This window comes from Gelria sp. Kuro-4 (assembly GCF_019668485.1).
Classification (GTDB): domain Bacteria; phylum Bacillota; class DTU030; order DUMP01; family DUMP01; genus DUMP01.
Genome location: NZ_AP024619.1, coordinates 666,737 through 895,925, shown reverse-complemented (window position 1 = coordinate 895,925; position 229,189 = coordinate 666,737). Strand labels below are relative to the sequence as shown.

General features: G+C 64.0%; 215 protein-coding genes, 2 pseudogenes, 3 riboswitches and 2 other annotated features (2 of these 222 cut by a window edge). Of the genes and pseudogenes, 41 read left to right on the top strand and 176 right to left on the bottom strand.

All coding sequences use genetic code 11. The features are described from left to right. The 33 genes from K5554_RS04560 to K5554_RS04400 form a co-directional block, all read right to left on the bottom strand. A protein-coding gene (locus K5554_RS04560; protein WP_221039958.1) for a hydroxyacid dehydrogenase crosses the window boundary here: on the bottom strand, positions 1 to 618 show its 5' portion. The gene continues 363 nt to the left of window position 1, outside the view; only the first 618 of its 981 coding nucleotides appear in the window; it begins with the start codon at positions 616 to 618; the stop codon falls past the left edge of the window. After that, on the bottom strand, positions 611 to 1,768 hold the full coding sequence (locus K5554_RS04555; RefSeq protein WP_221039957.1) for an alanine--glyoxylate aminotransferase family protein: 1,158 nt from the start codon (positions 1,766 to 1,768) through the stop codon (positions 611 to 613). The genes K5554_RS04560 and K5554_RS04555 overlap by 8 nt, the downstream gene beginning before the upstream one ends. Positions 1,769 to 1,828: 60 nt before the next feature. Next, positions 1,829 to 2,043: a binding site (T-box leader), on the bottom strand. 61 nt (positions 2,044 to 2,104) lie between these two features. Beyond that, entirely contained in the window at positions 2,105 to 2,395 is a 291-nt protein-coding gene (locus K5554_RS04550; RefSeq protein ID WP_221039956.1) for a rod-binding protein, read from the bottom strand. Between the two features lie 41 nt (positions 2,396 to 2,436). Beyond that, on the bottom strand, positions 2,437 to 3,216 hold the full coding sequence (gene flgG / locus K5554_RS04545) for a flagellar basal-body rod protein FlgG (RefSeq protein ID WP_221039955.1): 780 nt from the start codon (positions 3,214 to 3,216) through the stop codon (positions 2,437 to 2,439). A 98-nt stretch (positions 3,217 to 3,314) separates the two neighbouring features. Continuing rightward, positions 3,315 to 4,040 carry a flagellar hook-basal body protein gene (locus K5554_RS04540; RefSeq protein ID WP_221039954.1) on the bottom strand — a complete coding sequence of 242 codons (726 nt, stop codon included), beginning with the start codon at positions 4,038 to 4,040 and terminating at the stop codon, positions 3,315 to 3,317. Between the two features lie 12 nt (positions 4,041 to 4,052). Then, positions 4,053 to 5,081 carry a rod shape-determining protein gene (locus tag K5554_RS04535; RefSeq protein WP_221039953.1) on the bottom strand — a complete coding sequence of 343 codons (1,029 nt, stop codon included), beginning with the start codon at positions 5,079 to 5,081 and terminating at the stop codon, positions 4,053 to 4,055. A gap of 75 nt (positions 5,082 to 5,156) precedes the next feature. Further along, positions 5,157 to 5,405, bottom strand: a complete 249-nt coding sequence (gene spoIIID / locus K5554_RS04530) for a sporulation transcriptional regulator SpoIIID (RefSeq protein ID WP_221039952.1) — start codon at positions 5,403 to 5,405, stop codon at positions 5,157 to 5,159. Positions 5,406 to 5,570: 165 nt separating this feature from the next. Further along, positions 5,571 to 6,413 (bottom strand): M23 family metallopeptidase, encoded by an 843-nt coding sequence (locus K5554_RS04525; RefSeq protein WP_221039951.1) that lies wholly within the window; start codon positions 6,411 to 6,413, stop codon positions 5,571 to 5,573. A 72-nt stretch (positions 6,414 to 6,485) separates the two neighbouring features. Beyond that, positions 6,486 to 8,465 (bottom strand): TRAP transporter permease, encoded by a 1,980-nt coding sequence (locus tag K5554_RS04520; RefSeq protein ID WP_221039950.1) that lies wholly within the window; start codon positions 8,463 to 8,465, stop codon positions 6,486 to 6,488. A gap of 20 nt (positions 8,466 to 8,485) precedes the next feature. Further along, a complete protein-coding gene (locus K5554_RS04515; protein ID WP_221039949.1) occupies positions 8,486 to 8,977 on the bottom strand; it encodes a DUF1850 domain-containing protein in 492 nt (163 codons plus the stop codon). A gap of 71 nt (positions 8,978 to 9,048) precedes the next feature. Continuing rightward, positions 9,049 to 10,047 (bottom strand): TAXI family TRAP transporter solute-binding subunit, encoded by a 999-nt coding sequence (locus K5554_RS04510; protein WP_221039948.1) that lies wholly within the window; start codon positions 10,045 to 10,047, stop codon positions 9,049 to 9,051. A 174-nt stretch (positions 10,048 to 10,221) separates the two neighbouring features. Beyond that, positions 10,222 to 11,469 carry a glutamate 2,3-aminomutase gene (gene eam / locus K5554_RS04505; RefSeq protein ID WP_221039947.1) on the bottom strand — a complete coding sequence of 416 codons (1,248 nt, stop codon included), beginning with the start codon at positions 11,467 to 11,469 and terminating at the stop codon, positions 10,222 to 10,224. 231 nt (positions 11,470 to 11,700) lie between these two features. After that, a complete protein-coding gene (locus K5554_RS04500; protein WP_221039946.1) occupies positions 11,701 to 12,255 on the bottom strand; it encodes a hypothetical protein in 555 nt (184 codons plus the stop codon). A gap of 3 nt (positions 12,256 to 12,258) precedes the next feature. After that, positions 12,259 to 13,080, bottom strand: a complete 822-nt coding sequence (locus K5554_RS04495) for a nitrilase-related carbon-nitrogen hydrolase (protein WP_221039945.1) — start codon at positions 13,078 to 13,080, stop codon at positions 12,259 to 12,261. Positions 13,081 to 13,124: 44 nt separating this feature from the next. Further along, entirely contained in the window at positions 13,125 to 14,633 is a 1,509-nt protein-coding gene (locus tag K5554_RS04490) for a sodium/proline symporter (RefSeq protein ID WP_221039944.1), read from the bottom strand. Positions 14,634 to 14,819: 186 nt separating this feature from the next. Then, on the bottom strand, positions 14,820 to 16,055 hold the full coding sequence (eam, locus tag K5554_RS04485) for a glutamate 2,3-aminomutase (protein WP_221039943.1): 1,236 nt from the start codon (positions 16,053 to 16,055) through the stop codon (positions 14,820 to 14,822). Between the two features lie 169 nt (positions 16,056 to 16,224). Beyond that, on the bottom strand, positions 16,225 to 17,115 hold the full coding sequence (locus K5554_RS04480) for a MurR/RpiR family transcriptional regulator (RefSeq protein WP_221039942.1): 891 nt from the start codon (positions 17,113 to 17,115) through the stop codon (positions 16,225 to 16,227). A 163-nt stretch (positions 17,116 to 17,278) separates the two neighbouring features. After that, positions 17,279 to 18,295, bottom strand: coding sequence for a stage II sporulation protein D (spoIID, locus tag K5554_RS04475; protein ID WP_221039941.1), 1,017 nt, complete (start codon positions 18,293 to 18,295; stop codon positions 17,279 to 17,281). 116 nt (positions 18,296 to 18,411) lie between these two features. Further along, positions 18,412 to 19,689, bottom strand: coding sequence for a UDP-N-acetylglucosamine 1-carboxyvinyltransferase (murA, locus tag K5554_RS04470; RefSeq protein ID WP_221039940.1), 1,278 nt, complete (start codon positions 19,687 to 19,689; stop codon positions 18,412 to 18,414). Between the two features lie 102 nt (positions 19,690 to 19,791). Further along, a complete protein-coding gene (locus K5554_RS04465; RefSeq protein WP_221039939.1) occupies positions 19,792 to 19,998 on the bottom strand; it encodes an AtpZ/AtpI family protein in 207 nt (68 codons plus the stop codon). Between the two features lie 32 nt (positions 19,999 to 20,030). Next, positions 20,031 to 21,185, bottom strand: a complete 1,155-nt coding sequence (gene wecB, locus K5554_RS04460; RefSeq protein ID WP_255565505.1) for a non-hydrolyzing UDP-N-acetylglucosamine 2-epimerase — start codon at positions 21,183 to 21,185, stop codon at positions 20,031 to 20,033. 73 nt (positions 21,186 to 21,258) lie between these two features. Then, a complete protein-coding gene (locus K5554_RS04455; RefSeq protein WP_221039938.1) occupies positions 21,259 to 22,335 on the bottom strand; it encodes an MraY family glycosyltransferase in 1,077 nt (358 codons plus the stop codon). A gap of 62 nt (positions 22,336 to 22,397) precedes the next feature. Beyond that, on the bottom strand, positions 22,398 to 22,724 hold the full coding sequence (locus tag K5554_RS04450; RefSeq protein ID WP_221039937.1) for a MazG-like family protein: 327 nt from the start codon (positions 22,722 to 22,724) through the stop codon (positions 22,398 to 22,400). After that, positions 22,633 to 23,187, bottom strand: a complete 555-nt coding sequence (locus K5554_RS04445) for a cytidine/deoxycytidylate deaminase family protein (protein ID WP_221039936.1) — start codon at positions 23,185 to 23,187, stop codon at positions 22,633 to 22,635. The genes K5554_RS04450 and K5554_RS04445 overlap by 92 nt, the downstream gene beginning before the upstream one ends. Continuing rightward, positions 23,174 to 23,773: a uracil phosphoribosyltransferase gene (gene upp, locus K5554_RS04440; protein WP_255565580.1), complete on the bottom strand. Its 600-nt coding sequence runs from the start codon at positions 23,771 to 23,773 to the stop codon at positions 23,174 to 23,176. Before upp ends, K5554_RS04445 begins: the two co-directional genes overlap by 14 nt. Positions 23,774 to 23,929: 156 nt before the next feature. Next, the gene (gene glyA, locus K5554_RS04435; protein WP_221039934.1) at positions 23,930 to 25,177 is read right to left on the bottom strand and encodes a serine hydroxymethyltransferase; all 1,248 of its coding nucleotides are present in this window, start codon (positions 25,175 to 25,177) and stop codon (positions 23,930 to 23,932) included. 77 nt (positions 25,178 to 25,254) lie between these two features. After that, positions 25,255 to 25,824, bottom strand: a complete 570-nt coding sequence (locus K5554_RS04430; protein ID WP_370636962.1) for a TIGR01440 family protein — start codon at positions 25,822 to 25,824, stop codon at positions 25,255 to 25,257. A gap of 5 nt (positions 25,825 to 25,829) precedes the next feature. After that, positions 25,830 to 26,282 carry a ribose 5-phosphate isomerase B gene (gene rpiB, locus K5554_RS04425; protein ID WP_221039932.1) on the bottom strand — a complete coding sequence of 151 codons (453 nt, stop codon included), beginning with the start codon at positions 26,280 to 26,282 and terminating at the stop codon, positions 25,830 to 25,832. 101 nt (positions 26,283 to 26,383) lie between these two features. After that, complete coding sequence (locus K5554_RS04420; RefSeq protein ID WP_221039931.1) at positions 26,384 to 28,021, bottom strand: methyl-accepting chemotaxis protein; 1,638 nt, start codon at positions 28,019 to 28,021, stop codon at positions 26,384 to 26,386. Positions 28,022 to 28,106: 85 nt separating this feature from the next. After that, a complete protein-coding gene (locus K5554_RS04415) occupies positions 28,107 to 28,610 on the bottom strand; it encodes a low molecular weight protein arginine phosphatase (protein WP_221039930.1) in 504 nt (167 codons plus the stop codon). A 6-nt stretch (positions 28,611 to 28,616) separates the two neighbouring features. Further along, entirely contained in the window at positions 28,617 to 28,886 is a 270-nt protein-coding gene (locus K5554_RS04410) for a TMEM165/GDT1 family protein (protein ID WP_255565579.1), read from the bottom strand. Between the two features lie 94 nt (positions 28,887 to 28,980). Next, on the bottom strand, positions 28,981 to 30,051 hold the full coding sequence (locus K5554_RS04405; protein WP_221039928.1) for an L-threonylcarbamoyladenylate synthase: 1,071 nt from the start codon (positions 30,049 to 30,051) through the stop codon (positions 28,981 to 28,983). A 12-nt stretch (positions 30,052 to 30,063) separates the two neighbouring features. After that, positions 30,064 to 30,567 carry an NYN domain-containing protein gene (locus K5554_RS04400; RefSeq protein ID WP_221039927.1) on the bottom strand — a complete coding sequence of 168 codons (504 nt, stop codon included), beginning with the start codon at positions 30,565 to 30,567 and terminating at the stop codon, positions 30,064 to 30,066. A 535-nt stretch (positions 30,568 to 31,102) separates the two neighbouring features. Further along, positions 31,103 to 31,382, top strand: a binding site (T-box leader). A 139-nt stretch (positions 31,383 to 31,521) separates the two neighbouring features. Here K5554_RS04400 and K5554_RS04395 point away from each other — a divergent pair. From K5554_RS04395 to K5554_RS04385, 3 genes are read left to right on the top strand one after another with little or no spacing between them, the layout of a single operon-like run. Further along, positions 31,522 to 32,538 (top strand): ABC transporter substrate-binding protein, encoded by a 1,017-nt coding sequence (locus K5554_RS04395; protein WP_221039926.1) that lies wholly within the window; start codon positions 31,522 to 31,524, stop codon positions 32,536 to 32,538. A 13-nt stretch (positions 32,539 to 32,551) separates the two neighbouring features. Next, entirely contained in the window at positions 32,552 to 33,316 is a 765-nt protein-coding gene (locus K5554_RS04390) for an ABC transporter permease (RefSeq protein WP_221039925.1), read from the top strand. Next, positions 33,310 to 34,122, top strand: a complete 813-nt coding sequence (locus K5554_RS04385; protein WP_255565504.1) for an ABC transporter ATP-binding protein — start codon at positions 33,310 to 33,312, stop codon at positions 34,120 to 34,122. The genes K5554_RS04390 and K5554_RS04385 overlap by 7 nt, the downstream gene beginning before the upstream one ends. Before the next feature lie 137 nt (positions 34,123 to 34,259). On the opposite strand, the gene K5554_RS04380 is transcribed toward K5554_RS04385, so the two are convergent. From K5554_RS04380 to K5554_RS04360, 5 genes are all read right to left on the bottom strand, one after another. Continuing rightward, positions 34,260 to 35,048 (bottom strand): putative hydro-lyase, encoded by a 789-nt coding sequence (locus K5554_RS04380; RefSeq protein ID WP_221039924.1) that lies wholly within the window; start codon positions 35,046 to 35,048, stop codon positions 34,260 to 34,262. 18 nt (positions 35,049 to 35,066) lie between these two features. Continuing rightward, positions 35,067 to 35,837, bottom strand: coding sequence for a LamB/YcsF family protein (locus K5554_RS04375; RefSeq protein WP_221039923.1), 771 nt, complete (start codon positions 35,835 to 35,837; stop codon positions 35,067 to 35,069). A 75-nt stretch (positions 35,838 to 35,912) separates the two neighbouring features. After that, positions 35,913 to 36,941 (bottom strand): biotin-dependent carboxyltransferase family protein, encoded by a 1,029-nt coding sequence (locus K5554_RS04370; RefSeq protein ID WP_221039922.1) that lies wholly within the window; start codon positions 36,939 to 36,941, stop codon positions 35,913 to 35,915. Further along, positions 36,941 to 37,684 (bottom strand): 5-oxoprolinase subunit PxpB, encoded by a 744-nt coding sequence (pxpB, locus tag K5554_RS04365; RefSeq protein ID WP_221039921.1) that lies wholly within the window; start codon positions 37,682 to 37,684, stop codon positions 36,941 to 36,943. Before pxpB ends, K5554_RS04370 begins: the two co-directional genes overlap by 1 nt. 27 nt (positions 37,685 to 37,711) lie before the next feature. After that, entirely contained in the window at positions 37,712 to 38,932 is a 1,221-nt protein-coding gene (locus K5554_RS04360) for an NRAMP family divalent metal transporter (protein ID WP_221039920.1), read from the bottom strand. Between the two features lie 236 nt (positions 38,933 to 39,168). Here K5554_RS04360 and K5554_RS04355 point away from each other — a divergent pair, with 236 nt between their 5' ends. The 4 genes from K5554_RS04355 (at position 39,169) to K5554_RS04340 (ending at position 41,925) form a co-directional block, all read left to right on the top strand. Then, entirely contained in the window at positions 39,169 to 39,435 is a 267-nt protein-coding gene (locus K5554_RS04355) for a YqhV family protein (RefSeq protein WP_255565503.1), read from the top strand. 101 nt (positions 39,436 to 39,536) lie between these two features. After that, positions 39,537 to 40,307, top strand: coding sequence for an ABC transporter permease (locus tag K5554_RS04350; protein WP_221039919.1), 771 nt, complete (start codon positions 39,537 to 39,539; stop codon positions 40,305 to 40,307). Positions 40,308 to 40,318: 11 nt separating this feature from the next. Next, positions 40,319 to 41,161 carry an ABC transporter ATP-binding protein gene (locus K5554_RS04345; protein WP_221039918.1) on the top strand — a complete coding sequence of 281 codons (843 nt, stop codon included), beginning with the start codon at positions 40,319 to 40,321 and terminating at the stop codon, positions 41,159 to 41,161. 203 nt (positions 41,162 to 41,364) lie between these two features. Beyond that, positions 41,365 to 41,925 carry a biotin transporter BioY gene (locus K5554_RS04340; protein ID WP_255565502.1) on the top strand — a complete coding sequence of 187 codons (561 nt, stop codon included), beginning with the start codon at positions 41,365 to 41,367 and terminating at the stop codon, positions 41,923 to 41,925. A 59-nt stretch (positions 41,926 to 41,984) separates the two neighbouring features. Here the strand turns inward: K5554_RS04340 and K5554_RS04335 are convergent, their stop codons facing one another. The 17 genes from K5554_RS04335 to K5554_RS04255 all read right to left on the bottom strand — a co-directional run bounded on the left by K5554_RS04335 (position 41,985) and on the right by K5554_RS04255 (position 57,937). Beyond that, complete coding sequence (locus tag K5554_RS04335) at positions 41,985 to 42,323, bottom strand: P-II family nitrogen regulator (RefSeq protein WP_221039917.1); 339 nt, start codon at positions 42,321 to 42,323, stop codon at positions 41,985 to 41,987. 98 nt (positions 42,324 to 42,421) lie between these two features. Then, entirely contained in the window at positions 42,422 to 43,579 is a 1,158-nt protein-coding gene (locus tag K5554_RS04330; protein WP_221039916.1) for a cation:proton antiporter, read from the bottom strand. Next, complete coding sequence (prmC, locus tag K5554_RS04325; protein ID WP_221039915.1) at positions 43,573 to 44,475, bottom strand: peptide chain release factor N(5)-glutamine methyltransferase; 903 nt, start codon at positions 44,473 to 44,475, stop codon at positions 43,573 to 43,575. Before prmC ends, K5554_RS04330 begins: the two co-directional genes overlap by 7 nt. A 1-nt stretch (position 44,476) precedes the next feature. Next, positions 44,477 to 45,544 (bottom strand): peptide chain release factor 1, encoded by a 1,068-nt coding sequence (prfA, locus tag K5554_RS04320; RefSeq protein ID WP_221040514.1) that lies wholly within the window; start codon positions 45,542 to 45,544, stop codon positions 44,477 to 44,479. A gap of 19 nt (positions 45,545 to 45,563) precedes the next feature. Beyond that, positions 45,564 to 46,418 carry a DUF1385 domain-containing protein gene (locus K5554_RS04315; RefSeq protein ID WP_221039914.1) on the bottom strand — a complete coding sequence of 285 codons (855 nt, stop codon included), beginning with the start codon at positions 46,416 to 46,418 and terminating at the stop codon, positions 45,564 to 45,566. 124 nt (positions 46,419 to 46,542) lie between these two features. After that, positions 46,543 to 46,743, bottom strand: coding sequence for a 50S ribosomal protein L31 (gene rpmE / locus K5554_RS04310; protein ID WP_221039913.1), 201 nt, complete (start codon positions 46,741 to 46,743; stop codon positions 46,543 to 46,545). Between the two features lie 64 nt (positions 46,744 to 46,807). Beyond that, complete coding sequence (gene pstA / locus K5554_RS04305) at positions 46,808 to 47,692, bottom strand: phosphate ABC transporter permease PstA (protein ID WP_221039912.1); 885 nt, start codon at positions 47,690 to 47,692, stop codon at positions 46,808 to 46,810. Next, complete coding sequence (pstC, locus tag K5554_RS04300) at positions 47,689 to 48,588, bottom strand: phosphate ABC transporter permease subunit PstC (RefSeq protein ID WP_221039911.1); 900 nt, start codon at positions 48,586 to 48,588, stop codon at positions 47,689 to 47,691. Before pstC ends, pstA begins: the two co-directional genes overlap by 4 nt. A 117-nt stretch (positions 48,589 to 48,705) precedes the next feature. Then, entirely contained in the window at positions 48,706 to 49,614 is a 909-nt protein-coding gene (locus tag K5554_RS04295) for a phosphate ABC transporter substrate-binding protein (protein ID WP_221039910.1), read from the bottom strand. 138 nt (positions 49,615 to 49,752) lie between these two features. Continuing rightward, on the bottom strand, positions 49,753 to 50,304 hold the full coding sequence (locus tag K5554_RS04290) for a cysteine hydrolase family protein (RefSeq protein WP_221039909.1): 552 nt from the start codon (positions 50,302 to 50,304) through the stop codon (positions 49,753 to 49,755). Between the two features lie 145 nt (positions 50,305 to 50,449). Beyond that, a complete protein-coding gene (locus K5554_RS04285; protein WP_221039908.1) occupies positions 50,450 to 51,733 on the bottom strand; it encodes a radical SAM protein in 1,284 nt (427 codons plus the stop codon). Beyond that, positions 51,726 to 52,343: a cyclodeaminase/cyclohydrolase family protein gene (locus K5554_RS04280; RefSeq protein ID WP_255565578.1), complete on the bottom strand. Its 618-nt coding sequence runs from the start codon at positions 52,341 to 52,343 to the stop codon at positions 51,726 to 51,728. Before K5554_RS04280 ends, K5554_RS04285 begins: the two co-directional genes overlap by 8 nt. A gap of 30 nt (positions 52,344 to 52,373) precedes the next feature. Then, positions 52,374 to 52,559: a formate--tetrahydrofolate ligase gene (locus K5554_RS04275; protein WP_221039906.1), complete on the bottom strand. Its 186-nt coding sequence runs from the start codon at positions 52,557 to 52,559 to the stop codon at positions 52,374 to 52,376. An 85-nt stretch (positions 52,560 to 52,644) separates the two neighbouring features. Beyond that, positions 52,645 to 53,550 (bottom strand): glutamate formimidoyltransferase, encoded by a 906-nt coding sequence (ftcD, locus tag K5554_RS04270; RefSeq protein WP_221039905.1) that lies wholly within the window; start codon positions 53,548 to 53,550, stop codon positions 52,645 to 52,647. A gap of 18 nt (positions 53,551 to 53,568) precedes the next feature. Beyond that, a complete protein-coding gene (gltS, locus tag K5554_RS04265) occupies positions 53,569 to 54,798 on the bottom strand; it encodes a sodium/glutamate symporter (RefSeq protein WP_221039904.1) in 1,230 nt (409 codons plus the stop codon). A 180-nt stretch (positions 54,799 to 54,978) separates the two neighbouring features. Continuing rightward, positions 54,979 to 56,343 (bottom strand): sigma-54 dependent transcriptional regulator, encoded by a 1,365-nt coding sequence (locus tag K5554_RS04260; RefSeq protein ID WP_221039903.1) that lies wholly within the window; start codon positions 56,341 to 56,343, stop codon positions 54,979 to 54,981. After that, a complete protein-coding gene (locus K5554_RS04255) occupies positions 56,318 to 57,937 on the bottom strand; it encodes a transporter substrate-binding domain-containing protein (protein WP_221039902.1) in 1,620 nt (539 codons plus the stop codon). The genes K5554_RS04260 and K5554_RS04255 overlap by 26 nt, the downstream gene beginning before the upstream one ends. A 301-nt stretch (positions 57,938 to 58,238) precedes the next feature. Between K5554_RS04255 and K5554_RS14385 the strand changes: the two are divergent. The 4 genes and pseudogenes from K5554_RS14385 to K5554_RS04230 all read left to right on the top strand — a co-directional run bounded on the left by K5554_RS14385 (position 58,239) and on the right by K5554_RS04230 (position 62,146). Next, positions 58,239 to 58,937, top strand: a pseudogene (locus K5554_RS14385) (DUF5058 family protein). A 15-nt stretch (positions 58,938 to 58,952) separates the two neighbouring features. After that, a complete protein-coding gene (locus K5554_RS04240; protein ID WP_221039899.1) occupies positions 58,953 to 59,639 on the top strand; it encodes a hypothetical protein in 687 nt (228 codons plus the stop codon). Positions 59,640 to 59,661: 22 nt separating this feature from the next. After that, complete coding sequence (locus K5554_RS04235) at positions 59,662 to 60,885, top strand: M20 family metallopeptidase (protein ID WP_221039898.1); 1,224 nt, start codon at positions 59,662 to 59,664, stop codon at positions 60,883 to 60,885. 4 nt (positions 60,886 to 60,889) lie between these two features. Continuing rightward, positions 60,890 to 62,146, top strand: coding sequence for a M20 family metallopeptidase (locus K5554_RS04230; RefSeq protein ID WP_221039897.1), 1,257 nt, complete (start codon positions 60,890 to 60,892; stop codon positions 62,144 to 62,146). Positions 62,147 to 62,286: 140 nt separating this feature from the next. Here K5554_RS04230 and K5554_RS04225 read toward each other — a convergent pair whose 3' ends face one another. The 13 genes from K5554_RS04225 to K5554_RS04165 all read right to left on the bottom strand — a co-directional run bounded on the left by K5554_RS04225 (position 62,287) and on the right by K5554_RS04165 (position 81,091). Then, entirely contained in the window at positions 62,287 to 63,081 is a 795-nt protein-coding gene (locus K5554_RS04225; RefSeq protein WP_221039896.1) for a peptidoglycan DD-metalloendopeptidase family protein, read from the bottom strand. A 396-nt stretch (positions 63,082 to 63,477) separates the two neighbouring features. Next, complete coding sequence (gene glpX, locus K5554_RS04220) at positions 63,478 to 64,449, bottom strand: class II fructose-bisphosphatase (RefSeq protein WP_221040513.1); 972 nt, start codon at positions 64,447 to 64,449, stop codon at positions 63,478 to 63,480. Between the two features lie 35 nt (positions 64,450 to 64,484). Next, positions 64,485 to 65,153: a fructose-6-phosphate aldolase gene (gene fsa / locus K5554_RS04215; RefSeq protein ID WP_221039895.1), complete on the bottom strand. Its 669-nt coding sequence runs from the start codon at positions 65,151 to 65,153 to the stop codon at positions 64,485 to 64,487. 20 nt (positions 65,154 to 65,173) lie between these two features. Next, positions 65,174 to 66,034: a class II fructose-1,6-bisphosphate aldolase gene (locus K5554_RS04210; protein WP_221039894.1), complete on the bottom strand. Its 861-nt coding sequence runs from the start codon at positions 66,032 to 66,034 to the stop codon at positions 65,174 to 65,176. A gap of 146 nt (positions 66,035 to 66,180) precedes the next feature. Next, a complete protein-coding gene (locus tag K5554_RS04205) occupies positions 66,181 to 67,140 on the bottom strand; it encodes a lysine exporter LysO family protein (RefSeq protein ID WP_221039893.1) in 960 nt (319 codons plus the stop codon). Positions 67,141 to 67,325: 185 nt separating this feature from the next. Continuing rightward, a complete protein-coding gene (locus K5554_RS04200; RefSeq protein WP_221039892.1) occupies positions 67,326 to 67,706 on the bottom strand; it encodes a response regulator in 381 nt (126 codons plus the stop codon). A gap of 112 nt (positions 67,707 to 67,818) precedes the next feature. Further along, on the bottom strand, positions 67,819 to 71,160 hold the full coding sequence (locus tag K5554_RS04195; RefSeq protein ID WP_221039891.1) for an Ig-like domain-containing protein: 3,342 nt from the start codon (positions 71,158 to 71,160) through the stop codon (positions 67,819 to 67,821). A gap of 124 nt (positions 71,161 to 71,284) precedes the next feature. Further along, positions 71,285 to 73,168 carry an S-layer homology domain-containing protein gene (locus K5554_RS04190; RefSeq protein WP_221039890.1) on the bottom strand — a complete coding sequence of 628 codons (1,884 nt, stop codon included), beginning with the start codon at positions 73,166 to 73,168 and terminating at the stop codon, positions 71,285 to 71,287. 262 nt (positions 73,169 to 73,430) lie between these two features. Next, entirely contained in the window at positions 73,431 to 74,822 is a 1,392-nt protein-coding gene (locus K5554_RS04185; RefSeq protein WP_221039889.1) for a S41 family peptidase, read from the bottom strand. A gap of 123 nt (positions 74,823 to 74,945) precedes the next feature. Continuing rightward, positions 74,946 to 75,539, bottom strand: a complete 594-nt coding sequence (locus tag K5554_RS04180) for a TetR/AcrR family transcriptional regulator (RefSeq protein ID WP_221039888.1) — start codon at positions 75,537 to 75,539, stop codon at positions 74,946 to 74,948. Next, on the bottom strand, positions 75,539 to 76,774 hold the full coding sequence (locus K5554_RS04175) for a TolC family protein (RefSeq protein WP_221039887.1): 1,236 nt from the start codon (positions 76,772 to 76,774) through the stop codon (positions 75,539 to 75,541). The genes K5554_RS04180 and K5554_RS04175 overlap by 1 nt, the downstream gene beginning before the upstream one ends. After that, entirely contained in the window at positions 76,767 to 79,916 is a 3,150-nt protein-coding gene (locus K5554_RS04170) for an efflux RND transporter permease subunit (RefSeq protein WP_221039886.1), read from the bottom strand. Before K5554_RS04170 ends, K5554_RS04175 begins: the two co-directional genes overlap by 8 nt. Then, the gene (locus K5554_RS04165; RefSeq protein ID WP_221039885.1) at positions 79,913 to 81,091 is read right to left on the bottom strand and encodes an efflux RND transporter periplasmic adaptor subunit; all 1,179 of its coding nucleotides are present in this window, start codon (positions 81,089 to 81,091) and stop codon (positions 79,913 to 79,915) included. Before K5554_RS04165 ends, K5554_RS04170 begins: the two co-directional genes overlap by 4 nt. Positions 81,092 to 81,462: 371 nt before the next feature. On the opposite strand from K5554_RS04165, the gene K5554_RS04160 reads away from it, so the two are divergent. Then, on the top strand, positions 81,463 to 82,557 hold the full coding sequence (locus K5554_RS04160; RefSeq protein WP_221039884.1) for a glycerol dehydrogenase: 1,095 nt from the start codon (positions 81,463 to 81,465) through the stop codon (positions 82,555 to 82,557). 75 nt (positions 82,558 to 82,632) lie between these two features. Here the strand turns inward: K5554_RS04160 and K5554_RS04155 are convergent, their stop codons facing one another. The 13 genes from K5554_RS04155 to K5554_RS04095 form a co-directional block, all read right to left on the bottom strand. Further along, positions 82,633 to 82,857, bottom strand: a complete 225-nt coding sequence (locus tag K5554_RS04155) for a hypothetical protein (protein ID WP_221039883.1) — start codon at positions 82,855 to 82,857, stop codon at positions 82,633 to 82,635. A gap of 116 nt (positions 82,858 to 82,973) precedes the next feature. Further along, a complete protein-coding gene (locus K5554_RS04150) occupies positions 82,974 to 84,167 on the bottom strand; it encodes a glycosyltransferase family 39 protein (protein ID WP_221039882.1) in 1,194 nt (397 codons plus the stop codon). 215 nt (positions 84,168 to 84,382) lie between these two features. Next, positions 84,383 to 85,303, bottom strand: a complete 921-nt coding sequence (locus K5554_RS04145; protein WP_255565499.1) for a decaprenyl-phosphate phosphoribosyltransferase — start codon at positions 85,301 to 85,303, stop codon at positions 84,383 to 84,385. A 157-nt stretch (positions 85,304 to 85,460) separates the two neighbouring features. Next, entirely contained in the window at positions 85,461 to 85,739 is a 279-nt protein-coding gene (locus K5554_RS04140) for a spore coat protein (RefSeq protein WP_221039881.1), read from the bottom strand. Positions 85,740 to 85,752: 13 nt separating this feature from the next. Further along, positions 85,753 to 85,947, bottom strand: coding sequence for a PA2169 family four-helix-bundle protein (locus K5554_RS04135; protein ID WP_221039880.1), 195 nt, complete (start codon positions 85,945 to 85,947; stop codon positions 85,753 to 85,755). A 188-nt stretch (positions 85,948 to 86,135) separates the two neighbouring features. Continuing rightward, complete coding sequence (locus K5554_RS04130; protein ID WP_221039879.1) at positions 86,136 to 87,383, bottom strand: D-alanyl-D-alanine carboxypeptidase family protein; 1,248 nt, start codon at positions 87,381 to 87,383, stop codon at positions 86,136 to 86,138. 131 nt (positions 87,384 to 87,514) lie between these two features. After that, complete coding sequence (locus tag K5554_RS04125) at positions 87,515 to 87,814, bottom strand: hypothetical protein (RefSeq protein ID WP_221039878.1); 300 nt, start codon at positions 87,812 to 87,814, stop codon at positions 87,515 to 87,517. A gap of 67 nt (positions 87,815 to 87,881) precedes the next feature. Then, positions 87,882 to 89,216: a hypothetical protein gene (locus tag K5554_RS04120; protein WP_221039877.1), complete on the bottom strand. Its 1,335-nt coding sequence runs from the start codon at positions 89,214 to 89,216 to the stop codon at positions 87,882 to 87,884. Next, complete coding sequence (locus K5554_RS04115) at positions 89,213 to 89,944, bottom strand: sigma-70 family RNA polymerase sigma factor (protein WP_221039876.1); 732 nt, start codon at positions 89,942 to 89,944, stop codon at positions 89,213 to 89,215. Before K5554_RS04115 ends, K5554_RS04120 begins: the two co-directional genes overlap by 4 nt. 264 nt (positions 89,945 to 90,208) lie before the next feature. Continuing rightward, entirely contained in the window at positions 90,209 to 91,576 is a 1,368-nt protein-coding gene (locus K5554_RS04110; protein WP_221039875.1) for a sodium/glutamate symporter, read from the bottom strand. Positions 91,577 to 91,579: 3 nt separating this feature from the next. Continuing rightward, a complete protein-coding gene (locus tag K5554_RS04105) occupies positions 91,580 to 92,680 on the bottom strand; it encodes an NAD/NADP-dependent octopine/nopaline dehydrogenase family protein (RefSeq protein ID WP_221039874.1) in 1,101 nt (366 codons plus the stop codon). A gap of 29 nt (positions 92,681 to 92,709) precedes the next feature. Further along, positions 92,710 to 93,570 (bottom strand): MurR/RpiR family transcriptional regulator, encoded by an 861-nt coding sequence (locus K5554_RS04100; RefSeq protein ID WP_221039873.1) that lies wholly within the window; start codon positions 93,568 to 93,570, stop codon positions 92,710 to 92,712. Between the two features lie 229 nt (positions 93,571 to 93,799). Continuing rightward, a complete protein-coding gene (locus K5554_RS04095; RefSeq protein WP_221039872.1) occupies positions 93,800 to 95,128 on the bottom strand; it encodes a M20 family metallopeptidase in 1,329 nt (442 codons plus the stop codon). 318 nt (positions 95,129 to 95,446) lie between these two features. On the opposite strand from K5554_RS04095, the gene K5554_RS04090 reads away from it, so the two are divergent. Beyond that, a complete protein-coding gene (locus K5554_RS04090; protein WP_221039871.1) occupies positions 95,447 to 96,175 on the top strand; it encodes an NYN domain-containing protein in 729 nt (242 codons plus the stop codon). A gap of 233 nt (positions 96,176 to 96,408) precedes the next feature. On the opposite strand, the gene murJ is transcribed toward K5554_RS04090, so the two are convergent. The 8 genes from murJ to K5554_RS04050 form a co-directional block, all read right to left on the bottom strand. Next, entirely contained in the window at positions 96,409 to 98,010 is a 1,602-nt protein-coding gene (gene murJ, locus K5554_RS04085) for a murein biosynthesis integral membrane protein MurJ (RefSeq protein ID WP_221039870.1), read from the bottom strand. Positions 98,011 to 98,282: 272 nt separating this feature from the next. After that, on the bottom strand, positions 98,283 to 99,443 hold the full coding sequence (locus K5554_RS04080) for an ABC transporter permease (protein WP_221039869.1): 1,161 nt from the start codon (positions 99,441 to 99,443) through the stop codon (positions 98,283 to 98,285). After that, positions 99,440 to 100,189, bottom strand: a complete 750-nt coding sequence (locus K5554_RS04075; RefSeq protein WP_221040511.1) for an ABC transporter ATP-binding protein — start codon at positions 100,187 to 100,189, stop codon at positions 99,440 to 99,442. The genes K5554_RS04080 and K5554_RS04075 overlap by 4 nt, the downstream gene beginning before the upstream one ends. A 27-nt stretch (positions 100,190 to 100,216) precedes the next feature. Then, positions 100,217 to 101,812: an efflux RND transporter periplasmic adaptor subunit gene (locus K5554_RS04070; protein WP_221039868.1), complete on the bottom strand. Its 1,596-nt coding sequence runs from the start codon at positions 101,810 to 101,812 to the stop codon at positions 100,217 to 100,219. Positions 101,813 to 102,235: 423 nt separating this feature from the next. Beyond that, the gene (locus tag K5554_RS04065) at positions 102,236 to 102,829 is read right to left on the bottom strand and encodes a cob(I)yrinic acid a,c-diamide adenosyltransferase (protein ID WP_221039867.1); all 594 of its coding nucleotides are present in this window, start codon (positions 102,827 to 102,829) and stop codon (positions 102,236 to 102,238) included. Positions 102,830 to 102,921: 92 nt separating this feature from the next. Continuing rightward, positions 102,922 to 103,671, bottom strand: a complete 750-nt coding sequence (locus K5554_RS04060; protein WP_221039866.1) for a stalk domain-containing protein — start codon at positions 103,669 to 103,671, stop codon at positions 102,922 to 102,924. Positions 103,672 to 103,770: 99 nt separating this feature from the next. Further along, positions 103,771 to 106,170, bottom strand: coding sequence for an O-antigen ligase family protein (locus K5554_RS04055; RefSeq protein ID WP_221039865.1), 2,400 nt, complete (start codon positions 106,168 to 106,170; stop codon positions 103,771 to 103,773). Between the two features lie 176 nt (positions 106,171 to 106,346). Further along, positions 106,347 to 107,636 (bottom strand): Wzz/FepE/Etk N-terminal domain-containing protein, encoded by a 1,290-nt coding sequence (locus K5554_RS04050; RefSeq protein WP_221039864.1) that lies wholly within the window; start codon positions 107,634 to 107,636, stop codon positions 106,347 to 106,349. Between the two features lie 343 nt (positions 107,637 to 107,979). Here K5554_RS04050 and K5554_RS04045 point away from each other — a divergent pair, with 343 nt between their 5' ends. Further along, positions 107,980 to 108,486: a helix-turn-helix domain-containing protein gene (locus K5554_RS04045; protein ID WP_255565497.1), complete on the top strand. Its 507-nt coding sequence runs from the start codon at positions 107,980 to 107,982 to the stop codon at positions 108,484 to 108,486. A 249-nt stretch (positions 108,487 to 108,735) separates the two neighbouring features. Continuing rightward, positions 108,736 to 108,981 (top strand): hypothetical protein, encoded by a 246-nt coding sequence (locus K5554_RS04040; RefSeq protein ID WP_221039862.1) that lies wholly within the window; start codon positions 108,736 to 108,738, stop codon positions 108,979 to 108,981. A gap of 494 nt (positions 108,982 to 109,475) precedes the next feature. On the opposite strand, the gene K5554_RS04035 is transcribed toward K5554_RS04040, so the two are convergent. The 4 genes from K5554_RS04035 to K5554_RS04020 form a co-directional block, all read right to left on the bottom strand. Next, complete coding sequence (locus K5554_RS04035) at positions 109,476 to 110,006, bottom strand: hypothetical protein (RefSeq protein ID WP_221039861.1); 531 nt, start codon at positions 110,004 to 110,006, stop codon at positions 109,476 to 109,478. A gap of 684 nt (positions 110,007 to 110,690) precedes the next feature. Continuing rightward, the gene (locus K5554_RS04030) at positions 110,691 to 111,095 is read right to left on the bottom strand and encodes a type II toxin-antitoxin system VapC family toxin (protein ID WP_221039860.1); all 405 of its coding nucleotides are present in this window, start codon (positions 111,093 to 111,095) and stop codon (positions 110,691 to 110,693) included. Positions 111,096 to 111,538: 443 nt separating this feature from the next. After that, a complete protein-coding gene (locus tag K5554_RS04025; protein WP_221039859.1) occupies positions 111,539 to 111,928 on the bottom strand; it encodes a hypothetical protein in 390 nt (129 codons plus the stop codon). 28 nt (positions 111,929 to 111,956) lie between these two features. Further along, a complete protein-coding gene (locus K5554_RS04020; RefSeq protein WP_221039858.1) occupies positions 111,957 to 112,202 on the bottom strand; it encodes a hypothetical protein in 246 nt (81 codons plus the stop codon). Positions 112,203 to 112,308: 106 nt separating this feature from the next. Between K5554_RS04020 and K5554_RS04015 the strand changes: the two genes are divergently transcribed. The 5 genes from K5554_RS04015 to K5554_RS03995 all read left to right on the top strand — a co-directional run bounded on the left by K5554_RS04015 (position 112,309) and on the right by K5554_RS03995 (position 114,224). Beyond that, positions 112,309 to 112,554, top strand: a complete 246-nt coding sequence (locus tag K5554_RS04015) for a CopG family transcriptional regulator (RefSeq protein ID WP_221039857.1) — start codon at positions 112,309 to 112,311, stop codon at positions 112,552 to 112,554. Further along, positions 112,554 to 112,961, top strand: a complete 408-nt coding sequence (locus tag K5554_RS04010) for a type II toxin-antitoxin system VapC family toxin (RefSeq protein WP_221039856.1) — start codon at positions 112,554 to 112,556, stop codon at positions 112,959 to 112,961. The genes K5554_RS04015 and K5554_RS04010 overlap by 1 nt, the downstream gene beginning before the upstream one ends. A gap of 190 nt (positions 112,962 to 113,151) precedes the next feature. Beyond that, on the top strand, positions 113,152 to 113,442 hold the full coding sequence (locus K5554_RS04005) for a type II toxin-antitoxin system Phd/YefM family antitoxin (RefSeq protein ID WP_221039855.1): 291 nt from the start codon (positions 113,152 to 113,154) through the stop codon (positions 113,440 to 113,442). Further along, entirely contained in the window at positions 113,436 to 113,852 is a 417-nt protein-coding gene (locus K5554_RS04000; protein WP_221039854.1) for a putative toxin-antitoxin system toxin component, PIN family, read from the top strand. The genes K5554_RS04005 and K5554_RS04000 overlap by 7 nt, the downstream gene beginning before the upstream one ends. Positions 113,853 to 114,008: 156 nt before the next feature. Continuing rightward, on the top strand, positions 114,009 to 114,224 hold the full coding sequence (locus K5554_RS03995) for a type II toxin-antitoxin system HicB family antitoxin (protein ID WP_255565495.1): 216 nt from the start codon (positions 114,009 to 114,011) through the stop codon (positions 114,222 to 114,224). A gap of 53 nt (positions 114,225 to 114,277) precedes the next feature. On the opposite strand, the gene K5554_RS03990 is transcribed toward K5554_RS03995, so the two are convergent. From K5554_RS03990 to K5554_RS03925, 14 genes and pseudogenes are all read right to left on the bottom strand, one after another. Continuing rightward, positions 114,278 to 114,550: a DUF2442 domain-containing protein gene (locus K5554_RS03990; RefSeq protein WP_221039853.1), complete on the bottom strand. Its 273-nt coding sequence runs from the start codon at positions 114,548 to 114,550 to the stop codon at positions 114,278 to 114,280. Continuing rightward, on the bottom strand, positions 114,525 to 114,767 hold the full coding sequence (locus K5554_RS14665) for a DUF4160 domain-containing protein (protein ID WP_221039852.1): 243 nt from the start codon (positions 114,765 to 114,767) through the stop codon (positions 114,525 to 114,527). Before K5554_RS14665 ends, K5554_RS03990 begins: the two co-directional genes overlap by 26 nt. Positions 114,768 to 115,278: 511 nt before the next feature. Further along, positions 115,279 to 115,461, bottom strand: coding sequence for a type II toxin-antitoxin system HicA family toxin (locus K5554_RS14660; protein WP_221039851.1), 183 nt, complete (start codon positions 115,459 to 115,461; stop codon positions 115,279 to 115,281). Further along, complete coding sequence (locus tag K5554_RS03975) at positions 115,454 to 115,711, bottom strand: type II toxin-antitoxin system HicB family antitoxin (protein ID WP_221039850.1); 258 nt, start codon at positions 115,709 to 115,711, stop codon at positions 115,454 to 115,456. Before K5554_RS03975 ends, K5554_RS14660 begins: the two co-directional genes overlap by 8 nt. A gap of 140 nt (positions 115,712 to 115,851) precedes the next feature. After that, positions 115,852 to 116,121: a type II toxin-antitoxin system HicB family antitoxin gene (locus K5554_RS03970; RefSeq protein WP_221039849.1), complete on the bottom strand. Its 270-nt coding sequence runs from the start codon at positions 116,119 to 116,121 to the stop codon at positions 115,852 to 115,854. Positions 116,122 to 116,429: 308 nt separating this feature from the next. Next, the gene (locus K5554_RS03965) at positions 116,430 to 117,197 is read right to left on the bottom strand and encodes a transposase (RefSeq protein WP_221039848.1); all 768 of its coding nucleotides are present in this window, start codon (positions 117,195 to 117,197) and stop codon (positions 116,430 to 116,432) included. Positions 117,198 to 117,403: 206 nt separating this feature from the next. Continuing rightward, the gene (locus tag K5554_RS03960; protein ID WP_221039847.1) at positions 117,404 to 117,610 is read right to left on the bottom strand and encodes a hypothetical protein; all 207 of its coding nucleotides are present in this window, start codon (positions 117,608 to 117,610) and stop codon (positions 117,404 to 117,406) included. A gap of 403 nt (positions 117,611 to 118,013) precedes the next feature. Beyond that, positions 118,014 to 120,581 (bottom strand): S-layer homology domain-containing protein, encoded by a 2,568-nt coding sequence (locus tag K5554_RS03955; RefSeq protein ID WP_221039846.1) that lies wholly within the window; start codon positions 120,579 to 120,581, stop codon positions 118,014 to 118,016. Positions 120,582 to 121,102: 521 nt separating this feature from the next. Continuing rightward, on the bottom strand, positions 121,103 to 122,011 hold the full coding sequence (gene galU, locus K5554_RS03950) for a UTP--glucose-1-phosphate uridylyltransferase GalU (protein ID WP_221039845.1): 909 nt from the start codon (positions 122,009 to 122,011) through the stop codon (positions 121,103 to 121,105). 526 nt (positions 122,012 to 122,537) lie between these two features. Then, a pseudogene (locus tag K5554_RS03945) lies at positions 122,538 to 122,717 on the bottom strand (type II toxin-antitoxin system HicA family toxin); the annotation flags it as partial. A gap of 37 nt (positions 122,718 to 122,754) precedes the next feature. Continuing rightward, on the bottom strand, positions 122,755 to 122,961 hold the full coding sequence (locus K5554_RS03940) for a type II toxin-antitoxin system HicB family antitoxin (RefSeq protein WP_221039844.1): 207 nt from the start codon (positions 122,959 to 122,961) through the stop codon (positions 122,755 to 122,757). A gap of 61 nt (positions 122,962 to 123,022) precedes the next feature. Further along, positions 123,023 to 124,498, bottom strand: coding sequence for a phosphomannomutase/phosphoglucomutase (locus tag K5554_RS03935; protein ID WP_221039843.1), 1,476 nt, complete (start codon positions 124,496 to 124,498; stop codon positions 123,023 to 123,025). Between the two features lie 273 nt (positions 124,499 to 124,771). Next, on the bottom strand, positions 124,772 to 125,884 hold the full coding sequence (locus K5554_RS03930) for a mannose-1-phosphate guanylyltransferase (RefSeq protein ID WP_221039842.1): 1,113 nt from the start codon (positions 125,882 to 125,884) through the stop codon (positions 124,772 to 124,774). Between the two features lie 327 nt (positions 125,885 to 126,211). After that, positions 126,212 to 126,559 carry a cupin domain-containing protein gene (locus tag K5554_RS03925; RefSeq protein ID WP_221039841.1) on the bottom strand — a complete coding sequence of 116 codons (348 nt, stop codon included), beginning with the start codon at positions 126,557 to 126,559 and terminating at the stop codon, positions 126,212 to 126,214. A 336-nt stretch (positions 126,560 to 126,895) separates the two neighbouring features. Between K5554_RS03925 and K5554_RS03920 the strand changes: the two genes are divergently transcribed. From K5554_RS03920 to K5554_RS03910, 3 genes are all read left to right on the top strand, one after another. Further along, positions 126,896 to 127,924: an aldo/keto reductase gene (locus tag K5554_RS03920; RefSeq protein ID WP_255565494.1), complete on the top strand. Its 1,029-nt coding sequence runs from the start codon at positions 126,896 to 126,898 to the stop codon at positions 127,922 to 127,924. 72 nt (positions 127,925 to 127,996) lie between these two features. Then, on the top strand, positions 127,997 to 129,181 hold the full coding sequence (locus tag K5554_RS03915; RefSeq protein WP_221039840.1) for a glycosyltransferase family 4 protein: 1,185 nt from the start codon (positions 127,997 to 127,999) through the stop codon (positions 129,179 to 129,181). 2 nt (positions 129,182 to 129,183) lie between these two features. Beyond that, complete coding sequence (locus K5554_RS03910; protein ID WP_221039839.1) at positions 129,184 to 130,236, top strand: glycosyltransferase; 1,053 nt, start codon at positions 129,184 to 129,186, stop codon at positions 130,234 to 130,236. A 91-nt stretch (positions 130,237 to 130,327) separates the two neighbouring features. On the opposite strand, the gene K5554_RS03905 is transcribed toward K5554_RS03910, so the two are convergent. From K5554_RS03905 to K5554_RS03835, 15 genes are all read right to left on the bottom strand, one after another. Further along, positions 130,328 to 131,761 carry an S-layer homology domain-containing protein gene (locus K5554_RS03905; RefSeq protein ID WP_221039838.1) on the bottom strand — a complete coding sequence of 478 codons (1,434 nt, stop codon included), beginning with the start codon at positions 131,759 to 131,761 and terminating at the stop codon, positions 130,328 to 130,330. 36 nt (positions 131,762 to 131,797) lie between these two features. Then, positions 131,798 to 132,382 carry a YIP1 family protein gene (locus tag K5554_RS03900; protein WP_221039837.1) on the bottom strand — a complete coding sequence of 195 codons (585 nt, stop codon included), beginning with the start codon at positions 132,380 to 132,382 and terminating at the stop codon, positions 131,798 to 131,800. 15 nt (positions 132,383 to 132,397) lie between these two features. Continuing rightward, the gene (gene sppA, locus K5554_RS03895) at positions 132,398 to 133,318 is read right to left on the bottom strand and encodes a signal peptide peptidase SppA (protein WP_221039836.1); all 921 of its coding nucleotides are present in this window, start codon (positions 133,316 to 133,318) and stop codon (positions 132,398 to 132,400) included. Between the two features lie 127 nt (positions 133,319 to 133,445). After that, on the bottom strand, positions 133,446 to 134,411 hold the full coding sequence (locus K5554_RS03890) for a transposase (RefSeq protein WP_221039835.1): 966 nt from the start codon (positions 134,409 to 134,411) through the stop codon (positions 133,446 to 133,448). A gap of 169 nt (positions 134,412 to 134,580) precedes the next feature. Further along, on the bottom strand, positions 134,581 to 135,900 hold the full coding sequence (locus K5554_RS03885; RefSeq protein ID WP_221039834.1) for a serine dehydratase subunit alpha family protein: 1,320 nt from the start codon (positions 135,898 to 135,900) through the stop codon (positions 134,581 to 134,583). 227 nt (positions 135,901 to 136,127) lie between these two features. After that, on the bottom strand, positions 136,128 to 137,642 hold the full coding sequence (locus K5554_RS03880) for a sigma-54-dependent Fis family transcriptional regulator (RefSeq protein WP_221039833.1): 1,515 nt from the start codon (positions 137,640 to 137,642) through the stop codon (positions 136,128 to 136,130). A 54-nt stretch (positions 137,643 to 137,696) separates the two neighbouring features. Beyond that, the gene (locus K5554_RS03875) at positions 137,697 to 139,298 is read right to left on the bottom strand and encodes a CTP synthase (protein WP_221039832.1); all 1,602 of its coding nucleotides are present in this window, start codon (positions 139,296 to 139,298) and stop codon (positions 137,697 to 137,699) included. Between the two features lie 145 nt (positions 139,299 to 139,443). Next, the gene (locus K5554_RS03870; RefSeq protein ID WP_221039831.1) at positions 139,444 to 140,082 is read right to left on the bottom strand and encodes an MBL fold metallo-hydrolase; all 639 of its coding nucleotides are present in this window, start codon (positions 140,080 to 140,082) and stop codon (positions 139,444 to 139,446) included. Positions 140,083 to 140,094: 12 nt separating this feature from the next. Continuing rightward, positions 140,095 to 140,532, bottom strand: coding sequence for a DNA-directed RNA polymerase subunit delta (gene rpoE / locus K5554_RS03865; protein WP_221039830.1), 438 nt, complete (start codon positions 140,530 to 140,532; stop codon positions 140,095 to 140,097). A gap of 143 nt (positions 140,533 to 140,675) precedes the next feature. Further along, positions 140,676 to 142,247 carry a Na+/H+ antiporter NhaC family protein gene (locus tag K5554_RS03860; protein WP_221039829.1) on the bottom strand — a complete coding sequence of 524 codons (1,572 nt, stop codon included), beginning with the start codon at positions 142,245 to 142,247 and terminating at the stop codon, positions 140,676 to 140,678. A gap of 113 nt (positions 142,248 to 142,360) precedes the next feature. After that, a riboswitch (Lysine riboswitch) is annotated at positions 142,361 to 142,552 on the bottom strand. A gap of 95 nt (positions 142,553 to 142,647) precedes the next feature. Further along, positions 142,648 to 143,832 carry a M20 family metallopeptidase gene (locus K5554_RS03855; protein WP_255565493.1) on the bottom strand — a complete coding sequence of 395 codons (1,185 nt, stop codon included), beginning with the start codon at positions 143,830 to 143,832 and terminating at the stop codon, positions 142,648 to 142,650. A gap of 68 nt (positions 143,833 to 143,900) precedes the next feature. Beyond that, the gene (locus tag K5554_RS03850; protein WP_221039828.1) at positions 143,901 to 145,319 is read right to left on the bottom strand and encodes a YfcC family protein; all 1,419 of its coding nucleotides are present in this window, start codon (positions 145,317 to 145,319) and stop codon (positions 143,901 to 143,903) included. A gap of 78 nt (positions 145,320 to 145,397) precedes the next feature. Then, positions 145,398 to 145,583, bottom strand: a riboswitch (Lysine riboswitch). A gap of 169 nt (positions 145,584 to 145,752) precedes the next feature. Further along, a complete protein-coding gene (locus tag K5554_RS03845) occupies positions 145,753 to 147,126 on the bottom strand; it encodes an amidohydrolase family protein (RefSeq protein ID WP_221039827.1) in 1,374 nt (457 codons plus the stop codon). Positions 147,127 to 147,142: 16 nt separating this feature from the next. Further along, a complete protein-coding gene (locus K5554_RS03840; protein ID WP_221039826.1) occupies positions 147,143 to 148,069 on the bottom strand; it encodes a DMT family transporter in 927 nt (308 codons plus the stop codon). Between the two features lie 38 nt (positions 148,070 to 148,107). Beyond that, the gene (locus tag K5554_RS03835; protein ID WP_221039825.1) at positions 148,108 to 149,493 is read right to left on the bottom strand and encodes an MFS transporter; all 1,386 of its coding nucleotides are present in this window, start codon (positions 149,491 to 149,493) and stop codon (positions 148,108 to 148,110) included. A gap of 145 nt (positions 149,494 to 149,638) precedes the next feature. On the opposite strand from K5554_RS03835, the gene K5554_RS03830 reads away from it, so the two are divergent. Then, positions 149,639 to 151,693: a transglycosylase domain-containing protein gene (locus K5554_RS03830; RefSeq protein ID WP_221039824.1), complete on the top strand. Its 2,055-nt coding sequence runs from the start codon at positions 149,639 to 149,641 to the stop codon at positions 151,691 to 151,693. A 219-nt stretch (positions 151,694 to 151,912) separates the two neighbouring features. Further along, entirely contained in the window at positions 151,913 to 153,385 is a 1,473-nt protein-coding gene (locus K5554_RS03825) for a glycosyl hydrolase family 18 protein (RefSeq protein WP_221039823.1), read from the top strand. Here K5554_RS03825 and K5554_RS03820 read toward each other — a convergent pair. The 9 genes from K5554_RS03820 to K5554_RS03780 form a co-directional block, all read right to left on the bottom strand. Beyond that, positions 153,372 to 154,364 carry an S-layer homology domain-containing protein gene (locus K5554_RS03820; protein ID WP_221039822.1) on the bottom strand — a complete coding sequence of 331 codons (993 nt, stop codon included), beginning with the start codon at positions 154,362 to 154,364 and terminating at the stop codon, positions 153,372 to 153,374. The genes K5554_RS03825 and K5554_RS03820 overlap by 14 nt on opposite strands. Positions 154,365 to 154,401: 37 nt before the next feature. Then, positions 154,402 to 155,763, bottom strand: coding sequence for a hypothetical protein (locus tag K5554_RS03815; RefSeq protein WP_221039821.1), 1,362 nt, complete (start codon positions 155,761 to 155,763; stop codon positions 154,402 to 154,404). Between the two features lie 218 nt (positions 155,764 to 155,981). After that, positions 155,982 to 156,635, bottom strand: a complete 654-nt coding sequence (locus tag K5554_RS03810; protein ID WP_221039820.1) for a histidine phosphatase family protein — start codon at positions 156,633 to 156,635, stop codon at positions 155,982 to 155,984. A gap of 78 nt (positions 156,636 to 156,713) precedes the next feature. Continuing rightward, positions 156,714 to 158,183, bottom strand: coding sequence for a prenyltransferase/squalene oxidase repeat-containing protein (locus K5554_RS03805; protein WP_221039819.1), 1,470 nt, complete (start codon positions 158,181 to 158,183; stop codon positions 156,714 to 156,716). 43 nt (positions 158,184 to 158,226) lie between these two features. Beyond that, on the bottom strand, positions 158,227 to 158,901 hold the full coding sequence (locus tag K5554_RS03800) for an ECF transporter S component (RefSeq protein ID WP_221039818.1): 675 nt from the start codon (positions 158,899 to 158,901) through the stop codon (positions 158,227 to 158,229). Next, positions 158,894 to 160,600, bottom strand: coding sequence for an ABC transporter ATP-binding protein (locus K5554_RS03795; RefSeq protein WP_221039817.1), 1,707 nt, complete (start codon positions 160,598 to 160,600; stop codon positions 158,894 to 158,896). The genes K5554_RS03800 and K5554_RS03795 overlap by 8 nt, the downstream gene beginning before the upstream one ends. Next, complete coding sequence (locus K5554_RS03790) at positions 160,573 to 161,481, bottom strand: energy-coupling factor transporter transmembrane component T (RefSeq protein WP_221039816.1); 909 nt, start codon at positions 161,479 to 161,481, stop codon at positions 160,573 to 160,575. Before K5554_RS03790 ends, K5554_RS03795 begins: the two co-directional genes overlap by 28 nt. Further along, positions 161,478 to 162,662 (bottom strand): DUF4430 domain-containing protein, encoded by a 1,185-nt coding sequence (locus K5554_RS03785; RefSeq protein WP_221039815.1) that lies wholly within the window; start codon positions 162,660 to 162,662, stop codon positions 161,478 to 161,480. The genes K5554_RS03790 and K5554_RS03785 overlap by 4 nt, the downstream gene beginning before the upstream one ends. 114 nt (positions 162,663 to 162,776) lie before the next feature. Then, positions 162,777 to 165,422 (bottom strand): S-layer homology domain-containing protein, encoded by a 2,646-nt coding sequence (locus tag K5554_RS03780; RefSeq protein ID WP_221039814.1) that lies wholly within the window; start codon positions 165,420 to 165,422, stop codon positions 162,777 to 162,779. Positions 165,423 to 165,559: 137 nt separating this feature from the next. Next, a riboswitch (cobalamin riboswitch) is annotated at positions 165,560 to 165,729 on the bottom strand. A gap of 467 nt (positions 165,730 to 166,196) precedes the next feature. Between K5554_RS03780 and K5554_RS03775 the strand changes: the two genes are divergently transcribed. Further along, positions 166,197 to 167,375 (top strand): geranylgeranyl reductase family protein, encoded by a 1,179-nt coding sequence (locus tag K5554_RS03775; RefSeq protein ID WP_221039813.1) that lies wholly within the window; start codon positions 166,197 to 166,199, stop codon positions 167,373 to 167,375. 100 nt (positions 167,376 to 167,475) lie between these two features. After that, positions 167,476 to 168,369: a prenyltransferase gene (locus K5554_RS03770; RefSeq protein ID WP_255565577.1), complete on the top strand. Its 894-nt coding sequence runs from the start codon at positions 167,476 to 167,478 to the stop codon at positions 168,367 to 168,369. A gap of 103 nt (positions 168,370 to 168,472) precedes the next feature. On the opposite strand, the gene K5554_RS03765 is transcribed toward K5554_RS03770, so the two are convergent. Further along, positions 168,473 to 169,699, bottom strand: a complete 1,227-nt coding sequence (locus tag K5554_RS03765) for an MFS transporter (RefSeq protein WP_221039811.1) — start codon at positions 169,697 to 169,699, stop codon at positions 168,473 to 168,475. Between the two features lie 191 nt (positions 169,700 to 169,890). Between K5554_RS03765 and K5554_RS03760 the strand changes: the two genes are divergently transcribed. Genes K5554_RS03760 through K5554_RS03750 form a run of 3 tightly spaced genes read left to right on the top strand, consistent with a single transcriptional unit; the run spans position 169,891 to position 173,735 of the window. Next, positions 169,891 to 171,504 (top strand): spore germination protein, encoded by a 1,614-nt coding sequence (locus K5554_RS03760; protein WP_221039810.1) that lies wholly within the window; start codon positions 169,891 to 169,893, stop codon positions 171,502 to 171,504. After that, entirely contained in the window at positions 171,488 to 172,603 is a 1,116-nt protein-coding gene (locus tag K5554_RS03755; RefSeq protein ID WP_221039809.1) for a GerAB/ArcD/ProY family transporter, read from the top strand. The genes K5554_RS03760 and K5554_RS03755 overlap by 17 nt, the downstream gene beginning before the upstream one ends. Further along, positions 172,578 to 173,735 (top strand): Ger(x)C family spore germination protein, encoded by a 1,158-nt coding sequence (locus tag K5554_RS03750; protein ID WP_221039808.1) that lies wholly within the window; start codon positions 172,578 to 172,580, stop codon positions 173,733 to 173,735. The genes K5554_RS03755 and K5554_RS03750 overlap by 26 nt, the downstream gene beginning before the upstream one ends. Positions 173,736 to 173,813: 78 nt before the next feature. Here K5554_RS03750 and K5554_RS03745 read toward each other — a convergent pair whose 3' ends face one another. The 3 genes from K5554_RS03745 to K5554_RS03735 form a co-directional block, all read right to left on the bottom strand. Continuing rightward, a complete protein-coding gene (locus K5554_RS03745; protein WP_221039807.1) occupies positions 173,814 to 174,917 on the bottom strand; it encodes a DUF362 domain-containing protein in 1,104 nt (367 codons plus the stop codon). Positions 174,918 to 175,291: 374 nt separating this feature from the next. Continuing rightward, entirely contained in the window at positions 175,292 to 175,828 is a 537-nt protein-coding gene (locus K5554_RS03740) for a hypothetical protein (RefSeq protein WP_221039806.1), read from the bottom strand. A 128-nt stretch (positions 175,829 to 175,956) separates the two neighbouring features. Next, the gene (locus K5554_RS03735) at positions 175,957 to 176,658 is read right to left on the bottom strand and encodes a hypothetical protein (RefSeq protein WP_221039805.1); all 702 of its coding nucleotides are present in this window, start codon (positions 176,656 to 176,658) and stop codon (positions 175,957 to 175,959) included. 468 nt (positions 176,659 to 177,126) lie between these two features. On the opposite strand from K5554_RS03735, the gene K5554_RS03730 reads away from it, so the two are divergent. Both K5554_RS03730 and K5554_RS03725 read left to right on the top strand, forming a co-directional pair. Continuing rightward, a complete protein-coding gene (locus tag K5554_RS03730; protein ID WP_221039804.1) occupies positions 177,127 to 177,576 on the top strand; it encodes an Hsp20/alpha crystallin family protein in 450 nt (149 codons plus the stop codon). Between the two features lie 69 nt (positions 177,577 to 177,645). Beyond that, a complete protein-coding gene (locus tag K5554_RS03725; protein ID WP_221039803.1) occupies positions 177,646 to 177,999 on the top strand; it encodes a YmaF family protein in 354 nt (117 codons plus the stop codon). Between the two features lie 53 nt (positions 178,000 to 178,052). Here the strand turns inward: K5554_RS03725 and K5554_RS03720 are convergent, their stop codons facing one another. The 25 genes from K5554_RS03720 to K5554_RS03600 form a co-directional block, all read right to left on the bottom strand. Continuing rightward, positions 178,053 to 178,814: an FMN-binding protein gene (locus K5554_RS03720; RefSeq protein WP_221039802.1), complete on the bottom strand. Its 762-nt coding sequence runs from the start codon at positions 178,812 to 178,814 to the stop codon at positions 178,053 to 178,055. 48 nt (positions 178,815 to 178,862) lie between these two features. Next, positions 178,863 to 179,477 (bottom strand): lactate utilization protein, encoded by a 615-nt coding sequence (locus K5554_RS03715; protein ID WP_221039801.1) that lies wholly within the window; start codon positions 179,475 to 179,477, stop codon positions 178,863 to 178,865. A 157-nt stretch (positions 179,478 to 179,634) separates the two neighbouring features. Beyond that, on the bottom strand, positions 179,635 to 180,720 hold the full coding sequence (locus K5554_RS03710; protein WP_221039800.1) for an FAD:protein FMN transferase: 1,086 nt from the start codon (positions 180,718 to 180,720) through the stop codon (positions 179,635 to 179,637). Positions 180,721 to 180,853: 133 nt separating this feature from the next. Continuing rightward, complete coding sequence (locus K5554_RS03705) at positions 180,854 to 181,948, bottom strand: hypothetical protein (RefSeq protein ID WP_221039799.1); 1,095 nt, start codon at positions 181,946 to 181,948, stop codon at positions 180,854 to 180,856. A 285-nt stretch (positions 181,949 to 182,233) separates the two neighbouring features. Further along, on the bottom strand, positions 182,234 to 183,646 hold the full coding sequence (locus tag K5554_RS03700; protein ID WP_221039798.1) for an oxaloacetate decarboxylase subunit alpha: 1,413 nt from the start codon (positions 183,644 to 183,646) through the stop codon (positions 182,234 to 182,236). 168 nt (positions 183,647 to 183,814) lie between these two features. Beyond that, a complete protein-coding gene (locus tag K5554_RS03695) occupies positions 183,815 to 184,942 on the bottom strand; it encodes a S1C family serine protease (RefSeq protein WP_221039797.1) in 1,128 nt (375 codons plus the stop codon). 204 nt (positions 184,943 to 185,146) lie between these two features. Further along, a complete protein-coding gene (locus K5554_RS03690) occupies positions 185,147 to 185,785 on the bottom strand; it encodes a V-type ATP synthase subunit D (protein ID WP_221039796.1) in 639 nt (212 codons plus the stop codon). A gap of 3 nt (positions 185,786 to 185,788) precedes the next feature. Further along, entirely contained in the window at positions 185,789 to 187,171 is a 1,383-nt protein-coding gene (locus tag K5554_RS03685) for a V-type ATP synthase subunit B (protein WP_221039795.1), read from the bottom strand. After that, the gene (locus tag K5554_RS03680; protein WP_221039794.1) at positions 187,164 to 188,936 is read right to left on the bottom strand and encodes a V-type ATP synthase subunit A; all 1,773 of its coding nucleotides are present in this window, start codon (positions 188,934 to 188,936) and stop codon (positions 187,164 to 187,166) included. The genes K5554_RS03685 and K5554_RS03680 overlap by 8 nt, the downstream gene beginning before the upstream one ends. Positions 188,937 to 188,938: 2 nt before the next feature. Then, positions 188,939 to 189,265 carry a V-type ATP synthase subunit F gene (locus K5554_RS03675; protein ID WP_221039793.1) on the bottom strand — a complete coding sequence of 109 codons (327 nt, stop codon included), beginning with the start codon at positions 189,263 to 189,265 and terminating at the stop codon, positions 188,939 to 188,941. After that, positions 189,258 to 190,280, bottom strand: a complete 1,023-nt coding sequence (locus tag K5554_RS03670) for a V-type ATP synthase subunit C (protein ID WP_221039792.1) — start codon at positions 190,278 to 190,280, stop codon at positions 189,258 to 189,260. Before K5554_RS03670 ends, K5554_RS03675 begins: the two co-directional genes overlap by 8 nt. A 27-nt stretch (positions 190,281 to 190,307) precedes the next feature. Continuing rightward, a complete protein-coding gene (locus K5554_RS03665; RefSeq protein ID WP_221039791.1) occupies positions 190,308 to 190,913 on the bottom strand; it encodes a V-type ATP synthase subunit E in 606 nt (201 codons plus the stop codon). After that, positions 190,914 to 191,390 carry a V-type ATP synthase subunit K gene (locus K5554_RS03660; protein ID WP_221039790.1) on the bottom strand — a complete coding sequence of 159 codons (477 nt, stop codon included), beginning with the start codon at positions 191,388 to 191,390 and terminating at the stop codon, positions 190,914 to 190,916. Then, positions 191,387 to 193,363: a V-type ATP synthase subunit I gene (locus K5554_RS03655; protein WP_221039789.1), complete on the bottom strand. Its 1,977-nt coding sequence runs from the start codon at positions 193,361 to 193,363 to the stop codon at positions 191,387 to 191,389. The genes K5554_RS03660 and K5554_RS03655 overlap by 4 nt, the downstream gene beginning before the upstream one ends. Further along, positions 193,350 to 193,676 (bottom strand): hypothetical protein, encoded by a 327-nt coding sequence (locus K5554_RS03650; protein WP_221039788.1) that lies wholly within the window; start codon positions 193,674 to 193,676, stop codon positions 193,350 to 193,352. Before K5554_RS03650 ends, K5554_RS03655 begins: the two co-directional genes overlap by 14 nt. A gap of 130 nt (positions 193,677 to 193,806) precedes the next feature. After that, on the bottom strand, positions 193,807 to 194,673 hold the full coding sequence (locus K5554_RS03645; protein ID WP_221039787.1) for a hypothetical protein: 867 nt from the start codon (positions 194,671 to 194,673) through the stop codon (positions 193,807 to 193,809). Next, positions 194,670 to 195,986, bottom strand: a complete 1,317-nt coding sequence (locus K5554_RS03640) for a hypothetical protein (RefSeq protein WP_221039786.1) — start codon at positions 195,984 to 195,986, stop codon at positions 194,670 to 194,672. The genes K5554_RS03645 and K5554_RS03640 overlap by 4 nt, the downstream gene beginning before the upstream one ends. Further along, positions 195,976 to 197,772, bottom strand: a complete 1,797-nt coding sequence (locus K5554_RS03635; RefSeq protein ID WP_221039785.1) for an ATP-binding protein — start codon at positions 197,770 to 197,772, stop codon at positions 195,976 to 195,978. Before K5554_RS03635 ends, K5554_RS03640 begins: the two co-directional genes overlap by 11 nt. Before the next feature lie 3 nt (positions 197,773 to 197,775). Then, on the bottom strand, positions 197,776 to 198,468 hold the full coding sequence (locus tag K5554_RS03630) for a response regulator (RefSeq protein ID WP_221039784.1): 693 nt from the start codon (positions 198,466 to 198,468) through the stop codon (positions 197,776 to 197,778). A gap of 201 nt (positions 198,469 to 198,669) precedes the next feature. Next, on the bottom strand, positions 198,670 to 199,557 hold the full coding sequence (locus K5554_RS03625) for a hypothetical protein (protein WP_221039783.1): 888 nt from the start codon (positions 199,555 to 199,557) through the stop codon (positions 198,670 to 198,672). A gap of 52 nt (positions 199,558 to 199,609) precedes the next feature. Then, entirely contained in the window at positions 199,610 to 200,710 is a 1,101-nt protein-coding gene (locus K5554_RS03620; RefSeq protein WP_221039782.1) for an NHL repeat-containing protein, read from the bottom strand. A 96-nt stretch (positions 200,711 to 200,806) separates the two neighbouring features. Further along, positions 200,807 to 202,501: a GerMN domain-containing protein gene (locus tag K5554_RS03615; protein ID WP_221039781.1), complete on the bottom strand. Its 1,695-nt coding sequence runs from the start codon at positions 202,499 to 202,501 to the stop codon at positions 200,807 to 200,809. Between the two features lie 101 nt (positions 202,502 to 202,602). Continuing rightward, entirely contained in the window at positions 202,603 to 203,670 is a 1,068-nt protein-coding gene (locus K5554_RS03610) for a GerMN domain-containing protein (RefSeq protein ID WP_221039780.1), read from the bottom strand. 113 nt (positions 203,671 to 203,783) lie between these two features. After that, a complete protein-coding gene (locus K5554_RS03605) occupies positions 203,784 to 205,520 on the bottom strand; it encodes an ATP-binding protein (RefSeq protein ID WP_221039779.1) in 1,737 nt (578 codons plus the stop codon). Positions 205,521 to 205,522: 2 nt separating this feature from the next. Continuing rightward, complete coding sequence (locus K5554_RS03600) at positions 205,523 to 206,209, bottom strand: response regulator transcription factor (RefSeq protein WP_221039778.1); 687 nt, start codon at positions 206,207 to 206,209, stop codon at positions 205,523 to 205,525. 369 nt (positions 206,210 to 206,578) lie between these two features. Here K5554_RS03600 and K5554_RS03595 point away from each other — a divergent pair, with 369 nt between their 5' ends. Next, positions 206,579 to 207,316 (top strand): polysaccharide deacetylase family protein, encoded by a 738-nt coding sequence (locus K5554_RS03595; protein WP_221039777.1) that lies wholly within the window; start codon positions 206,579 to 206,581, stop codon positions 207,314 to 207,316. Between the two features lie 69 nt (positions 207,317 to 207,385). Here K5554_RS03595 and K5554_RS03590 read toward each other — a convergent pair whose 3' ends face one another. From K5554_RS03590 to speE, 4 genes are all read right to left on the bottom strand, one after another. Next, on the bottom strand, positions 207,386 to 208,201 hold the full coding sequence (locus tag K5554_RS03590; RefSeq protein ID WP_221039776.1) for a protein-glutamate O-methyltransferase CheR: 816 nt from the start codon (positions 208,199 to 208,201) through the stop codon (positions 207,386 to 207,388). A 58-nt stretch (positions 208,202 to 208,259) separates the two neighbouring features. Then, the gene (locus tag K5554_RS03585; protein WP_221039775.1) at positions 208,260 to 209,669 is read right to left on the bottom strand and encodes a M23 family metallopeptidase; all 1,410 of its coding nucleotides are present in this window, start codon (positions 209,667 to 209,669) and stop codon (positions 208,260 to 208,262) included. Between the two features lie 161 nt (positions 209,670 to 209,830). Then, entirely contained in the window at positions 209,831 to 210,703 is an 873-nt protein-coding gene (speB, locus tag K5554_RS03580) for an agmatinase (RefSeq protein ID WP_221039774.1), read from the bottom strand. A gap of 11 nt (positions 210,704 to 210,714) precedes the next feature. Further along, positions 210,715 to 211,563, bottom strand: coding sequence for a polyamine aminopropyltransferase (gene speE, locus K5554_RS03575; RefSeq protein ID WP_221039773.1), 849 nt, complete (start codon positions 211,561 to 211,563; stop codon positions 210,715 to 210,717). A 295-nt stretch (positions 211,564 to 211,858) separates the two neighbouring features. Here speE and K5554_RS03570 point away from each other — a divergent pair, with 295 nt between their 5' ends. Next, positions 211,859 to 212,095, top strand: coding sequence for a hypothetical protein (locus tag K5554_RS03570; RefSeq protein ID WP_221039772.1), 237 nt, complete (start codon positions 211,859 to 211,861; stop codon positions 212,093 to 212,095). A gap of 218 nt (positions 212,096 to 212,313) precedes the next feature. Here K5554_RS03570 and K5554_RS03565 read toward each other — a convergent pair whose 3' ends face one another. From K5554_RS03565 to ggt, 11 genes are all read right to left on the bottom strand, one after another. Next, positions 212,314 to 212,943 (bottom strand): response regulator, encoded by a 630-nt coding sequence (locus tag K5554_RS03565; RefSeq protein WP_221039771.1) that lies wholly within the window; start codon positions 212,941 to 212,943, stop codon positions 212,314 to 212,316. Beyond that, on the bottom strand, positions 212,918 to 214,297 hold the full coding sequence (locus tag K5554_RS03560) for a HAMP domain-containing sensor histidine kinase (protein ID WP_221039770.1): 1,380 nt from the start codon (positions 214,295 to 214,297) through the stop codon (positions 212,918 to 212,920). The genes K5554_RS03565 and K5554_RS03560 overlap by 26 nt, the downstream gene beginning before the upstream one ends. Then, positions 214,294 to 215,382, bottom strand: a complete 1,089-nt coding sequence (pgsW, locus tag K5554_RS03555) for a poly-gamma-glutamate system protein (RefSeq protein WP_221039769.1) — start codon at positions 215,380 to 215,382, stop codon at positions 214,294 to 214,296. The genes K5554_RS03560 and pgsW overlap by 4 nt, the downstream gene beginning before the upstream one ends. A gap of 4 nt (positions 215,383 to 215,386) precedes the next feature. Then, on the bottom strand, positions 215,387 to 215,806 hold the full coding sequence (pgsC, locus tag K5554_RS03550; protein WP_221039768.1) for a poly-gamma-glutamate biosynthesis protein PgsC: 420 nt from the start codon (positions 215,804 to 215,806) through the stop codon (positions 215,387 to 215,389). Continuing rightward, a complete protein-coding gene (gene pgsB / locus K5554_RS03545; protein ID WP_221039767.1) occupies positions 215,757 to 216,959 on the bottom strand; it encodes a poly-gamma-glutamate synthase PgsB in 1,203 nt (400 codons plus the stop codon). The genes pgsC and pgsB overlap by 50 nt, the downstream gene beginning before the upstream one ends. A 65-nt stretch (positions 216,960 to 217,024) precedes the next feature. Continuing rightward, positions 217,025 to 217,789 carry a succinylglutamate desuccinylase/aspartoacylase family protein gene (locus K5554_RS03540; RefSeq protein ID WP_221039766.1) on the bottom strand — a complete coding sequence of 255 codons (765 nt, stop codon included), beginning with the start codon at positions 217,787 to 217,789 and terminating at the stop codon, positions 217,025 to 217,027. Then, positions 217,789 to 218,787 (bottom strand): succinylglutamate desuccinylase/aspartoacylase family protein, encoded by a 999-nt coding sequence (locus K5554_RS03535; protein WP_221039765.1) that lies wholly within the window; start codon positions 218,785 to 218,787, stop codon positions 217,789 to 217,791. Before K5554_RS03535 ends, K5554_RS03540 begins: the two co-directional genes overlap by 1 nt. A 150-nt stretch (positions 218,788 to 218,937) precedes the next feature. Further along, complete coding sequence (locus tag K5554_RS03530) at positions 218,938 to 219,087, bottom strand: hypothetical protein (protein ID WP_221039764.1); 150 nt, start codon at positions 219,085 to 219,087, stop codon at positions 218,938 to 218,940. A gap of 12 nt (positions 219,088 to 219,099) precedes the next feature. After that, positions 219,100 to 220,371, bottom strand: coding sequence for a TRAP transporter large permease subunit (locus K5554_RS03525; RefSeq protein WP_221039763.1), 1,272 nt, complete (start codon positions 220,369 to 220,371; stop codon positions 219,100 to 219,102). Positions 220,372 to 220,433: 62 nt separating this feature from the next. Next, a complete protein-coding gene (locus K5554_RS03520) occupies positions 220,434 to 221,066 on the bottom strand; it encodes a DUF6305 family protein (protein WP_221039762.1) in 633 nt (210 codons plus the stop codon). A gap of 18 nt (positions 221,067 to 221,084) precedes the next feature. Then, positions 221,085 to 222,833, bottom strand: a complete 1,749-nt coding sequence (ggt, locus tag K5554_RS03515) for a gamma-glutamyltransferase (RefSeq protein WP_221039761.1) — start codon at positions 222,831 to 222,833, stop codon at positions 221,085 to 221,087. 259 nt (positions 222,834 to 223,092) lie between these two features. On the opposite strand from ggt, the gene K5554_RS03510 reads away from it, so the two are divergent. The 5 genes from K5554_RS03510 to K5554_RS03490 all read left to right on the top strand — a co-directional run bounded on the left by K5554_RS03510 (position 223,093) and on the right by K5554_RS03490 (position 226,776). Continuing rightward, the gene (locus K5554_RS03510; RefSeq protein ID WP_221039760.1) at positions 223,093 to 223,350 is read left to right on the top strand and encodes a hypothetical protein; all 258 of its coding nucleotides are present in this window, start codon (positions 223,093 to 223,095) and stop codon (positions 223,348 to 223,350) included. Beyond that, on the top strand, positions 223,347 to 223,679 hold the full coding sequence (locus K5554_RS03505) for a type II toxin-antitoxin system RelE/ParE family toxin (RefSeq protein ID WP_221039759.1): 333 nt from the start codon (positions 223,347 to 223,349) through the stop codon (positions 223,677 to 223,679). The genes K5554_RS03510 and K5554_RS03505 overlap by 4 nt, the downstream gene beginning before the upstream one ends. 320 nt (positions 223,680 to 223,999) lie before the next feature. Next, positions 224,000 to 225,037, top strand: a complete 1,038-nt coding sequence (locus K5554_RS03500) for a hypothetical protein (protein WP_221039758.1) — start codon at positions 224,000 to 224,002, stop codon at positions 225,035 to 225,037. A 555-nt stretch (positions 225,038 to 225,592) separates the two neighbouring features. Further along, complete coding sequence (locus K5554_RS03495) at positions 225,593 to 226,051, top strand: hypothetical protein (RefSeq protein ID WP_221039757.1); 459 nt, start codon at positions 225,593 to 225,595, stop codon at positions 226,049 to 226,051. A gap of 239 nt (positions 226,052 to 226,290) precedes the next feature. After that, positions 226,291 to 226,776: an NAD(P)H-dependent oxidoreductase gene (locus K5554_RS03490; protein ID WP_221039756.1), complete on the top strand. Its 486-nt coding sequence runs from the start codon at positions 226,291 to 226,293 to the stop codon at positions 226,774 to 226,776. Between the two features lie 186 nt (positions 226,777 to 226,962). Here the strand turns inward: K5554_RS03490 and K5554_RS03485 are convergent, their stop codons facing one another. Beyond that, positions 226,963 to 227,097: a GyrI-like domain-containing protein gene (locus K5554_RS03485; protein WP_255565576.1), complete on the bottom strand. Its 135-nt coding sequence runs from the start codon at positions 227,095 to 227,097 to the stop codon at positions 226,963 to 226,965. A 129-nt stretch (positions 227,098 to 227,226) separates the two neighbouring features. On the opposite strand from K5554_RS03485, the gene K5554_RS03480 reads away from it, so the two are divergent. Beyond that, positions 227,227 to 228,969, top strand: a complete 1,743-nt coding sequence (locus K5554_RS03480) for an MrcB family domain-containing protein (protein ID WP_221039754.1) — start codon at positions 227,227 to 227,229, stop codon at positions 228,967 to 228,969. Positions 228,970 to 228,976: 7 nt separating this feature from the next. Further along, on the top strand, positions 228,977 to 229,189 hold the beginning of the coding sequence (locus tag K5554_RS03475) for a DUF2357 domain-containing protein (protein ID WP_221039753.1). Its footprint extends 2,223 nt past the window's final position; 213 of the gene's 2,436 nt are visible here — the first part of the coding sequence; the start codon lies at positions 228,977 to 228,979; the stop codon falls past the right edge of the window.

The following is a 229,189-nucleotide window of genomic DNA, read 5'->3' as shown; positions in this document are numbered from 1 at the left end:
GGTAAGGGGCAGGTGAATCGTGAGAAAGTCGGCGTTTTTAATCACGCGCTCGAGCCCGGTGAGTTCCACTCCCCGGCGGCCGGCCTCCTCGGGGGAAACATAGGGATCATATGCTAGAACGCGCATCTCCAGCGCCCGGGCGCGGGCCGCCACCTTGGTGCCGACGCGGCCCAGCCCCAGAATGCCCAGGGTTTTCCCGGCCAGCTCCACTCCCAGGAAGGCCTGCCGCTCCCAGCGGCCGGCGCGCAGGGCGGCAACCGCCTGGGGGATGTGGCGGGCCAGCGCCAGCATAAGGGCAATGGTATGCTCCGCCGCCGCCGTGGTGTTGCCCTCGGGGGCGTTAACCACCAGTACGCCATGGCGGCTGGCCGCCGCCACATCGATGTTGTCCACGCCCACCCCCGCCCGGCCGACCACGGCCAGCGTGTGCGCGCCGGCGAGAACGTCCGCCGTCACCCGGGTGGCGCTGCGCACGATGAGCCCCGCGCAGCCCTCCAGGCGCCGCGCCAGCTCTTCGGGCGTCAGGCGCCCGCTGCGCACCTCCACTGTATGACCGGCCCGCTCCAGGACCTCCGCCCCTTCACGGGCGACGTTATCGAGTAAGAGAACCTTAGCCACGCCCGCCACCTCCCGTAAGGAGTTCTTCTTCGGCCGCCGCCACGGCGGCCCCCGGCTTCACTGGAAAGCCGAGCCGGGCAAATGCCAGCTCCAGTACCGCCAGCGCCCCGAGAAGCTCCAGCTCATCCACGTAGCCCATGTGGCTGAAGCGCAGGATCTCCCCTGCGAGTTTCCCCTTGCCGCCGGCCAGGCTGAGGCCGTACTCGCGCCGCGCCAGGGCACGCACCTCGTCGGCCGGGACGCCCGGGGTGCGCGCCGCCGTGACCGTGGCCGAGGCGCACGCGTCGGCGGCCAAAAGCTCGAGGCCCATGCCCTTAAGGCCGGCCCGCACCAGGCGGGCGTAGCGGCGGTGGCGCGCCCACACCTCGGGCAGGCCCTCGGCGAAGAGCCGGGCCAGCGCCGCCTCCAGGCCGTAGAGCAGGGCGATGCTGGGCGTCCAGGGCGAGAAGCCCTTGGCCCCGCTTTGGCGCCAGGCCAGAAGGTCGAAGTAGAAGCTGCGGGGCGCCGCCGCCTCGACGGCCTGCCAGGCCTTGGGGCTGACGCTCAGGAAGGCCAGGCCCGGCGGCAGCATGAAGGCCTTCTGGGAACTGGTGAGCATGAAGTCCACGCCCCACTCATCGGTCCGGATGTCCATGGCGCCCATGCTGCTCACGGCATCCACCATGAGGAGGGCGGGCGTATCCCTAAGCAGGGCGCCCAGGCCGGCGATGTCGTTCACCACGCCGGTGGAGGTTTCGTTGTGGGTGGCCAGGACGGCCTTCGGCAGCGGCCCGCGCGCCAGCGCCTCCTTGACGGCCTCGAGGTCGAAGGGCTCACCCCAGGTGGACTCCAGGCGCTCCACCCGGGCCCCCCAGCGCTCGGCGACGGCGGCAAAGCGGTTGCCGAAGTGGCCGGTCACCAGGGCGAGCACCCGCTCGCCCGGCTGCACGCCGGCGGCCACCGCCGCCTCCATGGCTCCTGTGCCGGAGGAAGAAAAGATAAAGAGGTCGTTTTCCGTCTGGAAAACCTGTTTCACCTGCGCCACGAGAGATCGCTGCAGAGAAGCGAACTCTGAACTTCGGTGGCCGATGAGCGGCCGCGTCATGGCTGCCGCCACCTCGGGCGGAACGGGCGTCGGCCCTGGAATGAATAGGTGCTGCTTTCCCTGCATTAGAATCTCTCTCCTTCCTTGCGCTGATCTCTGGGTAAATTAAAAAGCCCCCGCCCCCTGATATGGGGCGAGAGGCCTTCCCGCGGTGCCACCCAGCTTGGTGCCGCACGTGGGCACCTTCTTTGGATACGGTAACGGGTATCAACCGTACCGGCCTACTAGGCTTCGGCCGCCCGCTTGGGGATGGATTCGAAGGGCTTCGCTTCGCCGGTTTGCACCAACCACCGGCTCTCTTGGAAGGAAAACCCTCCTACTGTTCCCCGCATCGCTCTTGGTATTGTGACTTATTGTAATACAACTTCCCGCCGCTGGCAAGCGTTTCTCGGATCAGAAACTTTAATTTTTCGTTAAGGGCTTGAGCTGCCGGAAGAGAACCGCGGCCAGGCTCCCTTCGGCGCGTGCCACCTGGCGCGCGTACTCGCCATCGAGGAGCCCCTGAAAAACCTCTTCGCCCGCCCCGCCGTCGAGGAGCCCTGTCTTGGGCACCGTGCGCCGCATGGCCCGCACGGCCTGTTCCCAGAAGAGGGCGGCGAACTCCTCGCACGCTTCCTTGAGGGCCTGCTCTTTGTCCCGGCCGCGCGCCGGGGCAGCCGGGGCAGAGGGCGCAGTGGTAAGCTCAGCTCGCATTGTTCTTCACTCCTACAGGTCGGCCGGGCCGAAGGCGGCACTCAGCGCCGCAGGTTGTTGGCCACGCCCAGCATCTCGTCGGCGGCGGTGATGGCCTTGGCGCCGATCTCATACGCCCTTTGGGCGGTGATCATGTTCACCATCTCCTCCACCACCTGCACGTTGGACATCTCCAGGTAGCCGGAGGCAAGGCTGCCGCAGCCCTGCCCGGGGGTGAGCCCGGCGGTTACCTGGCCGGCGGCCGCCGTGGCCCGAAAGAGGTTGCGCCCCATAGCCTCCAGGCCGGCCGGGTTGGGAAAGAGCGCCAGGGTGATGGGGCCATCGGTGGTCTCGATCCCATTTACTTTGTAGGAAACCGTGCCGTCCTCGGCGATGGCGACGTCCGTCGCATCCGGGGGGATGGTGATGGGCGGTTGCACCAGGTAGCCATCGGTGGTCACCAAGTTACCGTCGGCATCGAGCTTAAACGAGCCGTCGCGGGTATAGGCCATGGTACCGTCTGGCAGCTGCACCTCGAAGAAGCCGTCGCCCTCAATCGCCACGTCCAGCGGGTTCTGCGTAGGCTGGATGTTACCCATGCTGAAGAGGCGCTGGGTGGCCGCCGGGCGCACCCCGTGGCCCACCGCCAGGCCGGTGGGGGTGTAGCCGCCCAGTGCCGTCGGCGCCGCGCCCCGGATGTTTTCATAGATGAGATCCTGAAACTCCACCCGGCTTTTCTTAAAGCCGGCGGTGTTCACATTCGCCAGGTTGTGGGAAATAACATCGATGTTGAGCTGCTGGGCCAGCATGCCCGTGCTGGCCGTCCACAGGGCCCGGATCATCGCATCTTCCTCCTTCTGAAGGCATTGTGGGAAAGATGGGCCGCTTCCGTCAGTCCACGGCCCGGGGCCCCTGCCAAGCAGTCCGGCCCCTGGATACACTAAACCTTGGCCACTTCGTTAAGGAGCTTGTCCAGGGTCTGGTCCTGGGTTTGGATGGCCTTCTGGCCGGCCTCGTAGGTGCGCATGGCGCTGATAAGCTCCACCATGGCCTCCACCGGCTCCACGTTGGCCCCTTCCAGCCCACCCTGCACCACGGGAGCAGCCGCCGGTGGCAGCGCCTGCGGGGCGGCGTAGAGGCTGTCTCCCACCTTGGTGAGCACAACGCCCGGCGGCGCGTCCACCACCGCCAAGTTCGCGGCCAGGTTCGGGTCGTCTGCCCGCGCCACAGCGCCCGCGCGCGTCAGCACCGGGTCGCCCTCGCCGGTCACCAGCTCCCCGTTCTGGTTCACCTCGAAGGCGCCGTTTCGCGTGTAGCGCAGCCCCTGGGGGGTGTTCACCACAAAGTAGCCGGGGCCGCGCAGGGCGAAATCGTGGGGATTGCCGGTTTCCCGATACGGCCCCGGGCGCTGGAGCGTGGCCACCTGAGCCACCGCCGCCCCGGTGCCAAGAAAGCCCACCGGTGCCGGGCCGCCGGCCGGAGCGCCGGGGAAAGCCGCCAGGGCGTCGTTGAAGCGGTAGAGGAAGAGATCGGGCAGGGCCGCCGTAACCGCCGTGTCGGCCCGGTAACCGGCCGTGGCGGCATTGGCCAGGTTGTTGGCCAGCACGTCCAGGCGCACCTGCTGGGCGACCATTCCGGCGGCGGAAGAGTAAAGTCCGCGCAGCACAGCATCACCTCCCTACTTTTTAAGCAGAAGCTCGGAAACAAAGGTGTTTTTGCTCCGGAGCTTGTCCAGGTACTCCAGGGCGCGGCCCGTGCCGAGGGCAACCGCCGTCACGGCGTTCTCGGAGACATACACCGGCATCTCCGTCTCCTGGGCCAAAAGCTTGTCCAATCCGTGCAGCAAAGCGCCGCCCCCGGTGAGCACAACGCCTTTATCCACTATATCGGCGGCCAGCTCCGGTGGGGTTTTCTCCAGCACCGACTTCACGCACTGCACAATGGCCTGCACCGGCTCCATGAGCGCCTCCAGGGTTTCCTCGGAGGTGATACGGATGGTTTTGGGCAGGCCTGTCACCAGGTCCCGCCCGCGCACGTCCATGCTCTCCTTGCGGCCGGCCGGAAAGGCGGTGCCGATGTTGATCTTGAGCTCCTCGGCCGAACGCTCGCCGATCATCATGTTGTAGACGCGGCGCACATAGCGCACAATGGCGTCATCGAACTTGTCCCCGGCCACGCGCAGCGACTCCCCGAGGACGATACCCCCCAGGGAGAGCACGGCGACATCGGTGGTCCCGCCGCCGATGTCCACCACCATGCTGCCGCTCGGCTCGGCGATCTCCAGCCCGGCGCCCAGGGCCGCAGCGAGGGGCTCTTCGATAAGGTACGTGCGGCGTGCGCCCGCCTGCATGGCCGCCTCCAGCACCGCCCGTTTCTCCACGGTGGTCACCACCGCCGGGATACAGACCATGATGCGGGGACGGAAGAAGAGGTGCTGCCCGCAAACCTTGGTGATAAAGTACTTCAGCATCCTTTCGGTAACGTCGTAATCGGCGATAACACCGTCGCGCAGGGGACGGATGGCAACGATGTTGCCTGGGGTACGGCCGAGCATACGTCGGGCCTCTTCGCCCACAGCCAGGAGCTGTCCGCTGTCCCGCTCGATCGCCACCACGGAGGGTTCCTGCAGGACAATGCCACGGCCGCGCATGTAGATGAGCACCGTGGCCGTGCCGAGATCAATACCGATGTCCGCACCCCAGAACATGTACCTAGCCCCTTTCGCTCCCTTCCTTCTTTAGGATGTATTTCTACATGCTTCCACAAATATCCTCTTTTTTGGTCATGCTCCCAGGTATTTTTTGCGGGTGGCGGCGCCGCCCCTTAGGTGCCGTTCGGCCTTGTTCTGGTCGAGAATGGCCCGCACCTTCTCCGCCAGGTGTGGATTGATTTTGGGTAAACGCTCGGCCATGTCCTTGTGGACGGTGCTCTTGCTCACCTGAAACTCCTGGGCCGCCTGGCGGACCGTCGCGCCAGTTTCGGCGATGAACTGGCTTATCTTAAGAACCCGTTCGTAAATGTGGTCGCGCACGCCCGTCCCCCCTCTGAGCTTGAATGCAGTAAATGTATATGCCCGGACGGGCAAAAAATGCGCTCGGAAGCGAGAAGGGGCCACCTCCGCGGGAGGTGACCCCTTCTCGTCACGCTGTCGGTCGTTGGTTTCAATGGGGCGCGGTCAAGTGCCGTCAACCGGCGCCTAGTGCCCGCTATTGACCGCGGTACCCGCTCCGCCGGGTACCGCCGGCAGGTAGGGAACCGGGTCCACGGCCTCCTTATCGAGCCTGAGTTCCAGGTGCAGGTGCGGCTCGCCGGCCAGGCCCGTTTGGCCGACGGTGCCGATGGCCTGCCCGCGCTCCACCGCCTGGCCCACCTCGACGTCCACCCTTTCCAGGTGCCCGTACGTGCTGCGCCGCTTTTCGCCGTGGTCGATACTGACCACCTTACCCAGCACCGCGTCGTCCTTGACCTCGGCCACCGTACCAGGCAGCACTGCCTTTACCTCGGTGCCGAGCGGAGCAGCCAGATCCACGCCGGGATGGAAGCGCCAGTCGGCAAACACCGGGTGTTTACGCCAGCCAAAGGGCGAGGAAACCTGGGCCAGCACGGGGAGGGCCAGGTCGTGGAAGGCCTGCCCGGGCGCCAGTACCGGCTGCAGCGGCTCCTTAGGCTCCGGGCCGGGTTCTCCGGTGCCCTCTTCCGGGCCGGGCCGGGCGGCGACCGGCTCAGCAGGCTTGGCGGTCCCCTCCCTCGCCGGAGCGGGAGCGGCCGGCTTGGGCGCCGCGGGCGCCTCCTCCGGCGCGGCCGCCTCCTCCGCCGGAGCGGGTTCCGCAGGCGGAGCAGGCTCCTGCCAGAAGAAGTCCTCGCCTTCGTCGTAGCGCGGGCTGCTCCAGTCGCCGGCCAGGTAAAAGAGGCCGGCCACCGTAACAACTACCATCAGGACAAGGGACGCCAGCGCCATCTGCCGCCGCAGCAGGCTCTTCCAGCCTGCCCTCAAACTAGCGAAGAGGCCGGAACGTCGTTCTTTCTTTTCCTTTTCCATATTCTTCACCCCTACTCTAGTCTTACCAGAGCAGGGGTGAGCTATACCGGCATCGGGTGTTAACTTATCAACTTACTCGCTGGTGACGGCATCTTCCCGCGCCCGCACCTCCCGGCCGGCGGCGGAACGCGTCGCCGCAAACTGGCGCACCAGCACGGCGGAGAGTCCCACCAGCCCCACGAGATCGGTAACGAGACCGGGCCGGATCAAAAGCAGCGCTGCACCCAGGCAGACTACCCTCTCCCACAAGCGGGTCCGGGTAAGAATCCAGCCCTGGATGCCGGCCGCCAGGCTGATCACCCCCACCGTGGCGGTGAGGGAAGCCAGGATGATCTCGCCGGCACTGCCGATGAGCACCAGCGAGGGGCTGTAGGCGAACATGAAGGGGACGATGAACGCCGCTAGGCCGATCTGCACCGCCGCCCAACCCGTCTTCATAGCGTTGGCCCCGGCCACACCGGCGCCGGCGTACGCCGCCAAGGCCACCGGCGGGGTGATGTCGGCCACCACGCCGAAGTAGAGAATGAACATATGGGCCGCCATGGGCGGTACGCCCAGGCGTACCAGCGCCGGCGCCGCCAGGGTGGAGAGCACCACGTACTTGGCGGTGGTGGGAAGGGCCATGCCCAAGAGAATGGAAGCCAGCATGGTAAGGGGCAGGGCCAGGGCCAGAAGGCCCTGCGACCAGGTGACAATCAGCCCGGCCAGTTTCAGCCCCAGGCCGGTCATGGTAACCACCCCGACGACGATGCCGGCGCAGGCGCAGGCCGCCGCCACCTCCACCGCTGAGCGGGCGCCATCCTCCAGGGCCGCGACGAAGCGCCGGGGTGTCATCCGGGTCTCCCGTTTAAGGAAGCTGAGACCCACAGTGAGGACAATGGTCCAGAACACCGCCTTCATAGGCGAGTAGCCGCGCACCAGCACCACAATCAGCGCCGCCAGCGGTACCAGCAGGTGCCAGCCGCGGCTGATCGTCTCTTTCAGGCCCGGTAATTGGTCGCGCGTAAGGCCGCGCAGTCCCAGCCGCCCGGCACGGAAGTGCACCTGGGCGAAGAGGGAAATGTAGTAGAGAATGGCGGGGATGGCCGCGGCCGCCGCCACCTTGATGTAGGCTACGCCCAGGACCTCGGCCATGATGAAGGCCGCCGCACCCATCACCGGGGGCATGATCTGCCCGCCCGTGGAGGAGGCCGCCTCCACAGCCCCGGCGAAGTAGGGTTCGTACCCCACCTTTTTCATCAGCGGTATGGTGAAGGAGCCGGTGGTCACCACGTTGGCGACCGAACTGCCGGACACGGAGCCCATGAGGCCGCTGGAGACCACCGCAGCCTTGGCCGGGCCGCCCTGGGAAGAGCCCGTAAGGGCAAAGGCCAGGTCAATGAAGAACTTGCCGGCCCCTGTTTTTTCCAGGAAGGATCCGAAAAGGATAAAGAGGTAGACAAAGGTGGCCGAAACCCCAAGCGGCACACCGTAAATCCCTTCGGTGGTGAGGAACTGGTAGGGGAAGATGCGCTGCAGCGAGTAGCCCTTGTGCGCCAGGAGGCCCGGCATGTAGCGGCCGAAGTAGGCATAAGCCAGCGCGGCGACAGCCACCACCGGCAGGGCCCAACCGATGGTACGGCGGGCGGCCTCCAGGACCAGGAGCACCATGATCAGGCCTAGGATCACGTCCGCCCGGGTCGGCGCCCCGGCCCGGGCCACAATGTTCTCCATGTCGATGAGAATATACAGCCCGCCGGTTAGGGCCAGCACGATCATGATGACATCGTACCAGGGCAGGCGGTTACGGGCCGCGTCCTTGGTCGCGGGGTAGAGCAGGAAAATAAGCACCGACATGAACATCCAGTGAATATCGCGCTGGGTAAGGGCGAAAAAGAGACCGAACTGGGCCGTGTACAGGTGAAAGAGTGAAGCGGCAATGGCGATCAGGCTGATGATCACGGCCGGAACGCCCCGGAAGCTCCGCGTCCTCGGCCCCAGCTGTTCAACGTCAATCTGGAGGGCAGCGGTCTGCTTCAACCCCCCGGCACTGCCGGCTCCTGTTTCAGACATGCTCTCACTTCCTTCCTAAGTCAAGGGCCCGGCCCGAACAGGGAGGCAATCCAGGGCAGGCGCTGCGCCGTAAAAAGCACGCGGCTTCCGGGAGGGGCAAAGCGGCTCAAGGGAACCTCCACCTCCCCCAGCGCCAGGCGGTGGCCGGCCACTGTTCCCACTGCCAGGCGCAACTCGCCGATGGTCCGGTTCCGCCGTACCCGCACCCGCCCCCCGCTGAAATCGAAGTCGGCGGCGGGCTGGAAATCCAAACCCGCCCCCATCCAGAGATAATCCTCTTCCAAAAGAACCAGACCGCCCTGCCCGTCGACGGTGAAAACCTCCCACACTGGGGTTTTGTCCCACGAGTGCGTGTAGCGCAGCTCGAACCGCCGTGTAGGAGGAAGGGGCACACGAAGGAGAAGCTGACCGCCCGGCAGTGCCCGCACCTCCAGGAAATACACCGGACGGGAGAGAAGGCAGCCGGCCACCACGACGGCCAGGGCTGCCGCCGCCCGCACCTTTCGCCGCACGCAGGCCCCTCCCTTCCAAAGAAACGCCCGGCCCTCGCCTCTCTCTGCGCCTCCCGGCGCTTTTTCGCTCGTTACTTGAGGACGCCAACCTCCCGGAAATACTTGGCCGCGCCCGGGTGAAGTTCAATGGGCGTCTGCCAGCCCGACTCCGGTGTCATCTGCGCGGCCACGGGGTGGATTTCCGCCAACCGCTTCACGTTTTCATAGAGGGTTTTGGTGATGGTGTAGGCCAGGTCTTCCGGCATGTCTTCGCGCACCACCACGGCGTTCCCCACTTCCAGGGCGGCGATGTCCTCGTCCACCCCTTTGTAGGTCCCGGCCGGGATCTTGCCCTTGACGTAGTACGGGAACTCCTGGGTGAGTTTATCCAGGATTTCATCCTTTATGGGGATCATCTTGATGTCGCGCGCCGAAGCTACGTCCATGACCACCGCACCTGGGTAGGCGAAGTTCCAGAAGACAGCGTCCACCGTGCCGTCTTTAAGCGCCGTCGCCGCCTCGGGCTGGGAGAGGAAGGCCTCTTCAATGTCGTCGTAGGTCATGCCGTAGGCCTTGAGGATCTCCTTGGCCATGGCCTCGCAGCCACTGCCGGGCGCGTCCACCGAAACCCGCTTCCCTTTCAGGTCTTCAACCGAGTTGATGCCGGAGTTCTTCAAGGTGACGATGTGTTCGGGGGCGGGATACATGGAAAAGAGAGCCTTGAGCGGCAGCTTTTCCTTGAAGGGGTCGATGCCCTGCACGGCTTTGAAGGCGGCGTCGCCCATCATAAAGCCCATCTGCGACTCGCCGGAGGCCACCAGGCGGCCGTTCTCAATGGAAGCCCCGGTGGATTCCGAAACGCACTGGATGCCCGGAAGCTCGCTCAAGACATCGGCGATACCGCCGCCCAGCGGGTAATAGGCACCGCCCACGCTGCCCGAGGCGAAGGTAAGGTACGTGGTCTCCTGCTTTTCGCCTTCCGCCGGTTTCTCCCCTTCGGCGGCCGGTTTCGGCGCACACCCTCCTGCCGTCAGCAGGAGCAGCAGCGCCACACAAAGCACCGTTCCCAGTTGCCAGCCAGCCTTCCTCATCGCTTCTTACACCTCCCGGTAATCTTCTGAATACTTCCTCTCCTGATTCCTTTGCAGCCAGGGCCGGGCAGGCCCGGGGAAACACATCTCGCGCGCCAGGGAAACACAAGGTAAGAGGTCAAGGCCACCGGCCGGACGGCCCCGGCAGGCCGCCCGGCCTGCAGCCGGTCATCCTTAGGGCTGCACGTAGCCGTTCGGGTACTTGAACACCTTGCCCTCCCAGTTGCGGATGAGAACGTAGTCGCGGCCCATGGAGATGAGGTACTGCGGCACGATTGGGGTCTTGCCGTGGCCCTCCGGCGCGTTGATGATGTACCACGGGATGGCGAGACCCGAGGTGTAACCGCGCAGGTTCTCCATGATCTCCAGGCCGTCCTGCACGGTGGTGACAAAGTGCGTCGTTCCCTGCACGGATTTGGCGTGGAAGATGTAGTACGGCCGCACCATGATCCTTAAGAGCTCGTGGTTCAGCTTTTTCATCACATAAGGATCGTTGTTGATGCCCCTGAGCAGCACCGCTTGGTTGCCCAGGCCCACCCCGGCCCGCGCCAGGCGCAGGCAGGCCTCCTGCGCCGCGGGAGTGACTTCTTTCGGGTGGTTGAAGTGGGCGTTTAAGTAGAGCGGCAGGTGCCGGCCCAGCATGTCGCACAGCCTTTGGGTGATGCGCTGGGGCAGCGTCACCGGGGTGGCGCTCCCGATGCGCTTTATCTCCACATGCGGCATGCTGTCGAGCTCAGTGAGGATCCAGTCGATCTTGTCGTCCTCCAAGGTGAAGGGGTCCCCGCCGGTAATCAGAACGTCCCGGATCTCCGGATTGGCGCGGATGTAATCCAGGGCGGCCTGGATCTCTTCGTCGCGCGCCGGCTGGTCCACCTCGCCGATGTTACGGCGCCGCTGGCAGTGGCGGCAGAACATGCCGCACTGGTTGGTCACGTTGATGATGAGCCGGTCCGGGTAGCGGCGCGTGATGCGCGGCGCCGGGGAGGTGTACTCTTCCGCCATCGGATCCGGCACGCCGTAGACATCGGTAATTTCATTGATGCTGGGCACCGCCCGCAGGCGGATGGGGCAGCGCGGGTTGTCCGGGTCCATGAGCGAGGCATAGTAGGGCGAGATGGCCCAGCGGTACCTGGCCCCCACCCGGGCGACCTCGTCGGCCTCCTGCGGCGTCAGGTTAACCAGCTCGGCCAAGGTCTCCACATCGCTGATGCGGTTTCGGATCTGCCAGTGCCAGTCGTTCCACTCTTCCTCGCCGGCGCCGAAGAACTTCTTCAGTTCCTCCTTACGCCGGGCAAAGCGCTCCGCCAGCTTAAAGCCCGTCTCAATTTCCTCCGAGGCTTTTAGGTACGGCGCAATGCGCCCGCGCAGTTCCGCCGTTCGCTCGATGGCTATCCGCCGTTTCTCTTCTTCTGTAAGAGCCATGGTTGCACCTCCAGTAGTCTTTACAGGAGGGCCACCCTGGTGCTACAATGAGACCAGGTATACGGTCCTCCGGAAGGTAAAAGGAACCTTTGGCACCGGTTTTGCTGCCACAAAACCGGGCCGGACCGTGACCGGCTGCAGAGACCGCACCACGTGTGCGGTCTCTTTTGCGTTTTATACTTGATGCACTCCTTAAGCCAAGCACTTAGCGCCCCTGTGCAGCCAAACTGGCTAGCGCATTTTGGCTTCTGTAGTTTGAACCCCTCTGTCCTGCTCTTGGCCACGATGAATTTCTCCGCTAAAGGCGTTGAGTTCTAACAGCACCGCACCATTCGGGAAGTTTATCTCGGCTAACCAGTAAGGCAATTGAACAGCTCTGCATTCCTTTGTAGTGACCTCGGGTGTCCAAAAGCTGCGGTAAAACCGCAGTGTATGCTGCAATGCTGTATAATGAGCTACGGTTTCGGCTTCCTTCTTATTTAGTGATGGAGCGTTAGATTCGTCAACTATATAGGTTGCATTGATCAATTCCGGCAAGTCAGCTGTCCGCAAAACCTGCCCGGTAAGTGCGTTCACCCAGAGGTAAAAAGTTAACAGCCGAGGTTTCAGACCAAAGCCGCGTCTTATGGTTACTATTACTGTGAAAAGGTAGAACGGCCGGAGTGCCAGTTTAGGGCGGACATCAAGTGTTGACGCGCATCCAAGTTTTCTTTGGTTCACAAAGTCGGCAAGAAGTCTGGCTGCCAATTCCGGCGTTATCGGGGACGCGACAACCGGGCTGAACACAGATCATTGCCTCCTTTCATGCGTTTTTCCGAGCGATACTAGTCTCCTGAACGTGTCCACTTTAAGATCGGAGAAGTAGGGAACTTCGCTACGATATGCTGCTACATCCTCGAGGTCAATCGTTGCACAGATGACTTGCTCTGATTCCCTCAGGGCTTCAATTACAGTTTCTCCGCGTGGATTCACTACTTTGCTTGCCCCGCATATCCCCTCCCCAATTGTGTTTACGCCGACTACAAAGTACTGATTATAAAGAGCTGCCGCCGCCAGTTCTACACTCCATCGATTACTTGCGCGCACGCTCCAAACCGAAGGGATAAAGACCAGTTCCGCACCCTGCAAAGCCACAATCCGCGGGGGCTCCGAGAACTCAGCGTCGTAGCAGATTAGAATAGCAAGTCGCCCTAGTGGTGTATCGAACACAGGAAAAGTGGAGCCAGAACGGAATTTCAGTTTTTCTTCTCCCCAAAGATAAACTTTTCGCATATTGCCTACGGCATGGCCTTCAGGGCTGCATAATAACGCAGAATTATAGATTATCCCGGGGATCTTACTTTGCTCTGCATACGGAGCAACGATGTACAGGCCCAATTCGCGTGCAACTGGTTGGACACGCTGAACAACCTGGTCTTGCGTTTCGGCTAGGGCAACAAACTCTTCCCGGGATAAGTGATAACCCTGGAGAAACAGTTCTGGAAGGCAAGCAATTTGCGCTCCTTGACGTGCAGCAACAGCCAAGAGTTCCTTGGCTTTCGCCCAATTCGCTGCTTTATTAGCCAATTGAGAAGCCATTTGAATGGCAGCTATAGTTATGTTTCTTGGCACAGGGCTCTCTCTCCTTCCTTGATCCATCGCGCAAAAACCGTCCGTCACCCTCGTGCTGCCAACGGTTTGCTTCTCAGTTCTCGAATCTGAGACTGGATCTCGGTCGGCGGTGCCGGCGTAAACAAGCTTACCACCCAGGTGACAACATAGGTGGCAAGACATCCACCAAAGGCCTGGAACAAGTTGAGTTTCGCTTCCAGGTTAAGGGGACCCCAAATTGCCATGAGTATGAAACCTGTGGCGAGCCCGGCGATCGCACCCTCACGGCTGGTTCGCGGCCATAGCAAGCCTAGAATCACAGGGCCCCCAAACAATCCCAGAGTGTTCCATCCGAACCAGGAGATCCACAGCACTGATCCACCCCTAAGGCTAAGAATTACACCCAGAACACCCAACAGAACGGTGGCTATGCGGGAGTAGGTTAAGGCCTGGCGAGGATTCACGCTGGGGTTGAAAATCTTAATGTAGATGTCGTTAACAAGAGTCGAGGCGCCGATAAGCAGCATGGAATCAGCCGTGGAGAGTATGCCCGCAAGTATACTGCCAACGAAAACGCCCGCAAAAATCGGATGTGTCATCGTGGAAAAGAACTGCAGTAGAACTGTCTCGCTATCGTTACTTACAGGGAGAAGCTCAGCACTTGGAAACTTCGCGCGCATATACAAAGCGGCCAAGAAGACCCCAAAGAATAGTATGCTTTGGATAAACACAGCTAGTACGGCAGACAAGGTTAATGTCTTAGTATCTTTCGCTGACATGTAGCGCATCATCAAGGTAGGCTGTCCAGCCCAACTCATAATCCCATCGCCAAGAAAGAGGGAAATCCCGTAAATAACAATAGGCACTGTGGCAAATGGGGAGATGATAAAGGCCGGGTCAGTTTTCGCCACTTTGGCTAATCCGACAGACAACTCTTCTATTCCACCCGACAACGCAATGGCAAAAGCGCCTGCCATGGCACTTCCACATACCATTAGAATTCCCTGAACGAGGTCGGTCCAAGAGACAGCAAGAAGCCCACCTAGTGTCGTCCAGGCTACGAATGTAATTGCGGCAATAACAATGGTTACGTTGTAATTCCATCCTAACACCGTGGCAAAAAGCTTACCGCATGCAACTAATTGCCCGTTAATGTAGGCAATAGCTGCGGCTAAGATAACAATACTTCCAATGATTCGCAGAACTTTTTTTCGATCATAGTACCGGATCTCAAGGACATCAGGCACCGTTAAGGCGTTGACGTCCTCAGAGTAACGACGAATGAGCTTACTAATTAGCACAAAGCTGAGAAAAATGCCGATCGTCGCACTTGGCACCATAGTCCAGACGCCCTCGAATCCAGATCGATACGTATATCCAGCAAACCCTAGTCCAAGCCAGCCGCTCATTCCCGTAGCACTAAAAGTAAAAGCCAGAGCCCAAGACCCCACTCGACGCCCAGCCAAGACATAGTCTTCCAGGCTCTTCATGTACTTTGAAGCTGTGTATCCTACCCCGACAAGGAAAACAAGATATAAGAAAAGGAAGATTGGAAGGGCTAAGCCCACAAGCACACCTGTTCACTCCTTCTTTTACTGATTGAATTTAAGATAGTAGTAGATGGCCGCGATGTAGGTTAAGAAACTAGGAACAACGATAAACAACCAGGTTGAGGTTGGCACCCTATCCATTAGCGACCCTCCTATAGTCTCGAATTAAACAGCGTTGACCGAATGGGTAAACACCTGTATACTGCTCCGCTAGCGGTTCGGATAACGAAAGACCTTACCTTCCCAGTTACGGATTAGCACATAATCTCTGCCCATAGAAACAAGGTACTGCGGCACGATTGGGGTCTTGCCGTGGCCCTCCGGCGCGTTGATGATGTACCACGGGATGGCGAGACCCGAGGTGTAACCGCGCAGGTTCTCCATGATCTCCAGGCCGTCCTGCACGGTGGTGACGAAGTGCGTCGTCCCCTGCACGGATTTGGCGTGGAAGATGTAGTACGGCCGCACCATGATCCTTAAGAGCTCGTGGTTCAGCTTTTTCATCACATAAGGATCGTTGTTGATGCCCCTGAGCAGCACCGCTTGGTTGCCCAGGCCCACCCCGGCCCGCGCCAGGCGCAGGCAGGCCTCCTGCGCCGCGGGAGTGACTTCTTTCGGGTGGTTGAAGTGGGCGTTTAAGTAGAGCGGCAGGTGCCGGCCCAGCATGTCGCACAGCTTTTGGGTGATGCGCTGGGGCAGCGTCACCGGGGTGGCGCTCCCGATGCGCTTTATCTCCACATGCGGCATGCTGTCGAGCTCAGTGAGGATCCAGTCGATCTTGTCGTCCTCCAAGGTGAAGGGGTCGCCGCCGGTGATCAGAACGTCCCGGATCTCCGGATTGGCGCGGATGTAATCCAGGGCGGCCTGGATCTCCTCGTCGCGCGCCGGCTGGTCCACCTCGCCGATGTTACGGCGCCGCTGGCAGTGGCGGCAGAACATGCCGCACTGGTTGGTCACGTTGATGATGAGCCGGTCCGGGTAGCGGCGCGTGATGCGCGGCGCCGGGGAGGTGTACTCTTCCGCCATCGGATCCGGCACGCCGTAGACATCGGTAATTTCATTGATGCTGGGCACCGCCCGCAGGCGGATGGGGCAGCGCGGGTTGTCCGGGTCCATGAGCGAGGCATAGTAGGGCGAGATGGCCCAGCGGTACCTGGCCCCCACCCGGGCGACCTCGTCGGCCTCCTGCGGCGTCAGGTTAACCAGCTCGGCCAAGGTCTCCACATCGCTGATGCGGTTTCGGATCTGCCAGTGCCAGTCGTTCCACTCTTCCTCGCCGGCGCCGAAGAACTTCTTCAGTTCCTCCTTACGCCGGGCAAAGCGCTCCGCCAGCTTAAAGCCCGTCTCAATCTCCTCTGAGGCTTTTAGGTACGGCGCAATGCGCCCGCGCAGTTCCGCCGTTCGCTCGATGGCTATCCGCCGTTTCTCTTCTTCTGTAAGAGCCATGGTTGCACCTCCAGTAGTCTTTACAGGAGGGCCACCCTGGTGCTACAATGAGACCAGGTATACGGTCCTCCGGAAGGTAAAAGGAACCTTTGGCACCGGTTTTGCTGCCACAAAACCGGGCCGGACCGTGACCGGCTGCAGAGACCGCACCACGTGTGCGGTCTCTTTTTTACACGCCATTTCCACCCCCTCCCGGTTGGTAAAAGATGCTGTGCCGGGCAGCCACCTCCTCCAACTCGTCCAGGCAGGCCAGGGTTTTTTCCTTATCCCGCCGGCCCACCGCCGTCACCAGCGCATTGATCACCGAAAGCGGGGCCGCGAAGGACTCGATAAAGGAACCCAGGTTGCTCTGCGCCGTGAGTGTAATGTCCGCCAGCGGGGCGAGCGGTGAGAGAATGCTATCGGTGAGGGCCAGCATCCGCGCGCCCCGGGCGCGGGCGTACTCAAACCCCTGTACGGTGAGGCGGGTGTAGCGGGGAAAGCTGATCCCGATCACCAGGTCCTCCGGGCGCACCGTGGCCAGCTCCTCGAAGATGCTGCTCACCCCCTGGGGCACCACGCGCACGCGCTTGCCGATCATCTGCAGGTAAAAGGCCAGAAAGAGGGCCAGGGAGTGGGCGCTGCGCGAGCCCAGCACGTAGATGTCGCGCGCGGCGATGACGGCGTCTACGGCGGCGTCGAAGTCCTCCTCCTTCAGCTCCTGGAGCGTGCGCCGCAGGTTCTCCAGATCCGTGGTGAGAATCTCGCGTGCCACCGATTCCTTCTCGCCCGCCACCGGAGCCGCCGAAAGGCGCAGGCGGGCCGCTGTGCTGAGGCGGTTCTTCACCATTTCCTGCAGGACCCCCTGCAGCTCCGGCCAACCCTGGTAGCCCAGGGTGTAGGCGAAGCGCACCACCGTGGACTCGCTCACACCCACCAGCGCCCCCAGCCGGGCCGCCGTGAGGAAGGCGGCCTGCTCGTAGTTGCTCAGGATAAACTCAGCCAGGGCGCGCTGCGCGCCGGAGAGCTCTCCGAAGGCCTTCTTTATGCGTGCTTCGAGGCTGATACCTGCGTTTGTCACCTTTTCAACCCGCCTTGCATCATTTCTTGCTGCCTTGTGTCAGGTTTGCTGCAGGAGTTCCTGCAGTAGTGTATATATTCGCGCCCGCCGCTCAAATTCCTGCTTGCTTCCTCGGGGTCAGGTATCAACTTTTTAAAGTATTTTGCAGGTTTGAGAAGAACTTTTAAAAGTTGATACCTGACCCCGAGGAGCCGGGGGGTGGGGAGACGGTGGTGCCGGTGTAGTAGTGCTGGAGGATGGCGCGGAAGTCACGGCCCGCTTTGGCCAGGCCGTCGGCACCGTACTGGCAGAGGCCTACGGCGTGGCCGTTGCCGGAGGTGGTAAAGACGACTTTGCCGCCCTCAGCCAGGCGCCAGCTGAAGTTGGTGGAGTTGAGCCCCAGCCGCTTTCGCACCTCGGGCCCGGAGAGGGTCATCCGGCCGGCGCGCAGCTCCTTAACCCGGCCGGCGGCGGTGCGGCTCAGCACCGCCAGGTCCAGGCCCTGGCTGGCCGGCACCGCCACCTCAAGCCCAAGGCGCTCCCCCAGCTCGGCCAGGGTGAAGGTGACCTCGTCGCCCATGTGGGGCGGGTTGCCGTCGAAGTTGCACTCCACGTGGCGCAGGTAAGGCACGGAACTCCCCCACACCGCTGCGGCGTCTTCGGTGCCTAAGCCGCCGCAGCTGGCGTGGTACACCGGATCGATGAGTTCATGGTCGTAGGTGATCACCAGGCCGGCGGTGGCCGCCACGGCCTCGGCGATCTTTTCGTGGTAGCGCGGATAAGAAAAGAGCCCCCAGCGCTGCCTAAGCTCGCTCTCGCTCAGCCAGCCCTGGCAGCACGCCGGATCGGTGCAGATGTCCGCCTCGGGGTGCTTCGGGCAACCGGCGCCGCCGAAAGACTTGAGGCGCCGCAGGGCATAGGTGCGGGCCGCCACCGCCTGGGCCTTAAGGGCCTCGGGGTGAAACTCCGCCGGCATCTCCGCCGCGGTGACGCCCACCAGGTAGCGTTCGAGCGGCATCTCCTCCACCTCGCCCCGGGCCGCCACAAACACCTTAAGGAGGGGCCCCTCGTCGGCGCGCGCCGCCTCCAGCGCCTCCGGCGCCGGTCCACGCGCTCCCCCCATGAGGCCGATAACCGCCGCCGGCAGCACCAACACGGCCAGCAGCACAAAGATGATCACACCCGCCCAAAAGCTCCGCAAGCGCTTCTCCTCCCCCTGGACCCCGCCCAGCTAAAGCTCGTGCTTCTTAATCTATATGAGAAGCCGCGGAGCGGTATGCCAACGCCCGGGCCGCAGCCCGGGCGCCTTCTCTCCCGCTATACATTTGTGACGTTTACTCGCTTAACCTGCGCTCCCAGTCCTACCAGCTTCTCGGCCAGGCGTTCATAGCCACGGTCGAGGTGCTCTAGCCGCGTAACGCTGGTTTCTCCCTCCGCCGCCAGGCCGGCCAGCACCAGGGCTGCTCCGCCCCGCAGGTCGGGAGCGGTGACCTCGGCGCCTGCGAGGGGCGTCCTGCCTTCCACCACGGCCGTACGTCCCTCAGCGCGGATGTTGGCACCCAGGCGCTTCAGTTCCGGCACCGCCAGGAAGCGGTTTTCAAACACGGTTTCCGTCACCACGCCTGTTCCGCGGGCCTGCGTGAGGAGCGCGAGAAAGGGCGACTGCATGTCGGTGGGGAAGCCTGGGTAAGGCAGCGTCTTTACATCCGTGGCCTTCAGGGTACCGGTCGCCGTCACCCGGATGGCGTCGCCGGCGTCGGAAAGCTCCACCGCGCAGCCCATCTCCGTAAGCTTGGCCGCCACCGGCTTTAAGTGCTCGTAGACGATGTTTTCCACCGTGACGCTCCCGCCGGTGATGGCGGCGGCCGCCATGAACGTGCCGGCCTCGATGCGGTCGGGGATCACCGTGTGGCGCAGCCCCCGGAGCCCGCTCACTCCATTCACGCGGATGACGCCTGTGCCGGCCCCCCTGATGCGGGCGCCGGCGGCACAGAGGAAGTTGGCCAGGTCCACCACTTCCGGTTCGCTGGCGGCGTTTTCAATGACGGTTTCGCCGTGGGCCAGGCTGGCCGCCATAAGGATGTTCTCGGTGGCCCCGACGCTCGGGAAGTCCAGGTAGATGTGGGCACCAGTGAGGCGCTTGGCGCGCGCCCGGATCATACCCTGCGTCAGGCTGACCTCGGCGCCCAGAGCCGCCAGGCCCTTGAGGTGCAGGTCCACCGGCCGCCCGCCGATGGCACAACCACCCGGCAGCGGCACCTCCGCCCGGCCGCGGCAGGCCAAGAGGGGCCCCAGCACAAGAAAAGAAGCCCGCATGCGCCGGACCACGTCGTACGGTGCGGCCACCTCGCCCTCCCCTTTCGCAGGAGAGGTAAGGTGCAGCCGGCCCGGAGCGCCGTAATGGGTTTCAGTACCCAGGTGCGCCAGCACCTGGAGCATGGTGCTTACATCTTCCAGCGCCGGAACATCTTCCAGCACCGTTTCGCCTTCCACCATGAGGGCAGCGGCCATCAGCGGCAAAACAGCATTCTTGGCTCCTGCCACCCGTACTCTGCCCGCCAGGGGATGACCGCCTGTGATCACCAGTTTCTCCACCCGTATAATCCTCGCTTTTCCCGCTTATTCTGGGTGCCAACCGGTTTGTTGTCTCCGCGCCCAGTGTACCACTGGGCTTTACAGCGGAGCAAGTGGTAAATCCTACCTGGAGTCGCGGATGTGCCGGTAAAGATTGTAGAAGCCGCCGGCAATAGCCAGGAGCACCAGCCCGCTGGAGAAGATGCTTCCCGAAGCGAAACGCTCATCCAGCCAGCTGCCGACATAGTAGGCGAAGACCACGGCAATTGCCAGGCCCAGGGTGAAGGTACTGGCCGCAAAAATCCACTGAATACGCCGCGGCGGGGCCATACTTCTTCCTCCTTTCCGGGAGGGACTGGAGCCTACGCGCCGAGTTCCTCCGGCGGCTCCGGGCGCAGTCCAAACCAGTGCTCGAGCCCGGTGCGGATCCGCCGGGCCGCGCGGCCGTCACCATAGGGGTTGGCCGCCCGGGCCATGCGCTCATAAGCGCCACGGTCGGTAAGGAGCCGTTCGGCCGCCGCCACAATGTCCGGCGCCTCCGTCCCCACTACCTGTACCGTCCCGGCCGCCACCGCCTCCGGCCGCTCCGTGACGGACCGCAGCACCAACACCGGCCGGCCCAGGGCCGGGGCCTCCTCTTGGATGCCGCCGGAGTCGCTGAGGATAAGATACGAACGCGCCAGCAGGTTGGCAAAGTCGCCGTAGCCAAGCGGGTCGAGGAGGTGAATGCGCTCGTGCCCGCCCAGGAGGCGGTAAACCGGCTCCCGTACCTTGGGATTGAGGTGGACGGGAAACACCACCTGAAGGTCGCTGTGCCGCTCGACCAGGGCGGCCACGGCCCGGCAGATCTCCTCCAGCGGCCGGCCCAGGTTCTCGCGCCGGTGCGCCTCCACCACTATTATTCTATTCCGCTCGTGGTCCAATGCGTTAAGGAGCGGCACACTGAACCGGTAGACAGGTTTAACAGTAAGGAGCAGGGCGTCGATGGCCGTGTTGCCCGTCACCTGAATCCGCTCCGGCTTCACCCCCTCCGCCAGGAGGTTGGCGCGTGCCGCCGCCGTAGGGGCAAAGTGCAAGTCGGCCAAGGCCCCGGTGAGGCGCCGGTTCAGCTCTTCCGGAAAGGGAAAGTACTTTTCGTGGGTACGGAGCCCCGCCTCCACGTGCCCCACCGCCACCTGGTGATAAAAAGCGGCCAGGGCGGCGGCGAAGGTGGTGGTGGTGTCGCCGTGCACCAGGATCATGTCCGGCTCTTCCGCCACCAGCACCTCCTCCAGGCGCGTCAGCACGCGCGTGGTGATCTGGCTAAGGCTCTGCGCCTCCTGCATGACATTGAGATCGTAATCGGCCTGTATGCCGAAGAGGTTCAGCACCTGGTCCAGCATCTCCCGGTGCTGGGCGGTGACCACCACGCGGGCGCAAAACCGCGGCGCCGCCGCCAAGGTTTTTACCACCGGCGCCATCTTGATGGCCTCGGGGCGGGTTCCGAAGACAGAAAGGATCTTTACCGGCCGCTCCACGCTATCCCTCTCTTCGTAGAAAAGCGGAGGTACCCGCGGCGGGCCTCCGCTCCGTATTTTCTTCCCTGGCTGCCTAGCCGTGCAGGTGCTTGCCGCTGTGGCGCGTCGCCGGCGCTCCGGCGCGACCGATGGCCAAGGTGAGCCCCAGCCCCACCAGCAGCAGCGTGGCCGCCACCAGCTGGGAGCTGACGTCCGCCAGGGCCACGGCACTGAGGCCAAAACAGCCGCTGACAAAGTAGAGGATGAGCACCGCCTGGCGCTGGTTCAAACCGAGGGCCAAGAGGCGGTGATGCAGGTGACCACGGTCGGCCTGGAAGATGGGCCGGCCGTGGACAAAGCGGCGCACGATGGCCAGGGTGGTGTCGAGGATGGGAAGTCCCAAGGCCAAAAGCGGTACCGCCAGGGCAATGGTGGTGGCGCTCTTCAGCGTGCCCTGCACGGCGACGCCGGCCAGGGTAAAGCCCAAAAACATGGAACCCGTGTCGCCCATGAAGATCTGGGCGGGGTGGAAGTTGTAGGGAAGAAAGCCGAGCGCGGCGCCGGCCAGAGCCGCCGTCACCACTACCACGTAGGGCTGCCCCTCCTGCAGGGCCACCAGGAGCAGGGTAACCGAGGCAATGCTGGCCACGCCGGCCGCGAGGCCATCCAGGCCGTCGATGAGGTTCAGGGTGTTGGTCACACCGACCAACCAAAGGATGGTAAGGAGTATCCCCCACCCGCCGATGTAGGTCATACCGGGGAAGGGGCCGGCCGCCCACGGGTTGGTTACCCACTCGACGCTGTTGCCGAAGAACACAAACACGCACGCCGCCAGCACCTGTCCGGCCAACTTCACCTTGGCCGGCAGGTTCACGTAGTCGTCCACCACTCCTACCGCCGCCACCAAAAAAGCCCCCAGCCAGAGGCTCACAAGCTGCGGCCAGGCCACCAGGTGAGCCCAAAACACGCCTACGCCTGCTGCGGCGGTGAAGCCGGCAAAGATGGCCAAGCCCCCCAGCCGCGGGGTCGGCCGGGTGTGAATATGCCGGGCCCCGGGTCCGGAATCGGGCTTGTCCAACGCTCCCGTACCCACCGCCAGGCGCCGTACGGCCGGTGTAGCCAGATACGCCACCAGGGCAGCCACGACAAAACTGCCGATTACCGCAGGCACTGCGCAACACCTCTGTCCCTTACTAACACTCGTTTCATTTTACCCTTCACCTCTGCCGCTTGTCAATTCACCGGCGGACGCGGGGAAAGGTAGCCTTTGGCTTCCAGCTTGGCCAGATGGTCGCGCAGGGCCTCTTTTAAATCCACACCGTACTGTTCTTCCAAGACGAACATCATGGAGACGGTGGTTTGGGCCACGTCCAGGAGTTCCCGGGTGATGATCTGCAGCGCCTGCTCCTGGGTAAGCGTCACCCGCTCGCCGTTCATCCCCCGGAACTTGCCCACCGCCTGCGCCAGCTCACCGGCCTCCTCCAGGAGCTTGAGCAGGGTCGACTCCAGGGTGGGGCTCAGCCGGTCCAGCTTGGGAAGCAGGATCCCCTTCTCCTCCATAGGTTTCTCCTCCCAGTTTCTCAACCTTGACGCCGGCTTCGGCCAGGATGCGCACGGAAAGCTCGTCCGGGTAGGAGCCGGCGTAAACCACGCGCTGAATGCCGGCGTTGACCAGCATCTTGGCGCAGACGGAGCACGGATAGTCGGTGGAGTAGAGCGTACCGCCCCGGATGCTCACGCCGTGTACGGCCGCCTGGATAATGGCGTTCTGCTCCGCGTGCAGCCCCCGGCAGAGTTCGTGCCGCTCGCCGGAGGGGATGCCGCGCCGCCGGCGCTCGCAGCCCACCTCGGCGCAGTGGGCCAGCCCGGCCGGCGCCCCGTTGTACCCCGTGGTGAGCACCCGTCGTTCCTTAACAATAATTGCTCCCACCCGGCGGCGCAGGCAGGTGGAGCGGCGGGCCACCACCCGGGCGATGTCCATAAAGTAGGTATCCCAGTCCGGGCGGGCGTCAGCGGGTGCCATAGAGACGGTCCCCGGCGTCCCCCAAGCCGGGTACAATGTACGCGTGTTCGTTGAGCCGTTCGTCCACCGCGGCGGTAAAAATGTCCACATCCGTGTGCGCCGCCTGAAGCGCTTTGATCCCTTCCGGAGCGGCGATGAGGCACATCAGCTTGATGCTGCGCGCCCCGCGCTGCTTGAGGAAGTTAACCCCCGCCACGGCGGACCCGCCGGTGGCCAGCATGGGATCCACCAGGATGATGTCGCGCTCCTCGATGTCGGCCGGGAGCTTGCAGAAGTATTCCACAGGCGCCAAGCTCTCCGGGTCACGGTAGAGGCCGATGTGACCCACCTTGGCCGCCGGGATCAGGCGTAGGATGCCGCCCACCATGCCCAGGCCCGCCCGCAGGATGGGCACCACGGCCAGCTTTTTGCCGGCGATCACTTTGGTGTGGGCCAGGCCGATGGGGGTTTCAACCTCGGTATCCTCCAGCGGCAGGTCGCGCGTCACCTCGTAGGCCATGAGCATGGCCACCTCTTCCAGGAGTTCGCGGAACTCTTTGGGACCGGTGTTTTTGTCGCGGATGAGGCTGAGTTTATGCTGGATCATGGGGTGATCCAGGATATGCACCGTTGACACTGTACCTTCCTCCCCGGTGTTAGTTGCCAATTCGCCAAGAACCGGTGGGTACCCTAAATGCGCCCCTCCCTGTGGGTTCAGCTGGGGCTCGCCCTGTTCGTTCGTTGAACCCTGGGACCATCGTGCCTAAACGCCAGGATCCGCGTACAGCGGGTAGGCGGCGCAGAGGTCGCGCACGCGGGCGCGCAGTTTTTCCTTCACGCCGGGCTCCCTGCCCCGGGTCAGGGCCAGGGCGATGATGTCGGCCACCTCAACCATATCCTTCTCCGTGAGCCCGCGCGTTGTGACCGCCGGCGTCCCCAGGCGCAGGCCGCTGGTGACAAAGGGGCTCTCCGGGTCGAAGGGAACGGCGTTCTTGTTGGCCGTGATGCCCACCTCGTCCAGGATGGCCTCGGCCTCCTTGCCGGTGAGGCCCTGCGGGCGCAGGTCGACCAGCATAAGGTGGTTGTCGGTGCCGCCCGAAACCAGGCTGAACCCACGCTCCATCAGCCCCTGGGCCAGGGCCCGGGCGTTTTTCACGATGCGCTCCTGATAGGCCTTAAACTCCGGCGTGAGCGCCTCCTTGAAGGCCACGGCCTTGGCGGCGATGACGTGCATGAGGGGCCCGCCCTGGATGCCGGGAAAAACGGCCTTGTCGATGGCGGCGGCGTTCCTTTCCGGGCACAGGATGAGGCCCCCGCGCGGCCCGCGCAGGGTCTTGTGGGTGGTGCTGGTCACGTAATCCGCCACCGGCACCGGACTCGGGTGCAGCCCCGCGGCCACCAGGCCGGCGATGTGGGCCATGTCCACCATCAGGAGGGCGCCCACCTCGTCGGCGATGGACCGGAAGGCGTCAAAATCGATGATGCGCGGATACGCGCTCGCCCCGGCTATGATCAGGCGCGGGCGCTCGCGCCGGGCGATGGCCCGTACCTCCTCATAGTCGATGCGACCGCTCTCCTTGTCCACCCCGTAATCCACAATGTGAAACCACTGGCCGGAAAGGTTGATGGGGTGCCCGTGCGTCAGGTGGCCGCCGTGGCTGAGGCGCATGCCCAGGATGGTGTCGCCCGGGTTCAAGGCGGCAAAATAAACGGCCGTGTTGGCCTGGGCGCCGGAGTGGGGCTGGACGTTGGCGTGCTCCGCCCCGAACAGCCTGCAGACCCGCTCCTGGGCCAGGCGCTCGGCGATGTCAACGAATTCGCAGCCGCCGTAGTAGCGCCGGCCGGGGTAGCCTTCAGCGTACTTGTTGGTGAGGACTGAACCCTGCGCCTCCAACACCGCCCGGCTCACGAAGTTTTCCGAGGCGATAAGCTCCAGGCGTTCCTGTTGCCGCTTGAGCTCCAAAGAAATCGCATCCGCAATCTCGGGATCAACCGCTCGCAAAGACCCCATAGAACACTAACCCCCTCATAAGAAGACCCTAGTAGCTTTTCATCTCCCTCAGGGATCAAACCCGGCGCCCCACACGCCTACTTTTCGTCCGGCGGCGCCGGCCGGCCCGGTTTCACATACACGGCCCGCGCCCCGCCGATGAGCTTGGGCCGCGTCCGGGCGGCCACCAGCGGGGCGGCCCCGATGTGGTCCACGCTGAGGCGGGTGGGTACCGCCACGGGCCGCAGGTGCATGCCGATCAAGGTATGGCCGATGTCGAGCCCGGCATGGGCCTGGATGCACTCCACCAGCACCGGGTCCTTGAAGGCGTCCATGGCCAGGGCGGCAAGCGAGCCGCCGGCATGGGGCACCGGGTAAACGGCTACCTGCTGCAGGTGGTACTCTTTAAGGACCGGGCGTTCCACCACCAGCGCCCGGTTGAGGTGCTCACAGCACTGCACCGCAAGGTGAATCCCCGCTTCCCCGGTCACTCTAAGGAGCGGTTCCAGGATGGCCGCCGCTACCTCACAGCTGCCGCTCGAGCCGATCTTTTTGCCCTGTACCTCGCTGGTGCTGCAGCCCACCACCAGGATGCTGCCCGGCTCGAGCTGCGCGCGCGTCAAGAGTTCCCGGGCCGCCTGCTCTGTGGCCCGGGCGATCTCCTCCAGCAAGCCTACTCCCTCCCGTACTTCTTCTCGATGGCCGTGATTTTCTCCACGCGCCGGGCGTGGCGCCCGCCCAGGGGGCCGGCAGCCAACCAGGTTCGCACGATGTCCAAGGCCAGGCCCGTACCCACCACCCGGGCGCCCAGCACCAGAATGTTGGCATGGTTGTGTTCCCGGCTGGAGTGGGCGGAGAAGGTGTCACCGCAGAGCGCGGCCCGCACCCCAGGCACCTTGTTGGCCACCATGGACATGCCGAGGCCGGTGCCGCAGACGAGGATCCCCAGGGGGAAGTCCCCGCGGGCCACCGCCTCGGCCACCGCCAGGCCGAAGTCGGGGTAGTCGCAGGAGTCGGTGCTGTGGGTACCGAAGTCCTGATACGTCAGCCCTTGTTCATCCAGGTAGGCCTTAATGGCTTCTTTCAGCTCGTAACCGGCGTGATCGCTGCCGATGGCCAGCCGCATAAACCTCACCTCACGATATTCATTCCCTAAAGGGCTGTACTTCTTCCTTCCGGTGCCCATTTCCTGCCCGGGCCGAAAAATATTTGAGGCGCCGTAGCGCCTCACAGCCGGATATCCCCGCCCAGTACCCCCACGATGTCGCCGTCCTTGTCCCGGAGCGGGCAGGAAAGGGTGAGGCAGGGGCGATACGTGGCCGCCGAGATGTACACCTCCGAGACGTACTCCTTGCCTTGGCGCGCCTCCTGATACCAGGGACGGTGGCTGACATCGAGGGTACCGAGTTCGGTTTTGGTAATGGCGGTGGTCTTGCCCTGAGCGTCGGCGGCGAAAAGGAGCTCAAAGAGGGGGTGGCGCGCCAGCGCTTCCTTAAACGCCTTGAGTTGTCCGGCCCCGTCGAGCGCCGCCAGCCGCCCGTCAACCGCCAGGCGGCGCAGGATCTCCCTACCTTCCTGCACGCGCGCCTTAAGCACCTCCGGAGCCACCTTCACGCCGCCGAACTTCCGGCTCAGGCCGTACAGCCGCTCCGCCATCTCGCTGAGGCGTCCGGCGGCGTGGGCCATCTCCTCCACCGAAGCCGCCTGCTCCTCGGCCGCAGCGGCGGCTTCTTCGGTCCCGGCCGCCGTTTGCTGGGCGCTCGTGTTGACGCCGCCCATAAGCTGCCGCACCTGGGCCACCTTTTGCGCCTGGTCCTCGATGTACCGGGTGATCTCGTCCACCTGGCCCTGCGCCTCGCCCAGAACCGCCGTCATGCTCTCGAGCGCCGAACGCGCTGCCTGCGATTCCGCCAATGCCCGCTGGGCCCGGCCGGCCTGCTCGTCCATCGCCTGGGCCAGGGCCGTGTCCTCGCTGTGAATCCGCTCCAAGATCGTTGTAATCTCCTTGGCGGCCGCCGCGGCCTCTTCGGCCAGTTTGCGGATTTCCGCCGCCACCACTGCAAAACCGCGTCCCTGTTCCCCGGCCCGGGCTGCTTCAATCGCCGCGTTAAGGGCCAGGAGGTTGGTCTGCTCGCTTATCTGGGTCACGCTGTCCACAATGGCCCCCACCTGGCGCGTCCCCTCGGTATGCGTGCGCACCTGCTCGGCCAAAGCCCGGCTCTTTTGCGCCGCCTGATCCACCGCCTGCAGCAACGCCTCCAGCGCCGTGCGGCTGCTGCTCACATTCGCGCCCACCTGGCTCATGGCCTGCCCGGTGGCCTGGGCCCGCGCGGCGATGGCGGCGGCACCCTCGTGCATGGCCTGGGTCGCCTCCAGCGTGCCGCGCGCCGACTCTGCCTGCGTGCCGGCCTGCTGGGCCATCTCCTGCACCGCCTGCGTGATCTGCTCCGTGGCAGTGCGCGCCTGGTCGCTGCCCGTCTTCAGCTCCCCGGCCGCCGTCCGCATCTGGTCGGCCGCCACCTGCAGCTCGCCCAGCACCTGCTGCAGCCGGGCGGCCAGCTCACGCAGGGGTGCTCCCAGCTGAGCGGCGGCACCCGCCAGGTGCTCCGGGAAGGCGGCAAAGGTGTCGCCCGCCGCCAACGCCTCGAGATACGCCTTAAGTGACGCCAGAGAACGGCGCTGCCAGGTGGCATCCAGCCACAGGAACCCCAGGGCCACCACGACCCACCACAGGGCCAGGCCTGCCGCCAGCGCCGGGCCCCGCTGCGCCCGGGCGGCAGAGAGCCAGAGAGATCCGCCGCCGCACACTGCAGCCACCACCAAAGCCAAGAACACGCGCAGGACCGCCCCTGTTTTGTTGACCACGCCGATACCTCCTTCCATTCCAGCACAAAAAAAGAGAGCGTCCTTTTCGCGTAGATTCGCCCTCGAGGAACATTTTTCCTGCTGTTTATACCCTGCCCGCCAACATTTTCTTGATCCGGCTCACCACCGGAGCGAGCGCCGCTTTGAGCTGGTCGCGCACCCGGCGGTACGCCTCCTTCGGCCGGCCGAAGGGGTCTTCAATGTCCCCTATCCGGGCCGGGTCTTCTCCCACCAAAGCCGCCATCTCCGTGAGCGCAAAGGTTTTGCCGCCTAGGGCCGGAAGCCAGGCCACCAGGTGTTCTTTTTGGGCGCGCGTCATGGTGAGCACCAGGTCAGCCTGTTTGAGCATCTCCTTGGTTACCTGCTGTGCCCGGTGGCCGCTCAGGTCAAGCCCTTCTTCGCGCAGAACCGCCGTCGCCTGGGGCGTGGCCAAGGTTCCCGGTATGGCGGCCAGCCCGGCGGAGGCCACCTCAACCTCGCCCGCGCGCGGCCCCAGCTCGCGCGCCAGCGCCTGCTCGAGCAGGGCCGCCGCCATCGGGCTACGACAGGTATTGCCGGTACAGAGGATGAGAACCTTCAGTTTGGCCACGCAAGTTCACCCCTTCCGCATGAGGAGGAGCACCCCGAGAAGAATGAAGGCCAGTCCCGCACCCCGCTGCAGGTAGTGGGGCGGAATAAAGCGCGTCAAGGCCTCGCCGGCCAGGACACCGATGAGGGACGAAAGCACCAGGGCGCCGGCAGCGCCCAGGAAAACCGACCACAGGGCACGGCTTTCCGCCGCCAGAAGCAGCGTGGCCAGCTGAGTCTTGTCCCCCAGCTCCGCCAGGAACACCAGTGAAAAGGTGGTCAGCACCGTCTTCCACACCAAACCCCGTACCCCCTGCTGCGCCTCAGCGCCTTCCTTTAACATTATCGCGCCTGGGCTCCAGTTATACCGCTGGGCATAAATGCCAGCGGTTCTAGACTTTTACGATGTGGTACCCGGCCGCCTTGCGCAGGCGGTTCATCACCGCGAGACCCAGCCCTACCATCTCCACGCCTTCCGCCAGGACCACCTCGACCCCGGCGGCGTCGAAACGGCGCAAGAAATCAAACAGGTTGTTAGCAATGCTCCCCAAGTCCGACCGGGCGCCCACCACCGCCGTCCGCCGTTCACCGTAGGCGCCCGCCGTCTCGGCGGTGGCCATGATGGCGACTTTCCTGCCTTGGGCGGCGTACTCGTCGTACAGCGCACGGATGCGCTCCTCAATGCGTTCCGGCGGCCCCTCAAACACAATCACGTCGGCTTCAGGAGCGTAGTGCTTGTACTTCATCCCCGGCGCCCGCACCCGGCCGATGGCAGGAGGTGTGTCCTCTACCGTGGTGGGATCCACCGTGACGTCCGGCACCACTTCCCGCAGCTCCTCCAGCGTAACTCCGCCGGGGCGCAGGATTTGCGGCGGGTCCACCGTCACGTCGAGTACCGTGCTTTCCACCCCCACACCCGTGTGCCCGCCGTCGATGATCATGGCGACGCGCCCGGCGAGGTCGGTGATCACATGCCCCGCCGTGGTCGGGCTCGGCCGCCCTGAGAGGTTGGCGCTCGGCCCGGCGACGGGGCGCCGGGCGGCGGCGAGGAAGGCCAGCGCCACCGGGTGCGACGGCAGGCGGATGGCCACCGTATCCAGGCCCCCCGTGGTGCGGCGCGGCACCTCGGGACGGGCGGGAAAAATGAGGGTGAGCGGCCCCGGCCAGAAGCGCGCCATGAGGCGTTCTGCCACCTCGGGCACCGCGCGCACCAGCGGTTCGATCTCCGCCGGGTGGGCCACGTGCACGATGAGCGGGTTATCCGAGGGGCGGCCTTTGGCCGCATAGATCTTCCCCGCCGCCTCGGGGTCCAGGGCGTTGCCGCCCAGCCCGTAAACCGTCTCGGTAGGGAAGGCCACCAGCTCGCCCCGGCGGATGAGCTCCCCTGCTTCTTCCAGGGCCTCCAGGTCCTCCTTGTTCCGCACCTTCAGCACCTTGGTGCCTTTTATTTCCTCTATATCCATCCTCCATTCTCCTTATCTCTTGCGCCTGCTTCTGCGCCCTTTGGGCACACGCCCGTCCCCGTCGTCCTCGTATTCCTCGCAAGCTTTGTCCCAAGTACCGTGGAAAGCCGCCCGCCTGCCTTCGGCCGGCCGTCGATAACGTCGCATCTCGATGGCCTTAACCACCTGACCCCAGAACTCTTCGCTCGACAGCGTTTGTGCCCCGCGGCGCCGCGCACCTTTCTGCACCTCGATATCCGAGCTTACCACTACGGTCCCGGGACCGGCCAACTCGATAATGGCTGCATCAGCCGGCCGGGCAAACTCCGCGCGGATGCCGCCGCGCGCCCAGAAACCGCTTCCGCCCGGTCCGTCGAAGACCACGGTGATCTCAATGTTCTTCCCAGCTTTGTAGAGAAAGAGCCGGTCGAGGAGGGCCTCGCGCCCCGCCTCCAGGCCCCGTTGTTCACTCCCGGCCAGTGCCGGCGTGCGGCGGATGAGGTTATACCCGTCGACGATGTAATGTACCAGATTCACTCCCCTTCTCTTCCGAGGTTTCTTTCCTGATTATACCTTATCCGACTGGAATCGGCAAACGAACAAAAAAGCCCGGGTGAAAACCCAGGCCGACTGCAGGGGCGACTTAAGCTGAAGAATTCACCGCAGGAGGTAGTACGCTACCCCCGCCACAATCAAAGCGACAAGAAGGATCAGGCTCCACCTCGCGCCGCTCGGCGCAGCCTCACGGTGCGCCGGCTCGTACACCGGCCGGCTTGCGCCGTCTGGACCGGTCCCCGGCGCTTCGTGTCCCGCATGAGCGTTTCCGCTACCGTAAATCGGGCCATGCCCGTGAGGACCGCAGCATCCCATGCTCTCACCTCCCCAAATACCTCTACCCCCTTAGGGTAGTTGCCTGCCTTCAGTATAAACCTCGGAACGCCTGCTGTCAAGCGGTGTGAAGGCGCAGGGCAACTGTTGACGCTCATCGCGGCTCACGAGCAGACGCTTGACACTCCCTCCCCGGCTTGTTATAATCTCAGGCAAAGAAGTACGCTACCCGTGTTGGGTAGTTAGGCAGGCTAAGAAGGGGAAGAGTAAGGCCGCCCCGCCCGGAAAGAGAGGGGTTGCCGGCGGCTGAAAGCAGCCCCCGGGACGGACGGCCTGAAGTGCACCCCTGAGCCTCCCGGCCGATAAGGTAGGTCGGGACGGGAAAGGCCCGTTACAGCCCACGAGTGGAACCTAAATGAAAAAGGGGGTAGACCGGGCCGGCCTTTCGGCATTGGCCCCGTTATCTGCCTGGAAGGCGTTTAGGTTCAAATAGAGTGGAACCGCGGAAAAGCTCCGCCTCTACAGCAAGGCGGAGCTTCTTGCTTTCAGGAGGTGAAACCATGCGCGTTTATACGAGTATGGAACGATGTCGCCCGGGCACCGGACTCAAAGCTCCGGCGAGCTTAGACCCGAGACTTTTTAAGCTAAGTGGAGGTAAACAAGATGAAGAAGCCGACCGCACTTCTTTTGGCCGTGGCTCTTTTCTTCAGCCTCGTTCTTGCCGGGTGCAGCGCGTCCCAGCAGGCCCAGGACGCAGCCAAGACGCCAGGCAACCTCACCCCGGTAAAGGTGGCTTATTTCGGCGGCGGGCTTTGCGACGCGCCCTTTTATGCGGCCTATGAAAAGGGCTTCTTTAAGAGAAACGGCTTAGCTGCCGAGCTCGTGAAGGTGGATTTCAACACCTTAAAGGAAGGTGTGGCCACCGGTAAAGTGGCGGCCGTCACCACATCCTGGGGCTCCCTGAAGGCCGTGGAACAGGGCCTTAACCTTAAGGTTACGGCCGGCCTGCACGCCGGTTGTGTTCAGGGCGTGGCGGCCGAAGATTCGCCCATCAACACCCCGGCCGATCTTAAAGGTAAGCGCATCGGGGTGGAAGCCATCGGCGGCCAGCCTATGACCACCCTCATCCGCGAACTTACCCGTCTGGGCATCGACCCCGAAAAGGATGTAACCTGGAAGGCCTATCCGTCGCCGCAGCTGCAGCAGGCACTGGAAAAAGGCGAGATTGATGCTTACGTAACCTGGGATCCCATCCCTGAAATCGCCCTTCAGCAAGGAAAGGTAAAAAGGATCTTTTCTACCGCCGCCTCCGCCCCTTACAACCAGGAATACTGCTGCTACCTGGGTGTTAACGGCGACCTTGTGAAAAAAGATCCCCAGACCGCCGCCGCGCTGACCCGGGCGATTCTGGAAGGCGCCGAATGGTCCCGCGAACACCCGCAAGAGCTGGCCGCTCTCGCCCTGGAGAAGGGGTACATCAGCGGCGACAGCGGGCTTAACGCCCGTCTTGTCCAGAACTACCATTACGCCCCCGGCTGGGACGTGAAGGACCAGCTTACGAACATTGCCCGGGAGCTGAAAAAAGCCCGCGTCTTCGAAGCCGACACCGATGCCGAAAAGTTCGTCAGCGATACCTTCGTCCCCCTTCCGGGGGTGGCTCTGGAAAAGAAAGGTTCTTAAGGCAGGGATCAATGTGGCTAGAATAAGAGAAGCCGTTCCGCTGGCAGCAGCGGCACTGGCTCTGGTCGCCCTCTGGCAGCTCCTGACGGATGGGTGGGGGCTCTTGCCCCTACCCTTTTTCCCTTCCCCCGTTAAGGTTTTCAGCGTTTTCTTCTTGGACTACCGGTCTTTAGCCGTAAGCGCACTTCATTCTTTGAGGCTCCTCTTCCTCGGCTTCGCCGTAGGTGCCGGGGCAGGACTCATGACGGGCGTGCTCATGGGCTGGTACCTCCCCGTGCGCTACTGGTTGGGCGCGGTACTCCGCTTCATCGGCCCGCTTCCGGCCACCGCCTGGATACCGCTCGCCCTGGCCATCTTCCCCACCAGCTTCAGCGCCAGCGTTTTCATCCTGGCCCTCGCCACTTGGTTTCCGGTGACGGTCATGACCTGGTCCGGGATCAGCAACGTACCTCGTGCCTACTTTGAAGTGGCCCAGACGCTGGGAGCTGGGGAAGGCTTTCTCATCCGGCACGTGGCCGTCCCGGCGGCGCTTCCTTACATCTTCGTCGGGCTTTTTATGGGCCTCGGTACGTCCTTTACCACGCTGGTGGTGGCGGAGCTCCTGGGCGTCAAGGCTGGGCTGGGCTGGTACATCCAGTGGCACATGGGCTGGGGCGAGTATTATAAGGTCTATGCCGCCCTGCTCACCATGGCCGCCCTCTTCTCCCTTATCATCACCGGCCTCTTCCGCCTTCGCGACCGCGTGCTGGCCTGGCAGAGGGGGTTCATAAAGTGGTGAAAGAAAAAGAAACCCCGGCGCTGGTCCTGAAAGAGGTAAGCAAGGCGTTTCAGCAAAGAAACGGCCGGGCCCTCCCGGTTCTTACGGACGTTAACCTGCAAACAGCGCACGGAGAGTTTGTTACGCTGCTCGGACCGAGCGGTTGCGGCAAGTCAACTCTCCTGCGGCTCCTGGCCGGGCTGGATACGCCGACGGCAGGTGAAATCTCTGTTTTCGGCTCACCGGTGCGCGGGCCGCACCCGGAGCGCGGCCTCGTCTTCCAAGACCCAACCCTCTTTCCCTGGCTCACCGTGGCCCAAAACGCAGCCTTGGGGCCTACCGCGCGCGGTCTCCGCATCCCCCGGGAGGAGGTCCTTGCGTTTCTTGACCGGGTAGGGCTCGCGGACTTTGCCTCCGCCTTCCCCCACCAGCTGTCGGGAGGCATGGCCCAGCGGGCCGCTTTAGCCCGGGTGCTCATTAACCGCCCGCGCGTTCTGCTGCTCGATGAACCCTTCGGCGCCCTGGATGCTTTTACCCGGATGGACATGCAAAACCTCCTCCGCAGCCTTGTGGCCGGCGAAGAGATCACCACCGTTCTGGTCACCCACGATGTCGACGAGGCGCTCTTTTTGAGCGACCGCATTGTGGTCCTTACCGCGCGCCCCGGCCGCATCCAGGCGACCCTGTCTGTCCCCCTTCCTCACCCCCGCGATCGCTCGGCCCCGGCCTTCCTCAAGCTCCGGGGCGAGCTGCTCAGGCTGTTCGCCCAGGCGCAGGAAGCAGGGCGGGAAGGAAGCGCGGGCGGACTACCGAACGCGGCCGGTTAAGGGGGCCCCGGCGCAGGCGTTCGGCCGGTCTCCTGCTGAAAAAGCCGCGGGGCCGGGTGTAACCCGGCCCCTTCTATACCCCCCTTCTTGTCGGAAAAGGCAGCGGCGGAGAGAAAGCCCCCTCCGGCCCAGGGAAACTAGAGCGCGGCCAGTTCTTCGTTTTTCAGGTCGGTGATGAACATATGCCCGGGGGCATGGGTGATCATAAAGTCGGGTTTAGCCTCCATGGCCACCGCCTGCGGCGTCACCCCGCAGGCCCAGAAGACGGGGACCTCGCCGGGCTTTATGGTTACCGCGTCGCCGAAGTCCGGCTGCATGACGTCGCGGATGCCGATGACGGCCGGGTCGCCGATGTGCACCGGTGCACCGTGCACGGCCGGGTAACGCGACGTTACCTGCACCGCCCGCACGACCTGCTCCGGTGGAATGGGCCGCATGCTCACCACCATGGGCCCGTGGAAAACCCCGGCCGGGGTGCACTCGCGGTTGGTGATGAACATGGGCACGTTGCGCCCTTCCTCGATGTGGCGTACGGGAATTCCGGCCGTAAGAAGCGCCGCTTCAAAGGTAAAGCTGCAGCCGAGGAGAAAGGCGACAAGGTCGTCGCGCCAGCAGGCGGTGATGTCCGTCACCTCGGCCGTGAGCACCCCGTGCTCCCATACGCGGTAGCGGGGAAGGTCCGTCCTGAGGTCCGCCCCCGGCGCCGCCAGGCGCGGCACGGGCGAGCCTACTTCGGTCACGTCCAGCACCGGGCAGGGTTTGGGGTTGCGCATACAAAAGAGGAGAAAATCAAAGGCGTACTTCTGGGGCAGGATCACCAGGTTGGCCTGGGCGTAGCCGGGAGCCAAGCCCGGCGTAGGCTGCGTGTACTCGCCGCGGCGGATGGCCGCCCTCAGTTCCGGGAGCGGAAGGTCGCGAACATCCATCTGCCCGCCCTCCCTTTCCTAACCTACTACCTTGGCCAGCGATACAACCTCCACCCCGGCCGCCGTTAAAGCCTCACGGATACGGGCCACAAAGGCGATGGCCTCGGGGTTGTCACCGTGAACGCAGATGCTGTCGGCCTGAATGGAGACTTCTTCGCCGCTGATGGCCGTTACCTTACCCTCGGTGACCATGCGCACCACGCGGGGGATGGCCACCTCCGGGTCATGGATCATGGCGCCGGGCTGGGAGCGCGGCACCAAGGTGCCGTCCGCGGTGTAGGCGCGGTCGGCAAACACCTCCTGCGCCACCTTGAGTCCCACCTCCCGGGCGGCCGTAACCATCTGCGAGCCGGCCAGGGCGAGCAGAATGGCGTCCGGCGCCGCGGCCTTCACGCCTTCAGCGATGGCCTGCGCCAGCTTGGCGTCCTTCGCCGCCATGTTGTAGAGGGCGCCGTGGGCCTTGACGTGCTGCAGCGGCCGGCCCGCGGCGCGGGCGAAGGCGGCCAGAGCCCCGACCTGGTAGATGACGAAGTTCTTAACTTCGTCGGGGGTGAGGTTCATGTTGCGCCGCCCGAAGCCCTGGAGGTCCGGATACCCGGGATGCGCCCCCACGCCCACGCCGTTTTCCGCCGCCAGCGCCACGGTCTTGGCCATCACCATGGGATCGCCGGCGTGAAAGCCACAAGCGATGTTGGCCGAGGTGACGTGCTTTAAGACCTCGGCATCCAGACCCAGTTTGTACGCGCCAAAGCTTTCGCCAACGTCCGAATTCAGATCCACGCGAACCATAAAATGTGCACCTCCCAAGGAGAAAGCAATGCGAGCGCCCCGCCTTAAGCAGGGGTGCCTACGTTTCAGACGGTCTCACAGCTCTTCCACAGTGGCTTCAAACTTCTTTCCCTGCACGGTGATGCGGAAGTGGCGCACGCGCCCCGCCGGGCGGGAAAGGAGCTCGGCCAGGCGCCAGAGCTTCTCTTCCTGCCCGCGCAGGAGCTGAACGGCTTCTTTTCGGCTCACGGCGGCAAAGCGCACCTTGTCACCCGGCTTGGCCTGGCCGATGCGGTAGAGGTCGGCGCTTATGACCGTAGCAATCTTGGGATAGCCGCCGGTCGTTTGGCGGTCGGCCAGCATAACGATGGGAAGGCCGTGGCCCGGCACCTGCACCGCCCCCAGGGGTATCCCGTCGGATATAATGTCCGCACTGCCCGCGTGCTCGATCTTCGGCCCTTCCAGGCGGTAGCCCATGCGGTCGGCCTCATTGGTCACGGTGTACTCGCCGGTGAGGAAGGTCTCGCGCCCGGCGGCGGTAAAGTGGTCGTCCTGCGGGCCGAGGACGACGCGCAGGGTAAGGCTGCCTTCATAGGTTGGGATGAGCTCCGGCGGCACGCGGCGCCCCACCAGCGCGCGGGCCGCCGCCGCCGGCTCCCCGGCCGCCAGCCGGTCCCCGGCCTTGAGCGCCCGGCCTTCCAGGCCGCCGATCTTGCCGCGCAGGTAGGTAGAACGGCTGCCCATCACGACCGGCACATCGATGCCCCCGGCCACCGCGAGGTATGCCCGGCAGCCGCTTCTTACCCCGGTGAAACTGATTTCATCGCCCGCCTTCACCGCCGCCGCCTGCCAGAGCGGCAGCGGTGCACCGTTGAGCATGGCGCCCAGGTCAGCTCCGGTAAGGGCGATCACGGCCGGGGACAGCACCTTGAGCGCAGGCCCGAGGAGGGTGATTTCGAGCGCCGCTGCCCCTTCGGCGTTCCCCACCAGGAGATTGGCCGCCCGCAGGGCGTACTCGTCCACCGCGCCGGCCACCGGCATGCCGAAGGCCTGGTAGCCGTGCCGGCCGCGGTCTTGCACTGTGGTAAGAAGGCCCGGCGCCAGCACTTCAAAGACCGCCGCCATCACGCTCCCCTCCCTTCGCCCTTGGGCTCAACCTGAACCCGGTACGTGCCGGCGGCCACCTGGGCGGCTATAGCGTCGTATTCCTCGTTCGTGACGGCCGTAAAGCGCACGTAGTTTCCCGCCGCCAGGAGCACCGGCGGTTCGCGGAAGGGGTCGTACAGCTTCAGCGGGGTGCGCCCGATGAGCTGCCAGCCGCCCGGGCTGTCGATGGGGTAAATGCCCGTCTGTTTCCCGGCGATCCCCACCGATCCGGCCGGGATCTTGGTGCGCGGCGTCTTGAGGCGCGGGGTAGCGATGCGCTCGTCCATCCCCCCCAGGTAGGAGAAGCCCGGGGTGAAGCCCAGCATGTAGATGAGGTAGTCGGTCCCGGTGTGGATGCGGATTACCTCCTCGGCGCTGAGGCCCGTGTGCTCGCAGACGAACGGCAGGTCGGGGCCGAACTCGCCCCCGTAGCACACCGGCACCACCGTAACCTCGGGCTCAGGCAGTTTAAGCTCCCCCAGGTTACCCGCCAGGTGAGCCAGGCGCTCCTCCAGCGCCTCCGGCGCCACCGTCAGCGGGTCGAAGTGCACCAGCAGCGAGCGGTAGGTGGGAACCACTTCCACTACCCCGGGAACAGGCGCGGCTTCCAGGGCCGCCGTCAGGGCCCGGAGGCGGGCGTTGATCTCCGGAGCGATCTCGTCACCGAATTCCACCACCAGCGCCCGCTCGCCGGCCGGCAGGAACCGCGGTTCGCTGTACATGGAGCAACTCCCCCATAGCGTTCTTTTTTAACGGCTCCAGAGCGCAGCCATACCTTTAAGTGAACTCACCCCGGCGTAAAGGGCAATAGCCACCACCAGCACACCGAAAGCAATCATCCAGTTGGGGTGTTTGTAGTCGCCAATGATGTCTCTGCGGCGCGAGGCCAGGAGCATGCTGCCCAACGTGATGGGAAGGATAAGGCCGTTGAGCGACCCGGCCAGGATGAGGAGGGCTACCGGCTTCTCCACAGTGACGAACAACAGCGTTGAGGCGGTGATGAAGCCAATGATCCACTTGGCGTTGTGGCGGTCGATGGACTTGTGCAGGGTCCGGAGGAAAGAAACAGAGGTGTAAGAAGCACCCACCACCGAGGTAATGCCGGCCGCCCAGAGAACGATGCCGAAGATCTTGTAACCGATGAGCCCGGCCCCGATTTGAAAGGCGGAAGCGGGCGGGTTCGCCGGGTTGAGCTTGGCACCCGTGGCCACCACGCCGAGCACGGCTAGAAACAAGAGGATACGCATGACGGAAGCCACCACGATGCCGGTAACCGAACTCTTGGTCACCTCGCCCAGGTGCTCCGTGCCCTTGATGCCGGCATCCAGCAGCCGGTGGCCGCCCGAAAAGGTGATGTAGCCGCCTACGGTACCACCGAGCAACGTCACAATGGGCAGGAAGGGTATGTGCGTCGGTGCCACCATGCGAACCACGGCCTCACCCACCGGTGGCCTGGTGACAAAGGCGACGTACAGGGTCAAAGCCAGCATGACGAAGCCCAATGCCTTGGTGAAGTTGTCCATGGCCTTGCCCATTTCCTTGGAAAGGAAAATATAGAAGGCGATCAGAGCCGAAATGATGGCGCCGGACTTAAGGTTGAGACCGAAGAGGACGTTGAACCCCATGGCGGCACCGCCGATATTGCCCACGTTAAAGGCCAGGCCCCCCAGGGCCACCAGAAAGGCGACAAAGTACCCCAAACCAGGAAGCACCTTGTTGGCCACGTCCTGCCCTCGCAGGCCGGACATGGTGATAACGCGCCAGACGTTGAGCTGGGCACCGATGTCGAGAATGACGGAGGCTAAGATGACAAAGGCGAAATTGGCCTTGAACTGCTCGGTGAAAACCGCCGTTTGGGTGAGAAAACCGGGACCGATGGCCGACGTAGCCATGAGAAAGGCGGCACCCAGGAGAACCCCGGCGGTGTTCTTCTTGCCCACCTCTGCCGGCGATGTCGATGGCGATGGCATGACTTCTTCCTCCTTTCCGTCTCTGCCCTTCATGAGTCCGGGACACCGGTCTTACGCCCTTTCACCTCCTCCCATAAAGCCGGGAAGGGTATTTGCCTTAATAATTCGGCACCCCGGGCCATTCTCCTGCCGCAGCAGTAAAGGAACCTGCCTGGTCTCAAGGCCCGCACGCGGCCATATACTCAAAAAGAGACTTCGGCACTTGGTAAGTCCACTTCGTTCGGGGGGGAGAAACGTTGCCGGAAAGCCGCTTCGTCTGGGCCATGGCGCTGATGCGCGTTTTTGCCGGTTGTCTGGAGGTGACGGCGGCGCTTTTTATGCTGCGGTTGGGCCGGGTGGAGAGCGCTTTTCGCATCAATGCCTGGCTCGGGATCATCGGCCCCACCATCTTCCTCGTTGTCGGCAGCCTGGGACTGGCCGGCATGGTGGGCCGGATTCCGCCGCTTAAGGTCGCCCTGCTCCTCGGGGCGGTCATCTTCATCCTGGCCAGCACGCAGTTTTAGGTGCCCAGGCACCAGTCGCCCCTTTCCCGGCATATACTGCCCACGGATCGGCGCTCAGGGGCCGGCCTGCGCGCTCACTTTCCGGGAAAAGGGGTGATCGTTTGCCTAGGTACCTGCACCAGGTGGGGTTTTTGTGCGCCCTGGCCCTGGTTTGGGAGGTCCTGGCCCGGCTCAACATCTGGCCGGAGCTGCTCTTTCCTTCCGTTACCGGCATCCTCGCCAGCCTGGCCGGCGAGATCAGCCGGGGCGAAATCGCCGGCCGCACCTGGTACTCGCTGTCGCTCATCGGCACCGGGCTGAGCCTGGCCATCGTGTCCTCTTTTCTGGCCTGCGCCCTGGCCATGCTCCTGCCGGCCTGCGCCGACGCTCTCTCGGCGCTCATGGCCGTGCTCCATCCGCTGCCCGCCATCGCTGTCCTGCCCATCCTGCTCCTGTGGTTCAAGACCGGCCCACACTCCATTGTGCTGCTCATCCTCTTCTCGGCCTTCTGGCCCCTCACCGCCAGCATCCACGCCGGCCTGCGCTCCGTCCCGGTAACCCAGGTAGAAGTAGGGCGCAACCTGGGCCTGCGGGGCTTCGGCCTGGTGGGGAACGTGATGCTGCCGGCAGCTCTTCCGGCCATCATCGCCGGGCTGCGGGTGGGCTGGGCGCGGGCCTGGCAGGCCTCGGTGGCTGCAGAGATGGTCTTCGGCGCTTCGGGCAAAGACGGCGGTCTGGGCTGGTTTCTCTATAAGAAGCGGTATTTTTTGGAAGTGCCGGCCGTTTTCGCCGGCATGCTGGTGATCATCGCCATCGGCCTCCTGGTGGAAAACTTTCTCTTTAAGTTCCTGGAACGTCACACCATCGAACGCTGGGGCATGAGTTCCGAATAAGGGGTGAGAACATGAAGCAGGTGGAGTTCCGGCAGGTAAGCAAGGTCTTTGTCGCCGGCGGGCAAAAGATCGTCGCCCTTAGGGAGATTAGTTTCGCCGTCGAGCCGGGTCAGTTCTTGACGGTGATCGGCCCCTCCGGCTCCGGCAAGACCACCCTGCTGCGCTGCCTGGCCGGTTTTGAAACCCCCACCAGCGGTGAAATCCTGGTCGCCGGGCGCCGGGTGACCGGCCCCGGGCGCGATCGCATGATGGTGTTCCAGGACCTGGGCCAGCTCTTTCCCTGGCGGACGGTGTTGGGCAACGTCCTTTTGGCGCTGCGCCTGGCCCGGCCGGAGAAAAGCCGCCGGGAGTGCCTCAACCTGGCCCACTCCTACCTCAAGCTCGTCGGCCTGGAGGAGTACGGCCACCTTTATCCCCACCAGCTCTCAGGCGGCATGAAGCAGCGCGTGGCCATCGCCCGGGCGCTGGGGGTGCAGCCGGCGGTGCTCCTCATGGACGAACCCTTTGCCAGCCTGGACGCCATCACCCGGTCGGGGCTGCAGACCGAGCTCCTGCGCATCTGGGCGGAGAAGCACGTAACCATCATTTTTGTCACCCACAACATTGAGGAGGCCCTGCTGACGGCCGACCACATCGTGGTCCTGGCCCGCGGCGGCGGTCTGCGCGCACTGGTGGCCAACGCCCTGCCGCGTCCCCGTCGGGTGGAAGACCCGGCCTTCGCCGCCGCCTGGCAGAACCTGCACCGGCTGCTGGGCCAGGCGCAGGCACAGCCGGAAGGGGGCACGGCGCCGCTGCGCGAGCCGGAAGCGCACCCTCTGGTGCGGCCCGCCGCCGGCGGCGCGCCCCTCGCCTGACCAGCGCGCTGCGCACCTGCTGCGGACAAGGGCACGCCGAAGCGCGCCCCCGCGGTCCGGCGGCGCAGCCCTCCTTTTGCCCGGAATGTTAACCAGATATACTTTTTGAGTTGACAATTTCCCGGGAAATAGGTACACTCAAGGAGTGAAGCGCGGTACGCGCCGCGCCCCCCAGCCTATTGAATAAGGAGGTATCCACCCAAGTGAAAAGGCCCACGTTGCGCGAGACAGCCTACATAGGTGTCTTCGCCGCTCTCATGACCGTCCTGGGTTACGTGGAAATCCCGCTGCCCTTCAGCCCCGTACCCATCACCGGACAGACGTTCGGGGTGATGCTGGCCGGAGCGCTGCTGGGGAGCCGCCTGGGTTTCCTGGCGCTCGCGGTTTTTGACCTCGCCGGCCTGGCCTTTCCGGTATTCGCCGGCGGAAGCGGCGGACTGGCCGTGCTGGCCGGCCCCACCGGCGGCTACATCCTCAGCTGGCCGCTGGCCGCCTGGCTCATCGGGCGCCTCACGGAGCAGGTTCCACGGCCGGGCTTTCTCCGGCTCTTTGTCGCCAACGTCCTGGGCGGCGTCATCGTCATCTACGCTCTAGGGGTAACGCAGCTCGCCCTGGTGGCGCACATCGGCTTCCTCCCGGCCGTGGCCAAGGGAGCGCTCCCCTTCCTCCCGGGCGATCTCATCAAGTGCGCCGTCGCCGCCGTGGCGGCGCAGCGCCTGGCGGCCCACCATCTCGCCCCGCGCCAGGCCGGCGCCCAAAGTTAAAACCGGCCTATAGGAAAGGGCCACCCCTCGCAGGGTGGCCCTTTCCGTTGCCCGTACTCTTACTCCACCAGGCCGTAGACGTTTTGTACCGGCATGGTAAACATGATCCCTGATCCCGGCTCCTTAAGATCCAGGAAAGCCTGCACGGCAGCGACGGCCGCATCCAGCACTTCATTAGAGTCCAGTACAGAAAAGATAGTCTTGTTCATGGGCGGCGAGCCTTTGAGGGCGCGGGTAAAGCTGGCCACCAGCGGACCGGAATAACCGGATTTTGCCAAGGTTCGCCCCATGCCCACGCTGTCGATGATGGTGGCGCCTTTAGCTCCCTTCGCGGCCAGAAGCTCCAATACCTCTGTCAGTAAGCTAGTCTTGTTCAAGACTATTACCAACAGATGCAAGTTATCCCCTTCCTTCTTCATCCGGTCCCCACTACCCCCTTTTGTATATTCGCCACTCACCGTACAAAACCTGCTGCGCAGCCGTTTTATGGCTCCGTCTAGGGCTCACCGGCCTTCTCACCGCCCAGCGCGAACGCCAGCCTGAGAAGCGGCGGCGTAACCAGCGTCGTCAAAAGCACCACCAGCACCGCCATGGAGTAAAGCGCCGGGTCGATGATGCCGCCCTTCAGGCCCAGGTCCGCCACAATGATCCCCACCTCACCGCGGGCAATCATTCCCACCCCCACCCGCAGCGCACTCACCCAGGGGTAGTGGGCCAGCCCGGCGCCCAAGCCGCAGCCCAGCACCTTGCCGAGGACGGCGACGACAACAAACGCCGCACTAAACGCGATGAGGCCGCCCCGGATGCTGCCCAGCTGGGCGTTGAGGCCGATGTTGATGAAGAAAACCGGCACCAGCAGGGCGTAGCCCAGCGCCTGCACCTTGTCTTCCACTTTATGGCCGTACGGGGTGCGGGAAAAGAATACGCCCGCCAGGTAGGCCCCGGTGATGGCCGCCACGCCTGAGGCCTCCGCCCCCCAGGAAAAGAGCAGGCACGCCACCAGGCTAAAGGTCAAAAGGCCTTCGGTGATGTCAAGCTGCGTTACAAACCCGGCCAGGCGCGGCAGGACGAAGACGCCGGTCAGCCCGGCCGCCAAGAAATAGCCGGTCATGTGCTCAAAGGCACCGGCCACGGATGTGGTGGCCCCCTTCGTCCCGGTGAAGCTCGCCACCAGGGTGAGCACAATGATGCCCAAGACGTCGTCGATCACCGCCGCGCCCAGGATGGTTACCCCCTCCCGGCTCTTGATGCGGTTCATCTCCATCAAGGTCTGGGCCGAGATGCTGACGCTGGTGGCGGTAAGGATGGCGCCGGCGAAGGCACTCTGCGCCCAGGAAAGGCCGAAGGTGCGGCCCACCAAAGCGCCGCCGAGAAAAGGCAGCACCACGCCGCCGCCGGCCACCAGGAGCGCCGGCCCGCCCGATTCGCCCAGCTGCTGCAGGTCGGTTTCGAGGCCGGCGATAAACATGAGAATGATCACGCCCAGCTGCGCCAGATCGGTGATCAACTCCGACGGGTGCAGGAGCCCCAACACGGAAGGCCCGAGCACTACCCCCGCAATCAGCTCACCCAGCACGGCCGGCTGGCCCAGCCTTTGTGCCACCCAGCCCCCGGCTTTTGTCGCCAAAAGAATTGCTATAAGTTCCATCAGCATTCTTTATTTCCCCTGTCTAGCGCCCTATTAGTGGCCTGGACCACCCGTTCGATACCGGCCAGATCCTTCACGGGTGAGAGCGGCGTGAGCCCCGCCCCCATGAGCAGCCGGCAGACGGCAGGGGCCTGGCCGGCGCCCACCTCGAGCAGCACCCAGCCCCGCGGCGCCAGCCGCGGCCCGATGCCCGTCGCCAGGCGCCGGTAAAACGCCAAGCCGTCCGGTCCCCCGTCGAGGGCGGCCGGCGGCTCGTGTTTGACATCCGCCGGCAATTGCTCCAGCTCGCCGGCCGGGATGTACGGCGGGTTCGAGACAATGATGTCAAAGGGGTGCCCCGGGATCACGTCTTCCTCCCGCAGGGCGCCCCAAAGGTCTCCCAGCCTGAAGGCAATGCGTTCTCTGACGCCATGGCGCTTCGCGTTCGCGGCCGCCACTTCCAGGGCGGCCGGGGAACAATCGGTGGCCACCAGCCGTACCGTCGGCAGCCCCACAGCCAGGGTAACCGCGATGGCCCCCGAGCCGGTGCCGAGGTCCAGGATGCGCAGCTCCCCTTTGGCCGCCACAAGGTCGGCCGCTACCTGCAAGGCCCGCTCCACCAGGATTTCCGTCTCCGGCCGGGGTATGAGCACGGCCGGCGTCACCTTGAAGTCAAGCCCGAAAAACTCCTTGTGCCCGGTGAGGTAGGCCACCGGCGTGCCCTGCACCCGCCGGGCCACCAGGGTGCGAAAACGTTCCAGCACGCCGGCCGCCAAGGGCTCCCCCAGGTCACGGAAGAACTCCGCGCGGCCTTTTCCCAACACATGCCGGAGCAACACCTCACTATCCAGCCGGGGGGACTCCACCCCGGCCTGGTGCAGCCGGTCGCTCCCCTCCTGCCAGGCCTCCGCCAGCGTTACCATCCTAGCCCACCCGCTTGAGCTTTTCAGCCTGGTCGGTGGTGATGAGGGGTTCAATGACGGGGTCCAGCTCCCCTTCGAGTACCGCACTGAGCTGGTGGAGGGTAAGGTTGATGCGGTGGTCGGTCACCCGGTTCTGGGGAAAGTTGTAGGTGCGGATGCGCTCGCTGCGGTCCCCCGTACCCACCTGGCTGCGCCGGGCTTCCTCCAGCTCCGCCCGTTGCTCCTGCTGTGCCTTGTCCAGGAGCCGCGCCCGGAGCACCCGCATAGCCTTGTCCTTGTTCTTCAGCTGCGACTTTTCGTCCTGGCAGGTCACCACCATCCCCGTGGGGAGGTGGGTGATGCGCACGGCCGAGTAGGTGGTGTTCACGCTCTGACCGCCGTGGCCGCTGGAGCAGTAGGTGTCAATCCTGAGGTCTTCGGGATTGATCGCCACATCCACCTCTTCCGCCTCCGGCAGTACCGCCACCGTCACCGTGGAGGTGTGAATGCGCCCGCCTGATTCCGTCACCGGGATGCGCTGCACCCGGTGCACACCGCTCTCGTACTTGAGCCGGCTGTAGGCACCCTCGCCGCTCACGGCAAAGATGACCTCCTTAAAGCCGCCCAGCTCCGTGGGATGGGCGTCCAGCACCTCACTGCGCCAGCTGCGGCTTTCAGCGTAGCGCTGGTACATGCGAAAGAGCTCGCCGGCGAAAAGGGCCGCCTCTTCTCCGCCCGCCCCGGCGCGGATCTCCATAATGACGTTTTTTTCATCCAGAGGGTCCTTGGGCAGGAGGAGAATGCGCAGCTTCTGCTCCAGTTCTGCCTGCCGCTTCTCCAGCGCGTCCACCTCGCCGGCCACCAGCTCGCGAAAGTCCGGCTCCAGCTTTTCTTTCAGGAGCTCCCGGTTTTCCGCCAGCTCTTCCTCGACCTTCCTGTACTCGCGGAAGGCGGTGACCACCGGTTCCAGCTCCGCGTGCGCCTTGGCGTGCCGCCGCCACTCGTCCTGGCGCTGGATCACCGCCGGGTCGGCCAGGAGCCGGCCCAGCTCTTCGTAATGCTCCTCAATCGAGGCCAGTTTTTCCATCATCTCGGTCATTTCTCTCACCTCAAGATTCCCTTTTCACAACCTCTTCCAGCGCCCGCAGGGCCACTTCCAGTTGCGCGCCGTCAGGCTCACGGGTGGTGAGCCGCTGCAGCAAGAGCCCCGGCCAGGAAAAGGCGCGTACCAGGGGTGAGTTGCTGCGCCCCGCCAGGCGCAGGAGCTCGTAGGACAGGCCGGCCACCGCCGGCAGGAGCAGCAGGCGCGAGAGCACCCGCAGCCAGAGCGCCGGCCACCCCAGAAAGGAAAAGAGGATAATGCTCACCACCATGACATAAAGGAGAAAGCTGGTCCCGCAGCGGGGATGCAGGGTGCTGAAGGGGCGGGCTTCCTCCACAGTAAGGGGCCGGCCGTGCTCGTAGGCGTGCACCACCTTGTGCTCCGCCCCGTGGTACTCGAAAATGCGTCGGATGTCCTTCAGGCGGGTTATGCTTAGGATATACAAGAAGAAGATGGCCATGCGCAGCACGCCCTCGCCCAGGTTAAGGAGCAGCGGGTTGCCGCCCCCACCCAGCCAGCGCATGAGCACTGTAGGCAGGAGGATAAAGAGCCCCACTCCCAGGCCCAGTGCCGTGACGAGTGTCAGCACCAGGTCGCGCGGTGTAAGCTTTTCCTCCTCGGCGCCGAACTGGTTGGCGGAAAAGGCGAGCGCCTCCAGGCCCACCACCAGGGAATCGACGAGGGCTGCCGCGCCCCGTACCAGGGGCCAGCGCAGACAGGGAAAACGCCGACCGGCGCTCCACGGCTCCTTCACCTGTACCACTATCTCGCCGCTCTCGCGCCGCACCGCCGTGGCTACAAAGCGCCGCCCGCGCATCATGACGCCCTCGATCACCGCCTGGCCGCCGACCTGCCGCACCATGCCCAGCCCTCCTCTCCCCGGTTGCGCGCCGCCGCCGCGGCCGCCCGTGATCAGATAGAAACGCCGGCTTTGCCCCCCTGCGCCGGGTGCGCGCCCGGCACAGAAAAGCAGAGCCGGCGCTCTGCTACTTAAGCCCGAACTTCTTCGTGAAGCGTTCGACCCGGCCGCCGGTATCGATGATCTTCTGCTGCCCCGTAAAGAGCGGGTGGCAGTGCGAGCAGATCTCAACGCGCAGGTTCTTCTTGGTGGAACCAGTCTCAAAGGTCGCCCCGCAGGCGCAGGTGACCACGGTCTTGTAGTATTCAGGATGAATCCCCTTCTTCACAGTTCTCACCCCTCTCACATCCGGCAACTACGTAATTATAACACACCGAGTTGCGCCTTGACAACTAAACCCCCTGCAGGCGCCGCTGCAGCCGCCGTGTCAGCCAGCGCACGGCCGCATTGAAGAGGAGCACCACCAGCACCAAAGCGGCGGCCGTGCCATCGGCCACGCGCCGGATGTCGGGGATCTTCCCTTCCGTGTTCACCTTCCAAATGTGCACGGCCATGGTCTCGCCCGGCCGGAAAGGGTTTAAGGGCGAGCGCGGGCTGGTGATGTCCCAATTATGAAAGTCCAGGGCGCCGATGCTCTGCCCGGCCGTGTACAGGAGGGCGGCGGCTTCGCCCAGCGCGCGCCCGGCGGTGATGATCCCGCCGGTTACAATACCGGGGAGCGCCACCGGCAGGAGCACATGCCAGATGGTCTGCCACTTGGTAGCCCCCAGGGCCAGGCTGGCCTCGCGCAGGGAAACCGGCACCGCGCGCAGCGCGTCTTCACTCACTCGGACCATCACCGGCAGGTTGAGGAGGGTCAGCACCAGGGCCCCGGCCACCAGGGAGTACCCCCAGCCGGTGAGATTAACGAACACCAGGAGACCGAAGAGACCGGCCACAATGGAAGGAAGCGAAGCCAGGGTCTCGGTGCTGGTGCGGATGAGTTCCAGCAGCCGCCCGGGGCGCGCATACTCGGACAGGTAGATGGCCGCTCCCACGCCCAGGGGCACCGTGAGCGCCAGGGAAAGCACCAGGAGGTAGAAGGAATCGAAGAGCTGCGGCCCGATGCCGCCCCCGGCCCGGATGGACTCCGAGCGCCCGAAAAGGAACTGGGGCGTGAGCACCGGCAGGCCCTGGTAGAGGATGTACCCCACCAGGAGCGCCAAGACCAGCAGGATAATGCCGGCGGTAAGCCAAAAAGCCCAGGTGGCCAGCTTGTCGGCCGTCTTGTTGTTCACCGTAGCACCCCCCGTCTCGCTATGGTGCGGCTCACCAGGATAAAGGCCAGCGAAATGAGGAGCAGCAGCAGGGCCATGCTCCAGAGGGCGTTGTTCCAGGGGGTGCCTATTACAGTGTAGCCCATGTCCAGCGTGATACCGCTGGTTAAGGTAATGGTCTGGTCGAGGAGCGAGTGCGGGATGGTGTGGGTGTTGCCGATCACCATCTGCACCGCCAGCGCCTCACCGAAGGCGCGGGCCATGCCGAGGATGATCGCGGTGAGAAGTCCCGGGAGCACCGCCGGGAACACCACCCAGCGCAGCATCTGCCAGCGTGTGCTCCCCAGGGCCAAGGCGGCTTCCTTGGCCTCCTGCGGGAAGCTGCGCACGGCCTCGGTGGCCACGCTGACAATGGTAGGAACGATCATCACCGCCAGCACCAGGGCCCCGGCCAGCACGGAAAAGCCGAGCCCGCCCAAGCGCTCGCGGATAAAGACGACTATCACGGAAAGGCCTACCCAGCCGTATACCACGGACGGGATTCCGGCCAGAATCTCCACCGCCGGCTGAATGAAGCGGCGACCCGCGGCGGGCGCGATCTCAACGATAAAGAACGCCGTCATAACGCTGAGCGGTGCCGCCAGGAGGACGGCCAGCCCCGTCACGAGCACCGAACCCAAGATAAAGGTCAAAGCGCCCAGGGCCGGACCCCCGGCGCTCACCGGCCGGTCCGGCTTCCACAGGCTGCTTAAAAAGAACTCAAGCGGGCTCACCCGGTCCACCACGAAGGTTGCCAGCCCACGTTGGGCGATAAAGACCACAATGGCCAGGGTGGTCAGCACCAGCACCCCGGCGCAGACGGGCGGGATGAATTCGATCCAGGCTCGCCGCGGCCTGTGGCCTTTGTGCTCCGCCATTACCTTACCACCTTTTTGCGAGGTTGTGAGGAAAACGCGGCAAGGCAGCAGGCGCATGCCCACTGCCTGGCGCGACGGGGACTCGCGCCGCAAAAGTGCTGCTGTTTATTTCGGGGGTTATTTCTTGGGCGCCTGCCGCTCCACCTTCATCTCAGTGATGGGGATGTAGCCGGCCTGGCGTACCATATCCTTCTGCACGGCATCGCTCACCATGTAATCCAGGAAGGCCTTGGTGAGGCCGGTGGGCTCACCCTTGGTGTACATGTGCTCGTAGGACCAGACGGGGTACTTGCCGTTCGCGATGTTCTCCTCGGTGGGCTCCACACCGTCGATCTTGAGGGCCTTGATGCTGCTGTCCACGTAGGAGAGGGCCAGGTAGGAGATGGCGCCCTTGGTCTGGGCCACCGTCTGGCGCACCGCACCGGAAGACTCCTGTGTGGTGCCTTCGGCTTCCTCGTTGCCGTCCAGCGCAAAGGCCTTGAAGGTGGCGCGGGTTCCGGAACCCTTCGGCCGGTTAATGATCACGATCTTCTCGTCCGGGCCGCCCACTTCTTTCCAGTTGGTCACCTTGCCGGTGAACACCTTGATGAGGTCCGCCTTGCTCAGGTTGTCCACGGTGTTGGCCGGGTTAACCACGGCGGCGAAGCCGATCACCGCCGCCTTATGATCGACCAGCTGGGAAGCATCGATGCCGTCCTTCTCCTCAGCAAAGATGTCGGAGTTGCCGATGTCGACGGCGCCCTGGAAAACCTGCGAAAGCCCGGTGCCGCTGCCGCCGCCCTGCACAGAGATCTGCGCGTTCTTATGTTCGGCCATGAACTGGGTGGCCGCCTGCTCGACCAAGGGCTGTAGCGCGGTGGAACCGGACACGGTGATGGAGCCGGAAAGCTCGTCCGAACTCTGGGCCTGAGGAGCCGCTTCACCGCCCGGCTGTTGGGCCGGTTTAGAGCCGCAACCGGCGAGGGACGCCGCCAGGGCCAGGGACAGGATGCCGACGAGAACCCAGCGAGCCTTGTTCTTGAACACCTTGCCTTACCTCCCGTTGGCTTTCTGCTTGTCGACGCACCGTTCGCTGCCAATTAGCATTGTAGCATAGGAGTTTTAAGGCAAGGTTGTCCTGGTGTTAGGATTGTGTTAAGAATGATAACTTTAGGCCCTGCGCGGTTATTCAACGCTAAGGCCGAGGACTTTTTTCATCTGCGCCAGGGCAAAGGCATGGGCCTCTGGGTCGAAGCTGGCCATACCGCAGGCGTGGGCGCGGGTGGGCACGTCCCGGTTCGCCAGCTCCTCCGCCGTAAAGAAGCAGCAGATGTTGGTGCACACCCCCACGAGTTCTACTTCGTCCACCCGCGGCCGCTCCGCCCCGGGCGTAAGCCCCAGGTACTCCTCCAGGGGCGTACCGAAGAAGGCGCTGTAGCGGCTCTTGGGAAGCAGCAGCACCTGCCCGGATGCCGCCGCATCCGCAAGCGCTTTGAGCTCGGGGACCAGTTCGCGGCCCCAGGTACCCTCCAGGCAGTGGGGGGCAAACTTGGTAAACTCCAGGTCCCCGGGCCGGTGGGTGTCCAGGGTGAAGACCACCTCTTCTCCCCTTGCCAGCGCCTCCTCGACCTTCTTCCGGATGAAGGGCAGCACCTCGCGCGCCGCCGGGAAGCTGAGCGCCCCGCCCGCGGCCACAAAGTCGTTCTGCATGTCGACCACCATCAGCACCCGCCGCATTTTCACACCTCCAGACGCCCTTTTCTCCATTGTACCACGGCTCAAAGGTCCGGGCCAGACCGCCGCCCGCGCCCGGCCGTCTGCGCCGCCGGGGGGAGGCCCGAGGGGCGGGCCTGCCCAGCGCACCACCGGCCCCCCGGCCCAGTCACCCGCCCGGGGATGGTTCTGCGTGCGTGAAGCTGCCGAGGAGAAGATGGGGGAACTCTTTTTTCAGCGCGCCGATGAGGCCGCGGATGCCGAGAAGCCGCCCGCGGCGGGGCGGCAGTGCCCGCCGGTACACGTCGGGGTCGATGTTCAGGTTGCGCAGCTGGATAAGGTCCACCGGCCGCGCGCGCAGGAGCCGGATGAGGGCCTCGACTTCCTCTTCCCGGTCGCTCACCCCGGGAAAGATCAGGTAGTTGAGGGACAGGTTCAGGCCCTCCTCCCGCGCCACGCGCAGGGTTTCCTTTACATCCGCCAGCGTGTAGCCCTGCGGGCGCACGTAGGCGCTAAAAACCTCCTCCTGCGGGCTGAGAAGGCTCACGCGGATGCTGCCCAGGCCGGCGCGGGCCAGGGCGCGCACCGCCGCCGGGCGGCCGCCGTTGCTGTTGACGTTGATCACACCGCGCGGCGTTTGCGCCCGCACCCGGCGGATGGCCGCCTCCAGGCGCGGCGCCGCCAGGGTGGGTTCGCCCTCGCAGCCCTGGCCGAAGCTTATAATGGCCCCCTCCGCCTCTTTCAAGTGCGGCGCGGCCACCTCCACTATCTCCTCTTCCGTGGGGAAAAAAGCAATCCGCTCCTGGGGTGAAGGGCAGCACTCGCTCACCTGCTTGGAAATGCAACCCAGGCAGCGGGCATTGCAGGCGGGCGAGACCGGGATACCGCCCTCCCAGCGCCGGTAAAAGATGTTCTGCGCCGTAAAGCAGCCGTACTCCAGGGCACAGCGGCCGAGCTGCTTAAGGATGCGGTTGCCCGGGTGGGCGCGGCGCAGCGCCGCCACCCGCGCAGCGAGGTCCGGGGTGTTGTAGCGGCGGGGGTTCCAGGTAGTGTTGTCGGGCTCCACCTGCACGGCAGCAGCGTAGAGCGCACCGCCGCGAAAGGCCACCGCCGTGTAGCCGAAGAGGGGGAGCGGCTGCGCCCCGCGCCCGGCGAAGGCCGCCGGTAGGTAGGTGCGGGCGTAGCCCATGGGAAGGAGCGCCCCTACCGCAAAGAGGGGGCCTTCTACTCCAGGCAGCCTTCCCGCCCGCCGGAACGCCCCTGCCGGGCCCACCCCGATGGCCGCCCGCCCCGGAAGCAGGGTAAGGGTGGCGCCTTCGGGCAGGGGGATGAACTCTGTACCATCCAGCGCCACCAGGCGCTCGGCGGCCCGTCCGGCCGGTGCCAGGTGGGGGTGCTCATAAAGCCGGCCGGCGGCGTCGGCCACGGCCAGGCGAAAAACCTCTTCAGACATGGATGAGTGCCGCCACCCGCGCCCGTACCTGCTCCGCCCGCCGGCGCGCCGCCGCCAGCGCCTGCTCCTTGCGGGCGGCAAGTGCTGCCTTACGCTCTGCATCTTGCAAGGAGCCCAGGTTGATGTCCACGTTGAGGGCCGCCCCCTCTGCGGCCGCCCGTGCCAGAAGCGCCGCCACCCCCGCGTCGCTCGCAGCTGCAGGGTTGCCGTAAGCCGCTGCTTCTTGAGCCAGCGCCAGGACCGAAACCGCAGCCTCAGCGGTTCTTAGGGGCACCTCCGCCGCTGCCGCCAAGGCCGCCTGGATGGCCGCTTCCCGCGCGGCTTCAGCCTCCGGGGTGTCCTTCGGCTGCCGGAAGGCAGCCATCACTCGGTTGAAGGCTGCCGCGTCTTCCTCTACAAGTTGCGCCAGACCGTCCTTGAGGGCGGCTGCCCGGTCCGCCAAAGCGCTCATCTTCTCCTCCACGCCGGCAAACTTTTTCCTGCCGCGGGTAAGGTTGGCTACCATGGCTGTAAGGGCCGCGGCCAGCGCTCCGGCCAGCGCCGCCGCGCTCCCGCCCCCCGGCGCCGGTGCATCGGATGCCAGTTCGCTGAGAAACTCTCTGACCGTCATTTCAAGCACTGAAGCCTCACCTCGCGCTCCCTATCTCTTCCCCAGAAAAGGCCCGTAATCCGGTCGGTCTTTCACGCGCCCCCACACCCGAGGAGTTGCCTCGGCTTTGTACCGGCCGTAAAGTTCAAGTTCTTCAGGCGCACTACCAAAGGCGGCGGCCGCCTCCTCGATCGGCTTAAGCCCAGCCGCCCGGGCGATCTCAATGTCGGAAATCAAGCCGGAACACTCCTTTGGGACCGTGGGCAGGTATCGGCGGAAAGAAGTAATGTGGGGCAGCAATCACCTTTTCGCGACATCTCAGTTATTCTCCTTGTTCCCAGAGCCGCTCCTCCAGGATCTGCTCCCGCTTGAAGTCCTCCAGGCGGAGGTAGAAGGCCGCCACGTCCACCAGGGCTTCCAGCGGGGTGAGCCCGACGATCTCGCTTCCGACCACATTTACTCCGTACCGCGCCGCCTCGCTCTTTATGGTTTCAAAGACGCGGTAAAGCGGTGCGGTCCTGTAGTTGCACATATTGATGGTGACCTGGGCCTGTCCGCGCTCCTCGATCATGACGCCCAGCGCTTTCACATTCTTATATCCGCCGCTCGACTCCCGGATGGCTTTGGCAATTTTCTTCGCCACGTCCACATTGTCCGTGCCCAGGTTCACGTTGAAGGCGATCAGGAACTCCCGCGCTCCAACCACCGTAGCGCCGGCGGTGGGGTGAAGCTCATGCGGTCCAAAGTCCGGCCAGCGCTCCGGATTATGAACAGCCTCCTTAAGCCCTTCGTACTCACCCTTGCGGATTTGCGGCAGGGTCTTAAGATGGGGACGGGTGGACGCTTCCTCGTACAGGTACACCGGGATGCCCAGCTTCTCGGCGATTTCCCGCCCCAGTGAGCGCGCCAGTTCCACGCACTCGGCCATGGTCACCTCCGTCACTGGGATGAACGGAATTACGTCCGTGGCCCCGATGCGCGGGTGTTCACCGTGATGCTCTTGCATGTTGATAAGCTGAGCGGCCCGGGCACAGGCGGCAAAGGCGGCCTGCTTGGCTGCCTCCGGCTCGCCGACAAAGGTTACCACCGTACGGTTGTGGCTGGCGTCAGACTTGGCATCGAGGAGCAACACCCCTGGGATACTGCGAATCTCCGCCAGGATGGCCTCAATAACCTCCGGCCGCCGACCTTCGCTGAAGTTGGGAACACATTCCACTAAACGCGCCATGTTTTCAGCCCCCTCGAACTACTTAAAGATGTTGATGAAGGTCAAGATGGAAGGAATCCCGAAAAGGTCAATCAGGAAGGCACCCACCAAAGGAACGATGAGAAAGGCCTTGGTGGACGGGCCGTACTTTTCGGTAACCGCACTCATGTTGGCCACTGCGTTCGGAGTGGCTCCCAGCCCGTGGCCGCACATGCCGGCGCACATCACCGCAGCATCGTAGTCGCGACCCAACAGAGGGAAGAGAATGAAGATGGTAAATACAGCCATCCAAACCACCTGACCGATAAGGATAACAAGCATGGGAATAGCCAGGTCGAAGAGCTCCCAAAGCTTGAGGGTCATAAGGGCCATGGAAAGGAAGATGCCCAGCGTTACATCCCCGATCATGTCCACACTTTGCTCGTGAATGCGCACCAGGCGAAAATGATCGTTCAAGTTACGCAGGATTACGGCAACAAACATGGCGCCCACGTAGCCGGGAAGCACCAACTTGAAGGTGCTTTCAATCCATTTGCTGGCAATGGCACCCACCGTCATGGCCACAAGGATGATCCCCAGAGTCTGCATAACGCGATTTCCAGAAATCGGTTCTTCTTTCGTAATGCCCCGGGCCTCGGCCAGGCTGACGTAAGCCTCGCCGCTTTGTTTGTTTTCCAAGTTGTGCTTTTCGATCAGGTACTTGGTCACAGGCCCGCCCAAGAGCCCTCCAGAGATGAGCCCAAACGTGGCCGCGGCCATGCCCACTGTGGTGGCTCCCTTGATCCCCAGGCCCTCAATCACCGGGCCGAAGGCCGCCGCACTCCCATGGCCTCCCTCCATGGTGATGGCCCCGCAAATGACGCCATAGAGTGGGTGCACACCCGTCAGCTTCGCCAGAAGAACCCCTAAGCCATTCTGACTCCAGGCAATAAAGCCCGCGGCCAGCCAGTAAATTATGAGGCCGACTCCGCCCTTCTTGAGGAGGCTGAAGCTTCCACCCAAGCCCACGGTAGTAAAGAAGGCAATCATAAACGGGCTCTGTACGGTGGTGTCCAGCTTGAAGGCCAGAAGATGACTCTGCCGTAAGAGAAGAGCAACAATAGAAAAGGCCAGACCACCGATCACCGGAGCCGGGATGCAAAACCGCTCAAACACCTTGACCTTGCGGCGAACAGCATACCCCCAGAGAAGGAGCAGCACCGCCAAAGCTGTGGACTCCACAAGACCCAGTTTCAGCGTCAGGAGTCCGTCCACTGTGGAAAGCTCCATAAACCTTCACCTCCGCAGGTTTTGTGGCCGGTTCAACGAAAGGGCTTGTTGCTGCACCGGCACTTGACCATGGGAGGCTGCAAAAACTATGCCAGGTACTGACTGCGCTCCGTATGGGGGTTTACCGCCTCCCGACGCCCTGCATATACCCGGCAAGAATTTCCGTGCGGCATGTTTTGCCTAGTACTCTCGGCGGTACTGCTTAAGCTTGTTACGCAGGTTTCGTTCGCTTATTCCCAGTACTTCGGCCGTGCGTCTGCGGTTGCCGCCGAAAGCCTTGAGGGTCGTGAGGATCAGCTCTTTCTCCGCAGCGGCAAGCGTAACCCCCACGGGAAAAACAATGCGCTGGGTACCCCGCATCCCTGTCCCGGCCCCTGCCGCTACGCGTATCTCAGGCGGCAAGTCGGCCAGAGTGATGGTTGACCCGGAGGCCAACACGGCGGCCCGCTCAAGTGCGTTCTCAAGTTCCCGCACGTTACCCGGAAAAGAGTACGCTTCCAAGGCAGCCAGAGCTTCCGGGGTGAGCTTCAGCGAAGGTGCACCCAAACGCTCGGAAATACGCGCCAGAAAGTGCCGGACCAAAAGGGGGATGTCTTCGCGCCGCTCCCTGAGGGGCGGCAGATGGATGGACACCACATTGAGGCGGAAGTAAAGATCCGCCCGGAAACGCCCGGCCTCCACCTCTTTCTTTAAATCCCGGCTGGTCGCCGCCACCACGCGTACATCCACCCGCCGGCTTTTCTCCGCCCCCAAAGGGCGCACGAGTTTGTCTTCCAGGACGCGTAGGAGCTTTGCCTGCACGGAAGGCTCCAGTTCACCCACTTCGTCGAGAAAAAGGGTTCCCCCGTGAGCGGCAGCAAAGCGGCCGGTATGGCTGCGCGTCGCCCCGGTAAACGCTCCTGCCGTATAGCCAAAGAGTTCTCCTTCCAACAGAGTAGCTGGAATAGCCGCGCAGTTGATCACTTCCCAGGGGCCCTTGGCCCGCCGACCGGCGAAGTGAAGGGCTCTGGCCACCAGCTCCTTCCCTGTGCCGCTTTCACCGGTGATAAGCACAGTGGCATCGATATCTTTCGCGCGCTCAATAAGAGCCAGCACCGGCTGCATCGCGCGGCTTCCGGCCGCTATCCCCCACTGCAGTGTATCGGCGGTCAGAGCAGCCGTAAGCTCTCGCACCCGCCGATTGAGCCCGGCATGCTCCACAGCCCGTCTGAGCGCAAGCTTAAGTTCCTCCAGGTTGAGCGGCTTGGTGAGGTAAGAGAAGGCACCTCGACGCATGGCTTCCACAGCCGAGGCAATGCTGCCGTAAGCGGTGATGATGATCACCGGAAGCTCTGGGTCCACTGCGCGCAGTTCGCCCAGAACCGCGAGGCCGTCCTCGTTTCCTAGGCGCAGGTCGAGAAGCGCAGCGGAAACCGGCTCGCTGCGCAGTATCTCCAGCGCCTCCTCTGAGCTCTTGGCGGTATGCACAGTATAGTCGTCTTCAAGGGCAAACCTCAGGGAAACGAGTACACTTTCTTCGTCATCGATGATCAACACCGCCGACACCCGGTTCACCTCCCAGGGGCAACGTAAGCCGCACTGTAGTGCCCTGCCCCTCTATGCTTTCTATGCCCAGATCCCCGCCGTTCTCCTGGGCCAAGCGGTACGAAAGGAAAAGGCCCAGTCCAGTGCCTCCCTGTCGCCGGCTGAAGAAAGGATCGAACACGCGTGACAGGTCCTCGGCTTTAATCCCGGGCCCGTTGTCATGGCAGAAAAGCACACCGCACCCTCCCCTGACGCCCCCATCCAAGACGATCTTCCCACCAGGTGAAAGTATCTGGATGGCATTCAGAACGACGTTGGTGAGGATTTGCCGCACCTGACCCGGATCCGCCCACAGTATGAGATCTGCCGGTACCTTATTTTGAAGGGTCAAGCCCTTCGCCCGGGCCTCTTCTTCTAGAACGGCCAGGACTTCGCCCACCGATTGGGCAGCAGAAAAGGCCTGCCGCACAGGTAGACGAGGGCGAGCATAGTCGAGCAGGCTGGTTATGAGAAGGTCGAGCCGCCTTACCTCCTGCGGCACAATCTCAACCAGCTTCGCCCGGTAGGCCGCGTTATCGAGTTTCTGCGGCAGAAGCTCAACAAGGGTCTTGATGGCGGTGAGGGGATTGCGAATCTCATGCGCCAGGGCCGCGGCCAGTTCACCCACCGACTCAAGCCGTTCCTTGCGGGCCAGCTTTTCCGCCTGGCGGGCTACCTCGTCGCGGAGGCGCCGGTTGACGCGGATCACCACCGCCACCGCAACGAAGAGCAGCGCCACGGCAGCGCCGGCGCCATAAAAAAGCTGGCGGAGCCTCTGCGGGTAGTCCGGAATCTCCGCGCCGAACCACTTCTGGTAGATACGGTCGTAGGTACCGTTCTTGCGAATCGCAGCCAAGCCCTGATTAAACTCGCGAAGGAGCGCCCTGTTTCTTCCTTCGCGCACCGCCAGGGCATAGTTGGCAGGGGCAAGTGGCCCGCCGACCACCTTCACTGCTTGCGCCCGACCTAACTGTTGGAGGAGGTAAAGGCCCGTCAGGTGATTACCTACCGCAGCGTCCACCTCCCCGGCAAGGAGAAGCTCGAGCGACTCGCCCTGATTTATGGAAAGTTTCAGGTCTACCTCGGGAACCCGACGCAGCAGGTCTACGGCAATATCTCCCTGCTGCGCCGCAACGCGCCGCCCACTCAGATCCTCCAACTCGTGGATATCCACTCGCTCGCGGCGCACGAAAATAGAAAGCGAGCTGTTCAGATATGGATCGGAAAAATCATACAACTTATCCCTTTCAGGGCTGTATTTCATGCCTTGAATAGCATCAACTTCTCCCCGATCTAAGGCGGCGCGCACCTCCGACCAGGGGAGAGGTATGAGCTCCAGGTCCCAGCCGTTTTGGAGGGCCACCGCCCGGAGGATGTCAACGTTGAAACCTTTGTACACTCCCTGCGGGCTGAGGTACTCGTACGGGGGAAAGGCGTTATCGCCTGCGATACGCAGCACCCGGCTGCCGCTGGTATCCGGAGGTGGAACCGTGTGCGCCGGCGCTGCACCGAAGTAAAGGACGGCGCAAGCGGTCATCGCCAGTGTCAACACACGGCGCCAACGCTTTGGGCTCACCTTCATCTCTCCCCCCGGCAGCACGCGGTTCCAGATAACACTTGAGCACCCTGCTGTGCTGCACTTACGCTCATTATACCATACCATCCCGGTGCGCCGAACTATAAGAACCCTTAATGAGCACCGTAAGAAAGCCTGCCACTGCGGGAAAGGAATTCTTCGGGGTAAGTGGAATTCTCACAAGGAAGTTCCCCGGAATGGCAGCGCTTAAAGGGGGTAGTATAGGGGTGAAGTAAGCCTGTGGGGGACTCGGTTTGCACGGAACGGAAAACCCGAGCAAGTCAACGAGGAGGTAAGCGGCGTGTCCCCGAAAATCCTACAGATCGCCAACGGCTTTGGGGTTTGGGTGCTGGCCGCGCTGACCGTGAGCATGGTGCTGGTGCAGGCGGTGCTTTACACCCGGCTGGCTTACACAACGGCCGACAAAATCGGCTACGCGCGGGAGAAGTGCCGCCAGGCCTTTCGCACCGGCCTCGTCACGGCCATCGGCCCTTCCATCGCCATCTTCATCGTTATGGTGGGCATGATGTCCGTCGTCGGGGGACCGATCACCTGGCTGCGCTTATCCGTCATCGGCGCCGCCCCCACCGAGCTCACTGCTGCCACGGTGGGCGCCCAGGCGCGCGGGGTGGAATTCGGCGGCGCCGACTACGACCTCCTGGCCCTCGCCACCTCCTGATGGACTATGGCCATCAACGGCTTCGGCTGGCTCCTTTTTGTCAGCCTGTTCACCCATAAACTCGAGGACTTCCGCGAGAAAATCGGCGGGGGCGATCCCAAGTGGCTGGCTGCTTTGAGCGGTGCCGCCATGCTGGGCGTGTTCGGTTACCTCAACACCAGTCACGTCCTGGCCGGCGGCGGGCGGCTCATCGCCGTGGTCACCGGCGCCATCGCCATGGTGATTCTGCTCAAACTTGCAGAGCGGGCCAAGTGGCTGCGCGAGTACACCCTGGGTATAGCCATGCTCATCGGTATGGCCCTGGCCGTCTGGCTAGGGTAGAAGGAGGCAAGAAAAATGGACGCGGGCAGCAAGCGCTTGGCCGCCTTTGAGGAAATCTGGAAGAAGCCGGTTATCCGCATCGGCAGCATCACGGTGCTGGCGGGCGGGCTTCTGGCCTTCCTGCCCTCGGTCTACCTGTGGTTGCGCTTCGGCGTCTTCCCGCCGTTACCCATGGCGCTCAAGGCCTGGGCCATGATCGCCGCCGCCTTCGGCGCCTTCTACATTGTAGAGCCGGTGTCATACTATGCCATCCTGGGTCTCTCCGGGACGTACATGAGCTTTCTTTCAGGCAACATCTCCAATCTGCGCCTGCCCTGCGCCAGCATGGCCCAAGAGGTCACCGAGGTGGAGACAGGCACACCGGAGGCGGAGATTGTGGCCACCCTGGGCATCGCCGGTTCCATCATCACGAACCTCGTCGGTGTCACCCTCGCCGCCTTTGTCGGGGCGGCGCTCATCCGTATCTTCCCGCCGGCCGTCGCCGACGCTTTCAAGGTATACACGGTCCCGGCCATCTTCGGCGCCGTCTTCGGGCAGTTCAGCCTGCGCTACCCTAAGGTGGCCGTTTTCGGCATCGGCATCCCGCTGCTGCTGCTCGGGGTACTCAAGGGTATCCCTGTGTGGCTGGTGATTCCGGCGTCGGTCTTCGGCAGCATCGGTATCGCCCGCATCTTCTACAACTGGGAACGGCAACGCAGTTAGTTGAAGAAAGGAGCGGTTTCTTATGAATCTGAAGGCGCTGCGCGCGGAGGCGCAAGAGCTGCAGAATGAAATCGTCAAGTGGCGCCGCGACCTGCACCAGATCCCAGAACTCGGGCTGGACCTGCCGGAAACCTCGGCTTATGTGGAGCGGACGCTTAAGGAGCTGGGCATTCCCGTGAAAACGGGGCTGGCCAAGTCGGGCGTGGTGGGACTTATCGCCGGCTGTGAGCCGGGCCCCACCTTCGCCTTGCGTGCCGACATGGACGCCCTGCCGATTCAGGAAGAAACGGGGCTGGCCTTCGCCTCGCGCCACCCGGGCCGGATGCACGCCTGCGGCCACGATACGCATACCGCCATGCTCCTGGGGGCGGCGAAGCTGCTCCAGGCGCATTGCGCAGAGCTCAAAGGTAACGTGAAGCTGATTTTCCAGCCGGCGGAGGAGGGCCCGGGCGGCGCCGAACCCATGATCCGGGACGGCGTGCTGGCCGATCCGCCGGTGGAGGCCATCCTGGGGATGCACATCGGTACCATTTTCAAGGAGGTCCCGGCCGGCGTCATCGGGGTCGGGTATGGTCCCCTCATGGCCTCGCTGGACCGCTTCTATATCAAGGTCATCGGCAAGGGTGGCCACGGGGCCATGCCGGAGACCACAGTTGATCCGGTGGCGATCACCGGTACCCTCATCGGCGCGCTGCAGCAGCTGGTGAGCCGCGAGCAAAAGCCCACCCACCCGCTGGTGCTCACCATCGGCCGCATCCAGGGCGGCAGCGCCTACAACGTGATCCCCAGCTTCGTTGAGCTCGAGGGCACCGTGCGCGCCACCCGTGAAGACGAGCGGCAGAGCATCGCCCGGCGCATGGAAGCGGTGGTGGCGGGCATCACCCAGGGGCTCAGAGCAAGCTACGAGTTTAAGTACGACTTCGGCTACCCGCCGCTCGTCACCGACGAGGGGGTGACGCGCCACGTGGAAGAGACGGCGCGGGAACTCTTCGGGCCTGAAGGGGTGATGACCCTTTCCGAGCCCACCATGGGCGGGGAAGACATGGCCTTTTTCCTCGAGCGGGTCCCCGGCACGTTCATCTTCCTGGGCGGAGCGAACCCGGCCAAGGGCATCGTGCGCGCCCACCACTCGAGCACCTTCGACGTGGACGAAGCCGTCTTCTGGCGCGGCAGCGCCGCGCTGGCCGCCAGCGCCCTAACCTGGCTGGACAAGAACCACAAGCAGCGCCACGCATCAAGGAGGTAATGCCATGACCCCGGAAGAAGCCCGGCGCTGGGCCGAGGAAGCGCGGGACGAGATCGTCGCCCTGGCCCAAGCGCTCATCCGTACCCCCAGTCCCAACCCGCCCGCCCGGGAAGAGGTGGTGGCGAAGGTGCTCCAGGAAAAGTTCCGGGCGGCGGGGCTGGCCGCCGAGCTGGTGGCGCTGGGAGAAGGAAGGGCCAACGTGGTGGCCCGCCTGCCGGGTAGCAGGCAGGCCCCAGCCCTCCTTTACGACGGCCACCTGGACACGGTGCCGCCGGGAGAGGCGGGCGCCTGGCGCCATGCTCCGTACAGCGGTGAACTGGAAGGCGGGCGCCTCTACGGCCGCGGCGCCAGCGACATGAAAGGCGGGGTGGCCGCGCAGGCCATGGCCGCCATTTTGGCCCACCGGGCAGGGCTTACCCCGGCCGGCGATCTCATCGTGGCCGCCACCTGCGGCGAAGAGACGGACAGCGCGGGCGCCCATGCCTTTCGGCGCGCCGGCGGGCTGGAAGGCGTAGGGGGCGTCGTGATCGCGGAGCCTAGCGCCAACGAGCTCTTTATCGCCGAAAAGGGCGCTCTCTGGCTGGAGATCACAACGTACGGCCGCACCGCCCACGGTTCCATGCCCCACCTGGGCGTCAACGCCATCTGGAAAATGCACAAGGTACTGGGTGCCCTGGCACACTTCCGTCCCAGCGCAGACAAGCACCCGCTGCTGGGCGAGGGCACGGTGAGCCTGGGCACCCTTGAGGGCGGGATCAAGACCAACGTGGTGCCCGACCGGGCCAGCGCCACCTTCGACCTCAGGACTGTGCCCGGGCGCCCGCACGAAGAAATCGTCACCGCCGTGGAGGACCTCCTCGGCCGGTTGCGGGTGGACGACCCGGAGCTCAAGGCCGAAGTCAAGGTGATCAAGAACCTGCCCTCCGTGGCCACCGCGGCCGACGAGCCCATCGTGCGCCTGGCCCGCCAGGTAGGCCTTGACCTCTGGGGGCGGGACCTGCTGCCGCAGGGGGTGAACTACTACACCGACGCCGCCGTTCTCGTCCCCGAAGGGCAGATCCCCTTCCTCATCTTCGGCCCCGGCGCGCCCACCCTGGCCCACCAGCCCGAAGAGCACGTCGAAGTAGAAAAGCTGGTCGAGGCCACCGCTTTCTTCCTCCTCTTCGCCGCCCGCTGGGGGTCAGGTATCAACTTTCCACTGTTTCTCTCACATCTGCGAAAGGAGGGCGCCCCGGCGCCGCCCTGCCCCACGGGGCGCTGACCGCCCGGCAAAAGACGCCGCCCGCACGCTGAAACGCCGCGGGCGGCCTGCTCATTGAGAGCCCCATACAAGGATTCGCGGAATCTCCGCTTTTTCGCATAACTGATAAAAACCGTGGCAAGTTGATACCTGACCCCGGGTTAGGGGAGGAAACGGAGGGGGTTTTGGGGGCGGCCGCCCACGTGGACTTCGAAGTGGAGGTGGGGGCCGGTGGCGTTGCCGCTGGCGCCCACCCGGGCGACGGCCTGGCCCCGCCACACCTGCTGGCCCGGCTTCACCAGAAGCCGCAGGCAGTGTGCATAAACCGTGCGCACGTTGCGGGCATGCTCAATGACCACCACGCGGCCGTAGCCGCCGTTCCAACCGGCACTCACCACGTGCCCGGCAGCCGCCGCCGTGATGGTGCTGCCGCTCGGTGCGGCGATGTCCAGCCCGTAGTGCAGGCGCCCGCCGCGCCAGCCGTAGCCGGAGGAGATGCGTCCGGAAACAGGCCAGGCCAAGGCCAAACCCCCGCCCTGGCGAGATGTCACCGTAAATGCCGCCCCGGGCACTAGAACCTCCTGGCCGATCGCCAGGCGATACGGGTCAAGCCCGGGGTTGGCCCCTTTCACAGCTGCCAGGGAAACGCCGTACCGCTGCGCTATTTTCCACAAGCTGTCGCCCCGGGCCACAGTGTGGACCATCCTTTCACCGCCCGGCACCTTGAGCTCTTGCCCGGGAAAGATGAGATTAGGGTTCTTCAGGTTGTTGCTCGCCGCTACAGCCGCCACGCTGCTGCCGTACCGGGCAGCAATCTCAGACACCGTCTCCCCGCGCTGGACGATGTGGAGGATAACCTCCGCCTGGGCGCCTAGGGAGGGAGCAAAGGCCAGGAGGGCCGCCAGCACGCCGCCCAGAGCAGCCAGCCAGGGGCGGGCTGATCGCTCGTGTTGCAAGCATCTTCACCTCGTACCACAGATTGGTCGTAGTGTGTACATAATCGAAAAAAGTATACCTGCGCCAATCCCGGTACGAGCAGGAAAGCCTACCAGTAATTACCTCGTAGATGAACCCCACGGTTGGGTCATCAGCCGGGCCGAGAGCACGGCAAGAGAAAACGCCGTCGTCCTTGTGCTGGGCGACGGCGCTTTTCGGCCTGCGCGCCGGGCAAACGGTCTAACCAAAAAGAGAGGGCCCGCACCGGGCCCCGTACAGGACACACACCGAGGAGGATTTGTTCTTAACACTGGTCGGAAATACTGTCCACTGCTATTATAACATCGTGGACTAGGACCTGTCAATAAAATGTTTCAGAACCTTTACAGACACATTGCAGAGCTGTTGCAGGCACCTTAAGCTTCACCCGGCAGGCGGAAGGGCTTGTGGGCCAAGTCATGGATGGCTTCGATGAAACGGATGGTGCGCGTCCGGGCGCGCATCACCAGCGAGGAGGTGCGCGCCTCGCTGCCCCGGTAGCGCACCCCTTTGAGCAGGTCGCCGTCGGTGATGCCCGTCACGGCGCACATCACTTCCTCACCGCGTACCAAGTCCTCCATGGTGAGAAGCCTATCCACGTCCGTGACGCCCATGCGGTGGCAGCGCTCGAGCTCTCCCGGGCTCATGGGCTTCAGCCGCGCCTGCATCTCGCCGCCCAAGCACTTCAGGGCCGCCGCCGCCAGCACCCCTTCCGGCGCGCCGCCGATGCCCCAGACGATGTCCGGTCCTTCTTCACGGATGCCGGTGGCGATGGCCGGGGCGACGTCGCCGTCGCTGATGAGCCTCAGGCGCGCCCCTGCCGCCTTGATGGCGGCGATGAGTTCGAAGTTGCGCGGCCGGTCCAGCACCACCACTACCAGGTCGCGCACATCCTTACCGGTGCCGCGGGCGACCGCCGTCAGGTTGTCGGCTACCGGCGCAGCTAGGTCGATCCGCCCCTTGGCCCAGCGCCCCACGGCGATCTTTTCCATGTAGGTGTCGGGGGCATGCAGGAGACAGCCTTCCTCGGCCACCGCCACCGTGGCAATGGCGTTAGGTAGCCCCTTGGCAAGGATGTTGGTTCCCTCCAGGGGATCAACAGCCACGTCCACCCGCGGCGGGTGGCCGCTGCCCACCCGTTCCCCGATGTAAAGCATGGGCGCCTCGTCCAGCTCGCCCTCCCCGATCACCACGGTGCCGTCCATGGCCACGGTGTCAAAGACGCTGCGCATGGCCGCCACCGCCGCCCCGTCGGCGGCCTCTTTTTCGCCCCGTCCCATCCAGCGTCCCGCGGCCAGGGCCGCCGCCTCGGTGACGCGTACCAGCTCCAGCGCCAGTTCCCGTTCGATGGCCACTTACGATCTCCTTCCAGCACTCCGCCCGCTTAGACTTCTACGCCTCGGGGCGCCTGCAGCGCCCGCCAGTCGGCCAGGAAGCGCTCGATCCCCTGCCGCGTCAGCGGGTGCTCAAAGAGCTGGCGCAGCACCTTAAAGGGGATGGTGGCAATGTGCGCCCCGGCCAGCGCCGCCTCCACCACGTGACGAGGATGGCGGATGCTGGCGGCGATCACCTCGGTGGGGTAGCCGTATAGGCGGTAAATGCTCACGATCTCCCGGACCACCGCCATGCCATCGGCGCCGGTGTCATCCAGCCGTCCCACAAACGGACTGACAAAGCTGGCCCCGGCCGCCGCCGCCAGGAGCCCCTGGGCGGTGGAGAAAACCAGGGTGACGTTGGTGCGGATACCCTCGTCCTTGAGGGCGCGCACAGCCGCCATGCCGGCCGGGGTCATGGGGATCTTAATCACCACCTGCGGGTGGAGCGCCGCCAGCTCCCGTGCCTCGCGCAGCATGCCGGCGGTGTCTTCGCTCACCACCTCGGCGCTGATGGGTCCGCCCGGCACCAGCGTGCAGATCTCCCGAATGACGCTCTGGAAGTCGCGCGCGCCGGCTTTGGCCAGGAGACTGGGATTGGTGGTAACACCGGAGAGCACGCCCCAGCCGGCCGCCTCGCGCACCTCGTCCAGGTCGGCCGAATCAAGAAAGAGCTTCATCGCTTCTCTCTCCCGTATCCTTATTTCCGCACCTGCCCGGCGGAGCCGAAGACCTGCATCTTGTGCTCGATGACCTGCTGCAAGGCTTCGCGGGCGGGGCCGAGGAGCTTGCGCGGGTCATACTCCTCCGGCTGCTCCGCCATAACCGCGCGCAGGCGGGCCGTGAAGCCCTGCCTCAGGTCGGTGTCGATGTTGATTTTGCGCACGCCCCGCGCCACCGCTTGGCGGATGGCCTCATCCGGCACGCCGGAAGACCCGTGCAGCACGATGGGGATGCCCACCCGGGCGCGAATCGCCTCCAGGCGCTCGAAGTCGAGCTTCGGTTCGCCCTTGTAAGGGCCGTGCGCCGTCCCGATGGCCACGGCCAGGGTATCCACCCCCGTTGCCTTGACAAAGGTTTCGGCCTCGTCGGGGTCGGTAAAGAAGGCCTCGCGGTCGCTCACGGTGATGTGCTCCTCCGTCCCGCCGATCCGGCCCAGCTCCGCCTCCACCGACACGCCCACCGCGTGCGCCACTTCCACCACGCGCCGCACCAGGGCTATGTTCTCTTGCAGGGGCAACTTGGAGCCGTCAATCATCACCGAGGTAAAACCGGCCCGGATGCAACGCATCACCTGATTAAAATCGGTGCCGTGGTCCAGGTGCAAGGCCACGGGAACCGTAGCCGCCTGGGCCGCCGTCCGCACCATGGCGGTGATCTGCTCCAGACCCGCGTAGTTGATGGCTCCCTGGCTGGCCTGAATGATCACCGGGCTCTTCTGGCGCTCGGCCGCCGCCACGATAGCCTGGACAAACTCCAGGTTGTTGGCGTTGAAGGCGCCCACGGCGTAACCTTCTTTTTCCGCCTGTGGCATAAGCGCCGCGATGGTAACAAGGCTCATCCTCATCCTCCATCCTTTCCTCAACCGCTTATTCACAGCATGCTTCGCGGCCCGCCTCTCCATGCGCCGCCGGGAAGCTGCTTCCTGGGTACCGTCGTTTTCGCAGATCTGAGAGAAACAGTGGAAAGTTGATACCTGACCCCGGGTTAGACCAGGAGCGGGACGAGTATGGGGGCCAGGAGGGTTAAGATGAAGCCGCTGGCAAAAGCCACCAGGCCGGCTTCTTCCCCGGCGACCTTGACGATCACCGGCAGGGTGACGTCCATGGTGGTGGCGCCGCCGGGCGCCACGGCGGCCAGCGTCCCTAAGTACCGGTACACCCAGGGCAGGATGACAATGGAAAGCGACTCGCGCAGCACGTTGCTGAGAAAGGCCAACGTTCCCAGGCGCACCGAGTGGAGCTGGCTGATGAGCACGCCGGAGAGGCTGTACCAGCCAAAGCCCGCTCCGATGGCCGCCCCCTCGTTCCATTTAAGTCCCAGGAGAAGGCCGGCCAGCATGGTCCCCACCATGCTGCCCACCGCCACCCCGGCCGGCACCAGGAGCGCCCGCAGGCCCAGGGTGGCAAACTCCTGCAGGGTATCCTGCTTCTGTCCCAGGTCCACCCCCACGGCAAAAACCAAGAGGGCGAGCGCCCCCGCAATGAGCGCGTCCGCCTGCCGCGCATAGCCCGCCGGCATGAGGCCCAGGTACCCCCCGGCCAGCCCCAGGGCCAGGGTCGCGGTGACCAGGCAAATCATTCCTTTGTCCCGTTTTTCCCCTTCCGGAACCGGCGGGAGAGGGTCGGCGGGAACAACTCGGCCGCCGGCCCGGGTGGGTGCGCGCTCCCCCCTGGCCGCCGGAAACACCAGCAAGGCACGCTCCAAGACCTTCACCGCCGCCAGGCTGCCGGCCACCGCCGCCACGGCGTAAACCGCGGCCTCCAGGCCCAGGGTGGCGAGGCCCTGCCTAAGCTCGGCGTCGCTCCCGATCTTCGCCCCCATGAGAAACAAGAGGAGCGCCACGCCGGCCGTGCCGGCCGGCCCCGCCCAGGCAGCGGCCTTACCCAGCCAGCCGCGCCGGCCCAGCACAAAACCCACCCCCAGGGCACCAATTACGTTAAGCAAACCGCTCCCTCCCGCCGGTGTCCTTCAAAAGGATGTAATTCTGGACCGGCAGCCGTTTTCCTGCCCGGGTGCGCCACAAGTAAACCGCCGGTCCAAGCCGGCGGTCTTTTCTGCGCTGCTCTTGCTTTCGTGGCATCGCTTCGCTACGGCCGCAACCACAGGCCGGAGGTTGAGAGCTGCGCCCGCTAGGCTTCCTTCGCCAGCGGGGCCAGGCAACAATCCAGCACCAGGCGGCGGGCTTCGAAGATGTCAAAGGGCTTGCGCAGCACCGCCACCACGCCGGCCTCGCGCGTGGCCTCGTTGGGGAATTCGGCTTCGCGGTAACCGGTCATTAGGATCACCGGCAGGTGCGGATGCATTCTTCGCGCCTGCTGGAGCACGAAGGTACCATCTTCTCCCGGCAGTTTCAAGTCCAGCAGCAGCACGTCCGGGCATTCAGCTTTCAGCCGCACCAGGGCCTCATCACCGCTGCCGGCGGTGATAACCCGCAGACCCTGGTCGTGGAAAAGCTCGAGGAACAGACGGCATATGCCCGGTTGGTCATCGACCACAAGGAGTGTCGGCATTGAGCCCCCCCTCCTTCGCCCCCATTCCTCCTCTCCGCTCACTAAGCTCTCAGTTTAATTTCTCCACCGGCGGCTAAAACCCTTTTTTATTTTAGAACAAGTCTTCTTTTCTCTACAGGTCATAGGCCTGGCTGCGCTCACCGCTGTTGCCCGCCGCGTCAGTCACCACCAGGCGCAGGGTATGGCGCCCCCGGAGCGGCCCCAGGTCAAGGGCGGGGAAGCTGCCGTCCTTTTCCGCCTGCGCCACCTTCACCAGCTTGTCGTCCACGTAGAGGCGCAGGTAGGCTTCCGCCTCCACCGCTCCCGGGGTTCCCTCCAAGGTGACCGTGCCGCCCGCCGTCCGGAGTACCACCGGCTGCCCCTCCTGATTCGGAAGGTACGGCAGCAGCACCACCGGGGGAACGGTATCGACTCCGTAGAAGCGGTAGGCGTCGTCCGGGTCGAACCGGTTGCCCAGTGCGTCTTCCACACCGTCAAGCGTGAGGTAGTAGCGGCCCTCGCCCAGCGAGGACGCCGCCGGCAGGTACAGCCAGACCAGGTAGTGCGCCGGGTCGTACTCCGCCCGCACAGGCTGGAAAAGGGGCCCCTGGGCCGACTCCACGCGCAGGTAATAGTTGTCGGGGTCGGAGGCGGTGTCGGCATCGAGCGGCCCGCTGAACTCCACCTTCACCCGCTGGCTGGTAGCGGCCACCACGTCCACCAGTTCCGTGCGCCCGCTCATTTCACCAAACTCCAGCGTCGCGCGCTCCCAATCCAGCACCTGAGGCGGGTTGTCCCGGTCCCGCGCCCACACCTCGAGGCGGTAGGCGTCACCGCTTCGGAAACTCTTGTTGGCCCGTACCAAGACCACCGCCCCGTAGTACTCGTAATCCAGGTTATAGCCCGTCAGATCCACCTTCACCTCCGCCACCGGCTTGCTGAAGGTGAGCCGGAAGCTGCGGCTGTCCACCGGCTCCACGTCCCGGAGGCGCAGCCGCGCCGCCGCGTCGAAGCGGGCGCGGAAGCCGGCGGTAAACGTGGGGAGGAGGCGCCCGCCGGCGTCGGCAATGGTGTTGCCGGCGCTGAAGGTGTAGTCTTCATCTTCCTCCAGGTCCTGGCCGAGCTTGAGCACCACCCGCCGCGCCTCGCCGCCGCTCTCCACCCCCAGTATGGGGATCAGCCGGCCGGACGCCTGTTCCACCAGGCCGTAGTTGCTGGCGGCATACTGCCCCTGCACGTCCTGGCCGAAGGTCACCTCCAGGCGCCGCGCATCCAGCGCCGCCACCCGGGTAACAAAGCCGCTGCCGCTCCCGGCCACCAAGTACCCGGCGGCCGGAATCATCTCTCGGCCATCGGTTCCCTCCACCCCGGAGATGAAGTAGCGGTACGATACGCCCGCCGTGAGCGGCTCGTCGAGGGTGACGCGCACCGTCTTTTCGTCATCCGCCAGGGTGACATCGTCCACGTCAATGGCCGTGCTCAAGTCATCCGCCAGGGTAAGCTGGTAGTTGCGCGCCTTTTCCGCGCTGGCGGCGCGCACCGGCCGGCTGAAGGTAACCTCGAGCTCGTCGCTGCTTCCCAGGGCGGTCTTAACCGCCGTCACCACAGGCGGGAAGGCGTCGCCCCCTGCCTCGGTGCCGTCGTAGGTAAAGTAAATCACCTGGGCGGCAGCGCGGTTTCCAGCCAGGTCGACCGCCCCTTCCGCCTGGAGCCGGTAGCGACCGCTTCGCCCCAGGTAGGCGCTCAGGCGCACCCGCCCGGGCGCCACCTGCTCGGCCCGCGCAATGTCCACCCCGCGCCCGTCGCGTTCCAGGGTATAACTCCCCACGGCGCTGAGGGGCTCGCTGAACTGCACCTCCACCGCCGTGGACGAGGCGGCCTGCGCCGCCACCACCCGGGGTGCAACGCCGTCCGGCTGCACGCTGAAAACGCGCGACTGCGGCCCCATGCGGTTACCCCACAGGTCCGCCGTTTCTGCCACCTCCAGGGTGTAGGCGGCACCCGCAGTGAGCGGCGCGGGAAAAACCAGGTTCACCGTGCGGCCGCTCACCACGGCCGCCTGCGGCGCCAGGCCGTTCTCGCGCAACCGGTAGGCCGTCGTACTTCCGGCCACCGCCGGATCTACATCCTCCGTAAAGGCAACCTCGAGCGTGGACGGCCCGGTGGAGTTTACACCCGCCAGCGCCGGGGGCTGCGTGTCCGCCTGCACGCTGAAGGTGAAGCTGAGCGGGCTGGAAGAAAGCTTCTGGCCGTACCTGTCCCGGACATTGTAAACGCTCAAGGTATACTCCTTGCCGGCCGCCAGCGCCGGCACAGTAAGCAGCACCTCACGGGACGAGACAAGCTGCGCCTCGCTGACCACACCGGGGCTGAAGGCCGTCCCGGCCAGCACTAGGGTGAAGTTCCCCTCCACACCGGCCGCGAGCGAGGCCGGGTCCAGGTCGCTGGCGAAGGCCACCTTAAGGCGCGTCGGCCCGAGCACCGTCACCCCGCCTTGCGTCCCCGGCCCGGCCGGCGGCAGGGAGCTGAAGTCCGGCGCGCTGAAGGAAAGCGAAAGCGTGTGCGCGGCCCCGCCCGCTGCAGCCACGTCGCGCACGGTGAGCAGGTAGCGCGTCCCGGTCGTGAGGACGCCGGTGGTAAGCTCCACGCTCTTTGCGTCCGCAGCCACCTGCACTGCCGTCACGGGTACCCCCACCTGCAGGCCCGTGGCCGGGACAATGCTGTAGCGCGCCGCCGTAGCCGCGCTGGCCCGGTCCACCGGGGAACTGAAGCTGACGCGCACGCGGTCGGCCGCCAGTACGGTAACCTCTGCCGTCAAGGCGCCGGGTGTGCCTCCGGCGGACGGCGGTGTCACCCGGCCGCGTTTTTGCCACACCTGCCAGGCCACCGCCGCAGCCTGGTCGCGCGTGGCCGCCTGCGAGGGAAAGAGGAAGCCCTGGTCGGTGCCGGCCAGGATGCCCCGCGCTACGGCCCGGGCCACATCGTCCTTCGCCCAGCTGGAGACGCGGTCGCCGTCCTTAAAACGGGTGAGGAAGGCCGCACTGGCGGAGGTGGTGTCGCCCAGGGCGCGCATGACCATGCTGGCCATCTCTTCGCGGGTCAACCCTTCGAAGGGGCGAAAGCGCCCCGCCTCGTCCCCCTTGACAATGCCGTAGTGGGCCGCCGTCTCCACGTAGTTGTAAAACCAGGTGCTTTGGCGGACATCGCTGAAGGTGGCAGGAACGGTCACCACCTGCGGCAGCCCGGCCGCCAGCACCAGCATTTTAACGAAGTCGGCCCGTGTCACCGGATCCCGCGGCCGGAATCTGTCGCCCGGGCTGAGCACGCCCGCCGCCACCAGGTCCTCGACCTTCGGCTCCACCCAGTGGCCTTTAAGGTCGCTGAACGTGCCGGCAGCGCGCATGGGCACCCCGCCAGCCAGAACCAGCAGAGCCGCCAGGAGCAGTGCCATGTTCTGCCTGGACCCCTTCGCCATAAGCATCCTCCTCAGCATTCACCTGTTTGCCATATGTATTCGTTGGCAAAAGATGAAAATCCTCCCGCGCGGCCGCCGAGAAAAGGCGCCGGTGTTACCCGGCGCCGTTCGCCTTTTTCCTTCTTTAATTCTCTGCTTCTATCTCGTACACCGCGCCGGCCCGGATGTGGAGCTTCACCTGCATCCCGATCGCGAGCTGCCAGAGGGTCCCTTCCTTCCCGTCGAGGCGCACGCGCACGTTGTTGGCCACCCGGTACTCCGAGCGCCGGCCGTTTTCATCTTCCACCGCCAGCGAGCCGGCACTGCCGAACTTCAGCTGCACCAAGGTCCCCGTGAGCTCCGTTTCCGCCGGTTCCGGCGTCACGGCAGCGATGCTGAGGGCCGTGTCACCTTTAACGGTCAGCTCGGCCTGCCACCCGGTGCGCAGCGCATCCAGGGTCGCTGCCCTACCATCCAGGCTGATGCGCGTGTCGTCCGTTACCCGGTAGGTATAAACCTGCCCGCTCCGCGTCTTCACGCTCAGCGAGGGATTGTCGCCCAAAACCAGCGTGACAATGGTCCCGGCGATGTCCTTCTCCTCCGGCTCGGGGCGGGTCGCCTCAACGCGCAGCGCCTCACCCGCCGCCGCCTGGACGCGCACCTCGTCGCCCGGCCTCAGGTCCTCCAGCACCGCCGGCCCGCTGTTCAGGCGAATGCGGGTTCGGTCGGTGACGCGGAAGGTGTAGCGCGTCCCCTTCTTATCCACCAGGGAAAGGGCCGTCCGCCCATTCGTCACGATGGCCGTCACGCGCCCGGCCACCTCCTGCTGCTCCGGCTCGGCGGCGATCTCCGTCGCCACCAGGCGGTCGCCCGTACGGTAGCCCTGCACCTCGACCTTTTGCCCCAGCTCCAGGTCGCTCAGGAACACGTCGTGCCTGGCCAGGGTGATCACGGTGTCATCTTCCACGGCAAAGGTGGTCTCCTCACCGCCGGCGGCCCGTACGGTAAGGGAAGCATCCAGGCCCAGCGTCAGGCCGCTGATGGTACCCTTGGCCGCCACCTTTTGCGGTGCCGGGGTTTGGGCGCGGACGTAAACCGCCTCGACGTCACCGCCGGCGCTCCGCGTCAGCACCAGCCAGGCCCGCTGACCTGGGGCCAGGTCCTCCACCTCAGCAGCTTTGCCGTCCACATAGACGGCACACTCCGCGGCCAAGGTGTAAGTGAGCTGCCCCTGCTGTGTCTTAAGGGTAACGGTCGCCGCCTCGTCGGCATCGCCGGTCGTCACCTGGACAAGTTCCCCGTACACCTGCTGGCGCCAAGGCCCGGAGGTTACCGGCGACAGCCGGCTGAGGATCAGGGAGAGGATCTTCGCCATCTGCCCCCGGTTCACATAGTCAAAGGGCAGCCAGCGACCGCCGGGCGCGCCCACCATGATGCCCCGCTGCGCCACAATGAGGATGTACAGCTGAAGGTCCGTAGGCACCCCGGCCAGATCGGTGAAGTTGAGCCCTGCCGGCCGGGTTCCGGCAAGTTCCTCTTCCCCGAACAGCCGCGCTACGTACCGGGCCACGTCGAGGCGCGTGGCCTTTTTGCCGCTTTGCCAGCGGGAGACCTCCTCGGGGGTGACCAGCCCGCGCTCCACCGCCACACGCACGTAGCCGCGCGCCCACAGCGGCACCCGTGCCAGGTAATCGGCCCGCAGGTCCTCAGGGCCGTACCCCAGGGCTTTCTCTTCCAGTCCCAGGGCGCGCACCAGGAGGGCCAGCACCTGCGCGCTTTCCACCTCGTCGTCCGGGGCGAAGTAATCGGCGTTCACGCCCCGCACGAGCCCGGTCGCCGCCAGCTCGGTGATGTACTCGCGCGCCCAGCTTTTCTCGATGTCTTTAAACTTAAACTTGGGGGCCTTCTGCGCGGCCTGCCCGGGGCCGCCGTGGCCTTTGGGCGCCGCCAGGCCGGCCTGGGGCAGGACCGTGGTTACCAGCACCGCCGTCAAGAGGAACACCGTCAGTATGCGTAATGGTTTCTTCATCCACCCTTCCTCCTTTCCACTCCGCAGGTTTTTTCAGCACCGTCCACCCAGCGAAGCTTCCCCGGCCGCGCTCCTCGGCCCGCGCGCCCCCAGGCCGAGCGCGGGAAGCCTTCCCCTCTCGCAGATATAAGTCGCAGCGCCGCGGTCTTTTCCGGGGGGCAAGGATACTGGAAAATATGACCAGCAGCTCTACCCCCGCCGCTGCCCGCAGGCGCACAAGAATGGGGCGCAGTGAGTTGCGCCCCTACGCCACGGTCCCGCTCTACGCGGCTTTCTTGGCCAAGAGCCCACGCAGAACCTGGATCGCCTTCTCAAGCTGCACGTCCTTGACGCCCTCGCCGCTCAGGCGCTGGTTGAGGGCGGCCAGCGTGGCGTCGTCCAGCACGCCACTGGCCGGCAGGGCGGCATCCCACTGCAGGTGGCGCACCGCCTCTTGCGTCTCGGGGCCGTAAATACCGTCCACTTTGGTGATGTTGTACCCCAGCGCCTGCAGCCTCCGCTGCAGCTCGGCCACATCCAGCCCGCCTTTGCCCGGCCGGAGCAGGCGGGTGACCTTGAGCGGCCCCAGGCCCTCGTAGTGCGGCGCCGGCACCACCACGTCCGGGGTGATGCCCTGCTTGTTGATGGAGCGCCCGTTCGGGGTGAGGTAATGGCCGATGGTCAGCTTCACCGCACCGCCGTTGGCCAGGCGGAAGACATCCTGCACCGTGGCCTTGCCGAAGGTCTTTTCGCCCACCAGGACACCCGCCTTCCTGTCCTGGACCGCGCCGGCAACAATCTCGGCCGCGCTGGCGCTGCCGCCGTCCACCAGCACCACCAGCGGCCAGCGCTCCCGGGGCAGATCGGAGCTTAAGACGCGGCGCTCCTTTTGCTGCCGCTCCTCGACATACACCACCGGCCCGGCGGGAACGAACTCGCGCGCCACCTCCAGCGCCTGGGCCAGAAGCCCGCCCGGGTTGCCCCTCAGGTCCAGGATGACCCCCCGCATGCCCTGTTTACTCAGCTGATCCAGAGCCTCGCGCAGGCGCTGGCCGGCGTGCTCGTTGAAGTTCGTCAGCCGCACATAGCCGTACCCTTCCGGCAGGAGCTTGCTCTCCACCGGGTTGACCTCGATTATCTCCCGCGTGATGGGCACACTGAAGGTCTTGCCGCCGCGCTCAATCTCCAGCACCACCTCCGTGCCCGCTTTACCCCGCATCAGCTGGCCGGCCGTGTCCATGTCCACGCCGCGGATGTCGCGGCCGTCCACCCGGATGATGCGGTCGCGCGGGCGGATGCCGGCCCGGTCGCCCGGCGTGCCCTTAATGGGCGCCACCACCACAATGTAGCCTTCTTCCTCGGTGATCACAATGCCTACACCGCCGAAGGTGCCGTTGGTGCCGGCCTGGAAGTCCTGAAACTCCTGGGGCGTCAGGTAAGTGGAGTACGGGTCGCCCAAGGAATCCACCATGCCCCTAAGTGCCCCGTCGATGAGCCGATTCGCCGGCACTTCCTCCACATAGGACTCGCGCACCCGGTTCAGCACCTCGAGGAACACCGCCATGCCCTCATCCGTGCTGCCCACCGCGCGCACCAGGGTGGGCATCTCCAGGGCCAGGGTAGCCAAGATGACAGCTACGACCGTTGCCAGTACCAGCCATTTTTTTCCGCGCATCCGCTTCATCTCCATTACAGAGTCGGGGAGGCGAGCCTCACTCACCTTTACTGCATTATGTATTCGGCGCCGGGCAGGAGAAAACCTGCCCGCCCGGCTCCTTACCCAGACAAAAATTGTAAGCTATTCCGGCTTCCCCGGCGCGGCCCGCAGGCCGTTGAGGAAAAGGTCGCTCACTGTCTCTGCCACGACGCCCGGATCCCGGTCCAGGTGCTCAAAAAAGTTCATGCCGGCCGCCGCCAGGGCGCCCAGAAAAGCCCGCGCCGCAACCCGGCCCTCCACGTGCCGGAGCCGCCCCTGGGCCATCCCGGCGGCGAGGATGCGGGCGATCCTTTCTTCCACGGAACGGCGCATGACCAGGACGCGTTCTTTGAGCCGTTCCGAGAGCACCCCCGGATCCCCGGCCACAATGTGAGCCAGGTCCATGTGCCCCACCACGAAGGCTACGTGCAGGCGGGCGATGCGCCGCAGCTTCTCCTCCGCCGGCCGGGGCGCGGCCAGTTCCTCATCCAGGCAGTTCAAATAGCGGGTCATGCCCTGCTCCACCGCCCGTTCAAAGATCGCCTGCTTGGAGGCGAAGTACTCGTAGATGGTACCCTTGCCCACCCCCGCCGCCCGGGCGATATCCTCCACGCGCGCCTGGCTGAAGCCCTGCTCCCCAAAAACCTTTAGAGCGGCCGCGAGGATCGCCTCGGCCTTCCCGGTCGTTTGCTCCACTAGAAGCCGCCACCTCCCGCCGCTGAGGCAGCAGGCGCGGTGGAACCGCCGGCGGCCGTGCTTGTTCCCGCTGGAGCAGCTGCACCGGTGGACCCCTGCCCGCTGCCGCTGCTGAGGCTGAGTCCCAGGGCCGCCGCCCTGAGGCTGGCGGCGGCCAAGGCGGCGCTCTGCTCCACGCCGGTAAGGCTGCTCCTGGCCTGGGCCAGAGCGCGTTCGGCCTGCAGGACGTCCAGCTGGGTGGCGGCGCCCAGCTTGAGTTTGGCCTGGGCCAGGCGCAGATTTTCGGCCGCCTGGTCCACCGCTTTGCCCGCCGGCCCCAGCTGTTCGTACGCCGCCAAGAGCAGGTTGTAGCTGGAGCGCACCCCCGTCTCCACCGCCAGCCGGGTATCGGTAAGCTTCAGCGCGGCGCTCAGGGCAGTATACTCGGCGCCCTTATACTTGTAAGTGATCTCGGGGTACCAGCGCTTGGTCAGGTCAAACCGCCTGTCGGCCAGCTCTTTCTCCAAAGCCGCCGCCTTGATCTCGAGGCTGTTCTCCAGCGCCTGCGCTACGGTTTTCTCCAGGTCAAACTCTTCCTTCTCTACCGGCGCCGGGGCCGGCTTGACCGCCGTGTTTAGGTCGAGGCCGATTTCCTTAAGGAGCGCCAGGCGCTTGGCTTCCCGCGCGCTTTCGGCCGCCAGGCGCCCGGCGCGGGCCTGGGCCAGTGCCGTCTCCGCCGCCAAGAGCTGGGCGGGTGTAGCCATCCCTACCTCGGCCTGGGCTGCGGCAGCCCGCTGGAACTCAGCCGCCTCTTTTTCCGCCGCCTCGGCCTGGGCCAGGTCCGCCTCGGCCTTGAGGAGGTCGTAGTAGGCCCGCTTCACCGCCAGGCGCACTCCTTCGCCCGCCAGGTCGTAAGACGCCTGGGCCAGGGCAAGCTGCTGCTCGGCCTGCCACAGGCCGTTTTCTTTTATAAAGGTCGATTCAAAATCCAGAGGGAACCTAGCGTCTGCCAGGTCCTCCAACTTATCAACAGCACTCTTGGCCTCCTTGAGTCCCAGCTTGGCCCGGTCCAGCGCCACTTGCGCGAGCTTGATTTGCGGGCTGTTTTTCCCCGCCAGCTCGAGGCACTCCTCCAGGGTAAGCTCCCGCGGCGCCGCGGCCGCCCCCGCCGCTCCCGGCCAGGCGGCGGCAACCACCAGCACCGTGAGGAGGGCCGCACACCACCTGCTCCCCGGCAGGTGCCGCCACTTAAGCATTCGTTCCCACTCCCTTCGTCTCCTCGTGCCCGATGACAATGCGCCGCAGGCGCCGCCGCAGGCCGCTCCCGATGTCCTCGAACAGGGTATAAACAAGGGGAACAACCACCAGGGTAAGCAGGGTGGACATCGAGAGCCCGCCGATCACCGTAATCGCCAGCGGCGCCTGCATCTCGCCGCCTTCGCCCAAGCCGAGGGCCAGGGGAATTAAACCGAGCACGGTGGTCAAGGTGGTCATCAGGATCGGCCGCAGGCGGACGGGCCCCGCCGTGAGGATGGCCTCGCGCATGCCGAGTCCCCGCGCCCGCAGCGCGTTGATGTAATCCACCAGGACGATGGCGTTGTTGACCACAATCCCGGCCAGGACGATAACGCCGATAAAGGCGGGCACGGATACGGCCTTGCGCGTGATGAGCAACGCCAGCACCACCCCTATCAGGGCGAGCGGCATGGAGAACATAATGGTTAAGGGATGAAGGAGGGACTCAAACTGCGCCGCCATCACCATGTAGACCAGAATCACCGCCAGACCGAGCGCCAAGCTGAGCCCGGCGAAGGCATCGGCCATCTCCTTGTTCTGCCCGCCGAAGGTAATGGTGTACCCGGGCGGCAGTTTGAGCCCGGCCAGCTGGCGCCGGATGTCCTGGCTGACGCCGCCGAGCGGTCTCCCAAAAACATCGCACGAAACCGTCACCACGCGGGCCTGGTCCTCGCGGTCGATCGTCACCGGGCCGCGGGCGATCACGATATCGGCCACATCGGCGAGGGGTACGGTGAGCCCTGTCGGCGTCGAGATGAGCAGGCTGCGCAGAGCGGCCAAACTGTTGGCGCTTTCTTCCGCCAGCTGGACGCGGATGTCCTTTTCTTTGCCGCCCACGCGGTATTCGGTCGCCACCTGCCCCTGGACGGCCGTGCTTACGGTTTGGGCCACCTGCGCGGCGCTCAGCCCCAGCGAAGCCGCTTTGGCCCGGTTAAGCCGCACCTGCACCTCCGGTCGGCCTTCGCTGAAGCTCGTCTGAACCTCCCTCGTCCCCGGAACCTCGGCCACCAGCGCTTCCGCCTTGGCGGCCAGACCGCGCAGTACGTTCAGGTCGTCGCCGCGGATGCTCAAAGTTATGGCCTGAGACACCCCGCCGCCGCCCATGCTCATGACGTCCGAAACCGACACACGAATCTCCGCTCCCGGGATCTTTGCGACCTGGCGGCGGATGGCATCCGCTATCTCGCGGTCGGAACGGCGCCGTTCGCTCTTGGGTTTCAGCTCGATATTCAGGCTGGCGGTGTTGGAATCACTGCCGCTCATGCTGCCGCCCTGCAGTGACCGGCCTGCGCTGACAAAGACTGTCTCCACCTCGGGATAAGCCGCGACGATCTGCCCTACACGCTCAGCAACTTTATCTGTTTCTTCCAGGGTTGTGCCTGAGGGGAGCTTAACGCTGACGCTCAGACGGCCGGCGTCGGTCGCAGGGAAAAACTCTGCGCCCACCAGGGGAACGGCCAGAAGGCTCAGAATAAAGGCTGCTGCTGCTCCTAAAAGGGCCCCCCTCCGGTGATCCAGGGCCCAGGCCAAGAGAGCGCGGTAGCGGTCGTTAAGCGCCGCGAGCCGGCGGCCCACCCAGTGGGAAGCCCGGTAGAAAACGCTGGGCCGCCCCGGAGTTGTGCCGCTGTTTCCGTTGATAACCAAGATCTTGCTCGCCAGCATAGGCACAACGGTAAGCGCCACCAGGAGCGAAGCCAGGAGGGAAAAGGTAACGGTGAGGGCCAGCTCGCGGAAGATCTGGGCCGTCAGCCCTTGGATGAACACGATCGGCAGAAACACGGCAATCGTGGTCAGGGTGGAAGCGGTGATGGCCATGGCCACCTCGCCGGCGCCGTTTTGAGCGGCCAGGAGGCGGCTTTCTCCCTCTTCACGGTGGCGGTAGATGTTCTCCAGGACGACGATCGAGTTATCCACCAGCATGCCGACCCCGAGGGCCAACCCGCCGAGGGACATCATGTTGAGAGTGAGCCCGTTGAAGTACACCAGGGTGAAGGTGGCAATGATGGAGATGGGGATAGAAAGGGCGATCACCAGCGTACTCCTGACGTTACGCAGAAAGAGGTACAAGATGATGATGGCCAGCACAGCGCCCGAAACGGCATTGGAGGTCAGGTTGCCTATAGAGCGCTGAATGAACTTCGCCTGGTCAAACACGTAGGAGTATTTGATCCCGCTGAGCTCTCGGCTCAGCCTATCCATTTCCCGATGCACCTGGTCGGCTACCTTTACTGTGTTGGCACCCGCCTCTTTTTGAATCATAATCCCGATGCTGGGGCGGCCGTTAAGCAGGGTGTACTCCTTTTGGTCCTCCACTTCCTCTACGTCCGCCAGGTCGCCCAAGCGTACGCCGACCCCCTGGGGGCTCATAAGCACCAAGTTCCGAAGCTCGTCCAGGCTTTTGAACTCACCGGCGGTCCTCAAAATAAACTCGCGCGTGCCTTGGTCGATGGTTCCTCCGGGCATGTTGAGGTTCTCCGCCTTCAGTGCCTGCACAAGCTGGGCGAGCGAGAAACCGTACCCGGCAAGCCGCCGGCTGTCCACCAGCACCCGCACTTCTTCCTGCGGCCCGCCCATCACGGTTGCATACGCCACACCATCGATGCGCTCGAGCCGCGGAGCCACCTTGTCCTCCAATAACGTCTTCAGCGAAGCCAGATTCCGTCCTTCGCTGGACACACTGAGGATCGTAATCGGCATCATAGAAGGGTCGAACTTCACCACCATCGGCCGGTCGACGCCGTCCGGCAGGCGGGACAGAGCGAGGTCGATCTTCTCGCGCATGTCCAGGGTGGCAAAATCCATGTCCGTGCCCCAGTTAAACTGAACGATTATCGTGGCCGCATCGGCCGAACTGATCGACTGGATTGAATCGACATTGCTCACGGTGGCCAGCACGCTCTCCAAGGGTTTGGCCACGAGCTCCTCTATCTCCTCGGGTCCTGCCCCGGGGTAAGTGGCCATGACAGCAGCAATAGGCAGCGTCATTTTGGGCAGAAGATCGATGGAAATGCGCGTAAGGGAGACAGTCCCTAAAACGATGAGGACCAGAATCACCATGGTGACTGCAACCGGCCGCCGCGTCGAAAACTGCGCCAGGTTCACTTGCCTTCACCCCGGCCTTCTACGGTTACCGGTACCCCGTCTTCCAAGTAGTCCTGTCCGGTGACCACCAAGTCCTCGCCTTCCTTGACGCCGCTCAGGACCTCCACCACTTCGTCGTTGCCCAAGCCCAACTTCACTTCACGGCGGCGCGCCGTATCATCGCTCACTACATAGACTACCTGCTTATCCCCTTCCAAGATCACGGCGTCCTGCGGCACCACCACTACACCCTGGCGGGTCTCCGTGGCGAGGCGCACTTCAGCAAACATCCCAGGCTTAAGCACGTATCCCGGGTTTTCCAAGGTCACCTCGCCGAGGAAACTCCGCGTCTTGGGATCGGCGGCCGGAGCCAGGGAAGTGAGTTTGCCCGTAAACTCCTTTCCCTTCAGGCTGGCTATGCGCACCTTCGCCGCTTGCCCTTCTTTAAGATGGACGACATCCTTCTCCGGCACGTTGACCTCGATTTTTACCCGCTCCATATTCACAATAGTCGCCACCAACGCTCCCGGGCCGACGGTTTGTCCAACCTCCACCGGGAGGCTGGCCACCACGCCCGCAATCGGCGCTGTGACGGTCGCGTTTTCGAGCTGCGAACGCGCCAGCTCCAAGGCCGCTTGAGCCTGCTCATAGCGGGCTTGCGCCGCTCTTTCTTGATCCAACACGGCCTGGTACTGCGCCGCCGCTCCCGCTGCCCGCGCCTTCGCCTGCTCCCAGGCCTGCTCGGAGGCAAGGCCCTGTTCCTTTAAACTCTCAATGCGCTTGAGGTCGGCCTGCGCGCTTTCCAGGGCCACGCGCGCGCCTGCCGCTGCGGCCGACTCGCCTGAAGCCGGCGGCAGCGAAGCCTCAGCCACCTTCAGGTTGGCCTCCGCCTGACGCACCTGTTCAGCCACATCCTTTTTGTCCAGTTCCACCAGCACCTGGCCCGCTTCAACCTTTCCGCCGACGCGCACCCTAACCGCCGCCACCCGGGCGGAAAGCTTGGCCGGCACAGGCACCTCCGTCTCAGCCTCAACGCGGCCGGTCAGCGTGCTGGTGACCTGGATATCCCCGCGCGCCACCTTGGCCACCTCCACCGCCACAGGCTGGGGACCTGCCTCTTTTGCCGGCGGTTTGCAGCCGCTCAAAGCTAAAAGGACTACAGCGAGCATTCCCCACACTATGTAGCGCTTTGGCATCCTTTCTCCTCCCGTTCTCCAGCGTGTGTCTCCCAGAAACGACCCTTCTCAACACTGCTTCCCCGCCACGGGGTCTGGCAGGCGGACAAGTCCCGACCGACCGGTCGGTCAGTTAGAACAGCTTCATTATATGCCGCGTTCCACTTGCTGTCAATCTATACCGTCGGTGCTGAAACAGCATATGAAACAGCATACTAAGTAAGAACAAGGCTGATACAAGGCAAAAAAGTCACCTTGTGGCCCCGACAAAAAACGCTTATCATTAGCGCAGAAGGTTTGGACAGGGGAGGGGAATAGACGGCAGGTAACTGGCCAAACTAGCTCATTGGCGGCTTAGGGAGTCCTAATGCAACCTGAAAGGAGTGACCCAAATGGTGAAAGCTCTGATCTCCCCTGGGAAGTACGTGCAGGGCGCAGGTGCCCTCAAGGAGGCCGGCGAGTTCATCGGGCCCTTGGGCAAAAACGCCCTGGTGCTCACCTCCAAGAGCGCCTGGCGCACGGCCGGCGAAACGCTGGAGCAGGGCCTGGCCGGCATTAAGGTCACGGTGGAGCACTTCGGCGGCGAGTGCAGCAAGCCGGAAATTGAGCGGGTAAGAAAGATCGCCCAGGAAGCCGGCGCAGAGGTGATAGTCGGCTTCGGCGGCGGCAAAACCCTGGACACCGCCAAGGCCGTGGGCTACTACATGAGCCTGCCGGTGGCCATTCTCCCCTCCATCGCCGCCACGGATGCACCCTGCAGCGCCCTCTCCGTGGTCTACACGCCTGAAGGGGTCTTTGAGGAGTACCTGGTGCTGCCCCGCAACCCGAACCTGGTGCTGGTGGACACCCACCTCATCGCCCAGGCGCCGGCCCGCTTCCTGGTCTCCGGCATGGGCGACGCTCTGGCCACCAAGTTTGAGGCCGATGCTGCGAGCGCCGCCCGTAAGCCGGCCCTCTCGGGCGGCACACCCACCGCCACCGCCATCGCCCTGGCCGACCTCTGCTACCGCACGCTTCTGGAGCACGGTTATGCGGCCAAACTGGCGGCAGAAAAGCGGGCCGTCACACCGTCCCTGGAAAAGGTGGTCGAGGCCAACACCCTGCTCTCCGGCCTGGGCTTTGAAAGCGGAGGACTGGCCGCGGCCCACGCCATCCACAACGGCTTCACCGCCCTGGAGGCCACCCACCACTACTACCATGGGGAAAAGGTGGCCTTCGCCACCCTGGCTCAACTGGTGATGGAGGGGCAGCCTATGGACACCATCTACGAGGTGCTGGACTTCTGCCGGACGGTGGGGCTTCCCACCACCCTGGCCGAGCTGGGCATCGAGAACCCTACCCGCGCCGACCTCTTGAAGGTGGCCCAGGGCGCCACCGCACCCAACGAGACCATCCACAACGAGCCCTTCCCGGTGACGGCGGAGATGGTGGTGGATGCCATCCTGGCCGCCGACGCCTTGGGGCGGGACGAGGTGTGCTGCGAGTAAGAACCAGGCGGGGGTCCGAGGAAGGGACCCCCGCCTGCTTTTTGTCCACTGCGCGCCCGACCTTAAGCAGCCACTTCAGTGACGCAAGGTGAGTAAGGCCACCGTGATGCCCACCTGCCCCACCCAGAAGACAAACATCCACCGGATTAGCTCCGCCTTGGTTTCGGCCAGGCGGCGCTCCAGTCTTTCCACGGCCGTTTCGTTCCACACCTCTTTCGCACTGGCCAGCGATGCGTTGACCAGCTCCACCAGGTCACGGGCACCGTCTTCACCGAGTCTCTGCCGTAGCGTTTCGGGCAAAAGCAAGACACCCACGGTTCTCGCCACGTTGTGTGTTGGGTCCTAACTTCATTGTAGCAAAAAGCCGTCTGGTCATCCAGCTCTTCTTCAGGAAAATGCCGCCCGGGTACGGCGGTCTACGACTCGAGAACGCGGCGGAGCCGAAGCAGCACCTCGGCCGCCCCGCCGGCGGTAAGGAGCACCCAGAAAGGCTCCACCACCAGGCGGTAGCGGGAGGCGTAGTAGATGGCCACGATGATGGCGTTGTAGTAGAGGATAAAGAGGACGAGAAAGAGCGTGCCGCGCCAGCGCCGCCGGGTAAGGATGGCTCCGGCCACAGCCAAAGCACCCCAGACGGGCGGCTCCAGGTGAGGCAGGCCCCGCTCTCGGGCGTAGCGGGTGATGTACCAGTCCGAAGGTTTGGTCCAGAACCACTTGAACTTGGTCCAGGCCAGCTCCAGCTCCCGGCGCGGATGCGTCCGGATAAACTCCAGGCCGCGGCGGTAGCCGAGCCTGCCCCCCTCGGGCGAGCCGCCCAGGATGATCACCGCGTCCGTCTTCTGCCCCATGTCCACCCAGGTGCCGTTGGCCCGCTCGTTGTGCCCGATGTAAAAGTTGATGCCGCCGTTAACATCCACCAGCACCAGGTCGCCCGTGACAATATAGTTGCGCACCACCCAGGGCAGGAGGGTGAGAAGGAGCACCGCTCCCATGAGCAAGACGCGTCCCAGCACCGGGCGCAGCCGGCGCCCCCAGAGGAGCCAGTACCAGGGGAGCACCAGCACCGGCACCAGGAGCGACACCGGGCGCGTCAGGGTGGCCAGGCCCAGCAGGAACCCGGCCGCGGCGGCATCCCGCACCGCCTGCGTGCGGGCCAGGCGGTACAGGTAGTAAACGGCGGCCATAAGAAAAAAGAGGAACAAAGTCTCGGAAAAAGCGAGGCCCGTGTAGTAGATGAGGGGTAGGTACACCGCCAGACCGAGGCCGCCCAGAAGGCCCGCCGAGCGGCTCCCGAAGGCCGCCCGCCCGATGGCGCAGCCCAGGGCGCAGGTGGCCGCCCCGAGGAGCGCCTGCAGGTAGCGCACGGCCGTCCAGTAGCCCTCGGGACCGAAGAGGCGGATGAGGCCGCCGGAGAGAAAGATAAAGCCCGGCGGCCAGTAGGCGCCCGCGCCGTAGTAAATCCCCTGCGCCACCCGCAGCGAGTACTGGTACATGCTGGCGATGTCGGGGTGGGCCTTGTTGGTGACAAAGCCCCAGTTAAAGAGAAGGCGCAGCGCCAGGGCCGCCGCGAACACCAGGGCCGCGTCGCGCCACCAAGTTCTCCTTTCCACGGTCATCCCACCTTGAGGCCCCTTGGGGGCTCCCCGCCGGCGCTCGGCGGCCGCAAAGGCCGGACGAACGAACTTAGGCCGTATGCGCCTTGGGGAACCTCCCTGCGGGGCTTGTTCCGCGGTTCGCAGCGGTTGCGTCTACTTATAACCTCTGCCCGCTTTCGCCGGCGGCGCTCCGCTAAGTTCCGCCGACGGGCAGGCGAAAAGCCTGAGCGCTATACTATTCCGCGCCCGTTGAGGTAAAGCACGGCCAAAACGGCCAGGCCCCAGAGGATTACATCGGCGAGGAGCTGCTTGTCCGTAAGCAGCACCTCCTCCGGGCTGCCGCCCAGGTCGCGGCGGTAGATCAGGTAGAGGTAGCGGAAGAGGCCGAAGAGCACAAAGGGAATCGTCAGCATCATGTACAGGCCGTGCCCGGCCGTAAAGGTGTATACCGAATACGAGACCAGGGTGGCCGCCGTCACGGTGGCCAGAAGCTGGTTGAGCAGCTCCGGCGAGTAATCGTCCAGCGCGGCGCGGTGGGCCCCGGCCTGGGTCTCCAGGAGCAGGAGTTCATGGCGCCGCTTCCCCAGCCCAAGAAAAAGCGAAAGCAGTGTGGTGCAGATGAGAAGCCAGGGTGAAATGCCTACACCCACGGCCATGGCACCGGCGGCAGCCCGCAGCACAAAGCCGGCGGCCAGGGAGATAAGGTCGATGAGTACGACATTCTTCAGCCAGCGCGAATAAGCCACGGTCCAAAGGAAGTAAAGGAGTACTAAACCCCCGAAAGAGGTTCCCAAACTGAACCCGCCCGCCAGCGCCCCCGCAAGAAGCAGCACCAGCAAGGCCCGGGCCTCGCCCAGGCTCACCGTGCCCGCAGCCAGCGGGCGGTGGCATTTCACCGGGTGCAGGCGGTCTTCTTCCCGGTCGCGCATGTCGTTGTAAACATAGCCCGCGCTGGAGATGAGGCAGAATACCAGGCAGGCGGCCAGCGCCGTGGCCAGGGCAACGGGGTCGGTGAAGAGGCCGGAGAACACCACGCCGGCCAGCACAAAACCGTTTTTCGTCCACTGGCGCGGACGCAGCAGGGCCACGTAGGCCGCCAGGCGCTCCTGAAGCGAAACCTCCGCAGCTGCCGGTGCTGGTTTGCCGTTCACGCCTTTTCCCTCCCGGCCGGTCATCCTGAGTCGCGGCACACCGCAGCGGCGGCCGCAACCGTTCTCTTCGGAGAGTTCTTTGCTATTATATCATTCGTTGGGACGCGCGGTAAAGAAAACTACCCGGTTGCCCGGGTAGCTGGACGCAGGAGGAGCTTCAGGGTGTCTGCAGCTGCATCTGGCTCAGCATGCGCTGGGCCTGGCTGATCTCCTGCTGGCTGGCGGTGGTGGGTTGGTACCAGCCCTTTTGTGCCATGAAGTCGAAGATCTGCTTTTGGTGGCCCAGGCAGGCGTTCAGCATGTTCTGGTAGTCGCGGCGCAGGCGTTCATCCGCCGCTTCGAGGATGGAGTTCGTCAGCATGCTGGCCACAAACTTGTGCTCGTTGAGCATGACGCCGGTCAGAATCTGATCGTTGATCTTGTTTGAAGTCGGCACCTTGTTCCCTCCTTTACTGCAGGGTGGTCCTGAGATGCTGGCTCAGCATCTGCACGTGGCTTTCGTGGTCACGGGCCATGTTTTGACACATGGTCTTCAATTGCGGGTCGCTGCAGAGCTCGCTGCAGGCGCTCATGAACTGGGCCATGTTGTTCTCCACCGACAGGTGATCCTGCAGGGTAAGAAGTTCTCTGGAAGTCCGAGCCAAGCTCCATCCCCCCTTTCGGGGAGTATTTTCTCCTTACTGGGGGCCCATTATGCCGGTCGCCGGCCCCTTTCTGGCCCGGCCGCCATGCACGCGCCGGTGTCCACGGGCCGGGTGTACAGCCCGCCCTATCCGCCGGGAACCGACGCCGCCCGGCCGGCCGGGCCGCACCCGGTGAAATTCCAGGCCCTTTACTCGCGGTCGCGGTAGCGCGCCACTGCACGCTTCCAGCGCACGCGCTGCCGGCGCCGGCGCAGGTCCCAGCTCACCACCAGGTACCCCAGCGTGTAGACGCCCAGAGCCACCAGCACCCAGAACCACCAGTTCCGCCGCACCGGGCGCGCCACATCGGCGGCGGCCACCAGGGGTACGCGCCCCAGCTCTTCTCCACCCAGGGTAAAGACCACCTCGCCCACCTCCCGGCCGGCGGCCACCGGCGCGGCCAGCTGGTCGGTAAGCTTCAGCGACCGCTCGATCCGGTCGCTTTTTTCTTTAGGTACCGTTACCGCAAGCCCCGTCTGGGCCTGTACGGCCACGCTCTCGCTTTCCCCACCCTTAACGGGGACGGTGCCGAACGCCTCGCCCGGCCGGACCAGGCTCCGGGTGATGAAGTTGGCAAAGCCGTAATCGAGCAGGCGTTCCGCGTCGGTCCAGATGCTGTTGCCTTCACTCTTCAACACCACGGCAAGGAAGCGCTGCCCGCCGCGCGTGGCCGAAGCCACCAGGCACTGGCGGGCTTCGTTGGTGTAGCCGGTCTTAACCCCGTCCGCCCCGTCGTAGCGCCAGAGGAGGCGGTTGTGGTTGATAAGGAGTCTCTTCTCGCCCTTTGCGGGCCAGGGCACCTCCTGGGCCTTGGTGGCGACGAGGCGCCGGAAATCAGGCCGCGCCACGGCCGCTTTGGCGATAAGGGCCAGGTCGCGGGCCGTGCTGTAGTGCGCAGGGTCGGGCAGGCCGCTAGGGTTGGCGAAGTGGGTGTTTACGGCGCCGAGCTCCCGGGCGCGTTCGTTCATTAGGGTGACAAAGGCGGGAACACTGCCCGCGATGTGTTCGGCGATGGCCCAGGCGGCGTCGTTGCCGGAGTTCAGCAGCAGCCCGTAGAGCAGCTCTTCCAGGGTATACGTTTCGCCCGCGCTGGTGTACATGGAACTTCCTTCCTGGCCGGCGGCTTCCCGGCTGATGGTGATTTTATCGCTTAAGTGCCCTCTTTCCAGGGCCAAAAGAGCGGTCATGATCTTGGTGGTGCTGGCCATGGGCAGCCTCTCGTCCGGGTTTTGCGCGGCCAGAACCGCGCCTGTTTCGGGGTCCATGAGCACGGCCGCCTGCCCGACCAACGCGGGTGGAGCCGCCCAGGCCATGGTGCTGATCAATAAGGTGAGGGTAAAAATGGCAGTGAAAAAAGCAAGACCCTTAGTCCTGCCGGAGAAGGATGAGCGGCGCATTTTTTACCTCCAGGTTTTTCGTCTGTCTTTATTATTATTGGCGGCGCCGGAAAAAATTCCTCCTCCGGCAGGCAAGAAATGCCCGCCGGAAACAAGGAGCCCGGGACATCCCGGGCTCGTCACTTTGCAGCCTAGCGCAGGTAACCCATCTGTTCCCACTGTTCAACGGTTTGGATGGCCTGGTAGGGCGTGTAACCGGTTCCTACCAGGTACCCCATGGCGGCCACCTGCCGCATCACGTGAAGAGGGTTTACGCCTGCCTGCAGCTGGCGTAGGCCGTGCTGGGCCACCGGCTCCAGCAGGCGGATGATCTGGCGGGGGTCCTGCGGCGGCCGGCCTGGAGGGAGCGGCGGCCCTTCCCAGCCGCCGTGCCAATCGCCCGGTCCACCCCAACCGCCAGGAGGTCCCCAGTCACCGTGGTCAAAGGGCATTAACATTCCCCCTTTCCGGGTCTACTTCAGCATATGAAGCAGCCGTACAAGGGGTTCATGTAAGGGATTAGCCGTCCTGGCCGTCGTTGTCCCGGCCGCGCGGGGTGGAGCTGCTCTTTTTGCCGCCGCTCGAACCGGCAGTGCCGGGCGGTGCTTTTTTTTCCTTTCCGGCGCCCGTAGGCGCCTTTTCCGGCGCCTCTTTGTTGCCTGGTGAGTCTTCCGTTTCTTTTTCTGTGCCGCCACCCGCACTGGGCGGAACCTTCTCCCGCCCGGCGGGTAGAGTGCCGGGTTCCTCCGGCGGGAGCGCCTGCTCCTGGGCCGGGTGCTCCTTCTCGTTCTCGTTCTCTTTCTCCTTCTCCTTCTCCGGCTGGGCCGGGCGCTCTTTCTCCTGCTCCGACCGGGTGGAGCGCTCTTTCTCCGGCTGGGTGGAGCGCTCTTTCTCCGGCTCCGGCGGGGCGGAGCGCTCCGGCGCCGGTTCCAGCTGTACCGGGCGCTCAAGCTCCCCGGCCTTCTTGGCGGGCTTTGTGGGAGCCTGCGGCCGGTCGGGCGGCGCACCCTTCTTGGGTCCGGACGGGCTTTGCCTGCCCGCGTCACTGCCGCCGTTGGTCCGCTGAGCCGGGGCGGCATGTTCCTTCTTTACTCCTTCCCGCCGTCCCTGGCGGTACACTTCATCCGCCCGCTTGCCGGCTCGCTCGAGGATGTCTTTGATGCCCGCGTCCCGGCTCTGGGCTATGATCTCCTGGCGTTCCCTGCCTGCAGCCGGAGCAGGGGTCAGCTTTTTCACCAGGCGCAGTTTATTGAGAGAGATGTTGCTGCTCCGGGCCTCCATAAGCTCAGACGGCGCTGCCTCCTCCACCGCCACGAACGCCTCCCGGCCGGTTTCCTCCAGCGCCCGGCGGGCAGCCGCCTCCAAGTCCGGCAGGGGAACAGCACTGCCACTTTGAAAATCCACGCGGGTAAGCAGCACCACGTCCTCCGGCCGGTCCGCCAGGTACCCGTCCACGGCCGCCTGCCGCACCAGGCCTTCCACCGCCGCGGCCGGTGCCTTACCCACCACCGGCACCTCCCGCAGCAGGCGGGCGCCGTCGGCGTTGAGCGCTTCGCCGCTCTTTACGGTGCCGCTGCGGGCGATGGTAAGTCCAATGCTGGGGTTGATGTCAAGAGCAATGTACGCCGCCGGGCGCAGGGCCAGGGCGCCCAGGGGCAACACCGCCGCCAGGAATACGGCCGCCGCCAGGGCCAGCGGCAGCCAGCGGGCGTGGCGGGCCGGGGTGACTTCAATCTCTTCACCCGGCAGGGGGAGCGGGGGGCGCTGCTTGAGGCGGCGGAACTCGCCCCCGGCCGTTAGGACGAGCAGTCCGTCCTCATAGGTCTTTAGCACTAGGGCCTTGCCGTGTTTCACCCCTGCCACCCCCTCTCGTACGGCTCGACGTAGCCGGCCAGGTGCGCGTAGTCCGGGTTGGCCCGGATCAGGGCCACCGCCAAGAGATAGCGCCGCCCGCGTTCCAACAACTTGTAGCTCAGGCCGGTAAGCTCCGCCAGCTCCTTGAGCGGTACCTGGCGCGTGCGCTTTAGGTGCGCCAGCAGGGCGGGGCTCGCCGCCAGGGCGGCGCCCGCTTTCAGAAGCCGGGCGCGCGCGTCGCGGTGGCGGGGGCAGGCCGCGGCCACGTCCTCCAGGGTAAGCCCGTAGGCCGCCAGCTCCGCGCAGAAGGCGGTGATCTCTTCCAACCGTTCGCGCCGCTCCCGTTCGCGGGCGCTTGCCTCCTCGGCCGCTGAGATCACCCCGGGGTGGGTCTCGGTCTCCCCTTCGGGGCCGGTGACCTCAAGCGGCACCTCCCGTCCCCGCGCCCGGTCGCGCCGGTAGTGGTCCGCCAGGCGGGCGGCGATTACCCGGCGGGCGTAGCTTAAGAAGGCGGCGCCGCGCGCCGGGTCATAGCTCTCGATGGCCTCGTTGAAAGCCATGAGGCCGATGCTGTATTCATCGCTGTGACAGTCCACCGGGCGGCCACAGCGCCAGGAAACCACCTTCAGTATGTACTCCTGGTGAGAGGCGAGGAGTTCATGGCGGGCCGCCGCATCGCCCTGCCGGGCACGCTCCACCAGGCTGCTTACTTCTTCCCGCGCGGCCACTCCTTACCCCCTCCCCAGGCCTTCGTGTTACCTACTTATGTATTCGACCTGCCCGGGGTTATTCCTGCCCTGCTGGAGCTTCCTGGTAACTGCGCCTCCTTCCCTCTTATCCTGCTCCAAGGTACTAGGTCCCGCCGCATCATCCTCTCACCAGTGTTATTCGCAGGGAAGGGTACATTTCTGGGGGGAAAGAAAAACGGCCCGCCGAGGGCTCCCGCGGGCCGCAACGCCAAGTGCAGCAGCAGGGAAAGGGCGCCGGGCAGATCAGGCCGGGTGTTTGCCGGCCCGCGCCCGGGGCACAGGCAGCTGTGGCGTCCACCAGCCGAAGATGCGGGCCGCCACCAGGAGCACCGCCAAGCCGCCGATGGTTGCCCAGGTAAACTGGCCTGCCAGGCCGTTCATGATAAGAAGGGGCGGCAGGGCGGTGAGGGCGATGACGATGGGGCGGTTCAGCACCAGGGCTGCCGCCGTGTCCTCCATGGCCCGGGAGTTGAACTCCGGGTCCACCACCCTGAGCAGCATGATGCCTGTGGTGAGCACCCCGCAGGCGCTGCCCCACACGATCATGTTGCGTTCAAACCAGTGTTCCCGCGACATGTGAGAGCCAAGGTACATAAACCACACCCAGTTGAGAGCAAAGCCGAAGGCGAAGAGGAGGGCGAGCGGGGCTGCGTATTTGATGATCACTGAAAGTTTGATGGATTCCATGCCGGCCACGATGAGCAGGTCGGTGGCCGTGCCGCTGATACGGGTAACGGTGGCGCGGTCCACGTACTTGTTCGTCCCCGTCTGGATGAGTAGATACTGGAGCAGGTATGCGACCAGGAGCGCCCAGGCGAACTCCGGGATTTGGAGGTTCTTGTTAAGAACGAGGACCCACTTGGACAGGTAGTAACCAATAAGGGAAGGGATGAGGATGAGTGCGAGGTGGAAGCTGAGCGGGTCAATGGAGATGGAGGCCACCGTAGCTTTCCCCAGGGCTTTCTGGTCCTGGGGCGCCACCAGGCCGGTGCGCAGCTCGCGCGGCAGCTCGGCCGGCGAGTCAAGGAAACTGGTAACGCCCCGGCGGGTGGCCCAGTTGATGAAGGCGACGCCGCCGACGATGCCGCCCACGATACCCACCGTGGCGGAGGTCATGCCTAGGCCCAGCGCCTCATCCCAGCCTAGCCCCTTAAAGGCGGCCCCCACCGCAGCAGCCGTTCCGTGCCCGCCGTAAAAGCCGGTGGCCAGCATCAGGCCAAACCCGGGGTGCAGCTTCCAGATGGCGCCCAGCACGTAAAGGGAAAGAGCCATTCCTAGGCCGTACTGAGCCAGGGCGATCCCCGTGTAATTGGAGAACATCTCACCGATGCCGCGGCCGCTCTGGCGCCAGTCCACCGGCTTGTCCCCGATGGGCATGGAGGCAAAAACCAGGATGATAAGGATGCTGGAATAGGTGCCCACCGAGCCGGAGAAGGGCAGCCAGCCCAACCCGTTGGGGCCGAGCGCCCAGGCCAGGAGGCCGGCGATAAGGGCGGCCGGCAGGAGCAGGTCCTGGAAGAGCTTTACTTTAGCGCGCAGGATCTGGGCCGCCACCAAGAGGCCACCCATAAGGGAAAAATCGATAAAGACGCTCCAGGCAGTAAACTTCACAACTTAACTCCCCTTTCTTCCTGTCTCAAGGTAGGTGCGCAGCCCGGCGCGGTCGAGGCCGCTCAGACCCAGGTTCTCGGCCGTGCGGCCGCTGTGCCAGAAGTCCGCCCCCAGGGCGGCGTTGCCGAGCTCCACCACCGCGCGGCAGACGGGCGTGGGTACCCCCGCCACCGCGCCCAGGGAGGCAATGGGCACGAGACCGGTGGGCAGGTCTTCCAGGAGGTAGCGCACCTTGAGGCTGGTAGGCGCCTTAATCTCGTGATAGGCCGAGTTGCTGAGGAGGGCTTCGTGCAAGGTGGCACCGCGCGCGTCGTACACAGCCGCCAGCCACTCCTTGGCCGTGAGCACGCGGGCACCCAGGCTCTGGGCCACCGCCACGCGCTCGGCGTCGATGCGCTCCAAGACGGCCGTAACGGCAGGGGTCATCCCATCGCGGTAGAATTCAAAGTCCTCGCCGGCCTCCACGCGCCCGGCATTAAGCAGCACCGTGGCGGGGTGGAACACGGCTCCGATGTTCATAAGGCTGGTATCGAGCACGGTGGGCGCCGGCTTGAACTCCGTAAAGTAGGGCTCCAGGGCGGCCAGCACGGCCGGCGTGCCCGCGGCCGGAAAAGCAGCCAGGGTGACGGCGTGCTTAACCCCCTTGACGCTCACCCCGGACGCCCCGACGGCGCGGCAGGCATACAGCAGGGTCTGGGTTTCGGCCAGGTGCACCTGAGCGCGGCACCCGGCGGCCTTGAGGACGTGCGCGAACTCCAGCGCGCCACCCGTGCGGCCCGGGTTGAGGATAACGGTTTGCCCGTCCACCAGGTGCGGGGCCAGGGCGCGGGCGATGTCCCGGTGGGCAAAAGCAGGCACCACCACCAGGATGAGGGCGGCTCCCTCCAGGGCGCGGGCGAAGTCGTCGCCGGTCACCTCCACGGGACCGAAGCCGGTTACAGCTCCTTCCAAGGTGACGCCGCCGGCGGCGGCGATGCCGTTCAGCTCCCCTGGAAGACTACTGCCCAGGCGCACCTGGGCGCCTTTTAAGGCCAGGTGGCCGGCGAAGGCGCGCGCCCCGTTTCCGCCGCCAATCACGGCCACTTTGCTGGGACTTAAATGCACTCTCAACATCCCCTTCTTATGGTCCGGTGCTAGTGAATAAAGGTCTCCAACTGGTCAAAGGCCTCCTCGGCGGCGCTCAGGGTGGCCATCACCTCCTTCTTTTGGGCCAGCGCCACCGCACCCGCCAGGGCATTGCCGAGCGCCAACGCCGGCACAGCAGAGCCGATGGGGTGCAGCGAGGCGTTGGGCAGGAAAAAGACCACGTCGGCCAGGGGCGCGAGCGGCGAGGAAACGCCGTCCGTAAGAGCGATTACGCGCGCCCCGCGTGTGCGGGCGAACTCTAGAACGCGTACGGTGTCCCGGGTGTAGCGCGGAAAGGCTATGCCAAGGACAACGTCTTCCGGGCCGATGGCGCGCAGGCCCTCGGCCAGGTCGCCCACGCCCGGGGTAAGGCAGCGGGCGTTGCCGCGCACCGCATTCAGGGTAAAAGCCAGAAAGTAGGCGGCGGCGTAGGAAGAGCGCAGGCCGATCACGTAGACCTGGCGCGCCGCCGCCAGGTAGCCGGCGGCCCTTTCGAAGTCCGCCGGGGTGACTTGCGCCAGGGCGGCGTGGAGGTTGTCCATATCCAGGGTAAAGGATTTTTCCCAGGCCGGCCCTTCCGCACCCGCACCGCTGGCGCTCCGGTTGAAGCGCTCCAGGGTGATGGGGGTGGTGAGATTTTTCTGTACCGATTTCTGGAAGGTGGCAAACCCATCGTACCCCAGTCGGCTGAGGAGGCGCAGTACACTGGACTCGCTCACCCCCGCCTGCCGGCCGAGCTGTGCCGCCGAGGTATAGGCCACCTCCTCCAGGTGCTCCAGGAGGTAGTCCGCCACGCGGCGCTGGGCCGGCGTAAGCTCCCTGCACTTCTCTTTCAGGCGCCGGCTGAAGGCTTCCTGGGCTTTGTTCATGAAATCTCCCCTCGCTCTACACTATTCTTGAGTGGGTGTGTGCTAATTTTGCGACTGATGCAGCTGCACCATCTTTGCTATATGCTGCTGTTGTCTTCACACCATACATATTAGCTGTCATCGCCCCGCTTTCCTTCATTGTTAGAAAAATATCTTTTCAATCCAACAAAAACCAGATCCACCACGAGGGGCGGATCTGGTTGCTGGGCCGTATTTAGCCGGGTTCCCTCTACCAGCGGACCACCTTTTTGTACGTAGCCAGGGTAGGGGGCGGGCCGGCCTTGGTGAACTCGTCCTTGATGCTCTTTAGGTACTTGGCATCCGTCAGGATGTCAACGCCCAGGGAAGCCAGCACCTTGGAAGCGGTAAGCATTCCCTGGCGGCCGATTTCGGCCACCGTGGCGTCGGCCGCCTCGATGGAGTGGCCCGCCGCGGTTTTGGGCTTACTGGCGATGCTGAGGGAGATGGCCGGGATGTGCCCGGAAAGCTCGGCAAAGTCGGTGGAACCGCCTGCTTTCGGCTCTTCATCGATGGCCTGCGCCCCGTACTCCTTGGCGTAGGTGAAGGCGCGTTCCTCCAGGGCAGCCAGGCCCAGGGTGTTGTAGTACTTGCCGTAGTTGGTGATCTCCACCTCGGTGCCCGTCATCATGGCCGCCGCCTTGGCGATAGCCTCCAGGCGCTGGCCCATCTTATCCACGTACTCGCGGGTGGGGTGGCGGTAGAAGAAATCGGTTTCGGCAATGGACGGGATCACGTTGGGGGCGTCGCCACCTTTGGTGATCACCCCGTGAATGCGGGCATCGGGCAGGATGTGCTCGCGGTAGGCGTCCACCCCGGCGAACATCAGGCGGGCCGCGTCGAGGGCGTCGAGGCCGTTCCAGGGGTCGCCGGAGGCGTGGGCGCTCTTACCCTTAAAGAGGTAGCGCGTGGAGTCCAAGGTTACGCCGGACCAACCGGCGGCCAGGCGGTTGGTGGTGCCGCTCCCGTGGAACATCAGGATGACGTCCGCGCCGTCAAAAACGCCCGCCGCCAGCATTTTACCCTTGGCCGGCGGGGGAATCTCCTCGGCCGGGGTACCCACCACCCACACGCTGCCGTTTATTTTGTTCTGCTCCATTACCTGCTTGAGGGCCACAGCGGCGCCGAGCCCGGCCGGTCCCTGCAGGTTGTGCTGGCAGCCGTGGAAGGCCGTGCCGCCGGGGCCGCGCAGGGCGTCATACTCCACAATGTAGGCCACGGTGGGGCCGCCGCTCCCCTGCTGAAAAGTGGCTTTGAATGCCGTCTCCAGCTCGGCCACGCCGGTCTCCACGTTGAAGCCGTTGTCCTTAAGGTAGCCGGTTAAAAGCTGCACCGCCTCAAACTCGTTGTAACCAGGTTCGGGGTTCTTGTACATCCAGTCGCCCATGGAATACAGCTTTTCCGCCTGTGCCTCCACCAGTTTCACTGCCGCGGCCCGCACTTGGCTCGCGCGCGGCGCTGCCTGAGCCGTCACAGAAACGAGCAGAACCAGCGCCGAACTAAGCGCCAGAACCTGCCGGTACCTCCTGCCTGCCAGCATGGTTTCTCCCCCTTGCCCTCATAGTTTTGGACCCCCGAGGCCGTCACCTAACCTGCGCGCCGGTTAGTTGTGGTACATTATATAACGGTTGGAAACGGGCGTCAAGTCTTTTTTGTCGCACAATAATGTGGGGTTATGGGCCGCTTAAAGCCGGGTGAGCTGTGGGTCGACGGCAGGTGCACGGGGTGGGTCGGAAGGCCCTGGTGCGGGAACGGGGAGGCCGGGGCAGGGCGGAGATTTGTGCATGGTAGTATATAGGAAGCGGTCCAATGAGAAACTAGTAAAAGAAGATTCAAGAAAAAGAAAGGATGACTCTTAATGGCCAAGGAACAAAAAGTAGCCTTGTTTATCGACTTTGAGTATCTCTTCTTCACCTTGTGCAACCAGTACGGCGTCTCCCCGCGCCCGGAAGAACTCATCCGCATCGCCTCCGAGTACGGCGAGCTCAAGGTCGCTAAGGCCTTCGCCGACCTGGCCAGCTCGGAGGAGCTGCGCCGTGCCGCGTACCTCCTTCGGACTCAGAGCATCGAGATGGTGGATGCCGCCGCCGACCGCACCCGGGAACGGGCTAAAAACTACACCGACTTTGCCATGCTGGACGCCATCTACGGCACCTACCTGGATCAGGAAGACATTAACACCTTCGTGATTGTCACCGGCGACGGGCATTTCTCCAGCGTGGTGGCCCGGCTGCGCGTCCGCTGCAAGAAGAATATTGTGGTGGTAGGGCTGCCGCACTTCATCAACCGCGAGCTTTACCAGAGCGCCTCCGAGGTACGCGAGCTGGCGGTGGACGCCGATGCCGCCCCCGTGGACCGGGACGACCTGGTGGCCTTTGTCACCAACTCCATTCACACCCACCCCTTCGTCACCTTCAACAAAACCGTGGCCATCTACAGCAAGGTGCGCCAGGTCGATGAAGTAGCCGTCCGCAAGGCCCTGGCCACCCTCATTGACGAGGGCATCTTCATCCAGGTCATCGAGCACACCCCGCAGGCCGATGTCCGCGTCCTCAAAATTCCCACCCTCGCCGTCGCCTCCTCCTGATCGGGGTCAGGTATCAACTTTTTACTGTTTTTCTCAGTTCTGCGAAACCGGGGACCTGGTATCAACTTCTTCGCGTATTTCGCTTTCCAGCAAACAAACGCCGAAGCTGAGACAGATGGAGTTCACCTCTTAAGGGCGGAACCTCCTATCTTGCTGCAGGTTGCCGCCTGTCAATGGTGGAGCATCAAAAAAGGAACCTGCTCTTTAGGGCGGGTTCCTATTCCCTTCAGCGTCTAGTGGCGCGATGTCAGTATGCCGGGAAAGGGCCGCTTCGCATGTTTGAGAAAAAGCGTGCGAAGTTGATACCTGACCCCGAAGGCGTAGACCAGGGCGCCGGCGCCGATGAGGAGAGCCAGCCGCAGCGCCTGGGCCGCAAAGGAGGCCAGGCCGGCCGGCAGCGGCAGCAGGCCGGCCAATTTTATGAAGGCCGGTCCCCCAAAGGGGAAAAGGTGCTGCAGGAGAGCCACTACCACCGCCATCACCACCGACGAAGCACAGATTCGAACGGCATTCTCGGCCAGCCTGCGGCCGCCCAGACCGCCCAGGCGACGGCGCAGCAGCAGCAGCAACAAAACGCAACCCAAAGTATTCGCCAGGGCCGTGGCGAGGGCAAGCCCGGCGTGCGCCAGGTAACGCACCAGGACGAGGTTGAGAACGATGTTGGCCGCGATGGCGGCAAAGCCGGTGAGCATTGGGGTGGAGGTATCCTGCAGGGCGTAAAAGGCACGGCTTAGGTGGTCCCGCCAGGCGATGGGCAGGAGCGCCAATCCGTAACACAGGGTGGCGACAGCCGTGGCCTGGGTGGCCCGGGCATCGAAGGCACCGCGCTCGAAGATAAAGCGCACCACGTCCACGCGGAGCAGGGCCAGCCCTACAGTTACGGGGACAAGGAGAAAGAGGCAGATAATAAGGCCCTCTTCTACCAGTTCGCGAAAGCGGGCCTGGTCCCCCGCCGACCAGCGGGCCGCCAGGCTGGGGTAAAACACGGTGAGGACTGGCGTAATGAGAAAGCCGATGGGCAACATGGCAGCCCGGTTGGCGTAATTGAGCGCCGCGATGCTCCCCGCCGGCAGCCCGGAAGCCAGGATGCGGTCCACCACCGTGTTGATCTGTCCCACCGCCACACCCAGAACCACCGGGGCCATCAGAATCCCGATGCGGCGCACGGCCGGGTGCGTAAGTTCCAGGGCCGGTTGGTAGCGCAGGCCGGAGCGCAGCAGAGCGGGCACCTGCACAAGAAGCTGAGTGCTGGTAGCGAGCAGCGTGAACCACGCCAGCGTAGCGATGCCGCCGTGGTGAGCCGCCCAGAGGGCGAAAACGATCAGGCAGATGTTGTTGGGTATGCCCACTATGGCCGGCGCCAAAAAGCTCTTGCGCGCCTGGAGGACAGCTGTGGCCCACCCGGCAAGCCCCAGGAGCAGCATCGTCGGCATGATAATGCGGCTGAGGCGGGTAGCCAGCGCTGCCTGCGCCGGCGAAAAGCCGGGCGCAACCAGGCGGATTACCAGGGGGGACGCCAGCACCCCCACGGCCGTAAGGCCGGACAAGGCCAGGAGTACCACATGAAACGTGCTCCAGATCACGCGGGGCAACTCCTCTTTTTTCGTGCCCGTCCCGTAGGCGGTGAAAACCGGGATGGCCGCCGTGGTGAGCGCCGACCCCACCAGGCCGAGGAGCATCATCGGCACCATTTGCGCCACCAGGTAGGCATCCATAGCGGCGCTGGCCCCAAACCCGGCCGCCAGCGCCGCCTCGCGCCCAAAACCCAGTATCTTGCTCACAATCGTCGCCGCCAGGATCACCCCGGCCGCCTTCGCCGCTTCCCACCGGCTCACTCGCTCATCCTCCTCGGGGTCAGGTATCAACTTTCCAAAGTAACTCTCAGAATTGCGACCAGCCAAGGTTAACTGCGGGACTGTCCCAACGGCCAATCTCAAGGCAAGAAAGCAGGCCCCAGCGATTTACTCCAAAGGCAATTGTATCATCGTGACTCCTGAACGAGCAAGCAAAATGGGCAAAGGGCTCGCCCCTCAAAGGGTGAGCCCTGTCAGTTCTTCATTTTCGCAGGGTTGATAATTACTTTGATAAGTTGATACCTGACCCCGGGTTAGCGGAGGGCGTCGGTGGGTTGGAGGGAGGCGGCTTTGGCGGCGGGCCACACCCCGGAGGCCGCGCCGACGAGCAGGGCAAAGCCGAAAGCGACGATGATGGAGAAGGGGGAAAGGGCGGTAGGCGGGCCGAAGCGGCGGATGAGCAGTGACGCCCCCGCCCCCACCAGGATGCCCACGATGCCGCCGGCGCCGCTTAAGATGGCGGCCTCAATGAGGAACTGGCCCAGAATCTGCGAATTTTTCGCGCCCACGGCCTTGCGGATGCCGATCTCACGCGTGCGCTCCGTGACGGAGACGAGCATGATGTTCATGATGCCGATACCGCCCACGAGGAGCGAGATGCCGGCGATGGCCCCCAGCATCAGGGTCATCACGCGGTTCATCTCAGCCACCTGCTTTAACATATCGTCCCGGCTCATCACGTAGGCGGCGTCGGGGCGCCGGTACATTTTAAAGAAGATGCGCTTGAGCTGCAGGGCCGCCTGGGAGGCCTCCTTGGCGCCGGCGGCTTTAATGTTCAGGCTGTCGATGCGGGCGTTTCCCCCCATGAGGCGCTGGGCGGTGGTGTACGGTAAGTAGATGGTGCGGTCGATGCCGTACTCCTGGTCCGGCATCTTTGCCTCCAGCACCCCCACCACCGTGAAGCGCTGGTTGTTGAAGTAGACCTCCTGGCCCACCGGGTTTACGCCGCGGAACAGCTGATCACGAACGGCGGCGCCCACCACCATCACCCGCCGCCGCTCGCGCACGTCCACCTCGGAAAGGTTGCGGCCGCCCGCCAGCTGAAACTCCCGGATCGCGATGAAGTCCTGCGTGACCCCCTGGGCCGAGGTATCAATGAAGCTGTTGCGCCATTTAAGGTTCCCGCCCATGCCTACCACAGGCATCACGTACTTAACACCGGTCACGCGCGTTTTCAGATCCTCGACCAGTTCGGGAGTAAAACGCACGTCCCACCCTTGGCTGTGCACCTCGATGACGTTCGACCCCAGGCTCTCCAGGTGCCGCTGGATGTCGAGCCGCGCCCCCTGGCCCACCGAGACCAAGGCAATCACCGAAGCCACGCCGATGATCACGCCCAGCATGGTAAGGAAGGAGCGCACCTTGTTGCCCAGGATACTGCGCCAGGCCAACTTCATGCTGAGAAGGAAAGTCACTGCCCGTTCACCCCTTCCTCGGCCGCCGGCAGCGTGGCCAGCACCTCGCGCGCCAGGAGGCGCTCCTCCGGCCGCACGCGCTCGTCGCTCACGATGTGCCCATCGGCCAGGCGCAGCACGCGTTCGCAGTGCCGGGCCACGTTCAGGTCGTGCGTCACCATAACCAGCGTAATCCCCTCGCCGTGCAGCTCTTGGAAGACGGCCAGGATCTCCTCGCCCGCGCGCGAGTCCAGGTTTCCCGTGGGCTCATCGGCCAGGATCACCTCGGGCCGCGCCGCCACCGCCCGGGCGATGGCCACACGCTGCTGCTGGCCGCCGGAAAGCTCGCGCGGGCTGTGGCGGAGCCGCTCCTTAAGCCCCAGGCGCACCAGGGCCGCCTCGGCACGCTCGCGCCGCTCCCGGGAAGCGAGCCCCCGGTAAATAAGGGGCAGTTCCACGTTCTCCAGCGCCGTAAGCTGCGGAAGGAGGTTGAAGCTCTGAAAGATAAAGCCGATCTTGCGGTTGCGGATGGCCGCCAGGTCCCGGTCGCTCTTTTTGCCGACCTCCTCGCCGTCCAGGCGGTAGGCGCCGCCGGTCGGCCGGTCCAAGCAACCCAGGATGTTCATCAGCGTGGATTTACCCGAGCCGGACGGCCCCATGATGGCCACCATCTCTCCCGGGCGGATCCCCAGCGTCACCCCGCGCAGGGCCGGCACCTGGATGCGGCCCAAGCGGTACGTCTTGGTAACCTCGCTCACGTCGAGCATAATCCTTTCCGCCATGGTGAGCGCTCCTTAAGGTACCACGCGCACGGCACCGACACGTCTCGCCGGCCGCCCGCCCGGAGCGCCGAAGAAGCGTTCCTGGTCACCCGAGCTACCGGTAATCACTTCCTGCCCTTCGGTGAGACCTTCCAGCACCTCGGCCACGCGCCGGTCCTGCAGGCCGAGCTTTACCGGCACCTCGCGCAGCTTGCCTGCCTCCTGGACCTGGACAAAGGTCTGGCCGCCCTCCTCGTAGACGGCCTCAATGGGCACCGTGAGAACGCCCTTGCGCTCATCCACAAAGATGGAAACATTGGCCGTCATGCCGGCGCGCAGCTCGCCCGGCTCAAGCACCTCCACCTTCACCGGAAAGCCGGGCATGCCTTCCTTCTGCGTACCCTGGCTGGCCACCTCCGCCACCTTGGCGGCGAATGTTTTTCCCGGGAGGGCGTCCACGCGCACCGTAGCGTCCATCCCCGGCTTCACGTGCACGATATCGAGCTCATCGATCATAATCTCCGTGCTCATCTTGACGTAGCTGGCCAGCTTCACCACCGTCTTGCCGGCCTCCACCTTCTGTCCCGGCGCCGTATTCAGCTCGATCACCCGCCCGGCGATAGGGGCGCGCAGGGTAAGGCCGGCCAGCTCTTCCTGTTTGCGCTCCAGCTCCACGCGCGTCTGCTGCAGGCCCAGGATCTTGCTGTATACATCGAGCAAGGCCGAGCTTTTCTCCAGCCGGGCCAGCACCTGGCCGGCCTGCACACGGCTGCCTTCCTTCACCAGGAGTTTCTCCAGGCGGCCCCCCACACCGCTCGTCACCCAGGCATCTTCCTTCCACTTGGCGGCCGTGCCCGTCCCGGCCACCAGCCCGCCGCCTGTATCTATGTTCACCTCGGCCTTCATCTCCGGCGCCAAAAGGCCCGGGTTGGGCACGCCGATCACCACACGGCGCATAAACGCGCTCCCCTGCGGGTAGCGGTTCGGGTCCACCTCGCGCACGCGGCCGGGGGTGCTGCCGGAGAAGTCATGGAACTGCAGCTCGGCCGGCTGCCCCACCTTCACGCTGCGGGCCGACCCTTCGTCCAGGAAAAGCTCCACCAACACCTCGCTGTCGTCCACCAGGCGCAAAAGGTCCTGCTTGGCGCCGATCTGGTCGCCTTCTTTCACCTTCAGCTCCGCCACGCGTCCCGCCACCGGTGCGCGCACCGAAAGGGCCAGGTCCGGGTCGGCGCCGTCCACCTTTTCGGGGGGCACCCCCAGGACCTTCGTCAGGTCAAGGCGCGCCTGATCCAGCTCCAGCTGTGCCTTCTCCACCTCCATGCCCAGGGTGGCATTGTAGAGGGATAGGAGCGGGTCACCCTCCTTAACCTCCTGCCCTTCTTTTACGAAAACCTGGTCCACCAGCCCCTCGGTAAGCGGGGCTACCTCCTTCTCCTCGCCGGCCGCCAGCGGCCCCCAGCCTTCCACGGTGAGGCGCACGTCGCCGCGCTCCACCCGGCCCGTGGCAATAACATCCGGCCGCGCTGCCTTGTCCGCTCCCTTGCCTTTGAGCGCGCGCCAGCCGAAAAGCCCGCCCCCCGCGAGCACCAACGCCACCACCAGCCCGATAACCAGTCGCTTCCTCATCTCCCTCGCGTCGCTCCTTTCGCTGCACCCTTCCTTTCCCTTACCTTATGTATGACGCACCAAGTGCTGGTAAAGTTCCATTATTTGTTGACCCTAGGAAGAACAAGTTGAAGCAGTTCTTCTGTCCGGACTCACCTGACTCAGTCCGCTGGCTTAGTCTACGACACCTATGAAAGGAGTGGGGTTCAGGCCCGCGCGGTCCTAAGAACAGAAAAAAGGAGCTGCTTTTAACGCAGCAGGTGGCCGGTAAAATATTATAGGCATCAGATCGGCTCAGTTTCCAATTACTCGCCGGGTTTGCCCCGAGGCGGCATGCAAGGATTTTCGGAGCTGAAGGATAGCCGGGTGCGCTGGCAACGGTACACAGCACCCGGCACTTTAGTCAACTAAAATTACAGTAAAAAGTTGATACCTGACCCCGGGTTAGTTTTCGATGCCGCGGCGGGCGGGGACACCCTGGCGGAAGTAGTGCTTCGCCTCGCGCATCTCGGTCACCAGGTCGGCGCGCTCGAGGAGCGCAGGTGGCGCGCCGCGCCCGGTAATCACCACTTCCACGTTCGCCGCGCGGGCGTCGAGGAGCTTAAGAACCTCGTCCAGTTCCACCAGGCCCAGGCTGAGCGCCACGTTCAGCTCATCGAGCACCACCAGGTCGTACTCGCCGCCCGTAAGGGCGACGCGAGCCGCTTCCAACCCTCCCTCGAGCAGGCGCACGTAGTCTTCCGGCGGCTTCCCCGGCTCAAATACCACCAGCCCTCGGCCCATGGCCGCAGCCGCTTCAGGCGAGATCCGGTCCGCCCGCGCCACGAAGTAGGGCTTCCCCAGGGCAATCACCTTAAGCCCGGGCAGGGTGGTGAGGATGCGGTGCTCGCTGTAGTCAGGCCGTTTCATGAACTGGAGAAAGAGCACGCGCTTGCCCGCCCCCAGCGCACGGACGGCCAGGCCTATGGCTGCGGTGGTCTTGCCTTTGCCGTCGCCGGTGTATACCTGCACGTAGCCCCGGCTTTCCTTTTGTTCCACAGCCGCCCCTCCTTGGGGTCAGGTATCAACTTCCATGCGTAACTTGCAGGATTGAGAATAACGAACATAACCGGATACCCGACCCGATTTAGTTAACCTTCATAGTAGTCGTTGAAAGCCTCTTCGAAGCCATCGTAAAAGCCTTGGATGAAACCGTCGGTGTAGTCGTCGATGTCCGGATTGAGGTTATAATCAGCCTCGAACTCGTCGACTACATCGTCCTCGTCGTTCGGGTCGATGTTGAAGCGGCCCTCCAGCGCTTCCTCCCAATCCAGACCCTCTTCGCCCCGGTCGTTGTAGTAGTCCGCGGCCTCTTCTCCGTAATCCAGGCCTTCGTCGTAGCCGTCGTCGTAACCCTCTTCTTCATCGTCCCGACTGCTGCGGGCGTCGTCTTTACCTTCTTCGTAGCCCTCGTCGTAACCTTCGTCCTTCCCCTTCTCGTACCCCTCGTCGTAGCCATCTTCATAACCCTCGTCGTAAGCGCTCTTGCTGGCCATGAGCTGGCCCTGCACTAGTCCGGCGTTGTAGCCCTCCTGCCACTTAGCCTGCTCTTTGGCCGGGTCGCTCTTCGGCGCCGCCGGAGCCGTGGCGATCAGCACGCGGTTGTTGACGCCATCCCAGTTCACCTGGGCACCCACAAGCTGCGCCACATACCTGAGCGGCACATACACCCGCCCGTCCACAATAAAAGGCTCCTCTTCCGCCGCCGGCGCCGCTTTGTCATTCACCACCACCGTGATGTTGCGGTAAACCGCTTTCAAGGTTTTCGCCGCCGAGGCGCCCTGGGCCACACTGTATGTACCGAGGACCAAGGCCACCAGAACAAGAGCCGCCAGCCGCAAACGTTTCATTCCTTTGGGGTCAGGTATCAACTTTCATGCGTAACTTTCAAGATTGAGAACAACAAACGCAACTCGGTACCTGACCCAAGTCACCCTCGGTTACTGCAGCTGGGCGGCCAGATCGGGCCAGGCCTGGAGCGCCTCCTGAATGAGTTTTTGCGCGCCGGCGCGGTCGCCCTGTTTGGCAGCGGTGAGGCCCAGCCAGAGGCGCGCCTCGGCCTGGAGGTTCTTGTCCTTGCTTTCAGCCAGCGGCGCCAACTGAGCCTGCGCTTCGTCGTACCGACCGGCCAGGTACTTGCCTGCGCCCACGTAAATATTAAGGCGCGGGGTCACGGCGAGTGGCGGCTCGCCCAGGCTCCGGTACCTCTCAGGCGTGGCGGCGAGGAGCTTTTCGATGCGGCTCGGAAGGGCATCAAGCTTGGCCAGGAGTTCGTCCGCCCGGGCCGTCTCGCCCTTCTGCTGGTAGTAGCGCGCCGCCTCCACGTAGGCCTGGGCCAGGCTCTCGTAGTCTGCCGCGCGCCGAGGCATCAGCTCCACCACCCGCTCGGCGTACGTAAGCCCCTCGTCTACAAAGCCGTGGCGGAATACCATGGCCGCACGGATGGCGGCAAAGGTGGCATTGGTGGGTTCCTGCTGCTGACCTCGGCGGACCAGATCCAGCGCGCGCCGGATAAGCTTCTCATCTTTCTTTTTCTGGCCTGTCTTCTCCAGGCACTGGGCCAGGTCGATCTTATAAGAAGCCGTGAGCGGATCGTACTTTACCGCCTGCTCAAAGCGCTGGACCGCAAACGGAATGTTGTTGTACTCCAGGAACTTGGCGCCCTGCTGGCCGTAGTTGAAGCCTACCAGGAGCGAACCGGCTCCGGCCATGGTCAGCGCGGCGAGGAGCGCCGCCACCGCCCCCGGCCAGGCAGCACGGGTGCAGGCAAAGGAAAGGGCCGGCAGGCAATCCCCCTGCTGCGCAGCCGCCTGCGCCAGCGCCAGCAGCGTCCACAGGGTGAAAGAGACGGCGGAAAGAGAAAGGTTAAAATCGATGAAGCTGTGCGCACCCAGGTTAAGGGCAGCGGCCAGGATTCCCGCCGTGAGAAGGCGCAGGCCGGTGTCCCGGCTCAGCACAAGGACGCGCAGGGCGCAATAGAGCGCCGCCCCCCAAAGGGCGAGAAAGGCCAGGAAGCCCACCGTACCCACTTCTACCCACGTCTGCAGCCAGTGGTTGTGCACCTGGTTGGACCAGTAGAGGTAGTACTGGTATTGGTGGTAGAGGGCGTCCCAACCGCCACCGCCGGCACCCAGAATGGGCCGGTCCTGTACCATGCGGAAGGCGTCACGCGTCCACCAGATGCGCTCGGCCGCCCCGTGGGTACTCAGGCTGATGGTCTTAAAACGTGCGAGCAGGTTGGCCGGCAGAAGCTTGGCCGGGCCAACCTTCACCACTGCAACGGCCAGCACGGCTACAAGCACCCCGGCGAGCGCCACCGCCGCCGCCCGGCGGTAAGGCCCGGCCGAAAGCCGCGCGAGCGGCAGGGCCAGAAGCGACAGGGCCGCAGCCAGGCCAGCCGCCAGGGCCGACCACTGCCAGAGGAGTGCGCCTCCTCCGCCCTTGGCGGCCAGCGCCGTCCCAAAGGGGCCGGCACAAGCCAGGGCACCCGCCCCCGCCGCCAGGAGGTGCCAAAACACCGCCGGCCGCGTCCCGCGCGGTGCAGCAATAAGAAGGGCAAGCGCCGCCGGCGGCAGGATAAGGAGCGCACCGCGCGACTGGGTAAAGAGGAAGGTGAGGAGCATAAAGCCCGCGGCGCCGCTGAAAAGCGGCTTCTCCCACAGGCGCGGCGTCTCCGCCGCCAGCGCCACAGCCAGGAGGGTCAGGGTGGCCAGGTACGAAGCAAAGGTGTTGGGGTACTGGAAGCTGGAAGAAAGGCGGCCGCCTTCGAAGGCGCCTTTGTAAGCAAAGGTCCCGGCCGCAACGCCCACACCCAGCACGGCCGTGGCCACGCCGGCGAGCACCAGTACCCGCAGGAAAATGCCCAGGTCCCGCTTTTCCCGTACCAGCTCCAGCGCCAGCCAAAGAAGAAGGAAGTAGTTCAGGTTCTTCAGAAGTTCGCCTATCGCAGCGCGCGGGTTAACGGCCACGAAGAAAGAAAGGCCGTACGCCGCCACCAGGGCCAGCGCCGCCAAATCCACCGGCCCGTTGAAGAAGCCGCCCGCGCGCAGCAGGAAGCGCCGCACCCACCAGAGGATAAAAAGGCCCAGCGTAACAAGCAGGGCAATCAGCTGCTCGCGCGGGAAGAAAAGCCCGCGGAAGAAGGGCGGCACCACCAGCAGGCCCAGCACGCCGGCGTAGACCAGCCAGTAGATGGCAGCCGCCGCGCCGGCGCCGGTGGTGCCAGTGCCACCTGTCCGCTTTGCCGGCCCGGCCGGGCCGGCTTGAGGCGTGGCTGCCTCTTCGCCGCTCGCGCCCGGCGCCGCAGCCTTATTCCAAGAGAGCTTCTTTTTCTTGGCCAAGCAGATCACCTTTTCTTTATCCGTTGGTTATACCATAGACATTTCTTGTTTCGACAGAACCCGGTCTAATCCTTCCCTCTCAACGCAGCGCCGGCAAAAAGAAAGCACTGGGAAGTTCCCAATGCCAGGTGAAGCCTGCCGCAGGGGGCAGGCTTGTCGCAGAGTTGAGAAAAACTTTAAGAAGTTGATACCTGACCCCGGGTGGGGGGAGCGGCGCTGGTGCGCCAGTATTCTTGGAAGAAGACGAGGAAGACGCTTACCATAAGGCCCAGTACGCCGGCCACGGCCATGTTGAGCATCTTGCGCGGGCCGACCGGGCGGCGGGGGATGTACGCCTGGCTGAGGAGCATGAGGTTCGCTTCGCCGGCGGAAAGGGAGCTGGCGCTTAAGGCCTCGGCGTACTTGGAGTTGTAGAGCTTGTAGTTCTGCCGGGCGGTGTCTATCTTCTGCTGCAACTGGTCGTACTTAAGCTGCTTGTCCACCAGCTTCACCTGGATATCCTGAATGTCGTTCTGCAGGCTGCTGATTGTAGCCTCGGTGGCGGCAATCTGGTTTCTCAAGGAAGCCACCGCAGCGCGGCGGGTGGCTACGTCTTCCTGGAGCGCCATGTAGGCCTTGTTGGGCTCTTCGCTCTCCATCTTAAGCCCGCCGAGGGCGGCGGGCGACTTACCGCTGGCGGCCGCCGCCACCTGAGAGAGGAAGGAGTCGTCGGCCAGCGACTTGTTGGTCTTAATGACGGGCAGCGTGTTCGCGAGCGCTTCTTCCGCCGCCGCCAGCCCGGCCTGGGCCCCGGCCAGGTCAATGCGGGCGGCCGCCGCCTGCGCCTTGAGGTTGGTGAGCAGTTTGAGCTTGGCATCTAAATCCGCCTGCAGTTCCGTCACGCTTTGCGGCTGTTTAAGAAAGCTCTTCAGCTCTTCGGCACCCTGGGCGATGCTCTGGTCCTCGGCCGCAATCTGATTCTTGAGCATCCGGGCCGACATGCTGACCCGCTGCTGGTTCATGTCGGAGACAAAGCTTACCAGTTCGCTCGCCACGGCGTTGGCGATATTCGCCGCCAGCTGGGGGTCTTCGTCCTCCACCTTTATCTCCATCAGGTTCGTGTCTTTCGGCGTGCCCACGCTGATCTTGTTGGCGAACTGGGCGATGGTGTACTTCTCCTGCAGCTCGAGCTGTTCCAGGACTTTCTTCAGGATAACGGGGTTCTTCACCTGGGCGGCGTAGGTGGCAATGGTCATCTGCGGAAGCCGCGTGAGCGAGGCCAAAAACTCCGGCGTACCCTGTTCCGGCGGCGCCTGCTGCGCCGGCTGGTTCACCATCACCGTCGCCACGGCCTCATATGTAGGCGGCAAAACAAAAAAGCTCAGAACCCCGGCCACCAGCACGGCTGCCGCCGTGATCACGGCTATGGTCACCTTGCCGCGCAGCAGCACCTCAATCATGTCGCGCAGGCTGATCTCCTCTTCCACAACTCTACCTCCCGGAGCACGTTGATCGTGCTTTGTGTCCCGCATTTTTGTCTTCGACACGGGGGAATGTAAATCCTGCCGGCGAGGCGGCTCTTCCGGTTCTTCGCGGCTGCCCCCTGAAGCAACAGGAAAGCCACCCCGGATAATCTTTCCCGGGTGGCCTTCCATGCTCACCGCTCCGCTGGGCAGGGTGAAGCTGCCGGCGGCTGCGGGAGTCTTCCGGTTCCGCTCAGTTACAACCCCGCACCAGCCCAGTCGCGACACGGCTGGGTTTCCATGATCACCCTGCCGTTCTTATTGTAATGACCCGGCGGCATGTTGTCAATAGACGGCCGCGCCGCATATGACTGTCAGATATTGGACATGCACCTGCCCCTGCATAATAATAAGGGTGAAAGGGGTGCTATCTTTGCCTTTCCGGGCAGATCGTTTGGTGCGGCTCCGCAAAGAAAAAGGCTTGTCACAAGAAGGCTTAGCCAGGGAGCTCAACGTGAGCCAGAGCCTGATATCTTACTACGAATCCGGCCGCAAGCAGCCGGGCTACGATACTCTCGCGGAGATGGGCAGGCTCTTTGCGGTTTCGATCGACTACCTCATGGGGCTGACAGATAACCCCCGGGGAACACATTTGAACCTGAAGAACGCCGCCGGCGGCGACGAGGAAGTCAGCAGGGAAGTTCGGGCTTTGGCGGACATCATTAAAGACAACCCCGGGTTGGTCCAGTACTCCCGTGAAATCGCGCAACGCGAAGACCTGCAGCTTATGGTCCGCGAGGCGCGCAACCTGAAGCCGGAGACGGTACGCAAGCTGGTTGAAGTTATGAAGCTCATAGACGATCAGGAGCAGTAGCGGTTTTTCTCCGCCGGTGGGCGGCCGGGCTGATCCGTGCAGTCGTCAAGCCTTTCTTCCATTCTTTTCTTTCCCCGGTGCCCGGCACCAGAAGCGCTTGTCCGGCAGATCAGGTGGAATACCCATAGCACCAGGCCTGCGGTGGATCAACTCGCGCCCCGGCCCCAATCTACTCTAATCAGTCCGCCGCAACGCCGTTGGAAGTCTGTCCAAGAACTATAAGAACTATATTACAAGGGAGGTCACACGGTGCAAAGAGTTGTACCGGCTTTAGCCACAGTCCTATCGGCAATGGTCGTGCTCGACTTGGCGGCTCTCTACTGGGTATTCAAGATAGCCGTCCACAGCCGGCGACTTCGGGAAGCCCTACAGCAGGGCGATAATTCAGCTCTCGCACTCCACGCGCGCAAGGTCGAGGGGTACGCAGTCGCCGTGCTCCTGGCCGTGATTACCATCGCAGTATTCACGGTCATAACGGCAGTCATGGGCAAATAAGCGGACCTTTTCCTGCCCTCCAGTCGGCTTCCCGCTTAGCCGTAGAGCGCCGCCGGCTCACAAATGAATTCCGCTCTCCCCAAGACCTCCCTGCCACGTTCTTCCATTTGTTCCCAGGTGCCCGGAACTGGAGGTCGCATCTACTCCAGCCATCAGCAATATCTTCATCTAAATCAGGCCAGTTGATACCAATCTTGTGCTTTCTCGGCTGAAGAAGAACCTGCCTCCACCTACCCGCAGCACTGTGGGCAGTTCTTCATCTGCTCTAGAGCTGCAGCAGCTGGCTTCCCCTTCAGCATTTCGTGGCTCATCGTCTTCTACTTTCGCTTTCAGCCTGCCCCCTGGTCTGCCTACACTTGAACCAAGCTGTTACCAGCTTGGTTCCAAGGCTGGCTACGGGTAGGTAGCTGGCCCTTTCCCGGCGGGAGTCGCACCCACCATATGACGTGACCTTGCTCGGCCGCACTGCCCGGCACTGGAGGCCCGAAGCCCTTCTATTCTTTTCTGCGTAGCCCGCTGCGCACGCCAAGGACGTTATGAATTCTCAAGTTAATGTTAACCCCACCGCAGATATTTTCTAGTGCGCCCAAGTTCGATTTGTTGTTTCTTGTTTCGGTGTGCCGTTCTCCTCCTTCCGCCTTTCCATTCTTCCTGATTCCGGCAGCTTCGCCAAGGCGTTGTCGAAGTATCATTCTGGCAGCTTGCAGACGCAGTGCAAGCTCATACTCTCTATTGTCAAATATCAGATTTCCGATAAAGCCTAGTGTGATAAGGGCAACAACTCCATATGCGTATGCCCGGCCTATGAAGCCCAGCAGCACAATTCCTTCCGGACTCTTGGATCCCTGGACCTGAGCCGTCAGTAGAGTAATTGTTGCAATGATAGTAAATGACATGATATTTATGAACGGGCCTATGATATCTGTCCGGTGCTTAGCATCGCCAAAGGCGGCTTCCAGTCCTGCAATTGTCAGTTCAAGTTCGTCGGTCGATAAAATCGAATACTCTTTAATTCGTTCCTCCACAGCCTTGCGCCTGGTATTATCTCGCTTGCGTTCAATGCACTGCCAGAAGCACACCTTTGACATCCCTTTCACATGTTATGTTGCTGCACTTACTAATCTATTCGGCCATTTCAACATGCGATCTTAGACGTGTCTTATGTGTTCCAGGTGTCCGGTACTGGAGGCTCACCGGCAGGAGCCTTCTTTTGTGCGTTCGCAGGTGCGCGGCACCGGAAGCCGCAGGTGTCCCAGCACCAGAGCTTCAACCTCCCACAAGAATCGTCCCCGTGGTCCGATGAGAAGGTTCTTATGTCTCTCGGCTGAAGAAGAATTTGTAGAGGCATATTGGCAGGATTGAGGGCGCGGAAGCATCCCTGATCCATCCAAACCTCTTGTCTTGTATAGCTTGGGAAGCATGCTCAGACAATAGTCAAAGGTTTTCGCCCAGGCGCACAGCGCCGCCGGCCTCCGCCATTTTCTTCGGTTTTCGCCGCACTCCCCCCACCAAGACCCTTCGGTCCGCCGTCATTACCTGCCAAAAGAACCGTCCCCGCGGCAGCCCCTTCCATCTTTTCCCAGGTGCCTGGCACTAAATATTCCTAAATATTCTCCGGTGCCCGATACCAAAGACTCCACAAGGAAAAGGCCCCAACCACGGGGGCTGGAGTCCTGTTCCTCTACGTTCCCAGGTGCCCGGCTAGGATCCTACAATCCTAAGCTTCTCATAGAAAGACCCGCTATCCTCTCATAGTGACGACGGTTATTTGTCAACAGCACCAACTTATGATGAAGTGCGGTACATCCTATAAGGATGTCGAAGTCCGCAAGAGGTAGGCCCTGCCTTCTTAGGTCGGCCCTGTGTTTGCCAAAAAGCCAGGCGATGTGCCTGTCAACATCAAGTATCTCTACTCCAGCAAGAAAATCCTTCAGTCCCTTCTCTCTACTTATGGGGTTATCGGAACGGTATACTCCCTCGTAAAGCTCGGCCAAAGAAACAACGCTTATTGCCAAACTGTCCTTCTGATATTCTTTAAGGGTGCTCACGAACGGCTCCTTGCCACGCAAGTAAAAGATCACCCAGTCCGTATCCACCAGGTACTTTGGCCTCACCACAGGACCTCCTGTGACCGGCCTGCCGACCGATTGGCATACGTTTCCGCAATGAATTTTTCGGCATCAATGTCAGACCAGGAACCTGCAGCGCGATGAAACCGCACTTCCTTTACCTTTTTGCCCTCACTTCTCTCCAAGAGAAGCCGTAGCTTGGCACGGTCAGTTGGAGTAAGTCGCATAATCTCTTTGCAGAGTCTTTCGAGTTCGCTTGCCACCTCACAGGCCCCCCTACGACGTGCAGCGTCAATGCAGTCTCTTATCTCATTTTACCATCGCTAAATATAAGCTGCAAGAAACCTGAATCATACGAAAAGACGCACTTACAACAGGCGAGACTCTTCTCCCGTTATTTCCAGGATTCCGGGCACCGCAGACTGCTGCCACGCCGGCAAGGGCCTCTTCCATTCCTTCCCAGGTGCCCGGCGCCGAACCTCCCCTGACTACATAAACTTCAAAGTCAGGTCCGGCAGATACTTTCGCAGTGCACCTACTGGATCGGAAGCGATGTTCTCTTCATCCGCCAGCATTCTCTCCAAAGCGCTCCGCTCGATAACGGCGTAAGGCCTTACTATCCCAAGCGGGTGGTGCAGCTCAGAAGACAGCACTCCGTCCTCCACTTCGGTGATGTCCGTACCCTCCATGTGGATGGTATATTCGCCGACCGTTTTCCCGTTTTCGGTCACGCGAATACCCACGCGGTTCTTTTGCCCTCCGAAAAAACTCTTGAATAGTGCCATGATGTGGGGGTGGTTCCGGCCGAAAGACTCGACGGCGCGCTTTTTCATGGGCACAAGTCCTTCTTTAATAAGCCTGTCTACATCGCCGTTCATTTTGGCACCTTCCTTTCGTAGACTACGTTTAGTGTGCCCTGAAGATGACCCTCTTATCGAGCTCCGCCCTTGCACCCGCGTAAAACAAGCCGCCCCTCACGGACGGCTTCTCTCGCGTGACGTAGGCCGCAGCCAAGCTTGTCGACAAGCTGGACGAAGCCATTTCTCGGAGCAGTTCCCGTTTTCCGGCCATCGTTATGCGAACAAGTACCGGCTGGAGGATGAGCATCGGGTGCTGGTCGTCGATAACCATCTTGTTTGCGTCCTGGATCATATTAATGGCTTCCACGCAAGAACCGTCCCCGCGGTGGCTCTTGCTCCCGCTCTGATGTCATGTTATCATTAGCATAGGTAATGATGTAGGAAGAGGAGGGATAGTTGTGGTCCGTACACAAATACAGTTGGACGAAAAGCAGCTGGTTGCACTTAAGTCAAGAGCCGCTCAAGAAGGGGTTTCCATGGCGGAGCTTGTTCGGCGCGGCGTAGACCTGGTCCTAGCTTCTGCAAACGGTGGCGACGCAGAAGAAAGAATAAAACGTGCCATAGCTGTTGCCGGGCGTTTTAGTTCTGGAGTACCTGACCTTTCCACTAACCACGACCGCTACTTCACGGAGGATGAGGAGTAGTGGCTGTATATGTAGATACGTCAGCCTTTCTAGCCGTTCTTGACAGTGATGACTTAAATAATGCTGCAGCTAAGTCCACCTGGGTTCGGCTCCTACAACAACGTACAACCATGATTTGTAATAGCTACGTTCTAGTTGAAACCTACGCCCTTATTCAGCGCCGTTTGGGGATGGACGCTTTAAGATCTTTTAGCGAAAACGTCTCTCCTGTGTTACGGGTGGAATGGGTAAGCGAGCCCCTCCACATGCAGGCAGTCAGCGCACTGCTGACGGCAAATCGTCGTCATCTAAGCCTAGTGGATTGTACAAGCTTTGTCACCATGAGATACCTAGGGCTCAACGAAGCGTTTGCTTTTGATCAGCATTTTGCTGAGCAGGGATTTCAACTCGTAAACGAACTTCCGTAAGCCTACCCTTACCACCCGGACCTAGAAGCTTTCTCGCTTGACGTTCCTTTCGCCCCCAGTGGGCCACCCCTTAGCATGCACCCTGCGACCTGCCACAATGCCCCCGTAGCAGCCCGGAGCTAGCCGGGACAATTATGTAGCATTAGCGTGGCACAGCTGTGTATAATAGGAGTGAAGGGAGGAAGGCACAGTGAAGTACATTAGCATCCGCGATCTCCGGAACCGCGCCAGCGAAGTTTGGAACGATCTGGCAAAAGAAAAGGACCTGGTTCTCACCTCTAATGGTCGTCCAATGGCCATTCTCAGCAGCATAGAGCCAGACAATGTTGATGAAGCTCTGGCCGCTTTGAGGCGGGCACGTGCCGTTTTGGCAGTAAAGAACTTGCAGACGCAGTCCGTTGCGCAAGGCACTGATAAGCTAACCGATGATGAAATCAAAGCAGAAATTGCGGCCGTACGTAGGAGTCTAAGGAAATGCTGATTGTACTCGACACCAACGTTCTGGTCTCCGGCTTGCTGAGGCCCTTCAGCGCTGCTGGAACCATCCTCCGCTTGGTGGTTGAAGGAAGAATCCACGTACTCTATGACGCACGCATCCTGGCTGAGTACCGGGAAGTGCTTCGGCGCCCAAAGTTCGGGTTCAACTCTGACAGTGTGGAAGTACTCCTAGCTCAAATTGAGGCCGACGGCATCCTAATAACGGCCGAGCCAGTGGATACAAAAGCTCTGCCTGACCCCACCGATGCCCCGTTCCTGGAAATCGCGTTGGCAGCTCGGGTTCCTTTGGTGACCGGGAACAAGAGACACTTTCCGGCTTCTGTAACCGATGAGACACCTGTTCTCAACCCATCCGAGCTAATAGAAAAGGTTTCTCATGTAATTGATCGGTAGCATTTGGCAGTTCTAAATGCAGATGACGCCGGGCACACCTTGGCCAAGGAAACTTGAATCCGTTTGTTGGAAGAGCAAGGACCTGTCACAAGAACCGTCCCCATGGCGGTCTGACAATGCCATCGGCCTGAGAAGGCGGCTGAAGGAGGAAGGGTTGTGTCTAAAGGCCGTACCCTAACGGTGCTTATCGAAAAAGACGAGGACGGCTACTACGTGGCCACTGTCCCTGCGCTAAAGAGCTGCTACACCCAGGCCAGGACCTTGGAAGAGCTCTACCCGCGGATCAAAGAGGCAATCGGACTCTGTTTGGAAGAGCAAGATCCAGTGCCCATGGAGTTCGTAGGGGTTCAGCAGATTGAGATCGGCGCATAAGGCAGTACCAGCGTTCCCAGGTGCCTGGCACCGGAGTCCCCAAAGGCTGACGATCAATCTCTCGCTGGTACCAGGCACCATGTCTCCGGTTGCAGCAGGCTCTCTACAGCAATATCCTCATCTAAAACAGGCCAGTTGATACCAATGCCGCCCCCGATGAGCCGCCAATTTTCCCTTTCCGCTGGACTGGCATCACGCAAACGTGGAAACCACTCCAAGGGCACTGCCACCTCACGCCCGTCATCCAGAAAAACGCACAACTTATCTTCCGTGAACCAAAGGCTTATTACCAAGACTGGCTTAGACTTGGTTACCGAAGTACTCATCCCATCTCCTCCTAAAGAAGCTCAAGTTCTCCTCCACCAGCTTTTGTAATTCCTTAAGCTCACGGGCACGAAAGCCGTATGAGGCAGCTAGCACTACCGGCTGCAACCAATACTTTGCGTACTGATCACCTGCTTCGACGTGAATGTGAGGAGGTTCTTGTGCCTCTCGGCTGAAGAAGAAGAACCTGTATCGACCTACCCGCAGCACTGTGGGCATGGGCGCACCCCTTCTCCACCCGGCTTCCCGTCTTGATTATAGCGTGTGAAGCGCACTCATACAATAGCCGCCAGATTCTCAGGTCCTTCATCTGCTCTAGAGCTGCAGCTGGCTTCCCCTTCAGCATTTCGTGGTTCATCGTCTTCTGCTTTCGCTTTCAGCCCGCTCCCTGGCCTACCTACGCTTGAACCAAGCTGTTGCCAGTTTGGCTCCAAGGCTGGCTACGGGTGGGTGGCTGGCCCTTTCCCGGCGGGAGTCCATTTTAACATGCGATCTTAGACGTGTCTTATGTGTTCCAGGTGTCCGGTACTAGAGGCCCACCGGCAGGAGCCTTCTTTTATGCGTGCACAGGTGCGCGGCACCGGAAGCCGCAGGTGTCCCAGCACCAGAGCTTCGATCTCCCACAAGAACCGTCAGACTGTGTGACAAACAGCCTGCCGTCCCCGTGGCAGCCTAAGCCCCAAACTAAGCCTCACTCTTCCTTCAGCCAAGTTTCCCTGTCTATACCAGCTTACCTGAGAATACGCGCCAACAGGTCGACACCAATTTCCTCAGCGTGTCTATTGGGGATTGTAACAGTTCGGTCATCCTTTACTATGTAAGGGTGCTTTCCGCTCTGGTATGGTCCCTCGAAGCCAAGCTTCCTAAGGCGGCGGACAAGCTCTAACCAGGTTATCGGGCCAAGCTTACCCATGGATTTCCACCTGATGGGGAATTTCGATACGATATTGGCCTAAGGGCGGTACATCGAACCCTTTCCGCAACCTAAGGAGGAGCCATCCTTCGATAACATCGGCCAGGTTCCGGCGACACTGTTCCAACGTCTCCCCCGTTGCCCACACCCCTGCTAACCCGGGTACCTCTGCATAGTACGGTTCTCCTGGGTTGTTTATCAGCTCGTACTTGGCCCGCTCGAGGGCCTCCTGAATATATTCCCGAATCACGCTCTTCACCTTCCTTCGGATTCCTCGCGCCCCCTGGGCTAATTATACCTTAAGTTCATCTAATCGTGAATTCCTTACCAGGACAGGCGTTGTTTCCACATGAAAAGCCAGATGCGCTTTTGGAGAAACTTTAGATGGTTTCACTTCTGGCTCCCTACGAATGTTGAGCCGCCGGAATACTCGTCCAGGGTTTGGCCGGGCTCCGGTATTTCCACGCCGTCTTCCAGAGCCGACCGTAGCCAGCAGACCTTCGCGTCCTGGATCATATTAATGGCTTCCTCAATAGTTTCGCCCTGCGTCAGGCATCCGGGGAGATCCGGGATTTCCGCGACATAGCCGCCTTCCTGGGCGGGATGCAGAACCACCTTGTAGGGAAGCGCCAGATAGTACTCTATATCCTTCTCACTCATCGTCCATCTCCTCCTCTAGGACGGAAATGACTCGCTGCACGTAGACGGCCTTGATGTGGGGCTGACGATAGGGGACGCTTAGTCTTGCCTCTCCTTTGGCGTATATGTAGTGGCTGGAACCTCCGCCGGGCTGTCGTCTTGTGAACCCTGCTCCTCAGGCAGGGGCCCTTTCCATCTCGCCGCCCGCGTCCGGGATCAGCCGTACAGGGTCACCATCTTGCTATGAATTCGCCAGCCTTCTTTTATCCGTTCTGAGGTGCCTCGCACGCAGTACTCCAGGCACCGAGCACCAGACGCCCTGGCAGGCATCAGTTTTCAAGAGCATTCAGGATCACCCACCTACCGATACCGGTGATCCGGCTGATCTGCCGGGCTGATAATCCCTCATCGGCTAGTAACCTAAAATACCGGCTTCGCTGCGCTTTGTCCAGCTTCTGCACTTCTTTGCAGTTCGCCACCTGGCAAATGCGCCTGATCAACTCAATCGCCTCGGCATCTGTCGGCTTCCTCTTTTCGTCTATGTCTAAACAGTTTTCCTGTCCTTCGATTTCGTGGAACCGCTTGAAAGCCTCCACAGCCTTCAGCCTGTCATCACTGAATAACCCAAGGGCAAAGTCCGTCTCTACAAGTCTACCATTGTTCAGATACTCCCTGTAACTGCTCCATGGATAGTCGACCAGTTCCTTAACTATCCCGGCCTTTACAGGGTTCTGGTGTATGTACCGTAGAACTGCTAAAAAGTATTTGTCGTCCTCCACGGGTTCGCTTTTATACCGGTCCTGGAAGAGATGACCACAGCGTCCGTATTTCCTGTTATACCAGTAAACATAGCTGGCCCTCACGCGCTTAACAGTGACGCCTAAATCTTCTCTCCCCTCCTTTACCAAGAAGTGCGCATGATTGCCCATCAGACAGTAGGCGTACAGCCTGAATTCACTTTTCTTCCGGCACTCGCCCAGTGTCTCCACAAACTTCGTGGCGTCCTCCTCATCCTCGAAGATGGTCTGGCGGTTAATGCCACGCAGGATCGCGTGATAGACACCGGTATTACTCTTTTCTCTTACTGTTCTCGGCATATCCCTATCGCCCCTGTATCATTATACCTTTCCCCGCGCTTTCCTACCAGCCCGAGACCTGCCGCAAGAACCGTCCCCGCGGCAGACCGAGGGATAACTAGTAAAATCCTTCGAGATGCTGAGGTAACGCGGGAAGATTTCCTCGCTTGGTATGCTAAGAAGTAACCCGCAGGTTCCAAGAAGTCCCAACCAGCTGCAGACACCGTTTATTCCTCGGCGCCTAACAAGTACTCCCTCTCCTTCCTCAGATCGCCCACCACATCTGCCCTTGAGTACTGAAGGCCTCCGCCACAACGGCAGGGGCCTTCTTCCACTCCTTTCCAGGTGCCCGGCACCGTCCGGTCCCCTTCGATCTGAATGTCAGGAGGTTCTTGTGCCTCTCTACCTAGGCCCTTCATCAGGACCTGCCACAAGAACCGTCCCCATGGCAGCCCCCGGTGGCAGCCGGCCCCCCGCGGCCGCCCCAGAGGGCAGGCAGATGCGGAAAAAAAAGAAAGGCCTCGCAGTGAGGCTGAGTCGCCCTCCGCGAGGCTTTTCGGTTGCCACTTACCTGCCAAGAGAACCGTCCCCGTGACAGCTCCGGTCCCCATGGCAGCTCAGGAGGTTCTTGTGCCTCTCCACCTAGGCCCTTCATCAGGACCTGCCACAAGAACCGTCCCCGCGGCAGCCCACGGGACTTGCACCCTAGAGACAGCGCCCATGCCGGGCGCACATGAAAAAGGCCCCAGCCAAGAGGCTGGAGCCTTCTTCCATTCGTTCCCAGGTGCCTGGCACCAGAGGTCCCATCAGTTGCTAGGCGTCCGGCACCATTCGATGCTACCAGATAACGATAGCCTTGATTAGCTTATCATCGTTATCTTTGGTGAGGAAGATGGCATGCTTACCAGTTTCGATGTCGGCAACGCCACCTGCCATATCAAACTTCTGGTCCGACTTCAGTAGGTACACCACTGCGTCAGCGTCAACAGTATACGTTACACCGCTGAATTTCACATAACGCCCACTGTTGTAAACAGCCTGGACGACATCATAGACTGCCTTACCGACACTGGCAGTACCATAATTCGCCAACGTAGCTCCAACAGTCAGCGACGAAGCCTGCACGTCGATATGCGTGACATTCTTCGCCTTGTCACCAGTAACGCGGAACGCTAGCAAATCGCCCTTCGTAATGTCACTGACAGCCGACGAATCGAAGGTGTACTCCTTTTCGCCCTGTCCAGCCACATCAATTGTGGCATACCCATTATCACTATCGAACGTTTCGTCCGTAACCGCTACGCCGAAGTAGTAATCGGCAGAAGCCACCTGGAAGTTCTCGGACGTGAACAGAATAAACTTCGCAGACTGATCTTTTGTCCCAACCACGATCGCTTGCCGCGGATCACTACCAGTCAACGTTGTACCGTCGAGATCAACCTTCCAGTCAACGAGCGCCGGATCTTTGTCAGTACCATCATAAACCTTCATTAGCACGGTACCGGAATCAACGTAGTAACGAGTCGCAGTCGCCGCATCCTCAGTAACATACTGTTGATCCTTGTCAGCCTTCTTCACGTTGCCAACGTAGACGTCGTACGTGTCGCTGTCTAATGTAACTGTACCACTCATACTCGGCAGTATCACTAGCTTATCCTTCGCGATCTGACCGTCCGAATTCAACTTGTAGGCAATTCCGTAGAACTTTCCATTGTCTGCCCCAAAGTTAAGGTGTGCGTTGTCAGTTGGCCAATTAGCTTCCTTCTCCAGTTCGTAAACTACGGACTCGCCGTCCTTGGTAAACACCTTGAGAGCAAGAGTACCGTTACTGTAGTAGGCATTGGTGACAACGCCGTAATTCCAGCCCGTCGTCTTTGCGCTGGCACCGCGCAGGTGTTGTACCCGACCGTTGAGCCCCAGCAGAGCTACTACGTCCTCGCCAACCAGGCCCTTGGCATTATCAGTCGTGTAACTATTTACGGTGACATCTTCGTCAGTCGACACAGTAGCGAGAACCGTACCGTCTGCCTTCTGGACCACCTTGTAGTCCTTACCGTCAATCCTAACTTTGTCGGTAGACACACGGTCCAGCTTGCCCTCTACTTTCTCACCAACAACTACGATGTATAGATCGTCGGTTCCGTCAGCCCAGGCATAGATAACGCTGTCGGCCTTAACGTCGCTCAAGCTGAGTTCAGCAAACTTAGGAGATAACACATGCACATTATCAAACTGGCTAAGACGCAGCGTGCGAGTTGTTGCGCTAGCACCAGCAAAGTACTTGATCTCGTTGTCACTCACCGAGGTTACGATGCCGCCGTTGATCTTGTCGAACCTGAACACATTAATAAAGCTGACCTGATTATTATCCTTGACAAAACGCCCGTATTCGTCTGCAGCTGGGGTTGCCGTGCCGTCGTAGTTTACATATGTCTTTACCCCGGACTTGAGGTCGATGGTCTTGTCAAGTGCCAGCAGTTTTACCTGACTGCTGCTGTAAGACTTTATGGTATCATAGTAAACATCGCTGTCGCTCGTCTTTTGTTGGGCATATATAACTGTGTCGTCCTTCACCCAGAGTTTCGCTACCGTACCGAACAGTCCATTAACATCTACGCCTTGCCCAACAGTATAGGTCTTATCCCCGCTAGCATCAGCGCCATTCTTTTTCTGCAAAGTCACCGTCACTTGATCATCTTTGAGCGTGCTGTCTGCCGCCGGGATAGCCGTGACCTGTGCCTCTAGCTCATCATAGCCGAGTTTCTGAATAAGCTTTTGGTCCCCCGGCTGATAAAGAGTCGAAGAACCGTAACCATACTGTACAAGCGGTTTCACGTCAAGAGCGTTGTCAACCATCTTGAAGACAGCGCCCCGGATCATGGGAGCGTTGGCCACAACTGTTAGACCATCTGTGAGTTTGATATCATCCGCCTTGGCCAATACGGCGGTTGGCCAGATACCGCCCTCAACGGTAACACCGTAGTTAAGAGCATAAAGCATCATCTTTGCGAACTGAGCGTAAGTCACCTGGTCCCGCCCACCAAAGCGGCCATCAGGATAGCCGTTGATGATGCCCTGGGACACAGCAATGTTAATCGCGCCAGTCGCCCACTGCAGCCCAGGATCAGCGTTGACATCTGCGAATTTTGTTGCTCCGCCCATAAGCTCCGCCGACTTCTCCATGCCGAGGGCGCGAACAACAAGAGCAGCTGCCTCTGCACGAGTCACGGGCTGGTCCTCGTTCAGATTACCTTTTTCGTCACCTTTCGCGATACCAATAGCTTGAAGCCGCGTAGCAGCTTCGCTAGGCGCATTAGTATTCTCGGCGGCGAATACAGGTCCTATGGTCCCGAGGATGGTTGCAACCACCAGCAGGGCCACAAGGACTTTCTTGAAACCTTGCATCTACAAATCCTCCTTTGTACAGTTGTCAAAGACCAGGTTAAGAACCCTTCCTCTGGGGTGGTGTCCTGTGATCCCCCCTTTCAATGGTTCACAAAACGAACAAGCGGAGTAGGATAGCAACAGGAAGAACTAACCTCGGAAGCATATGTCTGTAAGCTCTGTATATTGTTCGCTGCACGGCTGGTTTTTTCCTGCTCGGGAAGAGAGAAATTTTTTCCCAGGATGTGCCGCGAACGCCAGGAACTTCAGACGCTGTAAGGTTTGTCCTTCCCACTAAGCTATTACCTATTATAGCATCGGGTACCTGGAGCGTCAATAAGTCCCAGCAGCTCCCTGTAAGGATCTGTAAGGCCTCACGGGGACAAGGCCGTACTATGCCAGAAACATTGTATGCGGCAGCAGGCCGAATGAGACCCGGCGCGGGTGAACTTTCGCCTTAGATATTCTTCGCGCCAGGAAGGGTAAATCTTTCTCAGGTGGACGGGCCTTCCAGGACTGGACGGGTATTCTAGGGAACCCGCTTATATGACGCGCGAGGGGGCGGAAAGGTTCCCTTTTCGCAGCAACTCCTCCAAGTACTCCCGGAAGGGGGGACCGAGGTCGGGGCGGGCGAGGGCGAACTCCACGGTGGCCTCAAGGAAGCCGAGTTTGTCGCCTATGTCGTAGCGGCGGCCTTGGAAGGCGTAGGCGTAGATGGGCTCGCTTACGGCCAGGCGGCGCAGGGCGTCGGTGAGCTGGATCTCGCCGCCGGCACCGGGGGCGGTGGTCTCAAGGAGGGAGAAGATGCCGGGGCTTAAGATGTAGCGGCCGATGATGGCGAGGCGGGAGGGAGCCTCGGCGGGGCGGGGCTTCTCGATGAGGTCCAGGGCGCGGTAAAGGCGGGGGCCGAGGGGCGCGGGGCGGACGACGCCGTAGCGGGAGACCTCGGCGGGGGGCACCTCCTGGACGGCGACCAGGGAGCCGCCCAGCTCAGCGTACAGGTCCAGCATCTGCTTGAGGCAGGGGGTGCGGCTTGTGACGATGTCGTCGCCCAGGAGGACGGCGAAGGGCTCGTCGCCGATGAACTTACGGGCGCAGTAAACGGCGTGGCCCAGGCCGCGCGGCTCTTTCTGGCGGATGTAGTGGATGTCCACGGCGGCGATCTCGCGGACGAGGTCGAGCAGGCCTTCGGCCCCCTTTTGGGCGAGGGCCTCCTCCAGCTCCAGGGAGCGGTCGAAGTGGTCTTCGATGGCGCGCTTACCGCGGCCGGTGATGATGAGGATGTCCTCGATGCCGGAGGCGACGGCCTCCTCGACTATGTACTGGATGGCCGGCTTGTCCACGATGGGGAGCATCTCTTTGGGCTGGGCCTTGGTGGCGGGCAGGAAGCGGGTGCCCAGGCCGGCCGCGGGGATGATGGCCTTACGCACGCGGGGCTCAGGGTGCGACATGAAGGCGGCTCCTTTCGCGCAGGTTTTACTTATTTCCCGGGAAATTGTCACTTTCTCCAGGATCTTCGCCAGGCGGAGGGATTTTCCTGCCGGGAAGCAAAAGAAAAAGCCGGCGGCGCCGGCAACCAAAAATCTCTAGCACTTATGTTCTATGCGTCTGTATAATGAATCTGGACGGGAATAACCCGGCAGTTCAGGCAGTTGGTTCCATCCTCCACACCTGCCATCGGGTGTTGTGGCTCAGGAGCAGTAATGCTCTTGGAAGGGGGTGGGAGGATGGAACTGCATGTTGGCAGTATGTCGGTGGTAATCGCGCCTATAGTTGCGCTCTCACTGCTGCAATTGCTACGGTGGTACCTAAAAAAGGGACGCTAGCTTGTAACTAGCGTCAGCCAACTCCAGCTGCCTCGGGCTGCAACACCCTCCGGCAGAAGGCTTCGCTCTCAGAAGCCTTCTGCCTTTATTGTACCAGTTTCAGAGAAAAAGTAAACCCTTGGCGGCTAATATTAGCCTCCAATACGTCATCCTATAACTGTCGACAGAACTCTTCGACCGTTAGCCCAGCTTGCCTGAGAATCGCCTTCAATGTCCCCCGGTCGAGCTCGAGATGCTTCGGCACAACCGTTTGTGCAAACGGGTCATCCCGGCGCAGTACAACATGACTTCCTTTCTGGCGAACTGCGCGAAACCCGACTTTGCAGAGCGCGCTGGCACAGTCGGCACTGGAGACTCAGGTAGTGCAGTCATACTGCAACCACCATGACATCAAACCGTTCTTGCGGAACGGGTAAACCATCCTGCTCCAATGCTTCTATATAGGCTCCGCCGGCCTCGCGAATATTGCGCAGGGCTTCTTCCTTTGTCTTACCCTGGCTCACGCAGCCGGGAAGGCTCGGGCACTCCACTACCCACCAGCCATCTTCACCAGGATAAAGGATAACCTGACGCATGTCCGCCACCTCCCGTGTTCGGCCGGTTTGATTCTATCACGGTAGGTACTTTGCGGCAATCCTAGTATTCCCATTCGAACTCGCCCACTTCGGGGAAGGCGGCGAGGGCGTCTTGCACGGCGGCGCAGATGGCGGCCAGGGCGGCGGGGGTTTTGCCCTCACAGCGGGCGACGAGGACGGGCTGGGTGTTGGAGGCGCGCACGAGGCCCCAGCCCTCGGGGAAGAGGACGCGGGCGCCGTCCACGTCGACCACGTTGTAGCGCTCCTTGAAGCGGCGGGTAAGCTCGGCGACGATGCGGAACTTATCCTCATCCGGGCAGGGAACGCGGGTCTCGGCGGTGCTGTAGTAGCGCGGGGCGTCGGCCAGGAGCGCGGAAAGGGGCCTTTCGGTGTGCGAGAGGATGCGCAGCAGGCGCCCGGCGGCGTAAAAGGCGTCGTCGTAGCCGTAGTATTCGTCGGCGAAGAAGAGGTGGCCGCTCATCTCGCCGGTGAACACGGCGCCGATCTCGCGCATGCGCGCCTTGATGAGGGAGTGGCCGGTGCGGGAGAACTCGGGGCGGCCGCCCAGGCGGCGGATCTCGTCCACCAGGGCCTGGGAGCACTTCACCTCCACCAGGGCGGTGGCACCGGGGTGGCGCGGGAGGATCTCGCGCCAGAAGAGGATCATGAGCTGGTCGCCCCAGAGGATGTTGCCCTGCTCGTCCACGACGCCCAGGCGGTCGCCGTCGCCGTCGAAGCCGAGGCCCAGGTCCGCTCCGGAGCGGGCGACCAGGGCGCGCAGGTCCGTGAGGTTGGCGGACTTTACCGGGTCGGGGGCGTGGTGCGGGAAGGTGGGGTCGGACTCGCAGTAAAGGGGCAGCACCTCACAGCCGAGGCGCGTGAGAAACTCGGCGGCGAAGAAGCTGGTGGTGCCGTTGCCGCAGTCCACGGCCACTTTAAGGCGGCGCGGGCCGAGCTTTATTTTTCCGGCGAGCATGGCGAGGTAGGCGGGGGCAACGTCCACGCTGCGGACGGTGCCGGGGCGCGGGGCGGGCGCGGTGGGGTGCGCGGCCGCGCCAGGTGCGGGGGCAGCGGCAGCTCCCGGAGCCGGCTGGCCGGCGCGGGCCGGGGCGGGCTGGAGCTCATCTATGTAGGCGGCGAAGATGCGCCTGAGCTCCTGGATTTCCGCGCCGTAAATGGTGGCGGGGCCGCGGGCGATTTTGAAGCCGTTGTACTCGGGCGGGTTGTGGCTGGCGGTGATCATCACGCCGGCATCGATGTCGAGGTGGATGCGGGCAAAATAAAAAAGCGGGGTGGTGACGGTGCCGATGTCCACCACGTCCAGGCCGGCGGCGGTGAGGCCCGCGACGAGGGCGTCGCGGATGGGGGTGGAACTTAAGCGGTTGTCGCGGCCGACAAGCACGGTGGTGAGTCCATGGCGGCGGAAGTAACGGGAAAGCGCGCCGCCGAAGGCGCGCACCCAGTCGGGGGTAAGTTCTGTGGCGGCGAGGCCGCGCAGGTCGTATTCGCGGAAGACGCCGGGATGTACAGCAACCATAAGCATCCCTCCTCCATAAGCATGCGAAGCTATTCCATGCCTTCAATACCATCATACCAGGATAGAAATTCTTCGGGTGAAACGCCGAGATCTTTCGCCACCGCTTCAACAAGCTGCGGCGGAAACTTGCGCGTCGAACCATGTTTCAACCATGTACTCTTTCTTACCTAACGGCGTAATGGTAACCGGCAGCTTGTACTTCACCTTCTTACCCCCTTGGTCCCGAGGCTTTTTCCGGCCGCCTCTCCTGCGTATCCCGCTTGCAGGCCGGGGCTATAGGTACGCCGTGCGGTGGTCGCGGCGGAGCTGCTCGAGGACGGATTTTAAGTTCTGCTCCTGGCCGCGGCGGCAGATGAGGAGGGCGTCGTCGGTATCGACGATGATGAGGTCCTCCACGCCCAGGGCGGCCACCAGGCGGCCGTTCCCGGAGACCACGCAGCGCTTGGAGCCGAGCAGGATGGGCTCCTGGACCGCGGCAGCGCCGTGGGCGGCGGGGGCGTTTACGATGGTGACGTTTTCGTCGGCGTCGGCGGTAAGGAGGCGCGCCAGGGCGGACCAGGTGCCCACGTCGTCCCAGCCGAAGTCGCCGGGGATCACGTACACGTTGTCGGCCTTCTCCATGACGCCGTAGTCGATGGAGATGCGCGGCAGGGAATGGAAGGTTGCGGCCAGGGCCTCGGCCGGCCCGCCGCAAGCGGCGGTGAGGGTGGGCAGGGCGGCGGCCACCTCGGGCAGGTGGCGCTGGAAGGCCTCGCGCAGGGTGGAGAGGCGCCAGACGAACATGCCGCTGTTCCAAAGATAACCGCCTTCCTTGAGGAAGGCTTCGGCGGCGGCGCGGTCTGGCTTTTCGGTGAAGCGCTGGACGCGGTAGACGAAGTGGCGGCCGCTCCAGGGCACCTTCTCACCGCACTTGATGTAGCCGTAGCCGGTCTCGGGCCGGCTGGGGCTCATGCCGATGGTGACGAGCACGGGTTCGGCGGCAGCCAGGGCGAAGGCTCCGGCCAGGATTTGGCGGAAGAGGTCCGGCTTGGTGATAAGGTGGTCGGCCGGGAGCACGGCCAGCACCGCGTCCTCGCCGGGATAGCGGTGCGCCAGGTAGGCCGCGGTGAGGGCGATACAGGGGGCCGTGTCGCGGCCCTCGGGTTCAAGGATGATGTTTTCGCGGGGGAGGTCCGGCAGCTGCTCGGCCACGCGCGCGGCGTACTGGGCGCCGGTGACCACGTAGATGTCCTCCGGGCCGAGGAGCGGCGCAAGGCGCCCTACCGTTTCCTGCAGCATGGTTTTCTCGCTGATAAGAGGGAGAAACTGTTTAGGACAGCTCTGGCGGCTGAGGGGCCAGAAGCGCTCGCCCCGGCCGCCGGCCATAATGGCAGCGACTTGGCGCAAAGGCACCACCTCCAAACGGGATAGTCGACCTGCCTTGTTTCCGAACCATCAGGGGTTTTTGAAGCAGCTGCAACGCTTGAAACAGGCCAACGACTCAGCGTTAGCTGAGGAGGCTGTGGGGAGCGAAGCGGCTTTAAGGCGAGCGGCTGAGAGCCTACAGCGAGGCGAACGCTCGAAGGCGGGGGCCGAGCACAGGACGTGCGAGGCGGCCGCTTGAGGGCCGGATGCCTGAATCGGCCGGAACCCCGCCGAAGAGCGGAGCCGGGCATAAGGCTCTCCGCGAGTCTTCAGGAGCGAGCGGGAATCCCCACAGCCGCGCAACCTTGCTTAGACCGCTCGGGGCGGGTCGAGCGTGCGGCCGTAGGCGTCCTCCACACGCACCACATCCTCCACCTGCGGGGTGGAAACTTCGAACACGGTGACGTCGCTTGAGGCGATGATGCGGTGGATGGTGCCGGGCTCGATGGTGACGGCCAGACCCGGCTCGATCTCTTTGGTTTCAGCGCCGAGGATAAGGGTGCCGCTGCCGGCGGCGAAGTACATGCTCTCGAGTTTCTCCTTGTGGTACTGGAGCGACAGGCGCTGGCCGGCTTTTACCTGGAGGATTTTGGCGACGTAAGCCGGCGTCTGGGCCCACCAGAGTTCACGGCCCCAGGGTTTTTCCACTGTGCGCATTCCGACGGCCCCTCCTCTCTTAATTTCAATCTTACCGTAATCTCCCTGTTCCAGCAAGTACAGCATGGCCTGCATGCAACTGGTAAGCCGGCGATGAGTTGCCTTCTCCGGCAACTAGTCACAAGATTTGGCCTTCTCACTTTTGCTAAGAGCGGATTGCTCCCTTGCACGAGGCGTGCCAACATTTGCCCCGCGCGGACTGCTTTCGCTAGAATAGTAACAAAAGGTAACGTACCGCAGGGATACGTTGCTTTCAGGGAGTTAAATGTCCCGCTGATATTTTTTCTTCGGCGGTAGCAAAATATGCGAAGCCACATCTTCTAAGGGGGAAACAAGATGCTGCCTGAGCGGCGCCTGGGCCGCACCGGACTTAAGGTGCGGTCCCTGGGGCTGGGCGGGATTCCGGTGCGCGACCGGGACTGGGACACAGCGCTCCAGGTGGTTAAGCTGGCGCTCGACCGCGGTATTAACTTTATCGATACGGCGCGCGGCTACGGCGACAGCGAGGCCAAGATCGGCGCGGCGCTGGCGGGCCGTCGCAGCGAGGTGTACCTGGCCAGCAAAACGCCGGCGCGCTCTGCCGCCGGCGCGCGGCGCGACCTCATGACCAGCCTGCGGGAGCTGAAAACGGACTACCTGGACCTTTACCAGCTGCACGGCGTGGACGAGGAAGAGGACCTGACGCGCTGCCTGGCGCCGGGCGGGGCGCTGGAGGCGCTCCGGGAGGCGCGGCGGGAAGGGCGGGTGCGCTTTATCGGCATCACGGGACACAACCCGCGCCTTTTGCGCACGGCGCTTAAAACCGGGGAGTTCGATACGGTGATGGTCCCGGTGAATATCCTGGACCGTTTCATTTTCCGGGCCGAGGAAACGCTGCTGCCGCTGGCGCGGGAACTGGACGTGGGCGTGATCGCCATGAAGCCCTTGGGCGGCGGGGTGATCAAGGAGCCGCCGCTGGCGCTGCGCTACACTTTAAGCCAGGCCGTGGACATCGCCATCCCGGGGATGGGCTCGGCGGCGGAGGTGGAAGAGAACGTGCGGCTGGCGGGCAGCTTTGAGCCGCTGACGCCGGCGGAGTATGAAGGGCTGGTGCGGGAGGTGAAGGCGCTGGGGCGCGAGGTGTGCCGCCAGTGCGGGTACTGCCTCCCCTGCCCGGAGGGGATCGACATCCGTGAGGTGTTCCGCCTGGAAGGGATGTACGACCGCTACGAAAGAAAGCGCGAGGCGCAGGCGCTCTACCGGGAGCTTAAGGTACTGCCGGAGGCGTGCGTGCGCTGCGGCACCTGCGAGCGGCGCTGCCCCTACGACCTTCCCATCCGCGACAAGCTGGTGCGGGCGGCCGCCAAGCTGGGCGGCGGGACATAGGAACCCATACTGCAGCATACGGTTAATTCCGTTGGGAAATGACCAAAATATGACTCATGGAGGTGAAGTTGTATGGCACAATTGCAGGCCGCTTTTGTAAGCACGTTCCCGCCCCGCAAGTGCGGGCTGGCCACTTTTACCGCAGATCTTATGCAGGCCATTGCCGGGCTGGGGGTGTGGCCCGAGCCGCAGGCGGTGGCCATTACCCACGCCGATAACCAACTGGAGTACGACCACCGGGTGCGCTTTGAGATTATCCAAGAAGAAGAGTCGTCCTACGCGGCGGCGGCCAACTGGCTGAACCGCACGCCGGTGGATGTGGTGATGATTGAACATGAGTACGGGATTTTCGGCGGGACGAACGGGGCCTATGTGCTGACGCTCCTTAAGCACCTTAAGAAGCCGGCGCTGGTGACGCTGCACACGGTGCTGCCGCGGCCCGACCGGGCGCGGGCGGACATTATCCGGGCGCTGGCGGCAGGGAGCGAAGGCCTGGTGGTGCTGGCCCACAAGGGGCGCGACCTCCTGGTACGCCGCTACGGCATCCCGGGCGAGAAGATCCACATGATCCGCCACGGCGTGCCGGCGGCGCCGGCGGCCACGGCGGAGGAGCTCAAGGAAAAGTACGGGCTGGCCGGGCGCACGGTGATCTCTACCTTCGGGCTGCTGCACCCGGGCAAGGGGATCGAGTACGTGCTGGAGGCGCTGCCGGGGGTGGTGCGCCGGCACCCGGAGGCCGTCTACCTCATCCTGGGGCAGACGCACCCGGAGGTAAAGAAGCACTCCGGGGAGGCGTACCGCGAGTACCTGCACGGTAAGGTGGACGGGCTGGGGCTCGCGGAGCACGTGCGCTTTGTGAACCACTACCTGTCGCAGGAAGAGCTGATGGAGTACCTGAAGCTCACGGACATTTACATTACGCCCTACCTCGACCCGGAGCAGATCTCCAGCGGACCGCTGGCCTACGCGGTGGCGCTGGGGAAGGCGGTAATCGCCACGCCGTACCTGTGCGCGCGGGAGCTTTTGGCGCGCGGGCGGGGAATCCTGGTGCCGTTTCAGAACAGCACGGCCATCGGGACCGAGCTGGCCGGGCTGCTCGCCGACCCGGCGCGGCGGGCCGAGCTCGCCGAGCGGGCGGGCGCCTTTGGGGAGACGCTCAGCTGGCGGGCCGTGGCTCAAAGTTACGTAGAGCTTATGGAACAAGCGGCGCTGCAGGCGGCAGCCGAGCGCCGCGCGCCGATGGGAGTTGGGAGGTAAACATGGAGTATCCGGAGCTTACGCTGGCGCACATGGTGCGCCTCACCGACGATACAGGAATCATTCAGCACGCCAAGTACCACCTGCCGAACCGCGCCACCGGCTACACCACCGACGACAACGCGCGGGCGCTGCTTACGGCGGTGGAGGCGTACCAGGCCACGGGAAACGAGGAGGCACTGCAGCTGGCGGAGGTGTACCTGGCGTTTCTCCACTACGCCCAGCTGCCCAGCGGACGCTTCCACAACTTTATGCACTACGACCGCACCTGGGCCGACAAGGTGGGGTCGCAGGACGCCTTCGGCCGCGCCGTGTGGGCGCTGGGCGGCACGGCCGCGGCCCTGCCCGGCAAGGGCGGCGGGGCGCTGGCGCGGGAGCTCTTCCTGCGGGCGCTGCCCTGGACGGTGCGCCTGAAGGCCCTGCGGGCGCAGGCCTTTTCCCTGCTGGGGCTGGTGGAGTACCTGGGCGCGTACGCCGAGCCGCCGGTGAAAAGCGCGGCGGCCACGCTGGCCCAAAAGCTGGTCGCCGCCTACCACCGGGAAGCGAGCCAGGATTGGGCCTGGTTTGAAGACCGGCTCACCTACTCCAACGGCGTCCTGCCGGGAGCGCTCCTCGCGGCGTACCGGCGCCTGGGAGGCCACGAGCTTCTCGAGGTGGGCGAGCGCGCGCTGGCCTTTCTCACCGACGTCCTCTGGCGCGGGCACTACTTTAAGCTGGTAGGCTGCCACGGGTGGTACATCAAGGGCGGCGAACCGGCCGCCTGGGACGAGCAGCCGGAAGACGCCGGCTGCCTGGTGCTGGCCTACAGCGAAGCCTACCGGGCCACCGGCAGCGCCATGTACAAGAAACGCGCCGAGGCCGCCTTCGAGTGGTTCCTGGGCCGCAACGCCCGCGGTGAACCCCTCTACGACCCCGCCACCGGCGGCTGCCACGACGGCCTCACCGCCACGGGCGTCAACGCCAACCAGGGCGCCGAGTCCCTCCTGGCCTTCCTCCTCTCCGGGGTCAGGTATCAACTTCCCGAAGTATTTCTCAAACCTGCGAAACAGGGTTAGGAGGCCGGGATGAGAAAAGAGCTGGGCGGGGTACTCCCCACTCAGCTTTTTTCGCTCAGCTCTTTTTGCAGCGGGACCAAGCCAATTGCCGCTACTTCCCCACAAGGAGCGCATCGAACTGGGCCGGGGTGAGGCCGGGGCGCACCACCAGGCGCGGCACGTCGGTGAGGCCGCCGCCGCGCCGCGCCAGGGCAGGGCGCGTACCAAAGGTGAAGGTGAAGCCGGCCTCGGCCACCAGCCGCCGGGAGAGGGGGTCGCTCACCCCGTAGGGATAAGCGAAGATGTGGGGCGGCGCCCCCAGCTCGCGGGCCAGCTTGTCGCGCGAGGCTGTAAGATCGGCCCTGATGCGCGCGCGGTAGGCGGCTTCGGTCTCCACGGACCGGGTAGTGGGGTTATACAGGCGTGCCACCAGGGCCGGTCGCCTCACGCCCTGGGGGCCGGAGGGCACGTATGCGTGCAGGTCCTCGCTGTGGGAGCCCAGGGTGATGAGGCCCGAGGCGGACAGCCGGCGCAGCTCCGGCCAGGAGAGGCGCTGGAGGCAGCGGGGATCGTAGGGAACGAGCGGCGCGTCCGGCACAGTGCCGGTGATAACATTAATGATGGCGGGAAAGCCGTGCCGCTTGAGCACGGGAAAGGCATAGTGCAGGTTGCTGGCGTAGCCGTCGTCGAAGGTGATGGCCGCCGTGCGGGCCGGCACACTGAGGCGGCCGCTGAGAAACTGCTCCAGTTCGCCGGCGCTCAGGACCTTGTAGCCGAGCAGCGCCAGGCGGTCCATCTGCCAGGCGAATTCCTCGGGGGTGAGGGTGGCGCCGTTTTGGTCCCAGCCGGTGCCCCTGGGAGCCAGGTGGTGGTAAAGGAGAATGGGGATGGCGCTGGCCGCGGAGCCGGGGGTGGGCGCCGGCGCGGGGCGCGGCGGCTGCGGCGCGGGCACGGCGTTAAGCCCGGCACGCGCTGCGGCTTCGGCGCCCAGGAACCGTTCAAAGAACAGCCGCAGCTCCCAGGCGCTAACGGGCCGATCGGGCAGAAAGCGCCCCTCGCCCGTCCCCGCCGCCAGCCCCTTTTCCCAGGCGGAGGCGATGGCGGCGTGCGCCCAGTGCGCCGGTGGCACGTCGGCAAAGGGCAGCGCGGCACCGCGCCGCGCCGGCAGCCCGGGCAGCATGCACGCCGGGGCCGCCGGCAGCCGCCGCGCGGCACTGAGGAGCACTGCCACGGCCTGGGCCCGGGTAACAGCCTCCCCGGGCCGGAACGCTCCCCCGGGAAAGCCGCTCATGACGCCGGCCTGATGCACCTGGGCAACCGCCTCCCGGGCCGGCTCCCCGCTGACGTCAAGGAAGGGGCAGGCGCCGGGCGGTGCCGGTGGCAGCTCGAGTGCGGCGGCCAAGTAACCCGCGAAGTCGGCACGGGTTACGGGCGCGGTGGGAACAGGGGCCGGCCGGAGCCGGGCGGCGGCAGGGCGGCCGAGCAGGGCTTGTCCGAAAAGAAAAAGTACAGCCAGAAGGCAGCACAAGGGGCGGCGCAGGTGCATTCTCTGTAACTCCTTCTCTGGAATACTGGAACAAATTCATAATGTGGGCGGCAGGAGGCCCTTCAGCTGGGGCAGCAGGGCGGCCACACCCAGGACCACGCTCAGGAGCACGGCGGCCAGGACAAGAAGGAAAGGCAGCAGCAAAGCGGCCAGGGCGCGCCAAAAGGAAAAGCGGTAGGTGGCCTGAATGCTGAGGATTTGCAGGACCAGCACCCAGAAGCCCAGGGCGGCGCTGACCAGATAGTAGAACACCGGCGGCGCTGCGCGCATGGCCAGGCCGAAGGGCGCGATGAGTACGCTGGGAGAGGAAGCGAAGGCCAGGGCGGTGAACAGGCCGAGGGCGCGACCGCAGCCCTCGCCGCCGAGAAACGCGGCACTGAGGTGCAGACAAGCAGCATAAAGAAAGAGGCCCAGGAGCCCGAAAACAACGGCCAGGCCCGCGCCCGGCGTGAGAGGAAGCGGCGGCGCGCCGGGTGCCGCGTAGGCGCCGGCTAGAGCGGTGATAAGGATGATGAGTGCGTGGACCACCACAGCCGCGCCCGGACGCGGCTGGGCCGCCAGGGCGCGCAATGTCGCGAAAGGTGCGGTAAGGACGCCGACGAAAAGATCCAGGTAAATCAACACTGCGCCCCCTTTCTACTGCATGGCGGGTGGGACAAAGAGAAGGTAAAGGCCGGCGGGGCCGGGGGCGGCCGGCACGGAGCCTGCGGCAAACGGCAGGCGCAGGGAAGCAGCGCCGGCCAGCTGGTTGAGGAGGCGTTCGATGGGTGTAAGCTTGCCGAACTCGCGCACCTCGTAGTCTTTACCCAGCCCGGCCAGGGCGGCCGCCCGGTCCAGGGCATAGTTGAAGTTGCCCAGCTCATCCACCAGCCCGGCCGTTTTGGCCTGCCGCCCGGTGAAAACGCGGCCGTCGGCGATGGCCCGTACCCGCTCCACGGGCATGTTGCGGCCTTGGGCCACTACGTTTATGAACTGGCCGTAGATGTCGTCGATCATGCTCTGGAAGATGGCCCGCTCCTCCGGGGAAACCGGGCGGACGGAGGAGCCCATATCCTTGTGCGGCCCGCTTTTGAAGGTTTCGTAACTAAAACCGATCTTGCCGTAGAAGTTCTGCATGTTGGTGAGCTGCATGATGACGCCGATGCTGCCGGTAAGGGTGGCCGGTTCGGCGATGATGCGGTCGCTCGTAGCGGCGATCCAGTAGCCGCCGGAGGCGGCCACATCACCCATGGAGGCCACTACCAGCTTGCCTGCTTTGCGCAGGCGCTCGATTTCGTCACCGATCTCCTGGGCGGCGGGGGCGCTGCCGCCCGGGCTGTTGATGCGCAGCACCACGGCCTTAACACCCGGGTCCTCCCGCGCTTCCTTAAGTTGGGCAAGGACGCTGTCCGAGCCGGTGCTGGCGCCGAAGAAGCCCGCTGCGCTCTCCCCGCCGGTGATCACCCCATCCACATAGATAAGCCCCACCGCCCGGGAGCCCACTGCGCGCGCCGCCGGGCGGCCCGCCCGCGGCGCCGTCGCCAGCCCCACCACCAGCGAGGCCAGCACCCCCAGCACCAGCACCACCCCCACGGGGTCAGGTATCAACTTTCCACTGTTATTCTCAGTTCTGCGAAAGGGCCACATCCGCGTCACCCCTCATTTTAGTCGGTTTTTAGTCGGTCCGGTTTCGGCCGCAGCAAACTCAGCCTTCCGACTGCAACCCGGACAAATCCTCGACCTGCCTCTGAATGGCGGCGATGGTGGCGGGCCACTTGCCTTCGCGCTTCACTTCGTCGATGCGGTGCGCCGCGTTGCCTACGTGCGTCGGGCTCTTCGCCAGCATGCACGCCACTTCCCGATAAGAGTAAAGGTAAAGGCGGGTGGCGAGATAAGAGAACACAGCCCGTGCTTCCACATAATCGCGCCAACGCTGCTGACTGCAGAGCTGAGCCGGCGTCAGGCCGTAATGCCAGGCCACGGCGGCGAGGAGGCGGCTCAAGGGCGGACGGTTCTCCGGGTTGAAACGCCCACCGGCCTCCACCGGCGACGCGCTCTGCTCCTCTTCGCGCCGGCCTAGGGCCTGCGCCTGTCTGAGCACGCTCGGTTGCGGCCACTTCGGTTCTTCTTCCACCCGCACCGCCATAAAGCGGCAATAAAGCTGAAGGGCCTTACGCGGGTCCTCCGCAAACCAGCGTAGCACCTTCTCCCGGTCGACCAAGCTCGCTCTCTTCGCTAGCATTTCTGTATGACTACACCACTTATACGCAGCCAGGTTCGGAACAATACCGGCGCGCAAAGGATTCTGGTTAATATACCGGACGGCCTGCAGCAGGTAACTATCCGAATCGATGAGGCGCGCAAAATAGCGTCCTTGGAAGACATGGCCCACGCGCTCGTACTTGCGGTTGAAATACTGCGTGTAGCTGACCTGCAGGCCATGCATGATATGGGAAAGCGGGACTTCCCCGATATGAAAAAGAAAATGCACGTGATTCGGCATTAGGGCATAAGCGAGAATATGAAAGTCAAACCGCTCTTTGTATTCGCCCAGACATTTGAGGTAACGTTCATAGTCGCTGGTAGAAAGGAAGACTTTTTCTTTGTTGTTGCCGCGCGCAGTAACATGATAGTAAGTATTGGGAACGTGAATGCGAGGCTGCCGAGCCACCTTTTCACCAGCCTTCTCGTTTCTCCCCCTTGAACTACGACTTTTCGAGCCATAATTCCTGCTTTTTTGCGGAGTAAAGACGGGTGAAAGGTGCGGCTAATGCAAAAAGCCCCTTTCTTAAGCCACGAATTGGCCTACGAAGGGGCTTTTCTCATTTTTGCAGTTTACTTTAAAAAGTTGATACCTGACCCCGGGTGAGGACGGTGAGGATGGCGGCATCGGCCTGGGCGAGGCCGTGGCTGCTGACGTAACCCAGGTTGCGGATGGTCTCCTCGGGCGTGTCGCCCACAATGCCGTCGTAGCCGTCGACGCCGGCGCCGCCGAGCGCCAGCTCCGCCGCCAGGATAGCCTCGGCGGCCGTGGTGGCGAGTTTGAGGGCACAGCCGTTCTTGCCGCCGTCGCAGAGCATGCCGGCCAGGTTGGCGATGAGGTTTTTAACGGCCGTGCCCACCGCGCCGGCATCGCCCCCCAGCAGCCAGCAGATAGCGGCCGCCGCCCCGGCACCCGCAGCCACGGAGCAGCCGCAAATGGGTGAAAGCCGGCCGGTGAACTCCTTGACGTAGATTGTAACGAGATGGCTCAAGGCCAGGGCGCGCGCCAGCTTTTCGGCACCGGCCCCGGTGCGCTCCGCCACTACGGTAACGGGAACGATGGCCGTGATGCCGTGATTGCCGCTGCCGGCACTCGACATCACCGGGATGGGCAGCCCGCCCATGCGCGCGTCGGCCGCCGCGGCGGTAAGCAGCTTGGCCTGGGTGATCAGGCCGTCCGGCAGTTTGCCCGCTTCCACCAGACTGGCCAGCTGCCGGCCCACCCCCAGTCCCGCACCGGCGGTGAGGCCTTGGTGGGCCGCCTCCCGATTCATTTGGGCGCCCGTCAGCAGAAACTCGATCTCGGCGAAAGGAACCGCGGCGGCAAAGTGCACCAGGTCCGCCAGGGTGAGGCCCGCTAAAGCGGGGGTTCCCACTTCACCGGCAGCCGTGCCTCCTCCTTCCCGCATCTGCGCCGCCTCCGGACGCGTCCCCAGGAGCGCCTCGCCGTCCCGCTCTACGTACACGATGTTGGTGTGGCTCCCTTCAATGACTGCCCGGGCGCTGCCGCCGGCGCTGTACACGCAGGCGTCGACGTACACCCCTGTCCGGGCCGGATCGTAGCTCACTGTGACCGCCCCCGCCGCCACCATGGCTCCGGCCGCGCGCACGGCCTCGGCAGTGGTCGGCGCCAAAACCTCCAGCCCACGCCGCGCCTCGCCGATGAGGGCGCCCAGTGCAGCGGCAATGGGGATCCCCCGCGCCCCCGTCCCAGGAATACCCACGCCCAAGCCGTTCTTATACACTCCCGGGCTCGTTACCAGCCTGATCTTCTGCACCGGGGCACCCAGCGCCTCGCGCGCCCGCGCCACCGCCAGGGCGCAGGCCACCGGTTCCGTGCAGCCGAAGGCAGGCGCCACCTGCTCCTTAAGGAGCGCCACCAGCCGGCCTTGTTCCACCTTGCCTCACCCCTTCGCGGCCCGGCCGCCCGCCCCCTGGCTCCCGCGCTCCAGGGTGGCTGCCGCGGCTTTTCCCTTTTCTTATGCACATTTCTTATGCACATTCCATGCCAGGGCGGTGAGATGCCGCCGGCCGTATACGCCAAGGCGCCTGCTTCGCAGTATTGCGAACCAGGCGCCACTCCTTTTATCACAGCTGAGAATTTTTCGCAGATGTGAGAAGAACTTTAAGAAGTTGATACCTGACCCCGATACTTGTGGAGGCGGCGGTATAAGGTGGCGAGGGAGATGCCGAGGCGGGAGGCGATCTCGGCCTTGGCCTCGGCGGAAGTGCCGTAGGCGGCGAGGTACTGGGAGAGGATCTGGTTCTCGTAGGCGCCCACCAGCTGTTCCAGGCTGCCCTGCGGTAGGGCGGCGGCAGCCACGCCGGCGCCCGCACCTTTTTCCCCGGCTGCGGCCGCCCGGGCGTTTTCGCGGCGCAGGTAGGTGGGCAGGTCCGCCGGCGTGATGCTGCTCCCGGCAGCCACGTTCACCGCGTACTCCACGCAGTTCTCGAGCTCGCGCACGTTGCCCGGCCAGGTGTGGCCGGCGAGGGCCTGCACGGCCGCCGGGCTGAGCTCAAGGAGGGGCCGCTCCAGCAGGTGGCAGTATTTATTAATGAAAAAACGCGTCAGGAAGAGGATGTCACCGTCCCGCTCCCTCAGCGGCGGGATGGCCAGGGGTATTACGTTTAAGCGGTAGTACAGGTCGCTCCTGAAGGAGCGGCTGGCGATGAGTTCCTCCAGGTCCTGGTTGGTGGCGGCGATGATGCGCACATCCACGGCGATGGGGTGCGTCCCCCCCACCCGCTCCACCTGCCGCTCCTGGAGAACGCGCAGGAGCTTGGGTTGCAGGTGCAGCGGCAGGTCGCCGATCTCGTCCAAAAAGAGGGTGCCGCCTTGCGCCAGCTCGAACTTGCCCACCTTGCCGCTCCTTTTGGCGCCGGTAAAGGCGCCGGCCTCGTAGCCGAAGAGTTCGCTCTCCAGCAGGCTCTCCGGGATGGAGGCGCAGTTTACCGCCACAAAGGGGTGCTCCGCCCGCGGGCCGGCGCTGTGGATGGCGCGGGCGAACATCTCCTTGCCGGTGCCGCTTTCGCCGCGGATGAGCACGGTGGAGCTTGAGGCGGCCACGCGGCGCGCCAGCTCCTTGGCGGCCAGGAGGGCCGGGGCCTGCCCCAGGATGTCGTCAAAGCTGATGGGGCTCAGGGAGCTCGAGGAGATGTGGTTTTCCCGCACTTCTTGGTTGCGCCGCGTCTCTTCCAGCAGCGCCTCGGTAAGCAGGAGCTTGCTTTCCAGAAGGCCGGCCATGCGGCTCAAGAAGTTGAGCAGCTGTCCGGCGCCGGCCTTAAGGCGCTCGCGCTGGGCCGGGGTAAAGGCCACCACGCCGATGACGCCCACCACGCGCCCGCGGCAGGAGATGGGCTGGCCCAAGGTGGCGAGTTCGCGGCAGTTTTCGCGCCCCTGGCACCTTTGGCAGAGCTCGCTTGAGCCGGCATCCTCGATAAAGCCGGGGCGGCCGGATTTTAAGATGTGGTCGAAGAGGGAGTCGCGAGCCGCCTGGGCATAAAGCTCCCGCGCATACTGTCCGGTGGCCCCCAGGCGCACATAGGACCGGTCGATGATGCTCACGTCCAGGTCCAGAACGGCGGCGATGGCCTCGGCCACATTCTGGACCGTCTCTTTAATCGCCACAAGTTCCGCCATGCGCTTTACCTCCTCTCCCGGGCGGGCCGCCGGCAGACCAGGCGCCTGACCTGCCTAACCCTTTGCCCCCGTGGCCGCGCGAATGAATTCCCTAAAAAGCGGGTGCGGCCGGTTGGGGCGGGACTTCAGTTCGGGATGAAACTGCGTCCCGACGAACCAGGGGTGGTCGGCCAGCTCGATGATCTCCACCAGCCGCCCGTCGGGGGAGGTGCCGGCCACCTTCAGGCCGCGGGCCTCCAGCTCCGCCCGGTAGGCGTTGTTGAACTCATAGCGGTGGCGGTGCCGCTCCTGCACCACGGACGCACCATAGGCCGCGTGGGCGTGCGTGCCCGGCACCAGGTGGCAGGGGTAGGCCCCCAGGCGCATGGTGCCGCCCTTGGTGGTGATGCCTTTCTGCTCCGGCAGGAGGTCGATCACGGGGTACGGGCTGGCTTCATCGAACTCGGAGCTGTTGGCGCCCGCCCAGTCCAGCACGTCCCGCGCAAACTCCACCACCGCCAGCTGCATCCCGAGGCACAGGCCCAGGTAGGGAACGCGGTGCTCGCGGGCGTAACGCGCCGCCAGGATCTTGCCCTGCGTGCCGCGGTCGCCAAAACCGCCCGGCACCACCACTCCCTGCGCCCCCGCCAGGAGCTCCTCCGGGTCGCCCTCTTCCAAGTCCTCGGCGTTGAGCCAGCGGATGTCCACCCCCACGTCGTTGGCGATGCCGGCATGGTGCAGGGCCTCGGCCACGCTCAGGTAGGCGTCGTGCAGGGCCACGTACTTGCCCACCAGGGCCACGGTGACGCGCCCCGAGGGGTGCTTGGCGCGGCGCACCAGTTCCTCCCACTCGCCCAGGTCGCGCGGGCCGCACTCCAGGTGCAGCCGCTCCACTACAATGTCGTCCAGTCCTTCCTGGGCGAGGACGAGCGGGATCTCGTACAGGCAGTCCACGTCCCGGTTTTCAATAACGGCGCGTTTTTCCGTGTCGCAAAAGAGGGCGATCTTTTCGCGCACCCCGTCGGAAAGCGGCCGGTGCGTACGGCAGACGATGATGTCCGGCTGAATGCCGATGCTGCGCAGTTCCTTGACGCTGTGCTGGGTGGGCTTGGTCTTGAGCTCGCCCGAGGCCTCGATGTAAGGAACCAGAGTGACGTGGATGTAGAGTACGTCGTCGCGCCCCACGTCGCTTTTCATCTGGCGGATGGCCTCGAGAAAGGGCAGGCTCTCAATGTCGCCCACGGTGCCGCCGATTTCGGCGATTACAACATCGGCACCGCTCTCCTGGGCGAGCCGGTGCAGGCGATCCTTGATCTCATTGGTGATGTGCGGGATAACCTGGACGGTCCCGCCGAGGAAATCGCCGCGCCGCTCTTTTTGGATGACGGTGCCGTAAACAGTGCCGGTGGTGACGTTGCTCTGCCGGGTAAGATTGCGGTCGATGAAGCGCTCGTAATGTCCGAGGTCCAGGTCCGTTTCCGCCCCGTCCTCGAGGACGAAGACCTCACCGTGCTGGTAGGGGCTCATGGTGCCCGGGTCCACGTTGATGTAAGGGTCAAATTTCTGCAGGGTCACCTTCACCCCGCGGCTTTTCAGCAGACGCCCGAGGGAGGCGGCGGTTATCCCTTTGCCCAGGGACGAAACCACGCCGCCGGTTACAAATACAAATTTCGCCACAATTCGCCCTCCTTTAACCTCCTGCCTCCAAAAAAAAATTTCTAGCCCAAAAACTAGAAATACCTCTATCTCCGGCGGGCCCGCGCGGCCCCGCCCTTGTCTATTACCTTTCTATTTTAGTAAGCGAAGTCCCGCGTGTCAAGGGTTACATGTAATCTAAAACGACCACGCGGCGCCGCTCGGGCAGGCTTTCGGGTGTAACCTCCAGGGTGGTGGAACGCAGGCGCTCCCCTCCGCCTACCAGGTTGAGGAAGGGCTCCACGCCGGCAATGGGGAAGTCCATCACATCGGTTTTGTAGTGCATGGGGAGAACCAGATTCGGGTTCAGGGCATCCACCACCTCTTTGGCCTGCCGCGCGTCAATGGTGTAATAGCCGCCCACCGGGATCATGAGGACGTGTACGGGGCGCAGGGCCATGATCTGCGCCGCGCTCAGCGGGTGGCCCAGGTCACCCAGGTGCGTCACCCGCAGCCCGTCCAAGGCCATGGTGAACACGGTGTTTTCGCCGCGCCGCGCCCCACCCGCGTCGTCGTGGTGAGTGGCCAGGCCGACGATGCTGATCCCGCGCACGGTGTGCTCGCCCGGCCCACGCACTACGTCCGGGGTTCCCGGGAGCACCTTGACGGCGTTGTGGTCAAAGTGCTCGTGGCTCACGGTGACCACGTCGGGGGCCACCGTGGGCAGGGGGTAGCCTACCGTCTCGTCGAAGGGGTCCGTCAACAGTTTGAGGCCGCTGTCGGCCGTGAGCAAAAAGCAGGAATGCCCGCACCAGCGGATTTTCATCGCCATCGCCTCCTATTCGTCGCCATCGCCGCTAAACCACTCTTCGTCCTCATCCAGGGAAGCGCCCTTTTCCTCGTCGCCGCCCAGGGTGTCCGAAGCCGCCTCTTCCAGGTCCTGGTCCTCGGTGCGGCCGTTCAAACGGCAGCGGTCGTCTTGGTAGCTCTTGCCGAGGAGCGAGGTTGCAGGCACGCTGGAGTGCGAAGAACGCGGGCGCCACTCGGCCAAGCCCCAGCTGCCCTTGCCCATGGGTGTAAAGCGTGGATCCAGGTTCAGGCTGGTATACAGTGTAGCCAGGTCGCTCTGCGAAAGGTCACGCCCGGGCTGCGCCCCTTGCCAGCCGGCGCTTAAGAGCTCGCGAAAATTCATGGGCGCGCGGCTTTGTTTCAGCAGCGCGTAACACCGGTCCAGGGTAAGCTGAATCACGGACTTATCCTTTCCTGCCCGTTCCAAAGCCTGAGCCACCTCCGCCCCCTAGTATGCCAACTTTGGCAGCCGGTCACGTCTCTAGTTGTTATTCGCGCCCTAGCATATTTTTCCTCCCCCGGCCCCAAAAAAATGGTCCGGATTTCTCCGGACCCTGTACAGCCGTTTCTTCAGCGGCCTTCGCTCTCCCGCAGCACCGTGCCGGTAAGCGGTGCCGGTGCCCCTTCGTTCCAGAAGGAGTGGAGGAGCTTCAGCACCACGAGAAAAAGCGCGGTGCTCACCGCCAAAACGAGCCAGCCGCTGGGAAGAAAGCTGACGGTGAGAAAGCCCACGAGGGCCACCCCGGCCGCCGTTACGGCGTAGGGCAGCTGCGTGTTGACGTGGTCCACGTGGTGGCAGGCGCCGCCCGTGGAGGACATGATGGTGGTGTCGGAAATGGGGGAGCAGTGGTCGCCGAAGGTCCCGCCGGCCAGCACGGCAGCCAGCGACGGGATCAGGTAGAGCCCGATGGTGTTGGCCAGCGGCACGGCGATGGGCAGCATGATGGCGAAGGTGCCCCAGGAGGTGCCGGTGGCAAAGGCGATGAAGGCGGAGGCTGCAAAGAGCGCCGCCGGTACCAGGGCCGCCGGCAGGCCCTGGGAAACCACCCCGGCCACCCAGGCGCCGGTGCCGAGCTCCTTACAGATGGCGCCGATGCTCCAGGCCAGGGCAAGGATGGTCACCGCCACCATCATGGACTTAAAGCCCTGCACGATGGCCGTCATAGAGGCGCGCAGGGGAACCACGCGCCGCAAGTGGTAGAAGAGGGTGGTGACGATGATGGTGATGGTGGCGCCGTAAACCAGGGAGGTGGCCGAATCGGTGTTCATGATGGCGTCCCAGAAGCCCTTCTCGCCGTAACCGCCGGTGGCGAGCATGGCGGCGATGGTGCTCACCACCAGGGTGACAATGGGCACCACCAGGTCCACCGGGCGGCTGTTTTCCGCCACCTCAAGGGAAGCGAAATCGTCGCCCGGCGGGGAACCCAGCGACTCGTCGTACAGGACGCCCTCGCTGAGCGCGCGGTGTTCGTGGCGGGCCATGGGTCCGTATTCGAGGTCGGTGAAAGAGGTGGCGAGCACCATAATGAGGATCAGCCAGGCATAAAGGTTGTACGGCACCATGGCCAAAAAGGCCTGGAAGGGATTCAGGGTGATGCCGTAGTGCTCGAATTCCGGCACCAAGAGCGAGATCACATAGGCCACCCAGGTGGAAAGCGGCACCAGGATGCACACCGGAGCAGCAGTGGCGTCGATAATAAAGGCCAGCTTGGCGCGGGAAACGCGGTAGCGGTCGGTGATGGGGCGCATCACCGTGCCTACCGTGAGGCAGTTGAAGTAGTCGTCCATAAAGATGATGATACCTAAAAGCCAGGTAGTGACAAGCGCCAGGGGGCGGCTCTTCACCCGCTTGACTGCCCATAAGCTGAAGGAAACCGGGCTGCCGGAGCGGGCCAGGAGCCCCACGATGCCGCCCAGAAGAAGCACAAAGAGCAGCACGCGCACGTTCCATTCCGGATCCCCCACGGCCTTAATGATGATGTCGACGGCCTTGGTAAAGGCGCCAACGGGGCTGCCTGCGGTGAGGATGAGCGCGCCGGTAAAGATGCCCAGCACCAGGGAGACGAGTACCTCGCGCGTGACGATGGCCAGGGTAATGGCCACCAGCGGCGGCAAAATAGATAACCACCCGAAATTGTCCATGATTGCGCCTCCTTAGCTCTTGGTCTCAGCAATAACCGCCGGCTAAGTGCGTTTGCGGCGCACCGGGTTCACGGGTGGTAAGGCAAAATACACCCTCATCCCCTCCTCTCCCTGAATGAGATAGCGCTCCACCCGGCCGCCGGGTCAGCCAACCGGGTGACAGTTCTGCAGCTGTTCGCTGCAGCCCCAGCCGCGGCCCTCGGGGCGAGGACCGGACTTCGGCGGTGTGGCCCCTTTCCCGGCAGTTCCTCTGCTGCCCTGCTCCCTGCCGGTACTTATGACCTCCCGCGACCTCTACCCCATCCCCCTTGACAAGAGATGAGGTATTATATAGAATTTGCTTTATTTTATCATGGACGCCGCCGGCGTGTCAAGCAGCAGCGCCCGCAGGCGGCGGTTCTTACTGGCTGTCGGCAGCGGCAAACTCGGCCCGCACCGCCTGCCGCAGCTCCGCGTCGAGAAGAACATCGAGCGCGGTGGCGGCCAGGGCCTTGGCCCCCAGCACCATCGCGCGCAGGCCGCCTTCGCTGCCGGCGGCGGCGGCGAATTCGCGGGTGTGCGAGACAAGGGTCGCGGTGCCTATAGAAATATACGGATGAACGGCCGGCACCACGTGGCTCACGTTGCCCATGTCCAGCGAGCCCAAACCCTCACCGCAGGGTACCACCTCTTCCCCCAGCGCCGTCAGGTTGGCCTGCATGGCGCCCGCCAGGGCCGCGTTGTTGCGCATTTCGTCGAAGGAGTACTCGAAGTTGTTCACGGTAAGCTCCGCCCCGGTGGCCAGCGCCCCGGCGCGGGCGCAGTTCACCACCCGGCCCGCCACCTCATCCAGGTATTTGCGGCGCGCGGCCCGCACGTAAAAGCGCGCTACGGCCTCCTCGGGGACAATGTTGGGGGCCTCGCCGCCCCTGGTAATGATACCGTGGATGCGCACATCGGGGCGCACATGCTGGCGGAGCGCGTTCACCGCGTTGAAGGTGAGGATGACCGCATCCAGGGCGTTGATCCCCTCGTGCGGCGCGGAGGCGGCATGCGCCGCCCGCCCGCGGAAGCGGAACTCCAGGGCGTCCATGGCCAGCGAGGGGGCGGTGAGCACGGTGCGGCCGGAGGGGTGGATCATCATGGCGGCATCGATGTCGCGGAAGGCCCCGCCGGCGGCCAGGGGCACCTTGGCGCCGTTCGTCTCCTCGGCCGGGGTACCGAAAACGTGGATGCCGCCCGGCAGAGCCGCAAGAAGCGGCGCCAGCGCCAGGGCCGCGCCCAGCGCCGCCGTGCCGATGATGTTGTGGCCGCAGGCGTGGCCCAGGCCCGGCAGGGCATCGTACTCCGCCAGGAAGGCCACCGCCGGGCGCGCCGCCCGGCCGGCCAGCACCGCGTGGAAGGCGGTGGGGATGCCGAAATACCCCCGTTCCACTGCGAAGCCGGCCGCCGCAAGTTCCCGCGACAGAAGGTCGAGGGCGAAGAACTCCTCCCCGCCCAGCTCCGGGTGGGCATGGATGGCAAGGCAGATCTCTGCCAGGCGCGGCTTCAGCCGCTCTACCTCCCCCCAGGCTTTTTGCTTGAGGGTGCGCAAGTCATTCTCCATTCTGCGACCTCCCGCTCCCGCGTTGCAGTTTTGAGAAAAACAGTGGAAAGTTGATACCTGACCCCGGGTTAGAAGGGGCCGTAGTGGGTAAGCTGGGCGATGGTCATGAAGGTCAGCCCGATGACGTACTGCATAGCGATGAGGGGGGCGACCCAGCGCAGCCACTTGGGCCAGGTAACACCGGCCAGGGCGAGGCCGGCCATGAAGTAGCCCGAGGTGGGGCTGTAGATGTTGGAGATGCCGTCGCCGAACTGGAGCGCCAGCACGGCGGTCTGGCGGGTGACCCCCACCAGGTCGGCCAGGGGCGCCATGATGGGCATGGACACGGCCGCCTGGCCGCTCCCCGAGGGTACCACGAAGTCCAGCACGCACTGGACGCCGTACATCCCCCAGGCGGTGAGGAGGCTGGGCAGACCGCTGATGGCGGTGGCCATGCCGTGGAGCAGGGTGTCCATGATGTGGCCGTCGGAGAGCACCACGAGCAGCGAGCGCGCCAGGCCCACGAGGAGGGCGCCGTAGGTCAGTTCTTTGGCGCCCTTGACGAATTCCTCCGCGATCTGGTCCGGACTGAGGCGTCCCGCCAGCCCGCCGAGGACGCCCATGGCCAGGAACAGCCCTGAGATCTGGGTGATATACCAGCCGAGCTCCACCACGCCGTAGACCAACGTCACCACCGAGGCCAGCAGCACCAGGAGCACCAACGAGTGCTGCGGCTTGAATTCCCGCACTTTATCCAGGCCCAGGTCCTGCTCTTTGGCGCGGTCTTCAGCGTAAGTGGAACTGAGGGTTGGGTTCGCCTTCACCCGGCCGGCGTACCAAAAGATGTAGCCCGCCGTCACCAGGACGAAACTAGCATACGCGGCCAGGCGCAGGCCCATACCCGAAAAGAGCGGCAGCTGGGCGATGCCCTGCGCCACGCCGACGGTGAAGGGGTTCATGAAGGCGGCGGAAAAACCGGCGTTGGCCCCGGCCAGCACGATGCCCGCCGCCGTCACCGAATCGAAGCCCAGGGCCAGCATCAGGGGCACAATGATCGGAATGAAAGCCAGGGTCTCCTCCGCCATGCCGAATATGGCCCCGCCGAGCGAAAAGAGGAGGACGAGGACGGGGATGGCCAGTCGCTCGTTGCCCTTGAGGGCGCGCGCCGCCGCTTCAATCCCGGCCTCGATGGCTCCGGTGGCATTGATGACGGAAAAAGAAGCCCCAACCACAAAAATAAAGAAGATGATATCCGCCGACTGCACCATGCCTTTGTGCACGGCTTGGAAGAGGCCGAAGAAGCCCACCGGGGCCCGCTCCACCACATGGAAAGAGTTCGGGTCGACCACCATGCGCCCGCGGGGGCCTTCCACCTGGTCGTAAGCTCCAGGGGTGACCACCCAGGTGGCTACGGCGGCGATGATGAGGATGGCAAAAAGCAGGACGTAAACGTGTGGGACATGGAGACGCCGGCGCCGCCGGGTCTGTCCCGTGCTATCGTTAGCCACGGCTTGTCCTCCTTCTGAAAAATAATAAGCAGCCTCGATGGCTGCAGGATAAACTGCTTCCACCCCTCCTTCCCCTTGCGGTGAGATAGCTCATCGCCGGCGGCTGGGGGACGCCTCCGGCGACAGTCCGGCGGGTCTTTCCCGCCGGCCCAGCTCGGGTGCCCGGCGCCGGCCCCCGGCTTCGGCGGCGGCCCCTTTCCCCGTCCCTCCTCGCTGCCCTGCTCTGGACGGCTACTCTTGACCAACCGCGCCTCTACCTCACCCCAGCGAAAGGCTGAGATGAGGCCCATATTGAGATTGAGCAAATCTTCACGGTGATGATACCACGCCCCCGCCCCCCTGTCAACCGCCTTCCCCGGGGTCAGGTATCAACTTATCAAAGTTTTTCTCAATACTGCGAAGGAGCGCCGCTGCCGGCGCATCGCCGGCCTGCTCACTGCTGCGGCGCGCGCAAGATGTGGCCGGGACGCGCGCCGGTGAGCCGGCCTTTTTCCACCACCGCCCGGCCGTTCACCAGGACCAGCTCGATGCCCTCCGGCGCGCGCGCCGGTTCGGCAAAGGTGGCCCGGTCCGCGAGCACCGCCGGGTCGAAGAGGACCAGGTCCGCCCAGGCGCCTTCCGTAAGGCGCCCGCGGTCCGTAAGGCCCAGGCGCCGAGCCGGGCCCAGGGTCATCTTATACAGGGCGTCGGCAAACGCCATTTTCCCTGCCCGCACGAAGCGCCCCAGCACGCGTGGGAAGGTGCCGGCGCTGCGCGGGTGGCCCTGCCCGCCGCGCAGCAGGGTATCGCTGCCCACCAGGACCAGCGGGTGCTTAAGGGCCAGGAGCACCTCATCGGCCCGCAACACGAAGGCCACCACCAGGGTCTCCGGGGCTTCCCGGCGCAGCTTTGCAAACAGGGCACGGTCACAGCGCCGCCCGGCGTAGGGCCCCTCCGCTACCTGAATGGCGCTGTAGTCGGCGCCCCAGCGGGCCAGGCAATCGCCGTCAAAGCCGGCCGCACCGATGAAGGTGCAGAAGGCGGCGTAAGGGTAGCAGTCGGCCAGCACGCGCTCGCCGCGGGCGGCCGCCGCTGCGATGAGTTCCAGCGCCGCCGGCATCATGCCGAAGGCGGCGCAGCTTCCGAGGTGGGAGATTTGAAAGGGCAGGCCCGTCGCCCGGCCCAGGTAGATCATCTCTTCGATGGAAGGGAGCGCCCGGTCGGCGTCGGAGCGAAAGTGCGCCGCCAAGAGGCGCGCTGGAAACTCGGTGGCCACCCGGGCCAGGGCGAGCAGCTCGTCGGTGGGTGCGCCCGGGGTGTACTCGATGCCAAAAGAGATGCCGACGGCCCCCGCCGCCAGCGCCGCCCGCGCCGCCTCGCGCAGGCGGGCGACTTCGCCCGCCGCAGCGGGCCGGTACTCGTCGCCGATGCCCAGCTCGTGGCGCAGCGCCGTATAACCGACGAAGGTGGCGTAGTTCACCAGGCTGCCTTGGCGCTCGAGCTGCGTAAGGTAAGTCCCGGTGTGGCCCGTGCCCAGGCCGCAGTTGCCGCCGACGGAGGTGGTAACCCCCATGCGCGCCTGGCAGGCGGCCACCTCTGAGCCGATGACCGCCGACGCCCCCTCGCCGCTCAGGGGATCCTCGTGCATGTGAAGGTCGATGAAGCCGGGCGCCAGCGTGAGCCCCCGCCCGTCGATAACGCGCCGGGCGGCCGGGACGCTCCTGCCGAGGGCGGCGATGCGCCCGCCAGCGATGCCCACCGCACCCACCCCGCTGAGCTCACCCGCCGGGTCGGCGAAGACCACGTTTTCAATGGCTAAATCCAGCATATCTGCACCTCCATGGTTACGCATCGACTGCGGCGCGTTTTTCCCCGGCACTGCCAGGTGCCCGCGTCACCAGCACCACGCCGGCGATGATGAAGAGCCCTCCGCCCAGGGTAGCGAGGTTCACCTGTTCGCCCAGCATGAGCGCCGAGAGGGCAAAGGACACCAGCGGCTGTAGGTACTGGAAGACGGCTACGCGGCTGGCCTCCACCTGGGAGAGCCCCCAGTACCAGAAGTAGTAGCCCCCTACGGAGCAGAAAGCCCCCAAGAAGGCCACGGCCAGCCAGCCGCCCGCTGTGAGGCGCGCTGCGGCCGGCAGCACCCCCAACGGAAGGGCCGCCGGATAGAACCAGAGCGTGCCCAGGAGGGTGATGTAAAAGGTGGTGATAAGCGGCGAGTAGCGGCGCATCATCTGTTTGCCCAGGATGGAAAAAAGCGCCCAGCAGAAGGCGTTGAGGACCATGAGCAGGTCCCCGGCCAGGCCGGCGCTGCCGAAGGAGAAGCGGAATGTGCCCCGGCTGATCACCGCAGCCACGCCGCCCATGGCCACGGCGATCCCCGCGATTTTCCGCGCGGTAAGGCGTTCACCCAACCAGAGGGCCGAAAGCACGGCCACAAAAAGCGGCGCAATGCCGATGAGGATCCCGGCATTGGAGGCCGTGGTAAGGCTGACGGCGGTGTACTGCACCATGAAGTAGGTGGTGACGCCGAGGAGGGCCAGAACGTTGAACATGATAAAGTCGCGCCCCGCCGGGCGCGGCAACCTCTCCCCCGTTCGCCGCAGGCCCAGCCCCATCACCGGCAAAAAGAGCAGGCTCGCCAGGGTGAAGCGCAGGGTGGCGAGGTTGATGGGGCTGATCTCCGCCAGGGCCAGTTTCGCCACGGGGAAAGAACCACCCCACACGGTGATGACGAAAAGAAGCGCCAGAACCACCTTGAGCGGCATAGGGCTCATAACCCCCTTCCCAGAGTTGGACCATGCTTTCAGGCCGTGGCGCCGGGCGGTGCCGGCGGCCGGCAGGCAGATTCTTGTAAAGGCAGGGCCGGCGCAATGTTCTCGGCCCGCGTCTCCGGCAGGCGTAAGGCGGCCGCGCACGCCGCCGTCACAGCCACCAGGCAAAGCAGGAAGCCCCAGCGAAAACCGGCCAGCGGGTAGAGGCGCACGCCGTTCGCCAGCTCCCCCTCCCAGGTGGCATCGAGAATGAGCCCCACCAGCGGCTGCAGGACTGCGGCGCCGAGAAACGAGCCGGTGTTGATGGTCCCAGTGGAGACCCCGGCGATGGCGTGCGGGCTTACTTCCTTGGCCACGCACATCACCAGCAGGTAGCCGCCCGAGCTCAGCCCGAGGAGGAAAAAGAGCACGCGCAGCAGCGGCAGGGGAAGCGGGCCCGGCCAGGCAACGAGCAGGGTCCACAGCGCCACCGTCAGGAGGGTGAAGCCGAGGAGCGGGGCCTTGCGGCGCCGCAGGCCATCGGAGATGATCCCCGTGAGGGGTCCCGCCAGCATCACGCCGACGGCCGTGCCCAGGGTATAAAGCGCCGCCTCGCCCCGGCTGAGGCTGTAAACCTGCATGAGGTAAGGTACGCCCCACATGGCGGAGATAACCATGAGCGAGCCGTTGAGACCAAAGGCGGCAATGAAAAGCGGCAGGGTGTACGGGCTTCTCCGCACGTAGCCCAGCGCCCGCATCAGGGAGATGCGGCCCCCCGGTGCCGTCGCCGGCGGGCGCCGCCCTGTTTCTCTGGCCTCGAGCTGGGCGATGGAAGGCAGGCCCATGTCCTGGGGCCGGTTGCGCACCACCAGCCAGCAGCCCGCCGCCACCAGGCTTCCCAGGACACCCACCGCCACAAAGGAGCTACGCCAGCCGATGGCCGCCACCGAGAGGGCCAGCGGCGCGGCCGCCAGGGCGTTACCGCTGTTGCCCACCAGGGAGGTGAGGCCGGTGATGGTGGCAAACTCGCGCGGCCGGAACCACTCGGTTTGAATCTTAAGAAGTGAAATGAAGACCACGGAAACGCCCAGGCCGACGAGGAACCGCCCCGCGAGGGCCACGCCCAGGTGCGGCGCCAGGCCGAACACAATGGAGCCTATCCCCGCCACCAGGGTACCGGCGCTGGCGGTGAGCCGGGGGCCCAACGTATCGGCCAGGGCGCCGCTGGGGATTTGCATCACGGTGTAGACATAAAAGTACACGGCCCCGAGATTCCCCAGGGCGGCGGCGCCGAGGTGGAACTCGGCCATCAGCTGATCGGCCACCACCGCCAGGGCGATGCGGTGAAAGAAAACAATAAGAAAGGAAAAAGCCAGCATCCCCCAGACCAGCCAGCGCCGGCGGAGGAGCCGCGCCTCCAAAGCCGTCCGGTTAACCATCGCTTCCCTTCTTTGCTTCGTTTTTTGCCGCACACGGTTTCTAATTTTCTTCGCCGGCCGGCGCCCATCTCCTGCCTGGTTCTGCTGTATAGGTTTTCCAGCAGAGGCAATACTAAGAAAAGATGAAGGAAAAGGGTTGATCCTTGTGCCCAAGCATGTACGAAGAACCAGCGTCACCCTGGTTAAGCTGGCGCTGGCCGCCGTTCTTGTCCTGGCGCTGGCGTTCGGCGCCTACGTCCTCTTTACTCCCCTACCGCAGGCGGCCGTCCCGCTGGCCAGCCGCTTGTTCGACATCCAGGGGCAGCAGGTGGCCAGCCTTTATACCCAGAACCGGGTGGACGTCCCGCTTACCGACATCGCACCGGATTTAAGGAACGCCGTCGTGGCGATAGAGGATTACCGTTTCTACGAACACTTCGGCGTAGACCCGGTAGCCGTCGCGCGCGCAGCCGTGCGCAACCTCAGGGCCGGGCGCGTGGTGGAAGGCGGCAGCACCATTACCCAGCAGCTGGCGAAAAACCTCTACCTGACGCCCGAGCGCACCTTCGAGCGCAAAATCCGCGAGCTGCTCTTAACCTTAAAGCTGGAGGCCCGCTACTCCAAAGAGCAGATCCTGCGCCTCTACCTCAATACCATTTATTTCGGCCACGGGGCTTACGGTGCCGAGGTGGCCGCCCAAACCTACTTCGGCAAGCACGCCCGCGACCTGACCCTGGGCGAGGCGGCGCTCCTGGCCGGCCTGCCCCGCAGCCCGGCCCGCTACTCGCCGTATATCGACCCGTCGGCCGCGCTGAAGCGCCGCAAGGTGGTACTGGAGCGCATGGCGGAGCTGGGTTACATCAGCGCCGAGCAGGCCCGGGCGGCGGAAAACGAGCCGCTCAGGCTTGTGGGGCTGAAGGCGCGTACCGGGCGGGCACCCTATTTTGTGGATTACGTGGTGCGGCAGCTGGAGCCGCGCTACGGCGCGGACGTTCTCAACAAGGGCGGTCTTAACATCTACACCACCCTGGACCTTACTGTGCAGGGAGCGGCCGAGGCCGCCTTCCGCCAGGGGCTGCCCGTCTCCTTCCGCGACGCGCGGGGCGTAACGCAGCCGCAGGGGGCGCTGGTGGCGCTGGACCCGAGGAGCGGCGCGATACGCGCGCTGATCGGCGGGCGGGACTTCAGCGAGACCCAGCTCAACCGGGCTGTGGCCCCGCGCCAGCCGGGCTCAGCCTTTAAGCCTTTTGTCTACCTGGCGGCGATGGAAAACGGCTACACAGCGGCCAGCACCTTCATGTGCGAACCCATCGCCCTGCCGGTGCCCGGCCAGCCGCCCTGGACGCCCACCGATTACGGCAGCCAGGACTACCACTTCCGCCCGCTGACGTTGCGCGAGGCGCTCACCATCTCGGACAACGTGGTCTCGGCACGGCTCAACTACGAGCTGGGCCCCGCTAAAGGGGTGGCGGTGGCCCACGACCTGGGTATTACAAGTCCCCTCACCCCGCACCTTTCCTCCGTGCTGGGGACCAACGAGGTGACCCCGCTGGAGATGGCGGCCGCCTTCTGCGCCTTCGCCAACGGGGGCAGGCGCGTGGAGCCGCTGGCGGTGCTGCGCGTGGAGGACCGCTACGGGCGGGTGCTGGAGGAAAACCGTCCCCGCCTGCAGCAAGCGGCCGATGCGCGGGCGGTGTACATTGTCACCAATATAATGGAAGACGTTACCCGCCCGGGCGGCACCGGCAGCGCGGTCGGCCGGCTTCTTAACCGCCCGGTGGCCGGGAAAACGGGTACCAGCCTGGGAAATGCCTGGTTCATCGGCCTCACCCCCGACCTGGTGGCGGCGGTGTACGTGGGCAACGATGAGCCGGCTCATGATATTTACGGCACCGGCGGCGGTCTGGCCGCACCAATTTTTGCCACTTTCCTGACGGCGGCCCTGGCGAGCACCCCGCCCCACGAGTTTACCCGGCCGGCCGGCATTGTGGAAGCGGAGATCTGCACCGAATCGGGCCTTCTGGCCACCCAGTGGTGCCCGGCGGAAACGGTGCGGCGCGAGATTTTCATCCAGGGGACCCAACCCTGGCAGCCCTGCAACATCCATACGCCCTGGAGCAACTGGCAGCTCCCCTGGCCCTTTGGGGGCACGCCGCCCGGGCCGGGCGCGCCGTCCCCTCCGCCGCCGGCGACACCCGGGCCGGCCCCGGCCACACCTTAGCCCCTGCTGTTCGGCGGGCCGGCAACCTTTCCTCCCGTTACCATGCATGTCACAAATTGCGCCAGCTGGCAGATACAGTTCCAGCTGGCGCTATCTTTTCCTCTCAGGACAGGCTGCGCCCTTTTCACCGGCATGACACCGGCGCGGGTAACAGGTTATAATGGCCACGACCACGTGGCCTGTCCGCTAAGAACCGAAAACACACCGAGGAGGAATAGAATGAGAAAAAACATACTGGTGCTTATGGCCGTCCTCACCGTTCTCACGGCGGCCCTGCCGGCGCAGGCCGCCCCGCTCGGCAACCGGCTGCTCTACTTTGGCCTGACGGGCGCTGACGTGGCCGAACTGCAGGCCGGCCTAAGCCGGCTGGGCTACAACGTGGGCCCCGTGGACGGCGACTTCGGTTACCAAACCGAGCAGGCGCTCCGCCAGTTCCAAGCCCGCGCGGGGCTGATCGTCGACGGCGTGGCCGGCCCGGCGACGTTCACCGCGCTCCAGAAGGCGCTCAGCAACACCTCGCGTTCCGGAGCGGGCTTCGTGCGGTACATAGTCCAGCCGGGGGATTCGCTGTACTACATCGCCCAGCGTTACGGCACCACCGTTGCAGCCATCTCCCAGGCCAACGGGCTGACGTCGGAGTGGATTTACCCGGGCCAGGCGCTGGCCGTCCCGCGCGCCTTCCCGCCCGCGCCGCCGGCGGAGACGCCGCCGCCCCCGGCACCCAGGCAGAGCCTCGAGGTGGTGGGTTACTATGTGGAGTATTACGAAGGCGACGACCTGTCGTTCCAGTCCTTGGCCGCTCACCGGGATGCCATCTCCACCCTGGCGGCGTTCAGCTACAGCGTGAACTGGGACGGCAGCGTGAGCGGCCGGCCCTTCACGAGGCTCATGGAGACCTGCAAGCAGGCCGGAAAACCTGTGCTGGCGCTGGTGCACAACATCAGCCAGGGCGGCGATTTCGACCGCCAGCTAGTTCATGCCCTGCTGGCGGAGCCAGGCCTGCGCCGGGCCACGGTGGAGAACATCGCGCGCCTGGTGCGCGACGGCGGCTACGCCGGGGTGAACATCGACTTTGAAAACGTCCCCGCCAGCGACCGCAACAACTACACCGCCTTCGTGCGGGAGCTCGCCGCCGAGCTGGGGCGGGACGGTCACCAGGTGACGCTTTCCGTTCCCGCCAAAACCTGGGACGACAAAAGCAACGCCTGGTCGGGGGCCTTTGATTACCGCGCCCTGGGACAGCTCGCCGATGCCATCATGATCATGGCGTACGACGAGCACTGGAGCGGCGGCGCCGCCGGCCCGGTGGCCTCCTTGGGCTGGGTGGAGGAGGTGGTGCGCTATGCGGCCGGGGAAATACCGCCGGAAAAGATCCGCCTGGGCCTGGCCGGTTACGGGTACGACTGGCCGGCCGGCGGGTACGGCGGCCGCGCCGTAACGGCGACGGAAGCCGCTGCCCTGGCGGGCCGCTACGGCGCCACTATCGAGTGGGACGCCGCCGCGCAGAGCCCGCACTTCACCTACTGGCCCGGCCCGTATGCGCGCGAGGTGTGGTTTGAAAACGCCGCCAGCCTAGCCGGGAAACTCGACCTGGCGGCCCAGTACAAGCTGGGCGGGGTGGCGCTCTGGCGCCTTGGGTTCGAGGACCCAAAACTCTGGGAGGTTATCAAGAGCAAATTCACCGTGCGTTAGTAAGGCGTAAAAGTGCGCTTCCCACCCGGAAGAGAACGGCCACGGCTTCCGCGCGGGTGGCCGGTGCCCGGGGTGCCAGCAGGCCCCCCGGCCGGCCCCGAATGACGCCGGCGGCCAAGGCCGCTTCCACCTCGGCACGCGCCCAGGCAGGTACCTGGGCGCCGTCTTTGTATTTCGCCCAGAGCGGGAAGGTGTTCCCGCCGGCGCCAGCGGCAGGGGGCACTGCCTCCGCCGCGGCCGCCGCCGTTTCCGGGGCGCCCCCGGCCCGCCCCAGCAGCCGACCGGCCACCACCATGAGCTCGAGACGCGTCAGCGGCCGCGCGGGGGCAAAGCGCCGGGATCCCTCCCCCTGTACCAGGCTGTGCGCGGCCAGGGCGCGCAGATAAGGTGCATAGGGCGCCCCGGTCGGCACATCGCGGAAAAAGGCGTCCGCGCCCCCGCCCGGGTTGGGCCCGCTCTCCGCCGGGGGCGTTCCCAGGACGCCGCCGGGCGCAATGAAGAGCTGTCCCAGCCAGGCGATGAACTCAGATCGGGTGAGGGGCCTTTCCGGGAAAAACCGGCCGCCTGCTCCCAGCCCCAGGTCGATGCGGCCGGCCAGCGCAGCCACCGCGCCCCGCGCCCAGTGGCCGCTGAGGTCGGAGCCAACCAGGGCCAAAGCGCCTGCCGCGGGAGGCTCCAGTACGCGGGCCGTGCCCGGCCGGGCCTCGTCCGTGCGCCGGGATGTGCCACCTGTCCCCGTTTCCGGGGCCGGTCCCACGCGGAAGGTGAACGTCAGGCCGGCCTCGCCCCGCGGGAGCGAAGCCGCCGGCGGCCCCCCGGCCCAGGGCGCTGCGTGGCAGACACTCACCCGGCCGGTCGCCGGACAGCGGCTGAACGTTGCCAGAGCTATAACCACAGCAGCGGCACACGGAAAAGCCAAGCAGCCCCTGCCCCGTCTCCCGGCCAGAAGACGCGGCACAGCCATGCGGCTCCAGCGCACGCCACCCTCCCCCTTCTTTTTTGTTCCATGTCTCCGCTCAACCGGCCGGCTGGGATTCAACCGCCAGGGTAAAGTGATAGGTGCCGGGAGGCATGGCCCCAGCCTTGGCTCTGAGTCTCAACTCAAAGGTTGTGGAAGCGCCGGGAGCCAGCGGCTCCAGCTGGGAAAGCAGTTGAAAGCTCCTGTTAAGGAGCAACTCGCGGCTGCCATTGTCATAGCGCATTAGCACGTAGAAGTCCTCGCCGGGCTGGTAAGCGCCGGCCGCAGCCGTCGCTTTAATGTTAAACTGTTCTGCCACGTTGCCGGTGTTCGTCACGGTCACCTGGACGGGGTTGGACCAGGAGGTACCCACCGGCACCAGGCCGAAATCCAGGCGGTCGGCGCTCAGGACACAGGTGACGTTCACGCTCAATACCTGAATGCTGCCCAAATCGTCCCGGGCCAAGGTCCATTCGTCCGCCGCGCCGGGGTTTGCTACTATGGTCGCCGCCCAGCTGTAGGTGCCGGCACTGCCCGCCGGCCACCTGAGCTTGAGCGGTAGGGTAAGGCGCGCGCCCGGTGCCAGAGCCAGCCCGGCGGCGGGTATCAGGTCGGCGCCGATGTCTCCGTTTACGCTCCGGGTGAGGGCTACCGTTTCCCACTCGCCTCCCGCTTCCATGGACAAGGTAAGGGCTTCCGGGCCGGTAAGGGCAACGTCCGCCGGGACGCCGGAGAGGGTTAACCTTACCCCCAAGTTTTCATAGCCGGCGGCGGCCGCGTTCGCAAGGGTAAAGTCGACGGCCACGGTTTGTTCCACACCAAAAGCCGGTGGGCTGCCGTCCGGCACCGTAGGCCCCAGGGTGGTCGCCGGGCCCTTCACGGCCAAGCTGAAAGGTGTCGCGGCCCCCGCGATGGCCGCCGGGGCCGCACCGCTCGCGTCGTAGGCCGCAGCCGTCAGGGTAAGCGCTGCATCCCGCAGGTTGCCGCCCAGGGTAAGGCGCAGGTGAAATGCCTGCATGTCCCCGCGCACCAGGGCACCAGCCGGCAGGAGGTCCGAGACCAAGGTGTCCCCCTGCTGGTCCAGGCTGAGCTCAACCCACTGCCCGGGTGTCTCCTCCCAGGCCAGCCGCACCGCATCGCGGCCGCCCGCACCGCTGAGCTCAAGCCGTACCGCGAGGGCGGCGTAGTCCTCACCTGCCTCCGGGTTGCACAGGGTGAGGGTGAAGTCGTTCGCCCCGGTAGCCAGCTCGCCGCCCGCCAGCTCGTCGGAGCTGAAAACCGGTGGCTCTGCGCCGGCCACGGTAAAGGTGAAATCCAGCGACTCGACCGCCGCCAACGCCGGCGTAGGGAAAACTAAGGCAAGAAAAACGGCCAGAACCAGGGCAGGAGCCCTCCAGGCCGACCGCCTGGAGCAGGTCAAGCGTTCCACCTCCGCATAGTTAATTGCTCCGCCTTAATTCGGCATGAAGGTACATTTTCCCTTCATTGTAGCGGCAATTTTCTTGTATTCACATAGCGGTTTTTTTCCAGGGCAATACACCGGAGCATTATAGCACGGTGCCGAGCCAGAGGCAGCGACCGGGTAACGTGTTTCGCAGAAGTGAGAAATACCGTGGAAAGTTGATACCTGACCCCGGGTCAGGCTTCGGGCCAGGGTTTGCTGATGGCGCTGGTGAGGCCGCCCAGGTGGCAGGTGTCGTTCATGGTTTGGACGCGCCAGCCCTCGGAGGTGAGTTCGATGATGCTCAGGGAGGCGTTGTCGACCACGACGCGGCGGCGCTCAGCGAGGTCGATGCCGAGTACGGTGCAGAGGACGGCCTTGACGATGCCGCCGTGCGAGACGACGGCCACCGTCGCGCCCGGGTGGGCCGCCGCCAACTCGGTAACAGCGCGCCAGCCGCGCTCGCGCATGGCCGCGTAGGACTCGCCCCCGGGCGGGGCGTGGCGGCTGATGTCGGCCCGCCAGAAGGCGACGTCCGCCGGGTAAAGCTCCTCCACCTCAGCCATGGTGTGCCCCTGCCAGCGGCCGAACTTGATCTCGCGCAGGTCTTCCCGGAAGCCGGTGATGCTGAGGCCCGCCTCCCGGCAGATCATCTCCGCCGTCTCGCGCGCCCGCTTCAGGTCGCTGGCGTACAGGGCGGCGATTTCCTCGTGCGCGAGGCGCCGGCCCAGAAGCTGCGCCTGCCGGCGCCCCTTGCCGGAGAGCTCTACGTCGAGCTGGCCCTGGATGCGGGCGCTGCGGTTGTACTCGGTCTCGCCGTGGCGGATGAGAAACACGCGCGTACGTGCCACGTCTGCTCCCCCTTGTGCTTCGTGGTGGTGTTACGCCCTACCTATTCTTCTCAACCCGGCGGATTTCCTTTTTATTCTTCAGGGGAGCAGGGCCGCCAGGGCCTGGACACACTGGGCGCGGGTGGCCGGGGCGAGCGGGGAGAAACCGTCCCAGAGGAGCCCGGCGTCCCGGGCGGCAGCCACGTACCCGGCGTACCACGGGTTGGTGACCGGCACGGCGCTGCCCCGCCCGGTGGCGCGCAGCAGCACCGCCGCCACCTGCGCCCCGGTCACCGGCTCGTCGGGAGCGAAGCGGCCGGGCGCCACCCCTTGCAGCCAGCCGCGCTCGCGCGCCGCCGCAGCGTTGACGTAGGGCACGGCCCAGGCGGGGACATCGGCGAAGGCGGCGGGAAGCGGCCCGGCGCCCGGATCCACCTTTTCATCGCTGAGGGAGAGGACCAGCAGCTTGGCAAACTGAGCACGCGTGAGGGGATCTTCAGGGTGGAAGGCGAAATCGCTGTAGCCGGAGACCGCCCTGCGCTTAAGGAGCTTATGCACCGCTTGGGCCAAGGGCGCGCCGGGCGGCACGTCGCGGAACCCGGCCGCCACCGGGAAGGGCAGGCCGGAGAGCCCCAGCAGCGCCTGCGCCGTCATCCAGACGGGCTGCGAGCGCACGCCCGGGGTGTAGGTGAAGCAGCCGTCTTTTTCCTGGAGGGAAAGCACGTAGGCCAGGGGCCCTGCCCCGTTCACTGTCCAAGGCGGTGCGGCGGGATCTTCGCCAGAGGCGGCCAGGGCCTGCAGGCCCCAGGCGGCGCTGGCCACGTTCGGGCCGCCGGCGAAGCCGGTCCAGGCCCCGTTTTCCGCCCGGGCCCGGCGCAGGAAGGCGAGGGCGCGGCCGAGCGGCCTGCCCCGCTCGCCGAGCGCCACCAGAGCCTGGATGGCGGCCGCGGTGTTGTCCACGTCGCTGGGCAGGCCGCCGGCATAAGCGAAGCCGCCGTCTTCGTTCTGCTGGTTAAGAAGCCACGTCCGCACGGCCGCTGCGCGCGGGGTAGTGCCGGCGGCCGCTTCAAGCGCCAGCACGCTCCAGACTGTGGCGTTGATGAGCCCTTCTTCCGCCTCTGTACCGAAGGAGCCGTCCGGCCGCTGGCGAAGAGCGATGAGCGCCGGAAGATCGCGCCCTCCCACCCGGTGCGGGTTCCCCCCTGCCGCCAGCACGGCAAGGGTGATGCGGGCGTAGTCGGTGGTGGCCTCCCAGGGTTCCTTATCGTTCAAGAGGAAGGTGAGCGGGGTATTCCCGCCCTTCGTCCAGGCGGCACCGCCCGGATCTTCGCCCTGGGCGCGCAGGGCCAGGGTCACCCAGGCGGTGACCAGGCCGTCGCTCTTGCCGCCCGGTTGGGCGGGGAAACCGCCGTCGGCGTTCTGTACGCTGCGCAGGTATGCCACGCCGCGGGCGGCCGCCGCCGGCACGTCGTCCCCCGCGGGAACGGCCTGCGCGGCCGGTGCCAAGATGAGGAGCAGGATCAGGGCGGTCGTAAGAATACGCCTCAAGCTTTGCCGCGTTCTCAGCATGCACGATTCTCCTTTCACTTTTTGCGCCCCGCAGGGCACGCGGCTACTTTTCCCCTGGACCCGCTGCCGCGGAGCCGGCGCTGGGCGGGGCCTCGCGGAGCACCTCCACCCTGAGCCGCGCGCGGAAGCGCAGCAGGCGCGGCAGCAGGCGGTCGGTGAGGAGGAGGGCCAGGAGAGCGTTGCCCGCAGCGTGCAGGGTGTCAAACCACACCCCGGTCGCCTCCACGGCCGCGAAGGTGGTGAGATCGAGGGGGTACATGTACGTGAGCCAGTTCCAAACGTTCATGATGGCCCCGAAGAGGTAACCCCAGAAAAAGCCCAGCACGGCGAGAGTGCGCGCCCCCGCCCGCGGGCAGGCCCGGCCGACCCACCCGCCGCTCGCCCCGGCCAGGCCCCAGGCCAGCATCTGCCAGGGGGTCCAGGGCCCCTGCCCGAGAAAAAAATTTGAGGCCAGTGCCGCCGTGGCGCCTACGGTGAAGCCCGGCACCGGGCCGAAGACGAACCCGCTGAGGAGCACCAGGTAGGTGGTGGGCTGGACGCTGGGGATGGCCGCAAAGGGGATGCGCCCTGCCGCCGCCAGCGCCGCCAGGGCGGCCACCACCGGTACCTCGCGGCTCTCGCGCCGGCGCTCGTAAAGGAAGACAAACACCGAAAGCGCCGAGAGAAGGATGCCCAAAGAAAGCAGGGACCAGGGTAGGGTAAGGAAGTATTCAAGCACTTCCGGCCACCACCCTGCTGAGGATCTCGTGCGCCTGCCCCGGCTCGATGGCCTCTGGAAAGAGGTCGCCGAGGAGCTGCTGGATCTGGGGAGCATAAAAGGGCGAAGCGGCGAAGGCCGTGGCCGGGTGCCCGTCCGCCGCCACCTGGCCCCCGAAAAGAAAGATGATCCGGTCCGCCCACTGGGCGGCAAATTCCACATCGTGGGTTACAGCCAGCACCGCCCGCCCGGCGCGGACATGGCCCCGGAGCACCTGCCCCAGCTCTTCCCGCCGGTCGGCGCTGAGGCCGCGGGTGGGCTCGTCCAAAAGGATGAGCTCCGGATCGCGCACCAGGGTGGCCGCCAGGGCCACCGCCTTCCGCTGCCCCAGGCTGAGGTCGCGCGGGTTACGCCCCGCCACCGCCTCCAGGTGAAAGGCCGCTAAAGCGGCGGCCACGCGCCCGTTATCCGCCTCCCCCAGGTTTTCCAGGGTGCCGGCTACTTCTTCCGCCACGCTGTCCGCCACCAGGTAGGCCGTAGTGTCCTGGGCCAGGTAGCCGACGCCGCGCGCCAGCACCCCGGCTTTGGCCTGGCGCGTGTCCCGGCCCAGCACCAGCGCCCGACCGCGCGTAGGGAGCGTAAGCCCTGCCAGCACCCGGAGCAGGGTGCTCTTCCCGGCGCCGTTTTCGCCCAGGACGCAGACCAGTTCTCCGCCCGCCAGGGTCAAGTCCACCTCGCGCAAGGCTTCCACCCCGCCCGGGTAGACCACCTGGACGCGTTCCAGCGCGGCCACCGGCTGTCCTGCCGGCCCGCCGCCCCGGCTCCCCGGCCGCGCCGCCGGCCGGGAGGCCGCCGCTTCGCTCCGTTCGCCCGCGAGAGGCGGCAGCACCCGGCTGAGGCCGGGAAGAAGCTTCAGCACCTTTCTCCCTTCTTTTACTGTAAGCGGTGCCGCCGGCGCGTTCAGGCCGGCGAAAAGCCGCGGCACCGGCGGGAGCAGCCAGGCGCGCTCCGGCCAGGCCCAGCGTGCGAGCGCCCGCGGCGGGCCCTGCCACGCGATCCTGCCTGCTTCCAGCACCACCACCCGGTCGGCCAGGGGCAGGCAACGGTCGGCCCGTTGTTCGGCCAGGACCACGGTAAGCCCAAAATCCGCGTTGAGGTCCTTCAGCACGTGGAGGAAGTCCACCGCCGCCACCGGGTCGAGCTCGGCCGTAGGCTCATCGAGAAGCAGCAGGTCCGGCCTAAGCGCCAGGGCCGCCGCCAGTGTGACCTTTTGCCTGAGGCCCCCGGAAAGTTCGGGAAGAGGCACGCCTCGGTACTCGCTCAGGCCCAGGGCGCTGATGGTCTCGGCCACGCGCCGGCGGATCTCCGCGGGGGGAAGGCCGGCGTTCTCCAGCCCGAAGGCCACCTCCGCCTCGAGGTCACGGAAGAGCAGGCTCCGGCCCGGATCCTGGAAGACAAAGCCGATGCGGCGCGCCAGTTCCCGCCGCCGGATGCCCGCCATGTCGCGCCCCCCCAGGAGCACGCGCCCGCGCACGCGCCCGCCGGAAAAATCCGGCGCCAGGCCCGCCAGGAAACGAAGGAGCGTGGACTTGCCGCTGCCCGAGCCACCTAGAACGAGGAGAAACTCGCCTGGGTTCACGGCGAGTTCGACAGCTTGGAGCGCCGGGGCAGCAGCACCCGGATAAAAGTAGGTTAAATGTTCACACGCAGCCAGCGGCAACGCCGCCACCCCCAAAAAATGAATGCCGGAATAGTCAGCCCGCCGAGAACACCGGCCAGCACCGGCAGGGAGCGAACCCAAGCCGGTGCCGCAAGCGCAGGATAGTACGTAAAGGAAGCCGCACCCGTACGCGCACCTTCCAGCCCCACAGCCAGGGCGAAGACGGTGCCGAGGAGAACGACGGCATCGCGCCGGTGCCAGCGCTCCGGCCGGAAATGAGTCGGCCGCCCGCTGCCGTAGCCACGCGCAGTCAGCACTTCGGCCAGGTCCAGCGAGTCCTCCAGCGCCGTTTCGGTGAGGGCGGCCAGGAGCGGTCCCGCCGCTCGAACGCCCCGGCGCAGGCCCCCCGCCGCCAGGGGGGCCCCGCGGCTGGCCTGGACCTCAAGGAGAGTGCGGGCTGAACGGTTTAGGCGGGGAATAAGGCCCAGGGTGAGGGCGGCGGTGAGGCTGCTGCGCCCGGCCAGGGGCGAAAAATAGAGGAGTCGTTCCAGGTCCACCAGCCGGCTGAGTAAGGCGAACGCCCCGATGATGCCGGCCAGGCGGAGCGCCATGGCCCCACCGTACACCAGGCCCTCCAGGGAAACCGTGCGCCGGCCGAGAAGCGGCAGGGAAAAGCCGAGGAGCTCCGTCGCCCCTACCCCGCCCAGGAGGCCGTTGAAAGCGATGATGAAAAGGGCGAAGGTTGAACCCCAGGCCAGCTGGCGCCGCCAGGCGCGGACATCGCCGCGCGCCGCCAGGGTGAGGCCGGGAAGGAGGGCCAGCAGCAGGAGAAAGAGCGGGTGGGTGTAAAGAAGAAGAAAGAGCACCAGCACGCCGGCATGGGCGAGGGCACTCACTGGATGCAGGGCCGGAGCGGCCGGCGCTGCCCGGCCGCGCCTCATGGCCCCTTCACCGCCGGAAGGGGGATTACTTCCCCGGTCGGGGCGACCACCACGCCCACGCGCCGCGCGAGGTGCCCCGGCCGCTGGGTAAGGAGGGCCACCGCCCGGTTGAGGCCTGCGGCATCGGTACCTAGAACCAGCCAGAGAGGACTCACGTCGCCCGGGCCGCTCCCTGTGGCGGCAATAACACCCGCTCCCGGACCGTACCGGCCCCCCTCGCTCCCATCCGCGCGCAAGGGGGAAAGTCCCGCTCCGTCAAATCGGAAGTAGAGGCCGGTACGGCGCCAGTTCTTGAGGAGCCCCGCCAGGTCTTTATCCCCGCTTACCTCCGGCCAGGTGGCCACGAGCAGGGTGGGGGCAGCGCGCTTCATAAGGGACGCATCGCCGTAAGGGGCAAGCTCCGGCGCCGGCGCGCCGGCCGCGGCAAGGGCCTTGGCCGCCGCCTGTGCTTCCTTGGCCGCCTGAGCGCTGTAGACGATCCGCGCCGCCGGAGCCTTACCGGTGTAGCCGCGCACGAAAGGCTCTGGATAAGCGCCTACCACGGCGGGGAGAAAGGCCGTGCGGTTCCAGGGGTGGAAGTCCCACCAGATGACGTCGCCCGGGCGCGCCGGGAAGTCACCTGCACCGACGCCGGCGAGGATACCATTTACCCAGTAAAACCAGTCCTCGCCCGGCCGGCCGCCGCCCAAGCCGTCGATCTTGGTGACAAAGCCCCCGCCGTAAGCCGTCTCGAGCTGCGCTTGGCGGCCGAGAAGGGCAAGCACCTTCTCACCTTCCACCGGTTTGACGTTGGGGCTCTTGAGCACCCGGGCGCCGAAGTCGCGCGTGATCCAGAGCGCCGCCGTACCTGCCGGCGGCCGGGCCGGCCGCACCGGCTCCGGCACCGGCCGGTCTCCGGACTGCCCCGCCGCACCTTTCGGCGGTGTCCCCCCCGCCGGGCGGGCCGCCGCAGCCGCTTCGCCGCCGGGTTTTCCCGGTGAGGCGGGAGCCGGCGGCGCCGGCCGGACCGCATTCTCTCCTTGTGTCCCGCCGGAGGCGGGGCCGGTCGCAGCCGGCGCCGGCCGTACCTCCTCTACCCCCGCGGCCGGGGGGGCGGGGCGCGCCCCCCGCCGACACCCCAGCGGTGTAAGGAGCAGGGTAACGAGGAAGATAAACGCCAGCACGCGTAACGCTTTCGGCATTGCGCTCAACTCCTTCGCTAGCTTCTCTCCTGCAGCCGTACCTCAGCGGCGGGCCACGTCTTCTCCCCGTATACCCGGCGCTCTCCTGCCTGTTCACGCAGCGGTGGCCGATCCCTACCGCGCACCCGCCCCGCCACTTCCAGTTGCTGGCAAGTTGATAAGTTGATACCTGACCCCGGAGAGGCGGACGAGGAGAACGGCGGCCTGGGCGCGGGAAACGGGGAGGTGGGGGGCGAAGGTGTCGGCCCCGATGCCCTGGATGAGCCCGGCCGCCTGCGCCCGGGCGACGCCGGCGCGCGCCCAAGGTGCGATCGTGTCTTGATCGGCAAAGGTCGGCTCCGGCGTTTCTCCCTGGGGCAGGGCGCGGGCCAGGATCACCGCCGCCTGTTCGCGGGTGAGCGGGGCATCGGGATAAAACTTACCGCCGGCGCCGGTGAACAGCCCGGCGCCTGCACAGGCCGCCACGTCCTTTTCGTACCAGGCACCGGGGAGGACGTCGCGGAAGGCTACGCCGGAAGCCGGCTTAAGGTCCAGGGTGCGGGCCAGGAAGCGGGCGAATTCGCCGCGCGTAACCGGCCGCTCCGGTTCGTAGAGGCCCACCAGGTTGCCGCTCACGACGCCTTTCAGGGCGAGGAGCGAAATGGAATCCTTGGCCCACTCCCAGCCTTCTTCCACATCCGGAAAGCTGGGCGGAAGCTCCACCCGTTTCAGCACAGCGTAATCGCTGAAGTGCGTGAGCCGGGCCAGGATCAGCCCGTTGGCCCGGTCCAGTACAGCCGGCACCGGCCGCCAAACCCGGCGCTCCCCGTCAAAGTACGCCAGCACCAAGTCGGAAGCGCTCGTATCTTCGCCGACAATCAGCTTCAGGGCCAAAGTCACCGGCTCCTTAAAGCTTATGCCGTCCGGCCCCAGGCTATAAACGTGGCTCAGGAGCTTGTGGGTGAGCGGGAGCGGCAGCTTGTCGCTTCCCTCGTTCTCCTTTATGGTAATGGTCTCATCCTTCTCCAGCGCGCCCGCCGGGATGGAGAGGGTCACCTCGCCCAGCTCATCGCCCACCTTGGCCTCCCGGCCGGCGCTCACCTTTTGCGCCGCATCCACCTTGTTCAGGCTAAGAACATCGCGCCAGTAGCTGAGCTCTTCGTCGCTGAAAGCGGTTGCCTCGGCCCCGGGTAGGTCAAGAACCGCCCCGCGCACGAGCTCGATGGGCGTAGCGGCTCTACGGGACCAGTCGGGGTCCGCGGCCGCCTTGGCCAGCTCGGCCGCCGCCTGCGCCGCCGCCTTATCCCTGGCCGCTTTGACTTCTTCCGCTACTTCAGGCGGCTTAAGCTCCGCGACCGGTATGTCTTCCCGGAAGCCGCCCGTGTCCAGGTAACTTGAAGCGTAGAACCAAACCACTTCGTCTCCTTCGTGGAGCGGGTAAGAATCGGCCGGGACCGAAGGCACGAAGCCGTTGACGGCATACTTCCAGCCGGCCGTTCCTTCCTCGGCCAGGTCCTCAATCTTCCAGACATACTGGCCCCGCGTGCTGTAGGTAAGGCCGCTCGCCCTCAAGGCACCCAGCGGTGTGGCCGCGTCGGCAGCGAGCTCAACTGTACCGGAAAAGAAGACCTCACCCTCACCCCGCACCTCGAGGCTTACGGAAATCTTTGCGGGCGCCGCCGGCGGCGGGGCCGGAGCATAAGGGCTGAGCTGCTGGAGCGCCAAGAGCCCATCGACAAGGGACTTACCCGCCTGGGTGAAACCGGTCGGGTCTTCATTCCACGCCAAGAGTCCCAAGATGGCTTCGGATGTGGAACAGGCCGAAGGACTGCCCCAGGCGCTGATGGTCCCGTCGCTCCCCTGCTGGGCGCGGATGTAATCCAGCGCACGCTCTTTGGCCGCCGCGATCTCCGCCTTGAGATCAGCATCCTGGACCTCGGCGCTCTGGAGGCTGAGGGCGCGCAGGACGGCGGCCGTGGTGTCCACGTCCGGTCCCCAGTCCGTACCCCAGCTGCCCTGCGGCGTGCCCGCCGCCGCTCCCGTCTCCCTCGCCAGGAACCAGCGTGCCACCCGGGCCGCCAGGTCAGGTCCCAAGCTTTGGCCGGCCGCATGGAGGGCCAGCACGCTGTACGCGGTGATGTTGGCATCCTGGGCGGACTCGACGTCGGCCAATCCAAAGCGTACCGCCGGGAAGCTTGTCCCACCAATATAGACGTCTTCTGTCACCTGTCGGGCGGTAAGGGCCGCGGTCGCTGGCCGGCTATTCTTGTCCGTTAGCGTGGATAGGAAGCCGCTGAGCACCGGGTCAGAGCCATAAACGGCCTGGGCTACCAAAAGCGAACGGGCGAGGTCGGTGGTCTTGACAAAAGTGGACTTTGTCTTATCAGTTTCCGCGAAGTCTTTTTCGCGGAGGTTTTGCGCCAGGGCCGCCAGGTGCCGGGTCGCATCGCCGCCGGCCTTGGCCACAGCCAAGGCGGCCCAGTCCCCGGCCATGGGGTCGGTCCACACTCCGGCCGAGGCCTGGTTCAGCAGGTAGTCCCGGGCCGCCGCGGTGCGGTAAACCAGGTCCGGCACGCTGGCGCCGGCATCCGCCAGCGCAGTCAGCGCATCGAGGGCGCGCGTCGTCGCATAGATGCCCCAGCTCTGGCCGGGTGAGTCCCAGAAAAAGCCCCTGTCTCCCTCTTGAGGAATGCCTGGGGCGGCCGCCAGGGCCGGGCCGGGAGCCGGAAGCAGGGCGAGCAGCAGGGCGAGGCTCACGAAGAGCGCAAGGTGTCGCCGCACGGTTTCTCATCTCCTCCCAAGTAAGGCAATAGACAAAGGTGCTGGGCGGTGGGGTAAAAACTCAGCCCCACCTACTCACGTTGGTGGGGCTGACCTTCCGGCGCACATGCGCTCCACCTCCTTCATCCGCGTGAAGTAGGTCGCTACGCCTCGCCGGCAGGTCTCCTGGCTTGCGGCTCACCCTGCCCGCCTTCCCAGTTTCCCAGTGGCAGTGGGCAGGTGGCATACCGCTTACAGTGGCGGGACCGCACCGGATTTGCACCGGTTTCCCTATTAAGCAGCGTGCACCGGGCGAGGTATTCGGTTGTGTTGGGGAGCTGTCCCCATCAGCATAATTATAACCGCACAACCGTCTGCTGTAAATCCGGGCTCATCGAAAAGGGCAAAGGGCGGCCGCCCTGAACCCGCGCCGGGCCGTTCGTCCTCAGCTTGCCGCGCGGGCGGTTTTTTTATGTACCAGGGGGCTTTGGGGGCGCCCGCGCACATAAGGCGGGGCGGGAGGGCGAAGACTAGGGGCGGGGAAAGGTTGCCGCCCAGGAGGAAGGTGCGTGCAGCGCGCGGATTGCCGCCCGGGATCTCCCGCGCCTGCCGGGCGTGGTGGCCCATTACCTCACCCTGCGCCCGGCCGGGTGAAGCGGGCCGGTGCCGCGGGCGGCCGAGTCGGTGCGCCGATGGTGGGCGAAGAGATGGGCGCAATGAACGCAACCCCTACTGAAGGCCCGTTATCTCGTAGGGGCCGGCTTCAGCGAGCCCTGAAAGCAGGGGAGGTGCAGGATGCAGCCGATCTGGGATGTGGTGGTGGTGGGCGCCGGGCCGGCGGGGAGCCAGGCGGCGCGCACCGCGGCGGCACGCGGGCTTAAGGTGCTTCTGCTCGACCAAGCGGCGTTTCCCCGCTTCAAAACCTGTGGCGGCCTCATCTCGAAGAAGGCCTGTGCCGCCCTGGGTCTCCCCCTGCCGGCCGGCTTGGCCGAGCAGCGTATCAGCAGCGTCCGCCTGGTAGGTCCGGATGGTGAAGCATCCGTAACGCGCTCGGCACCCTTTCTCGGCTGGACGGTGGACCGGGCCGCTTTCGATGCCTTCCTGGTCGAGGAAGCCGTGCGGGCCGGGGTGGAGCTTCAGGCGGGGACGGCCTTTCAGGGCATAGAAAGCGTCGCTCCCGCTCATATTACCTTCCGGACCAGCCGGGGCAGCGTGAGGGCCCGCGCCGCCATCGGCGCTGACGGCAGCCTGAGCTCGGTGGCCCGGGCGCTGGCCGGGGGGCGGCGCCTCCCCGCCTGGCGCATGGGGCTGGCCCTAAGCGCCGCGCTCCCGCTGCCGGCGGCGCACCTGGCCGAGGTGTTCGGCGGCGGCCGCGCCGTTCACTTTCACTGCCTGCCGCTTCCCTATGCCTTCGGCTGGGCCTTCCCGCACCAAGATCGCGTCAACCTGGGAATAGGCGCCTGGAGCGGAGCGGCGGCCGTGCTGCCCCAGGCTTTTGCCGGGTTCGCGCGCCAGCTCCAGCTGGCCTGGGGGCTTACCCCCCAGTCCCTGCGCCCCCGCGGGGCCTACCTCCCAGCCGGCGGGCTCGTGTTTCGTCCCGGGCACGGCCGGGTACTCTTAGCCGGCGATGCGGCCGGCCTGGTGGACCCCTTCGCCGGCGAGGGCATCTACTTTGCGCTGCGCGGCGGGCAGCTCGCCGCCGAGACCCTGGCCGGGTGCCTGGGAGCCCCCGGGGCCGCGGCCATGCCCCCCGCCCGGCTCTATGCCGCCGCTTGCCGCCGGGAGCTCCTCAGTGAGCTTAGGCCGGCCCTGCTCCTCACCCTCTGGGCGGGGACGAAGGGGCGCTTTTTTCGTTGCATCCAGGCGCAGCCGGAAAGGCTGGAACTCATCGTCCAGATAATGACCAACCCGTGCGCCTACCGGAGCATTTTCCCCCGGCGACGGAAAGCGGTACGGCCGGCCGGGGCCGAATAGGCGGCCTTTGGGCACATCCCTACCTGCACAGCAGGGCACCGCGCCGGCCGGGACCCGCGTGTGCAGGTGGCCAGGAAAGGAGAATACAGCTGTGAAGCGAATGCCGCCCTTTTGGGTGTACTTTCTCGCCGTGCGGGGGCCTTTCCTCTCCGCCTCCGCCGTTCCTGTGCTTATCGGCACGGCCATGGCGCGCGGCCAGGGTCACAGCTTAAACCCGGTCTTTTTCGGGCTGAACCTGGCCGGCGTGGTGGCGCTGCACTTCGGGGCCAACGCCGCCAACGACTACTATGACTACCTGAGCGGGGCCGACCCGGCCCGGCCCGTAAAACCCTTCAGCGGTGGCAGCCAGCTCCTGCAGCGCGGTATCTTGCAGCCGCGGCACTACACCTTCCTCATATTCGGCCACCTGGGCCTGGCGGCCGTAATTGCCCTTTTCTTCGGTTATGTCCGTGGCCCCCTGGCCCTCGTCCTGGGTCTCACCGGGGCGCTGGTGGCCTACTATTACACAGCGCCCCCGGTAAGGCTGTCTTACCGGGGGCTGGGGGAGGTCGCGGTGGGGCTCACCTTCGGGCCGCTGGCTGTCCTGGGCTCGTTCCTGGTACAGGGCGGCGCGCCGGGGCCTCTCCCCGTCCTGGCCGGGGTGCCGCTCGGGTTTCTCATCGCCGACGTTCTTTATGTGAATCAGTATTCCGACTACCTGGAGGACCGGGAAGCGGGTAAGCGGAACCTGGTGGTTATCCTGGGGCGGGAGCGGGCCCTCCCGGGGGTGTACCTGCTCTTTGCCGCCGCCTACCTGAGCGTCGTCGCGGCCGTGGCGGCGGGTGCCCTGCCGCCCGCCGCCCTGGGCGCCTGCCTGACGGCGCCGCTGGCCCGCTGGGCGGCGGAGCGTATCCGCCGCAACCTTACGGAGCCGGAGCGCCTTACGGCCGCCTCCGCCGCCACCATCGCCGTGCACGGCCTCACCGGGCTCATCCTCGTCCTGGCCTCGCTGTAGGCCGTCGAACCAGCCACCGGGCCGATTCGCACCTGGCGCTCCGGCGGCCGCCTCGCCTTGACGGTCAGGCCCTGCCCTCGGGCTTTCGGTTCACGGTAGACTCTCAGCCGCTCGCCTTTAAGTCGCTTGGCAGGGAATTCCCCTGTCTCCCCTCGGCCGGCAGCGCCAGGAAGAGCAGCAGCGCCAGGCCGACGATGGGATAGAAGCTTGCCAGGGCCGTAGCCAGGCCGTAGGTATCGGCCAGGAAGCCCGTGAGCGGGGTGCAGAGCCCGCCCAGCCCGAAGGCCAGGCCCATCATCATGCCGGCCGCCAGCCCGGCCTGCCGCGGGGCTAGTTCCTGAGCGATGACGATGCTCACCGGCATTAAGGCGTGGAGCGCTGCGCCGAGGACGGCTATGCCCGCCCAGGCAAAGGCTCCGCGCGCCGTGAGGCTGATCCACGTCGCGGCCAGGGAAAGGAGCAGGGAGCCGGTGACCACGCCGCGCCGGCCCAGGTGGTCGGCCAGGAAGCCGGCTGCAAAGGTGCCGACGGTGCCGGCCAGGAGGAAGGTGCTCATAAGGGGGCCGGCCACGGTGACGGGGTAGCCCTGGTTGATGAAGTGATAAGGGAAGTAGGCGATGACGATGAACTGGGCCCAGGCGCGGAGCCACGACACCACGTTGAGCAGGGCCAAGGCGCCCCAGCGGGGCGGTCGGTCGGCCAGCACGGGCCGCGCCCGCCCCTTCTCCGAGGAAGCCGGCTTCGCCCCGGGCAGCGCGTGCCGCACCCAGAGGAAGCTGGCGGCGTAAAGAAGGCCGATGGGCAACAGGTACACCAGGGCCTGGAGGCCGAAGTGCGCCACCAGCGGCACGGCAAAGGCAGGCCCCAAGGCAAAGCCCAGGTTGCCCCCCGTGGAGTAGATGGAAACCGCCAGGCCCGGCTGGGAGCCTGCGGCGCGGGTGGCCGTGACCGACCCCAGCGGGTGAAGGAGTGAAGAGCCGAGCCCGGCCAGGGTAAAGAGGACCAGCAGGGTCGAGTAGGCCGGGAACAGCCCGATGAGGCTCACCAATACCGCGGTGTAGACCAGGCTGGCCGCCATTACCCAGGGGCGGCCGCAGCGGTCGAGCACCAGCCCGGCCAGCGGCTGCAGGAACGAGGCGGTGATGGACTGGGCCGACAGCACCAGTCCTGTCTCGGCCAGGGAGAGCCCCTGTACCTGGGCCAGGTACGGCAAGAGCGGCGGTATGGTGTTCATGTATAAATCCAGGGTAAAGTGCGCCCCGGTGCTCCACAGCACCGCCGGCCAGCGCAATGGTTCGGGCGCCCGGCCTGGGGAAGCATCTGGCAGCACGGCGTAACCTCCTTGTGATCGCTCTCGGCGGCGCGGCCCCAGCCCAGGCCGGCCTGCTAAGGCCAATTATATACCCGGCGGTGCGTCCCTGACCAGAGGAAGTTGCATGATCCCCTCCCCCTTTGCCCAGACTAAGACGGCACAGGGAAGCGGATGCGTCCTCAGTATTTTTTCTCCAAGGGGTGAGGGCGGTGGAAGGCGAGTTCAAAAAACCGGTGAAGGCAGTCCCGGCGGCGGAACTGAAGAACCGGCGGCAGGAAGAACAGGTCAAGCAGGAAAAGCCGGCCCGGCTCACCGGGAACCTGGCCGCGGACCTAAACTTCTTGCGCTCGCTGCTGCACGACAGCTCCGACGTGGTAATACGCCGGGTCCGCCTCCCGGCCGAACGCGATATCGACCTCGCCCTCATCTACGTGGACGGCATGGCCGACAAGCGCGTGGTAGACCTGGACATTCTCCAGGGACTGCTGCACCTGGCCCGCATCCAGGGCTTTCTCGACCGCCTGAGCAAAGGCAATGCGCTCGAGGTGATTCAGACCCACCTGCTTACCATCGGCGAGATTAAGGTCATGGCCGAGGTGGAGAAGATCATCCACTCCCTCCTCTCGGGCGACACCTTCATACTGGTGGAGGGGGCGGCGCAGGGCCTCGCCGTCAACACGCGCGGGTACGAAACGCGCGGCGTGCAGGAGCCCACCATCGAGGCCGTGGTACGCGGCCCGCGCGAAGGGTTTTCCGAGAACCTGCGCACCAACACCTCACTCCTGCGCCGGCGCATCAAGGACCCGGACCTGGTGGTAGAGATGCTCACCATAGGCGACCGCACGCACACCGACATCGCCCTGGTGTACATAAAGGACCTGGCCAACGTCAAGGTGGTCAAGGAGCTTAAGGGGCGTATCGAAAAGCTCCGCGTGGACGGCATTTTAGAAAGCGGCTATATCGAGCAGATGCTCCAGGACCGCTCCATGACGGTGTTCCCGCAGATGCAGGGCACGGAGCGCCCGGATAAGGTGGCAGCCGGGATCCTGGAGGGACGCATCGCCGTCATCGTCGACGGCACTCCCTTTGTACTGTTGGCGCCGGCGGTGTGGGCGCAGTTCTTCCAGTCCCCGGACGATTTTTACGAGCGTGCGCACATCGCGATCTTCATCCGTTTCATCCGCCTGATTTCCATGGCGTCGGCTCTGCTTCTACCCTCCGCGTACATCGCCCTGGCCTCCTTTCACCCCGAGATGCTGCCCACCTCGCTGGCCCTCGCCCTGGCGGCGGCGCGCACGGGGGTTCCGTTTTCCCTGCTCGTGGAAGTGCTGCTCATGGAAATCGCCGTCGAGGTTGTCCGCGAGGCCAGCGTGCGCCTGCCGGGACCCATCGGACCTACCGTGGGTATCGTGGGCGGCATTATTCTGGGCGAGGCCTCGGTGCGGGCGGGAATCGTCAGCCCCCTTACCGTGATTGTGGTGGCCATCACCGCCATCGGCTCCTTTGCCACACCCAGTTACAGCTCGGCTATTGCGCTGCGCCTCTTGCGCTTTCCCTTTATGTTCCTGGCCGCCACCTTCGGCCTCATCGGCATCGCCACAGGGCTGATTCTCCTCACCATCCACGTAGCCTCGCTGGAATCCCTGGGGGTGCCCTACCTGGCCCCCTACGCCCCCTACCACGTCGAATCACAGGGCGATGCGGTGGTGCGGCGCACCTGGCCTTACTTGAAAGAGCGGCCCACCTTCCTTAAGCCGCAGGACGTAGAACGCCTGCCGGATGACGTGGGCAAGGAGGACACCGGCGATGAACAAAAAGAATAAGCAGGTAACCGCCTACCAGGCCACCGCCATCGTCGCCAACGCCATCGTCGGCGTCGTCCTCCTCACCCTGCCGCGGGACGTCGCCCGGGCTGCCGGTACAGGAGGCCCGCTGGCCGTGATGGGCGCCGGCTTCTTAAGCCTGCTGGTGCTTTATCTTTACACCGTGCTGGGGCGGCGCTTCTCCCGGAGCACACTGCCGGAGTATGCCGTCAAAACCCTGGGCGTTTTCTTCGGCGCCCTGGTGGCCCTCACCTTCATCGCCGGCTGGCTCCTGGTAGTGGCCCTGACCAGCCGCCTGTTTGCCGAGATCGTGGTGACCTCCGTTCTTCCGCGGATACCGCTGGAGACAGGCGTCATCGTGATGCTCCTTCTCGCCGCCCACCTGGCCACCCAGGATATAAAAACCTTCGCCCGGGTAAACGAGCTCTTTCTCCCCATTATTGTGGGCACCTTCGCCATCCTCCTCGCCCTCTCCGCCTCGCGGGTGAACATTTGGCGGATGTTACCGCCGTTCGGTTACGGCCTGAGACAAGTCGGCGCCGGTGTCTTCGCGGCGACTCCGGGGTATGCCGGCTTTGAACTCATCGCGCTCTTCATGCCCTTCTATGCCCAACCTGAGGCGGCCATCCCGGCGCACCGGAACGCCATGCTCCTGGTGATAGCCCTTTTCACCCTGACCGTGCTGGCTGCCACCGGCGCCTTTGGGGTGACGGAACTCGTGAAGAGCCAGTGGCCTACCCTGGAGCTGGTGCGGTTGGTGGGGTTCATCGGGGCCTTTGAGCGCCTGGAGGCACCTTTTCTGGCCGTATACGTGATCACCGTCTTCACCACCATCGGCGCCAACTTCTTTGGCGCAGTTCTAACGCTGGGCAGCCTCTTCAACATCAAGTCGCGCGAGGGGTGGCCCTACCTTTTGGTGATCCCCCTTTACTTCCTGGCCATCCAGCCGCCCAACATCATCGCGCTGAACAGGCTGATTTCTCTCGCGGGTATGGTGTGGTGGAGTGTTATCCTGGTGGCCCCGCTGCTCATACTGCTCATGGCCGTGCTCCGCGGAAAGGAGGACCGCCCTGATGACGCCGACCAAGCAAAAAGTTAAGACGGTAATCGCCCTTGCCCTCATTGTCTTCCTCAGCGCCCGGGGCTGGGGCAGCTCCCGGGACCTGGAAAAGCGCGCCTTCATCCTGGCCGAAGGTGTGGACAGCAACCCGGAAGGCGGTTTCCGCGCGTTTTACCACATTGTTGTTCCCCGGGCGGCGGCCGGAGGCGGCGGCGAGGCGGGAGGGAGAGGCGGTGGCGGCGGTGGCGGCCAGAAACCGGTGCTGGTGGAGACAGCCACCGCCAAAAGCCTCTGGGAAGCCCGGCAGGCGATGCAGGAAAAGGTCAATAACCCCCTCTTTTTCGGTCACCTGCAGGCCGTGGTGATCGGCGAAGATCTGGCCCGCCAAGGCATCAAGGAAGTGCTGGACACCATGCTCAGGAGTGCGGACGTCCGGCGCAAGGCCTGGATCATAATAGGAGAGGAAGGAGCCGGCAAAATCCTCAACACCTTGCCGAAACTGGAGGCCGTTCCCTCCCTTTACCTGGCCCGCACCTTGGAAATGCAAGACTATTTAAAGATGATCACCCCCCTCCGCCTGGGGGAGTTCATGACCAAGGCGTCGGCGCCCGGGGAAGCACCGGTGGCGGCGCTTCTCAAAGCGGAGAAAGACACGGTCCGCCTGTCTGGATTGGCTGTATTCAAGGGTGATAAGATGGTGGGCAAGCTTAACACACCGGAAACACGCCACTTCCTGCTGGCGGCCATGGGGCGCGGGCTGGGGCCGGAACGAATTCCCGCTCCACGTGGAAACGGAACGCTGGTGTACACCATCACAGGGGCGCAGCGACTGGTAAAGCCTTCCGTGCGAGGGAATGAGGTTTCTCTCAGCGTGCGCGTGCGGGTAGAAGGAAACATCATGGAAAAAAACGGAGCGACCAGCCTGGCGGACGAGGCCTACCTGCGTGAGGTGGAGGCCGCGGTCGCCGCCAAACTGCAGGCCGACTGCCGCACGGTGCTTAGGCACTTCCAGAAGGACTTCCGCACAGACGCGTACGGCTTCGGCGCCATCATCCAAGCCCGCTACCCGAAGGTTTGGCGGCAAATCGACTGGGAAAAAGAATTCCCGGATGTTCCCATCAACATCCGGGTAGAAGCCGAGGTGCGCCGCCTGGGCATGGCCGCCAACTAACCCCGGGGTCAGGTATCAACTTATCGTTGTTTTTCTCATGGTTGATAAAAACAGTGGAAAGTTGATACCTGACCCCGATTAGAGGCGGGTGAGGTGGTAGGAGCGGGTGCCGAGGCCGATTTTTTCGGCGTAGGCAAGCTGGACGCTCCAATCGATGTGGGGATAAACGGTGCGGAACTTGTCGGGCGCGGCATTTTTCTCCCCCAGGCGGGTGCCGGCAAGGCCGGGGGCTGCGAGGACGAGATCGGCGGCGGCCTGGTCGATGGCCACCGGGTCGCGGGAGGCCAGGATACCGATGTTGGGTACGAGGGACGCATCGCTCCAGGAGGCGCAGTCGCACTCGGGGGTGACGTCCATGATGAAGGTGATGAAGCCTGCCTTGCCGGCCTTATCTTTGAGGACGCCGTAGGCGTGCTCGACGATTTTCTCCTGGATGGCCTCGGGGCTGGTCTTCCAGTTGACGCGGATGGCGCCTACGGGGCAGGTGATGGTGCACTCGCCGCAGCCGATGCAGACCGCCTCGTTGATGGCGCTGTGCCGCTCCACCAGGGTGATGGCCTGCTGCGGGCACCAGCGGGTACAGCGGCCGCAGGCGGTACACTTGTCGGTGATCACCTGGGGCTTAAGGTCGGAGTGCATCATCTGCTTGGCGGCGCGGGAACCGAGCCCCATACCGATGTTCTTGAGCGCCCCGCCGAAGCCCACCGCTTCGTGACCCTTGAAGTGGGAGATGGCGATGAGCGCGTCGGCGTGGTAGGCGGCGCTGCCGATTTTCACCTTGGGGAAGTGTTTCTGGCCCACCTCCACCTCTACGTAGTCGTGTCCGGTCAGCCCGTCGGCGATGATGACCGGGGCGCCCACCTGTGCCCAACCGAAACCGTTCTCCACCGCCGTCTGCAGGTGATCCACGGCGTTGGCGCGGCTGCCGCGGTAGAGGGTGTTGCAGTCGGTAAGGAAGGGTTTGCCGCCGGCCGCCTTAACCTTGTCCACCACGCGGCGCACAAACTGCGGCCGCACGTAGGTGGTGTTCCCCGCCTCGCCCACGTGCACCTTGAGGGCGACAAAATCGCCCGGCGCAATCAGCGAGGCAAAGCCGGACGCGGTAAAAAGCCGGTCCACCTTGTCGAGCAGGTTATGTTCCGCACGCGTGCGCATGTCAGTGAAAAACACTTCTGCTGCCATAAACATCCTCCTCCGGGGTCAGGTATCAACTTCTCGTCGTTTTTCGCAGACGTGAGAATGAATGCAGGCACCTCGCCGCACGCGGGCGGCCCGACATGAAAAGCAGAGTCCAAACGACGATGGGGGCTGCTGCAGGACGCAGGCGCGGGCGCATGAAGCGCGCCCCCGCAAGGAAACGAAGTATGCCCAGTGGGAGCGGCCGCTGCGGCAGGCACGAGCCCGGGTGCGGTAAAGCGTTCCTTGGCGCGATGCCGGGTGGGCGGTAGGAGCGGGGCGAGTTATGGTAAGTCAGCTTCGCCACGAACGGTATAAGTTCCTTCTTGGTCATAAAAAAGGAGGGGTTATTCCCCTCCGCAGATGGTTGTTTCGGCTTCCTACTGTTGTGTTACCCCAGCGGTGAAGGCGCTCTGGGCGGCGGCGCCGGCCTGGGCGGCCTGGTTGCCCAGGGTTTGCACCGCCTGGGCGTACTGCTGCCCGGTAGCGGTCTGCTGCTGGAGCTGCTGCAGCTGGGCAGCCGACTGGTCGAGCATTTGGGTCATTTGGGCGAACACCTGGTTGGACTGAATGGCTTGTTGGGCCGAGTTGAGCGCCTGCATGGCCTGCTGCAGGGCCTGTTGCACCTGCTGGTCGGTTTGGGAAGCCTGTTGCTGCGCCTGCTGTTTCAGTTGGGTAAAGAGCTGCTGGAACTGGGCCTGCGCCTGCGGGCCGCTGGCCGTTACCGCCGCCTGTGCCAGCTGCTGCAGGCGCTGTGCGGCCTGCTGTTGTGCCTGCTGCTGTGCCTGTTGCTGCGCCTGTTGCTGTGCCTGCTGCTGCGCCTGTCGGGCAGCCTGGAGATTGTTCAGGTGATGGCCCACCTCGTCGGCCACCTCGCTCTCGATCTTCTTTTCTTCCCAGTCCGAGTAGACGGCCATGATTGAACCTCCTTTAGAATTTGTCGTACAGCACTAAGTTGCCCGGTTCACGGCAGTTTTATGTTTCCTCTTTCCGGGGACGGCAGCCGTGGTGCGGGCCCAGTGCACCCCGGCTGCCTCCAGCCCGGCTAGGAGAGCCCGTGCCGCCGGCCGAAGTCCTCGATATTGCTGCAAAGCCGCCCCAGCCAGCGCCCTCGTTGCAGCCCCTGCTCAAGGTGAATGAGGGCCACCTGCGCTTGGTCCAGGCTCTGGAGCACCTGGGCGTCGAGGGAGGTGGGCGGCGGGGGAGCCGGCGCCGCTGCAGCAGCCGGCTGGGCGGGTGTGGCGGCGGCCTGGGCCGCCAGGTTTTCAATTTGTCCGCCCAGGGCGTTGAGGCTGGTGGTGATGTCGTGAATCCCGGAATGTACCGGCTGGACATCCTGCTGGGCCTGCTGCGCCCCCTGCTGCAGTTCACCGAGAACATTATTCAGCTCCTGGTCGGCCTGCTGGATGGCCTGTTCCACCTGCTTTAATCCCCGCAGCAGGGCAATGCGTTTTTGAGCCACCTGCTCCTTTTTCGAGAGGGAGTTACCGGGGGATAAAGAAGCGATGACGCCGTTGTTCTTAGTAACCTCTTGCTCCAATGTCTGTAGGGTCTGGTCCAGCTTGGTTTGGAATTCCTGCTGCTTTTGGTTGATCTCCTGCAGCTTCTTTTGCGCGTCTTTCACACGGTTTTCCGCCTGCTGGAGAAAGCCGCGCAGCTTCCCTTCGGCCGTCTGGTAGGCCTGGTCGGCGGCGGAGAGTTTTTGCTGCACCTGATTCAAGGCATCGCTCAAGGGTTTCGTGTCCACAGGACTCGCTCCCTTCGTAAGAGTGCAAGCTCAGTATGCCCCTTGTCCTGCCCGGCCATGCGAGGAAAAAACAGCCCGGCGCAGCCGGGTGGCAGGGCCGGGCTATTTCTTCGCTTTGCTCAAGGCGTCTTCGACTGTCTTCAGCAGGCTGTTTGATGTTCCGGTACCTTGGCGGCGGCGTCCACCTTGGTGGATGGAGCGGCGATGACCCGCTTGGAATATGCTCCCGTGCCACGATGTGCTCGAGCCGGTTGTTTTGGACGGCGAAGCGGGCGCCGGGAGGCCGGGTAAATTTCCGTGCCATGTTCATGGCCTCCCGGCGTGTAAGTAAAAGCGACGGGTTTCAAGGTAAGAGCATCCCCTTCAGGCGCGTTTTTAGTATACCCGGGCGGGAAGAAAAGATGCGTCCCCGGTACATAGGGGCAGAAAAGCCGGGTAAAATAAAAAAAACAACTGGGAGGTGTCGCGATGGCCTTGATGCGCTGGGATCCTTTCCAGGACCTGTGGCAGGTTCGCGAAGAGGTGAACCGGCTCTTCGATCACACGCTGAGCCGTTACCCAGCCCTGGCCGGGCGGCGCGGCTGGCAGCCGGCCGTAGATATGTACGAAGACGAAAAAGAAGTCGTTGTCAAAGCCGAGATCCCCGGGGTGGAACCAAAGGATGTCGACATCACTGTGACGGCCGACAGTCTGAGCCTGCGCGGGGAGCTCAAGGAAGAGAGGGAAGAACGCGAAGACGGTTATGTAAGGTCGGAGCGCCGCTTCGGGCAGTTTTACCGCACCCTGACGCTGCCGGCCGAGGTGAAGCCGGAGGAGGCCAAGGCCACGTTTAAAAACGGTGTGCTCGAGGTACGCGTGCCCAAAGCCGCAGAGGGCCGAACCAAAGGGGTCAAGGTAAAGATCAACGAGGTTCACTAGCACCTTCGTCCGGCACCGGCCATACCTTAGAAGGGAGCACCCCGATTTTTTCTGAGGAGGGCCGGGAAGATGCCGGAGAACGCCGAGGAACCTGGACCCGCACTCAAGCAGGCTGAGGAGCTTTACCGGATTCACGTTCACGCGCAGACGGGAGCTACCAGCGTGGCTGCCGGGCATGTGCACATGCATCCTGGTGTGAGCGGAGCGGCCCAGGGCAGGGGCGCGAGCCACTACCACCGTCTGTGGGGCGCCACCACGTACAACGACGGCCACTTCCACACCTACAACGGCCAGACGGGACCGGCAGAGCTGCTGGGCGATGGCTACCATACCCACTACTTCCGGTTCGATACCTCTTACAACGAAGGCCATGACCACGTGTTGGCCGGTTTCGTTGAACCCGTCCGCGAGATGCCTGGTTAATACAAGAACCCGGGCTTGGCCGCCCGGGTTCCTATATTCCACTACTTCCCGGCTTATTTTACCTTGGCCTGCTCCATGGCGCTCGCCACGGCCTCGTTGAAGGCCTCGGTGCTCTGCGTGGCGCCGGTGAAGGCGTCCACCGGCCGGCCGTTGGACTCCACGAACTTGGCCGGGAGCTGGTCGTGGGCTTCCACAGACTTCTTGTACGGGTACTTGGTGTAATCCTTGAACTCGTTCTTCTCGGTGACCTCGTTGAGCTTGACATCCGTCACCTTGTCGCCCTTTATGGTGACCAGGGCGATGGCGTAGCCGTGCTCGCCGGCCTTGGACCGGCCCATAAAGGTGCCGTCGAAGTAGGCGGTCATAACTGCGGGCGTAACCTTCGCCTTCTCCAGGGCCCGCCTGACGGCCTGTTTGTATTTTTGGCTGCTGTGGGTCGCCTTGGTGTAGTCGTCTACGTCCACCGAGTTCTTCTCTACGAAGCGCTCAGCCATTTCGGCGTTGGCTTCTTTGGAAGGCGCGTAAGGATAAGTGTTGAAGTCCTTGTCGACGGCCTTCTCGGTAACCTCTTTCAGCTGGACGGCGGTGATTTTGTCGTCCTTAATGGTCACGGTAGCCAGGGCGTAGCCGTGATCATCGGCGTCGGACGCCGCGGTGTAAGTACCATCGCTGTACGTCTTAGCGGCAGCCGGCGGCTGGGCTCCAGCCCCTTGTTGCCGGCCCTGGGGCCGCTCCTGCGGCTTGAGCGCCGAGCAACCGGCCAGAAGGCTCAGGGTAAGAGCGAAGGCCAAACTCAGCACCAGGATGCGCTTCATCACTTCCCCCCCTCAACAGCTAGAGCCGTCCCTGGAACACAGTTGGCCCTAATAACCTAAGTCAGTGCGGACGAGTACCACCTGCAGGTCCGTCTTCTGCGGCCGCCGCTCGATGATCACGGTCACGGCGCACATACGGCCGGGCGAGTTGCAGTCGGTACACCGTCCGGCTACGGCACAGGGCGTTCCGGTGTTGAGCCGCCGGCCGTTGAGCGGAGCCGCCACGTTGTGCACGCGGTCCAGCGCGGCCTCGAGATCGGGCACCACTTTGTTCTGCCCGCACACCAGGATGACTTTGGGCGGTCCGAAGACCATGGCGCCCACGCGGTTGCCTACCCCGTCGACGTTCACCAGGCGACCGTCCTCGGTGACGGCGTTGGAGCTGGCCAGGAATACATCGGCGCTCAGCTGAGCCCGCCGCAGGGCCAGCACTTCCTCCGGGCCGTTCCCGCGCCAGTGCCAGGCGACCCGGCAACCCAGCGCCTCCAGCTCCGGTACCACGCCGAGCGCCTCGATGCTGCGCGAGCCGCCCACGCCGACGCGCTGGCCCGGCCGTACTTCCTTAAGGATGAAGGCTTTCGCCTCTTCCGGCGTGTCCACCACGGTGGTCTTGATGCCGTGCCTTTCGAGCGCAACCTGGGCGCGGGCAAGTTTGTCTTCCATTCCACAATCCCTCCTGAAAAGGTGTGTCCCCCACCGCGCTGGGGGTAGGAACGTCTTCACGCGCCGTCGTTATACTTTCAGCTAGTTTTTATCATAGCTCGTTTTCAGAAACGTCGCAAGCAAAACCTGCTTCAGAAAGCGGGACCGGCGGGCAAAACTAACGGCCACCGGCCCCATGACTCTGCATGATTTTCTGCATTCCCGGGGTACTCTCCACCCTGCCGTCGGGCAGGACCCAGAGGGCCTCCACGCCGTCCAGGCTTTCGATCAGGGCGCGGCTTTTTTCATAGGGCAGAAGAAACGCCGTAGTGGACAGGAAGTCGGCCACGCCGGAATCCTCGGCCACTATGGTTACCGCATGGTAGTAAGAGGCCGGCATCAGGGTATCGGGGTCGATCAGGTGGTGGATGACCTTGCCATCGACGATATAGTAACGCTGGTAGTCACCGCTGGTCACGACGGCGGCGTCGTTCACGTAGACCGTATCGAGCAGCGTCGGGCCGTCGGATACAATGGGCTTGTTCGGGTCCTGAATGCCGATGCCCCAGCGCTCCCGCACGCCGTCGAGCGGTTTACCGATGGCGCGCACATTACCGCCTGCGCTGATGATCCCCGAGACCAGACCGTCCGCCTGCGCCTCCCGTGCCACCAACTCGACGGCGAATCCTTTGGCCACCGCCCCGACATCGAGGCTCATCCCGCGTTCGGCCAGGTAGACAGTACTTTTCTCTGGATCGACGATAACCTTACCGATGTCGGTGTGCTCAGCCGCCCGGCGAAGCTCGGCCGGAGGCGGCAGCTTGGCGCTCAAAGGGTCGTCCATCCCCGCGGTGCGATAGTCGTGCCAGATCCTCAGCACAGGACCCAGTGCAATGTTGGTGCGCCCGCCGGTACGGGCGTACCAGTCCTTGGCAAAGAGAATAAGGTCGATGATGGCCTTGTCCACCTTCACCGGCCTCACTCCGGCATTGTCGTTGATGGTCTTGACGTTGTTCAGGCCCGGGTAGGTGTTATAGATATCGTACAGCCGGTGCAACTTTTGAAAGCGGGCATGGATTTTTTCAAACCAGGCATCGAACTCCTGCTGACTTTTTGCGTAGGCCACCACCTGTATCAGCGTGTCAAAGGTATCAAAAAAGCTGTTGGTGTACTTGCTGTACTCACTGCGGGGCGTCGTCCGGCAGCCCGGAAGGGAAAGAAGCAGCACGAGGAGGGCCACAAAAGCCGCGGTTGCCTTTTTCATTAGCCTCACCTTTTGTCCATAGTAACAGAAATGCACCGGCCGGACAATGGCAACTCCTGGAAAAGCCCCGAAAAACTAACTCCCCCGCTTCGGGCAGGGGAGTCAGTCGGCCTCATCTTACTGTAGTGAGACCTTACTTTGCGTTGGTGTAGGCCTCTGCGACTGCAGCAATGTAATCCTCAACGGAGATGGTGACCAGCGAGGTAAGTTCCGGAACATCTGGAACGGCGGTGTGTTCTTCGTCGCGGGCCTTAACCTTCAAGGCCTTGATCTCATCGACGGTCTTACCCGCCATCCACTTTTCGAGCTCGGCGATCTGCTGGTACCAGTTCTTACCAATCGAGGAGACCTTACCCATACCGTAAGCATCGCCCAGCTCTTTCTTGGTCTTGATGACCGCGGTCTTGTCCGAGGTCACTTTGCCGTTCTTGTCGAAGTTGACCTTGGTCTGGGCCGTGTCGATCTGCGCACCGGCTACCTTACCGTCCTTGTCGAAAGCCACGGCGGCTACAACCACATCCGCCTGGGCCACGGGAAGAGTCTCCTGGCCATCCTTAACACTGTAATCCTTCGACTTGGCAATTGAGACGTTATGGCCAAGGCCGAGTTTGGCCGCGTCCTTAACGTTCACGGCGTTCTGGTAGGCCTTCTCCACCGCGGCGATGTAATCCTCCACCGAGATGGTTACCGATGAGGTGAGCTCCGGAACGTCTGGAACTGACTGGTGCTCCTCGTCGCGGGCCTTCACCTTCATCGCCTTGATCTCATCTACGGTCTTGCCTACCATCCACTTCTCCAGCTCGGCTATCTGCTGGTACCATTCCTTTTTAATCGAGGATGCCTTAATCATGCCGTACTTGTCGCCCAGCTCTTTCTTGGTCTGGATTTCTGCAGTCTTGTCCGAGGTAACCTTCATGTTCTTATCGAACTGAACTTTGGGCTGCGCAGTGTCGATGTCAACTTTGACCACCTTGCCGTCCTTGTCAAAGAGGGCGGCAGCAATGACACTGTCCACTTGGCCTACGGCCGTAGCGTCAGCAGTGGCGTCCTTGGATTTGGCAATAGAAGTGACGATGCCGAGTCCCAGCTTAGCTGTCTGAGCCTGTTGCTGATTCTGAGCCTGCTCTTGCGGCGCAGGGTTGTTGGCCTCCTCTTTCGGCGCAGAGCAACCGGCCAAGAGAGTGCCGGCCAGAAGCAACACCAGCGCTGTAGCTAAAAGGCGCTTCATTCTTCTAGTTTCTCCCCCTAATCAGTCGTATGTTGTTTGACCGATCCTACCCAGCGAACCCCTTTGTCCCACTCAGTCCCCCTTTTCCAGTCTCCCTTTCCCTGCTATAGTTAGTTCGCCAAATAACAGCCGAATCCTGCCGGGGAAGAGCATCTATTAAACAACTTTTGTATCCCGATTAACAATCCCACCGTCACGAGAAAACCCGGCCGCGCGGCCGGGTGTCAGTAATGATAGGGTTCGTGCTGGAAGATACGGAAGGCGCGATAGAGCTGCAACCGCCACTCAGGCCGGGTAATAAGGGCGCGGCGCCTCGGCTGCCGCGGCCTCGGCGATGTTGTAGTCCACGCCGGTCTTGGCCGCCAGGCGCTCTTTGAGGAAGCGCTCGGCCACCTGCGGGAAAATAGCGTAGGAAAGGATGTCCTCGGGCTTTTGGATGTAGGCGGCGACGGCCTGTTTCGCCTTCTCCAGCCCCGGCTCCAGGAGGTCGGCCGGGCGGCAGGTGATGGGCTGTTCATCGCCGATGATCTTCTTTTTCACCGCTTCGTCGATGGGCGCCGGCGGGCGGCCGTAATAGCCGAGGGCGTAGTTCTTGACCTCGGTTGGAACCACCTTGTAGCGCTCGCCCAGGAGCACGTTGAAAACGGCCTGGGTGCCGACGATCTGGCTGGTGGGGGTGACGAGCGGCGGGTAGCCGAGCTCTTTCCGGACGCGCGGCACCTCGGCCAGGCAGTCGCGGTACTTATCCAGCGCCCCCTGCTGCTTGAGCTGGGAGGCCAGGTTACTGATCATGCCGCCGGGGATTTGGTAGGAAAGGACGTTGGTATCGACGCCGCTGGAGATGGCGGCGAACTGGTCGTACTTTTTCTTGACATCCCGCCAGTAAGCGGCGATCTCGGAAAGAAGCTCGAGGTTTAAGCCGGTGTCGCGCTCGGTCCCGGCCAGGGTGGCCACCAGGGACTCCGCCGGCGGCTGGGAGGTGCCCAGAGCCAGAGGAGAGCTGGCGGTATCCACCACGTCGACGCCCGCCTCGATGGCCTTCAGGTAGGTCATGGAAGCCATGCCGCTGGTGTAGTGACAGTGAAGCTGGATGGGCACGTCCACCGCCTTCTTAAGCTCTGTCACCAGCTCATAGGCCGTGTAAGGGGTGAGCAACCCAGCCATGTCTTTGATGCAGATGGAGTCGACGCCAAGTTCGACCAGGTCCTTGGCGATGCGGATGTACAGGGGAACATCGTGCACGGGGCTGATGGTGTAGACCACGGTGCCCTGAGCGTGTGCCCCGGCGGCTTTGGTGGCGCGGATGGCCGTCTCCATGTTGCGCACGTCGTTTAAGGCGTCAAAGATGCGCACGATGTCGATGCCGCCCGCCACCATGCGCCTCACAAACTCCTCCACCACGTCGTCCGGGTAGTTGCGGTAGCCCAGGATATTCTGGCCGCGGAGCAGCATCTGCAGCTTGGTGTTCTTGACGTGCTTCCTGATGGTCCAGAGGCGCTCCCAGGGATCTTCGTTGAGGAAGCGCATGCAGGTGTCAAAGGTGGCGCCGCCCCACATCTCCAGGGAGAAGTAGCCCACGGAGTCCAGCTTCTCCAGGATGGGTACCATGTCCTCGGTCTTCATGCGGGTGGCAAAGAGGCTCTGGTGGGCGTCGCGCAGCGAGGTATCGCAGAGCCGGACCGGCCGTGCCTTCGCCATTATCATCTCTCCTCCTTTGCGCTGCCCGGAGGCCCTGCCTGCCGTGCAGCCTTCTTCTTACGTTATTTCTGCATACGGTATACTATTCCTTCTTGGTCCTGTGGTTTCTTGTCGAGTAATGGAACGGGCGCACGGCGGCCGTCATAAAGAGGAGAGGCGTCGGGTTTGTCACCGGTTCGGCCGCGGGGCGAGAAGGGCGGTGAGGGTGAGTTTTTTGCCCTGGCGGTCGATGCCCAGGGCGACGCGCTCGCCCACCTTGTGGCGCGCCAGGGCGGCGGTGAATTCGGGGAGGGTCCGCACGCTCGTGCCGCCGACGGAAAGGATGACATCGCCGGGGCGCATTCCGGCGCGCTGGGCCGGGCTGCCTTTATAGACGTCCAGCACCGCAATACCGGATGTGACCTTGAGGTCGAAGTAGGCGCTTATCTCCCGGTTCACCTCGGCGGTGTACACCCCCAGCCAGGGCCTGAGCACCCGCCCGTGCGCCATGAGCTCCTCCACCACCGGCCGCGCCTGGCTGATGGGAATGGCGAAGCCCATGCCTTCGGCCGCCTGGGCCTTGGCTGTATTGATGCCCACCACCTCTCCCCGGGAGTTGAGGAGCGGTCCGCCGCTGTTGCCCGGGTTGATGGGGGCATCGGTTTGGATGAGGTTCTCCAGCACCTTGCCGTCGTCGGTCTGGATGGTGCGGTTGAGCGCGCTCACGATGCCGGCGGTGACGCTGCGCTGGAACTCCAGCCCCAATGGGTTGCCGATGGCCACGGCCAGGTCGCCCACGCGCAGGTTTTCGGAGCTCCCGAGCAGGGCCGGGGTGAGGCCGGCGGCGTTTACTTTGATCACCGCGAGATCCGTGCCCGGATCGGTGCCCACCAGGCGGGCCGGCAGCTGCCGGCCGTCGGCCAGGGTGACCGTAATGCGGCCGGCGCTCCCTACCACGTGGTCATTGGTGAGGATATAACCTGTAGGGTCGAAGATGATGCCGGAACCCACGCCCGCCTCTTCGTAGGCGCCGTAGAACCAGTCATACGCGCGCTGCCGGGTGGCCACGCCCACCACAGTGGGAGCCACGCGCTCGGCGACGGCGCTGATGACGCTGTAGGGATTGAGTTCCGGGCTGTCGCCCGGGCTGGCGCGCGGGGCGCTTGGGGGTGCAGGTGAGGCCTGCGGGCCGGGCAGGAGCTGGGACCGCGCAGCAAGGACACCGCCCACCAGGGCGCCCCCGGCCAAGAAGGCGACTAGAAGTAAGGCTACAGCTAACGTCCAGCGGATTTCGAGCCTGCGTGAGAAGCGGCTCATGCAACTACCTCCTCTCGGCTTCTCCCTACAGTATTTCCGCTAAACGCCTGTGGCACTCAGTGGCATGGTCGGCGGAAATTTCTCTGCCGCCCTCGGCATTCCCCGGCGGCGCCGGCGACCTGAGGCTAAATGAGAAAAGGGCGACCCTCTGGTAGGGTCTCCCTATGGGGTCTTTCCCTTTCTCGCTTACCGGCCGGGTTTTCGTCACACGCCCTTGGCCCGCACGATGTCCTTGACCTTCATCAGCCGAGTGAGGCTGGAGCGCTCGTTTTCGTCGAGCTTCATGGTGATGTAGCGCACGGTGCTCGCCAGCTGCGGGATCATCACGTACTCCAAGGCGTTCACGCGGCGGCGGGTGCGCTCGATTTCGGCCGCGAGCAGCGCCACCGCCTTTTCTACCTCGGCCAGCTCCAAGAGCCGCGGCAAAAGCTCGGCCAGCGTGCTGATGGAATCGTCCAGCTCGGCTGAGGTCTCGGCGAAACCGTAGGGATAGATGCTGTCGGTCTCGGCGCTGACCCGCTCCCAAGTGAGCTTGGGGGTGTGTACGCTCATGATGTTCTGGCGGCCCAGCTTCACCTCGAGGCGCTCCTTGGGGTACATGATGGCCTCTTCCACCGCCTCGGCGGACATCACCGCCCGGGCCAGCATGAACTTGCGGAAGGAGCCGGCCAGGCGCTCCTCCACCTCTTCCCGGAGTTCCTTGTTCTTCCTGACGAGCACCAGGAACTGCCGCATCAACTCATCGCGCTTGTCCTTGAGGAGTTTATGGCCGCGCTGGGCCATGGCGAGCCGCCGCTTGAGGCGGTTCAGCTCCATGCGAGTGGGGTTCACCCGGATCTCCATGGGCTACTCCTCCTTCTCAGCCGGCAGGTACTTATCCAGGTACTCGTCGCGGATGCGCTTGAGTTCACCGCGCGGCAGCATGCTCAGAAGCTCCCAGCCGAGGTCCAGCGTTTGGATGATGGTGCGGTCCTCGTTCTCGCCCTGCTTGACGTAGCGCGCCTCAAACTCGTCGGCGAACTTGGAGAAGAGTTTGTCCGTCTCGGAAAGCGCCGCTTCACCCAGGATGGCGGCCAGCTCCTTGGCCTCTTTGCCGCGGGCGTAGGCGGCGTAGAGCTGGTTCATGGTGTCGGCGTGGTCCTCACGCGTCTTGCCGCGGCCGATACCTTTATCCTTTAAGCGGGAGAGCGACGGCAGCACGTCGATGGGCGGGTAGATACCCTTGCGGTGCAGGTCGCGGCTTAAGATGATCTGCCCCTCGGTGATGTACCCGGTGAGGTCCGGGATGGGGTGGGTCTTGTCATCCTCAGGCATGGTGAGGATGGGCACCTGGGTCACCGAGCCTTCGCGGCCGCGGATGCGGCCGGCCCGCTCGTAGATGGTGGCCAGGTCCGTGTAGAGATAGCCGGGGTAGCCGCGCCGGCCCGGCACTTCTTTGCGGGCCGCGGAGATCTCGCGCAGGGCCTCGGCGTAGTTGGTCATGTCGGTGAGGATGACCAGCACGTGCATGTCCTTCTCGTAGGCCAGGTACTCGGCCGCGGTAAGCGCCATGCGCGGGGTGGCGATACGCTCGATGGCCGGGTCGTCGGCGAGGTTGAGAAAGAGTACGGCCCGCTCGATGGCGCCGCTCTTTCTGAAGTCCGAGATGAAGAAGTCGGCCTCTTCGAAGGTGATGCCCATGGCGGCGAACACCACGGCGAACTTGGTCTCCGTCCCCAGCACCTTGGCCTGGCGGGCGATCTGGGCCGCGAGGCGCGAGTGCGGCAGGCCGGAGGCGGAGAAGATGGGCAGCTTCTGGCCGCGGACCATGGTGTTGAGGCCGTCGATGGCCGAGATGCCGGTCTGGATGAACTCGGAGGGGTAGTCGCGCGCCGTGGGGTTGATGGGGTAGCCGTTGATGTCCAGCCGCGCCTCCGGGATGATGCGCGGCCCGGTGTCGCGCGGCCGACCGAGGCCGTCAAAGACGCGGCCGAGGATATCGAGCGAGACCGCCAGCTCCAGGCCCCGGCCCAGGAAGCGCACCTTGGCGGTCCCCAGGTTGAGCCCTGAAGTGCCCTCGAACACCTGCACCAGGGCGGTGTCGCCGCTCACCTCCAGGACCTGCCCGCGCCGGATGCTGCCATCCGCCAGCTCAATCTCCACCAGTTCATTGTACTTGACGCCGGCGACCTCCTGCACCAGCATCAGGGGGCCGGCGATCTCGGAAATGGTACGGTACTCCTTAGGCAACCTCCTCACCTCCCTCGGCAGTGACGCCCGTCACCTGCTCCTTGATCTCGGCCTCAATCCCGTCGAAGGCCGCCAGCTGGTCCTCCGGCGTGTACTTGGCACGGGCGATACGCTCGCGCACCGGCAGCGCCAGGAGCTTGCCGAGCGGCGCCTCTTTCTCCAGGGCCCGCTGGCATTCGTGGTACAGAAGGAGGATGAGGCGGATCATGCGCTTTTGCTTCTCCAGGGAGCAGTAGGTGTCTACATCGTGGAAGGCGTTTTGCAGGAGGAAGTCCTCGCGCACGGACTTGGCCGTCTCCAGGGTAAGGCGCTCGCGCGGCGAGAGGGCGTCTACGCCCACCAGGCGCACGATCTCCTGGAGTTCGGCCTCTTCCTGCAGGATGCGCATAGCCTCGGTGCGCATCTCCACCCACTCATTTCCCAGGCGCTCGCGCAGGGAGGCATCGATGTTGTCGAGGTAAAGCGAGTAGCTGAGCAGCCAGTTGATCGCCGGGAAGTGGCGCGCATAGGCCAGGGAGGCGTCCAGGCTCCAGAACACCTTGACGATGCGCAGTGTGCTCTGGGTGACCGGCTCGGAGAGGTCGCCGCCCGGAGGCGAGACAGCGCCCACAGCGGTGAGGTTGCCGATACGGCCGTCGGAGCCCAGGCAGCGCACGCGCCCGGCCCGCTCGTAGAACTCCGCCAGCCGGGAACCCAGGTAGGCCGGGTAGCCCTCTTCGCCGGGCATCTCCTCCAGACGGCCGGACATCTCGCGCAGGGCCTCGGCCCAGCGGGAGGTGGAGTCGGCCATGAGGGCCACGCTGTAGCCCATGTCGCGGAAGTACTCGGCGATGGTGATCCCGGTGTAAATGGAAGCCTCCCGCGCCGCCACCGGCATGTTGGAGGTGTTGGCGATGAGGACGGTGCGCTTCATGAGAGGCTCGCCGCTCTTGGGGTCTTTCAGTTCCGGGAACTCCAGGAGCACGTCGGTCATCTCGTTGCCGCGCTCGCCGCAGCCGATGTAGACGATGATCTCGGCGTCGGCCCACTTGGCCAGCTGGTGCTGCACCACCGTCTTGCCGCTCCCGAAGGGGCCCGGGATGCAGGCGGTACCGCCTTTGGCCACCGGGAAGAACATGTCGATGACGCGCTGGCCGGTGACCATGATCTCCTCCGGGGCGAGCTTTTCCCCATAGGGACGCCCCTGGCGCACCGGCCACCGCTGCAGCATGCTGACCTCGCGCACACCGTCCGGGGTGCGGATCTTGGCGATGGTGTCGGTGACGGTGGCCTCGCCGCTGAAGATCTCCGCCACTTCGCCCGCGATGCCCGGCGGTACCATGATGCGGTGCTCCACCAGGGTGGTCTCCTGCACGGTGCCGAGAATGTCGCCGGCGCCCACCTTGTCGCCCGCCTTGACGCGCGGCACAAACCGCCACTTTTTCTCCCGGTTGAGGGCGTAGGCTTCCACGCCGCGGGTGATGCGGTCACCCACCTGCTCCCTGACCACGTTCAGGGGGCGCTGGATGCCGTCGTAAATGGACTCAATGAGGCCCGGGCCCAGTTCCACGGAAAGAGGCGCCCCGGTCAGGTACACGGGCTCTCCGGGGCCGATGCCGCCGGTCTCTTCGTAGACCTGGATGGAGGCCCGGTCCCCGTGAATCTCGATCACCTCGCCGATCAGGCGCGCTTCGCTTACCCGGACCACGTCGTACATCTTGGCTTCTTGCATGCCTTCGGCCACCACCAGGGGGCCGGAGACTTTGATTATCCTGCCAACCGCCAAACTTACCTACCCTCTTTCCCGAATAAGATGTCCGCGCCGACGGCCCTTTCGACGCTGCGCCTGATCTGGGCCATCCCCAGCCCCAGGCTCCCGCGGCTGCTGGGAATGGGAACCAGGATAGGGGTGTTTCTTCGGCTTGCCTCACTTACGGCCTCGCGGGCCTCATCGGCAGCCTGCTCGGTGATGAACACCACACCGTAGTCACCCCCGGCTACCCGGCGCAAAGCTTCCGCCACCTCTTCGGAGCCGGTTACGGGAAAGGTGCTGACGCCTACGGCCTTGAAGCCGAGGATGGAGTCACGGTCGCCGATGACTGCAATCTTAGGCATAGACATCACGCAGCCTTTCCCTGATCTCGGCCGCCGGGAGCCCGTTGATCTTCCCCACCATGATGATGCGGATGAGCTTAATCTCGTTCTCCTTAGCCATAAGATAAGCCACCAGCGGCTCAACGCCGAAGGCGATGAGCCGGCTTTTTTTCACGTAGGCCAGCAGAAAGTCATCGGCCAGCTTCTCGTAGCGGGTGAGGCTCTTTTCGCGTTGCCAGGCCGTGATTCCTTCCCCCACCACCGGCCCCAGGGCATCTTTGGCCAGGCGGTCGGCAAAGGCCGGGAGCGGTTCTTCGACCTGGGCCAGGAAGTAATCGAGGGCGAGCCGGCCACCAGGGAGGAAAAAGCGCGGCAGGAGCGCGCGGGCGCGGGCGGCGTCTCCGCCCACCACGTGCCGCACGCGGACGAAGGTCTTGATATTGGTGAGGTCCACCTGCAGGCTGACCAGGGCGCGCAGGAACTCCTCCCCCCGCTCGCCGAGGACCCGTGTCAGGTAGGCGTAGTACGCCTTATCGAGGAGGGTGTCCACCAGCTGCGGGTCGCCCTCTTCCGCCAGGGCCTCCCCGGCCTGGTGGGCAGCCGCAGCCAGCTCTGCGGGGAGCTCTTTCCAGTTGTCCGCGGCCGCCATGGCGGCCAGCCGCTCCGGCCCGATGGTGCCGGCGGCTACTAAAAGGTCGTCCGTCTTCTGCCCCAGGTGACGTCCTTTGAGCAGCAGCTTCAGGTTGAGGACGTCGTACTTCAGGAAAAACAGGTCTGTCAGCTCGGGGTGGGGCGAGATCTTCCAAAAGAGGGCACGCACCGCGACGAGCTCCCGGCGCAGCATGGACTCATAATCGTACACGCTCGCCAGCTGCCCCACCGCCGCGGCGTAGGGGGTTTCGCCCAGGACCTTCAGCGCTTCAGCGGCGTCCCTGGCCTCCACCATGCGCTCGATCTTACCGCGGTCGAGAAGCCCCGTCTCCAGCGCCCGCACGCGGGCCACCGAGTAAGCGTACTCTGTCTTGTCGCCGTTCACTTCTCCGCCTCCTTTCCTAACCTGGACTCAGCCGGCAGGGAAAAGGACGGCAGCTACTTCCTGCTCCAGTTCATCCCGGGTAAGCTTAAGGATCAATTCGAAGGAGTAGTTGTTTTCCACACCGCCGGAACGCAGGACAAAGCCACCCTCGAGCGGCCGGGTCTCGGCCGCCAGGGTCAGTCTGCCGGGCTTGCCGCGGGCGGCAAGCTCCTGGTTCACGCGGGCCAAAAAGTCCGGACCCAGGCGCTCCCGGTCATGGGGCGCCACGATCACCTCTTCCTCGCCCGTTTCGGCGGCCGCCACCAGGAGCGGCCGGAGCAGCGCCTGGTACTCGGCGGCCGGGAGTTCCCGGAGCTCTTTCAGCGCCAGCTCAAAGGCCTTGTCCACCAGCTCGTCCTTGGCCCGGAGCTCCTCCTGGCGCGCTTCCATCTCCGCCTTGGCCAGGAGCCGGCGCTTTCTTTCCGCGGCTTCGGTGCGGGCCCGGGTCAGGATGGCCTCCCGCTCCTTTTCCGCCCGTGCCCGCGCCCGCGCAAGGAGGTCTTCCGCCTGCCGGCGGGCCGCAGCCTTTACCTCCTCCGCTTCCGCTTCCGCCCGCGAGCGGATGCGCTGGGCCAGTGCCGTAATGTCCGCCATTTAGGACACTCCCCTGAGCAGGAGTAGCGTGGCCAAGAAGGCGAGCACCGCATAAGTCTCCACCATGGCGCCGTAGGTGATGGTTTTACCCAGATCTTCGGGGCGTTTTGCGATGAGTCCGATGCCTGCCGCCACTGTCTTACCCTGGGCGATGGCGGAGAACCAGCCGACGATGGCCACCGGGAGGGCCGCCATGAGAACGGCCAGGCCCTGCTGTACCGTCAGGTCGGCAATCCGGCCGGCGAAGACGCCGATGTTGATCATGATAAGGAATCCAGAGAGCAGGCCGTAGATGCCCTGCGTTCCCGGAATCGCCTGCATGAGCAGGGTCTGCCCGAAACGCTCCGGCTGCTCGGTTACGAGGCCGGAAGCACTCTGGCCGACCAAACCGACACCGATGGCCGAGCCGATTCCCGGCAGTCCCACGGCCAGCGCCGCGCCCAGAAGAGCGAGTACAGCACCACTTGTCATTTTCAAGCCTCCCTTTCTTCCAGTTCCAGATCGATGTACCGCGTGTTGATGCGGAAAGGCGCGAACGGTCGTCCACCGCTCTCGTAGAACTTGGTGAAAAACTCCACGTACTGGAGACGGCTGGCGTGCACATACGCGCCCAGAACGTTGATGATGAGGTTGAAGGCATGCCCGCCGAGGGCAATGAGGGCACCCACGAGGTAACCGACCACCCCGCCGCCGGCCGCCGCCAGGCCCACCATGGAATTGATCACCGTACCGATGACGGTGGTACCCAAGCCCAGGGCCAGGAGACGGGAGTAAGAGAGAACATCGCTGAGGTACCCGCTTACCCCGTACAGGCTCATGATGCCCGAGAGCAGCCGCCGGATGATGTTGCGGTTGGTCCGACCCTGGGTGAGGACCAGGCCTACCGCCCCCGCCGCGGCCAGCACCTTACCGACGGCCCCCAGCGACGGCGCCGCTGAACCGACCAGGAGAAGAATGAGCCCCGTGAGGAACACCATCCAAAGCCCCTGGTCGAAAACGCCGTCGAGCACCTTGCCGCTCCTGATGTTGGTCACCATTTGGATGCTCAGGCCGGTGTAAATGTGAATCACACCCAGGCCGAAGGCCACAATCAGCATCTGCATGGGGTTGTCCATAGGGCTGAACCAAATAGGCGGCACGGGCAGGCTGCCGAACCAGCTGCCGGTGACAGCTCCCACCAGCACCGAGGCGGCGCCGCCCAGCATAAGCAGGATGAAGAGTTTGCGCGCCATACCGGCCATACGGATCTTTTTCATGGCCAGCCAGGCCAGCCCCATAAGGATCAAGCCGTACCCGCCGTCGCCGTACATGATGCCGAAGAAGATGAAGAAGAACGGCGCCAGAAAGGGGGTAGGGTCGATTCCCCGCGGGAACGGCAGGCCGTAAAGCTCGGTGATCACCTCAAAGGGATAGACGCTCTTGCTGTTGGTTAGGGTGACCGGCGGCTCCTCGTCCGGCTGCGGGTCGCGGGCCGCCAAGTAGGCGCTGGGACTCACCCGGACCACCGCCTTCTGCAGGCGCGGCCAGTCTTTAGCCTGCACCCAACCCGTAAGGGCAAAGGTCTCCTGGGTGCGGGCGAAGTTCTGGGTAATGTCCAGGCGGGCCCGGGCCAGGGCCGCGTCGTCGTAGGCGGCTTTGATGAGCAGCCGGTCGGACGCGTACTGCTTGGCCTGGGCGTACAGCTCTTCGCGCCGCCGGGCGAGTTCGGCCAGCTCCGCTTCCGTGCGCTCCTTCACCGCCGGCACCGTCCCTTCCAGCCCCGGAAAGGCTGCCCGGTTGAAGGACCGCCGGCGCAGCAAAGCCTGCACGGCTTCTTCATCCGCCCGCGCATAAAGGAGAAAGACGGAGGCCTCCTCCCGTTCCCGGCCGATCACCTCGAGATAGGCGCCGGGAGATGTCTCCTCGAGCTCGGACCGAAAAGCGCCCTCCGCCTCGGCCGTAAGCGGCAGCACCCCCAGTTCTACGCCCACCTCCGGCCCCGGCTTGAGTTCCTCCAGGGGAACATCGAAGGTTTGCCAGGGCACCAGCTGGGCCAGCAGGTTGTGCGCCCTGGTCTCTTCGTTGCGCAGGCCGGTCAGCTCGTCGTCGATGGCGCGCAGGGTGCGGTTCACCTGCGCCACCCTGTCCTTATCCTCCAGGTAGTGACGAAATTCGCTCTCTTTCAGAAACACCTTGGTACCGGCAAATTGCTGGATAAAGGTGGTTCGCTCCGGTGCCAGGCGCTGCAAAAAGTCCAGGCAGAATTTGAGCTCTGCCAGGCGGGCATCCAGCCGGGCCGCCTCTTCACCCGGTTCATCGCGCTCGAGGCCGCCGGCCTGCCCCTCCTTCTCCTGCTCCTCCAAGAGGTCTTCCACTTGGAGCGCGCCCAGGCGCTGCAGCGCCCGTGTGAGGGGTTCGCGGTCCTCGCGGTGGGCCACCAGGAGGATCTTTTTCATTTCAGCTACGGCCATTGGCTTTCACTATCCTCTCCACGATAAGCGCTACCGCCGGGGGGAGACGCCCTGCCGCTTCCTGCCGGATCCGGGCACAGGCCTTTTCGGCCTCTTTCTTAATCGGTTCGGCTTCCCGCGCGGCTTCGGCCTCAGCCTGGGCCAGCAGCTTGCGGGCTTCCTCCTGGGCCGCCCGAACGGCCTGCTCCACCAGGGCTTCGCCCTCGGCCTCCGCGCGTTCCACCGTGCGCCGGGCTTCTTCGCGGGCGGCACGCCTCAGTTCCAGGGCGTTCGCCTCCGTCTCGCGCACGGCACGCAGGGCTTCGATTGCCAAAGACATCACCACCTCTTGCGCAAGCTGGACATCGTCAATTGAGCATAAAGACCAGCACGACCACATTATAGCATAAGGAAAAACCCTGGGGCAAACAATATTCTTTATATCTGTTAAAACTTTAACCGGGCTACCCTTCCAGTTCACCCGTAAAGGCGTTTACGTAAAAGTAGGTGTCACCACCCGTCCAGATGCGCCACACAGGGGCCGCCTCCCATTCGTCGGCATTGTAGATCTTGTTGTAGTACCCCAGCACCACCTCGTGCACCGTAAGCGGGGCGGCTTCGGGGCGCGGCCGCTCCAGGGCCAGCGCCAGAAGCGCGTCGGCGGCGGAAACCACCGTGCGGGGACGCCCGCTCTCACCGAAAACCGTGAGCCGCCGCCGCCAACAGTTCTCCACGCCCTCCGGCGCCACCACCAGCACCGCACCGCTCGCCCCCACCAAGGGGAACCTTCCATAGCTTTGCCCGAACTCCACCAGGTATGTACCCTCCCGGCGGTAAGGAACAACCCGGCTGAGCGTAAGCCCGTCCAGGCCGCCGTGCCGCTCTAGAAACGCGCGTGCCTTGTCCACCGCGCCGGCCGCTGTCTGCTCCCCGGTGGTTGCTCCCCGTCCCCGGTGGGTGTAAACGGTGACCCCGCTGGTGTAAAAGAGGAGCTCCTCCGGCCCCCGGCTGAAGGCCAGCTCCAAGAGAGGGTCAGCGCCGCGCACCACCTCCACACCATCCAGGCTGCCAAACAAGCTCAGAGCCTGGGGGTAAGGGTTCTCCTTGTCGATGCCGACGCGCAGCAGCGCCAGCGCCGGCGTCTCCCGCGGCAGCGCGGCGGCCAGGGTGACGTTCTTCTGCGCCAGCCGCTCCACCAGCTCGGGTTCCGCCTGGCCCGCCGCCGCCTGCCCCGGAACCTTCTGTTCCAAGTTCAGGTAAAGCCACGCCAAGGCCAGGTCCAGCACTAAAAAAGCCGCCAAAAGAAGGCTTTTCGCCCGCGCCCAGTTCACTGCCCGCCGCCCCCCTCCGCCGGCAGCCAGAAGATACGGCCGTGAGCCGTTTCCACCGCCCACACCGGCACCAGCAAGAGCTCGCCGCTCTGCCCCGTCTCTTCCCGGTAGGCCAGGTACACGTCGGCCACCGTGTCTTCTTTGGGTAGTTTACCGCTGCGGCCGATGGCCTCCTCCAGGCCGGCGGAGCTTACGCTGGCCCAGCGGGCACGCCATGCCGCGCGCAACACCGAACGCCGGTAGCGGCCCACGCCACGGTCGCTGAGCATAAGTTCGAGCGTGGGCGTCAGCGCCGGCAGGCCGTTCCAGTATTGCGTGAAGACAAGGCGGTAGTGGAAGCCATCCGGGGCGCTCGGCACCTCGGTCAACTGGGCCAGGCGCGCCTCTTGGGGCCAGCCGCCGTGCTGGGTGATGAAGCGGGCCGCACGCTCCAGGGCCTGGGCCGGTGGCAGCAGGACACCGGCCATCACCTCCGGCGCGTTGTATTCCACCCCACCGTCCGGGCGGACGCGCACGCCGCGCTGCCCATCGCTGTAAATGGTGGCCCCGTCGCGTTCGCGGATGCAGCGCGTCAGGGAAAGGTCGGCGAAAAAGCTGCTTGCCACCACCTCCGGGTCCGCCGCCTCGCCGCCCACTCTAAGTACCGGGAGGGAAAGACTTGTCCCCGGTACGTAAAGGCCGCTTCCGACCGGCGGCGGGCCTTTGAGTTCGCGGGCGGGAAGCAGCGCTGTGCCCGAAAGCTCCCGTAAGATACCGCCCAGGGTTGTCCCGGCGCCGGGCAGCTTGAAGCCGCGCAGCTGGCCCGGGCCGGGGCCGGCCAAAAGGAGGGCCGGCTCCTGCCCCGGCACCACCAGCGCCCGCTGCACCGGCCAGGGAAGCTGGAAGCCCTCCGGGTAGTCCAGCACCGGCCCCCAGAGCTCCGGGCCTATGGGCAAAGGAAAAATCAGTTCTAAGGCAATACCGCCGGCGCCGGGTTTCCACGCCGCCGCGGCGACCTCCTCTCCGGCCAGCTGGGCGGGGCTCAGGCTGCCCAGCTGCTGCAACACATCCAGCGCCCCGCTCCACGCCCGTTCGTAGCCGGGGGAACCCGGGTACAGCAAAGCCGGCGCACCCTTGGCGCGGTGGAGGACCAGCCGGGCCGGCGCCAAGAGCGCCACCGGGTCCCGCCCGGCGCCCCAGTACGTGCCCCCGGCCGGGAGTTCCGCCGCCGGCGCTTCGGCGGCCGGCAGCCCCTGCCAGAGAAGCAGGCTGAGGTGAATGCTGAGGCCCACCAACACCACAAGGAGCGCACTTTTTACCCGCTCACGCCACAACACCGCCACCCCCGGCTTTCTGGACCGGGAGGGCGAAGCTCACCGCCGTGCCCTGCCCGGGTGTGCTGGTCAACGTGATCTCGCCGCCGTGGGCCTCAACGATCTGCCGGGCGATGGAAAGCCCCAGCCCGGTGCCCCCCAGGGTACGGGAGCGGGCCTTGTCCACGCGGTAAAAGCGCTCGAAGATGCGCGGCTGGTCCTCCAAGGGGATGCCTACCCCGGTGTCGGCCACCGTGGTGCGTACCATGGACCCTTCCCGGACCAGGCGCAGCTCGATCCGCCCGCCGGAAGGCGTAAACTTGATGGCGTTACCGATGAGGTTGGCCAGCACCTGCTCCACCCGGTCCCGGTCGGCGATCACCGGCGGGAGCCCCGGGGCGGAGCTTACGCTCAAGGTAAGGCCGGCCCGCTCGGCGGGCATGCGAAAGCGCTCGGCCACCTCGGCCACCACCGTCGCCAGGTCGAGCGGCCGCTTATCCCAGCGCACGCGTCCGGCATCCAGCTGGGCCAGCTGCAATAGATCGCGCACCAGGCGGGTCATCCGGTCCACTTCGGCATTGATGACGGCGAGGAACCGCCGGCTGAGCGAAGGCTCCAGGGCGCCCTCGTTGTCCAGCAGGGTTTCGACGTAGCTCTTGATGGTGGTCAGCGGCGTCCGGAGTTCGTGGGAGACATTGGCCACAAACTCACGCCGCAGCGACTCCAGCTGCTCCTGCTCGGTGATGTCCTGCAGGGTGAGCACCACTCCGGCGTGGCGCGTGCCACTTTTGAAGGGGTCAAGGTGCACCTTGAGCACGCGGCCGCCGGTCTTTTCGCCGTCGAGGCGCACCGTCACCGGGGTGCCGCCTTGGGCCCGGGCCAGCTCCGCAGCGAGCCCGAGCTCGGGGAAAACCTCCGTCCAACGGCGGCCGCGGACATCCGCCGGCGCCTGCGGCAGGCGCAGCAGGCCCCGGGCCGCCGGGTTGAGGTGCACAATGCGCCCCGCCGGGTCCAGGGCCAGAACGCCGTCGTTCAAGTTGGCGAGGACGGCCTCTACCTTTTCTTTTTCGTCGGAGATCTCCTGCAGGGTTTGCTGCAGGCGCTCGCGCAGGTAATTGAAGCCGGCGGCCAGCTGCCCAATCTCGTCATGGGAGCGGACGGTGACCGGTTCTCCAAACTCGCCCCCGGCAATCACCGCCGCCTGGCGGGTAACCTCTTGAATGGGCTGGGTGATGGTGCGGGCCAGGGCAAAGCCGAGGAAAACCGTGGCTGAAAGGGCGATGGCCGTGGCCTTGAGCAGAATCCCCTTGATCTCATTCAGCGTCCGGTCAACCTCGGCCAAAGACGAACTAAAGCCCACGGCGCCTACCACCTGGGCTTCCCGGCGCACCGGGACGGCCAGGTAGAAGGTGCGGGACCCTTGGGCGCTGTCGCGGCGTATTTCACCCCCGGCCACCCCGGAGAGGGCGCGGGTGAGTTCCGGTTGCTGCAGGCGCTTCCCGAGTTGCGTGCTGGCGTCCCCGGTGGCCGCCAGCACCATGCCGCCGGCATCCACCACCACAATCTGGGCTCCCGTCTGCAGGCGGAAATTATCCACCAGGTCGCCCAGGTAGCTCTCCGGTTGCTCACCGCTGAAGTAGCGCACGGAAAAGCCGGCCAGGAGGTTGGCCTGGGCCGTGAGTGAGGTGCGAAAGTTGGTCTCGTAGTAACTCTGCAGGCGGCGCACCAGCTGGACGCTGATGAGTTCCATCGCCACCAGTACCAGGAGAATGTAGATAACGACGATCTTCCCCTGGATGCTCCGCAAAACTTACTGCCCCCTAAAAAAGTACCCGATACCGCGCTTAGTCTGCACGTAGGTAGGGTTGCCCGGGTCGTCTTCCAGCTTTTCACGCAGGCGGCGCACGGTGACATCCACGGTGCGGATGTCGCCGTAATAGTCGTAGCCCCACACCTTCTCGAGCAGGGTCTCGCGTGAGAAGACTCGGCCGGGCGAGAGCGCCAGGAACTTGAGGAGCTCAAATTCACGCAGCGTCAGCCCGATGTTTTCGCCCCGCTTGGTAACCTCGTAGCGGGTAAGGTCCAGGGTAAGGTCGCCAAAGGTGAGCACCGAGCCGTGCCCTTCGTCGCCGCGATAGGACTGGGCGCGGCGCAGCAGCGCCCGCACCCGGGCCAGGAGCTCGCGCGGGCTGAAGGGTTTGGTGACGTAGTCGTCGGCGCCGAGTTCAAGGCCGAGGACCTTGTCGGTCTCTTCGTCCTTGGCGGTGAGCATGATGATGGGCACGGTGGAGTGCTGGCGCAGGCGCTGGCAGACCGCCCAGCCGTCCAGCTTGGGAAGCATGATATCGAGGATGATCAGGTCGGGCTTGAAGCTGGCCGCCTTGGCCAGGGCCGCTTCACCGTCGAAGGCGACTTCGACCTGGTAGCCGTCTTTTTTCAGGTTGAACTCCAAGATGTCGGCGATGGGTTCTTCGTCGTCCACCACCAGGATCTTCTCCGGCATCTTCTCACCCCTCTCAAAAAGAAAATTCGGCCCCGCCGGGCCGAAATCCTTCCGGGCACCTCACCAGCTGTTCTCAAAAGCCCATCTGCAGCCCGGGAACCCTTCGGCCCCCGCTTGCCTTCGCCCGCCTGCGCTATCCGTCGGGGTCGGGTTTCAGCGCCGAACAGAGGATAGGTTTATTTACTCAGTCAGGCACCCCGGCTACTTTCCCGCGCCCGCGAGCCAGGTCTGCCAGCCGGCGGCCAAGGCCGCCGGCGAGGTGATGCCCGCGGCGGCGAGGGCCTCAGGGAAGCCGGCGCCATCGCCGAGGGCGGCGATGATTTTTTTCAGGCCTGCTTCGCCGCGGCTGGCGGCCAGGTACTGCACCAGCGAGAGGGCCTGGCGGTAGGCCAGGCTCTGGTTGGGCAGGTCGCTGAAGCGCTCCAGGTCGGCCAGGGAGTAGAGCTCGCCCGTGAAGTCCGCCGCCGGGTCGTCCCAGAGGACCCCGCCGTGGCGCAGCTCTTCGTACTGCGCCAAGCCTTCGCTGAACCAGCGCGGGTAGTTGCCGCACGTTTTGTAGTCCAGCACCAGGTGGGTGAACTCATGCGCCATGGGCCCCATGGTGAGGAACACCCGGCCGATCTCCGCCGGGTCTTTGCCCTCCACCCAGGCCTTGGGGGAAAGGACACGGATGGCACCGCCCCAGTAAACCCCCATGGCGCTCTCCTGGGCCGACCAACCGAAGCTGGCGTTAAGCTCCTTGCGGGTGGGGTAGATGACCACCGTGGTGCGGCCGGGCGGGGCGTAGGCCAAATCTTTGGTCACCGGCGCGTACGCCGCTTCGGCGGCCTGCAGTACCAGGGGAGCAACGTCCCTATCCTGGGGCAGGAACTTCACGACGAAATGCTCGCCGGTGAGGGTCTGCCAGCTGCGAACCCGGTGCAGGAGGTCGGCCTGGGCGGCGGCGCGGGCCAGCTGGTAGGTGAGCGGCCTGAGCCAGCCGGTCTGGCAAAAGACCAGGAGCAGAACGAGGCCGAAGCAGATGACGGCCAGCAGGGAGCGGGGAATCAGCCCGCGCCCGGCCGGCCCGGAAACTATTCTCATTGTCACGGTATTCCCCTCCCCCTAGACTGTCATCCGAAAGAGCATGTTGCAGGCTCAATCATTTCTTCTCTGTGTCGGCCGTCGGTGGTACCAGGCGCAGCTTGAGGACACGCTTGTTGCCGGCGTCCACCACGTACACACTGCCGTCCGGCGCGACGGCCAAGGGCCCGGGCTGATCGAACTCCGCCGTCGGCAGGCCCTTTAAGCGGTACATGGCCTTCAGCTTCTCATCCGCGCTGAAGAGCTGCAGGCGGTTGTTGTAGGTGTCGGCCACCAGGATGTCGCCGGAGGCGGTAAGGGCGATGCCCGCCGGGGTGTGCATGAGCTCGCCGGGGCCTTTGCCGATGGGGCCGAAGTCGCGCGCAGCCTTCTTGTCCACCTGCCCATCCCGTTGCGGCAGGATGAGGATCTTGCCGGTGCCGTTGGCCCCGTGGGCCACGAAGAGGGTGCCGTCCTTCCCGGTGCCGTCCCGGCCCACGGCCAGCGCGTCCGGCCAGGCGAAGGGCGCCACGTCCACGTCGCCTTCCAGGGTGCTCTTTACCTCCCACACCTTACGGCCGTCCGGAGCGAACTTCACCAGAGCGTGCGGCGAGATGTCGTAATTGGCGCCGCTCACGCCGACGTAGATGTTGCCGTCTTTATCCACGGCCAGGGCGCTCAAGGGCTCGTCGTAGCCGTCCTGCAGGCTGAAGTAAGGAGCGAACTCGTCCCTGCCGCCCACCTGGGCCAGGGGTTTGCCGTCCGGGCTGAATTTTTCCACCCGGGAATTGCCGTCGTCCAGCACGTAGAGGTTACCGGCGCCGTCCACGGCCAGGTCGCGCGGGTGGACGAACTGTCCCAGGCCGCCGCCTTCGCCGCCGATGACCTTAGGTGTTGCCTTGAGATCGCCGCCGGGGAACTCCAGCACCACCTGTTTGGCGGCATCGCTCACATAGAGGTCGCCGGCCGCGTTAACCGCCACGCCGGCCGGGTTGCTCAGGGGCTCCCCGCTTAAGGCAGCCAAAAGCTCCACCCGGCCGTAACCCTCGCTGTCGAGGGGTGCCGCAGCGGCAGGCGGCGGGGGCGCCGCCTCCGGTTTCGATCCCGCCCCGAGGCTGCAGCCGCCGACTGAAAGTGCAACAAGGAGCAGGGTTACTGTCAGACAAGAGATGAAACGCATGGACCCGGCCTCCTTCATAAGTTCTGGCCTTCGCTCTTACGTGGGCGACACACCTTGCGTACCGCGCAAAGTATTGCGCCCGCCACTCGACCGGCTTCACAGCCGCCCCGGCGGGGTTTTCGCCTTGTCTTGCGGCGCAGGAGCCGGCCAGGACAGCGAGCTGAGCCGGCCGATGTAGAGCCACTGCACCGGATTGGAGAGGAGCTGGTGGCGGCGGAAGATGACCTCCGGCGCGCCGTCGCCGTCCACATCCCCGAAGCCCAGCACCTGCTCACCGCTGGCCCCGACCAGGCCCTGTTGCTGCCAGCCATCCGCAGCAGCGCGCAAGAAGACATAACTGCCCGGGTTGTTGCCGGCCACCAGCAGGGTGGGGTAACCGCCGCCGGCGGGCCAAATGAAGGCCTCCCGCCCCAGTACCTGCCCGCCGGCCGGCGGACCCTGCCACAGCTTGCTGAACCCGCCCCTCTGCCAGCTATACACATAGAGGGAGGGTGCCGCTTCGTCGCGCACCACCAGGTCGGCATGCCCGTCGCCGTTCACATCGCCGGCCAGCACCGTAGCCAGCGCACCCCCGGCGGCCGGGTTGCTGCCCAGCTCCACATAGGCCGCTCCCTGCCACCCAAACACGGTGACGCCCCGGCGCGCAAAGGCCAGGATTTCATCGCGGCCGTCGCCGTTTACGTCGGCCGGCAGCAGGCGCAGGAAGGAAAAGGCCTCTTCACGGCGGCGCAGGTACGTCTCGCCGTTCCACTCCCAGATGACAATGCGACCGCCGGCCAGCTCTTCGCCGGCGCCATCCACCCGGCCGAAGAGCGCCAGGATTTCCGCCCGCCCGTTGCCATCGGTATCGCCCACGGCCAAGTCCTGGATGTTCCCCGATACCCCCTGCCAGCCCAGCTGGACGTACCCGTCACCGCCCCAGCCAAAGATGAAGATCCCTTCTTCCGCCGCAACCACCAGGTCTTTACGGCTGCCGGCGCGGGTGGCGGCCAGGACCACCCGCGGCGCGGAACTGAACTTGCGTTCCCAAACGCTAGCGAAGCCGCCCGCTTCCCGGTCCCAAATGCCGACCCGCTTACCGGCGGTGAGCACCAGCTCGTCGGCACCGTCGCCGTCGGTGTCTCCCAAGGCCAGGGCGTCGGGAAAACCCTCACGCAGCGCCAGGCGCTCTTCACTTTTCACCCAGGCATTCCAGGGCAGGGCGCGCGCCGCCGGACCCACCAGCCGGGCGGCCAGTTGGGTGTAAAGGGATGGGGCGATGCGGCGCGGCTTCAGGGGTTGTGCCAGGTCCACGACACCGGCGCCGATGGTCCGGAGCGGGCTTCCCTCCAGGAGAAACTGCACCCCCCGCACCGTGGGGAACTCGCCCAGGGTGTTGACCACCGAATAGATGGTATCGACCTCGCTGGCCACCCCACCCCAGTGGTTGTCCCGAAACTCGCGCGAAAAGTCCACGTAGGCGATGCCGTCCAGGATGGCAATATCCCGGAGCTGGGTACCGGGCGGCAGCACGTTTACTTCGCCTGCGGTGCCCAGGTAACCCTTGAGGAGCTCTTGCAGCGCCGCCCGGGCCACAGCCCGCGTAGCCGGCACTTCCCGGGTCACCACGTGGTCGCTGCCGCTATAGACAAAATGGAGCTTCAGTTTGACGGTTTTTGTCTCGTCGGGTGGGGCGGGCGGCGAACCTGGAGAAGGGGCGGGGTGCGGGCGGCCTGCCCCGCCCGCCCAGGCCAGGGCCGCTGCAGCAACAAGGGCCAGAACCAGCAGAGCGATCTTCGTTCCCCGCCGCACCGCACCCGCCTCCTTTCCCTGTGACTTACCCGCCTCTTTCCCAGTCCGAGGTCAGGCTCTTTGGGAGTTCCCCTCGGGCGCTCTGCGGTCCCTAGAGGTGCTTAAGATCCAAGGATGTTCAGTGGTCCCGGCGCAATAGGACGGTCGAGGATCACGTGGCCGCCGATGGTCGCGCCGCGCTGTCCTTCGATGAGGATCTCCACCTGCTCGACACCGGGAACGGCGCCCAAAGAATGGACGATGGCCTCGATGGTAAGGCGCTCGCCGGCACTGCCGCCCCAGTGCTTATCCCTGAGTTCCTTGGAGAAGTCCACGGTGAGAAGACCGTCCTTCAGCTTGATGCCCCTCAGGCGCGTCCCCTCCGGGATCACCCGGCCGAGCCCGGAATCCTTCTCCGGCCCACGGATGAGCTCCTCCACCACGGTGCGGGCGACCGCCGGCGTCTTGGGCACGTCGCGCGTAATCGGTACCAGGAACAAGTTCTGGGGACCGGGGAAGTACAGGGTCACCGGCATGGTGCCCGCCCCGGCGGCCGGGGTACCGCTGAAGGCGACGCGGTTGACAGAGGGCGGCGGGATAAGCGGCCGGCGCGTTTCTACGTGTCCGGCCAAGGTCTCTACCACCCGGCCCTTCACCTCAACCTGCACGCGTCTGATGAGGGGGAACTGGGTCAGCGTGAGGGTCAGGCCGTCGAGCGCCCAGGTCTCGCGCGTGCTGCCGAACTTGGTGGTGTCCAGGCTGGTGAAATCAACCGTCGCTGTGCCGTCTTGGATGCGCAGGGCGGCCTTGGTTCCCGCCGGCCAGAGCGAGACGGTGGCCCCGCTTTTGTCAGGCCAGGCGAGGAGGAGTGCCAATGCCTGCTGCGGCATATCCTCGGGATGCGGTGCCTCCACCGTCACCGGTACCAGGTACATAAGGTCGGGCGTGGTACCCCAGAGGCGGAAGTAGAGGCGCCCGCCGCCGACATCCGTGCCGGGGCCTGGTTGGGGCGCCGCCGGCGCAGCGACCGGCGCAACCGGAGGTGCCTGTTCCGGGTTCGGGGCCGGCGCCTCGGCCTGTCCGGCCGGAGACTCGGGAGGGGGCGGGGTCTCAGCCGGTGCCGTGCACCCGGTCACTACAAGGCTGAGGCTGACGAGGGCCGCCAGGAGAAAAAGCCCGTATCGCGGCATGGGTCTCCCTCCTTGTTGTAACGCCCGACGCCTCGGCCGGGCGTTCCATCTCCATTCTATGCCCCAGCCCTTACAGAAGAATTAGTAAAAGGTAACGAATGGTTACGAACTCGTTACAGGTGCGGCAGCCGGATGGTGAACTCGCTCCCGGCCCCCGGCTCGCTCCTTACCTTTACCTCGCCCCCGTGCTCCGCCACGATGGCCTGGACGATGGCGAGGCCGAGCCCGGTGCCGCCCAAGGCCCGGGAGCGCGCCTTGTCCACCCGGTAAAAGCGCTCAAAGATGTGCGGCAGGTCGGCGGCGGGGATGCCCACGCCGGTGTCGCGCACACTCACGCACACGCGCTTTTCCTCGGCCCAGGCCTTCACCTCCACCCTTCCCCCCGCCGGCGTGTACTTGATGGCGTTGTCCAAAAGGTTGAGCAGCACCTGCTGGATGCGGTCCGGGTCGCAGAGCACGCGCGGCAGGGCGGCAGGAAGCTCCGTGCCGAGCTTAAGCCCGGCGCTCTCGGCGCGCGGGAGCAGCTGTTCCACCACCTGCGAGATGAGCCCGGTTAAGTCCAGCGCCTTGAGATCCAGGCTGATCTCGCGGGCATCGATCTTGGAAAGGTCCATAATATCGGCCACCAGGCGGGAGAGGCGGTCCGTCTCCTGCTCGATGACGCGGGCGTAACGGGCGGCGTCCGAATCCGGCGGCAGATCGTCCTGCAGCGTTACGGCAAAGCCCTTGATGGAAGTGAGCGGGGTGCGCAGCTCGTGGGAGACGTTGGCCAAAAACTCCAGGCGGGCCGCCTCCAGCCGCTTGAGGTCAGTGATATCGCGCAGCACGGCCACGACGCCCGTCCCGCCGGGGCCGCCCTGCCAGGGCGTCACCTGGGCGCGGTAGACGGCGCTCTGGCCGGGAAGCGTCACCTCCGCCACCTGGGGCCAGGCGCTCGTAAGGCCGGCGCTGAGCACCCGTCCCAGCCCGGACTCCGCCACCGCCGCCGGCAGCGGCGCACCAATGAGTTCCTCTTCTTTGCGGCCCAGGGTGCGCGCCAAGGCCGGGTTCACCAGGACCACCCGGCTGCTCCGGTCCACCGCCAGGAGCAGGTCCCCCATGCCGGCCAGCACCGTGGTAAGCTTTTGCTGCTCCGCCTCAATCGCCTTGAGGGTAGCGCTCAGGCGTTCTGTCAAGTAGTTAAAAGCCCGCGACAGCTCTTCCACCTCCGCCGGGGGCTGAGGGGTGAGACGGGGCGAAAAGTCGCCGCTGGCGAGCCGGCGCGCCACCGCGGTAACCGCCGCCAGCGGCCGGGTGATGCTGCGCGCCAGGAAGGAACCGGCCACCAGCGCCACGGCCAGGGCCGCCAGCGCGCTCAAGAGGATGAGGTTGCGGGCCACGGCCAGGGTCTCATCGGCAGCAGCCAGGGAGGACGACAGGTACACCAGGCCGACGGTGCCGCCCTGCACCCGAAGCGGCGCCGCCACGTAGAGCACGCGGCTGCCGCCGGCCCGGGCGACCTGGCTCACCACCTCGCCGGCCAGCGCCCGCTCCACCAGGGGCCCGCCGATGGTCTGCCCCATGGCCCGCTCCTCCGGCCAGCGCGAGTCGCCTACCACGGTGCCGTTCACATCGAGAATCTGCACGCGGGCGTCCACATCCTGGCTGAACCGGCGCGCCAGGGCGTTGCCTAAAAAAGAGAGTTCGGCGTAATGCGAGAAAACGCGCGCGTGCGCCTCCAGCTTGGCCCGGCTCTCTTCCAGGTAGTAGCGGTTCAAAGACTCGAGGAGAAAGGTCCCTAGGAGGCTGACCGTCACAAAAAGAAGCACGGCGTAACTGAGCGTGAGGCGCCCGCGGATGGTGCGCAGCATGGCTAAAACTCCCGGAACTTGTAGCCGACGCCCCAAACGGTAAGGATGTGGGTGGGCGAGCTCGGGTCTTCCTCCACCTTTTCGCGCAGGCGGCGGATGTGCACGTCCACCGTTTTGGAGTCACCGAAGAAGTCGTAGCCCCAGAGCCGCTCCAGCAGCGTCTCGCGGGAAAAGACGCGGCCCGGGTTATTCATCAGGAGCTCTAAGAGTTCGAACTCCTTGGGCGTCAGGTCCACCAGGCGGCCGCCGGCCGTCACCTGGTGCCGGTCCAGGTCGAGCTGCAGGCGGCCGCGCGCGATGACGCGGCCGTCCATTTTGCCGGAGCGATCCACCCGGCGGAGGATGGCCTTGATGCGGGCCACCAGCTCGCGCGGGTTGAAGGGCTTGGTTATATAGTCGTCGGCGCCCAGCTCCAGGCCCAGGATCTTGTCGATGTCTTCGTCCCGGGCGGTGAGCATGATGATGGGCGTGGACGAGGTGCGCCGGAGCTCGCGGCAGACCTCGAAGCCGTCGCGGCCGGGCAGCATCACGTCGAGGACGATGAGGTCCGGGCGTTCAGAGGTGGCCAAGGCCAAAGCGGTGTCGCCGTCGCCGGCGCTGAGGACGGTAAAGCCCGCCTTCTCCAGGTTGATGCGCACAAACTCCACAATGGTAGCCTCATCGTCCACCACCAGGATTTTTTCCGCCACCGCTTCCACCTCCCCTACCCAAAAGTATAGCGGCCCGGACGGGCCGCTTCAATGGAAGGTTCTGACAGAGCTTCACTCAAGGGCAAAGCTGCCGCTCCCCGCCGGGATCTGCCTTCGGCCCCAGACCACACAAAAAAAGAAGCGCGGCCGTACCGCGCTATCTGAGAGGGGGTTCAAAGGTTTTCGCTTGGGTTCGTTTACATCGTACCACGTCACGGTTACATGCCCATTACACCTTTTTTACGGGCCCATTACATTCTGGGGCAGGGTCCGGCCGCGCGCCGCTAGTCTAAAGCGGCTGCCGAGTACATATGGTGAAACGAAGACAAGGACGCGGCAGAAAGGAGCCGCCCGAAGGGAGGAAGATCCGTGCGCGTCTTTTTCTGGCGTTTACCTTCTCAGCGCCTGCGCCGCGGGCTGCTGGCGGCCGTGTTGGGGCTCACCCTGGTGGGCCTGGCCTTTTACTCCCTGCAAGGGGTGAGGGAGCTTTTGCCTGCCAGTACCGGTCGCACCAACCCCGTCTTTCAGGTGGACACCCCCAAACCCCTGGTGGCCCTCACGGTGAACGTGGCCTGGGGCGAGGAGTACCTGCCCGACCTTTTGGCGGCGCTTAAGGCGGGCGAGGCCAAAGCCACGTTCTTTATGGTGGGCGACTGGGTGCGACAGTTTCCGGCGCTCACCAAGGACATCGCCGCCGGCGGCCACGAGCTGGGCAACCACACCTGGTACCATCCCCACCCCACGCAAATAAGCGAAGCCGAGCTCAAAGAAGAGCTCCAGCGCACGGCGGACCTGCTGGAAAAGCTGACGCAGAAAAAACCGGCTCTCTTTGCGCCGCCCTACGGGGAGTGGGATGAACGGGTGGTAAGCACAGCCGGGGAGCTGGGCTACCCGACCATCATGTGGAGCCTGGACACGGTGGACTGGGAGCGGCCGCCGGCGGAGGTGATTGTGGAGCGGGTGCTGGCGGGCATCCAGCCTGGGGGCATTGTGCTCATGCACCCGACCCAGCCTACGGTGGAGGCGCTCCCGCAAATCCTCAAGGGGCTCAAGAAGAAGGGGCTGCAGCCGGTGACGGTGAGCGAGCTCCTGGCCGCCGGGCGGTAGGCAGCACGCCTGGGATCCCGCTCGCTGTGAAAACCGCGGCGCCCCGCGGAAACTCCCTGTGGGGCGCTTTTAGCGCGTTATCCCCAAGGCCTGGCCGTCCGTCCGCTGGTAAAAGAACGGCGCGACGGAGCGCAGGCCGTAGCGCTGGGGCTGGAAGATCTGTTCGGTGGCGCCGGTGAAGAGGATGCCGCCCGGGCGCAGGGCCTGAGCAAAGCGGAGGTAAAGGGTTTCCTTCGCCTCTTCCGTAAAATAGATCACCACGTTGCGGCAGAGGATGAGGTCCAACCCCTGGGGATACGGGTCGCGCAGCAGGTCGTGGCGCTGAAAGCGCACCCGGGCCCTGAGTGACGGGCGTACGGTGAAAAAGTCCCCTTCCTGGGTGAAGTAGCGCCGCCTTAGATCCAGAGGAACGTTTTTTAGGCGGGCCGCAGGGTAGCGGCCCGCCTCTGCTTCTTTCAGCACTTCGGCGTCGATGTCGGTGGCCAGGACCGGCAGGTCCTGCCCGGGCACGTTCTCGGCCAAGAGGATGGCCAGGGAATAAGGCTCTTCGCCGGCGGCGCAGCCGGCGCTCCAGGCTTTGAGCTGTGGTCGGCCGCCCGCCGGGGCGGCGCCCGCCAAGAGCTCCGGGAGAAAACGCTCCCTAAGCTCGGCGAAGCGCTCCGGGTTGCGAAAGAGCTCGGAGACGTTGATGGTGATGCGCTCCAGGAACTGGCGGTAGGCCGCCGGGTCGTGGCTTAACAGGCGCAGGTAGGAGACGAAATCGCTCAGGCCGTGGCTGGCCATGAGCGTGGTGATCCGCCGCAGCATCTGTCGTTCCTTATAGGCGTTAAGGTCAATCCCTGTGCGCTTCAGGATAGCCGCCTTGAACTCCGGCCAGCCCTCCATGCTGTTCCCCTCCCTGAAACCAAGGCATGGGGCCAGGTGTCCCCCTGACCCCATGCGCCTATTGGTGCTTAAAGTACGCGAGCGGGTTCTTTTTCGCCCCGCCCTGCATGGTTTCAAAGTGCAGGTGGGACCCCGTACTCCGGCCGGTGGAACCAACCAGGCCGATGGTCTTGCCTTTGGTCACCTTCTGGCCCTCCCGGACAAAGATCTGGGAAAGGTGACCGTACAGGGTGGCGCTGCCATTGCCGTGCGTGATGATGATGCACTTGCCGTACCCACCGTTCCACCCGGCCAGGCTGACCACACCGCTGTCGGCCGCCAGCACCGGTGTACCGGTTGGGGCGGCAATATCAACTCCTTGGTGAAACTCGCCTCCGCGCTGCCCGAAGCGGGACGTAACCACGCCGCCGCCACGGCTGAGCGGCCAGATGTAACGGCCTGTGCCGACGACGGCCGGCTCACGCGTCCCCACCGCCACCACCTGCGTCACGGGCTCTTTTTCCACCACAGCGGTTACGACCTGTTCTTGGCGCACCTGCCCGTTTTCCCGTACCAGGGCGTAGGTCACCTTTTTACTGCCCGCCTCTCCGGGCGTCTTGACCTTCTTTTCATACGTGTAGAGGCTGCTGTCCTTCACCGTTTCTACGGCGAAAGGGATGGCCTCGGATACGGTTTTCTCTTCCTGGGTAACCACGGTGACGTACGGCCTGGGCACCACCAGATTGAGCTTCTGTCCCAGCTGCAACCGCTCGGTCACGCCGGGGTTGGCCTGCTGCAGATCGGCCACGTGCAGGTCGTGCGCCCGGGCGATGCTCCAGAGCGAATCCCCGGCCTTCACTTCGTAGACGCGGGTTTCGTCCGTCCCGCGCAGCAGATAGGCCGCGGCTTCCTCAACGCTGCGCACCTGATCGGCTTTTATCAGCTGCGGGGTAAAGGTTACGTCTTCTTTGAGCGCGACCTTCTTAAGCACTGCGCCCGGCGCGGGCGGAAAGGCGGCCTTCACCCTGGTTACAACAGCGCGCGCTTCCTCCTCACTGCCCACGGCCACCACCGGCCGCCCGGCCACGGAAATCTGCCAGGCTTCGCGCAGCTTGAGGAGGGAGCAGGCCAGCTTTTCTTTCATGTCTTCTGTGGGGGTCAGCTTCACCTTGTAGCGCGGCACCGGGCTGTAACTCACCCGCGCCGCCGCCCCCGGCCCGGCCCCATCGCGCGCCAGGATCTCGTTCACCGCGGCGGCCGTAGCCTCCCGGTCACCCGTCCAGCCGATTACCTGGCCGTCCACGCTCACCGCCCAGGCTTTCTGCGTCAGGGGCAGGGCGGTGGCAAACGCAGCAAGGAGCAGGACAAGGGCGGCCCCCGCCGCCAGGCGCCGGCGCCCGCGCAGGCGCACGCCCGGCACTGCCGCCGGCAGTTTCACCTGCTGCTTCAGACGTCCCAGCACCGTTTGAGCTTTTCGTCTCCAGGGCACCGCACCACCTCCGTTAACCATCTTGTAACTGACAACTTGTGATTAAGTATCTTCGACGCGGCCCAGTATATTCCTGCTCAAGCAAGGGATGATTTTCCTGCCATTATGTGACAGCAGGCACAGCGTTCGGGAGGAGGGAGCCGATTTTTGTCGGTGGAGATTCAGGCGGCCCAGAAAAGGAGCAGCTCCCGCACCAGCAGGGCGGCCAGGGCGGCCGTACGCTCGCTCGGGTCGAAGGGCGGGCAGGCCTCAACGATGTCCACCCCTACCAAGTGCAGGCCCTTAAGCAGGCTGAGGGCCGCCAAAGCCTCGCGCACGCCGATGCCGCCGGGTTCGGGGGTCCCGACACCGGGCGCGAAGGCCGGGTCAAACACGTCCAGATCAATTGTAAGGTAGAGCGGCCGCCCGTTGAGCTCGGCACGCACCCGGTGGAGCGGGTCGGCCAGGTCGCCGGGGAAAAAATGCGTATGGGTGCGCGCATACTTGAGCTCCTCCCGCGTGGCAGAGCGAATGCCGAACTGATACAAGCGCTCCGGCGGGAGAAAGGCGGCGATCTGCCGCATGACGGTGGCGTGCGACAGCTCTTCCCCCTCGTATTCCGGCCGCAGGTCGGCGTGGGCGTCGAACTGCAGGACCGTAAGGTCCGGGTACCGGGCCGCCAGGGCGCGCACCGCCGGCAGGGTGAGCAGGTGCTCACCGCCTAGAACAAACGGGATTTTTTCCTGCCGCACAAGCTCGCTCAGCGCCGCGCCGATGCGCTCCAGGGCGCGTCCCACGCCGCCGGCGGGCAGGGCCAGGTCGCCCAGGTCGGCAAAGGGCACTGTACTTAGATCGCGCTCTTGGTAAAGGCTGAACTCCTCCAGATCCCAAGAGGCCTGGCGGATAGCCGCTGGGCCGCGGCGCGTGCCGGGGCGGTAACTCACCGTAACGTCGAGCGGAGCACCGAGGAGCACCACGCGCGCCGGGGCCGGGTCGGCGCCCGCCGCGAGAAAACGGGGGCTGGCTGTAACAAGTCCTGCTGCTTTCTCTACCATGGCTGCGTTTCCTAGGCGAACGGGTCAGCAGGTTTTTCCAGGAGGTCGCCGACAAACCGGGGCAGGGTAAAGGCGGCGCGGTGCAGCTCGGGGGTGTAGTAACGGCAGCCCAGGTCCGGAATGCGGGCGGGATCGACGGTGAGCGGGTCGTGCTTTTTAGAGCCCAGGGTAAAGCTCCACAGCCACCCCGGGTAGGTGGGAACGGTGGCCAGGTAGAGACGCGCAATGGGGAAGGTGGCGCGGATCCCGGCGTAAATGCGCGGCAGGATGTCCTGGTTCGCCCAGGGCGACTCCGTCTGCGCCACAAAAAGCCCGTCCGGTTTCAGCGCCCGGGCCACGTCGGCGTAGAATTGCTTCCCAAACAGCCCCTCCGCCGGGCCGACCGGGTCGGAGGAGTCCACAATGATCACATCAAAGGCTCCTTCCTGCTCGGCCACAAACCTTATGCCGTCCGCGTAATGGACATGCACCCGTTTGTCGCTGAGGCCCGCACTGGTTTCCGGGAAGTATTCCCGCGCCGCCGCCACCACTTCCGGGTCGATCTCCACCAGATGGACCTCGTTCACTTCCTTATGTTTCAACGTCTCGCGCACGGTACCGCCGTCGCCGCCCCCGATCACGAGCACCTTTTGCGGGTCGGGATGCGTAAAAAGCGGAACGTGGGCGATCATCTCATGGTAAATGAACTCATCGCGCACGGTAAGCTGCACGGCGCCGTCCAGCACCAGGGTGCGCCCGTAGTTTTCTGTCTCAACCACCACCAGTTCTTGGTAGTCTGTCTTTTTGTGAGCGAGTACCCTTTTCACCCGGTAGTTCAGGCGTAGGTTCTGCTTGTGTTCTTCATAAAACCACACATCCACTCCGACCACCTCCGAGGGCTGGAATCGGTCCCGGCCGGCCCCCGGCCGGGGGGTGCCCAAGCTAAGCCCTATTATACCAGACGAGGAAGAAAAAAAACACCTCTCCACTCTCACCCCGGAAGTCCGGGACAGCCGTTGCTGCAAACGCGTGCAGCACCGAGCCGCGTCACGGACCTTACCTTTTCAGCTCCGGTCGCCCTGAACAAGGCCGGTAAGTTCCTGTGTAACCAACTTCTTGCCCGGTTCATACAATAGTAATGCCTGTGGCGCCTGACGAAGAAAGGAGGCTGGTACCGTGCCTGACGTCCCGGAAGCGCAGCAGTTCGCCCGGAGAAGGTTCGGCTTCTTTTTTATATTCCGGATCGCACCCGGTTTCTTCGTAGGCTTTATCCCCGGCGGCCGCCGCTTTTTCGCGGCCGATTACAACCCCTATGAATATTACGACGACGAGATGGTGATCCGACAGATGAGCGAGCAGGAGTACATGGTGCTCCGCCGCATCGGTGTCCCCGAGGTGCCGGTGATGATGTAGCGCCCGGCCTTTTCAGTGGGCACTCTTACAAAACCAGCTATTGAACAAGGTGCCTGCCTCCGGGGAGAATCCCGGGGGCAGGCACCACTTTGGGGGCCGCTCCTCTTCCAGGCGCTTCTCCCCTCCTGATGCTCCGCCGCATCGCTGTCCTCGATGTCGCGGTGATGCTGTAAGCACAGCCGAGGAGGCGGCCGGGCTGCCTCCTCGGTATTTGCACCTCAGTTCTTGCCAACAAGTGCGTACTCCTTGCGCGGCCGGCCTTGTTTCCCATAGTTGTAACGCACGTGCAGAACACCACTCTGCTCCAAGTAGCTGAGGTAGCGATGCGTGGTGGAATAACCCAGGTGCAAGGCTTGGGCCGCCTCATCAATGGCAAAGAACGACGGTCGGGTCCGGGCAAAGGCGACCAGCAGGTCGAGCGTTTCCTGGTTCATACCTTTTTCCACGTAGGGTTTCACGCTGCTCTGGACCTTTTGTTTCAGGCGGGCCACCTCGAGGTTGAGGTTCACCCGCGAGATCAGGTCTGGCGCCTTGATGGGTTTCAGGGCGTAGTCCGCCGCTCCCTGGCGGTGAAACTGCTCCGCCAGCGTCTGGTCTTCTTCCACTGTAAGGACCACCACCGGAACGTCGGGAGCCGCACGGTGTATCTCAGGCAAGGCTGCCAGCCCGTTCTGAAAAGGAAGGTGATAATCGAGCAAGATGAGATCGGCGCGAAAATCACGCAGGATTCTTAGCCCACCGGCTACATCAGCACAAGCCTTGACAAGCCAACCGGCATATGCGCCGATAGCCCCTATGGTGAAGCAAATGTTTTCATCGTCGTCAATCACCAGAATGTGCACCGGCACTCTCTTTCACCCCCGGAAGGTCAACTATTGCTGTCGTTCCCTTTCCGGCGTTGCAGCTCAAAGTCAGGTATCCGCCATGAGTCTCGATGACTTCACGAGCAAACGGAAGGCCCAACCCTGTGGAGCCTTTGGTGCTGAAGCCCGGCGCAAACACACGATCCTGGTCGGGCTCGCCTAAGCCGCTGCCGTTGTCCGTAATACTTATCCGCACACCGCCGCCAGGCTTTGAGAGCGCCCGAATTGTTATCCGGCCTTCGCCCTGGGGCACGGCCTGCAGCGAATTTTCCAAAAGGTTAGCCAGAGCACGCGCCAGGCGGATCCGGTTCCCTGCCACTCTGGGCAGGCCAGGCTCCACCTTGAGCTCAATTGTACACGCCCCCTGCTGGGTCGACACCTGTGCAATTACGTACTTGAGCAGCTCCTCAACCTCCAGAGGTTGACGACGCTTTTCCACCAACAGATCGGAAACCATGTTGTTCATGGCATCGATGGCCTTATTCATGCGGGCGAAGACCGCCCCAAGGTCCGTTCCTCTTTCTCCGGCGGCCCAGGTGAGTTCAAGGACACTGCTCAGTCCTTGGATAGCCGTCAGCGGTGTCTTTAGGTCGTGCACCAGACTTTGGATTTCGCGCAGGCTTTTGGCCTCTAGTGCTGCGATGCGCATCCGTTCCAGTTCCCGCTCGCGCTCGCGATCCAAGCGCTCCCGCTCGATTTCCCGGTGGTGGGCCACAAGAAGTTGCACCAACAGAAAAGCCATGGTCAAGATGACGACAAGAAAGGTGCAGCCCAGAAAGTTGAGGACTTCCTGCGAGCCGAGGAAATCCGCCACGGCCTTTATTTCGTGGGAGATCTCACCGCGGCCTGAACGGAAGCTGTCGAACGCCGGCATGACGTCCAGCCACTGCACACCAAAAAGAACCAGCAACACGATCAGCGCGCGGTTCATAATTCCTGGGACGTCGCGACGCATGGCGCTGAGAAGCAGCATTCCCACAATGGTGACCACCGCCGGGGTACCGAGGTCATAAGTTACACCATGAAGTAGGTAAATGCTGTGATAGACGAAAGGAAGAATGATGAGTGGGGCGGCTGCGCTGAACAGGCTACCGTATCGCCCGCCCAGAACGTAAAGCTCGTCCGCGACCAGAAAAGTACCCAGGTAGTGGGGTACGCCGCGCAGCGTGTTGATGAGAACCAGCTTGGCCGCGACGAGAATGAGCAACCCCTGGTGGGCTGTCTCTATGGCCCGATAGAGGTCCGGAATAATGCCGAAAAGATGGATGGGCAGCAGTGTCGGGCCAAGAATGCCGAGCACAATAAGCGCTGCGCCCAGGAACAGGCGTCGCTTGTTCACCGCGCAGCCTCCTTTGCACCCACCCAAGCCACCACACCGGTCAAGAAACTCAGCAGCAGCACACCGGCCCAGCGCAGCGCGACCGGAACCGCGCGCTCGTAAATACCGCCCTGCCCCGGTTCGGGCAAGGGCACCGGGTCAACGGGCAGACCATAGCGCAGGGCAAGGCTTCGTACATCGAGGAGGTTCAGCACCGGCACCCCGCGGCGCAAAAAAGTGTGAGCATTCCCCTCTCCTGCCTTAGGTAACCCCAATAAAACGCCGCCTGGGTTCAGCCCGCCGGCAATACGCTCGCTGGCCGGATAAACGCCGAGGCTGGCCGCATTACCGCCCACGTTAACATACGCCTTGATCGGTTGCCTGCCGGCGGCGTGCGTGTAAAAATCCAGGCGTGTCTGCAGCTGCTCGGGCCAGCTGTTTGCCTTCAGCAGAGGAAACCCGCTGCGCCTGGCCGCGGCCTGGGCAGCTGCCAGGCCGGCTGCGGAAAATCCATGGCCTAGGTCTTCGCCGCCCCCTAAGGTAACAGCCGTCGGTACGTCCGCCAATACGTGGGCGCGGATGAGCAGGCGCTCCAGATCCGGCCACGTCAAGGTGGGCAGGTTGGCCCCCCAGGAAGAGGCCCCGACCGAGGAGATAACAATGAGCCTTAGGCGCAGTGCCTGTCCAGCCGCCATGGTGGCGATGTTAAGACCAGGAAAAGACCCGGAAAAAGAAGCCGCCACCGTATCCCCGGGCCGGACGCCCGCCTCCCAGAGCAAACGCACGATGAGGGCGGCAAAGTTCGGATTGGTGGCAGTCCGCTTGGCGCTCAGGTTCCCCAGGGTGGTCGTGATGACACTGGTCTCCGCGCCGATTAAACCCGTGGCGTTCGGATCTTCCGGACCGGGCCGCCAACCGCTTCGGCGGCGTTCCAGGGCCACTTGTTGCGCGGCCCGCTTCATGGTGCCCGCCGCTTCCAGCATGGCAGCATGGGCCGGGTGCGGGCGTCGGACCGGCCGGCAGGTGTAGGCCCACACCAGTACATACGCCAGCAGGGCCGCGGCCGTAAGGACTGCAAGATAACGCTTCGAGAGCTGTATCAACATACGCTCAACCTCGTAGCGCCAGGGAAAAAGTATACACCAAGCAAGCAACCAGCAACGCGGCAGCCACCGTGGCCAGAACCCCTTGTCGCTCCATATCGCGCGCGATCAGGCCCGGGATAACATAACCCAGTGCCCGCCAGGGACCGGCCAGATTGAGGTGTAAGGCTGCGAGCACCCAGGTGAGGATGAGTCCCACAACCACGTAGCAGGCGAACTTGCGCCGGCCGTACAGGATGATTGCGTTACTCAAGAGCTTGACAACACCGAGGGTGGCCAGGCTCACCAAGAACGTCCCCCCGAGCCGCGCCGGTTGGGTGAGGTAGAGCGCCAAGTACCCCGGGACAATGATTCCGCCGGGACTTACGTTCAGAAGCTCATGCGCGGCTAAACTGAGGAGCACCCCCAAGCCAAAGGTGACTTCCATGCAGTACCTCCCCCTCCCGCTCCCACAGTTCGACCAGTTCCTGCCCTAAGCCCGCGATGTTACCGATACCCACCAGCGTCCCCGGGCCGGGACAGAGTGCCGCCATGACGTCGGCCGCGCTGCGCTGCGGCGGTAGGAGCAGGCGTTCCGGGGCGACGCCCCGCCAGACGGCCAGACGGGCAAAGAGCTTGCGCTGGGCCCCCAGCACCACCACCTGATCAACCTCGGCTCCGCCTACGAGGGTCGCGTACTGCAGGGTACGCTGCGGCCGGTCCGGCCGCAGGTTGACAAGATAAACCAGCGGCCCCGACGCCGGTGGCAGCGTGGACAAGACAGCGGCCGTGGAAACGGGATCGTTGGCTGCGAAGGCGTTAACACACAGCCAGGAACGGTCCTTGGCCGGCCAGCGGAAAACGCGCAGTACCCCTGGATCGGGCTGGGCCGCACACATACCCTGGTACGCAACCGCGGGCGGCACACCCAGATGCTGGCAGACAGCCAGCGCCAGGGCCAGGTTGTCCGGAAACATGCGATACGCGAAATCACGGACAAAGCCGGCCGGTGCGGTGCCGGAAGGAACAGCTACCAGCGTGCTCCCTCGCCGGTGCGCTTCGCGCTCCAGGATGCTCAGCATGTCCGCTTCCCCTTCCGCCGTGAATACGGTCGACCCGGTGGGGATAGTTCGCGCCAGGTTGCGCGCCACGTCGCTCAGCCTCGGCCCCATGACATCTAAATGGTCCGGGCGAACATTGGTGATAACGCCAACGGTTGCCCGCATGAATTCCGCCTCGCTCACCCGCTGCAACTCCGGTTGCACGGCCATGCACTCCACCACCAGCGTATCGGCTCCCAGCCGGGCTGCTTCCGCCACCACCGCCAGCTGTTCCCGGATATTAGCTGGTCCCCGCCGGGCAACAGCCTTTTCGCTCCCATCCGGGAGAATCAGGCGTGCGGCGGTGCCAGTGGTCTTAGCTACCACCCGGCGCCCGCCCGCTCGCAGTCCCGCGGCGATCAACCGGGTAACGGTGGATTTGCCGCGCGTTCCGTTAACATGCACTCGTACCGGGATCAGGGACAGATTGCGCCGGTGACGCTTCTTCTCCCCAATGCCGAGCATAATAAAACCAAGGAACATGCCGGCAAGGACAAGCATACCCCTGCCTCCACCCATCAGACTCTCTCGCAATGATTCGGCAAAATGATGGATATCCCTTCTACTTACTGCAGTAGTCCCAGGGTTTGAAGAGCTTGTTCAACCGCCAAACAGTGTTCTTTTACTCTTTGTTCCAGGGGATCGCGTTCGCTCGTTTCGATAATAAGGGCCGCGGCACCTTCAGCACCTAGCGCCGCGGTCAGGGAACCCTGGACCGGAGGACCCAATGGAGTAAACGCAGCTCCCGTGCCGGGCGGCGCGTTCAGGGCTTCTAGAACAGCCAAGGCGAGGGTTGCCGAGGCATCATTGGGATAGATGATCACCGACCGGCCTACACTCTCCTCCGCGTGTGCTGCGTAGTCGCGCCCCTCGTGCAGGTCTACTGCGGCGGCCACGTGCCAACTCTCCACCGCCGCAAGGAGAGCGCACGCCAACGCCCCCGCCCCCTGCCCGTTCGCTCCGGCGCTGAAGCTGCGGTTAAGATCGCCTTCGTAGGGCACCGCGCGTAAGCCCAGTTTAAGCGCGGGTGCGTTGGCAGCAGGCACAATGATCAGCCGCCCGCGCGCCAGCCGCCAGCGTCTTTTCGCCAGCCTGAGCGCGGCCAGGTGCCCTGCCGGCTCGTTGCCGTGGACGCCACCCACCACTAAAACCGTCGGCCCCGGCCCAGCACCTGTGAAGACGTAGGCCTGTGTTTGGTACTTGCCCGTGCCGATGACTTCTCTGGTCACCGGGGCAACGGGCGTGCCCACCTCAGCCATGCCACCGATACCGAGCAGTATACCGAGACCCAGGCAGACCAGTAGCCAGCGTATCTTCGCCCGGCCAGTCATTATCTCACCGGCTTGAGAAAGGCACCCACACCTTCCGCCATGAGCTCCGGCAGTTTAGGGATACCCTCGACGGCCATGTCCGCCCCCGGCTTGTACCGACCCAGCGCCTCCAGGTAAGCAGCCACAGCGGTCGTGTGGCGGCCCACCCGTTCTTCCAGTGGGTGTCCCTTCTCATCAAAGGGAACGAAAAGCCGCCCCAGCTTGGCCGCCTGAACGTACTCCTTGTCCTGCCCCTTGACCACCAAGGCTTCGTCGGTGCGCCCCCGCAAACGCCCCTGGGAGGGGTTGGCCGACTCCATGAGGATAGCCAGCGTGTCCGTATAATCGCCTAGTTCCCGGTGACTAAGGCCGTGGAAGTTCACCGGTGAGGGTTCCAGTCCCATCTCTATTCCTTCCACCTGCAGGTTCATGGTCACCTCCGCCGCCATGGGCATGGCGCGATCATGGGCCACCGTGGCATGGATAACCGGGTATTCCGGGGAAGCCTCGTGCAGGTCGATGGTGAGATCCACCTTTTCCACCTTGATAAGCTGGACGATGCCGTAAGCCACTTTTTCGGTCAGATTGCCATCCGGGCGGCCGGGATAGGCGCGGTTTAGATTCCGCACCTCGCTGCCGGAGAGCCTCTGCCCCGAAGCCGCATGAATATAGATATCGGGGTCCGGCCACTGGTCCACCGGGTTTGTCGCCCGCGATCCGAAGCGGAACCAACGCTCGCCGGAGGGCGTCTTTATGGTAAACTTCTGGGGGGTCCCTTCCTGCGGGTCGGTATGGGTAAAGCCGCTGTTGTTGGCGCGGGGGATAACGAGCAAGCGGCCCCGGGATGGTACCGCGTTTTCAATCAAGAGAACGGCTGCTAGAAAACCGGCCGGTTCATTCGGATGCGTACCGCCCAACACCAGTGCCGTTCCGCCCGCTTCTTTCCCGGCCAAAACGTACACCTCGGTATCGCCGGCCGTGCCTTTGAGACCCGGAAAGTAATCGCTCAGATGCTTCACCTCGGTAACACCAGGGCCTGGCACAATGGGCTCTGGGCGAAACATCTCCCGGAACGTGAAACCGCTGTTAAGGATCACAAATCCGGCTAATACCAGGAAGCCAAGAGCTGTCAGCTTTGAACCTTTGAGCCGCACGTCAACATCCCTTCCTCACTTGATCATCAGGAGGCGCAGAACCAAAGGAATGATCACCAGCGCTCCATTGGCCTGAAGCTTAAGGTCTTTCTCGCGCAGCATGTTGATGACCGTGGCCAAGAGTACCCCGCCGAGGATAACACGGTAGATCAGCGTCATCATCATTGCCCGCACCCCCTACAGCATCCATGCGGCCAGCGCGTTGGCTCCTAGAATTGCCGCCAGGCCGACAAGAACGATGGCGACAGAAGGTACAATGCATTTTCTGAGCACAGGAAAGTAGTTGTCCATTTCCAGTACCTGGGCGGCAAAGATACCTGCCAGAGCCGTGGGTGGGACCAGGTCACCCAAGGAAGCAATTAACGACAAGGCGGAACCGGTGATGACCTGGTTTTGACTGAGAAGCGCGAGGAGAAACGGCACCCCTAGAACGGAAGCAGAACCGAAAGAAGACACCGCCCCGAAGGCCGGCATGGCCAGGGCGATCCCCAGATAGAGCAAGAGAGACGGCAGACCAAGAACTCCTACCACTATCAAGCCCCGGACGCCGGTAAGGGTCATGGCCTGAATGAACATACCAACGCCCATGAGAATGCCCATGACCGGCAGAGCGTCGTGCACGGCGATCAGAGCTACCTTTGTGAAGTTGAGCCGTGGCTGCGCGAGAAAGCCGCTCAGGCTCGCAAGAAGGAAAGTGAGAGGAAGACCGGGATCGGGGACCAGGTGAGGCATCCATTTAGGTACTAACATTAGCAAGAGAAGGGCCCCCAGCGGTAAGATCGAGCGAACTCCCGTAGCACCTTGTTCGTTTCTGAGGCTGAGCGCCACCTCACGCATGCGTTCACTGTTGACGAAGCGCAGCCCCAGGTAAAGAGCCGTGAAAACAGCGAGTGGCATGGTTAACAGGAGAAGCGGTTTGGTAAAGCCCATGTACGGCATGTCGACGCCGGCACCGATGATCATGGCAGGGAGATTAACCGGCGGTGCAATCATCCCGAACAAAGCCGCCATAGCAATAAAGGCCGCCGCATCCACCTTGGGAAAACCCATGGACAGTAGGATAGGGGCCACGATAGCACCGGTGGTGAGCACCGAGGCAGTGGACGACCCGGTGATCATGCCGGGAAACATGCTGACCAGCATGAGGAACACCAGAAGAATGGTCGGGTGCTTATAGGCATGCACAAAGACACTTTGGGTGATGAACTGCAGGGCGCCACACTCCTGCACAACCTTCATGAAAACCATGGCAGTGGCAATAACGAGAACCGTATCCAGATAGCCGAACATGCCTTCAACCAAGTGTCGAACTGGAACACCAAACCCGGAAACGAGCGTTCCCGCTATTGCAGCTGCAACCATAGCCAGGCCGATCGGCAGCTTGGCCCAGAAGGATGATCCGATAAAGACCGCCAGCATTAGTAAAAACGCCAACAGCTCAACGCTCACTCGTCAATCCTCCCCGGCGGAGAGGCGCGGGCTCCTGGCCCGCGCCCTTCCTATTACCGTTTTCACTTGAACGCCTTTTTCAAGGGTTCTAGGCTGGCCGAGACATTAGGCACGAGTTCCAAAGGGATCTCCTTTGAAGCTGCAATCTGCGTAAACAGGCCATCCTTGTTGCCCTCTTCTACTACGATGAGCAGGTCCGCCTGCGGGGCGATTTCCTTGATAAAGCCATCCGAAAGAGCGCCGCGGCGTGCTTCGCCCCCAACATGCAGCGCTACCACTTTCAGATTCTCCGCTTTCGCCTTCGCGACCAGCGCTTTGGCGCGCGCCAGTTCGTCCTCCGCCTTGATTCCCGCAGCGCCTAAACCCTTGGAACTGCCGCCGATAACCGCCACCAGCGTTTTCGTGCCAGTTGGAATCTGTGCTTCCGTCGCCAAGGGATTAAACTCAAACTTTAGCGCAGCTTTGGTGGCCAATGCCTTCACCATCTGAGCGTCCGCACTCTGACCGATGGAGGTGATAAGGGCCGGCTGTTCAGCCATAGGACCACTTAATCGCTTCACCTCTTGCTGTGCAGACGGTGCCTTACCTCCGGGTACGCTCTCTTGCTTCGGTGCAGGTGAACTGCAACCAGCCGCAACTAGCATGAGGGCAAGCACCAGGGAGAAAAGAGTCACTGCTTTCCGGCGTACATACAAAGTAATTCTCCTCCTGGTTTAGTAGCCTACGGCTTTGCCGTCGCGGCGGGGATCGGCGCCGCCGTGGAATTCACCCTTAGCCGTATCGAACAACACACCCTGGGCCCCACCGAAGTAAAGGTCGTATTCTTTCTTCACCGTAACCTTCTGGCCCTTGGCTTCCAAGGCCTGCCGGACCTGTTCGGGAATACGGCCTTCTACGTAAACGCTCTGGTTGTCCGCATGGATGCGGGCGGCCTCGATCGCTTCCTGAATCGACATACCGTGATCGATGATGTTGCTCAGAACCTGAGCCACCGCAGTGATGATACGCGGTCCCCCGGGTGAACCGACGCTGAGGAACGGCTTACCGTCCTTGAGAACCAAGGTCGGCGACATGCTGGAGAGTGGTTTCTTGCCCGGTCCGGGGGAATTCGCCCGGCCAGGTTCCACATCAAAGTCGTCCATTTCGTCGTTCAGCAGGAAGCCCAGCCCGGGCACCACCACGCCCGAACCAAAGAAGCACTCAATGGTCTGGGTCAAGGCCACCATGTTGCCTTCTTTATCGATGACGGAGAGGTGGGTGGTGTGCGCCCCCTCGTAAGCGCTGGGATCGCCGGCCGTCACCTCGGTGCCGGCTTTGTTGAGGTCGATGTCTTTCGCTCTTTCCTTGGCGTACTCCTTACTCAGCAATCCATCGAGCGGCACCTTGACCACGGCTGGATCGCCCATGTATTTGCCCCGATCGGCAAAGACGCGCCGGATCACTTCCGTCCAAAGCTGCAGTGCATCCGGCGTGTTGTGGCCGAGTTTCTTTACATCGTAATTTTCCAGCATGTTGAGGATCTCAATCACGTGTGTGCCGCCGGAGCTGGGCGGTGGCGAGGAAATTATCTCATAGCCGCGGTAGGTGCCGCTGACTGGTTTTCTAATGCTCGGTTGGTAAGCCGCTAAGTCGGCCTTGGTAATCAGGCCGCCGTTCGCGGCCATGTCCTTGGCAATGGCGTCTGCGATCTCGCCTTTGTAAAACACATCCGGGCCTTTGGCCGCAATCAGCCGCAGGGTCTTGGCATAATCTTTGTTTACCAGCTTGTCCCCAGCTTCGTACGGCAGACCGTCTTTTAAGTAAATCTTCGCCGTAGCCGGGAACTTGCTGATCTTGTCAAAGTTGTCTTTGATGATACCGCTCAAAGTCGCCGTTACGGTGATTCCTTCTTCCGCATACTTGATAGCCGGTTGCATTACGTCGGCAAGCTTCATGGTCCCGTATTTCTTGAGAGCCAGACTGAGACCCGCTACGTAACCCGGCACAGCCACCGCCTTGTACCCGATGTGATCGGCATCGTCCACGACTTTGCCGTCAACCACCTTATACATGTCGGGGGTGGCCTTCTGGGGGGCAACCTCACGATAGTCGATAACTACGGTCTCGCCGGTCTTGGCAAACCGTATCAGCATGAAGCCTCCACCGCCAAGGCCAGAGGCGTTGGGCTCTACGACGCTGACGGCAAGAGCAGTGGCCACGGCCGCATCAATGGCATTGCCGCCCTTTTTCAGTACCTCCACACCGGCTTCGGCCGCCAGCGGGTGCGCTGCCGCCACCATACCATTCTTACTTACGACTTCAACATTCTTAAGCGGTGGTGGCGCTGGTGATTCCGCCGGTTTCCGGGCCTCGGTTTGGGCCGGCGGCTGCGCTGGCGGTGGCGCCTTTGGAGTGCAACCAGCAACCAGGCTAACACTGAGCACCAGGGCCAGGAACGCGTTTATTGTCCGGAGCTTCTTCACAACTTCACCCTCCTTTCAGATTTGTTAGGGTATTGGCCACCGCAGGGCCGGAATCCTATTTTTTCTCATATTTCTCCGCAGGCCGGCGGGCAAACGACCGGTTTTCGCCTACGAGACTCACTGGAAAGGAGGAATTTCTGCGCCGGGGAACGGTCCGCGCCCGACAGCGGTACCATCGCCCGCCAGGAGGTATAGGCAGACGGCTGCGGTTGTAAGTTCCTAACGTCTCCACTATAATGGTGGGTGAGGAGGTGGTCCCATGCTCCCATCCCCCAAGGTAAGAAAGCACCTGACGGCTATCAAGAAAGACCGGTTAAGCCGGGAAGAGCTGCGCGAGCTGCTCAAGGTGATTGCCCGGGATTTTGATATTCCCGTTGAAATCGGCGATGAAGGTAGTGAGGGCGACTTTTGGCACCTGTCCCCCGAAGAAAGCCAGCGTTTCCAAGACCTCTTGGGCCGGGCGGCGGAAGACCTTAAGGAAAAGCGCTACACCGAGTACAGCAAGCCCCAGGTGTGAGTATGGGCAGGGAGATCAAGTTTCGCCGAACCTCGACCTACGATGAGGAGTTGGCTAACATCCGTGAGTTCAACCGGAAGCTGGCCGACCAGATCGAAGAGAAAAGGGAATACTTTGAGCGCTGCCTGACTACGCCGCCCTATCGTCCAACTCCCGGTCTAAACGTGGAAGCGCTGGAGGGGAAAGTCACCCGTCCCGAAGGGCTGAAAAAGTACCCCAAGCTGTATAGCTTCCGAGTGAACAAACAGGCACGGGTGATTTTCTGGTGGACCGAGGAAGGCGTGTGCGAATACCTTTTTCCTTTTGCCAAGCACTACACAAGAAGTTGACGCTTCCGCAGCGACCCCCGCTCAAGCTGCTCAACTTGATTCTAACACACCCGCCCCGTCATCTGCGGTCGGGGTTGGGTGTATTTTTTGTCCGCGCAAAGCTTCCCCGGCGCAGAAAAAGCAGCTCGATAAGCGGCTGCAGCCAAGAGAAGGCGGCGAAGGGTATAAAGGCACGAGCCTCGACGCCGAGGAGCAGGGCCGGGGTTAAGGCCGCGAAGGAAAACAAGCCTGCATGGTGAACTGTTATGGCAGCAGAACAAAACCCCTTGGACTAAGGCAAGGCATCCCCCAGAAAAGAACCATGTGAGGAGCGGAGCAAAATGAAGAGCATAGCGCCGGGGTTGGACGAGTATAGGGAGCTTTATCAGGCGGCCGAAGACTTCAAGCGGCTCGCGTGCTGGAATTGGCTGTCGGACATCGACATCTTTGGTGTGCAAGACCCAGTCAGCGGCGAGATCGGGTACGCCAGTGTGCTGGGCGCCGGCAAAGATATCTTCGGCCTGGCCTTCTACCTCGGCGAAGAAGGGTTGGCCTCACTGCTTAGGCTGCTGGACCAGGAGGAGAGAAGGATAGAAGATCCTGATCGAGGGCTGGACCAGAGATGCCTGCTCGTCTCCTTCGAAGATCGCGACCAACTGGCGAAAGAGGATCTGGAGACGATAAAGGCCTTGGGACTAAAATTCCGCGGTCGGAAGCAGTGGCCGTGCTTTCGCAGTTTCCGGCCCGGCTATCACCCCTGGTTCCTCGAGAAGGCCGAGGCGCAATTCTTGACTGTGGCCCTCAAGCAGGCGCAGGATGTGGCCTGCGCCTGCAGGGAGAACCCGAACTATCTCTTGACAGCGGAAGGTGAATACTTGGTACGGGTCCCTGAACGACAAGAAGGCGGGTTGAGTTGGAGCAGTAAACTGCTTCGTCCGCGCCCGGCCCCCATGGCAGAAATGAAACTGGCGGTAAACCGGGCACGGATACGAGCCGTCGAGGCGTCCTGTAAACTAGTCGACGCGGTTTGGGAGGTGGACGCCTCGCTCGCTCCCATCCCCATTCAAGAGGAAAAGGGCTCCCGACCTTACTATCCCCGCATTTTCCTTTGCGTCGATGCTCATAGCCGCCTCATCCTCAGCTATGATATGCTGCCGTCCGGAGACTTGCCGCGACAACTCCAATCGAGGTTTCTCGACCTCCTAGAACAGACCGGCGTCATTCCTCGGCTGGTAGGGACACAAAACTACGCCACCCGTGCAGCATTGGCACCACTGGCCGAAAAGTTGGGGTTTCGTCTATTGGCAGCGCGCGGCTTACCCGCCGTGGCGGCCATCCGGAAGGAAATTCTAAATGGCACCGGTGTAGAGCTGGTCTAAGCGTAAGGTGCAAGTTACCAGGAATCCATCGCGCACTACTAGTAGGAGGTGGCGGCCGTAACGATTTTTGTCTGTGGGACACTAATCCCTGATGCAGCTCTTCGTCTTTTCCGCTCTCCGGGGCGGCCTCGCTCTCTAGAAACTTCTTTAAGCGCACGAGGCTAAAACGCAGGTCCCGGCCTGGGTTTGTTTCCTCTAAAAAGGCACCGCCCTCGGCCTCATCTCTGGGCTTAGGCCTGACGCCGAGGAAGAGCCCCCCACCCCGGCCACACTGCTCTCGCTTGTCACAGAGCTTTTGGAGGGGTTGGTCAGCAAACAAGGTAAAGAAAAGCTCGATGAGCAGCAGGTAGATCATCGCTTGGTTGCGGTCACGGGAGGTCGAGCCAAGGCACCACAAGAGCCTCCTCGGATCTGGTAGACGTCCTGGCGCGCCATCCGTCTCTAGAGGCGGACTTTTCACAGAGAAGCTGGGAGCAGATTGTTCCGGCCCTGGGCGCGCTGAGCGACAGGACAATCCCCTTTTCCGTACCCCCCTATGCGGTGGTCAACGCCCTGGTGGACATGTGCCTGGCCAGCCGACAAACCTTCCGTGCCAACGCCTCGCCGGGTAGCCCCGAAAACTGGCTACAACTGCAGCTGTGGGACTTTATCCGGGAAAACGTCTGGGAGAGGGGCTATGAGGTCTTTCTAGAAGAGGTTAAGAAAGCGTTACAGGCTTGGGCGGAGGCCCACGCCGCTGCAGAACCGGAGCTAACAGAGTCGGTCGATTTCTTGCTTGGAAGCATTGGCAATGACATCCTTCGGTCGGAACAGCGCGCTCTGGAACTATTCTATCTGCAGGCGCTCGAGAACGTTCTGACCGCAGATCCGGCCGGCGGACTCTTGAGCGCCGATGGCCTTGCAGCTTACGCCCAAGAGCTGGTGGAGCGCGGCCAACCCGAAGGGGCCGCGCACGTACACGCAGCCATACAGCGGTGGTGGCAGGCTCTGAGTGGGCACACACCGGCTGAGTAGTGCTTAACAACAAGTTAAAATTATCTTACTTGCTATGTTCTTTCTAAACTGCTAGGATGGGACTGATGGTTGACGCGGATCCTGGGGAACGCTCTAGCGACAGGATAAGGAAAGTCGGCACCCTGGAACTTGAGACCGTTCAGACGCGGTGCGTAAAATGCGTTCAAGCGGAGCTTGTAAGCAGCCTAGGGGAGTCGTGGAAACCGGCGTGAAGAGCATACACGGCGGGAGGTGTTGTAATGAAAACCTTGGTAGTCTATTACTCACGCAGCGGGCACACCAAAAAGGCCGCCGAAAGGCTGGCGGCCGCGGTGGGTGCTGACCTGGAGGAGATTCAAGACCTCAACAACCATCAAGGACCGCTTGGCTTTCTTAAGGGTGGATATCAGGCCTTCACCGGCAAGAGCGCAGAAATCGGCAAGGTAAAGGCCGACCTCGATGCCTACGACCTTGTCGTCGTCGGCACACCCGTGTGGGCCGGCAAAATGAGCAGCCCGGTGCGGGCGTTTCTTACCCAATATGGGTCTAGGATTAAGCACGTCGCCTACCTCCTGACCCGCGCCGACCGCCGCAACGAATACCTGGGAATCTGCGCCGAGATGGACAGCCTAATCGGCCGCGCCCACCTGGCCGCCAAAAGCCTCTGCAGCAGCAGCCGGACGTTTCTCGAAGAGGTAGACGCTTTCGCCGCAGGACTGGGTCCAGGATCACCCACCAGCTGGTAACCCGAGTGATCGTGACGGCCCCGTGTTCCAGAACCTCTGAGACTGTGTGCCCCTGGGTGGCACATTGACCACGCTTTCTCCTTCGCCCTGGCGTCGTTGCCTCCCGTTGCGCCCAGGAGAGCACAAAATAGTGAGGAAAACCCCCGGGGACACTGTGCAAACCCAGTGCACCCCAGGGGTTGCCTTTTACTCTGCTCGTTCCACCGGTATCTGAATTTCCGTGACGAACTGCGCCGGGTCGCTCACGTCCGCCGGGCTCCGGAGGTAGTGTTCGCGCACCGGGCCGGCCACGCGGTAGCCGCTCGGCTCCAGCCAGGCCAGGATGGCGTGTAAGCCATGGGGCTTTCGCTCAGCCCTGCGTCAACAGTTGGGCAGGACTTTCCTACTGGGAAGTAGAATTGTACAATGATTGGTAAAAGGTAAAGAGTCAACCTTAGGAAGGCGAGTACAGTGGGATTAGCGGCGCTACTAGAACACCTAATGCAAAATTATGTTGGAGCCCAGGAGCAAAGTTTTGGGAAGCATCCACTGCATACCACCCTCCACCAGATTGAAGAGGAGCTAAAAGCCCTTCCTGCCGTGCGTAATTATCCCGAGCTAAAAGTCAAGGGCTCGCTCGGCCAAGGCAACTGGGCCACCATCCCTTGGATCGCCTTTTTAGATTCACGGGTTGCTCCTTCGATGCAGAACGGCGTGTACGTGGTGTTTTTGTTTGCAGCCGATATGACGCGCGTCTACCTGACTCTTAATCAGGGAGTTACAGAGGTGTATGACCAGCTGGGCGCCAAGGAAGCCAAGCCAGCCCTGCGCAGCCGAGCTGAGGCTCTTCGGCAGCGTCCAGACATACGCAGTTTACCTGGCTTTCAGCTGAACTGGGACATCAATCTTGGAGCAGTTAAGGGAACTGGTGCCAGATACGTGGATTCAACCATAGCCTACAAAGCGTACGAACGTACAGCTCTACCCACGGATGACAGCCTGGCAAAGGATTTAGAAGCCCTCCTTCGCGTGTACCGCGCGTACGCGATCGAAACAAGCACCGCTGCGACCTCTGCTCCTACCATTGATCTGCCTCCGAACAAGGTGGAAGGGCCAGGTGAGCTTCCTTTGGAGCAACTGATTACGCAAGCACACCAACGCATTACGAGGCAGGGGTTCTTCTACCCACCGGAAGAGTTCGCAGCCTTCTGTGTATCCCTAAAAAGCAAGCCTTTTGTGCTCTTGGCCGGTATCTCAGGCACCGGGAAGACCCGCTTGGTTGAGCTGCTGGCGCACCAGTTTGGCGCACACGAATATACAATTGCCGTTCGACCTGATTGGAGTGACAGTACAGACCTTTTAGGCTACCGGGACCTACAGGGTCACTTTCGGCCGGGCCCTTTGTTGGAGATTCTGAGGGATGCCAACGCTCACCCGGACCTGCCCTACTTTATTTGTCTTGACGAAATGAACCTGGCCCGAGTAGAGCATTACTTTGCTGAGTTCCTAAGCATAATTGAGAAGCGTAACCGTCAGCATGGAAAGGTTGTAACCCCGCCAGTGCTGGCGGAATTTACAGAAGCTCCTTGGTCGAAGGTCTACGTTTCCGATAACGTGTTTTTTATCGGTACTGTCAACATGGACGAAACCACCCATCCGTTCAGCCGTAAAGTCTTGGATCGGGCTAACGTGTTTGAGTTTAACCATGTCAATCTAAGCTATCATGCAGGTCCTGGCACGGAGCCGGTGGCCAGTGAGCCGTTGGATTGGCACCCCCTGCGTCCAGTGTTTTGTCGCCTGCCAGAGTTCTATGACCAAGCGCCGGCCTTGTTCGAGCAGACCATCGCTTCTCTTGAGCAGGTAAATGCCATCCTCGAACCAGGTTATTTTCAGGTTGGTTACCGCGTGCGGGATGAGGTCTGTTTATTCCTTTTGCATGCGCGGGAAGCAGGGTTGGAATATGACCTGAGCTTCGACATGCAACTCCAGAGCAAGATTCTTCCTCGGGTACAGGGTAGTTCAAGCACCACTCGGCAGGTTCTCGTTGGTCTGTGGAATTGGACAACCGGTGTCACGGTTTCTGAAGACGATCCCGATCTGGTAGCCAAGGTCGCCGAACCCCCCGAAGATGCACGCTACCCAAGGACGGCCCGGAAAATCGGCGTTATGCTTCGCCGTTTCGAAGAAGAAGGATACACATCGTACTGGATGTGAAACGCATATGAGTGCCAACCTTGTCACCGTGGAAACCGACTGCTTCGATCTCGTCCTCAAGGGTCCGAAACCCGAAGAGGTGTTGCAGTATGTTCCAGCTTTGCAGGCAGGAGCCGTGGCTAAAACAGTTATCCGTGGTAGGTACAACCACCTGGAAATCTACCACAGCGAGCTGGGAGAACAGCTTTCAGTGCAAGCGCACCCACCGCTCTTTTTTGAG

What these genes read in the sequence shown, in the direction of transcription:
- K5554_RS04555 (WP_221039957.1), bottom strand. Translation starts at nt 1,768, where the DNA reads ATGCAGGGAAAGCAGCACCTATTCATTCCAGGGCCGACGCCCGTTCCG.
- K5554_RS04550 (WP_221039956.1), bottom strand. Translation starts at nt 2,395, where the DNA reads ATGCGAGCTGAGCTTACCACTGCGCCCTCTGCCCCGGCTGCCCCGGCG.
- flgG (WP_221039955.1), bottom strand. Translation starts at nt 3,216, where the DNA reads ATGATCCGGGCCCTGTGGACGGCCAGCACGGGCATGCTGGCCCAGCAG.
- K5554_RS04535 (WP_221039953.1), bottom strand. Translation starts at nt 5,081, where the DNA reads ATGTTCTGGGGTGCGGACATCGGTATTGATCTCGGCACGGCCACGGTG.
- K5554_RS04525 (WP_221039951.1), bottom strand. Translation starts at nt 6,413, where the DNA reads ATGGAAAAGGAAAAGAAAGAACGACGTTCCGGCCTCTTCGCTAGTTTG.
- K5554_RS04520 (WP_221039950.1), bottom strand. Translation starts at nt 8,465, where the DNA reads ATGTCTGAAACAGGAGCCGGCAGTGCCGGGGGGTTGAAGCAGACCGCT.
- K5554_RS04510 (WP_221039948.1), bottom strand. Translation starts at nt 10,047, where the DNA reads ATGAGGAAGGCTGGCTGGCAACTGGGAACGGTGCTTTGTGTGGCGCTG.
- eam (WP_221039947.1), bottom strand. Translation starts at nt 11,469, where the DNA reads ATGGCTCTTACAGAAGAAGAGAAACGGCGGATAGCCATCGAGCGAACG.
- eam (WP_221039943.1), bottom strand. Translation starts at nt 16,055, where the DNA reads ATGGCTCTTACAGAAGAAGAGAAACGGCGGATAGCCATCGAGCGAACG.
- K5554_RS04465 (WP_221039939.1), bottom strand. Translation starts at nt 19,998, where the DNA reads ATGGCCCCGCCGCGGCGTATTCAGTGGATTTTTGCGGCCAGTACCTTC.
- K5554_RS04450 (WP_221039937.1), bottom strand. Translation starts at nt 22,724, where the DNA reads ATGGAGGAGAAGGGGATCCTGCTTCCCAAGCTGGACCGGCTGAGCCCC.
- K5554_RS04445 (WP_221039936.1), bottom strand. Translation starts at nt 23,187, where the DNA reads ATGGCACCCGCTGACGCCCGCCCGGACTGGGATACCTACTTTATGGAC.
- upp (WP_255565580.1), bottom strand. Translation starts at nt 23,773, where the DNA reads ATGATCCAGCATAAACTCAGCCTCATCCGCGACAAAAACACCGGTCCC.
- glyA (WP_221039934.1), bottom strand. Translation starts at nt 25,177, where the DNA reads ATGGGGTCTTTGCGAGCGGTTGATCCCGAGATTGCGGATGCGATTTCT.
- rpiB (WP_221039932.1), bottom strand. Translation starts at nt 26,282, where the DNA reads ATGCGGCTGGCCATCGGCAGCGATCACGCCGGTTACGAGCTGAAAGAA.
- K5554_RS04405 (WP_221039928.1), bottom strand. Translation starts at nt 30,051, where the DNA reads ATGGATATAGAGGAAATAAAAGGCACCAAGGTGCTGAAGGTGCGGAAC.
- K5554_RS04395 (WP_221039926.1), top strand. Translation starts at nt 31,522, where the DNA reads ATGAAGAAGCCGACCGCACTTCTTTTGGCCGTGGCTCTTTTCTTCAGC.
- K5554_RS04380 (WP_221039924.1), bottom strand. Translation starts at nt 35,048, where the DNA reads ATGGATGTTCGCGACCTTCCGCTCCCGGAACTGAGGGCGGCCATCCGC.
- K5554_RS04375 (WP_221039923.1), bottom strand. Translation starts at nt 35,837, where the DNA reads ATGGTTCGCGTGGATCTGAATTCGGACGTTGGCGAAAGCTTTGGCGCG.
- K5554_RS04370 (WP_221039922.1), bottom strand. Translation starts at nt 36,941, where the DNA reads ATGGCGGCGGTCTTTGAAGTGCTGGCGCCGGGCCTTCTTACCACAGTG.
- pxpB (WP_221039921.1), bottom strand. Translation starts at nt 37,684, where the DNA reads ATGTACAGCGAACCGCGGTTCCTGCCGGCCGGCGAGCGGGCGCTGGTG.
- K5554_RS04360 (WP_221039920.1), bottom strand. Translation starts at nt 38,932, where the DNA reads ATGCCATCGCCATCGACATCGCCGGCAGAGGTGGGCAAGAAGAACACC.
- K5554_RS04345 (WP_221039918.1), top strand. Translation starts at nt 40,319, where the DNA reads ATGAAGCAGGTGGAGTTCCGGCAGGTAAGCAAGGTCTTTGTCGCCGGC.
- K5554_RS04330 (WP_221039916.1), bottom strand. Translation starts at nt 43,579, where the DNA reads ATGCTGATGGAACTTATAGCAATTCTTTTGGCGACAAAAGCCGGGGGC.
- prmC (WP_221039915.1), bottom strand. Translation starts at nt 44,475, where the DNA reads ATGGTAACGCTGGCGGAGGCCTGGCAGGAGGGGAGCGACCGGCTGCAC.
- prfA (WP_221040514.1), bottom strand. Translation starts at nt 45,544, where the DNA reads ATGATGGAAAAACTGGCCTCGATTGAGGAGCATTACGAAGAGCTGGGC.
- K5554_RS04315 (WP_221039914.1), bottom strand. Translation starts at nt 46,418, where the DNA reads ATGGTGCGGCAGGTCGGCGGCCAGGCGGTGATCGAGGGCGTCATGATG.
- pstC (WP_221039911.1), bottom strand. Translation starts at nt 48,588, where the DNA reads ATGGCGGAGCACAAAGGCCACAGGCCGCGGCGAGCCTGGATCGAATTC.
- K5554_RS04290 (WP_221039909.1), bottom strand. Translation starts at nt 50,304, where the DNA reads ATGCGGCGGGTGCTGATGGTGGTCGACATGCAGAACGACTTTGTGGCC.
- K5554_RS04285 (WP_221039908.1), bottom strand. Translation starts at nt 51,733, where the DNA reads ATGTCTGAAGAGGTTTTTCGCCTGGCCGTGGCCGACGCCGCCGGCCGG.
- K5554_RS04280 (WP_255565578.1), bottom strand. Translation starts at nt 52,343, where the DNA reads ATGACGGTCAGAGAGTTTCTCAGCGAACTGGCATCCGATGCACCGGCG.
- ftcD (WP_221039905.1), bottom strand. Translation starts at nt 53,550, where the DNA reads ATGGCGCGTTTAGTGGAATGTGTTCCCAACTTCAGCGAAGGTCGGCGG.
- gltS (WP_221039904.1), bottom strand. Translation starts at nt 54,798, where the DNA reads ATGGAGCTTTCCACAGTGGACGGACTCCTGACGCTGAAACTGGGTCTT.
- K5554_RS04240 (WP_221039899.1), top strand. Translation starts at nt 58,953, where the DNA reads ATGGACGCGGGCAGCAAGCGCTTGGCCGCCTTTGAGGAAATCTGGAAG.
- K5554_RS04235 (WP_221039898.1), top strand. Translation starts at nt 59,662, where the DNA reads ATGAATCTGAAGGCGCTGCGCGCGGAGGCGCAAGAGCTGCAGAATGAA.
- K5554_RS04230 (WP_221039897.1), top strand. Translation starts at nt 60,890, where the DNA reads ATGACCCCGGAAGAAGCCCGGCGCTGGGCCGAGGAAGCGCGGGACGAG.
- fsa (WP_221039895.1), bottom strand. Translation starts at nt 65,153, where the DNA reads ATGAAGCTCTTTCTTGATTCGGCCGACCTGGACGAGGTGCGCGAGGCG.
- K5554_RS04210 (WP_221039894.1), bottom strand. Translation starts at nt 66,034, where the DNA reads ATGAGCCTTGTTACCATCGCGGCGCTTATGCCACAGGCGGAAAAAGAA.
- K5554_RS04200 (WP_221039892.1), bottom strand. Translation starts at nt 67,706, where the DNA reads ATGCCGACACTCCTTGTGGTCGATGACCAACCGGGCATATGCCGTCTG.
- K5554_RS04195 (WP_221039891.1), bottom strand. Translation starts at nt 71,160, where the DNA reads ATGGCGAAGGGGTCCAGGCAGAACATGGCACTGCTCCTGGCGGCTCTG.
- K5554_RS04190 (WP_221039890.1), bottom strand. Translation starts at nt 73,168, where the DNA reads ATGAAGAAACCATTACGCATACTGACGGTGTTCCTCTTGACGGCGGTG.
- K5554_RS04185 (WP_221039889.1), bottom strand. Translation starts at nt 74,822, where the DNA reads ATGCGCGGAAAAAAATGGCTGGTACTGGCAACGGTCGTAGCTGTCATC.
- K5554_RS04175 (WP_221039887.1), bottom strand. Translation starts at nt 76,774, where the DNA reads ATGCTTAAGTGGCGGCACCTGCCGGGGAGCAGGTGGTGTGCGGCCCTC.
- K5554_RS04165 (WP_221039885.1), bottom strand. Translation starts at nt 81,091, where the DNA reads ATGCCAAAGCGCTACATAGTGTGGGGAATGCTCGCTGTAGTCCTTTTA.
- K5554_RS04160 (WP_221039884.1), top strand. Translation starts at nt 81,463, where the DNA reads ATGGTGAAAGCTCTGATCTCCCCTGGGAAGTACGTGCAGGGCGCAGGT.
- K5554_RS04130 (WP_221039879.1), bottom strand. Translation starts at nt 87,383, where the DNA reads ATGCGCCGCTCATCCTTCTCCGGCAGGACTAAGGGTCTTGCTTTTTTC.
- K5554_RS04125 (WP_221039878.1), bottom strand. Translation starts at nt 87,814, where the DNA reads ATGCCCTTTGACCACGGTGACTGGGGACCTCCTGGCGGTTGGGGTGGA.
- K5554_RS04100 (WP_221039873.1), bottom strand. Translation starts at nt 93,570, where the DNA reads ATGAACAAAGCCCAGGAAGCCTTCAGCCGGCGCCTGAAAGAGAAGTGC.
- K5554_RS04095 (WP_221039872.1), bottom strand. Translation starts at nt 95,128, where the DNA reads ATGCTGGCAGGCAGGAGGTACCGGCAGGTTCTGGCGCTTAGTTCGGCG.
- K5554_RS04090 (WP_221039871.1), top strand. Translation starts at nt 95,447, where the DNA reads ATGGCCAAGGAACAAAAAGTAGCCTTGTTTATCGACTTTGAGTATCTC.
- K5554_RS04075 (WP_221040511.1), bottom strand. Translation starts at nt 100,189, where the DNA reads ATGCTCGACGTGAGCGAGGTTACCAAGACGTACCGCTTGGGCCGCATC.
- K5554_RS04070 (WP_221039868.1), bottom strand. Translation starts at nt 101,812, where the DNA reads ATGAGGAAGCGACTGGTTATCGGGCTGGTGGTGGCGTTGGTGCTCGCG.
- K5554_RS04045 (WP_255565497.1), top strand. Translation starts at nt 107,980, where the DNA reads ATGACTGTCAGATATTGGACATGCACCTGCCCCTGCATAATAATAAGG.
- K5554_RS04025 (WP_221039859.1), bottom strand. Translation starts at nt 111,928, where the DNA reads ATGAACGGCGATGTAGACAGGCTTATTAAAGAAGGACTTGTGCCCATG.
- K5554_RS04020 (WP_221039858.1), bottom strand. Translation starts at nt 112,202, where the DNA reads ATGATCCAGGACGCAAACAAGATGGTTATCGACGACCAGCACCCGATG.
- K5554_RS04000 (WP_221039854.1), top strand. Translation starts at nt 113,436, where the DNA reads ATGCTGATTGTACTCGACACCAACGTTCTGGTCTCCGGCTTGCTGAGG.
- K5554_RS03990 (WP_221039853.1), bottom strand. Translation starts at nt 114,550, where the DNA reads ATGAGTACTTCGGTAACCAAGTCTAAGCCAGTCTTGGTAATAAGCCTT.
- K5554_RS14665 (WP_221039852.1), bottom strand. Translation starts at nt 114,767, where the DNA reads ATGCCCACAGTGCTGCGGGTAGGTCGATACAGGTTCTTCTTCTTCAGC.
- K5554_RS14660 (WP_221039851.1), bottom strand. Translation starts at nt 115,461, where the DNA reads ATGGGTAAGCTTGGCCCGATAACCTGGTTAGAGCTTGTCCGCCGCCTT.
- K5554_RS03970 (WP_221039849.1), bottom strand. Translation starts at nt 116,121, where the DNA reads ATGAGTGAGAAGGATATAGAGTACTATCTGGCGCTTCCCTACAAGGTG.
- K5554_RS03965 (WP_221039848.1), bottom strand. Translation starts at nt 117,197, where the DNA reads ATGCCGAGAACAGTAAGAGAAAAGAGTAATACCGGTGTCTATCACGCG.
- K5554_RS03955 (WP_221039846.1), bottom strand. Translation starts at nt 120,581, where the DNA reads ATGCAAGGTTTCAAGAAAGTCCTTGTGGCCCTGCTGGTGGTTGCAACC.
- galU (WP_221039845.1), bottom strand. Translation starts at nt 122,011, where the DNA reads ATGTCGCACCCTGAGCCCCGCGTGCGTAAGGCCATCATCCCCGCGGCC.
- K5554_RS03940 (WP_221039844.1), bottom strand. Translation starts at nt 122,961, where the DNA reads ATGCGTCAGGTTATCCTTTATCCTGGTGAAGATGGCTGGTGGGTAGTG.
- K5554_RS03935 (WP_221039843.1), bottom strand. Translation starts at nt 124,498, where the DNA reads ATGGTTGCTGTACATCCCGGCGTCTTCCGCGAATACGACCTGCGCGGC.
- K5554_RS03925 (WP_221039841.1), bottom strand. Translation starts at nt 126,559, where the DNA reads ATGCGCACAGTGGAAAAACCCTGGGGCCGTGAACTCTGGTGGGCCCAG.
- K5554_RS03920 (WP_255565494.1), top strand. Translation starts at nt 126,896, where the DNA reads ATGCTGCCTGAGCGGCGCCTGGGCCGCACCGGACTTAAGGTGCGGTCC.
- K5554_RS03915 (WP_221039840.1), top strand. Translation starts at nt 127,997, where the DNA reads ATGGCACAATTGCAGGCCGCTTTTGTAAGCACGTTCCCGCCCCGCAAG.
- K5554_RS03910 (WP_221039839.1), top strand. Translation starts at nt 129,184, where the DNA reads ATGGAGTATCCGGAGCTTACGCTGGCGCACATGGTGCGCCTCACCGAC.
- K5554_RS03905 (WP_221039838.1), bottom strand. Translation starts at nt 131,761, where the DNA reads ATGCACCTGCGCCGCCCCTTGTGCTGCCTTCTGGCTGTACTTTTTCTT.
- K5554_RS03880 (WP_221039833.1), bottom strand. Translation starts at nt 137,642, where the DNA reads ATGGCGGAACTTGTGGCGATTAAAGAGACGGTCCAGAATGTGGCCGAG.
- K5554_RS03870 (WP_221039831.1), bottom strand. Translation starts at nt 140,082, where the DNA reads ATGAAAATCCGCTGGTGCGGGCATTCCTGCTTTTTGCTCACGGCCGAC.
- K5554_RS03860 (WP_221039829.1), bottom strand. Translation starts at nt 142,247, where the DNA reads ATGGACAATTTCGGGTGGTTATCTATTTTGCCGCCGCTGGTGGCCATT.
- K5554_RS03855 (WP_255565493.1), bottom strand. Translation starts at nt 143,832, where the DNA reads ATGGAGAATGACTTGCGCACCCTCAAGCAAAAAGCCTGGGGGGAGGTA.
- K5554_RS03845 (WP_221039827.1), bottom strand. Translation starts at nt 147,126, where the DNA reads ATGCTGGATTTAGCCATTGAAAACGTGGTCTTCGCCGACCCGGCGGGT.
- K5554_RS03840 (WP_221039826.1), bottom strand. Translation starts at nt 148,069, where the DNA reads ATGCCGCTCAAGGTGGTTCTGGCGCTTCTTTTCGTCATCACCGTGTGG.
- K5554_RS03835 (WP_221039825.1), bottom strand. Translation starts at nt 149,493, where the DNA reads ATGGTTAACCGGACGGCTTTGGAGGCGCGGCTCCTCCGCCGGCGCTGG.
- K5554_RS03825 (WP_221039823.1), top strand. Translation starts at nt 151,913, where the DNA reads ATGAGAAAAAACATACTGGTGCTTATGGCCGTCCTCACCGTTCTCACG.
- K5554_RS03805 (WP_221039819.1), bottom strand. Translation starts at nt 158,183, where the DNA reads ATGCTGAGAACGCGGCAAAGCTTGAGGCGTATTCTTACGACCGCCCTG.
- K5554_RS03790 (WP_221039816.1), bottom strand. Translation starts at nt 161,481, where the DNA reads ATGAGGCGCGGCCGGGCAGCGCCGGCCGCTCCGGCCCTGCATCCAGTG.
- K5554_RS03785 (WP_221039815.1), bottom strand. Translation starts at nt 162,662, where the DNA reads ATGCCGAAAGCGTTACGCGTGCTGGCGTTTATCTTCCTCGTTACCCTG.
- K5554_RS03775 (WP_221039813.1), top strand. Translation starts at nt 166,197, where the DNA reads ATGCAGCCGATCTGGGATGTGGTGGTGGTGGGCGCCGGGCCGGCGGGG.
- K5554_RS03770 (WP_255565577.1), top strand. Translation starts at nt 167,476, where the DNA reads ATGCCGCCCTTTTGGGTGTACTTTCTCGCCGTGCGGGGGCCTTTCCTC.
- K5554_RS03755 (WP_221039809.1), top strand. Translation starts at nt 171,488, where the DNA reads ATGAACAAAAAGAATAAGCAGGTAACCGCCTACCAGGCCACCGCCATC.
- K5554_RS03750 (WP_221039808.1), top strand. Translation starts at nt 172,578, where the DNA reads ATGACGCCGACCAAGCAAAAAGTTAAGACGGTAATCGCCCTTGCCCTC.
- K5554_RS03745 (WP_221039807.1), bottom strand. Translation starts at nt 174,917, where the DNA reads ATGGCAGCAGAAGTGTTTTTCACTGACATGCGCACGCGTGCGGAACAT.
- K5554_RS03740 (WP_221039806.1), bottom strand. Translation starts at nt 175,828, where the DNA reads ATGGCCGTCTACTCGGACTGGGAAGAAAAGAAGATCGAGAGCGAGGTG.
- K5554_RS03730 (WP_221039804.1), top strand. Translation starts at nt 177,127, where the DNA reads ATGGCCTTGATGCGCTGGGATCCTTTCCAGGACCTGTGGCAGGTTCGC.
- K5554_RS03725 (WP_221039803.1), top strand. Translation starts at nt 177,646, where the DNA reads ATGCCGGAGAACGCCGAGGAACCTGGACCCGCACTCAAGCAGGCTGAG.
- K5554_RS03720 (WP_221039802.1), bottom strand. Translation starts at nt 178,814, where the DNA reads ATGAAGCGCATCCTGGTGCTGAGTTTGGCCTTCGCTCTTACCCTGAGC.
- K5554_RS03715 (WP_221039801.1), bottom strand. Translation starts at nt 179,477, where the DNA reads ATGGAAGACAAACTTGCCCGCGCCCAGGTTGCGCTCGAAAGGCACGGC.
- K5554_RS03710 (WP_221039800.1), bottom strand. Translation starts at nt 180,720, where the DNA reads ATGAAAAAGGCAACCGCGGCTTTTGTGGCCCTCCTCGTGCTGCTTCTT.
- K5554_RS03705 (WP_221039799.1), bottom strand. Translation starts at nt 181,948, where the DNA reads ATGAAGCGCCTTTTAGCTACAGCGCTGGTGTTGCTTCTGGCCGGCACT.
- K5554_RS03700 (WP_221039798.1), bottom strand. Translation starts at nt 183,646, where the DNA reads ATGGCGAAGGCACGGCCGGTCCGGCTCTGCGATACCTCGCTGCGCGAC.
- K5554_RS03695 (WP_221039797.1), bottom strand. Translation starts at nt 184,942, where the DNA reads ATGAGCCGCTTCTCACGCAGGCTCGAAATCCGCTGGACGTTAGCTGTA.
- K5554_RS03690 (WP_221039796.1), bottom strand. Translation starts at nt 185,785, where the DNA reads ATGGAGATCCGGGTGAACCCCACTCGCATGGAGCTGAACCGCCTCAAG.
- K5554_RS03675 (WP_221039793.1), bottom strand. Translation starts at nt 189,265, where the DNA reads ATGCCTAAGATTGCAGTCATCGGCGACCGTGACTCCATCCTCGGCTTC.
- K5554_RS03665 (WP_221039791.1), bottom strand. Translation starts at nt 190,913, where the DNA reads ATGGCGGACATTACGGCACTGGCCCAGCGCATCCGCTCGCGGGCGGAA.
- K5554_RS03655 (WP_221039789.1), bottom strand. Translation starts at nt 193,363, where the DNA reads ATGGCCGTAGCTGAAATGAAAAAGATCCTCCTGGTGGCCCACCGCGAG.
- K5554_RS03630 (WP_221039784.1), bottom strand. Translation starts at nt 198,468, where the DNA reads ATGCCGGAGAAGATCCTGGTGGTGGACGACGAAGAACCCATCGCCGAC.
- K5554_RS03620 (WP_221039782.1), bottom strand. Translation starts at nt 200,710, where the DNA reads ATGCGTTTCATCTCTTGTCTGACAGTAACCCTGCTCCTTGTTGCACTT.
- K5554_RS03610 (WP_221039780.1), bottom strand. Translation starts at nt 203,670, where the DNA reads ATGCCGCGATACGGGCTTTTTCTCCTGGCGGCCCTCGTCAGCCTCAGC.
- K5554_RS03605 (WP_221039779.1), bottom strand. Translation starts at nt 205,520, where the DNA reads ATGCTGCGCACCATCCGCGGGCGCCTCACGCTCAGTTACGCCGTGCTT.
- K5554_RS03590 (WP_221039776.1), bottom strand. Translation starts at nt 208,201, where the DNA reads ATGGAGGGCTGGCCGGAGTTCAAGGCGGCTATCCTGAAGCGCACAGGG.
- speB (WP_221039774.1), bottom strand. Translation starts at nt 210,703, where the DNA reads ATGGTAGAGAAAGCAGCAGGACTTGTTACAGCCAGCCCCCGTTTTCTC.
- pgsW (WP_221039769.1), bottom strand. Translation starts at nt 215,382, where the DNA reads ATGTTGATACAGCTCTCGAAGCGTTATCTTGCAGTCCTTACGGCCGCG.
- pgsC (WP_221039768.1), bottom strand. Translation starts at nt 215,806, where the DNA reads ATGGAAGTCACCTTTGGCTTGGGGGTGCTCCTCAGTTTAGCCGCGCAT.
- pgsB (WP_221039767.1), bottom strand. Translation starts at nt 216,959, where the DNA reads ATGCTTGTCCTTGCCGGCATGTTCCTTGGTTTTATTATGCTCGGCATT.
- K5554_RS03540 (WP_221039766.1), bottom strand. Translation starts at nt 217,789, where the DNA reads ATGACTGGCCGGGCGAAGATACGCTGGCTACTGGTCTGCCTGGGTCTC.
- K5554_RS03530 (WP_221039764.1), bottom strand. Translation starts at nt 219,087, where the DNA reads ATGATGATGACGCTGATCTACCGTGTTATCCTCGGCGGGGTACTCTTG.
- K5554_RS03510 (WP_221039760.1), top strand. Translation starts at nt 223,093, where the DNA reads ATGCTCCCATCCCCCAAGGTAAGAAAGCACCTGACGGCTATCAAGAAA.
- K5554_RS03500 (WP_221039758.1), top strand. Translation starts at nt 224,000, where the DNA reads ATGAAGAGCATAGCGCCGGGGTTGGACGAGTATAGGGAGCTTTATCAG.
- K5554_RS03490 (WP_221039756.1), top strand. Translation starts at nt 226,291, where the DNA reads ATGAAAACCTTGGTAGTCTATTACTCACGCAGCGGGCACACCAAAAAG.